The following is a 168,586-nucleotide window of genomic DNA, read 5'->3' as shown; positions in this document are numbered from 1 at the left end:
GGACGCTCTTCTTTTTGATTGGGCTGTTTGATTTCGTAGGTGAGTTCGTAAGAACCGGTCTGCAGATGACGGGGAGCCACCCACAAGAGGGTCGGTTGCTTGAGCTCGGCCGCGTCAATGATGGGACGCCCGTCGACCTCACGGCCATTGAGCAGCAGCTTGACGGAATCTCCGACAGCCTTGCTGGCCCAGACGGGGATGACGACCAGCAGGCCGAGGTCGGGAAAAGTGAACACCGCCGCCCGGTTGATTCCCCACTGGCCGGAAGGCAGGAGGCGCCCGAGCACTATCGGGTCCAGCAGTGAATGGGGGGCAGAGATTTTCATCTTGGGCTGAACGAGCATGGTCGGAACTCCAAGCGAACTGTCGGGAGACAAAGGGCGTGGAGTTATTCAGCGCTGAAGATGACGGCTCTGGCTACTGTCAGAAATTACAGGTAGGGAGGTATTTGCGATGAACGGTCGTGAGCCCTGGCCACTGGCTCGCCGCCTATCAATGTGGGAGCGGGCTTGCTCGCGAACAGGCCGGCACATTCAACATCACAGGTGACTGAACCGGCGCTTTCGCGAGCAAGCCCGCTCCCACAGGGGGTGGGTGTTTCAGATGAAGACAATTTCGTAGGGCAGGCGCATCCGTTCCAGGATCACCGGCGGCAGCATCGGCGCGATGCCGATCGCCGGTTCGCCCTTGAGCTGGCTGGCATAGGCGTGGGTGGCGTGGCTTTTGCGCGCCACGGTCCAGGTGTCGAGGCGCAGTTTGCGTGCACGATCCCAAGGGATCAGGCTCTGCTCGCGCTCCGGCCAGTGCCAGGCCCAGACTGCCACGTCGTGATAGGTGGCTCCGGCTTGGGCTGCCGCGTTGGCACTGGCACGTCCGACCGCTTCGTGGTCGTCGTTGCCGTCGTTGCGCCAGGTGCTGAACACCACGTCGCCGGGGCGCAGATAACGTGAGATGAAACTGCTGATTTCCGTCTCGCGCTCGAGCAGCGCGTTGTCGGTGAACCCGCCGCGCACCCATTTCAGACTGTGCATCGGCAGGCCGAGCCGACGCAGGGCTTCGACGCTCTCTTGCGGACGGAACACGCTCAGGCGTTTTTCCGACCACTGTCGCGAGCCGGGATGGCTGGCGCTGCCATCAGTGATCGACAGCAGTTGCAGCGGATGACCGAGGCTGGAGAGCAATTGCAGGAGCCCGCCACAGGTCACCACTTCATCACCCGGATGCGGGGCGACGACGACGGCGCGAGCACCGGGGGGAACGAGGCTATGGGTGTTGATGACGGGAATGTTGTCCAGCTGCGGGGAACTGTTCCAGATCTGTACCGGCGGCGGGTTTTCGTTGAGGAATAACGGTTTCATGGGTGCTACGTCCTTGTCGAGTCAGGCCCTCAATCGAATCTGCACCGTAGAAAGGCAGGTGCGTTCGACCCGTGAAGGCGAATGGATTGCTGTGCGACGCTCCGAACCCTGGATTGCCGCGCAGCAGAGTATTGCTCATGAAAACCGGTTCGTCGCGTCACAGATCAATCTGATCCGCTTTTTTTATGTCTAACTGTACCAATTTTCGCAGGTAGTCCCCGAATCCGCCCCGGGCACGGCTGTCCAGACGGGCGCTGGTATGCACTTGCGGGCGATGGCTCCAGGCGATGTCGGCACCGAGCAATTCCAGTTGCCGCACCAGTTGCACGTCCTCATCACAGGTCAAGGGGGCGAACCCCCCGGCCCAACGATAAGCATCGGCACTGACCCCAAGATTGGCGCCGTGGATATGGCGATGCCCGTCCCGCGCCTGATAGTGGCTGTGATAGCGGATTTGCGCGCTTTCGTCGAATGTCGGATCCCAATGTTCGACGGTCACCGTGCCGCACACCGCATCCGCACCCAGCCCCAACTGTGCCACCAGCCAGTCCTCGGCCACACGGCTGTCGGCGTCGGTGCAGGAGATCCAGCGCGCGCCACGCTCCAGCAACACCTGCGCGCCGGCGGCACGGGCCTGGCCGACGTTGCGGGCGTCGATGTGCAGGCTCAGTACCGGAAATCCGCTGACGATCTGCGCCGAGCGATCGGTGCAGCTGTCTAGCACCACCAGCACTTCGACCGGCTCGCCGGCCAGCAGCCCGTGTTTACTGGCGCGCACGGCGGCCGCCAGGCACTGCTCCAGCAGGTCTTGCTCGTTGTGCGCGGGAATCAGAATGCCGATCATCGCAGGCCCTCCAGTGCGGCCACCGAGCGCGGCTCACGGCTCCAGACTTCAAGAATGAAGTCGGCTTCCTGATGCAGCGCCAGACGCGGTAGCGGTAATTGCTCGTGAATCAGGTCATGTACCTGCCGCGCGTTGAGCGGGCAGCCATCGATGGGCGGGCGCCAGTGGCAGGCCAGCAACTGGCCGTCAGCCGTCAGGGATTCACTGATGCGGCGGATCACTTCTGTCAGATCCTGGGCATCGAGGTAGTAGCCGATTTCGCTAAATACAATCAGGTCGAATTTTTCCTCCGGCCAGTCGCCGGGCAGGCGACTTTGGCGCACCTCGGCATGGTCAAACAGGCTCAATCGGGTACGCGCCAGATTCACCGCGGCACTGGCGGTGTCGCAACACAGCAAGCGGTCGCAGCGCTCGGCGAGTTCCGCACTGAGTTCGCCATTGGCGCAACCGGGTTCGAAGATCGCCCGATAATGCGCGCGGGGCAGGGCGGCGAGGGTGATCGCGCGTTTGCGCTGTTCATACCAGCGCTCGCGAAACGCCCATGGATCATCGTTAGCGCTGAACAATCCGTCGAAGTAGCGATCATCGACACTCATAGGAACACCACTTCGAACGGTTGCAGCAGACGATCCAGCACGTACGGCGCCAATACCGGTTGCAGCCCGGCTTGCGGGTCGCCTTCCAGTTGGCTGGCGAACGCATGCACCGCGTGGCGTTTGCGCGCCACTTGCTCGGCGGACAACAGAATCTTTCGTGCGCGCTGCCACGGCACCGAAGCGTCTTCGGGTGAGGCCCAGTGCCAGGTCCATACCGGCAATTCGTGGCAGGTGGCGCCAACCCGGCGTGCAGCTTCGATACTGGCGCGGCCGGCGGCTTCGTGATCGCAGTGGCCGTCCTCGCACCAGGTGCTGAACACCACGTCGCCCGGGCGCAGGTGGCGTTCGATGAACGCGACCAGCGACGGCTCATCTGCGGCGACCTGGCTATCGCTGAAACCGCCGCGCAGCCATTTCATCCGGTGCAATGGCACGCCGAGGCGGCGCAGGGCTTCAGCCGATTCCTGCGGCCGCACCACGCTCAGGCGTTCGACTGGCCAGCGCTCGGAACCGGGATGACTGGCGCTGCCATCGGTGACCGAAATCAGTTGCAACTGACGCCCGGCGGCGGCCAGCAACTGCAACATTCCGCCGCAGCCGAGCACTTCGTCGTCCGGGTGCGGGGCGACGATCACCGCCCGCGCGCCCGGTGGCACCAGACTGAGGACATCGACGCTGTCCAGCGCCGCCAGGTGCCGGGAATGTTGCCATTGCAGCAACGAAGTCCCTTGGTGGCCGATGATCGGATCGGGCTTATTAGCGGCGTTCATAGCGTCCAGGCCTCCTCGGGGTGTTCAGCCAGCGTTTGGCCAAGGGCCGCCAGATCACGCTCGGCATGACTCTGGCGCAGGAACACCGGCAGATCGGCGCTCAACCGGGCGAAGTGCCGATCCTTGCAGAACGGAGCGGCACCCAGCGCCCGACCGGTCTCGCGCATCACTTGCTCAGCCGATTGCTCGACCACGGCGCGGGCACGTCGGGCTAACAGTTCGGCATTGGCTTCGGGATGCGTATCGATGTGCAACGCACTGAAACGCAGCACATTGGCGGCTGCGTACAGCGCCGCATCGACCGTGCCGAGGTGGGCGAGGGCGTGCGGCTCCTGACGTTGCGCGCAGTGTTTACGCAGCGCCTCGGCGATTTCCCTTGCCGCGCCGTACCAGCACGCGGCAATGCCGATCCCGCCTTGCCAGAAACCCGGACGATTCAGGTAGTCGCCGGGTTCGCCGATGGCCTGGGCTTCAGCGCCGTCGAACAACACTTCGACGCTGCCGGTGGCGCCCATGCCGACCGCTTGCCAGCCCTGATCGGTGATGGTCACGCCCGGTTGATCAAGCGCCACTGCGACCAGTTGCTGACGGTCTTCGGCGTCCCACGCGGTGAGCAGCGCATGGCTGAGCACCGCCGCCCCGGAACACCAGGCCTTGCGCCCGTCGAGGCGCACCATGTGCCCGGCCGGTCGCACCTGCACCCGAGCCTGCGGTGGTTCAGCCGCCCACATGCCCCAAGTGCTGCCCGGTGTAGGCGAACCACCGAGCTGTTCGATGATCGCCAATGCGTCGGTGTGGCCTTCGTAGAGTTTGCACAAGCCCAGATCATGCCCGCCGACTTCCGCCAGACGTTGAAAGCGCTCCAGCGTGCAGCCGCTGCCCGGTAACGGCAACTGATCCAGACCGGCCTCGACCAGCGCCCGCAGGCAATGGCCGAGTGCGGCGGTGTCGTGATAGTCCGGCGGGCGGCGCGCCAGATAACTGTGCAGGTCCATATCAGTCTTCTTCTTCGCGTTGCAGTTCGAATAGCAGCAACGAACGCCCGGTGACCGAATACTCATGGCCGAACTCGAAGCGTTCCTGACCGCGAATCGACGGCTGATTGGTATCTATCATGCAGGTCCAGAAACTGCCTTCCGGCACCTCCGGCAGGCTGAAGTTGACGATGTCGTGATGGGCGTTGACCACCAGCAGCAACGTCGCATCGGCACCTTTGCGGCGGATCCCGGTTTCCTGCGCGCGACCGTCGAGCAGCATGCCCAGGCAACGGTTGTGCGCGTCATGCCAGTGCTCGGTGGTCATCTCGGTGCCGTCCGGCGCCAGCCAGGTGACGTCCTTGACGCCGATGTCCTCGTTGTACTCGCCGACCAAGAAGCGCCCGCGACGCAGGATCGGATAAGCCATACGCAACTTGATCAGGCGTTTGACGAATTTGAGCAGCGCCTTGCCGTCCTCGCTCAGGTCCCAGTTGACCCAGCCAATCTCGCTGTCCTGACAATAGGCGTTGTTGTTGCCGTCCTGGGTGCGGGCGAATTCGTCGCCGGCAACGATCATCGGCGTGCCCTGCGACAGCAGCAGCGTGGCGAAGAAGTTGCGCATCTGCCGGTGGCGCAGCGCATTGATCTCCGGATCATCGGTCGGGCCTTCGACGCCGTGGTTCCACGACAGGTTGTTGTTGCTGCCGTCCTGGTTGTTCTCGTCGTTGGCTTCGTTGTGCTTGTCGTTGTACGACACCAGATCGTTGAGGGTGAAACCGTCGTGGGCGGTGATGAAGTTCACCGACGAGTACGGCCGCCGTCCACGCTGATTGAACATCTCGCCGGACGCGGTCATGCGGCTGGCGAAGTCGGCAACCTGGCCGTCGTCGCCTTTCCAGAACGCGCGCACGGTGTCGCGGAATTTGTCGTTCCACTCGACCCAGCCCGGCGGGAAATTGCCGACCTGATAGCCACCGGGGCCACAGTCCCAAGGCTCGGCGATCATTTTCACCTGACGCAGCACCGGGTCCTGACGGCAGGCGACGAGGAAGCTGTGACGCTCGTCGAAACCGTCGTGATAGCGCCCGAGAATGGTCGCCAGATCGAAGCGGAAACCGTCGACGTGCATCTCGCTGGCCCAGTAGCGCAGCGAGTCGGTGACCATCTGCAGCACGCACGGGTGACTGAGGTCGAGGGTGTTGCCGGTGCCGGAATCGTTGATGTAGTAGCGCTTGTCGTCTGGCATCAGGCGGTAGTAGGAGGCGTTATCGATGCCGCGCATCGACAGGGTCGGGCCTTGTTCGTTGCCCTCGGCGGTGTGGTTGTAGACCACGTCGAGGATCACTTCCAGATTGGCCTCGTGCAGGTGCGCGACCATCTCCTTGAACTCGGCGATCTTGCCGCTGGCCAAGTAACGCGGATCCGGGGCGAAGAAGGCGATGCTGTTGTAGCCCCAGTAGTTGGTCATGCCCTTGTGCAGCAAATGCTGGTCGTTGACGAAGGCATGGATCGGCAGCAATTCCACACTCGACACGCCGAGTTTGCGGATGTGTTCGAGCACGTCGTCGACCATCAACCCGGCAAAGGTACCGCGCACGTTCTCCGGCACCGAAGGGTGACGCATGCTGATGCCGCGTACGTGGGTTTCATAAATGATGGTTTTGTCCCACGGCACGCTGACCCGATGGTCGTTGCCCCAGGTGTGCGCCGGGTCGATGACCTTGCACTTGGGCACAAACGGCGCGCTGTCGCGTTCATCGAAACTGAGGTCGGCGTCGGGGTGGCCGATGGTGTAGCCGAACAGCGCCTCGGACCATTTCAACTCGCCGACCAGTTGTTTGGCGTACGGGTCGATCAACAGTTTGTTGTGGTTGAAGCGATGGCCGTTCGCCGGGTCATACGGGCCATACACGCGGTAGCCGTAGATCAGCCCGGGATGGGCATCGGGCAGATAGCCGTGGTAGATCTCGTCGGTGTATTCCGGCAGTTCGATGCGCTCGAGTTCGACTTCGCCGGCATCGTCGAAGATGCACAGCTCAACCTTTGTGGCATTGGCGGAAAACAGTGCAAAGTTAACCCCCAGACCATCCCAGGTCGCACCGAGCGGGAAGGGCAGGCCTTCACGGATTCTCGAAGGTTCAGCGTGCGCTGCGGGCTCGGCATTCTTTGGACGGGTCATGATTGCTCCTGCAAAACGGGTTGGTTCGAATAATCAACGGTGGGAAAAGAATCTGTGGTGAGGGGATTTATCCCCGATGGGTCGCGCAGCGGCCCTGCGACTGCTTCGCAGCCGATCGGGGATAAATCCCCTCACCACAGACATCTCTCCCTGACAGGGGTTATTGGGTTTTTTAAGGACGAATTGTCCCTGTGTGGCGAGCGAACCCGCCACACGGTCATTCAGTTCAATAATCCAGGTGTGTCAGTTGGCCGGGGGCTTGCGTGGGGCGCGCGGCTTTTTCTCGGCGGCTTTTTCGCCCGGTGGAATCACTTTGGCGGCGCTGGAAGGCTTGGCTTTGGCGTCGGCAGGCGCCTTAGGCTTGGCCGCCGGGGTCTTGCTTTCGCTGGCTTTGCCGGTCGCAGTCTTGCCGGCGGTTTTACTGCCCGCAGCCTTTGGCGACTTCTTCGGCGCGAGGGCCTCGGCTTCGGCCAGTTTGCGCGCCATTTCCCAATGACGCGCTTCATGACCTTCAGGTTTGCCCTCCGATTCCCAGATCTGATAGGCAAACTCGCGGATGCGTTTATCGTCGGTACTCATCGCAATGCTCCTGAACTGAACTCGTCGTTACGTAAAGAGTTGGATAAACAGATTGACCGGGAAATCCCCCAGCGCGGCGCTGACGTTCAGCTCCCTGTTTTTTGTGACTGCGCTGCTGTGAAAAAGTCCCTTCAGGTTTGTGTCAGAGGCGGCGAACGGTAAAACCACCCGTGTATCGCCCCAGCGCAGCGCATCCACCTGTGGCACGGCACTGTTTTCCAGCAACGTCGCGCAGCGGATCGGCACGATCACGATGGCGTAGCGGCCCTCGTGCTCACGGGCGAATGCGAGCACGTTGTGCGCCTGCTCGCCCAGCACCTCCAAGGCCTGATACGTGCCCCGGCGAAACAGCTCGGTGTGTTCGGCGCGCAGGTTCAACACCTCGGCGATCAACGCTTGCTTGATGCGCCCGTCACGCCAGTTCGCCAGCAGCTCCGGGAGCGGCGCGTGTCCGTCCAGAGCTTGCGCGCGCGCGGCGTAATCCACCGGCCGGCGGTTGTCCGGATCGACCAGGCTAAAGTCCCAGAACTCGTTGCCTTGATACAGATCCGGTACCCCCGGCACGGTCATGCGCAGCAAGGTTTGCGCCAGACTGTTGAGGGAGCCGGCCGCCGCGATGCTGTTGACGGTCTTGCTCAGCGCGGCGCGCAGCAGCTCGCCCTCGTCACCGGTGAGCAGGCGCTGGGTAAACGTCTGTGCAGCGTTTTCGTAGGTTTCATTCGGCGCGCTCCAGCTGCTTTGCAGCTTGGCTTCGCGCAGGGCTTTCTGTTGCCACTGCCAGATGCGCTCGGCGTAGTTGCTGAAACCCGCCTGATCGTCATCACGCAATTGCAGCGGCCAACTGCCGAGCAACGCCTGATACAGGATCAGCTCATCGCCGGACGACGGCACTTGATCATCGTCGCGCAGCGGCCGGGCGAGGGCGCGCCACAACTCGACCTGTTCGGCATACCAGTGGCTGCGTTCGCTGAGCACCGCCAGTCGTGCACGGGTGTCTTCGCCACGTTTGTGGTCGTGGGTCGCAGTCGCCAGCAAATTGTCGGGAAACGCATCCAGGCGTTGCTGATTGACCGCATGGAAGTCGCTGACCGGTGCGCTGAACTGCTCGGTGTTGTAGCCGACGTCGTTGCGCGACAGCAGCACCGCCGAGCGATACAACGCGGTGTCTTCCACGGCTTTGGCCGCTGCCGGCGACGTCAGTTGCTGGAAGCGTACGCAAGCGTGCTTGAGGATCTTGCGCGAGCGCCCGCGCGGCTTTTGCCGCCAGGGCGTGCCACCGAGCCAGGCCGCCACACAGTCAAGCACCGGCCAGTCGCCTTCGCCCAGCGTCTGCCGCGCGCCGTCCATGGCCTGCTCGAAGAACTGTTCATCCTGCGCCGCGCGACCCAGCGCATTGATGTAAGTGCGATACACCGGGAAATGCACGATCAGCGCCTGCAACACCCGGCGAATTGCGCCGAGAGTCAGGTCGCGGGTCATCAGGTCATCCCGGGCCACTTGCAGCAGCGCCTGGGCGACGCTTTCAAAATCGCTGGCCAGCGAGCCGTTGAGGATCTGTTGCCTCGCCAGTTGCGCTTCTTCAATGAACGCCGCCGGACGCTCGGTGCGCCGCTGCCAGAGGTCGCCGAGTACATGTTCGCCATCGGGGTCGTGTTGCAGCAACGACAGCTGATTCATGAACTCGTAACCGGTGCTGCCATCCACCGCCCAATCGGTGCGCAGGGTTTCGCCGGCACCGAGAATCTTCTCGACGTAGATCGGCAAGTGCCGATCCGGCGCAAGCAAGTCGAGGCGCCGCCGCAGCTTGCGGCAATAGCCACGGGGGTCGGCGAGACCATCGATATGGTCGATGCGCAAACCGTCGACCAGGCCTTCGGCGATCAACTGAAAGATCTTGCCGTGAGTCGCTTCGAAAACGGCGGGGCGTTCGACGCGCAGGCCCCCGAGCTCGTTGATGTCGAAAAAGCGCCGCCAGTTGATGTCGTCCGCAGCGGTACGCCAACTGGCCAGACGGTAGCTCTGGCGTTCGAGCAATTGATGCAGCTTGTCGAAGCCTTCTGCAGTCGTGGAGTCGTAATGCGCGAGACTTTCCTCGATCACGGCGAGAATCTGCGGATCGCTTGCCATTTCTTTCAGTTCAGCTTTGAGCGGCATCGCCAGCGCATGTGCGTCGGTCTGATAGCTCAGGGCGCTGAAACGATCGGCCAGGGATTTCAGCGCTTCGACCGGTTTAAGCAACTCGCCGTAGTCATTCGGGCAGATCGGAAAGTGATGCTCGTAATGCTCGACGTGGAAGCGACCTTGCTGCGCATCGAAATGCAGTTTCAGCGTGCCTTCCTGCAGCGCGACACCGTAGTCGCTGCCGAGAAACGGCAACAGCAACTGGCCTTCCATCAACGGGTCCGGTGAGTGCCACTGGATGTCGAAGAACTCGCCGTACGGACTCAGGCGGCCCCATTCCAGCAGATCGAGCCACCACGGGTTGTCACCGCCACCGACGGCCATGTGGTTGGAGACGATGTCGAGGATCAGGCCCATGCCGTGTTCGCGCAGGGTGCTGACCAGACGACGCAGCGCCGGTTCGCCGCCGAGTTCCGGATTGACCTGGGTCGGGTCGACCACGTCGTAGCCGTGCATCGAGCCGGCGCGGGCCGCGAGCAGCGGTGAGGCATAAATGTGGCTGATGCCGAGGCGGGCAAAGTACGGCACCAGCGGCACCGCCTGTTCCAGAGTGAAACCCTTGTGAAATTGCAGGCGCAGGGTGGCGCGCAGGGGTTGGATGAGGGTCTGGTTCATTGGTCACGCTCGGCAGCTTGCAGGCGGGCACAGGCCAGCAGTTCCAGACGGCGCGCGGCATCGGCGCCATCAAGCAAGGCTTCGCTGTTGCCGGGCAGGCGTCGCGACCAGTTCGGGTGGCTGTCGATGGTGCCCGGCAGGTTGGCCTGCTCGTCGATGCCCAGCGCATCTTCCAGCGGCAGCAACACCAGCGGTGCGCGGGTATGACCGAGGAAACGCACGCTGGCATCGACCACTTGATCGGCTTCGTGGGATTCTTCGCGGAAGTTTTGCGGGTCTTGGCTCAAGGCCCCGCGCAGGCCTTCGCGCTCGCGCTGGCGATGGCGACGCCATTCGATTTCACCGTTGGGGTCGACAAATTCCAGACGCGCGTTCCAGTCGATATCGCGACCATGCCACCAACCGTTGAGCGTCGGCAGATCGTGGGTGCTGGTGGTCGCCAGCGCGTTGTCCGGCCAGTCGAGGATCGGTTTGAAATACGTGTTGTCCTGTTCGAACAGCAGCACGCGCATGCCGAGGATCGCCCGCGCACTCAGTTTTTCGCGCAGACCGTCGGGCACGGTGCCGAGGTCTTCGCCGAGGACGATCGCCTGATGCCGATGGGACTCAAGGGTCAGCAGGCGCAGCAGATCGTCAAACGGGTAATACAGATAAGCGCCATCGGCCGGGGCCGCGCCGTTGGGGATCACCCACAGGCGTTGCAGGCCCATGACATGGTCGATGCGCAGCCCGCCAGCGTGGGCGAAGTTGGCGCGCAGCATGTCGATGAACGCGCGAAAGCCGTTGCGTATCAGGCCTTCCGGGGAAAACGCGGAAATCCCCCAGCCCTGACCGGAGCGATTGAGAATGTCTGGCGGCGCACCCACGGTGAGCGAGGCGAGCAGTTCGTCCTGAAAGCTCCAGGCCTGGCTGCCGGCGCCGTCGGCACCGACCGCAAGGTCAGCGATCAGGCCGATGCCCATGCCGGCGCTGCGCGCAGCCGTTTGCGCGCGCTCCAGGCAGCGGTGGATCAACCACTGGCAAAAGGCGAAGTAACTGATGCGTTCGGCGTATTCCTCGGCAAAGGCTTCGAGGGCGGCGCCGCGCGGCTCATGCCAGTGTGCCGGCCATTCGCGCCAGTCGAGGCTTTCGCCACGGGCGGCGCGCATTTCCTGAATAGCTTCGAAGCGGCAGTGGTTTTCCAGGGCTTCGCCACCGGCATGGCGGAAACTGGCGAAGTCCGGATGCAACGGGTGCTCGCCCGCGACGAAACCATCGTACAAGGCTTGCAGCAATTTCTGTTTGGCGTCGGCGGCCGCGGGCCAGTCGATCAGCTTCAAGTCTTCCAGTTGCCGGAATTGCTCGGCCAGACCGCTGGCGTCGATCGCATCACGCAGGGCGCGTTCGCCAAGGATGGCGCCCGGTGCGGCATACAAGGCGTTGAGAAACAGGCGGCTGGACGGCGAGTAGGGGCTGTACCGTCCGGTGTCGGCGCTGAACATCGCATGCAACGGACTGATTGCCAGCGCATCGGCGCCACGCTCGCCAGCCACCCGCACCAGTTCTTCCAGCGCCTGAGTGTCACCAAAACCGCCATCGCCGGGGCGGCGCAGACTATACAGTTGCGCGCTTAATCCCCAGACGCGAGGGATCGGGTTGTCTACCGCATCGCCGACGCTGAAGCAGCGCTCGGGGGCCACGGCCAGGGTGAAATATTGGTCGGCGATGTGCACCTGCTGATAACCGACCGTGATCAAACCGGGCAGTTTCGCTTCGGCGTCGAGTTTGAGGTTAAGCCGTGAGCCGTCTTCCAGGTGGATTTCGCAAGGCGTTTCAGGCTCGAAATAGCGGGCCAGATCAACGCTGACCCCGACATCTGCGGTCAACAGCGGCGGCAGGTGGCGATCCTGTTGCACCTGTTGCAGTTGCAGCAGGCTGGCGTCGATTTCCTGCGCGGTATTGGCCGGATGACCCAGGCCGGTGAGGACATTGCGCAGCACCGCCGGGGCGACTTTCTGCGGGCGGCCGTTGGCGTCGATCCAGTCGACGGCGAGGCCGGCGCGGCTTGCGAGTATTTCCAGTTGCGCATCGCTCATAGGCGCTCTCCATCCAGAGGTTGCAAGGGGGTTGCGGCCGTGAGGCTGACAAGCGCGCAATACGCGGGCAGTACGCCCGGTTCCGACAGGGCAACGGCGGGCGGCTGTTGAAACAGCCACACGGCGTCGGTCTGTGCAGGGTTGACCACTGGCGTATCGCTGAGGTTCAGGTCAATTCGTAGCTCACTGCCATCGCCCAACCGCCAGCGTGCACTGACCGCACCGAAGCCGAGCATGTGCGCCCCGAGCGCCTGGGTGCCGGACAGATTGGGAATGATGTAGCGGTGGCGCAATTGCAGCAGTTGCCGGTACAGCGCGAGGGTTTCCTGCTGTTTTGCGCTGCCGTTGCCGACCAGGCGAGGCTGCGAGGCGTGGAAGGTCTGCTCGGCATTCGGATCGGGAATTTTTTCGCGTTTGTGCGGATCGGCGAAGGCGCTGAACCCGGCGAATTCGTTGCGCCGACCTTCGCGCACCAGATCCGCCAGTTCACCGTGGTGGCTGGTGAAGAACAGGAACGGTTGCTCGGCCGCGTACTCATCGCCCATGAACATCAGCGGAATCATCGGTGACAGCAGCAACAGCACGGTGGCGGCCTGCACCGCGCGTGGATCGGCCAGGTGATGCAGACGTTCGCCGAAAGCCCGGTTGCCGATCTGGTCGTGGTTCTGCAGGAACAGGATGAAAGCGGTGGAGGGCAGGTGTTCGCTCGGCTCGCCGCGCGGTTCGCCGTGGCGGGTGATGTGGCCCTGAAACACGAAGCCCTGGCTTAGGCAGCGCACCAGTTGCTCAGTGGGTTGCAGCGCATAGTCAGCGTAATAGGCATCGGTTTCGCCGGTCAGCAGCACGTGCAGGGCGTTGTGGCCGTCGTCGTTCCACTGCGCGTCGTAATCCTCTTCGAGCAGGCTCGACTGGTTGAGCTCGTTTTCCACGGTCAGCCAGACGTGGCGGCTTGGATCGATCTGCTGATGAATACGCTGCGCCAGTTCGGGCAGGAAATCCGGGCTTTCGATGGCGTGCACCGCGTCCAGACGCAGCCCGTCGAAGCGGTATTCGAGCACCCACATCAGCGCGTTTTCAATGAAAAAGTCCCGCACTTCACGGCGGCGGAAGTCAATCGCCGCGCCCCAGGGCGTGTGCTTGTCTTCGCGAAAGAAGCCTTTGGCGTAGCGCCCAAGGTAATTGCCGTCGGGGCCGAAGTGGTTGTAGACCACGTCGAGAATCACCGCCAGACCATGGCCGTGGGCGCTGTCGATCAGGTGTTTGAGTTGTTCCGGGGTGCCATAGGAGGCTTGCGGTGCGAATGGCAGCACGCCGTCGTAGCCCCAGTTGCGTGTGCCGGGAAACTGCGCCAAAGGCATCAGTTCGATGGCGGTAATGCCCAGCTCGACCAAGCGCGCCAGATGCTGCTCCACTTCGGCAAAGCCGCCGAGCGCGCCGACGTGCAGCTCGTAGATAACCGCTTCGCTCCACGGCCGGCCGTGCCAGGTGGTGTGGCGCCAGTCATAGGCCAGCGGATCGACCACCACACTGTGGCGGTCAAGGTCGCCGTCCTGGGCGCGGGAGGCCGGGTCGGGCACCTCCAGTTCACCATCGATGTTGAAGCGGTAGCGGGTGCCCGCCGGGCACCGGGTCTTGATCACGAACCAGCCATCGGCCTGCGGTAACATCGGCAGGGACTGGCCGTTTTCAAGTTCGACACTGACGTAAAACGCATCCGGTGCCCACAGCGCAAACTGAGTGTGTTCGGCGTCCTGCATGATCGCGCCGTGGGGCCAGTTTTCTTGGGTCCGTAACGGCATGGTGAAAAGCTCCCTGAGTTATTTGTGGCCGGCTTTACCCAGCGCCTTGGCGACCAGTTGTTCGTAGAGTTCGGCGTAGGGTTCGACCGCTTTGCACCAGTTGAACGGCGCGGCCATCGCTCTGCAGCGCATGGCGTTGAGCAGGTCGGGGAAGGCGAATACCTTGAACGCGCGGCTCAGCGCTTCGCGGTAGCTCTCGACAGTGGACTCGTCGAAGAGGAAACCGGTGACACCGTTTTCGATGGTGTCGGCCAGGCCGCCGGTATTGCGCGCCACGGGCAAAGAGCCGAAGCGCTGGGCGTACATCTGGCTCAGGCCGCAAGGTTCATAACGCGACGGCATCAGCAGGAAATCGCTGCCGGCGAACATGCGCCGGGCGTCGGTTTCATTGAAGCCGATGCGTACGCCGATCTGCCCGGGGAAGCGCAGCGCCAGTTCACGCATGGCCTGTTCTTCTTCCGGCTCGCCACGGCCGATGATTGCGATCTGGCCGCCGTTCTGCACGATGTATTCGGAGACGGCTTCAGTCAGGTCCAGACCTTTCTGATAAACCAGACGCGAGACCACGGCGAACAGCGGGCCGCTGGAATCGTTCAAGCCAAACAGTTCACGCACATGGGCGGCGTTGATCGCTTTGCCTTCCCAGTCGCCGATGGCGAACGGCGCGAACAGGTGCGGATCAGTGGCCGCGTCCCAGCTCTCGTCGATGCCGTTGGGGATGCCGCTGAGCAAGCCTTGCTGGGTCTTGGCGGCGAGAAAACCGTCGAGACCGCAGCCGAAATCCGGGGTGGTGATTTCCTGCGCGTAGGTGGCGCTGACGGTGGTGATGTGGCTCGAATAGGCCATGCCGGCCTTGAGGAACGACATCTTGCCGTAGAACTCCATGCCTTCCTGTTGCAGGGCGTGGGTCGGAATACCCAGCTCCGGGCACGAGCCGAGACTGGTCACGCCTTGATAGGCGAGGTTGTGAATGGTGAACAGAGTGGGCGTGCGCTGCCCGCGCCAGTGCATATAGGCAGGGGCCAGGCCAGCGGGCCAGTCATGGGCGTGCACCAGATCCGGGCACCAGTGAATTTGTGCGAGGTTGGCGGCGATGTCGGCAGCGGCCAGGCCCAGGCGGGCGAAACGAATATGGTTGTCCGGCCAGTCGCGGCCGTTGTTGGCACCGTACGGCGAGCCTTCACGCTCATACAACTCGGGGCAGATCAGCACGTAGATCACCAGCCCGTCCGGCATGTCCATACGCCCGATCTTGCACGGAGGCAATGCGGCATGCCCGCCGAGCTCACCGATGATGTGGATCGGGTTCTCGCTGTGCATCACCTGCGGGTAACCGGGGATCAACACGCGCACATCGTGCAGGTGCGCCATGGCGCGGGGCAGGGCGGCGGAGACGTCCCCCAGACCACCGGTCTTCACCAGATCGGCGATTTCCGAGGTCACGAACAACACTTTCTTCTTGTTGGGATTCTGGCTGGCGACCGGCGTCAGCGTTTTGGTGCCCGGGACGTTGATCGACCGGCTGCCGGGAAGACTCACCGTGCTCGATTCACCAACCGCCTGCTGAGCACGCTCTCCCTGAATATCCAATGCCGCACTGATCATATGAATCTCCCGTGTCGTTGATCTGATTCTTGTATCGAACAAGCTATGGCCAAATCCTGTGGCCGGGCGCAAACGCGCCACGCATCGGTGAGCAAACGCTACCCAACACGTGCAAGCAGAATGGGTGAAGGGGCCGTTGCAAGGATTGCACCAGTCGCGTTGACCCTGCCTTTCAGATGACCCGCCGCCATCTGCAAAAGTTTCGACAATTTTTCGGGTTTGTGACTGGCCGGTTTTAATCCGCGAAAGTCAGTCTAGGCCAGATCCTAGAGCGGGCGAGAGCAAACGGATAAATTGTTCGACAATCGGTTGGCAGGCAGCGAAATCCGTGGTGTTCAAGCAGGAACGCACCGACGAAGGGCAGGTTTTTTTGAGGGAGAGGGCTAAAACGGTGACTGAGCGGTCACGATTTTGTGCTAGCGGAAAGGCAGGGCGCACTGTTGTGGTGCGGGCAGTTTGTTGATGTGTTGTCTATTAAGGCCCCTTCGCGAGCAAGCCCGCTCCCACAGTTGATTTGTGTACGACACTTTTCCAATGTGGGAGCGGGCTTGCTCGCGAAGGCGTCAGTCAATTCACCGCAGTCGAAAAGTTGCGATCAATTCAACAGGCGCAGCGGGCTCCCGTCGGCCCACCCCTGAATATCCTCGATCATCTGCGCAAAGAACTGCGCATAGTTCTGCCGGCTGACATACCCCACATGTGGCGTGGCCAGCACGTTGTCCAAGGTGCGAAACGGGTGCAGTTCAGGCAGCGGCTCCTGATCGAATACATCCAGCGCCGCGCCGGCGATCTTCTGTTTCTGCAACGCCTTGATCAGCGCCGCTTCATCGACGATCGGCCCACGGGCGGTGTTGACCAGCAGCGCGGTGGGTTTCATCCAGTCCAGCGCCTGTGCGTCGACCAGCCCGCGGCTGCGCTCGCTGAGTACCAGATGCACCGAGAGCACGTCGGCCTGTTCGAACAATTCCTGCTTGCTGACGTAGGTCACGCCGGCCTGCTGTGCGCGTTCGGCGGTGAGGTTTTCGCTCCAGGCAATCACGCGCATGCCGAACACCTGGCCGAATTGCGCGACCTTCTGGCCGATGCTGCCCAGACCGAGGATGCCCAACGTCTTGCCGTGCAGGTCACCGCCCAGCCCTTGCTGCCAGCCACCGGCGCGCAGGGAATTGGCTTCGTTCAGCAGATTGCGCGTGGCCGCCATGATCAAGGCCCAGGTCAGTTCCGGCGCCGCGTGTTTGTAGCTGTCGGTGCCGCAGACCTTGATCCCGAGGCCGGCGGCCGCCTGCATGTCCAGCGCCGCGTTGCGCATGCCACCGGTGACCAGCAGCTTGAGATTGGGCAGGCGCTGCAGCAGGTCCTGATCGAAACGCGTGCGCTCGCGCATCACGCAGATCACCTGGTACTGGCCCAGACGTGCGGCCATTGTGGCGTTGTCCGCCGGGTAGTCATGCACAAACGTCACTTCGCCGATGCTGTCGAGCACCGACCAGTCAACCACGTCCCGCGCCACGTCCTGCCAGTCATCGATCACTGCAATCTGCACCGCCATCAGCCTTACCTCATCAACGAACGGGATTGGTGTTGTTCAGCCAGCCGAGCAAGGCCTGGTGAAACTTCGCCGGTTCTTCCATCTGCGGCGCGTGGCCGAGGCCGGGGAATTCCACCAGTGTCGATTGTGGAATCAGCTTGGCGACCTGCTTGCCGAGCACCTCATAGTGGCCGATTTTCGCCTTGACCTCGGGGGACGCGAGGTCCTTGCCGATGGCCGTGGTGTCGGACGTGCCGATCAACAGCAGGGTCGGCATCTTCAGGTCCTTGAACTCGTAGTACACCGGTTGGGTGAAGATCATGTCGTAGATCAGCGCCGAGTTCCACGCCACCTGGGTTTTGCCCGGGCCATTGCTCAGGCCGGCGAGCATGTCGACCCAGCGGTCGAATTCGGGTTTCCAGCGGCCGTCATAATAGGTGTTGCGCTCGTAGTCGCGAATGCCTTGGGCGGTGACTTTGAGTTCGCGCTGATACCACTGATCAACGGTGCGATACGGCACGCCGAGGGCTTTCCAGTCTTCCAGGCCGATCGGATTGACCAGCGCCAGTTGTTCGACCTGATCCGGGAACAGCAGCGCGAAGCGAGTGGCGAGCATGCCGCCGGTGGAATGGCCGAGCAGGGTGGCTTTCTGAATGCCGAGGGCCTTGAGCAGCTGTTGGGTGTTGGTCGCCAGTTGCTGGAAGCTGTACTGGTAGTGATCGGGTTTGCTGGAGGTGCAGAAGCCGATCTGATCAGGCGCGACGACCCGATAACCGGCCTCGCTCAAGGCCTTGATCGAACTGTCCCAGGTGGCGGCGCAAAAATTCTTGCCGTGCATCAGCACCACGGTGCGCCCGTTGGCCTTGCCGTGGGCGGCGACGTCCATGTAACCCATTTGCAGGGATTTACCCTGGGACTGAAAGGCAAAGTGTTTGAGCGTGTAGGGGTATTGGAAACCTTGCAGCTCCGGGCCATAGGTCTGGCCATCGGCGGGTGCAGTTTCAGTGGGCGCTGCAGCGTGGGCAAACAGCGGCAGCGCAGCGCTGAGGAACAGGCCGGGCAGCCAGCGGGATAGCGTGACGGACATAAGGGCAAACTCCATGGAAATCGGCCGATGCTGGAACGCCCGGATTAGGGCGACGTTAACCACAGGCAACGCCATGGCCGGAATGTTCAACCGAGCCAGCCCAGGGTCAGCATCGCCACCACGGCGTAACGCGCCGCTTTGGCCAGCGTGACGATCAGCAGAAAGCGCCCGAGCGGCTCGCGCATGACGCCGGCGATCAGGGTCAGTGGATCGCCGATCACCGGCAGCCAACTCAGTAGCAGCGACCAGTGACCATAGCGCTCGTAGTGTTTGCGCGCAGTGGCCATGTGGTTCGGGCTGACGGGAAACCAGCGTCGATCCTGAAAGTGTTCGAGGCCGCGCCCCAGCCACCAGTTGACCAGCGAACCGAGGACATTGCCCAGCGTCGCCACGCCCTGCAGGCCCCAGAGCCAGTAACGGTCGCTGGCGATCAGCCCGACCAGCAGCGCTTCGGATTGCAGCGGCAACAGCGTCGCAGCGCCGAACGCGGCGGCGAACAGCCCGACGTAACCGGCAGCCATCAGTGGGCCGTGTAGTCTGCCACCACCACATCTGTGCCGTCCTTTTTCAGGCCGATCACTTGATAGGCATCGCTCATGCCGTCCATTTCCATGCCCGGTGACCCCATGGGCATGCCCGGCGCGGCGATACCCAGCAGATCGTCACGCTTGCTCAGGGCCAGCACTTGTTCCGCCGGCACGTGGCCTTCAACGAACTTGCCGTTGATCAGCGCGGTATGGCACGAGCCCAGGCGGGGTGGCACGCCGTGTTGCTGCTTGAAGCTGCTCATGTCGCGTTCGACATGGTCTTCGACTTTGAAGCCGTTGGCTTCGAGGTGGCTGATCCATTTCTTGCAGCAGCCGCAATTGGCGTCGCGGTGCACTTCGATCGGGATCAGCTCGGCGGCCTGGGCCAGGGAGGACAGGAGCAGGGCGCTGAGGGCGGCCAGTCGCAGGGAGGTTCGCATGGTGGGCTCTCGACAAGGATGACGGTCAAAAAGGAAAGTATTTTGACCGGATTATCCTGCCGGGCATCAACGGAGTGTTTCAAGTTGATACAAGGCAGGCTGGCAGGATGATCATGGATCAAGCCTGACAGCCTGCTGAGCGGGAGATTACAAATCTGTCAGGCTCAACGAACCTTGAACCGCCCCATGATCGCGCTCACCCGGTTGTTGGCTTCCAGCAACTGGCGGGTGTTGAGTTCGCTGGCCTGGCCGCTGTGCACCAGTTCTTCGACCATGTGCCGGATCTGCACCATGCTGCGGTTGATCTCTTCGGTGACCGCACTCTGCTGTTCGGCAGCGGTAGCGATCTGCGTGCTGAGGCTGTTGATGTGGCTGACCGAGCCGGCCATTTCATCCAGACCGGAGTTGACCCGCGCCGTGGCGTCAGCGGCGGACTGGCAGCTGGCCTGAGTGTTTTCCATGGCGCTGACCGAGGAACTCACGCCTTGGGTCAGGCGGGTCAACATCTCGTTGATTTCCGAGGTGCTGGCCTGGGTGCGAGCGGCGAGGGCGCGGACTTCATCGGCAACCACGGCAAAGCCGCGACCCTGTTCACCGGCCCGGGCGGCTTCGATGGCGGCGTTGAGGGCCAGCAGGTTGGTCTGCCCGGCGATTGCGCCGATCACCCCGAGAATCTCGGTGATGCGCTGCGCGTCCTGCTGCATGCTCTCGACTTTCTGGGTGGCGCTGGCCACTTCGTCGATCAAGGCCACCACGCTGTTGGTCGCTTCACCGACCACCACCCGTGAGCGATCGGCGTTTTCGTTGGCGCGCTGGGTGAACGCAGCGGTTTCAGCGGCATTCTGTGCGACGCTTTCGGCCGTCGAGCTCATTTCGGTGATGGCGGTAACGGTCTGATCGGTTTCCGAAGCGTGGCGCAGCAGAATCTGGCTGGTGTTGGCCGACGTACGCTGCAGGTCGTCCAGGCTCGAAGCCATGGCGCCGGTGGCCTGGGTGACTTCACCGATCATGTTCTGCAGGTAGGCAATAAAGGTGTTGACCGAGTGGCCGATGGCGCCCAGTTCGTCTTCGGCACGGATGGTGATGCGCCGGGTCAGGTCGGCATCGCCGCTGGACAGCAAGTCGATGTTGGCTTTCAGCGCTTTCATCCGCGACACCAGTTGGCGGATCGCATACACCTGCAACAACACCAGCAGAATCACCAGCGGAATCTGCAACAGGCTCAGGCTGCTGAGCACGTCGTCACGCTGGGCGGTGAGCATTTTCGTTGGCAGGGCGGTGGCGAGGAACCACGGCGTGCCTTCGATCGGGCGCATGAAGAAGGTGCTGGCTTCGCCGTTGTTGTCGAACTCGACGCGTTGCGCCTGATCGCGGTTCTGCAGGCCAGCCTTGACCTGACTGGCGAAGGTCGAGCCGGCTGCGAGTTCGCTGATGTTCTTCAGCACGATCGGGCCGCTGATGCGCGAGCTGTTGCTGATGATCTTGCCGTCGGCCTCGACGATCAGCATTTCGGCGTTGAGGTCTTTTTCCTTGCGCGCCACCAGATCGTTGAAGAAGCCCAGCGTCACGTCGATGGTCGACACGCCCCACGCTGCACCGTTTTTCTGGATCGCCATGGCGCAGTTGGTGCGCGGCTCGGCACTCGCGTCATCTTTATAGGCAGCGGCCCAGGCGCACTGGCCGCGCGGAGTCTGCATGCCGCCCTTGTACCAGCTCTGGTCGTAGTAGTTGGGCGCCGCGTCGCTGTTCCAGAAGGTATTCACCGCCAGTTTGCCCGAGGCATCGCGGTGCCAGAACGTGCTGAACTTGTTGCGCCCGGCCTCACGCTGACCCGGCAGTGGCCAGATCCCGCCACCGAAGACTTTCAGCTCGCCGTATTGATCCACCAGGCCCGGCAACACTGTGTCGATGGCCGCGCTGTCGAGCAGGGGAATGGTCTGGGTGATGCTGCGCTGCTGCGCCTGGACTTTGTTCAGTTCGCCCTGAATCTGTTCGGCGACTTCGGCAATCCGGTTGAGCACCACCTGTTCTTCGGTATGCCGCAGCTTGGGCGCGACCAATTGGCTGATACCGACCACGGTCAGCACCGACAGCAGCAGGATGAACAGAACCAGAAATAACGTGTAGCGAGCCTGAATGGTGCGGAATGCGGGCATGGATACCGGTCCTTGAGCTGCGATTCTTATTGTGGGGTCGAGGGAAAAACGGCGGGGTCACACCAGCGTATCGTCGGCGAACGGGGAAGCTTTAAGTACTTTGGTGCAAGAAAGTGTCGGGCTGACGGAAGGGGCGTGTCGACTCCGATACAAATGGATCGACCCTCTTGTCAGCCAGCGCAAAAAAAAGCTTCGCGAGCAATCGTCAAACTGCCATGAAACCGCGGCACCGTGAGCTTCTGGCAATTTGTATCGAGAATGTACAAAAATTGTAAGCGGCTGCACTAAAAGGGTTGGTGCCACCAGTTCGCCGGTAGATACTTCCCGGCATTCAAGTAGTCCAGCAAGGACATTTCATGGTTATTTCACAGGGAGTCTTCTCATGACGATCGGCATTGTCGGCGGCTGGGAGAGCAAGGCAGGGGTGCTGGTTCGCAATACAGGCGCGAAGAAGGAGGTCAAGCAAAGCCTCAAGGTGCAGCAGATGCTCGCCAAGGTCGGCACCAATCCGACCGCGCTGAACACTGCCGAAATGGACAAGCAGGGCCTGCGCAAAAATATCAAGGGGTTCGATCCGGCGAATGTCTCGGTCAAGCAACTGAGCAATCTGAGTGTTTTCCTGCGTGAGCGCGGGCTGATTTCCGACATCACCTCCTTTACATTGCTCAATGCCGGCGACAAGTTCGACCGTTTCGGCGTGACCAAAGACCCTGATGCAAAATTCAATGCGCTGGAGTATTTCGCCACCCAGCTCGACGCCATTCAGAACAATGGCCTCAATGGCAATGCCTACGGCAAGAACCTGATCCCTGAATACAAAAAGGCGATCTATGTGCTGCAGAACCTGAAAACCTACGGTGAAGGCAACGCGGCGAAACCGGTGGATCAAGGCGTCAAGTCCAAGGCCTGAGCCGGTCACCCACGGCCCACCCATTGATTGGGTGGGCCGTTTTCGTTTTTAGTCCTGATACCTTTCGCCGGCCTGCTGCGCCTGATCCTGCAGGTGCTGCATGTGTGGACAGTGCAGGCTCAGCGTGGAGGCCTGGTAGCCACGATGAAACAGTGCCAGCCAGCCGTCGCTGTGGTCATCGGGGACAATCCCGGTGAAAGCGAAACCAGCATCGGCCAGTTTGCGCAGCGCGCTGGAAAACCCTTGGGCGAGTCTGAGTCTGATCGAAATCAGCCAGTGCGCCGGCAGTTGTCCCAATTGCTCGAGCAGGTTGTCATCGAGGGCCTTGAGCAGCAGGTCGTAGCGCCCGGATACGTGATCGAAGCGGATCTTCGGGCCTTTCCATGGCACGGTATGGTCGGTGGTACCAAACACCGCCTCCAGACGCGACATCAGCTCGCGGCAATCCTGCGGCCAGGCGAGTGCCGGCAGCGGGCGCCGATAACCGTCGATGCTGCAGTGACCCACAACAATCGTCTCCCGCCCTGTTCCACCGAACGGCGAAGGCGCGTAATCGGGCAACAGACCACAGCTGTGAAACCCCAGGCCGGCGGCCATGCGCTGCGTATACGGGTGGTGCGTGACCTGCTTGATCGTCACGCCTCGGCAATCCAGCGCCTGGGCATGAATCAGCAGCTGCTGGCCCAACTGGGTGGCGATGTTTTGCCCGCGAGTGTCCGGGTGCACCACGGTCAGTGCCAGCTCCGCCAGTGCGCTTCGGCCAGATTGACGAAACAACGTGGCGTGCCCGCAGATATGCTCGTTGACCACCGCTACCAGCGAGTGCCAGCGACCGTCACTGTGGTTCTGGCTGATCATCCAGGGCAGATACACGTGGGGTTGAGGATAATGAACGCCGTAGATTTCTTCGAACAGGCGGCTGACTGCCGGCGCATCGGCGACGCGATAGCGGCGGATGATTGTCGTGTCCATCACGCTTGCCCCTGTTGCGGATGGTCATAAACCCGTCGATCCACGACCCGCTGATGTTTGCCGGAGCGTGGATGACAGGTCAGTTCATCGTTCGCACAGGCGATCACGTTCAGCTCCAGCAATTGATCGGACTGCAGCTTCTCGATCAGCGGGTATTGGTCGATCAGCGCACGGTGCAGGGTTGAGCTTGCCTGGCTGATGTCAGCCGTTCGCGTGCAGGGTACCCACTTGAGGCTCAGCAGATCTTTGCTTGCTCGCTGTTCGATGAGCAGTTGCCAGTCATCGCTGGCGGCGATCTTGCGCACCAGCTCGCCGATGTCACCGGTATCCAGACTCAACACGCTCACCCGCACGCGCTGGCTGTTCATGCTGCGGCCCATCAGGGCGAACTTGCGCATCGGCGTCTCTGCCGGTTCACGCCAGCAGGCGAGGTCGCCGACCGGATAGCGGATCACCGGCATCAGGCGCCGGGTGAGATTGGTCAGGACCAGCCTGCCGTTACGGTTGCACTCTTCGATGACGTCACCACTCACCTCGTCGATGATCTCCAGCACGCTATGCCGCTCCAGCATCCGGTGTTCGCCCAGGCTGCAATCGCGAGCGCTGACGCCGATCAGTCCGGCATCGACGCTGGCGTAGCCGATAGAGGCGATGCGTGCGTTCGGGAACACTCGCTGGAGCGTTTGCAGCTGGGCGGCGAACAGGCTTTCGCCGCCGTAGAGCAGGGTTTCGACGCCCTCCAGGATCCGTGACTGGCGTTCCAGCCAGGCGGCGAATTTGAGCATTTGCGCCGGCAGACCGGCCAACACATTGATCCGGTACGCAACGATCGACTCGGCCAGTACGGCGCTGTCGACGGCCCCGGTGAAGGGAAATTCGCTGACGGGAGTCTGGACATGGGCCAGCGCGTCGTGAAGAAAAATGAAGCTGGCATACAGGTCGCCGACGAAGAACAGATTGGCGACCCGGTCGCCGGGGTTCAGTTGCGCCGTGAGGTGGCTGCCGAAATCGCGCACCAGGATTTGCCATTCTGCGCGGGTGAACAGCGAGAGTTTTCCTGAGCCGGTGGTGCCCCCGGTCTTGAAGACCATCGCGTCTTCCAGCGGGCCTGACAACACTGGCCATTGGTGCGGATGCTGACTGTCACGCCAGTATTGTTCAGGGTCGATCAGGGGCAGTTCGGTCAAGGCGCTGATGGGGGCCGCGACATCTCTGAAGTGTTCGCGGCAATAGGCCGAATGTTGGCGGGTAAAACCGAGCAAGTTGTTCAATTCAATGAGCGTGTTCATGATTTCTTCTTGTATGAAGTGGCGATGGGCCGCGTGCAGGTTTCTGCTGTCAGCGGCGCGTATCAATCAGTAGGGGCGTCTTGCCGCTGTGCCGGTTTCGGGCGAACTGCTCGACGGCACATTGCTCGACGTCCAGCGTGAGCAAACCGGTCTGCACCAGCGTGATCAGCGTCGAATAATTCTGCAGTCGGCGGTGGGCCTCGGCCGGCTCCAGAGGGCAGTGCAGGCGCATGCGTTCCAGGCCGTCAGGGCCGTGATCGAGGGTCAGTTGAAACGGCATCTGAAGGTGCTGCTCCAGAATCGCCAGCGAAATGAAATCGGTGCCGATACGCAGCAGGTTGCCGTGGCGTTGCAACAGTTCGAAGCGCGGCGAAGTCAGACCGCAGGCACACAGGCCGGGTAACCAGCGTCCGCTGTCGCCAATGTCATAGCGCTGCACGGACTGACCCTGACGCTCGCGGGAGGTCACCAGCAGACGACCGGATTCGCCGTCACCGACCGGCACGTCATGCTCGAAATCGACAATTTCCAGGTGCTGGATGCCGCTCATCAGATGGAAAACGCCATCTGCCGTGGCCCGGCAGGCATGCCCCAGGGGGCCGGCATCGACGCTGCCGTAAATCGCCGAGCGGATCAGGCTGACGCCGCAACTTTGCAAGAGCTCGCGGGTTTGCTCACTCAGGTGTTCGCCACCGAGAAAGACCTTGGCGACGCCACCGTAGCGCCGGAGTATTTGTTGTTCGTTGATAAACAACCGGTGCAGGGTGCCGGGCATGCCGATCAGCACGGTGATCCGTTGAGCCTCGATCATCTGCGCGATCTCACGGTAATCGTCGTCCGCAGGGGCGCCCATCGGCCAGTGTCGGGCCTGCAGTTGTTCCAGCACTTTGGCAAAACTGGAGAAGCCGCCGTACAGTCCGCCGCTGAAAAACAGGTTCATGACCCTGTCCTGGGCCGGGTCCAGACCGGCCGCCAGCAAACCATCGGCGGCCGCCTGCATCTGGCGCTGGAAGTCGTGGTAACTGAAGCCGGAAAGCACAGGTGCGCCACTGCTGCCGCCGGAGCGAAAGAACAGCTGCGCCGCTGAGTCCGGCGGCTGGCCGACGAATTGTCCTTTGTCCATGATCGCCAGACCGGTCAGTAGTGGTGGGGCAGGCAGCTGATCAAGCGTGGAGTGGCCGGTCAGCGAGTTCGCCGGCAGACTGACCGATACGCGTCGACTCAGGCGCTGCAGCGCATAAACACCGTCGTGGGGTTCGCCGTCGTAGCCATCGTGAATAGTCTCGATCGGGGTAATGCGCGTCACACCGGCGGCAATCAGCGTTTGTGACAGTTCGGCGATCTGCGCCTCGGGACACAGCAAGGCGCAGCTCTGCAGCACGTTGCGCCAGGGCAGCAATGTAGCGCTGAGCCGCTCGCGGGGCAGGGGTTTGAGCAACAGGCTGCGAAACAGCGCAGAAGGTTCGAGCTGGCGATCATGACTCCAGATCACCCGCCAGCCCGGCGCACTCCAGACCCGGCCGGTCTGCCCGGCAAAACTCTGGGCCAGCCGGGCCATCGCCGTGCAGGTGGTGATTTGTGAAGCCTCTTCAAGCGTCGGCGCAAGGGCCGGCCATTGTCCGGCACGGCGTTCGAATGCGGCGGCCAGTTGCTCCCCGATAGCGTTCAGTACGCGCGCGTCGTCGCTGTCCACCAACAACCATTGCGGGCTGGAGCAGGCTTGCTGATCGAGGCGGCAGACTTCATCGACAATCGCATCGAGGACGGCGAGCGATGCGGCGTCCGGGGTCAGGTAGGCGAAGCTGATGCGGTGCCCCCAGTCGATCCAGCGACAGCCTGGCGGGATCTGCTGGCGGATGGCTTGCAGCGCGGTTTCGCCACCCCACGCCGCGACACCGTTGGCGTGCCTGCACAACTGGCCGATTTGTTCGGTGCGGGTCGGCAGCACCGCCACGTAACCATTGAGTTGTCCGCTTGTATCACATGCAACCAACGCCTGAAGCAGGCGCGCGGTGAAGCCAGCGTCACTGCTGCTGGGACGCAGCCAGTTGACGTTGCCGCTCAGCAGACTCTCGATCACCGCACAGAACGCCAGCAGCGGCGCATTAGCCGGAGTGATATGCACCACCAGGCCCAGCGGACTCCAGCGCTCGAAGCGTGACTGTCGATAGTCGATACGGCGCAGCGATTCCGGGCGCAAGCCCAGTTCACGATCCAGCTTGGCTTGCAGGGCGGCAGGCTGGCAGAAATCGATCAGTGCCTCGCGCTGACCGGGAGCCAGTGGCAGTTCCGTTTCTTCTTGTTGCAGACGTTCGGCGAAGGCCTTGACAGTGGCGAGCAGCGTGCTGGTTTGCAATGGAAGCTGCAGCCTTCGTGGCAACTCCAGCTGAAGTTGGTGCAAGGCGCTGTCGAGGCTGCACTCGGTGTGCAACTGACCGTTGATCAGGTACATATCAGTGCCTCCCCAGCAGTTCGGACGCGGCCATGGCACAGCTCCTCGCGGCCGTGGTGCCGGCGCGGCCGTGCAACTGGAACCAGTCGCTGGCCAGACCGCAGGCACAACGGGTGCCCGGATGCAGCGTGGCCAGATCGCTCATGACCACGGCATGGGCCGGGCTTGAGGAAATGTAGGGCGAGACCAGATTCAGCAGGCCGCGCTGGCCATAGGGCAAGACCGAAAAATCCACCGGACAGCGTATGTACACTTTCGCGTAGACCGGTACATGAAAGTGATGGTGGGCGCATTCGACGTAAGGCACCGCGTGTTCGACGGCGCCGTAACCGTCGCGACAGTCTTGGGTAGCGATGCCCAGTTGTTGCTGGATCCGTGCATACAAGGCTTGTCTGGGGACTTCTTCGGCGGCGCGGGTTTTCCAGCCGCCGCCGAAAAATGCCAGCGATCCAGCTGGCAGTTGCAGGCCCGCCACGCCGGTGGCGCGCATGCGTTGCAGGGTTTCCCAGAGAAAGGCGGGAAAGCCGAAGATGCGCACCGGCAGACCTTCTTCGGCAAAGGCCTGCAAGGCGCTGATCACGCCGAACAGATCAAACTGGTGGCCGTTACCATTGCGACGCAGGGCGTAAACCACCCGATTGGCGGGAGCAAAACCGCACAGGAATTGATCGGTGAAGGATGTGCCCAAGGTGTTTTTCTGCTCCGGCTCATAGCCGAGCAACAGGTAGTTGCACGGGGCATGCGGGGCAATCCAGCCATATTGGGCGAAAATCCGTTCGACCATGTACTGCGCGGCGCCGAGGCTGCGCGCGTCGTAGCGCATGCGGCTCTTCTGCCCGCTGGTGCCGGAGGAAGTCAGTTCCAGGGCGTCTTCGCCCGTCGGACTGAGCAGCATCTGTTGCTTGAAGAAACTGGCGAAAATCGGTGGCAATTGCGACCAGTCGTCGAGCTCGTCCAGGTCATCGACAGCGATTGCATGGGCGTTCAACCAGTGGCCATAACCGGGCGTATGACGAGCGTGAAACCGGGTGATTTCGCTCATGGCCAGATTGAACAGCCCTTTGGGGACGGCCTCCTGGCAATAGGGCTGCGGCAATGCGCAAAGCGCATCGCTGTGGGGGAACAGAGTCATCGAATATCCTTATTGATGTGTGGTGGGCGCGGCGGGTGCCGCAGAAGGCGGTAGAGCAGGGGCAGGCACAGCAGGCCGCCGAGGCCGGCGAGCAGGGAAAAGGATTGCAGGTTCGAGCCACCGCCGATGATGGCGATGAGCGAGCCGCCGCTGCCCATCACGGCAATCGACAGCATGCCGATCATGGCCGAGACCAGCCCCTTGCCCGCATCGCTGGAGAACAGCGCGAGGCGGTACAGCGCGGCGTTGCTCATACCAAGCCCCAGTGCATACACGGCCAGTGCGCAAACGGCCAATGGCAGCGCAGCCGAACTCAGGGCAGCAGCGATCAGCCCCAGCAGTCCGAGGCAAAACGGCCACAGGGCCAGACCGATCACCTGGGCGAGCGTGTGCCCGACGAGCAATCGATCCAGTAGTAAATTACCGAGGATCACCGCCGCAAACACCGGGATTTGCCACAGGCCATATTCCAGCGCAGACAGCTCAAGGCGTTGCATGAGCAGCACCGGCGCCAGTCCGATCCAGGCAATCAGCGGCAGGCTCATCAGGCCCAGTGTCAGACTGGCGCCGATGAATCGTCGGTTGCGCAGCAGCGCGAGGTAACCCAGGCCGATCTGCCTGAGCGAAAACGCCGCGGGAGCCTGTCGCTGGCCGTCACGGCGCACGACGCCGATCGTTTCCGGCATCCAGGCAAACAGACCGAGCCAGACAACCACACTCGTTGCCGCCAGCCCCAGAAACACCTGTCGCCAGCTCAGCCATTCCAGCAGCAGGCTGCCGAGCAAGGGGCCGAGCAGCGGCGACAGCAGCGCCACGTTGCCCAGTAATGCCATGAGGCGCACGGCATCGGCCTCGCAGAACACTTCCTGCAGGGTCGGGTAGCTGACGGCGACCACAAAGCCCAGGCCCATGCCCTGGATCAGGCGCAACGCATTAAAGGCTTCAATGCGCTGCGTTATGACTGCGGCGCTGCACGCCAGGCCGAACAGCGCACAACCGAGCAACAGCAAGCGACGCCGGCCGTAACGGTCGGAAAGGGGGCCGATCAGCCATTGCAGGCAAACGCCGCCAATCAGATACAGGTTGAAGGCGTTGGCTACATGCCGGGTATCGGCGTTGAACTCGCCGGTCACCGTCAACATGGCCGGCATGATCATGTCGCTGGCCATATAGGTGAGCAGTTCAAAAGCGGTAATGGCCAGGCAGAATCCGATAATCTGCACGGGCGCCATTACGATCAAGGTTCTCTGCATAAACATCCCTGTTTCAGTAAGCGAGAAAAGTTCGCAGAGACTAGAGGCAGAGTTGTCGCGGCAGCCAATCCTTTGCTGCGACATGAAATTTCAAATACTTACAGCGTATTTACTGACCCCCGCAGGCTGATCGAAAAGGCATTTGCGAGGCACTGGCGCGCCAACAAAAATGCCCGCTGGCGGGCGGGCATGGTTGGCATTGAAAAGGCTGGTGAGGTATCCCGACCGGTATTTCAGGCGCACCGGCGGGCGAACGATCCTGTTCTATCGATGGTAATAACCGGGGCCTTCCTGATAACGATGGTGGCCATCATGCCAACCGCCGTGGGGGAAAATGATGCAGCCGCTCAAGGTCAGTACGGCAAGGAGTGGAATCAGCCAGGTGATTCGACGGAACATTTCAAAGGTCCTCATGGTTACGCCGGCATGAAGCCAAAACTCTTCATCGGCTGTAACATGAGACCGCGTTCGGCCGGGCCCATCCCCGCAACACGGTATGTGCATGGCATGCAACCGGATACAAACCGGATACATTTGAAAGTTTCAGGAACCCGCAATGACCCAGAAGCAACGTTTGAAATACTCGATCCTGATCGCCCTGTCGGTGCTGGCGATCATGCTCGGCCTGTCCTGGCTGCAAAATGCCGGGATGATCAGTCAGAAGATGTTCCAGTACATCGCCATGGGTGTGGCGGTGGTCGTGGTGGTGATCAACGGGGTGATGCGCCGCAAGGTCAAGCCCTGACGGCGATCGCGGGACGCTTCAATCGTGATTGAGCACGGCAGCAGCCTGTGGATGCAGGCTGTAACTCTTGTCCGGGTTGAAAGTGACCACCCCTTCGGCGCATAGACGCTTCAACACTTCGCGCACGCTGAGAAAGGACAACGGAATATCCAGGTCCAGCAGTTGACTGTGCACGCCGCGCACGCCCAGGCGTCGATCGCTTTGTGCGGCGACCAGCAGGGCGTCGATGACTTTCAGACGAATCAGACTGGTGCGCAGGCCGAAGCTTTTCAGCAACAGACGAATACGCTCATTGCCCTGACGCTCGGGGCTGGGGGCGAAGCTGCTCGCGCGGGAACTCATGGAAGCTCCTTGTGACGCCTGGCTACCGTCCATTGGTAGTTGCGAGTTGTACATGGGGTTACTCCTTTTCAGAGCCCGATCAGGAAACGTTTTGACTGCTCTCAGTAAACAAGACGTTTCAGCACGACAAATCATGAAAGGAAATATGTAGAAATTTTGTCGGTTATTCGTTGTTTTCCCGTAATCAGTGAATTTCACCTTCCTCAATCGGGCTAAATTTTTTTTCTCGCATTCGTTTCCTGAACAGCCGTCTTGCGCCCAGGCGCATGAATCAATTTCAGAGTGGATCCGGCGCAAGCGCCGATCCTTGTCTTGTCGTTCAGGAGCGAGTGTGATTATTTCCCGACAGTTAACCGGACTGGCCCTCGCCGGTGCGTTTCTCGGACTCAGTCTGTCCGCCCATGCGTTCAGTCCCGCTGCACAAGCCAGTGCCGATATCCGCCGCACCTCCTTTGGTGTGCCGCACATCCGCGCGGAAAATGAACGCGGACTGGGTTTCGGCATTGGTTACGCCTACGCGCAGGACAACCTGTGCCTGCTGGCCAACGAGATCGTCACGGTCAATGGCCAGCGCTCGCGTTATTTCGGGCCGGAGCAGTTCACCGTCGAACAACGCGAGAATCGCGTCAGCGACCTGTTCTTCACCTGGCTCAACACTCCCGCAGCGGTGAAAGCCTTCTGGGACGCGCAACCGGCGCAGGTGCACGACCTGGTGGAAGGTTATGCCGCGGGCTATAACCGTTATCTCGCCGAACGCCGACAGCAGGGTCTGCCGCAACAGTGCCAGGGTGAGTGGGTGCGTGATATCAGCGCCGAAGATCTGGTCAAACTCACTCGGCGCCTGTTGGTCGAGGGCGGTGTCGGGCAGTTCGCCGAAGCCCTGGCTGGCGCGACGCCGCCGCAGGCCACGGCGCAGCTCGGCAGCGATGCCCGGGCCTATCAGTTGGCGGACGCACGTCTGCAGCGCTTCGCTCTGGATCGCGGCAGCAATGCCGTGGCGGTCGGCAGCGAACGTTCGTTCAACGGACGCGGCATGCTGCTGGCCAACCCGCATTTTCCATGGGTTGGCGGCATGCGCTTTTACCAGATGCACCTGACCATTCCGGGCAAACTCGACGTCATGGGCGCAGCCTTGCCGGGGTTGCCGATGATCAACATCGGTTTCAATCAGCATCTGGCCTGGACCCACACGGTGGATTCATCCAAACATTTCACCCTGTATCGTCTGCAACTCGACCCGAAAGACCCGACCCGCTACCTGCTCGACGGCAAGTCGCTGCCGTTGAACAAGCAGACGGTCACTGTGCAGGTCAAACAGGCGGACGGTCAGGTGGTGCCGGTCTCGCGCGATGTCTACAGCTCGCAGTTCGGCCCGATCGTGCAATGGCCGGGCAAACTCGACTGGGATCATCAGTACGCCTACAGCCTGCGCGACGCCAACCTCGACAATGATCGCGTGCTGACGCAGTGGTACGCGATGAACCAGGCGTCGAGCCTCAAGGCTCTGCAGGATTCGGTGCACAAGCTTCAGGGCATCCCCTGGGTCAACACCCTGGCCGTGGATGATAAGGGGCAGACGCTGTACATGAACCTGTCGGTGGTGCCGAACGTCAGCGCCGACAAACTGGCCAAGTGCAGCGACCCGCGCATCGGCTTGCAGATGATCGTGCTCGACGGTTCCAACAGCGCTTGCGCCTGGGATATCGATCCGCAAGCTGCGCAGAAGGGTATCTATGCCGCCAGCCAGCTGCCGCAACTGTTGCGCAAGGACTTCGTCCAGCATTCCAACGATTCCGCGTGGCTGGCGAACCCGGCACAACCGCTGACCGGGTTCTCGCCGCTGATCAGTCAGGACGGCCAGCCGCTTGGCCTGCGATCACGATTTGCGCTGGAGCGTCTGAGTGCTCTGGGCAAAAAAGGGCCGCTGGCGGTGAAGGATCTGCAACAGATGGTGATGGACGACAACGTCTATCTGGCGACTCAGGTGCTGCCCGATCTGCTGAAGTTCTGCGCTGCGGATCTGGGTGCGGACGCGGCCGCGTTGAAGCCGGTTTGCGCCAGTCTCAAGGGTTGGGATGGCCGGGCGAATCTGGATTCGGGCATTGGTCTGGTGCATTTCCAGAACATCATGCAGGCGCTGCAAGCGTCGCCGGATGTCTGGCGTGTGCCGTTCGATCCAAAAGACCCGCAACACACGCCACGCGGGTTGGCGATCGAGCAACCGGCCGTGAGCAAGGCACTGCGTGAAGCGCTGCTGGCGTCGGCTGCCACTGCGCAGAAAATGGGTCTCAAGCCTGAAACCCGCTGGGGCGATATTCAGGTGGCGAGCAGCGGCGCTCAACAAACCGCAATTCACGGCGGGCCGGGAACGCTGGGGATCTACAACGCGATCCAGAGCGTGCCGCGTGAAGACGGCAAACTCGAAGTGGTCAGCGGCACCAGCTACCTGCAAGTGGTGACCTTCGACGACAAAGGCCCGCACGCTCAAGGGCTGCTGGCGTTCTCGCTGTCGAGTGACCCGGAGTCGAAATACTCTCGCGATCAGACCGAGGTATTTTCGAAAAAGCAGTGGAGTGTGTTGCCGTTCACTGAGCAGCAGATCGCTGCCGATCCGCAGTATCAGGTGCAGACGGTTCGCGAGGTGACGGACAAGACTGCCGGAGTAGCTGCGCAGTAAGGTGTCCTGAACGAAAAAGCCGCTGCTCCTTGACGGGAACAGCGGCTTTTTTGTTGCCCTGAGTTAACCGTGGCAGGTGGTGCCCGGTTTCAGGTTTTTGGTGGCTGCCGCGGCATCGAGTTGATCACCGGATCACCCTCGGTATTGCGCGTCAGGTAGACCGGCAGCACCTTGGGCAGGGTGTTGGCGAGGCCGCCGAGCTCTTTGATGTTGTAGACACCGCCGACACGGATTGCGCCGGTACTGGCGTCGGCCAGTTTCAGCGGTTTGCTCAGGTAGCGATTGATCAGCGGCAAGGCTTCGTTGAGTGCCAGGTTGTCGAGCACCAGCTTGCCACTGCGCCAGGCGAGGGCGTTATCGTTGGCGTAGGTCTGGCTGATCTGTGGCGTGTAGTCGCCATGCCGGTACTGCGCCTGCATGGCCGGCCCCAGGCGCAGACCGTCGCCGGGCAGGGCGGCGTTGCTGGTTACCAGCACCGAGCCTTCGATCAGGTTGACCCGCACCTGATCTTCGTAGAGCCAGACATTGAAGCGGGTACCGGTCACGCGGATCTTGCCTTCGCCGGCCCTGACCACGAACGGGTGGGAGAGGTCATGGCTGACTTCGAAAAACGCTTCACCCTTTTTCAGGGTGACCCGCCGCTCGTCCTTGTAATTGCTGAAGGTCAACTCAGTATTGAGGTTGAGCTCGACCTGACTGCCATCCCTCAAGGTGACCTGACGGACATTGTCGGTGGCTGCGAAATGCTGATAGCTGTTGGGCAACCAGCCCAGATTCCAGCCACCGTACGCCGCCAGTGGCAAGGCCAGGGCGCAGACGCTCGCGGCAATTGCGTAGCGCCGCCAGGCGGGCAGCGGTTTATTCAGCGGCACACTCGGCGGCGTCTGCGGACGTGGCAGATGTTCGGCAACGTCCCAGATCTCCAGCATCGCTTCGTATTCGAATGCATGCAGCGGATGCGCATCGCGCCATTGCTCGAAAGCCAGACGCTCCTCGGCGGAGCAGTCTACGGCGTGCAGACGCATGCACCAGTGCGCGGCGGCATCGGTGATCGCATCGTATTCGGCTTCCGAGAGGGATTCTTGGGTCATTGACTCGTCCTGATTTGCTGCATTCTAACCTTGCGAGCCGGGTGCCGAGAACATCCGTCATGGCAATTGCCCATCAAAGTGGAACTTATTTTTCCGGCAGACGCCCAAAAACAGGACATCAGAGGAACATCATCCACAAATGGAGTGAAAAAATGATCAAAAAAACCTTAGCCGCTGCAATCGCCACCGCCGCTTTGTTCAGCGCCGGTGCCGCCATGGCTGATCGTCCCGGTGCGGGCTGGGTCACCATTGAAAAGGCTATCGAGATCGTGAAAACCAAGGCCGGTTACGTCGAAGTCTATGAAATCGAGGCCGACAATGACGGCTACTGGAAAGGCGAGGGGCGCAAGGCCGACGGTTCGGTATATGAGTTCCGCATCGATGGCGCCTCGGGCAATGTATTGCGTGACCAGAAAGACTGAGTTCACCCAGCGATACACCATGCGCAGGCCAACCGCCTGCGCATTTTTTTTACCTCAGTTGAGCCCTCCGTGAGGTTGGGTTACCGGATCCAGCTGGCGGCCCATTTCGCAAATCAGGAAGGCGATCGAATCGGCATTGCGCAATATCGTGTCGATGCGTGGATGCGGGTTGGTCGGGCTGAGAAACGCCGTTCGCGCGTCCTCGAGATTCCTCGTCCCCGTGGTCTTGAGAACTTCCCTGCGCACATGTTCCATGCCCTCAAACTCGTCGATATCGAGCCACTCCTGAAGGTTGTCGCTCCAGCGCGAAAACAGCTCTTCACGGCGCGTGGACAGTGACAGTGCTTCGCGCTGAAATCGTGTCTGTACCTGTTTGCGGGCAGCTCCGTAACCGGTCACCGTAGCAATCAAGTTGGCAAACGGGCGCCGCGCTTCCAGGGAGGCAATGTCGACGGTCTTGCTGAACTGATGGGAAAACTCGTGGATCAGCGTCGCTGCCCGTGCATGCCCGTCAACGTTGAACGGTTCGGTCAGGCCTGTGTTGTACCAATCCAGCCCTTGATTGAAGAACTTTTCGGTGAAATGGACTTTCTTGAGTAAATCGCCACCCAGTACAAAGGCTATTACACCCGAGCTGCTGTGTCTGTTCGAGCCGACCACAAAGCGACTGGTGTTCAACAGGTCTTCTGTTGGATCGACCAAGGCATCACAGATCGGCACGATGGCCTGCTTCAGCTTGTCGAGAATGTCGGCATCGATCCGTTGCACGTCAAAAAAAGACTTGAGAAAAGTATCGAGGCGGGTGCCCGGCACATAGTTTCTCAGTTGCGCAAGATTGTGCAGGCTGTTGAACGCGTAATGCCGGGCCAGATCAATTGCCTCGATCAACATGCGGGCTTTTTCCGGATGGCGGGCGCGGATTTCTTCCATGCCTTGCGCTTCGATATTCAGCATGTACCGCGCCTGGCGATGGGTGGCGTAATGGTTGAACATCGTCGACATGGCCTTGCCGAAATGCACGGTATGGCGATCCGGATCCAGCACCAGTTGCCGGGAAGCGGTGTGTTGCAACACCGCGCCTGGCTGCTCGGCGCCTTTGATCTGCCAGACGGCTCCCGGCCGCTCCACGGGATAGACTTTGCCGGCGATAGGGGCGTAAGTCGCTTTGGTTGTCAGATCCTGATACGTGCCCTCGGCAGCATCGTGAGTCAGATCCTTCAGGGCGATAGTCGGAGCTTCGAACGTCTGCAGCGAGGTGCGCAGCGGATCGGTCGGCTTTGTCTGCGCAAGGACGGGGGTGCTCAGCGTGGTTGGCTGCGGTGGTTGCGGCGCTGCCACGGTTTGAGATTCCAGACGTGACTCCAGCGCCAGTCGCCCGAGACTGATCATCTCCGCTGCGCCGGCGACAAAGGTTTCCAGCGCACGTTTCCAGTGGTGATCCTGCAACGCTTCGGCCGACCCCATGAAGTCCTTGTAGCTTTGCCAGAGAAACTGCACATAGGCGAGTTTACCCGGCAGCAGGCCCCGGATCTGCTGGATGCCGGAACTGAACAGGTGCTTCGCGGCGTCCCAATCCGCCTGCGCCGATGGCAGCGAATGGCTGCTCAGCAAGTGCGGCAACAAGGCCAGATTGTCGTCGAACAACTGCAGCAGCAAGTTGCCGTTGATCGGGGTGGTGGCCAGGGTCATCTCGCTCGTCTGGCCGCTGCTCGCCTTGAACAACGCGCTGAAGATCGAACGCTGACCTTCCGGCAAGCGGCGCAGCAGCAGGTCCTGCAGTGAGCCCGGCGTATTCAGCGCGGCGATCACTGCCGCCTCGTCCTCGAACTCACTGAATGCGTGTTCTCCATGGTAGGGCGCATAAAGCACCTGAGGGCCGGGTTTTTCCGCAGGGCCGATCAAGTACAGCCCCAGCGCCTTGATCGCGGATGCCTCGGCGGTCTTGATCAGCGCCAACGGCCGGACAATCGCATCGGCCCCTTGCACGGTCGCACGAGCGACGGCATCGGGCATGTCGAGCACCTGTGAAATCAAGTCGAAGGCTTTTGTCGACAAGCGTTGTTGCAGTTGTAACTGATGGGCATGTTGCAGCAGTTGCCAGGGTAGTTGCTGGATGAAACGCAGCTTGCGTTGTTCGGCGTCGACGTCATTCGCGGACAACACCGTGGTGATTTTATTGGCAAATGTTGTCGCAACGTTCAAGGACAACAGCAGGCTTCTGACCGCTTGCTGGTCGAGTCCCGTCGGCAGCGCCCGGTCGGTGCTCGAGCTGAGGGTGAATGCAGTGTCCTGGGCAATATGCGCATGGTTCAAGGCGAAATCGGTCAGGCTCATTGCAGACCCGATCAGGCTCAGCGCCGGGGTGACGGTGATCTGTTCGGGGTCGAGATCCTGCCTGTGCAAGCGGGTGCTCAGCAGCGTCTTTAGGGTCTGCCGGATGTAATCACGCAAGGTTGGCAGCGCGTGGAGATAATCCTCATCGTCGATGACGCTGTGACGCCACTGTTCCAGCAGTTCCAGGTGCAACTGCTGATCGTCAAGCCTGGCCATTCCCAGCCAGGCAGGCAGTGAATGCTGCTTGCCGAGTGCCTGCGCCAGAGCGGTGGCACGTTGCAGATTGGTCTCCACGACTTGCTCACTCAACGTTTTGAGAATCTGGGTTTCGCGCGGCTTTGGCCATTGGCGTCCCCGTACCTGTTCACAGCGCTGGAGAAAGTGTTCGATCGCTGATTCGGTGCGATCCTGCAGGACATTGCCGCTGATCAGCTGTAACCGTCCCAGCGTGTAGTGTTGATGGAACCTCTGGTGCAGGGGTGAAAGATTTTCCAGCAGCGCCAGGCGTTTTTGCGGATCCAGCAGCCGCTGACTCAAAACCTGTCTGGCGTGCTCGATCGAGCGGAAGACTTCCAGGCCCAGAGCCGGTGTCCACAAGATCGCGCGTCCGGAGTGCTGCGTATCGAGGCCACCGCGTTCCGTGAGCAGGACGCAGTTGGCCAGCGGCAGCACTTCGCTCTCACCGGCGACCTGTAACGTCAATGACCAGGCATCCGGCCGAATCCCGTTGAGTGCCTTGCGGCGGCTGCGATCAGGGTGATCCGGATTGAACACGGTGTCGACCAGGGTTTGCGCATGACGGCTTAGCGTTCCGTCCAGGACTCTCAACCGTGCTTCGCCATTGATGCCGACAGACAGGGCGTGCGCCAGCTTCGCTGCGATACCTTGCAGGTAGGTACGCTGCAGCGCTGTGACGGTCAACGGCTGGGCGGCGAAGTCTGCGGCGATGGTTGGCATGATGCTGGCGAACTTGCGCACTTCGGCTGCGGCGGTGTCCGCCAGCACTCTTGAAGGCAATGGGTTGCCGGTGAGCATCGGCCGGGTGCTCCAGCGCCCGCGAGCATCCAGGGTGACAAGGCGCTCGTGGAGCATCGAGCGGATGTCCAGGGCCTTATCGAACAGTGCGCGGATATCCACGACGCCGTCGCTGTGCCGGTACAACTGCAAGGCATAGTCGATGTTCTGTCGTTGCTTGGTGATGATCAATTCGAGCAGTACGCTGAACACGTCTCCGGCGATCGATTTGCCGGAAACCTGCGGCCGGTCGAAACCGAGGAAGCGCTGGCGCTCGTCGAGACTCAGCAGACCATAGAGTTCGTCTTCGTGCCCGGGGCTGGCGAACTTGCCGAGCAGCATGGATTTTAGATCTGCGTAGTCCTTGAGCACCTGCAAGCCGTGCGTCGGGGTATACAGGCAGCTTTCGGAATGGCCGATCATCAGCGCACCGGCCAGCTCCACGAAGTTTGCCTGGTGCTCCCATAAACGCACGGTTTCCACGGCCGCGCGAGGTGCCAGACTTTCACTGAAACCCAGCGACGTCAGCAGGCTGTCGAATTGGCGCTGATCGATGATGCCCGCCTCGCGTTTGAGCAAAAAGTCCGCCAGCGCCTGCTGCCGAATGATCTGCGCCAATACGTCGCGCCGCGAGGCCCCGTCAGCACTGGGCCCATTCCAGTAGCGCTCCATTTGCTGGTACAGCAACACCAGCAGTTTGCCTGATGCCGTGGTGACGGCTGTCTCCCAGTGTTGCTGATCACTGGCCTGGAACGTCCGGTCGGGGTGCGAAAACTCATGGGTCTGGCCAACCGGCCATCCGGTGTGGCGATAGTGCAACAGCAGCGCATCGCCAAGCGACAGCGCTTCAAGCCCATGCCGCGAAGCGAGGTCGGTCGATGCCGGGCCGGTGGCAGTCGTGGTCGCGTACAGGTTCACGCGCGTGCGTGTCTGGTCGACGTCGTGCATCGTCGGCGTCAGAAGTTCGTCGGTAATGGTCTGAAGCAGGCTGCCAAGTTCGGGCAGTTGCATCAATTCATCAAGCATCGCTTGCGTGTTGAGCTGCTGGCAATGCTCGATGACGGCGTGTTGATCTTCGAAGATATCGCCCTCGACAAGCTGGTAGGTCACGCTGATGCCGTGCTGTTCTGCCAGTCGTTTGCGTTGGGAAAGGGCGAGGAATGCCAGCAGCCGGTCATCCTCGCTGGCGCTGTTCAGACGCTGTTCCAGGTGCGCGGTCAGGGCGGTGAGGCTGGCATGTTTTTTCAGCCCGGCGAAAGGTGTGTACAACAGGATCCCGTGATCATCCGGGGTGGCACTGAGTATGAAACTGCCGGCCAGAGGCACCGCTGGCGCACCAGCGGTATTGAGCAGGATGCGCTGGGCAAGCATGGGCGGGGTCTGCTGACTGCGCAGTGCGTGGGTCGCCAGTTGCACGTGACTCAGCCATTGAAAGTCAGCAGTCGACAAGTGATGGAGATTGCCGAGTTCGCGCCACGATCCGGGGGAGTTGAGGATGGGCTGGAACAGCAGGGGAGGAATGGGAGCAGGCATCATCGGGTCTCGTTCAGGGCACCGTCCGGTGCACCGGTAAATTGAGACACGAGACTAAAGACCGGATCGATTACAGAGGTGGTACATAGTTACCGCACCAGCGGCAGCGCAATGTGCTAGCCGCGACAAGCCGGCACCACAACGGTTGACAGCACCCGTACCGGGCGTGGTTAATCGCTGGGCAAGCTGTTCGTACGCTGTTGTTCCCTCCAATAATTAGTCTGGAGCTTCAGATGTCTGCGCCACACGATTCCGTGTCTTCCCCCGTTGCGTCCACACTCTCGCTCGAAGCGCTGACGCAATTGCTTGAAAAGGTTTTCCTGCGCCACGGTACGTCGGCGTCCGTCGCCCGCACTCTGGCTGCCAACTGCGCCGGTGCCGAACGCGACGGTGCGCACAGTCATGGCGTGTTCCGTATCCCCGGATATGTTTCGACCCTCAATAGCGGTTGGGTCAATGGACAGGCTGTGCCGCAAGTCGAGGACGTAGCCTCGGGTTTCGTGCGAGTCGATGCCGGCAACGGTTTCGCCCAGCCGGCGCTGGCCGCTGCTCGTTCGTTGCTGGTGGAGAAGGCGCGCAATGCCGGGATCGCGGTGTTGGCGATTCGCAACTCGCATCACTTTGCGGCGCTGTGGCCGGACGTCGAGCCGTTTGCCGAAGAAGGGCTGGTGGCGCTCAGCGTGGTCAACAGCATGACCTGCGTGGTGCCGCATGGCGCCGATCGGCCGCTGTTCGGCACCAACCCGATCGCCTTTGCCGCGCCGCGGGCCGGTGGTGCGCCGATTGTCTTTGATCTGGCGACCAGCGCCATTGCTCACGGTGATGTGCAGATCGCGGCGCGCAAGGGTGAACGTCTGCCCGCCGGAATGGGCGTGGATGGTCTCGGTCAGGCGACGCAGGATCCGAAGGCCATTCTTGAGGGCGGCGCACTGTTGCCATTCGGCGGGCATAAAGGTTCGGCATTGTCGATGATGGTCGAGTTGCTGGCGGCGGCGTTGACGGGGGGCAATTTTTCCTTCGAGTTCGACTGGGCGAACCATCCCGGGGCCAAGACCCCGTGGACCGGGCAGTTGCTGATCGTCATCGACCCAAGCAAATCCGCCGGGCAAAGTTTTGCCGAGCGCAGCGAAGAACTGGTGCGGCAGATGCATGGGGTGGGGTTGAAGCGCTTGCCGGGTGATCGTCGGCATTTGCAGCGGGCCAGGTCGCTGGCCGAGGGGATTGTGCTGGAGGAGCAGACGCTGGCGCAGTTGCGCGAATTGGCCGGGGAATAATTGTCAGATAACCCATGTGGCGAGGGAGCAAGCTCCCTCGCCACAGGTTTTTTGTCAGACGTCGATCAACGACGACCGAGCAACAAGCCCACCACCAGACCGAAACCGGCGGAAATCGCCACGGTCTGCCATGGATGGCCGCCAATGTAGCTCTCGGTGGCCTCGACCGCCGGTTTGGTGCGCTCACGCACGCTCGAAACAGAATCCAGCGCCTGTTGCAGTTTCAGGGCGATTTGTCCGCGCAGGGTCTCGGCTTCTTCGCCCACCAGTGAGGCGCTGCTCTTGAGCAGTTTGTCGGACTCTTCGATCAAAGCCTGAAGTTCGCTGAATGCCTGATCCTTGATTTGGTCTTCGACGGCTTGCACGCGGGATTTGCGGGCCATTGGGTGACTCCTTGCAGATGGATGAACAGTGATCAATGGAGTGTGGCGCTGACTGAAAAGTTGCACTGATTTTAGGTGCGAAAGAAAAACCTGCGCGGGAGATTTCCGCTGAGCGTGTAAGATGTCGCCATTTTACGCAGCAGGTATTTCCCCATGAGTTTCAATCTGGCCGACAAATCCCTCGCCGAGCGCGCAGCGCTGGAAGACGAGAAATCCCGTCTGTTCGAACTCTGGCAGAACAATCTGGGCAAAGCCAAAGGCGAAGCCGCGCGGTTGTTCGGCGAACGCTCCAAGCGCAAGGGCAAATGGGCCGAGTGGGTGCGCGCCGAGCTGGATGGCATGTCCCCGCCGGAATTCGCCAACATGGTGCGCAGTGAGGTCAATCGACTGATGGCGGCCAACAAGTAACAGCGCCTCAGTCGGTGTTGAAACACCCGACAATCGCCTCACGCACCTTGATCACCACCGGATCGATCTGCGTGCTGGTGCGCCAGCCCAGTTCGATCGGGTAACGCGGCAGCGCCAGCGGGCAGGGCAGCAGTATCAGTCCGCTGAGCTCGGCAATGGCCCGGGCGGCATGGCGGGGGATGGTTGCCACCGCGCCGCTGCCCTTGAGCAGATGCGGCAGCGCGGCAAAGTGCGTGGTCGAGGCGCAGACCCGCCGGCTCAGACCCAGCGCCGCCAGGCCTTCATCGGTGATGCCGATAAAGCCGCCCGAGGACACCAGAATGTGCTCGCGGGCGACGAACTCCGGCAAATTGATGTTCTGCTGGCCGGGCGCCAGACTGCCCGGATCGACCAGACACGCATAATCCCCTTCACCCAGCACTTGACGACTGAGCAGACGCTCGGCGAACCCACCGGCGGTGATCGCCAGGTCGATGCTGCGCTCCATCAGGGCGCGGGCGACGATCTGGCTGTGGGTCTGGCGGAAGATCAGCCGCAGCTTGGGCGCGCTGCGAGCGATGGCTTCGATCAGGCGCCGGCCATAAGCGATTTCGAAATCATCCGACAGGCCCACGGTGACTGATCGGCCGTCATAGTGGTGGGCCGCCGGATCGACCATCGCCAGGCTCTGCCGACATTTGTTCAGCGCCTCGCTGACCACCGGTTTCAGTTGATTGGCCTTGAGTGTCGGCGCCAATCCGCGACCAGTGCGCACGAACAATTGATCGCCATATACCTCACGCAATCGACGCAATGCTGCGCTGACCGCCGATTGCGTCACGCCCAGACGCAGCGCCGCACGGCTGGCGCTGGACTCCTCATGCAAGGCTTCGAAGACTTTCAGCAGGTTGAGGTCGACGGTTGCGATATTCATTTGGTTCATATCATTCAGCAGTGAGTCGGTCTTTATTCATGATCCCGCGCCGCCGCAGAATCGGCAACACTTGAACCCGATGGAGTGAATGTAATGCCCAAATCAATCGTCGCCGCCCTGCAGATCGGCGCCTTGCCCGGTGGCAAGGGTGAAACCCTGGAACAGATCCTGAGCTGGGAAGACGCGATCAGCGAGTCCGGCGCGGCACTGGTGGTGATGCCTGAAGCGTTGCTCGGTGGCTATCCGAAAGGTGAGCTCTTCGGCACGCAGTTGGGCTATCGCTTGCCCGAGGGGCGTGAGGCCTACGCCCGCTACTTCGCCAACGCCATTGACGTGCCGGGGGCAGAAACCGAGGCACTGGCCGGTTTGTCGGCGCGCACCGGGGCCAATCTGGTGATCGGCGTGATCGAGCGTGCCGGCAGCACGTTGTATTGCACGGCGCTGTATTTCGATCCGCAGGCAGGGCTGGTGGCCAAGCATCGCAAACTGATGCCGACCGGCACCGAACGATTGATCTGGGGCAAGGGCGACGGCTCGACGCTGCCGGTGCTCGACACTCAGGTCGGTAAACTCGGCGCGGTGGTGTGCTGGGAAAACATGATGCCGCTGCTGCGCACGGCGATGTACGCCAAGGGCATTGAAGTCTGGTGCGCGCCGACCGTGGACGAGCGCGAGATGTGGCAGGTCAGCATGCGTCACATCGCCCACGAGGGCCGTTGCTTTGTGGTCAGCGCCTGTCAGGTGCAGGCTTCGCCGAACGAGCTGGGCGTGGAGATTGCCAACTGGCCGGCGGATCGGCCGCTGATTGCCGGCGGCAGTGTGATTGTCGGGCCGATGGGCGATGTGCTGGCCGGGCCGTTGCGCGGGGAGGCCGGGTTGCTGACGGCTGAGATCGATACTGATGAGCTGGTGCGGGCGCGGTACGACTATGACGTGGTTGGCCACTATGCGCGGCCGGATGTGTTTGAGCTGAGTGTCGATGAGCGGGCCAAACCCGGCGTGCGTTTCACCGTATAACTTCGGGACTGACACATACCCTGTGGGAGCGAGCTTGCTCGCGAAAGCGTCGGATCAGCCAACATCATCGTTGAATGTCACTCCGCTTTCGCGAGCAAGCCCGCTCCCACAGGGGAGAGTATGTGCAGTGGGTTACCACGTCGCAGCAGTGGCCTTCGGCAAACTCAGCTTGCCACTGTCGACAAATCGCATGGTGCCGAACACGCCGCCCGCGAGTTTGCCGCGCAGCACGTAGGGCAGGTTGTCGAGGGTTTGTGTCTGGCTCAAACCCAGAGTCTGGCGCAGTACCGAGAACGCGGAAACGCTGACCGGCACGCTGACCACGGTTTCCGAGAAGCGCGGGATCGAGCCGGTCTGATCACTGACGCCCGAGGCCAAGGGACGGCCATTGACCTCCAGATCCAGGGCAATGCCGTTGTAATCGATGGCCGTCTCATTGGGGTTCTGCACCCGCAGCTTGATCGCGAAGCGCACTTCCAGATCCTGGCTCGGCAACGGTTCGAGGCCGACCACGTTGATGTTCACCGGATCGCGGTTGGGAAACAGCGCGCAGGCGCTCAGGGACAACAGCAGCAGGGACAGGATGATGGCGTGGACGCGGCGCATAAACAGTCTCTCAACGAAAAAGGGCTGAACCGTTGCCGGCTCAGCCCTTTTTTCATGGCGCAGCGTCAGCGGTTCAACTGTGCGACCGCCGCTGCCGTTGCAGGTTCAGCTTTGGCCGGCAGATCGGGGTTTTCCATGACCTGCAGAATCGACGCTTCCGGATCGAAATCGTCTTCTTCCAGCTCAATGAATTCTTCCGGCAGGAAGATATTCAGCACGATAGCGCACAACGCACCGACGGTGATCGGCGATTCGAAGATGTTACGCAGCGCTTGCGGCAACTCGCGCAGCACTTCCGGCACGGCGGCGATGCCCAGGCCCATGCCCACTGAGATTGCCACGATCAGCATGTTGCGCCGATGCAGGCCGGCCTCGGCGAGGATCTTGATCCCGGCCACGGCCACGGTGCCGAACATCACCAGTTCAGCGCCGCCGAGCACCGGTTTGGGCATCAGTTGCAGCACCGCGCCGATCATCGGGAACAGCCCCAGCAGCACCAGCAGGCCGGCGATGAAGAACGCCACGTAGCGGCTGGCCACGCCGGTCAACTGGATCACGCCGTTGTTCTGCGCGAACGTGACCATCGGCATGCTGTTGAACACGGCCGCCATCGCCGAGTTGAGGCCATCGGCGAGCAGACCGGATTTGATTCGGCGGATGTACAGCGGCCCCTTGACCGGTTGCCGCGAGATCATCGAGTTGGCGGTCAGGTCACCGGCTGCTTCCAGCGGCGAAACCAGGAAGATCACCGCCACCGGCACGAACGCCACCCAGTCAAAGTTGAAGCCGTACTTGAACGGCACCGGCACGCTGACCAGCGGCACTTCGGGCATCGAGGCGAAGTCCACCGTGCCCATCAGCCAAGCGACCACGTAGCCGAGAGTCAGGCCGATGACGATCGCACCCAGGCGCAGAAACGGCACGTCGACGCGGTTCAGCACAACGATAGTGCCGATCACCAGCGCGGCCAGAAACACATGGCTGGCGGCGCCCAGATCGGGTGCGCCGAAGCCGCCGGCAATGTCGGTCATCGCCACTTTGATCAGCGACAGGCCCATCAAGGTGATGATGGTGCCGGTGACCACCGGGGTGATCAGCATCCGCAGTTTGCCGATGAACTGGCTCAGCACCACTTCGATGAACGCGGCGAAAAAGCACACGCCGAAAATCGTCGAGAGGATTTCATCGGTGCCGCCGCCCCGGGCCTTGACCATGAACCCGGCGCTGAGAATCACGCTGATAAAGGAAAAACTGGTGCCTTGCAGGCACAGCAGACCGGAACCGACCGGGCCGAAACGCTTGGCTTGAACGAACGTGCCGAGGCCCGAAACGAACAGCGCCATGCTGATCAGATATGGAATTTCACTTTGCAGGCCCAGGGCGCCGCCCATGATCAGGGTCGGGGTGATGATGCCGACGAAGCTCGCCAGCACGTGTTGCAGCGCGGCGAAGACGGTTGCAGTCAGGTGCGGACGGTCGTTGAGGCCGTAGATCAGATCGTTGTTGCGCGGGACTTTTTCAGAGGCGGTCATGGTGTTTTGCGCGCCGTAAGGCGGGGCCGGGTCAGAAAATGGAGGCGCAGGATGCCGGAAGAGGACGGCGAGGGCAACGAGCAAAAATTGCCTGAAAGGTCAAGAAATACGGGGTTTGAACTGGTTGCTGTTTCTGTGGTGAGGGGATTTATCCCCGATGGACTGCGTAGCAGGCCCAGCTCCTGAATACCAAAGAGCCGGGCCGCTCCGCGCCCATCGGGGATAAATCCCCTCGCTACAGGGTTATTTGCTTGCAGAAATTTTTCAGGTGAAGGCTGCGAGCAAATCCTCCTCAAACGCCTTCTGCGCATCCCCCGGCACCTGCGCGCGATGCCGGGCCAGATGAAACGCCACTTCGAAACTCAATTCCCCAGGCCGCAGCGCGCGCAGTAAGCCCTTGTCCTCCCAGACGCGCGCGTAGTGATCGGGGAGATAATCGACATGCTTGCCGGAAAGAATAAAGGCAAGGGTGCCCTCGACCTGTTCCGAACGCGCAGAAAAGCGCTTGTCCGGGAACGGCTCGCCACTGCGCATGAATCGATACGGATGATCCACCCGGTCGCAGGCCCGCAACGCCGCGTCATCCGGCGCATCGACGCTGAACAGCGGATGCCCCTGCGCGCAATACAAATGCTGGGTTTCCCGGAACAGCTCGCGGTAATCGAAAGCGCTCTGCACCTGGGAGAAATAACCAATGGCCAGGTCCAGCCGCTGTTGCAGCAGCAGGCGCTCCATCTCGCCGGGCATCGCGCTGATCAACTCGATACGCACCGACTCATCGCGCTCGCGAAAGCGCCGGATCGCATCTGCCACCCGCAGCAGCACCGACTGATCAACTGCCTCGGACAGGCCCAGCCGCACCTCACCGATCAGCCGTCCAGCGACGCCGTTGGACTGATGCCGGAAAGTCTCGATGGACTGGAACAGTGCACGAATCGCGATCAGCAGTTGCTCACCCTTGGGCGTGACGTTGAAACCGCCTTTGCCGCGGCTGCACAGGCGATAACCGAGGCGGGTCTCAAGTTTGGCCATTTGCTGACTGATGCTCGACTGGCTGAGGCCCAATTCACCTTGCGCCGCGCTGAAGCCGCCACATTCCACGACTCGCACAAACAGGCGCAGCAACTGCAAATCGATGTCGTGAAGCTGACCGAGCATTACATTACTCCGGGATAAAGTCAGGTTAACAAACTTGATATTTCTGCAATGTATCCGACGGCGCATCCTGCCACCACTTCCTCCGGTCAGGTGTTCGTCATGGCTCCCGTGTCCAAGCTGTGTTTTCCCGCGCTGTTGTTGTCCGTAGTCATCCAGGCACAGGCCGAGGACAAAACCCTCAATCTCTACAGCTGGGCCGATTACGTGCCGGCGCAGACGCTGCAGCGTTTCGAGCAGGAAACCGGTATTCATGTGCGCTACGACACCTTCGATACGTCCGAGGTGCTGGAAACCAAACTGCTGACCGGCGGCAGCGGTTATGACGTGGTGGTGCCGTCGTCCAGCGTACTGGCCCGTGGCTTGGCAGCAGGCGCGCTGAAGGAAATCCCGCATGAAGGCCTCAAGGGTTACGCCAATCTTGATCCCGATCTGCTGGAAAAACTCGCCGCCGTCGATCCCGACAATCGCTACGCCGTGCCTTATACCTGGGGCACACTCGGTTTGGGGCTGAACGTCGAGGCGGTGAAAAAACGCTTGCCGGACGTGCCGCTGAACAGCCTCGATCTGCTGTTCAAGCCCGAGTACGCCAGCAAGCTCAAGGACTGCGGGATTGCCGTGCTCGATTCGCCGCAGGAAGTTATTGGCTTGGCGCTGCATTACCTCGGCAAAGATCCCTACAGCACCGACAAGCATGATCTGGCCGCTGCCGAAGCCTTGTTGCAGAAACTCCAGCCGTCGGTGCTGTATGTCGCCACCGGCCGGCAGATCAACGATCTGGCCAATGGCAGTGTCTGTCTGGCGCTGACCTACAACGGCGACGTGAGCATGGCCGCCGATCAGGCGCACAAGGCCAACAAAGCCTACGAAGTCGCCTACCGGATTCCGCGCGAAGGCACGTTGATCTGGCAGGACAATCTGGCCATTCCCAAGGACGCGCCAAACCCGCAAGCGGCGCGGGCGTTCATCGAATTCATGCTGCGCCCCGAGTCGGTGGCCGAGCTGACCAATACGCTGTTTTTCGCCACCGCCAACCAGGCCGCGACGCCGCTGGTGGATGAGGCGGTGCGCAACGATCCGGACATCTATCCGCCCGCCGAAATGCGCGAACGCCTGTACGCCGACCGCAGCATGAGCCTCAAGGACATGCGTCAGCGCACGCGTCTGTGGACCACTTTCCGTAGCCATCAATAACAAAAGGAGCACACCGATGGACGTGCCGATGCTCAATGACCAAGCCATGACCCGCGACAGCCTGTACGGCACGAGTGCCGAAAGCACCTACGCCGGGATCACCAGTTTCATGCGTCGTCGCTACAGCCGTGATTTGCGCGGCGTCGACGTGGCGGTCAGCGGGGTTCCGTTCGACACCGCCACCAGCAACCGCCCGGGCGCACGCTTCGGCCCACGGGGGATTCGCGCCGCGTCCACCGGGATCGCCTGGGAACGGCACTGGCCGTGGGCGTTCGATCCGTTCGATCATCTGGCGGTGATCGACTACGGCGACTGCGATTTCGATTACGGCTCGCCGCACACCATTCCGGAAAGCATCGAGGCCCACGCCGAGCTCATTCTTGATGCCGGCAGCGCGATGCTGACGTTTGGCGGCGACCACTTCATCACTTATCCGTTGCTCAAGGCCCATGCGCGTAAACACGGCGCGCTGTCGCTGATCCACTTCGATGCGCACAGCGACACCTGGCCGGACGAGGGCAGCAAACGCGTCGATCACGGCACCATGTTCTGGCACGCGGCCAGGGAAGGGCTGGTAGATCCGGCGCGCTCGGTGCAGATCGGGTTGCGCACCACCAATGACGATCATCAGGGCTTTGCCGTGCTCGACGCCCGCCAGGTGCATCGGCGTGGCTGCGAGGCGATTGTCGAGGCGATTCGCGCGCGGGTCGGCGATCACCCGGTGTACCTGACGTTTGATATCGATTGCCTGGATCCGGCCTTTGCCCCGGGCACTGGCACTCCGGTGTGTGGCGGGCTGAGCACGTTGCAGGCGCTGGAAATCCTCGGTGGTTTGCGCGGGATCAATCTGGTGGGCATGGACGTGGTGGAAGTGGCGCCGGCCTATGACCATGCGGACGTGACGTCGCTGGCAGCGGCCACCTTGGCGATGGAAATGCTCTGCCTGTACGCCGCGCGACACAAAGTCGACCTTTAAAACACCGCAAAGCCATGTGGGAGTGGGCTTGCTCACGAAAGCGGTGTGTCATTCAACGATGATGTTGGCTGACTTGACGCCTTCGCGAGCAAGCCCGCTCCCACAGGAGGTTGTATTCCAGGCAGTTGTTGCACGCTGTTTTGAGGTCGCGAGATATACAGTCGATCTTTGCCCCCCACAAAGCCAATGTGGGAGTGGGCTTGCTCACGAAAGCGGTGTGTATTCAACGATGATGTTGGCTGCCCCGACACCTTCGCGAGCAAGCCCGCTCCCACAAAAGGGCACCTGTTTTTCAGGGACATCGTGGCATACTGCCGCGCATGACTTTCGACTCTCCTTTAAGCGCCTGGCAACACGCGATCGAGCACAAGGGTTTCATCCAGGATGAAGCCCAGGAGCATGCGGTCTGGGCCTTGCAAAAATGCCATGAAGCCTTGCACGCCGGTGCCCGTTCGGTAACCGGCGTGTACTTGTGGGGCCCGGTCGGGCGCGGCAAGACCTGGTTGATGGATCAGTTCTATCAGAGCCTGCGGATACCGGCCCGACGGCAGCACTTTCATCATTTCATGGGCTGGGTGCACCAGCGCTCGTTCCAGTTGACCGGGATCGCCGATCCGCTGCGGGCGCTGGCCAAGGAGCTTGCGGCGGAAGTACGGGTGCTGTGTTTCGATGAGTTGTTCGTCAATGACATCGGCGACGCGATCATCCTCGGTCGGCTGTTTCAGGTGATGTTCGACGAAGGCGTGGTGGTGGTCTGCACTTCCAACCTGCCGCCGGATGAGCTGTACGCCGACGGCTTCAATCGCGACCGGTTTGTCCCGGCGATTGCCGCGATCAAGGCGCACATGCAAGTGGTGGCGGTGAACGGCGCCGAGGATCATCGCTTGCACCCGGGTGCGGGTCTGCAGCGTTATTTTGTCGCGGCGCCGGGGCAGGGCAGTGCTCTGGAGCAGGTCTTCCAGTCACTCAACGCCGGGCAGCCCGCCAGCGCCGAGCCGGTGCCCGTCGGCCATCGTGTGCTGAACGTGGTGCAAGCCAGTGCGACGGTGCTCTGGTGCCGCTATGCCGATCTCTGCGAGCAACCATTTGCCGCGATGGATTTCATCGCACTGTGCGACAGCTATCGGTCTATTCTGTTGAGCGACGTGCCGAACCTCAGCGCGCAGAAACGCGAAGGGCGCATCGCTCGCGGCACCGAGGACGGCTCGGCGCAGGTGGTGGCCGGCGACCGTGAGTTGCCGCAACTGTCGGTGCACGACGATGGCGTGCGTCGCTTCATTGCCTTGGTCGACGAGTGTTACGACCGTAAAGTGCCGCTGTACATTGAGGCCCTGGTGCCGATGGACGCGCTGTACACCGAGGGTTATCTGGAGTTTCCGTTCCGGCGTACTCTCAGTCGTTTGCAAGAGATGCAGCTGCAGCGTTTTGCCGAATCCTGAGCGAAGAGGGCGCGAGTATGAGCCAACCGCTGTCGCATCATTTACTGACCATGGCCTACCAGAACGCGTGGGCCAATCATCGCCTGGGCAAAGCCTGGAATCAGCTCGACGCCACTGAGCTGGCGGCGCCGCGAACGAGCTTTTTTCCGAGCATTCGCCTCACCCTCAATCACATCCTGACGTGCGACTGGTTCTACGTCGATGCACTGGAACGCGAGTTGCGCGGTGACGAGCCGCATCCCGACTGCTATGTGTTTTTCAAACATGACGAACCGTTCAGCGAGGCCGCAGCGCTGCGTGAAGAGCAGGCGCACGTCGATCGTCGACTGATCGCTTATTGCGAACAACTGCGCGATGCCGATCTGGGGCGGATCGTCACCATCGCCCGGGAAACGCCGCAGCATGACAGTCGCTTGCGTATGCTGTCGCACCTGTTCGAGCACCAGATTCATCATCGTGGGCAGGTGCACGCGATGCTCAGCGCGACCACGGTGAAACCGCCGCAACTGGATGAGTTCTTCTGCGCCGGCGAGAGCGGGTTGCGTGCTCAGGATTTTGCCGAGTTGGGCTGGACGGAAGAGCTGATCTGGGGGCGCTGAATCCTGGAAATCGAAAGATCCGGTTGTGGCCCGCAACATCCTCGCGGTAAGGTCGAACAGCCTTTCAGGTGCGCACTTTGCACGCCGGGGCCATGATCGGGGATGGAAATGGATTCCGCAGAAATTCTTGTGCTGCAAGCCAGTTACACCAATCCACTGCACGCCGAAGCCATCGGCATCGTGCTCAATCATTACGCAGAAGATCCCATGGGCGGCGGCCATTCGCTTGACCTGGAACTGTTGCGTCGCGTGCCGGAAGAACTTGCGCGCAGGCCTCATGCGTTCAGTGTGCTGGCGTTCGTCGGTGGCGAGCCGGCAGGGCTGGTGAACTGCTTTGAAGGTTTCTCGACGTTTGCCTGCAAGCCGCTGGTCAATGTCCATGACGTGGCGGTCGTGAGCAAATTTCGCGGCCTCGGCTTGAGTCAGAAAATGCTGCGCAAGGTCGAGGAAATCTGCCGTCAGCGCGGCTGCTGCAAAATCACCCTGGAAGTGCTCGAAGGCAACGAGGTGGCACAGAACTCCTACCGCAAATTCGGCTTCGCCCCCGGCATGTTCGACCCGGAACATGGCCGTATGCTGTTCTGGATCAAGGATCTGCAGGCATAAAAAAAAGGCGCCCCGGACAGGGCGCCCAACTGTCGTCTCCGAGGCCAGAGCGGAGCCATCGGAGGTCCATCGGTTGCTCGGTGAATCAGTCGCGATAAGACTCGGTGACTTGCGCGGTCTGATCGTTCGGAACCTTCAGTTCCGCTGCTTTGCTATTGATCGGCTGTTCGCTTGGCGCGTGGTGGACCGGGAAGTTGTCGTAGTAATGCCGCATGCGTTCGGCGCCGCCCTCGGCGAAGGCGCTGGCGGAACCGAGGGCGAGAAGCCCGGCGAGAATGACGGTAGTGGTTTTCATGGTGCCTCCTACTGAAAAACGTCGGAGCCGTTCGTCCATGAAGCAGATCTCGGGGCACAGTGTCCCGGCGGGGAATTAACTCGGGGTTAACAGCGGTGGCGAGGGGATTTGGTGACGCATTGCGCGTCACCGAGAGAGTGGGGCCGCTTCGCGATCCATCGGGGTTGAATCCCCTCACCACAGGGGTTTTGTTTGCGTGGATTGGTCAGAGCTTCCAGTCCAGGCTCAAGGTCACCGTGCGCGGATCGCCCCAGTACACGCCGTTGTAGAAGCCGACGTTGTCGTAATACTTCTTGTCGAACAGGTTATCGACGTTCAGCGACGCCGACAGATGCCTGTCGAACTCATAGCGCGACATCAGCTTGACCACGGTGTAGGCCTCCTGGTTGATCCGCGCCGGTTCGGTGATGATCCGGCCGTTGGCGCCGCGCCCGACCGGGCGGTTAGCCGCGCCATAGACGTCGCTCTGCCAGTTCACCGCGCCACCCACGGTCAATGCGTGCCAGTTGCCCGGCAGGCGATAGGCCGTGGACAGCCGCAGCATGTTCAGTGGTTGAGCGGTGTTGCTGCGCTGTTTTTCGCCGTCGACGGAGTGGGTGTAGGTGTAGCCGGCGGTCATGTTCCAGCCGCTGAGAATTTCCCCGGACACTTCGGCCTCGAAGCCATTGACCTTGTTACCCTTGCCGCCGGACTTGAAAAACTCCTCGCCGCTCACCGGGTCCGGGGGTACCGAGTTGTCACGCTCGGCGACGTTGTCCTGTTTGCTCCAGAACACTGCCGTCGCCAGGTTCAGGCGTTCGTCGAGCAGGCTGCCTTTGAGCCCGACTTCGTAGTTGCTGCCGATCACCGGGTCGAGGTAATTGCGGTTGCTGTCGCGCTTACTCTGCGGTTTGAAAATGTCGGTGTAGCTGGCGTAAACCGTGTACTCCGGCGTCAGGTCGTAAAGCAGGCCGGCGTAGGGTGTCCAGATATCATTCTGGCGTTGATGGGTGGCATCGGTGCTGGTCAGTTTTTGCTGCGCATCATAGTAGTAATCGGTGCTGGATTCGTCCCAGCTGCCATAGCGGCTGCCGAGTACTGCATGCAGCTCATCAGTCAGGCTCAGACGTGTCGCGAGATAACCGGCTTTCTGCCGGGTGATGCCTCGCGCGCCCGGCAGGCTGGTGACAGTGTCGGCGAATTTGCCGATGTCACCCATGTATTTCCAGTCGCGGATCTTGCCGTAGTCGGCGGCTTGGGGACTGTTGAAGGCGTAGGGCGAAGTCGAGCGGTTTTCCGCCTCGCCGTAGCCGAACATCATCTCGTGTTCGCGGCCGAACAGCTGGTACGGCCCTGACAGGTTGAAGTCGTACACGCTCATTTTCTGCGTGCCGAGCATGTGCCCCATGTAGGCCGTCATGCCGCTGCGGTCGGCCTCGGGAAAACCGGAGCCGCCGTAATAGACCTTGCCGTCGGTATCACTTTCGCGGTGGGTGTAGGCAGCTTTCAACTTCCAGCCATCACCCAGTTGCTGGTCAAGGGTGACGAACGCGGTCTTGTCCTTCAGCGGCCAGGAACTCCAGGATGTCGCCATGTTGGTCGACCGGCCGAGGCCGGCCTTGCTGCCGTCGGCGTTCCAGTACGGCACGGTGCCCCAGGAGGTGCCCTGAACCTGCTTGTCCTGATAGTCGTAACCGACGGCAAGCACCGTGGAGTCGGTCAGATCAGCTTCGAGAATGCCGTAGCCGACCTCGCGCTGCAGCGCGTATTTGTCGCGGAACGACTGGCTGTCGCGATAGGCCAGCACCGTACGCCCGCGCAGCCGACCATCGAAGGCCAGCGGCCCGCCGACATCGACATAGCTGTAGTAGTTGTCGTAGCTGCCGCCACTGACTCCGGCCAGTGCCTGCCACTGGGCAGTCGGGCGCTTGCGCACCATGTTGATGGTGGCTGAAGGGTCACCCGCGCCGGTGGTCAGGCCGGTGGCGCCGCGTACCACTTCGATGCGGTCGTAGATGATGGTGTCCGAGTCTGACTTCATGCGCCCGAAGGTGTTGAGCATCCCGTCGATCTGGAAGTTGTTGATCGGGTAACCCCGCGCCGAATAGCTGACCCGATCCGAGTCGTTGTGTTGCACGACGATGCCGGTGGTCTGGCGCATGGCTTCGGACAAGGTACCGAGCTTGAAATCATCCATCTGCTGGCGCGTGACCACGGACACCGATTGCGGGGTTTCCTTGATCGACAGGTTCAGCCGCGTCGCGGTGCTCATCGCGCCAGTGGTGTAGGAATCAGTGTTTTCAGTGTTAACGCCGAGGCCTTCGGCGCTGACGCTGGTGGCGTCCAGTTCCAGCGCCTGGGCGGCGGATTGTGGCGCTGTTTCATGATCGGTTTCAGCCAGCAGATCGGGACTCAACGCCATGCTGAACAAGCCGACAGTCAGGGTCATGGAACGGGTAATGGGCGCGAACATCGCAGCCGACTCCTTGTCTTCGAGGGAAAAAATCCGTTGGTTCAAAGACGAGGTGCAGGCCGGCGATTTAGTAACAAACAAGAAATATTATTATTTGGAGATATTTCCCGACTTCGCCGAGACGGGCGAAAAGCTGCTCACGGCGCTTGCCCAATAGACGGCGGCGGGTATGCTGTTGGCCTGCCGAGGAGATAGCAATGGCCTACGATTTTGACCTTTATGTGATTGGTGCCGGTTCCGGCGGTGTACGTGCAGCGCGCTTCGCCGCCGGTTTCGGCGCGAAAGTGGCGGTGGCCGAGAGCCGTTACCTGGGCGGCACCTGCGTCAACGTCGGCTGCGTGCCGAAGAAACTGCTGGTGTACGGCGCGCATTTCGCCGAAGACTTCGAACAGTCGTCCGGTTTCGGCTGGAGCCTGGGCGAAGCGAATTTCGACTGGGCGACCCTGATCGCCAACAAGGACCGCGAGATCAATCGCCTCAACGGCATTTATCGCAACCTGCTGGTCAACAGCGGCGTGACCCTGCACGAAGCCCACGCGAAGATCGTCGGCCCGCACGAGGTCGAGGTCAACGGTGAGCGCTTCACCGCGAAAAACATTCTGATTGCCACGGGTGGCTGGCCGCAGATTCCGGAAATCCCGGGGCACGAACACGCGATCAGTTCCAATCAGGCGTTTTTCCTCAAAGAGCTGCCGAAGCGGGTACTGGTGGTCGGTGGTGGTTACATCGCGGTCGAGTTCGCCGGGATTTTCCACGGTCTGGGCGCGAACACTACGCTGCTGTATCGCGGTGATCTGTTCCTGCGTGGTTTCGATGGCTCGGTGCGCAGGCATCTGCAGGAAGAGCTGACCAAACGCGGCATGGATCTGCAATTCAACGCCGACATCGCGCGCATCGACAAACAGCCTGACGGCAGCCTGAAAGCGACCCTCAAGGATGGCCGCGTGCTCGAAGCCGATTGCGTGTTCTACGCCACGGGCCGGCGTCCGATGCTGGACAACCTTGGGCTGGAAAACACCGATGTGCAGCTCACCGACAAAGGTTTCATCAAGGTTGACGAGCAATACCAGACCAGCGAGCCGTCGATTCTGGCGCTGGGTGATGTGATCGGTCGGGTGCAACTGACGCCAGTGGCACTGGCCGAAGGCATGGCGGTGGCGCGGCGCTTGTTCAAGCCTGAGCAATACCGTCCCGTGGATTACAAGATGATCCCGACCGCCGTGTTCAGTCTGCCGAACATCGGCACTGTCGGCCTGACCGAAGAAGAGGCGCGGGAAGCGGGGCATGAAGTGGTGATTTACGAGAGCCGCTTCCGCCCGATGAAGCTGACGCTGACCGAGTGTCAGGAGAAAACCCTGATGAAACTGGTGGTCGACGGCAAGACCGACAAGGTGCTCGGTTGCCACATGGTCGGCCCGGACGCGGGGGAGATCGTCCAAGGCTTGGCGATCGCGCTGAAGGCTGGCGCGACCAAGCGTGACTTCGACGACACGATCGGGGTGCACCCGACGGCCGCCGAAGAGTTCGTCACCATGCGTACGCCGGTCGGCGCTTAAGCGTCCTTCGCTTTGGCTGTGTCTGGCGCTGCCGCAACGGTAGCCGCCAGACGCAGGCTGTCTTCGAGGCTGGCCTGAGTTTTGGTCAGTTCCTTTTCCAGTGACTGATTGAGCTGCCGCTGTTCGTCGGCATCCTGTTTCAGCGTCTGACTTTCCAGCAGGGCCACGCGCAGGCGTTCCTGGAGGAGGGTGCGTTCGTTGTCGACGCGAGTGGCTTGCTCCAGCAACTGATCCTGACGCTGGTTGCTGTGCTTGAGCTGATCCTGCATCAGGCTCAGTTCGCGCTGGGTGCCACGGTTTTCCGTGAGCAGGCGTTCGTTATCGCGATGCAACTGAGTGATCTCGTCCTGACGCACCAGTGCACTTTGTTGCGCCTGGCGCAATTCCATCTGCAACTGCTGCAGCTGTCCTTCGTGACGGGCCTGCTCCTGCTCGCGCTGCTCTTTAGTGGCGTTGCGGTAATGCTCGAGAGCATCGCGGGCGTGCAGGTGTTTCTCTTCCAGCGAGCGGATCTGCTCGTCCTTGTCCTGCAGGCGCAATTCGAAATCAGCCAGCGCCTGATTGAGTCCGGCGTTGCGGGTTTGCTCGGTCTGCAGCATCGAGCGGGTTTCTTTTAGCGCTTCGGATTCCTTGGCCAGCGCCGCGCCTTGAATGTCGTGCTGTTGTTCCAGTTGCTCAAGTGCCTGGCGCACCTGCTTGAGTTCCGCTTCCAGGGTTTCGCGCTGCTCTTCGAACTGCTCGCGCGCTAGTTCGATCGGCTCTTGCGCCTGTTCTTTCAGGCGCTGGGCGAGACGCGAGACCAGTGCGGTCAGTTCGTCATTGATCGGTTCCGCGGACGCTTCGACCGGTTGGCTGCCGTCATCCAGCTCTTTCAGATAGCGATGGATCGTGGTTTTCGAACCGGTGTTGCCCAGTTCGATGCGTACTGCATCGATGCTGGGGTGTTCGCCTCGGGCCAGAATCGCTGAGCGCGCGATCTGCACCACTGCTTTGTTAACGCCACCACGGGCCATTTTAACTCCTACCATTACGTACTGTGGTACATGCCACCAAAGTACGCAGTGTACCACGCTGAAAATAAAGTTAAATGCTTGATTAATCACAGGCGGGATATACTGGTATTACCCAATGTCAGACCCCTGAATCGGTTTTTTCATCCAGCAATCAGTACGCCTGCGAGAACACTGCCCATGAGCGAGATCGATCGCTATCTGCAAGCCGCCACCCGTGACAACACCCGCCGCAGCTATCGTTCTGCGATCGAGCATTTCGAAGTGAAATGGGGCGGCTTCCTGCCGGCAACCGCCGACAGCGTGGCGCGGTATCTGGTCGAGCATGCCGGCGTGCTGTCGATCAACACGCTGAAACTGCGGCTGTCAGCGCTGGCGCAGTGGCATAACAGTCAGGGCTTTGCCGATCCGACCAAGGCGCCGGTGGTGCGCAAAGTGTTCAAAGGCATTCGCGCACTGCATCCGACGCAGGAAAAACAGGCCGAACCGTTGCAATTGCACGATCTGCAGCAAGTGGTCGACTGGCTGGAGCAGGAAGCCAGTAGCGCCAGGCAGAATCAGGATCGTCCGCAGTTGCTCAAGGCCTATCGCGATCGGGCGCTGATTCTGCTGGGCTTCTGGCGGGGCTTCCGCAGTGACGAGTTGTGCCGTCTGCAGATCGAGCACGTGCAGGCGCACGCCGGCAGCGGCATCACCCTCTACCTGCCGCGCAGCAAGGGCGACCGCGACAACCTCGGGCAGACGTATCAGGCGCCGGCGCTGCTCAAGCTGTGCCCGGTGCAGGCTTATATCGACTGGATCACCGAGGCAGCGCTGGTACGCGGCCCGGTGTTTCGCGGCGTTGACCGCTGGGGCCATCTGAGCGAGGAGGGCTTGCACGCCAACAGCATCATTCCGCTGTTGCGTCAGGCGCTCGAGCGCGCCGGCATCCCGGCCGAGCGCTACACCAGCCATTCCCTGCGCCGCGGCTTTGCCACGTGGGCGCATCAAAGCGGCTGGGATCTGAAATCGCTGATGAGTTACGTCGGCTGGAAGGATATGAAGTCAGCCATGCGCTATGTTGAAGCCAGCCCCTTTCACGGGATGGCCCGGATTACGGATAAACCGGCTTCGTCGTAGATATGGTTTTCTTCTATTAATACAGTCTGCTAATAGCGAAAACAAATCAGCAGCATCAGGTTTGCCAATGAGCCATCCGTCGAGTGAGTGGGTAGGATTCACCCATCGAATTCACAACCCTGACGGAGAGTCATCAATGCCTATCATCAACAGCCAAGTAAAACCGTTCAAAGCTACCGCATTCAAAAACGGCGACTTCGTACAAGTGTCGGACGCTGACCTGAAAGGCAAATGGTCCGTAGTGTTCTTCTACCCAGCCGACTTCACCTTCGTGTGCCCAACCGAGCTGGAAGACCTGGCCGACAACTACGCTGCGTTCCAGAAACTGGGCGTGGAAATCTACAGCGTTTCGACCGACACCCACTTTGCTCACGCTGCCTGGCACAACACCTCGCCAGCCATCGGCAAAATCGAATACACCATGATCGGCGACCCGACCCACGTCATCTCCCGCAACTTCGACGTGCTGATCGAAGAAGCTGGCCTGGCTGACCGTGGCACCTTCGTGATCAACCCTGAAGGCCAGATCAAAATCGTTGAACTGAACGATGGCGGCGTTGGCCGTGACGCTTCCGAGCTGCTGCGCAAGATCAAGGCTGCTCAGTACGTTGCTGCTCACCCAGGCGAAGTTTGCCCGGCCAAGTGGAAAGAAGGCGAGGCCACTCTGGCTCCGTCCCTGGACCTGGTCGGCAAGATCTAAGTCTGTGACGCACGCAACACAGGGCGGGACTCCGCACCTACTTCAGTAAGCTGCACCGCCCATTGAAAAAGCCCGGGCGAGATTCGCTCGGGCTTTTTTTCGCCTCGAATAAAGACACAGGAGATCGCCCGTATGTTGGACGCCAATCTTAAAGCCCAGTTGAAATCGTACCTGGAACGGGTTACCCAGCCGATCGAGATCGTTGCTTCCCTCGACGACGGTGCGAAATCCCGGGAAATGCTTGACCTGCTGAAAGACGTTGCCAGTCTTTCGAGCCAGATTACCCTGATCGACAGCGGCACCGATGCCCGCAAGCCGTCGTTCTCGATCAACCGTCCGGGTGCCGACATCAGCCTGCGTTTTGCCGGCATCCCGATGGGCCATGAATTCACATCGCTGGTGCTGGCCCTGTTGCAAGTCGGCGGCCACCCATCGAAAGCCAGTGCCGAAGTGATCGAACAGATCCGCTCGCTCAAAGGTGAGTTCAGTTTCGAAACCTACTTCTCGCTGTCGTGCCAGAACTGCCCGGACGTGGTCCAGGCGTTGAACCTGATGGCCGTGCTGAACCCGAACATCCGTCACGTCGCCATCGACGGCGCGTTGTTCCAGGACGAAGTTAACGATCGCAAGATCATGGCCGTGCCGAGCATCTACCTCAACGGTGAAAACTTCGGCCAGGGCCGTATGGGCCTGGAAGAAATCCTCGCCAAACTCGATACCGGCGCCATCGAGCGTCAGGCCGAGAAAATCAGCGCCAAACAAGCCTTTGATGTGCTCGTAGTTGGCGGTGGCCCGGCCGGTGCGTCGGCCGCTATCTATGCCGCCCGTAAAGGTATCCGCACCGGTGTTGCGGCTGAGCGCTTCGGCGGTCAGGTGCTCGACACCATGGCCATCGAGAACTTCATTTCCGTGCAGGAAACCGAAGGCCCGAAACTGGCGACGGCGCTGGAAGAACACGTCAAGCAGTACGACGTCGATATCATGAACCTGCAGCGCGCCGACAAGCTGATTCCCGGCAAGAATGGCGAGTTGCACGAAGTCCATTTCGCCAGCGGTGCGACCCTGAAAGCCAAGAGCGTGATCCTGGCGACCGGTGCGCGCTGGCGTGAAATGAACGTGCCGGGCGAGCAGGAATACCGTAACAAGGGCGTGGCGTACTGCCCGCACTGCGACGGCCCGCTGTTCAAAGGCAAGCGCGTGGCGGTGATCGGCGGCGGTAACTCCGGCGTTGAAGCGGCCATCGACCTGGCCGGTATCGTTGCCCACGTGACACTGCTGGAGTTCGACGTGCAACTGCGTGCCGACGCGGTACTGCAACGCAAACTGCACAGCCTGCCAAACGTCACCGTGATCACCAGTGCGCAAACCACTGAAGTCACCGGTAATGGCGAGAAGGTCAACGGCCTGCGTTACAAGGATCGCAATACTGACGAACTGCGCAGCGTCGAGCTGGAAGGGATTTTCGTACAGATCGGTCTGCTGCCGAACACCGACTGGCTCAAAGGCACCATCGAGCTGTCGCCGCGTGGTGAAATCATCGTCGACAACCGTGGCGAGACGTCGATCCCGGGGATCTTCGCGGCCGGCGACGTGACCACTGTGCCGTACAAGCAGATCGTGATTGCGGTGGGCGAGGGTGCCAAGGCTTCCCTCAGCGCGTTCGATCACTTGATCCGTACTTCGGCGCCGGCGTAAAACGGCAGTCGCTGAAACGAAAAAACCCATGAGCGATCATGGGTTTTTTTATGCCTGACACAATCCAATTGTAGGAGTGAGCCTGCTCGCGATGGCGGCTGCACATTCAAAACATCATGGCCTGACACACCGCTATCGCGAGCAGGCTCACTCCTACAGGAGAAATTTGCAGTCAGTTACAGCGGTGCAGGCTGGATGATTTCAACCCAGTAGCCATCCGGGTCCTTGATGAACGCCAGGCTTTTCATACGGCCATCGGTCAGGCGCTTCTGGAAATCACAGCCCAGCTCTTCAAAACGTGCGCACGCTGCAACGATGTCCGGCACCGAGATGCAGATATGGCCGAAACCGCGTGGGTCGGTGTTGCCATTGTGATAGGCAAAGTCGGCGTCGTTTTCGGTGCCGTGGTTGTGGGTCAGTTCCAGAATGCCGGGGATCGACTTCATCCATTCGGTGCGGGCGGCGGCGTCGGCCGGGATCTGCGCCTTGTCGACCAGCGCGAGGAAGTACAGGCTGAATTCGGCTTCCGGGAAATCACGCTTTTCAACCAGCGAGAAGCCCAGTATGCGGGTGTAGAAATCCAGCGACTTGGTGATGTCCTTTACACGCAGCATGGTGTGGTTGAAGACGAAGTTGCGGGTTGCGCTGTCTGGAGTGGCGGTGACGCCAGGGAAAGTGTTCAGTTCGTGCAGGCTCATAGGCCCTCCGTAACAATGGGGCGAGTGAATGGGCGCAATGATACGCATGCGGGGCGGCATCGCCAAACCGAATGCGCGGCTTGCTCTGTGGGCGGCCGGGCCTCAGACTTTGCTGCTCAATCTGCGAGTGCCTCTGGTAATGATCCGACCGTTCAAAGCGCTGTTCGTTTGCCTTTTCTCATCGCTGCTTGCCGTTCCGGCGCTGGCGGATCAGCCCAGTATCACCTGGCCTGCAGGCTGGGAAGTAGAGGCGCTGCCTGATCAAGCCCCTCAGGTTTCGCGCCAGCGCGCGGTGAAAAACGATGCTGACGGCAATCAGGTGATGGTGATGGAGTTGACCATGAGCCAGGTTGAGGCAGGCCATCAGGTCAATGTGCAGGGTGTCCTGCTGGAAATGCGCAAATCTATTCAGAAAGACTTCTTCCAGGGTGGCTATCAAAGCGTTTGCAACAAGATACATCCGGCAAAACTCGCCGCTCTGGATGCACTGGAGACCACCTGCACGATCACCGAAAACGGCCGTCATGTGTTGTCGCAAACATTGGTTGCTGCGGTCGCGACGGATAAGGCTTATGTACTTTCTTACGCGGGTCAGGCTGAGGTTTATAAGGCGAGCGCCGAGGAAATAGTCGCAGTGAGAAACAGCTTGAAACTTTAAGCGTCTGTTTGCACCGCTACGGGTTTAGATACCCGAAGGAATTAAGCACAAAGTTTAGCGGTCGTTGCGGTTGCAACATCCCGGCGCAAAATGTTTAGCCTCACGGCTTGTGGGTGTTAAAGCAGATTGATAACTAGCGTGGCGGAAATCGTTGCTTTTGTTAGATATTGTCGAAAAAAAGCCCTGCATAGAGCAGGGCTTGTTTGTTGACGCAAGATTAACCGCGCAACCAGGAATCGACGGTGGCAGCACCGTACTGTTCTTTCCAGGCTTTCAGGCCGCGGTGATTGCCGCCCTTGGTTTCGATCAGTTCACCGGTGTGCGGGTTCTGATAGACCTTGACCACGCGAGCGCGGCGGGTTTTCGGTGCGGCAGACACTTGCAGGCCGGACTTGGACGGGTTCGGATCGAGGATGGCGATGATGTCTTTCAGGCCTTTGCCGTAGGTTTTCATCAGCCCCTGGAGCTTTTCTTCGAATTCGATTTCTTTCTTGAGCCCGGCATCGTTCTTCAGCGATTCCAACTGCTTGAGCTGTTCCTGAAGGGCCTTTTCAGCTGCACGAAATTCAGCGAGTCTGGACAATATCTTTACTCCAATAGTGTGTTTGGCTGATACCAACCGCAAACAAAGCTATAAGCCAAGAGCCTTGAAGCGACTCGGTGATAATGGCTCACCTGCCAATCTTGCACAGGCTGAAAAAATTGTAGTAGTTAATGCGCCAAGAGTAAATCCTGATCTTGTCGTCATGTAACAACAGTGGTGTTTTGTATCAATTTGGTGCGCCCGGTCGCAGCGCCGGGCTTAATTTATTTTTAGTTAATGGTGACTTAATGCATCGATGAAGTCGGCGCCAGGCATGGGTTTTCCGAACAGATAGCCCTGCAGGAAGTTGACGTGGTGTGCGGTCAGATAGTCAGCCTGAGCCTGAGTTTCTACACCTTCGGCAACAATACCCAAATCGAGCTTGGCCGACAGTTCGATAATCGTGTCCAGAATATGCCGCGACAGCGCATCAATGCCGATCATCGCGACGAAACTCTGGTCGATCTTGAGAAAATCGACATTGAATGTTCGCAGGTAGCCCAGACTTGAATGGCCGGTACCGAAATCGTCGATGGCGATCATCACCCCCAGCGCGTGCAACTGCTCGAACAATAGGTGCGTGACATCGGTTGGCTCAATCAGCTCGCGCTCGGTCAGCTCCAGCACCAGGTTGATACTGCCGGGGGCAAAAGCAGCGAGAAACCCGCGACAGTCTTCGACCAGTTGCAGATCCTGGCAATGGCTGGCGGTGATGTTGATGCCGATGTGGAACGGTTTGTCGAACTCCGCCGACAACGGGCCGAGCAGGGCGGCTGTCTGCTGCATCAGCGAACGAGTCATGGGCACGATCAGGCCTGAATGTTCGGCAAACGGAATGAACAGATCCGGACGCACCAGACCCTCCTTGGGGTGATTCCAGCGCATCAGCACTTCAGCGCCGGACCACTTCCGGCTGTCGCCATGCACCACCGGCTGGAAGTAGGGAATGAATTCGCCAGCCTCCAGCGCGCGCAGCATCTCATGGCTGGGCGAAGTGGCGCGCCGTTGCAGGACGTGGGCGATAGCGCCCGCGATCACCCCGAAAAATATCAGCAGACTGAACAGCGGCGGGTATTCGCCGGCCATGTAGCGCCACGTTTGCCCCTGCGGAAAGCCTGCACTGACACTGAAGGCATAGCGCGAAGACGCGAGCATACTCTGCGCCACCGGTAACGGCGGCAGGGCGCCTTGATGCACCTTGCCATCGACGGACAGCCAGTTATCGCCGACCTGCAACAACAGCAGCGTCTGCCGGCCGATCAGGCGCAGGATGTTGCTCAGGTGATAACCATCGAGGGTGGTCAGCGCGCCACCGCGACCTTCGCTGAGGCGATACACCAACAGCGCGGTGTTGGGCGTGACGGGGTTGCCATTCATCAACCACAGTTTGCCCTGCGTATAGTCGCCCGGATTCACGGCCTCCTTGAACTCCCCGAACAGCGAGCTGCAATAGAGGTTGTTGTCCCACACCAGATTGGTCGAGCGTACAAAAGGTCGACGGGTCACCTGCTCACGCAAGGCCAGTTTGACGCTGTCGCAGGGCTGGCCGGCCAGGGGCAGGAGTTCGCTGGCGGCCTGGGCGGTGTTGTCGAGCATCAGTTCAAACTGGCGCAACGCCTCCTCGGCGGTATTTTGCGTGCTCTGTTGCAAGGTGCGTTCGGCTTGCAGATACAGAATCCCGCCGCCCAGCAGGACGGGCAAAACACCACAAAGCAGGCTCACAAAAATGCGTACGCTGCGTTTGCGGCGGGGTCTGACGGTCAAGGGCATTGGCGCATCCTGTCGCGATGGGGTGGAACTCTCGAATGCAGGCCTGGCAACGGCGCATCGGTGAAAAACAGCGAAGTCAGAAGGGATGATAGATGGCCGTTGGCGCTTGTGCCGCTCACGGCTGGTTGATCTGCGTGGCGAGTTTGATAAATGCCCGCGTGGCGGGCGAAGCCTGACGCTGATCGAGGACTGCGAGGCCGATCAGGCGTTGTACCGCCGGCAACAGCGGTTTCTTCAGGTAACGGGGCGCTGGATCGTCCGGCAATGAGCCCTCGGCGACAACGGTGATGGCATCGCCCCGGCTGACGACGTCCAGCGTACTGAGCAATTGCGAGCAACGATAGCGAATGTTCGGTTGCAGGCGCGCAGCAGTGAACAGACGTGAAACCAGTTCCGATGACCCGGCCTCGGTCAGCACAAAGGGGGCGGCACTCAAATCCTGGAGGCTCAGCGCCGCACGTGCGGCCAATGGATGATCGAGCGGGAGCAGGGCAACCATCTGGTCTTCGACCAGAGCAAAAGTATCGAAGCGCTCCTCGGGCAGCACCACAAAACCGACGTCGATTCGCCGCTCCTCCAGCCACTGCAGCACCTGCCGGTCCGGTCCCTCATCAATGTGTACTTCAATGCCCGGATGCACTTCGCGATAGCGCTGCAGAATCTTCGGCAGCAACTTGATCGATGACGTCGGGCCGAATGAGCCAATACGCAACGTGCCGGTTTTCATGCCCCGCGCATCGGCCGCTTCCTGGCGCAGGGTGTTGGCCAGACCGAGCATGGCCCGTGCGCGCTGCAGCAGTTGCTCGCCGATATCGGTGAGCTCCACCTGCGACTGGTGCCGCCGCAACAACTCCACGCCCAACTCCTGTTCCAGCGATTTCATCGCGTGGGATATCGCCGACTGCGAAATGCCCAGACGATGGGCGGCGAGGGTAAATCCGCGCAGTTCGGCGACCAGCGAGAAGATCTCCAGTTGCGTGAGGGTCATGAGTTTTTACTCATTTTACGATGAGAGGTCATGAGGGGAATGATACGCCATCCTTCAACTTCTTTCGTTTGGAACATCATGCGCAACCTTGAGCAAACCCACCTAACGGCCTCCGACCGGCCGGTTTACCTGACGCTGGCAGCGGTAACCATGATTTGGGGCGGGACCTTTGTCGCAGGGCGTTTTCTGACGGGCAGCCTCAGCCCGTTGTTCGCCGCCAGCCTGCGCTTCCTGCTCGCCAGCGTGGCGTTGCTCGGGTTTCTGTGGATAGCGCGTATCCCGTTGGCGCGACCGACACCCGGGCAATGGCTGCAACTGACGTTGCTCGGGTTCTTCGGCATTTTCTTCTACAACCTGTGCTTCTTTTATGGTCTGCGGTACATCAACGCTTCACGGGCTTCGTTGATTGTCGCGTTGAACCCGGCGGTGATCGGTCTGGCCTCGTGGTTGTTGTTCAAAGAGCGCCTGGGTCGGGCGAAAGTCGCCGGTATCGCGATCTGCATCACGGGCGCCGGCCTGGTGATTGTCAGCCGTGACCCGCGACTATTTGCCGTGACACCCGATGCGTGGATCGGTGATCTGTTGATTTTTGGCTGCGTGTTGAGCTGGGGTGTTTACTCGCTGTTTTCCCGGGGGTTGAACCAATCCATCGGCCCGCTGCAGACCGTGACCTTTTCCGTGTTGATCGGCAGCGGGATGCTGTGGGCGCTGGCAATGTTGCGTGGCGAGGTCAGCGGAGCAGCCTTGATCAACCTCGGCACAGCACAATGGCTGAGCCTGATTTACCTCGGCGTGTTCGGCTCGGCGCTGGCTTACATCGGCTACTACGATGGCATCCGCAAAATCGGCGCGACCCGATCCGGCGTGTTCATTGCCCTGAATCCGCTGACCGCGGTGGTGCTCGGCGCGCTGCTGCTCGGCGAGCAACTGACGTTGAGCATGTGCCTGGGCGGCGGGTTGGTGCTGGTCGGGATTTACCTGTGCAACAAACCCCTTGCACCGATGCGAAAAAGGCGGATTTTATAGAGAGGGCAGACAACCCTATTTACGCTGTGTAGAATCCGGTTACGCATACAATAATAAACGTCTTCTGGCAGCAGAAGCCTCGCCCGCAAGAGCCTTGGGTCGACAATGAAGATATTCGGGTTTCAACTGATCTACGGTGACTTCCTCGCCCGCAGTGTGCGAGGCATCTCCTGCGCACCTCCCGCCGGTCTCAGCATTACTGACAAATAACTCTGGTTAATTGATAAGAATGATGAGGCGTCACCATGGCAGATTTATACGAAAACCCAATGGGCCTGATGGGCTTTGAGTTCATCGAGTTCGCATCGCCGACTCCTGGCACCCTGGAGCCGATCTTCGAGATCATGGGCTTCACCAAAGTCGCGACCCACCGCTCCAAGAACGTGCACCTGTACCGTCAGGGCGCGATCAACCTGATCCTTAACAACGAACCGCACAGTGTGGCCTCGTACTTCGCGGCCGAGCATGGCCCGTCGGTGTGCGGCATGGCGTTCCGCGTCAAGGATTCGCAGAAAGCCTACAACCGCGCGCTGGAACTCGGCGCCCAGCCGATCCACATCGAAACCGGTCCGATGGAGCTGAACCTGCCAGCGATAAAGGGCATCGGCGGCGCGCCGCTGTACCTGATCGACCGTTTTGGTGAAGGCAGTTCGATCTATGACATCGACTTCGTGTTCATCGAGGGCGTTGATCGCAACCCGGTCGGTGCCGGTCTGAAGATCATCGACCACCTGACCCACAACGTGTACCGCGGCCGCATGGCCTACTGGGCCAACTTCTACGAGAAGCTGTTCAACTTCCGCGAGATCCGCTATTTCGACATCAAGGGCGAATACACCGGCCTGACCTCGAAAGCGATGACCGCACCGGACGGCATGATCCGCATCCCGCTGAACGAAGAGTCGTCCAAGGGCGCCGGGCAGATCGAAGAGTTCCTGATGCAGTTCAATGGCGAGGGCATTCAGCACGTGGCGTTCCTCACCGACGACCTGATCAAGACCTGGGATCAGTTGAAGAAGATCGGCATGCGCTTCATGACCGCGCCGCCGGACACCTACTACGAAATGCTCGAAGGCCGCCTGCCGAACCACGGCGAGCCGGTTGACCAGCTGCAATCGCGCGGCATCCTGCTCGACGGCTCGTCGAACCCGGACGACAAGCGCCTGCTGCTGCAGATCTTCTCGGAAACCCTGATGGGCCCGGTGTTCTTCGAATTCATCCAGCGTAAGGGCGATGATGGTTTCGGCGAGGGCAACTTCAAGGCCCTGTTCGAATCGATCGAGCGTGATCAGGTGCGTCGTGGTGTGCTCGCAACCGAGTAATCCTCCACCAGAATGAAAAAATCCCGGCTTGCAGTCATGCACAGCCGGGATTTTTTTTGCATCAGCAAAACTGTGGGAGCGGGCTTGCTCGCGAATTCGGTCTTTCGTTCAAGGTCTTTGTTGACTGAACTGACGCTTTCGCGAGCAAGCCCCCTCCCACGGTAGTTTTGTGTTGCTTTTAAGACCTGCGTTGTCGCATCAGGTGTTTGAAGCCTTCGAAGATCAGCACCACAACGGCGAGCCAGATCGGAATGTAGGTCAGCCACTCGCCGGCCTTGATGCTTTCACCGAGCAACAGCGCCACGCCGAGCAGCAACACCGGCTCGACGTAACTGAGCAAACCAAACAGGCTGAACGGCAGCAAGCGGCTGGCAATGATGTACACCACCAGCGCCGAAGCACTGATCAGACCGAGCAGCGGAATCAGCCAGAGCAAGCCCGGATACTGATCGAACACGGCGAAACCTTGCTCACCACCGCGCACGAACCAGTACGCCACCGGCAGCATCAAGGTCATGTCGACCCACAGACCGCCCAGGTTGTCGGTCTTCAGGCGTTTGCGCAGGACGAAATACAGCGGGTAACCGACCACGACCACCAGGGTCGCCCAGGAAAATCCGCCGACCCGATACAGCTCGTTCGCCACGCCGAGAACGGCAAAGAACACCGCGATTTTCTGCAGGTACGACAGGCTGTCGCCGTACACAATGCGCCCGGTCAGTACCATCGCCAGCGGCAACAGGAAATAACCCAGCGACACATCGAGGCTGTAGCCGTTGAGCGGCGCCCACATGAACAGCCACAACTGCACGCCGAGCAAACCCGACGAAACAATCAGACCGCCAATCAGCTTTGGATAGCCCGCCACCTTGCGCAGCAACTCCAGCACCCGCCGCCATTCACCCGACACCAGCATGAACACGGTCATGCACGGCACGGTGAGCAGCATCCGCCAGCCAAAGATTTCCACGCCGCTCAACGGAGTGAGCAGCGAGGTGTAGTAGTACATGACGGCAAACAGCACTGAGGCTGAAACCGATAGAGCGATACCTTTAGACAAACTGTCCTCGCGGATGGGTGATCAAACAGGGCGCGCAGGATACGTGGTTTTTGTGCTGAATATTGGCCGAGTGATCAATATTTCTCACATCCTGAAGATAAGCACAAAACCTGTGGGAGCGAGCCTGCTCGCGAAAGCGGTGTGCCAGACAACGCAGATGTTGAATGTGCCGGCCTCTTCGCGAGCAGGCTCGCTCCCACAATGGATTTGTGTTGCCCTCGTAATCTGCTGACGCCGCTGATGCCCGGCTTGTGAGGCTTTCAGGCCTGACGCGGTTTACGGCCTGACACAAAATGGCTCACATCGTTAAACCCCGGCGTCGAAGCATGCCCCGGCGTCACCAGCGAGTCGATAAACGCTTCATCCTCCGCCGTGATCTGCACCGCCTGCGCCTTGGTGTAAGCATCCCACTGCTGTTCGGTGCGCGGCCCGACAATCGCCGAGGTCACCGCGCTGTTGTTCAGCACCCAGGCAATCGCGAATTCGACAATCCCGACGCCACGGCCCTGGGTGTACTGCTGAATCTGCTGGGCGATGCGCAGCGATTCCACGCGCCATTCGGTTTCCAGAATGCGTTTGTCCTGACGCCCGGCGCGGCTGTTGGCGTCCGGGGTTACGTCGGGTGCGTATTTGCCGCTGAGCACGCCACGGGCTAGCGGGCTGTAAGGCACCACGCCGAGGCCATAGGTTTGCGCGGCGCTGATCTGCTCGGTCTCGGCCTGACGGTTGACGATGTTGTACAGCGGCTGACTGATCACCGGGCGGTCGATACCGAGTTTGTCAGCGATGCGAATCACCTCGGCGATGCGCCAGCCGCGATAGTTCGACAGGCCCCAGTAACGGATCTTGCCCTGGCGAATCAGGTCGCCAATTGCCGATACGCTGACTTCCAGCGGCGTGTTGTGGTCTTCGCGGTGCAGGTAATAGATGTCGAGATAGTCGGTGCCAAGACGGGTCAGGCTGGCCTCCAGACCATTGAAGATGTGCTTGCGGCTCAAGCCGCTGCGGTTCGGCACGCCGTCCGCCGGGCCGAAACCGACCTTGGTTGCCAACACCCATTCGTGCCGATGGCGGGCAATCGCCTCGCCGACGATTTCTTCCGAGCGGCCGTTGGTATAGACGTCGGCAGTGTCGATGAAATTGATGCCCTGATCCCAGGCCTTGTCGATGATGCGCAGCGAGTCCTCGGCGCTGGTTTGCTCGCCAAACATCATCGTGCCGAGGGTGAGGGTGGACACCTGCAACCCCGAGTGCCCCAGTGTGCGATAGCTCATGCCGAAATCCTTTTATCGGGTGGGAAAACTCCAATCAAATACCAGAAGCATCCGACGGGGCAAAGTGAATTATCGACTGAGCGCTGCGCAACGCGTCTGCAAAAACGCCTGCAACACCCGAACGCGCTCGGACACTTGCACCCGATGCGGGCACAGCAGATTGAACGGCACGCTCTCGCCATGCCAGTCATCGAACAGCGTCAGCAGGCGTCCGCCGCGCACATCCTCGGCGACGTCCAGCCAGGCTTTGTAGGCAATGCCATGCCCGGCCAGGGCCCAGCGCCGCGCGACTTCGCCGTCATCGCTGAAGTAATCGCCGTGTACTTCAACCTCCAGCGTTTCGTCCTCGCGACTGAAGCGCCAGGTGTTGTAGGGCCGACCATTGCGCAGGTAGAGCAGGGCGCTGTGTTCGCACAGTTCGCCGGGATGTTGCGGTGTGCCATGGCGGGCGAGATAGTCCGGGCTGGCGCAGGCAACACGGCGATGCGCCGGCAGAATCGGTATCGCCACCAATGTCGAATCGCTGGGCACGCCAAAGCGCAGTGCGACGTCCACGGTTTCGCGGAACAGATCGGCGTGCCGATCGTTGAGCAGCAATTGCAGTTGAATATTCGGGTGTTCACGTTTGAAGTCGTCCAGCCACGGCAACAACACGTTGCGTCCGAAGTCCGAGGGCGCCGCCAGTTGCAGCACACCGCTGAGGCCTTCGCCGTGTTGCTTCAGTGCCTGCTCACCTTCGGCCAGGGCGGACAGGGCAATGCGTACGCTGTCGAGATAACGCCGACCTTCTTCGGTCAGGCGCATGCTGCGGGTAGAGCGCGCGAGCAGGCGGATGCCGAGGCGGGTTTCCAGACGCTTCAGCGCGATGCTTGCGGCGGCCGGCGTCAGTTCCAGCGCGCGGGCAGCGGCGGAGATGCTGCCGGAGTCGGCCACGCGTACGAAGATCTCCAGATCGAGAATCGAGCTCATTGGTAAAAATCCTTTAAAGATCTGTGCGTTTTTGCGGGATTTTTCCGTGATTGGCAAGTCGGGGCGTTGTAATCATTAAGCAAAAAAGATCGCAGCCTGCGGCAGCTCCTACAGGGAAACGCGTATTTCCATGCAGGAGCTGCCGCAGGCTGCGATCTTTTGATCTGGAAGCGTGATTACGCGCGCAGCGTCCGCGTCATGCGCAATGCCAGCAAGCTGCCGCCGACAATCACACCCGCCAGCAAATACAACGCCGCATCGGTCGAACCGGTGCTGTCCTTGACCCAACCCACCAGGTACGGGCTGAGGAAACCGGCCATTTGCCCCATCGAGTTGATCAACGCCAGACCACCGGCCGCGGCGCCCGCGCTCAACAGGGCAGTCGGCACTGGCCAGAACATCGGCAGACCGGTCAGCGCGCCCATGGTCGCAATGGTCAGGCCGAGGATGGCGATGGCCGGGTTGGCGGCGAAGTTCACCGCGATCAGCAGACCGAGCGCGCCCATCAGCATCGGTACGACCAAGTGCCAGCGACGCTCTTTGCGCAAGTCCGCCGAACGCCCGACCAGCAGCATGAACACCGCCGCCAGCAGATAGGGGATTGCACTCAGCCAGCCGATCACCAGGTTGTCGCTGAAGCCAAGGTTCTTGATGATCGACGGCAGCCAGAAGTTGATCGCGTACACGCCGCTCTGGATGCAAAAGTAGATCAGGCCGAAGGCCCAGATCGCTGGGTTCTTGAACACCGCGAGCAGCGAGTCCGAGGTGGTTTTCGGTTTGTTCGCCAGGTCTTCGGCCTGATCCGCCTCAAGCACCGCGCGCTCGTGCGGGCTCAGCCACTTGGCATTGGCGAAGCTGTCGCTGAGCAGGAAATAGGCGAGGGCGCCGAGGATTACGGTCGGGATGCCTTGCAGCAGGAACATCCACTGCCAGCCGGCCAGTCCGCCTTGCCCGGCGGCGAAGTGATTGAGGATCCAGCCGGAGAACGGGCTGCCCAGCAGGCCCGAGACCGGAATTGCCGACATGAACAGCGCCATGATCCGTCCACGGCGGAACGTCGGGAACCACTGCGAGAGGTACAGCACCACACCCGGGAAGAACCCCGCTTCGGCCGCACCGGTGAACAGGCGCAGGGTGTAGAACTGGGTCGGGGTGGTGACGAACAACAGACAGGTCGACAGCGTGCCCCAGGTGATCATCATCAGCGCGATCCAGCGTCGCGGGCCGAATCGGGTCAGCGCCAGATTGCTCGGCACGCCGCACAGCACGTAGCCGATGAAGAAGATCCCGGCACCGAGGCCGTATACGGTTTCACTGAACTTCAATGCGTCGAGCATCTGCAGTTTGGCGAAGCCAACGTTGACCCGGTCGAGGTAGTTGAACAGGTAGCAGATGAAGATGAAGGGGATCAAACGCAGGGTGATGCGTTTGTAGACGGCGTTTTTACCGTCGTCGATGGTCTGGGTAGCTGCGGCGCTCTGCGACATAGCGGCTCTCTCTTTATTATGATTTTTTGCGATGCACAGGTTAACGTTGATCGCCCCGAGAGTCTCGGCCACCTGTGGCCGGATTGTCTTTGTGCCTGAGCACAGGGTTTGCCGCCAGACCCTGTGCGGGTGAACAACCGTCCGCCGCCGCTGCTTAAGGATTTTGCCGATCATGTTCGAACTCGATCACGACCTCGCTCAGGATATCGTCGACCGGGCCATGGCCATTTTGCCCTACAACGTCAACGTCATGGACAGCCAGGGGCTGATCCTCGGCAGTGGCGAGCCGGAGCGCATCAACACCCGTCACGAAGGTGCGCAACTGGTGCTGGCCAACGGGCGGGTGGTAGAGATCGATGCACAAACCGCCGTGCACTTGAAGGGTGTGCAGCCGGGGATCAACCTGCCGCTGATGCTCGATCAACGCCTGATCGGCGTGCTCGGTATTACCGGCGAACCGGAGCAACTGCGCACCTACGCCGAACTGGTGCGCATGACCGCCGAAATGCTCGTCGGCCAGCGCAACCAGCAGGCCGAGCAGCAATGGCGGCGCCAGCGTTGCGATGACCTGTTGGCGTTGCTGTTGAGCGAAGCCGGCGACTCGCCGCGGCTGGTCGATGAGGCGCAGCAACTGGGGCTCAAGCCGCAGTTGACCCGGGTGCCGTATCTGTTCGAACTGGGTCTGGAGCATGGGCCGGGGCAGACCGTCGAGGCGCTGAGCGCGTGGTTGACCTCGCGCTATCCGGACAGCTGGTGCGTCAGTTCGGCCAAGTCGTCGCTGCTGTGGTGCCGACCCGCAAGTCAAACGGTTGAGCATGATCGCCTGCTGGAAAAGCTCGATGGCCTCGGCTGGAACATTCTGCGCATCGCCGTCGGTGGTCAGGCGGATGGGCTGGCCGGCTTGCGCCGCTGTTATCGGCGGGTTGGCGATCTGCTCGCCTATGGCCGGGATGTGCTGCCGAATTCGCGCTTGCTGACGCTCAATCGCTATCGCCTGCCGGTGATGCTCTGGCGCCATCGCAACGATGATGCGCTGGATGAATTGCTCAAACCGTTGCGCAAGGTCATCGCCAAGGACGGCAACGGCCAGTTGCTCGCAACCCTGCGCAGCTGGTGTGAACACGACGGGCAGAGTCAGGCCTGCGCCGATGCGCTGGGCATTCACCGCAACAGCCTGCGTTACCGGATGGAGCGGATTGCCGAGTTGAGCGGGGTTGATCCGCTGAAACTCGACGGGATGCTGGCGTTGTACCTCGGGGTGCAGTTGCTTCCTCAGACTGAGCCGGACTGATCGGGTGTTTTCACCGACACCTTCCATACAAGGTCTTTGTAGAAATGAACAATAAACGCCCACCGCGCTTGTGCAGCGGACCGGCGTCAATGCGCAGGCCGACTGGCAGCATGAGGTGCATTGGAACTGGAGAATTCGCATGAAGATCGTCATCGCCCCCGATTCGTTCAAGGACAGCCTGAGTGCCCAAGGCGTTGCCGAAGCCATTGCGCTGGGGCTGGCGCAAGTCTGGCCGCAAGCAACACTGGTCAAATGCCCGATGGCCGACGGCGGCGAGGGCACGGTGGAATCGATTCTTGCCGCTTGCGAGGGCGAACTGCGCCGCACCCGAGTACGCGGGCCGCTGGGTGCGCCGGTCGACGCCGCGTGGGGCTGGTTGCCACACAATCACGCCGCGATCATCGAAATGGCCGAGGCCAGTGGTTTGCAATTGGTGCCTACGGGGCAGCGCGATGCCTGCATCACCAGCACTTTCGGCACCGGCGAACTGATTCGCGCCGCGCTGGATGCCGGCGCGCAACGGGTGATTCTGGCGATTGGCGGCAGCGCCACCAACGACGGCGGCGCCGGCGCGATGCAGGCGCTTGGGGTGAAATTGCTCGATGCGCAGGGTCAGCCATTGGTGCCGGGCGGCTTGGCACTGGCGCAACTGGCGCGACTGGACTTGAGCGAGCTCGATCCGCGTCTGGCCCAAGTGCGCTTCGACATCGCCGCCGACGTCAACAATCCGCTGTGCGGCCCGCACGGTGCCTCGGCGATTTTCGGCCCGCAAAAGGGCGCGTCACCGGCGCAGGTTCAGCAACTGGATCAGGCACTGGGACACTTCGCCGAACTCTGCGCGCAGGCGTTGGGCAAGGACGTTCGCGATGAACCGGGCAGTGGTGCGGCGGGGGGATTGGGTTTTGCGGCCAAGGCGTTTCTCGGCGCGCAATTTCAGGCCGGCGTGGAGGTGGTCGCCGAGTTGGTGGGCCTGGCTGAAGCGGTCAACGGCGCCGACCTGGTGATCACTGGCGAAGGGCGCTTCGACGCGCAGACCTTGCGCGGCAAGACGCCGTTCGGCGTGGCGCGAATTGCCAAGCAGCACGGCGTGCCGGTGATCGTCATCGCCGGCACCTTGGGTGAGGGTTATCAGGAACTCTACGAGCACGGCATCGACGCCGCATTCGCCGTCACCAGCGGCCCGATGAACCTGGAGCAGGCCTGTGCCGAAGCTCCACGCTTGTTGCGCGAACGGGCGACGGACATCGCCCGCGTCTGGCAGATGGCCAAACTCAATAACTGACTGCGTGAAGATGTTGTGGCGAGGGGATTCATCCCCGATGGGTTGCTAAGCAGCCCCCCGCGTTTTTCGCAAAAAACCAGTTTTGAGATTTTGCGACTGCTGCGCAGCCGATCGGGGATAAATCCCCTCGCCACAGAGGGTTGGTGTCAGGGTGTTTCAGTGGTGAAACACCTTGAAAAATATTTTCGCTTTACACCAAATCTTCCTAAAGCGCCGCCGATACAGAGATCAGGCACACACAGATTCCCTCGAACAGTGACGCCTGACTGGTCCCGCCCCCAAGGGCCAGTGATGACGGCACGGACGCTCGCAGCTACCTCTATCCGAGAGTCCAATCATGTCCTTGCGTAACCTGAATATCGCACCCCGCGCCTTCCTCGGTTTTGCCTTTATCGCCTTGTTGGTGATTGTCCTTGGCGTGTTCGCCGTCAACCGCATGTCGACCATCCGCCAGGCTTCCATCGACATGGATACCAACCAACTGCCCAGCGTCACTTACCTTGGCGTGGTGACGGAAAACGTTCTGCGCCTGCGGATTCTGTCGTTCCGGATTCTGGTCAACCGTGACCCGGCAGGTCTGCAAGAGGCGCAAACACGCATCGGCGTGCTGGTGGACAAGGTGCGCAGTGCTCAGGCCAGCTACTCCGCGTTGCCGGCAGAGAGCGAAGAGCGTGCGTTGTATCAGACGTTCGCGACCACGCTCGACAACTACCTGCAAGCGCAAAACCAGATGATGGAGCTGTCGCGTCAGGACAAGGTCGACGAGATGCGCACCTTGATCAACACGCGAATCAAGGACGGCACCGACCAGATGGGCGAGCAACTCAACAAGCTGATCGCGATCAACGCGGCGGGTGCGAAAGTCGCCTCCACCCAGGCCGGTGAGCATTACGACAGCGCCATTACCGGCATCATCGTTGTTGCCGTGGTCGCCGCGCTCGCCACGGTACTGCTGGCCCTGTTGCTGACCCGCAGCATCGTCACCCCATTGAACCGTGCGGTACAGGCTGCGCAAACCATCGCCGGCGGCAACTTGACCCAGTCCATCGAAGTCGATGGCAAGGACGAAGCCACCCAACTGCTGCAAGCCCTGTCCACGATGCAGATCAACCTGCGCAAAACCATCGAACAGATCGCCGGTTCCGCGACTCAGTTGGGCGCGGCTGCCGAAGAGCTGAGCGCGGTCACCGAAGAGGCTTCCCGTGGCCTGCAACAGCAGAACAACGAGATCGAACAAGCCGCCACCGCCGTCAACGAAATGACCGCCGCTGTGGAAGAAGTCGCACGTAACGCGGTCTCGACCTCCGAAGCCTCGAACCAGTCGACCCAGGCCGCCCGCGAAGGTCGCGATCAAGTGGTGAAAACCGTCGACGCGATCCAGACCATGACCCATGACGTGCAGAGCACCGCGCAAATGATCGAAGGCCTCGCCGCGCAGGGTCGCGACATCGGCAAGGTGCTGGATGTGATCCGCGCCATCGCCGAACAGACCAACCTGCTGGCCCTCAACGCGGCGATCGAAGCAGCGCGTGCCGGTGAGGCCGGACGCGGTTTTGCGGTGGTAGCGGACGAAGTACGCGCCTTGGCCCATCGCACTGCGCAATCGACTCAGGAAATCGAAAAAATGGTCGCTGGCATCCAGAACGGTACCGGCGAAGCGGTGTCGTCGATGCAGCAAAGCAACCAGCGCACCCAGACCACTCTGGAAATGGCCCGCGCTGCGGGTGTGGCGCTGGAGCAAATCACCCAGTCGATCCACCAGATCAACGAGCGCAACCTGGTGATCGCCAGCGCCTCGGAAGAACAGGCGCAGGTCTCCCGTGAAGTTGATCGCAACCTGGTCAACATCCGTGATCTGGCCACGCAGTCCGCCGCCGGCGCGAATCAAACCAGCGCCGCGACCCATGAACTGTCGCGTCTGGCGGTGGATTTGAATGCGATGGTGGCGCGCTTTGTGATTTGAGAAATACGCAGTTGCCTGAAGTGGGCCGAACCAGATGAGTGTTCGGCCCACCTCGAAGAGTCAGCGCTTCAAGACAGGTCCACGTTGACTTGCTTAAACGAAGATAGTTGCCCAAGGTTTCCTGCACGATCGCGCAGCCTGTAAAACGCGAACATGGTGCCGGAGCCTATCCCACGGATAGTCGCGCCACTCAGTTTGATAACGGTAGATGAAGTTGCGTCACGCACCGTTTCAATGATGACCGGCTTCGACGCAAGTGAGCCAAAGTGAAATTCGATACTGTCGCAGGCTAGCTGCTGCATATAGATGCCAATGGTTACCAGAACTTCATCATTGTGGGTGGCGAGATACTGCTGTGTGATCCCCTCACTGTCGATTTCTGGTGGAAATTGCGGAGGCTCTCCCGGATTGCCGAAGTTGGGAGCCGTTAGATCAACCGTAATCGGCGTGCTCCTTGCCGGCGCTGTATTCCCGCCAATATTGACGATATATGAAACCTCGTGCTCGCCTTCCTGTGCCAGGCAGGTCTCAGGGATATGGGCCGCAAATGGGAAAAGCGCCGGGTCGATGGGTGTCGTAAAAGGATAGTCCGCCACCGGTTTCTCATTTAACAACAGCGTCAACAGTACTTGCACTGGCACTGGTTCAGGAGGTGAACACTGCCAGTCTGGAATCAACACCTTTAGTGGCGATACCAATGCACTCAATGGCAACAGGTTAACCTGACTGCCAGGGAAATTGGGCAGCGCATCGGGGATTTCCGGTGCGTCCAATAAGAGGATTTTTTCATTCAGATTCGTCATCGTTTCAACGCTCCGTCGTTTCGATTAGAGGGGGCCGCAGTTGTTTCCTCATGTTGATTAAGCGAGCGTTTGTGAAGTGGGTCTACTGTCAACTCTGACAGGTAGTCAGTCGACCGCTAATCGACCACAGTACGAAGTTCTTCTTTAAATTCATCCAAAGGACAAAGCGGCTGGCGCGGTTTGTGATTTGACCTAGGGTGAAGGCTGGAAACCGCGCAATCAGGAGACGTGCATGCGCTATTCAGCCTTGACCCAACGCATCGCCGGGGAGGGAGCCGCAGCCTGGCAGATTCATGACCGAGCGCTGGAGCTGCGCGCCGAGGGTGTCGATATCTTGCTGCTGAGCGTGGGGGATCCGGATTTCGATACGCCGCTGCCGATCATTCATGGGGCGATCGACAGTCTGCTGGCCGGCGATACGCATTATTCCGAGGTGCGTGGCCGTTTGGCGCTGCGCAAGCTGATCGCCGCTCGCCACCAGCGGCGCAGCGGTCAGGTGGTGGATGCCGAGCACGTGATCGTGCTGCCCGGCGCGCAATGCGCGGTGTATTCGGTGGCCCAATGTCTGTTGGATCCGGGTGACGAAGTGATCGTCGCCGAGCCGATGTACGTGACCTATGAGGGTGTGTTCGGCGCGTGCGGCGCGACAGTGGTGCCGGTGCCGGTCAGGCCGGAGAATGGCTTTCGCGTTGACCCCGCCGATGTCGCTGCGCGGATCACGCCGAAGACCCGCGCGATGTTGCTCAACAGTCCGAATAATCCTTCCGGCGCGAGCCTGTCGCTGCTGATCTGGCAAGAGTTGGCGGCGCTGTGCGTGCGCCACGATTTGTGGCTGATCAGTGATGAGGTCTACAGCGATCTGCTCTACGAGGGCGAACACATCAGCCCGGCGAGCCTCCCGGGCATGGCCGAACGCACGGCAACCATCAACAGCCTGTCGAAATCCCATGCCATGACCGGTTGGCGCATTGGCTGGTCGATCGGGCCGAAGGTGCTGGCCGAGCATCTGGTGAACCTGTCGTTGAGCATGCTTTTCGGCCTGCCGGATTTTGTGCAGAAAGCAGCGGAGGTCGCGTTGGCAAGCGATCTGCCGGAGGTGACGCAGATGCGCGAGGAATATCGGTTGCGCCGCGATCTGGTGTGCGAGCGCTTGCGTGGTTGCCCGGGGTTGCAACCGATTCGCCCGGATGGCGGGATGTTCGTGATGGTCGATGTGCGCCAGACCGGGTTTGGCGCGCAGGCGTTTGCCGAGCGATTGCTGGAAGGTTATGGGGTCTCTGTGCTGGCTGGCGAAGCGTTCGGGCCGAGTGCGGCGGGGCATATTCGTATCGGGCTGGTGCTGGATCGGGTGCAGCTGGCGGATGCCTGTGCGCGGATTGCGTTGTGTGCGGTGCAGCTGTTGCAGGCGCGTAGTGCCTGACAGTGTTGTGTTGCCTGAACTGGCCTCTTCGCGAGCAAGCCCGCTCCCACAGTGGATGGGTGTGTACATAATGTTATCTGTACACACCGAACCCTGTGGGAGCGGGCTTGCTCGCGAATGCAATCTGCCATTCAGCGCATTTTTCAGCCCTGCCAAGCCACCGGATTCACCAGATTCGCCGGCTTCTCCCCAGCCAAAGCCGCCAGCAGATTGTCCACCGCACACCTGGCCATCGCCTCCCGCGTCTCATGCGTCGCCGAACCCATGTGCGGAGTTGCCACCACATTATTCAGCTGCAACAACGGCGAATCATGATTCAGCGGTTCACGCTCGAACACATCCAGCCCCGCTGCGCGAATCCGCTGATGGCGCAACGCGTCGATCAGCGCCGCTTCATCCACCACTTTGCCGCGCGAGATATTGATGAAGATGCTCTCGGGGCGCATCAGCGCAAACTGCTCGGCGCCGATCAGGCCTTCGGTTTGCGCAGTCAGCGGCAGGGTCAGGCAGATGAAATCGGCCTCTTGCAGCAGCGCTTCCAGGCTGCGGTACTGCGCCGCAAAACGTTCCTCAACCGCCGGTTTGCGCGACTGGCTGTGATAAAGCACCGGCATGCCAAAACCGAAATGCCCGCGCTGCGCGAGCGCTTCGCCGATGCGGCCCATGCCGATGATGCCCAGGGTCTTGCCGTGTACATCGGAGCCGAAATGCGCCGGGCCGATGTTGCGATGCCACTGGCCGCTGCGCACCATGTTCGCCAGTTCCACTACGCGCCGGGCCGTGGCGAGGATCAACGCGAAACCGGTGTCGGCGGTGGTTTCGGTGAGCACGTCCGGGGTGTTACTAAGGAGGATCTTGCGCCGGGTCAGGTAGTCGATGTCGTAGTTGTCGACACCCACTGAGACACTGGCGATGGCCTCAAGCTGCGGCGCCAGATCGAGCAGCGCGGCGTCGAGTTTCAGGCTGGCGCCGAGCAAGCCATGGGCGCCGGGCAGGGCGTCACGCAGCTTCATCAGGCCGTCGGCGTCGAGGCTTTCGATCAACGTCACTTCACACTGTTGCTGCAGACGCGTCATCAGCGCTGGCGACAGTTTCTTGTACAGCACGACATGTTTTTTCATGAGCAAAAATCTCTTCAGGAATGCGCCGGCACGGGACGCGTGATTACGGCTTTGGCCACGACGCGATCACTGGCGCCAGGCTTGAGAAAAATCGTCAGCACCACCGACAGCAGCAACGCGCCGCTCATCAGCAAGTACGAAGCACCGGGCGAACCGGTGGAGCTGTTCAGATAGCCGACCAGATACGAGCCGCCGAACGAGCCCAGCGCGCCCATGCTGTTGATCAGCGCCATCGCGCCGCCGGCAACGTTGGCCGGAAGGATCTCCGGAACGATGGCGAAGAACGGCCCGTAAGGCGCGTACATGCAGGCGCCGGCGATCACCAGCAGCGTGTACGACCACCAGAAATGTTCCGCGCCCAGGGCGTAGGAGCCGTAGAACGCAATGGAGGCGATCAGCAGTGGCGGCCAGACGAAGCGTTTGCGCTTCTGCAGTTTGTCCGAGCCCCACGACACCGCGAGCATGCCGATCACCGCCGCCAGATACGGCAGCGCCGACAGCCAGCCGGCCTCGATCATGTCCATTTGTGCGCCGGCCTTGAGGATCGACGGCAACCACAGCACAAAGCCGTAGACGCCGATGCTCCAGCAGAAAAACTGCAGCGCCAGAATGATCACCTTCGGCGAGCGGAACGCTTCGGCGTAGTTCTTCACCGCTTTGATCCCGACCTGTTCGGCGGCGAGAGCGCTTTCCAGGTCGTGCTTTTCCTGTTCGCTCAGCCACTTGGCCTGAGCAGGACGATCATCGGCCAGCTTCCACCAGATAAACGCCCAGATCACCGCCGGCAAACCTTCGATGATGAACATCCAGCGCCAGCTGAAGTGCTGCACCAGATAGCCCGAAACCACCGACATCCACAGCATCGTTACCGGGTTGCCGAGGATCAGAAAGGTGTTGGCCCGCGAGCGTTCGGCACGGGTGAACCAGTGGCACAGGTAGACCAGCATCGCCGGCATCACCGCGGCTTCGACCACGCCGAGCATGAAGCGGATCACGATCAGCCAGTAGGCGTTGGACACGACGCCGGTCAGGGTGGCGAGGCCGCCCCAGAAAATCAGGCTGAAGAAGATCAGCTTTTTCACGCTGTGCTTCTGCGCGTAGATCGCACCCGGCACCTGGAAGAAAAAGTAGCCGAGGAAGAACAGCGCACCGAGCAATGAAGACAGGCCCGGGGTGATCATCAGGTCGGCAGCCATGCCGGAGGCGGCGGCAAAGCCGTAGTTGGCGCGGTCGAGATACGCCAGGCTGTAGGTGATGAACACGATCGGCATGATGTACCACCAGCGGCGGGCGGCGAGGGTTGCGGTTTTCATGGTGTTGCTCCTGAGCTTGTTGTTTTTGTCGCAGCAGGTTCAATGAATCGGTTGTCTGAGCGGGCCTCATCGCGAGCAGGCTCACTCCTACAAGGGTTATGTGTTTGCCGCTGCAGCTGTGACTGGCGGAGATCCAATGTAGGAGTGAGCCTGCTCGCGATCAGCGGCCTCGAATTCAGCGATAAGCTCGGATCGGGTCGGCAAACCCTCCATATCCCCGCGACTCTGCACCGCCCGACTGCCAATCCAGTTCGCGCGTTGCACCGCCTCGGCAAAACTCTGATGCTCCAGCAGGGCACTGATCATGCCGACCGCAAAGCCATCACCCGCACCCACGGTGTCGACCACGTTGGCCACCGGCACCCCGGCGACAAAACCCTGATCCAGATGCGTGCGGTAATAGGCACCTTGCGGCCCAAGCTTGATCGCCACGGCTTCGGCGCCCTGATCGAGATAAAACGCTGCGATGTCCGCCGGGTCTTCGAAGCCGGTCAGCAAGCGACCTTCGCTCAAGCCCGGCAAGACCCAATGGGCGAGGGCGGCGAGGCGGTTGATCTCGCGGATCATCTCTTGCTCGGTGGCCCACAGGCTCGGGCGCAGATTGGGGTCGAACGACACGCTGCGCCCGGCATGGCGCATGCGCGTCATCAGCTCGAACGACATTTCCCGGGCGCTCGCTGACAGCGCCGGTGGAATCCCGGTGGCGTGCAGGTGGCGAGCGCTTAGCAGGCTGTCAGTGATCGACGGCGATGACAGATGACTGGCCGCCGAGCCACGGCGGAAATACTCGACCTGCGGGTCGCTGCCGTCGTCGTTACGCGACTTGAACTGGAAACCGGTCGGGTGCTGGTGATCGACCGCGACATGGCTGCAATCCAGACCTTCCTTGATCAAGGTCTCGACTACAAAACGTCCGAGGGAATCGGCGCCGACCCGGCTCAGCCACGCCACATTGAAGCCCAGCCGCGACAGACCGATCGCCACATTGCTGTCGGCGCCGGCAATGCGTTTGTGAAAATGCTCGACTGCAGCCAGATCACCGGTCTGCTCGGCGACCAGCATTGCCATTGTTTCGCCGAACGACAGAATATCGATGTCAGACATGGGCAGGCTCCAGGCGCGATTGACCAAGGCGGGCGAGGGCGGCGACGTGTTCCGTGGTCAACGCCACCAGATCATCGCCCTGCAACGGGTATTCGGCGGCACGCATAACGCCTTGGGCCATGTGCCGCAGCAGTTGTTCCCACAAATGCAGGTCGCTGACGGCGGGCGGCACCGCCACCAATTTGCCGTCGGCGCGGCGGGCCACGGCTTTGCAGTGCACGTAGCCGACGTGGCGTCCGAGCAGGCGTGCGGCGTTGGCGGCGGACTGGTCTTGCCACTGCCAGTTGCCGATATCGAAGGTCATCTTGATCGGCAAATCATGCTGCTCCACCGCCGCGAAAAAACGCTGGAACGGCTCGATGCGGCCGCCCTGCAAGGTCTGGTCGTTTTCCACCAGCAACTGCACCGGGCTGTTGCCCAGCAGTTGTTTCAGCACTTGCAGATCACAGTTGTCGGTGAAGTAACCGAGCGAGACTTTCAGCCATTTCGAGCCGAATGCCTCTGCGTGTTGCAGGGCGTTGATCAGCTCGGGATTGGGCCGCGCCTGACCGGCGAGCCACAGTTCGCTCGGCGACGAATAGATGCTTTGCAGTCCCTGCGCCCGAGTGGCGGCTCGCAGTTGCTCGGGCACTTCGCGAGTCAGCAACTCTTCGCGCCACTCGATGCGATCAGCGCCAGCGGCGGCCAGCACATCGATGAAGAAGTCCTGCCCGCGTTGGCGCACAAGCTCGGCGCCGTAGCTGGACAGGCTGATGGAAACGGCAGGTTTATTCATTGTTATCTACCTCTGAAACCGGTTTCATTTTTGTTCAAAAAAATATTAGATGGTTCTTTGATGGTCTTTTGGGCTTCGTCGCTGGCAAGCCAGCTCCCACAATGTTCTGGGGTATTGGATGGATTGCATTAACACCACAAAACCCTGTGGGAGCTGGCTTGCCAGCGAAGGCGTCCGCTCAAACACCACCAGTTCCCCGGGTAGAACCGCGCTCAACCAGCACCGGCGCAAAATCCACTCTGCGCGCTACCTCGACATCCCCCCGCAAACGCTTCAACAAACACTCAAACGCCCGCGCGCCAATCTCGGCTGTGGGCTGGGCGAGGGCGGTAATTCCGCTGCCGACCAACGGGTACCAATCCAGATCATCCAGGGCAATCAGCCCGACATCCTCGAACAATTGGCAACCGATTTCGCGCAAGGCCAGGGTACAGGCCAGCGCTGCCACGCCATTGGCGCAGAACAGTGCTTTCGGCCCGGTCGCCGGTGTGTCCAAAAAGATTTGAAGATGGGTGGCGAGTGCGTCGCCGGTTTCCAGCACCGCCCCGGTCAACCCGGAGCGCTGGGCGATCTGCGTCTGAAAACTGCTGACCCGCTCGATCCGCGAACTGGTGCCGTCATAAGGTTCAGTCACCAGCAACACATCGCGATAGCCGCGCTGTTCCAGGTGCTTCAGCGCCATCTCAACAGCTTGCGGATTGTTCAGCCCGACCATGTCGCTGTCGAGGCCATCGACCTTGCGGTCCACCAGCACCAAGGGCATTTCCCGGTGCAACTCGTGGAGTTCGTCACGGTGATGGCCAAGGGTGTTCACGATCAGTCCCTCGATGTTGTACGAGCGCAACAGCGCCAGATGCTGGCGCTCCTGCTCGTCGTCGCGGTCGGTGTTGCACACCACCAGGCTGTAGCCGTGCGCACGGCAGGCGGTTTCCACCCCGTGCATCACGGCAATCGAATAAGGGTTGCGGATATCGGCCACCAGCATGCCGATCAGGCGCGTGCGCCCGCGTTTCAGACCACGGGCCATCTGATTCGGGCGATAACCCAGCTCACTGATCGCCTGCTCGATACGCAAGGCGATGGCATCGGAGAGCAGGGCGCGGTCGTCGCCGATGAAGCGCGAGACGCTGGCCTTGGATACGCCGGCGCGTTCGGCAACATCAAACATGGTCACGCGGCTGCGCTGGGCGGCGGAGAAGTCGTTCACGGTCTGAAACCTATTATTGGATTTATTCGTTTCATGCGCCTCGATGGCGCTGAAACCGGTTTCAGGAAACACCAGAAGCTGACACTCCGTCAAGTGAATGCGCGTGGTACTTCAACTTGGCGCCGACGGGCGGTGCTCAGCGTTATTGAAGTATCTGCGCAATGCTCAGCCAAACAGGCCGGCAGCAATATTGATCGAAAAGCCCAGAATCGCGGTGTTGAACACAAAACCGATCAATGATTGCGCCAGGACGATCTTGCGAATATCGCGGGTAGCCACGCCGACATCGGCAGTCTGCACTGCCACGCCGATGGTGAAGGAGAAATACAGGAAGTCCCAATAATTGGGCGTGGTCAGACCTTCAGCGAAACGCAGGGCCGGTTCCTTGCCGTCCCAGGTGTAAAACAGGCGCGCGTAGTGCACACAGAAGATCACCCCGATCACCAGCCACGAACCTACCACGGTGACGGCGGTGAACGCGTAATGCAGAAGTTTGTGATGGGTATCCAGATCCTTGGTGCCGGCCAGTTCCAGGGTGATGGCGGCCAGGCTTGCCAATGCTGCGATACACACCACGAACAGCACCAGTCCGGCATTCTCGTCTTCGACGACGGCGATGCGTTTGACGTCCGGTGCCTTGGCTCGGGTGGCGAGCCAGAACATCAGGATCAGGTAAGTCCAGACGCCGGCGTTCCAGCCGATGAGGATTTTGCTGACGACGGAGTCGGCAGGGACCAGCAGGCCGGTGGCAAGGCCGACCAAAGCGGCGGCGGACAGGCGAGGGTGGGTGCGGGCGAGAAAGCGCATGGGGACTCGATGGGCCAGGATGTTTTTACACCTTAGCCCAGCGACGTCTCGGATGACCACTGACTTGACTGTTCGAATGACCTTGTGGGAGCGGGCTTGCTCGCGAAAGCGGTGTGTCAGCTACATGAATGCTGACTGACACGACGCCTTCGCGAGCAAGCCCGCTCCCACAGGGTTCAGTGGTGTTTGGTAAAGCGTTGTACGAGCTTCATGACCACCACGAAGAACAACGGCACGAAGATCACGGCCAATGTCGCCGTAATCATCCCGCCGATAACCCCGGTGCCGATGGCCTGCTGGCTCGCCGAGCTGGCGCCAGTGGCGATGGCCAACGGCACCACGCCGAGGATGAACGCCAGCGAAGTCATGACGATCGGCCGCAGACGCAGGCGCGCGGCTTGCAACGTCGCGTCGATCAGGTCGTGACCTTCGTCGTACAGGCTCTTGGCGAATTCGATGATCAGGATCGCGTTCTTCGCCGACAGACCAATGATGGTAATCAGCCCGACTTTGAAGAACACATCGTTGGGCATGCCGCGCAAGGTCACCGCCAGTACTGCGCCGAGCACACCCAGCGGCACCACCAGCAGCACCGAGGTCGGAATCGACCAGCTCTCGTAAAGCGCCGCCAGGCACAGGAACACGATCAGCAACGACAGACCGAGCAGGATCGGCGCCTGACTGCCGGACAAACGTTCCTGTAACGACAGCCCGGTCCATTCCTGACCCAGACCTCTCGGCCCCTGAGCGACCAAGCGTTCAATCTCCGCCATCGCTTCACCGGTACTGTGCCTCGGCGACGGTTCGCCGGAAATCGCAATCGCCGGATAACCGTTATAACGGGTCAGTTGCGCCGGGCCTTGGGTCCACTTGGCCTGGACGAACGCCGACAGCGGCACCATGTGCCCGGCGTTGTTGCGCACGTGCATTTTCAGCAGATCATCAACCTGACTGCGCTGATCGCCTTCGGCCTGGACCACCACCCGCTGCATGCGTCCCTGATTGGGGAAATCATTGATGTAGGAGGAACCCACGGCGGTGGACAACACGCTGCCGATGTCGGCGAACGACACGCCCAGCGCATTGGCCTGCTTGCGGTCTACCTCCAGTTGCACCTGCGGCGCTTCGGCCAGCGCGCTTTCGCGCACGTTCATCAGCACGGGGCTTTTTTCTGCGGCGGCGAGCAGTTCAGTGCGCGCCTGCATCAATGTCGCATGACCGAGACCGCCGCGATCCTGCAGACGGAATTCGAAGCCGCTCGACGTGCCGAGGCCGTCAACCGGCGGCGGCAACACAGCGAACGCGATGGCATCCTTGATCTGGCTCAGGGCGATATTGGCGCGATCGGCAATCGACGTAGCCGAATCGTCGCTGCCGCGCTCCGACCAGTCCTTGAGGGTGGTAAACGCCAGCGCCGCATTCTGCCCGCTGCCGGAGAAGCTGAAGCCGAGTATCACTGTGCTGTCGCCAACCCCCGGTTCACTGGCGTTGTGCGCTTCGATCTGCTCGACCACCTGCACCGTACGGTTTTTGCTCGCACCCGGCGGCAACTGAATGTCGGTGATGGTGTAACCCTGATCCTCAACCGGCAGGAACGAGGAGGGCAGGCGCGCAAAGCACAGGCCCATGCCGATCAGCAGCACGCCGTAGATCAGCAGATAACGCCCGCTGCGCTTCAGCGCGTAACCGACCCAGCCTTGATAACGATCGGTCAGTTGCTCGAAGCGGCGGTTGAACCAGCCGAAGAATCCGCTTTTCTCGTGGTGCTCGCCCTTGGCGATCGGCTTGAGCAGCGTGGCGCACAGTGCAGGCGTCAGAGTCAGGGCCAGGAACGCCGAGAACAGGATCGAGGTCGCCATCGACAGCGAGAACTGTCGGTAAATCACGCCCACCGAACCCTGCATGAATGCCATCGGGATGAATACCGCCACCAGCACCAGAGTAATACCGATGATCGCCCCGGTGATCTGTTTCATGGCCTTGCGCGTCGCTTCTTTCGGCGACAGGCCTTCAGTGGCCATGATGCGCTCGACGTTCTCCACCACGACGATGGCGTCGTCCACCAGAATGCCGATCGCCAGCACCATGCCGAACATGGTCAGCACGTTGATCGAGAAACCCAGCGCGAGCATGGTGGCGAAGGTGCCCATCAGGGCCACCGGCACCACCAGCGTCGGGATCAGCGTGTATCGGATGTTTTGCAGGAACAGGAACATCACCGCAAACACCAGCAGCATCGCCTCGCCCAAGGTGTAAACCACTTTGGTGATCGAGACTTTGACGAACGGCGAGGTGTCGTACGGAATCTTGTATTCGACGCCCGCCGGGAAGTAGCGCGACAGCTCGTCCATTTTCGCCCGGATCAAGGTGGCGGTCGCCAAGGCATTGGCCCCCGGCGCCAACTGCACGCCGACGGCGGTGGACGGCTTGCCGTTCAGGCGCGTGCCGAACTGGTATTCCTGACTGCCGACTTCGACCCGTGCCACATCGCCGATGCGCACGGTGGAGCCGTCGGCATTGGCCTTGAGCACGATGTCGGCGAACTCTTCCGGCGTCGACAACTGCCCCTTGACCAGAATGGTCGCGGTGATTTCCTGCGAGGATGGGTTGGGCAAGTCGCCAATACTGCCCGCCGACACCTGGGCGTTTTGCGCGACGATGGCGGCGTTGACGTCAGCCGGGGTCAGGTTGAAACCGATCAGCTTCTGTGGGTCGATCCAGATCCGCATTGCGCGTTCGGCGCCATACAGCTGCGCCTTGCCGACGCCGTCGATGCGCTTGATTTCGTTCATCACGTTACGCGCCAGATAATCACTGAGCGCTACGTCATCAAGCTTGCCGTCGCTGGAGGTCAGGGTGATCAGCAACAGGAAGCCGGCAGAGACTTTCTCCACCTGCAGGCCTTGCTGATTGACTGCCTGCGGCAGGCGCGACTCGACCACTTTGAGGCGGTTCTGCACATCCACCTGAGCCAGTTCCGGGTTAGTGCCCGGCTGGAACGTCGCTTTGATCGTCGCGCTGCCGAGGCTGCTCTGCGATTCGAAGTACAGCAGGTGATCGGCGCCGTTGAGTTCTTCTTCGATCAGGCTGACCACACTTTCATCGACGGTCTGCGCCGAGGCGCCAGGGTACACCGCGTAGATTTCGATCTGTGGCGGCGCGACATCGGGGTACTGCGCCACCGGCAATTGCGGAATGGCCAGCGCACCGGCCAACAGGATGAACAGGGCGACAACCCAGGCGAACACCGGGCGATCGATAAAGAACTGCGGCATATGAAAGCGTCCTGCTTACTGACCAGAGGTCTGGGCAAGTGGAAGAGGGGTGTCGTCGATCTGCACTTTTTCGCCTGGACGGGCGTGTTGCAGGCCTTCGATGACAATGCGGTCGCCGGGCTTGAGGCCGCCGCTGACGATCCAACGGTCGTTCTGCACCGCGCCCAGTTGCACCGGCTGCTGGGCCACGCGCATCTGCTCGTCGACGGTCAGCACCTGGGCGATACCCGCGCTGTCACGCTGCACCGCACGTTGCGGCACGGTGATGCCGTTCTGTACGGTGGCTTGTTGCAGACGTACACGGATGAAGCTGCCCGGCAGCAGGTCGAGATCGGGATTGGGGAACTCGCTGCGCAGAATGATCTGGCCGGTGCCCGGATCGACGCTGATGTCGCTGAACAGCAATTTGCCCGGTAACGGGTAGAGGCTGCCGTCATCCTGAATCAGCGTGGCCTTGACCTGATCCTGACCGACTTCCTGCAACTGCCCGGAACGGAACGCGCGGCGCAGCTCATTGAGCTCACGGGTCGACTGGGTGAGGTCGGCGTAGATCGGGTTGAGCTGCTGGATCAGCGCCAGCGGCGTGGTTTCATTCTGCCCGACCAGTGCACCTTCAGTGACCAATGCACGGCCGACCCGCCCGGAAATCGGCGCGGTGACGGTGGCGTAGCCGAGGTTCAGCTTCGCCCGTTCTACCGCAGCTTTATTGGCTGCCACGTCGGCGGCGGTTTGCCGGGCATTGGCGCGGGCGTTGTCGTAATCCTGAGCGCTGATGGCCTTGTCATCGATCAACTGTGCGTAGCGTTGCTCCTGCAACCTGGCCTGGAAGGCATTGGCCTCGGCCTTGCGCAGCGCGGCTTCGGCGCTGTCCAGGTCAGCCTTGAACGGCGCCGGGTCGATGCGAAACAGCACGTCACCCTTTTTCACGTCGCTGCCTTCACGGAAGGTCCGTTGCAGCACCACGCCGGCCACCCGGGCGCGCACTTCGGCGATGCGTGGCGCGGCGATCCGCCCGCTCAGTTCGCTGCTGATCGACAGGGGGCGGGCCTCGATGGTCTCGATGCGCACGGTGGCTGGCGGCGCTTCTTCTTCGGCCTTCGAGGACGAATCACAGGCGCTCAGCAACAGCGCAGCGGCGATCAGGCCGAGCCCGGCCAGAAGATTTTTTGACATGTACCACCCCCAATATTGAAGCCCGCATCCTAAGGCCAGACGCCGAGGGTAGCGGTGAAGCTTTGTAGGCGCTGTGTGAAATTGTGTAAGGGTTTTACTCAGGGACGGGCGAGGGCGTATATCCTTTACGCCTTGAATTCTTTTGTGACGGTTGGACCGCTTTCGCGAGCAGGCTCGCTCCCACACAGGTTTTGTGATCGACGCAAAATCAAGATGGGAGCGAGCCTGCTCGCGAAGAGGGTCTGACATCCACCACAGCAATATCTGGAACACCCCCATGCCCAACATCCTCCTGGTCGAAGACGACACCGCCCTCGCCGAACTGATTTCCAGCTACCTGGAGCGCAACGGCTATTCCGTCAGCGTGATTGGCCGTGGTGATCACGTGCGCGAGCGGGCACGGATCAATCCGCCGGATCTGGTGATCCTCGATCTGATGCTTCCGGGCCTCGACGGCCTGCAGGTCTGCCGCTTGCTGCGGGCCGATTCGGCGACGCTGCCGATCCTGATGCTGACCGCCCGCGACGACAGTCACGATCAGGTGCTGGGCCTGGAAATGGGCGCCGACGATTACGTCACCAAACCCTGCGAGCCACGGGTTCTGCTGGCCCGGGTGCGGACTTTGCTGCGGCGCAGCAGCCTCGGTGAACCGATGACGGTCAATGATCGCATCGTCATGGGCAATCTGTGCATTGACCTGTCCGAGCGCACCGTGACCTGGCGCGAGCAACCGGTGGAACTGTCCAGCGGCGAGTACAATTTGCTGGTGGTGCTGGCTCGGCATGCCGGGGAAGTGCTGAGCCGCGATCAAATCCTGCAACGCCTGCGCGGCATCGAGTTCAACGGCACCGACCGTTCGGTAGACGTGGCGATTTCGAAGCTGCGGCGCAAGTTCGACGACCACGCCGGCGAGGCGCGCAAGATCAAGACGGTATGGGGCAAGGGCTACCTGTTCAGCCGCTCCGAGTGGGAATGCTGAGCTGATGTTCAGAATCCTGTTTCGCCTGTATCTGGTGACGATCGTCTCCTACAGCGCGGCGATCTATCTGGTGCCGGATCTGGTGATCATGGCGTTCCGCGAGCGCTTCATCACCTACAACCTCGACTACTCGCGCGGCTTGCAATCGCTGATCACCCGGCAGTTCCACGCGGTGCCGCAGGATCAGTGGCCGGCACTGGCGCAGTCGATGGACAAGGACTTCCAGCCGCTGCACATCGCTCTGGCGCGCATCGACGACGCCGGTTTCACCGCCCCCGAGCAAGTGCGCTTGCGCGCCGGGGAAAACGTGGTGCGTATCGGCGATTGGGGATGGCGCACCTTGGCGGTCACGCCGCTGAACGATGACGTCGCCGTGCAAATGGTGGTACCGCCGGATCCGCTGGACGTCAATCTGTTGTACTGGAGCATCAACGTGCTGATCGGTGCGAGCATGCTCGCCTGCCTGCTGCTGTGGATTCGCCCGCACTGGCGCGATCTGGAGCGCCTCAAGGGCGCCGCCGAACGCTTCGGCAAGGGCCACCTGAACGAGCGCACGCAGATCCCCGCCAGTTCCAACATCGGCAGCCTGGCCAACGTGTTCGACACCATGGCCGGCGACATCGAAAATCTGCTCAACCAGCAGCGCGACCTGCTGAATGCGGTGTCCCACGAATTGCGCACGCCGCTGACCCGTCTGGACTTCGGTCTGGCCCTGGCGCTGTCCGATGATTTGCCGGCGACCAGTCGCGAGCGCCTGCAAGGACTGGTCGCACACATTCGGGAACTGGATGAGCTGGTGCTGGAACTGCTGTCCTACAGCCGCCTGCAGAACCCGGCGCAGTTGCCGGAACAGGTCGAGGTTTCGCTGGATGAGTTCATCGACAGCATTCTGGGCAGTGTCGATGAAGAACTGGACTCGCCGGACATCGTCATCGATGTGCTGCTGCACGGTCAGCTCGAACGTTTCACGCTGGATCCGCGCCTGACCGCCCGAGCGATCCAGAACCTGCTGCGCAATGCCATGCGCTATTGCGAAAAACGCATTCAGATTGGCGTGCAGGTCAGCCCCGATGGTTGCGAGATCTGGGTCGACGACGATGGCATTGGCATCCCGGATGATGAGCGTGAACGGATTTTCGAACCGTTTTATCGACTTGATCGCAGTCGTGATCGGGCTACCGGCGGCTTTGGTCTGGGCCTGGCCATCAGCCGTCGGGCGCTGGAGGCGCAGGGCGGGACCTTGACGGTTGAAAGTTCGCCGCTGGGTGGGGCGCGGTTCAGGTTGTGGTTGCCTGACATGACTTGACCCGAAACCCGTGGGAGCGGGCTTGCTCGCGAAGGCGGAGTGTCAGTCGACATAAATTAATCTGACACACCGCTTTCGCGAGCAAGCCTGCTCCCACAGGGGTTTTGTGTTGGTCAGATCAGTTGGTTCGATTGAATCAAGCCAACCCCGGCCGTCTGCATCCGCTCCATCGCCGCTGCCAGTGACCCATCCCTGTCAATGGCACGACAGGCATCCAGCACCACGAACGCGTTGAACCCCGCCGCCCGTGCATCCAGCGCAGAAAACATCACGCAGAAATCCAGCGCCAGACCGACCATGTACACCGTGTCGATACCGCGCTCCTTCAGATAACCGGCCAGACCGGTGGTGGTGCGCCGGTCCGCTTCGAGAAACGCCGAATAGCTGTCGATGTCCGGATTACAGCCCTTGCGGATGATCAGTTGCGCTTGCGGCAGGTTCAGCTCGGGGTGAAACTCGGCGCCGGCAGTGCCTTGCACACAATGCTCTGGCCAGAGTACCTGCTCGCCGTAGGGCAACTGAATTACCTCGTAAGGCTGGTGTCCGGGGTGGCTTGAGGCAAAGGACGCGTGGCCGCTCGGGTGCCAGTCCTGGGCAATCACCACCTGTTTGAACAGGCCACCGAGGCGATTGATCAGCGGCACGATCTGATCGCCTTCGGGCACGGCCAACTGGCCGCCGGGGATGAAGTCGTTCTGCACGTCAATGACCAGCAGGGCGGTGCGGGGTGAAATCTGCATCGGGGCTTCCTCCTTGGATAATTACCCGCTCAGCATAGTGGAGCGGCACTCACGCGCCCAGCTTGTCGACCAGGTGTTTTGCCAGGTCTTCCAGCGCCGGCGCCGGGTTGTGGCCGATCAACATCCACGCATGCTCACCTTCGGTCCAGTACACCACGTTCATTTCGTGGCGCCGTTCGTGCGCCAAAGGCTGGCTGCCACTGTTGGAGCGAGTCACGCACAAGGCCAGCGGCCCGTGTTTCGCATCGAGATAGGTCAGTTGCGCAATCGGCACACCGTCGTACTCGAGCATTTGTGCACGTTTGAGTTCGGCGCCCGGTAACCTCACCAGTGCCGGCGACAGACTCAGCCCCAAGCGTGCATCTACCGCACGCAGTTGCGATCGCTGGCTGGCTTCGTCACTGGGCAGGTGATCGAGGGTTTGCGGTACATACAGTGCCATGTAGTCGCCCACCAGGGCGCGCCAGTTATGCGTTTGCTGCGTTTGCCAGGCGAGAAACAGGCGATCGGCCAACACGCCGCCCGCCAGCAGACTCGCGGCGGCCGTACCGATGAACCAGCGTCGGCTCAGGCCCGGCCGCTGGGGGGCGGGGATGGCATCGAGGCGCGCCTGCAAACGTTCCAGCGGTGCCTGTTGCGCCAGTTCGTCATAGGCTTCCTTGTACGGCAGGCTGCTGCGTTCGAACCATTGCACGCGCAGGCTGAGCAACGGGTCGTCGGCAATCGCGCTGTCGAGCTGGCTGCGATACGCGGGGTCCAGCTCGTCATCGAGGTAGGCCACCAGTTGTTCGTCGGAGGGCCTGTTCATGGGTGGTCACCTCCGGTGGTTTTCGGCACGGCTTGCAGGGGCGGATATTCAGCCAGTTTCAGTCGCGCGGTGGCCAGACGGCTCATCACCGTGCCGATCGGCACTTGCAGGATCTCGGCGACTTCGCGGTAGGACAGGCCTTCGACATAGGCCAGGTACACGGTTTCGCGTTGGGTCTCCGGCAACGCATCGACCCGGCGGATCACCTGCGCCGCCATCACATGAGTCTGCGCGGCGTATTCGCCATCGAAGGCCAGTTGCCCGTCGGCATCGACCTGACCGGCGCCCTGACGCACCCGGCGGGCGCGCACTTCGTTGAGCCAGATTGAATGCAGGATGCTCAGCAGCCAGCGATCCATGCGCGTGCCGGCCACATATTGGCCGACACGTTCCAGCGCCCGCACACACGTGGCCTGCACCAGATCCTCGGCCACGTGACGATTGCGCGACAGCAGCAGGCCGTAGCGCCACAGCCGCGCCAGATGCTGTCCGAGTTCCGCTCTGAATGCCTGATCGCTGACGATGATGGCGTTCCTTTATCTATGTCAGGTTTTCGATGAATCGTTGATGGCTTCAGCCAGGTCCTGGTATTCCTCGCAGGCGGTGCCGCAAATCGATTTGATCTGCTGCAATTGCTCCTGCGCCAGGTCGACGCGGCCTTTGATCACATAAGCTTCGCCGAGGTATTCACGCACTTGCGCGTACTGCGGATCGAGTTTCACCGATTGCAGGTAATAGCCGATGCCTTCATCGGTACGCCCCAGTTTTCGCGTGGCGTAACCGCGATAGTTGAGGGCTTTGGCGGTGTTCGGTTGTTGCAGGGTGTCGAGCAGGGCCAGGGCCTCTTCGTAGCGACCGTCCTTGGCCAATCGGTAGGCATAGTCGGTGCGATCGGCATCCCGTACGGCGCTGCTGGTCTGCAGCACACATTTCTGTGATTTGCTGTCCCAGACCTGGCCTTTGGGGCAGTTGGGCTTCTGCACGGGCGCGCTTTCATCACCGTTGGCAAACGCCATCGATGCGGACAACACGGTGACCAGCAGCAACGGGGCGGCGAACATAACGGAACGGATAGTCATGGGCAAGGCTCCACAGAGGGTTATGTTTCACTTTGAACACCACAGCCCGGCATTTTATTCATTGCTTTGTCAGGCTCTGTTCAAGGTACGCGCAAATCGCGGCGTTATGCTCGGCTACGCCTGCCGTCCATCCAGCGCTTTGCCATGCCCCGGCGCTGACACACGAGGAACTGCCATGAAAGATCAGGTCCATCACTCCGCTGCTGCCGGCTACAAGACTGCCGCTGACACCTACATCAAGGGCCGCCCGGACTACCCGCCGCAGGTCAGCCAGTGGCTGACCCAGACGTTGGGTCTGGACAGTCACAAGACCGTCATCGATCTGGGCGCCGGCACCGGCAAGTTCACCGGACGGCTGGCGGCCACCGACGCGCAGGTGATCGCCGTGGAACCGGTGGCGCAGATGCTGGAAAAACTTTCCGCTGCCTGGCCGCAGGTGTTGGCGGTGAGCGGTACCGCGACCGATCTGCCACTGCCTGACGCGTCGGTGGATGCAGTGGTCTGCGCGCAGGCGTTCCATTGGTTCGCCACCCCGGAAGCCCTGACGGAAATCGCCCGCGTGCTCAAGCCTGGCGGCAAGCTTGGCCTTATCTGGAACCTGCGCGATACACAGGTCAGCTGGGTGCCGAAACTCGACGCTATCGTGAATGCGCTGGAGGGGGACACGCCGCGTTACTACACCGGCCAATGGCGTCAGGCGTTTCCGCATCCGGCGTTCGGGCGGTTGCAGTTGCAGCAGTTTCATCACGGGCACACCGGCTCGCCCGAGGACGTGATCTTCAATCGGGTGCGCTCCACCAGTTTCATTGCGGCCTTGCCGCAGGCGCAGCGCGACAGGGTTGATGAGCAGATTCGCGCGTTGATTGCCTCGGAGCCGGCGTTGCGTGGGCGGCATGTGCTGACGGTGCCTTATGAGACGGCGGCTTATGTGGCGGTGAAGGGCGGTTAGATCGGCGGTGCAGCCCTTCGCGAGCAGGCTCGCTCCCACAAGGATCGGTGGTGAATGCAGAACTGCGTTCACCGAATATCAATGTGGGAGCGAGCCTGCTCGCGAAGAGGCCAGCCCTGACACTGCATCTCTCGAAGCAGTCCCGCATTTGGCCGAACCGCCATCGTGATGCCTTGGTATAGTTCGGGCCTCATTTTCAGCCCGGTAAAGGATCACTGCCATGACTCAATACACCGCCTTCAGCGTCGAACTGGCCGACAACATCGCGCATGTGCAGATCAATCGCCCGGAAAAGATCAACTCGATGAACGCCGCGTTCTGGAGCGAGATCGTCGAGATTTTCCAGTGGATCGATGACACCGATGAAGTGCGGGTGGTGGTGCTGAGCGGCAACGGCAAACACTTTTCCTCCGGCATCGACCTGATGATGCTCGCCGGCGTCGCCAATGAACTGGGCAAGGACGTCGGCCGTAACGCGCGCCTGCTGCGGCGCAAGATTCTCACCCTGCAAGCCTCGTTCAACGCCGTCGACAACTGCCGCAAACCGGTACTGGCGGCGATTCAAGGCTATTGCCTCGGCGGTGCGATCGACCTGATCGCCGCGTGCGACATGCGCTACGCCGCCGAAGACGCGCAGTTCTCGATCAAGGAAATAGACATCGGCATGGCTGCCGATGTTGGCACTTTGCAACGGTTGCCACGGATCATCGGGGACGGCATGCTGCGTGAACTGGCTTACACCGGGCGCACTTTCGGCGCAGATGAAGCGCGCAGCATCGGTCTGGTCAATCGTGTTTACGCTGACAAGGAGCTGCTGCTCGAAGGCGTGATGGACATTGCTCGCGAGATCGCCAGCAAATCGCCAATCGCGGTCACCGGCACCAAGGAAATGATCAGCTACATGCGCGACCATCGCATCGACGACGGCCTCGAATACGTTGCCACCTGGAACGCCGCCATGTTGCAATCCACCGACTTGCGCGTGGCCATGGCCGCCCATATGAGTAAACAGAAACCCGAATTTCTGGATTGAGAAACCATGACAGCTCGCTGGACCACTGCAGTACTGGACACCGATCAACCCGGCGGCTGGGCCGTGGCGCGCAGCCCCGAAGGCTTTCTGTTCGATGACAACGGCGCGCTGTTCCCGCGGGAATGGCTCAAGCGTCAGGAGTTGTCGATTCTCACCGAACACGGCATCGGCCATCTCGATGGCGAGCCGGTGTATCTGCTGGAATTGCACAGCTCCAGCGACGTGCCGGGCTGCAACTGGAAAGGCCTGCGGGCGTTCATGCTCGAAGGCGATCACACCGTCTATAAGGTGCTGGGCTATGCCGCGCAGATCGGCACCTGGGCGCGTGAACATCGCTTCTGCGGCAACTGTGGGCAGGCGATGACGCAGGTGCCGCGCGAGCGAGCGATGTATTGCCAGCCGTGCGACCTGCGCAGTTATCCGCGAATTTCGCCGAGCATGATCGTGCTGATCACCCGCGGAGACGAGATTTTGTTGGCACGCTCACCGCGTTTCGTCACCGGGGTCTACAGCACGCTGGCCGGGTTCGCCGAGCCGGGCGAGTCGGCGGAGGATTGCCTGATTCGCGAAGTACGCGAGGAAGTCAGCATCGAAGTGAAGAACATCCAGTACATGGGCAGCCAGTGCTGGCCGTTCCCGCATTCGATGATGCTCGGCTTCCATGCCGAATACGCCGGGGGCGAGATCGTCTGCCAGGAAGACGAGATCGAAGACGCCCAATGGTTCAACGTGCACGATCTGCCGCCGTTGCCGGCGTCAAAATCGATTGCCCGTTATCTGATCGACGTCTACGTGGCCCGCCGCTTAGGCCACGCTGAACCAGTGTTGCCAGGCTAGGCGCACGGTCAAACCCAATACCACGGTGATGAACACCGGACGAATGAACTTGGCGCCGCCGCTGATCGCGGTGCGCGCCCCGAAGAACGCGCCGACCATCACCGACAGGCCCATGCTCAGGCCGATGATCCAGTCCACTTGCCCGGAAAACACGAACACCGACAGCGCCGCGATGTTGCTGACGAAGTTCATGCTGCGCGCCACACCGCTGGCCTTGACCAGGTCGATCGGGTAGAGCAGCAGGCTGCTGACCGTCCAGAACGCACCCGTGCCAGGGCCGGCCACGCCGTCGTAGAAACCGAGACTGAAGCCTTGGGTCGATTGCCATTTCTTCTTGATCGGCGCGTCGCTGTCCAGCGGCGCTTTTGGCGTGCCGCCGAACAACAGATACAGGCCACAGGCGAAGACGATCACCGGCAGCATCTTGTTCAGCCATTCCGCCGGCAGGTAGTGCGCGACGATGGCACCGGTGAGCGCGCCGACCAGGGTGCCGACGATCGCGTGCATCCACTGCCGGGGGTGGAACAGTTTGCGTCGGTAGAAGGTGAAACTGGCGGTGGCCGAGCCGAACGTCGAACTGAGTTTGTTGGTGCCCAGCACCAGATGCGGTGGCAGGCCGGCAGTGAGCAGCGCCGGGGTGGTCAACAGACCGCCGCCGCCAGCAATGGCGTCGATGAAACCGGCAATGAAAGCGACAAGGGCCAGAACGGCCAGGGTGGTGAGGTCAACGCTGAGTTCGAAAGGCATGGAATCGGCTTATTCGGCAGGGCGCAGATTTGGCTGCGGGGAGGGCGGTCATGTTACCTGTATCCAACTGTTGCGGCGACCCGTCTGACGCCTTCGCGAGCAGGCTCGCTCCCACATTTTGAAACGCATTCCACCCTGTGGGAGCGAGCCTGCTCGCGAAGACATTCTTCATGCCGCCACCAATCCAACTGTTGCCCACACAACAACCCGGCAACAAATCTCCCTTCCACAAAACATCAACTCCACCCCGAAACCCAACAAAACCAGGCATTCCTAGCCTGGCACGCTTGCTGCTCTGTCCCATTGACCTTCCCAATGTCCCGAGGACACGCCAATGAGCAAGCAAGCCGTGAAATTCGCCTACTGGGTGCCGAACGTCAGTGGTGGCCTGGTGGTCAGCAAGATCGAGCAGCGCACCGACTGGGGCATCGACTACAACCGCAAACTCGCGCAACTCGCCGAAGCGGCCGGGTTCGAGTACGCCCTGACGCAGATCCGCTTTACCGCCGGTTACGGTGCCGAGTTCCAGCATGAGTCGGTGGCGTTCAGTCATGCGCTGCTGGCGGCTACCACCAGGCTCAAAGTCATCGCGGCGATTCTGCCGGGGCCATGGCAACCGGCGCTGGCAGCCAAGCAACTGGCGACCATCGATCAACTCACCAACGGCCGGATCGCGGTGAACATCGTCAGCGGCTGGTTCAAGGGCGAATTCCAGGCCATCGGCGAGCATTGGCTGGAGCACGACGAGCGCTACCGGCGCTCCGAAGAATTCATCCGCTCGCTGCGCGGGATCTGGAGTCAGGACAACTTCAGCTTTCGCGGCGACTTCTACCGCTTCGACAATTACACCCTCAAACCGAAACCGCTGGGCCGCCCGGAAATTTTCCAGGGCGGCAGTTCCCGCGCGGCACGAGACATGGCCGCGCGAGTCTCGGACTGGTATTTCACCAACGGCAACAGCGTCGAGGGGATCAAGGCGCAGGTCGATGACATCCGGGCCAAAGCGGCAGCCAACAATCATTCGGTGAAGATCGGCGTCAACGCCTTCGTGATTGCTCGCGACACTGAAGAAGAGGCGCGTGCTGTACTGGCGCAGATCATCGATCAGGCTGACCCGGAAGCGGTGAACGCCTTTGGTGACGCAGCGAAGCAAGCGGGCAGGACGTCGCCGGAAGGTGAGGGCAACTGGGCGAAATCGACGTTCGAGGATCTGGTGCAGTACAACGATGGCTTCAAGACCAACCTGATCGGTACGCCACAGCAGATTGCCGAGCGGATTGTGGCGCTGAAAACGGTGGGGGTGGATCTGGTGTTGGCGGGGTTTCTGCACTTTCAGGAGGAGGTGGAGTATTTCGGCAAGCGTGTGTTGCCGTTGGTGCGGGAACTGGAGGCTGAAAGGACTGCCGCAGTAGCCTGAACACCAACAAATCTCCTGTAGGAGTGAGCCTGCTCGCGATTGCGTATGAACATTCAATATTCAGGTTGACTGACACACCGCTATCGCGAGCAGGCTCACTCCTACAATTGGAACTATGTGAACTTAGAGGCCCAGGTCAGAAAGCCCCGGATGATCATCCGGACGCCGACCCAGCGGCCAATGGAACTTGCGCTCGCTTTCCTTGATCGGCATGTCGTTGATGCAGGCATAGCGCTGGAACATCAGGCCGTGCTCATCGAACTCCCAGTTTTCATTGCCGTAGGAACGAAACCAGTTGCCCGAATCGTCGCGCCATTCATAGGCGTAGCGCACGGCAATCCGCGTGTCAGAGTAGGCCCAGAGTTCCTTGATCAGGCGGTAGTCGAGTTCCTTGGCCCATTTACGGGTCAGGAAGGCCTTGGCTTCTTCGCGGTTGTTGGCGAACTCGGCGCGGTTGCGCCATTTTGTGTCGAGGGTGTAGGCCAGCGAAACCTTCTCGGGATCGCGAGAGTTCCAGCCATCTTCGGCCAGACGTACTTTTTCGATAGCCGATTCACGGTTGAACGGCGGTAAAGGCGGACGCACTTGGGCAGCAGTCGACATTTTCAGTCTCCCGATCTAATTAACGATTAAACAACGGTTGAGGCTTATTTAAGGCGTTACAGGTCCAATAACTTACGCGCCATGCATTGCGCATTATCAGCGGCACTGTGATCACCCATCACAAGCGCTACGGTAATGGCGCCGTCAATCAGGATCAGCAATTGTCTGGCCAGACGTTGCGGATCTTCGACGCCATGTTCGGTACACAGCTCGCACAGGTAGTCGAGCAGCTTCTGTTTGTGTTCTTTGGCGACCTGGCGCACCGGGTCTTCGGGATCACCGGTCTCGCCACTGGTATTGATGAAGGCACAGCCGCGGAAGCCTTCCGAGGCGAACCAGCCCTTGAGTACGGTAAACAGGTTGAGCAGGCGGTCGGCCGGGGTTTCGGCCTGATCGACAGCACTTCTGTACCAATGCATCCAGCGCACGTCGCGGCGTTGCAGGGCGGCTACGGTCAGCTCCTCCTTGTTGGCGAAGTAGCGGTAGATGCTTTTTCTGGAGACGCCGGCGGTTTTCACCAGAAGATCCATGCCGGTGGCCGCGATGCCACTTTTGTAGATCAACTTTTCGGTGACATCCAGAATGATGTCGCGGGTCGAGGTGTCAGTGATTTCGTTCATGTGGCGAACAGTAGAACGATCGTTCTCCTTGGTCAAGCAGTTATTTTTGTGTCTGCGATACCGCTTTCGCGAGCAAGCCCGCTCCCACATTTGAAATGCGATCCACTGTGGGAGCGAGCCTGCGCGCGAAGGGGGCATTACAGACAGTAACAAGACCCGAACCGGTTGATGGTGTAAGCTCTCGGGTTCTTCGGATTCGACCATTGCGAGCCCTATGCCGTTGCTTTTCAAACGCTCTTTGCTGCCCAAACTGCGCAGCTTTCCGCTGACTGCCGAGGCCGTGACCATTCTGTCCGGCGCCGCCGAGTTCCGTCGTTGCCTGCTGGAGAAAATCGCCGAGGCGACCCGGCGCATCTACATCGTTGCGCTGTATCTGCAGCACGACGAGGCCGGTCAGGAAATCCTCGATGCCTTGCACGCCGCCAAGCTCAAGCGCCCGGAGCTGGAGATCGTCGTGGTGGTTGACTGGCTGCGCGCCCAGCGCGGGTTGATCGGTGCCGGCAAACAGCCGGGCAACTCGGCGTGGTACCAGGAAATGACCCGCACCCATCAGAGCGAAGTGCCGGTCTACGGCGTGCCGGTGCAGACCCGCGAACTGTTCGGCGTCCTGCATCTGAAAGGCTTCGTGATCGACGATTGCGTGGTTTACAGCGGTGCGAGCCTGAACAACGTCTACCTGCACAAGTTCGACAAGTACCGTTTCGACCGCTACCACGTGCTGCACAGCCGCGAACTGGCGGATTCAATGCATCACCTGGTCAAGCACGGTCTGATCGAATCCAAGGCTGTGCATCGCCTCGACCTGCCGAACCTGCCGACTACCCGCAGCTTGCGCAACGACATCGGCGACCTGCGCAGCCGTCTCAAATATGCGGCGTACGACACCAGCGCCGGCAGCACCGCGCATACCGGCCTGTCGGTAAGTCCGCTGCTGGGCGTGGGCAAGAACAACCCGTTGAACCGGGTGATTGTCGAGCTGATCGCCAGTGCGCAACAGCAGCTGACCATCTGCACGCCGTACTTCAACCTGCCGCTGCCGATCATCCGCGAGGTCAACCGTGCGCTGGCCCGTGGGGTGAAGATCGACATCGTGGTCGGCGACAAGACGGCCAACGATTTCTACATTCCGCCGAGCGAGCCGTTCAAGGTGATTGCGGCGCTGCCGTATCTGTACGAAATCAGCCTGCGGCGTTTTGCCAAGCGGCATCAGCGCAACATCGACAGCGGCCAGTTGAACCTGCATCTGTGGCGTGACGGCGACAACAGCTATCACCTCAAGGGCATGTGGGTCGACCAGCGCTATACGCTGCTGACCGGCAACAACCTCAATCCACGGGCGTTCCGCCTCGACCTGGAAAACGCGCTGTTGATCGATGATCCGCAAGGCGAGTGGCTTGAGCCACGGGCGAAGGAGCAGCAAGAGATCTTCCGCAACACCACGCGGATTGCCAGCTTCCAGGACCTGGAAACCTTGCCGGAGTACCCGGCGGGGGTGGCGAAGTTTCTCAAGCGGGTGAGTCGGGTGCGGATCGAGCGGTTGCTCTACCGGATTTTGTAAACTTTCAGATTATTCGGTGCGGTTAAAACCGCTATCGCGAGCAGGCTCACTCCTACAGGGGAATGCATTCCAACTGTAGGAGTGAGCCTGCTCGCGATGGGGCACTTAAGGCCTCTACATCAATCAGTTCAGACCCAGCTTGCCACGCAATGTGGACAGATCTTCCGCCAAGGTATTGACCGGGCCAACCAGCGCCTTGCGATCGTTGTCCTTCACCTTGTCATAAGTCTCGAAACCACCGTCCTTGGTCTTGTACTTGGCAAGGATCTTGTCCACGGTGGCGAAGTTCTTGTCGACTTTGGCAACAAACGCCTTGTCCTGTTTTTCGATCTGCGGACGGAACAGGTCGACGATTTTCTTCGCGCCGTCGATGTTGCCCTGGAAGTCATACAGGTCGGTGTGGCTGTAACGGTCTTCTTCACCGGAGATCTTGGTCGCGGCAACCTCTTCCAGCAAAGCAGCAGCACCACCGACGACTTTCTCCGGCGGGAAGGTCAGGCCAGCGACGCGGGTTTGCAGGTCTTTCACATCGCTGTCGAGCTTGTCCGCCAGAGCGGTCAGGCCTTCAGTGGTTTTCTCCGAGAACAGCGAATATTCAATGCGGTGAAAACCGGTGAAGTCTTCAGCCTTCACGCCTTTTTCGTGGTCGTCGACGCGCGAGTCGATGGACGCATCAAGGTCACTGAACAGCTCGGCAATCGGCTCGATCGACTCGTAGTAGACGCGGGTCGGCGCGTAGAGCTTTTGCGCGGTGGCCAGGTCACCTTTCTTCACCGCATCGGTGAATTGTTTAGTGTGGCTGCCCAGTTCATCCAGTTGCTCGGTGACGTAGATCTTGTAGTCCGACACCGGGCCGACCAGATCCAGTGGCGCCGTCGCGGCGAACGCCGACAGCGGGGTGTTGAGCAAACCGAGGGTCAGCAGTAACGCGAGTGGCGACTTTTTCATGGAGCGGCTCCGATGGTTTTTATGGTTAGGCAGCTGTTTTGGGTTGGGTGGCGTTGAGCAGCGAGCGACCGATGAAATCCTTGTCGCCGGTGACACCCGGAAGGGTGAAGAAGTAACCGCCGCCGACCGGTTTGAGGTATTCCTCAAGCGGCTCGCCGTTGAGCCGGGTCTGCACGGTGATGAAGCCTTTTTCCAGATCGGCCTGGTAGCAAATGAACAGCAGGCCCATGTCGAGCTGGCCGTTCTTGTTCACGCCGTTGGAGTAGTTGAACGGCCGGCGCAGGATCAGATTGGCCTGGCTCGCGGCGGTGCGCGGGTTGGCCAGGCGAATGTGTGCGTCGAGCTTGGTCAGTTTGCCTTCCGGGTCTTTGCTGTAATCCGGGACTTCGGTTTCATGGTTGGCGCCCATCGGCGCACCCGTGGTCTTGACCCTGCCGATGATGCTTTCCTGTTCCTGCAACGGCGTACGATCCCAGCGCTCGACAAAATTGCGGATGATCCGCACCGCTTGATAGCTGCCGTGGGCCGCCCACGCCGGCTCATCGCTGCCCGGTTGCACCCAGACAATCTTGTCCATGGCCTTGGCATCGTTTGAATCGGGGTTGGCCGAGCCGTCGCGGAAACCGAGAAAGTTACGCGCCGATTGCGCCGGCACCCCCGGTTTCGCCGGAGCTTGCGGCGGCACGCTGCCTTCCTGCTTCCAGCGCACCAGCAGCAGGTCCGGCAGGTTCTTGACGATGTCGCGCAAGGCGTGAATGTTGGTGTCGGCGGTGTTCGAGCAGAATTGCAGGCTCAGATCGCCGTGGCAGCAATCGGCCTCCAGTGCATCGTTGGGGAAGCCGACCATGCGTTGCAGGCGCTTCGGTTTGGCGGCGGCCAGACCGAAGCGCTCGTCGAACAGCGATTCGCCTACCGAGACGGTGATGGTCAGGTTGTCCGGGGTCACCACCGGGCCGAGAATGCCGGAATCCGGCGGCGGCAGTTTCGGGTCGATCTGCGCCACCGGGCCGCCCTTCATCAGGAAGGCGATGCGCTCGTTGAGGGTACGGAACAGCCGCTCAAGGTCTTCGCGATTACTGGCCAGCACGTCAAACGACACGAACATGCCGGACGCCGGACGCGGGGTGACGATCCCGGTCTGGTGCACGCCATGGAAATTGTGGCGGTCTTCGGTCTTGTCGCTGCTCGGCGCTTCGGTGACTTGCGCCGGCGCTGCAGCCATGGCCGGGCAGCTCAGGGCCGAACCGGCCAGGGCGACGCCGGCGACACCCATGCCCATCAGCAGGCGGCGACGTTGCAGATCGAGGTTTTGCAATTCTTTCATCGGTATTCGTCTTCTGCTTACAGGCCGGAAAGGCCGAGGGCGGGATCGATGCCATCCAGAGCGTCAGCCAGGGCCTGAGCCTTGTCGGCGATCTGTTTGCGTTGTTCACCACTGACCGTGTCGTAAGTGGCGTAGCCGTCCTTGACCTTGAAGCTGTTCAGTACGCTGTCGAAATCACTCAGCGCCGCGTCGATTTTCGGCAGCAGATCCGGCGCCGATTTGGTCAGCATTGGCCGCAGCAGCTCGACCACTTTGTGCGCGGTTTCCAGGTTGCTGGCGAAGCCGTTGAGGTCGGCGTGGCTGTAGCGTTCCTCTTCACCGCTGGCGGCGCGCACGTCGGCCAGGGTGTTGAGGTTGCGCACCACGATGCTCACCAGTTGCTCCGGTGGCAGCGATTGGGCCAGCAGTTGCTGTTTTAGGGTGGTGACGTCGGCCAGCAGGCGCTCGGCGACCGGGTTCAAGCCGTCGAGGCTGCGTTGCTGGAACAGCGCATATTCGACGCGGTGGAAGCCGACGAAGGCCGGATCCTGCTCGCGTTTTTCGAAGTAATCGGCGCGGGCATTGATGCTGTTGTCCAGTTCGGCCAGACGTTGCGCGGCAGGCGCCAGACGCTGGTAAGCGGCACGCGCCGGCAGGTACAGCGCCTGTGCCTGGGCCAGATCGCCGCCGGCAATTGCCTGATTCAGCGCGGTCACGGCTTTGATCAGCGAGCTGCCTTGCGTCGCCAGATACACGCGGAACTCCGACAGCGGCCCGACGAAAGCGACCATCGACGGCTTGGCCTTGGCGGCAGCATCGGAAGCCGCTGTCGGCGTCACGCGCAGCACGCCGCGAGGGTTGCTCAGCAGACCGCAAGTGATCGCGTAGTCGCCGGGTTGCAGGTTGGCGTTGATCACCTGGCTCAGGCCTGGAGCGATGTTCTCGCGCTCTTCGATCACCAGCACGCCGTCGAGGATTTCCCATTCCACTGCGCGGTCGGAACGGTTGACGATGCGGAAACTGGCGCGGCCGGCGGGAACCGTCAGCTCGTTCGGATCGCAGCTGTGCGCGTTGATGTTGACCACCACTTCATCATGGTTGTGCTGACGCTTGGCCGCGGCCATTTTCGAGGCGTAGTAGAACAGGCCACCGGCGGCGATCATCACGACCACCGAACCGGCCACCGCCCAGCGCAAGGCGCGGGGAGGCGAGGCCTGAGGAGTATTAGGCTTTGACATGGAGGCCCTTATTGGCTGGAAACGGAAGACGATTTGCCGGCGGCGTCAGCGCTGGAGGCCGGCGCGGCGGGGTAGAAAAACATCACCAGCGCCAGCACCAGATAGATCAGGTACGCACCGAGAGTGCTGACGGTCGGCGCATCCTGATACCCGAACATGCCGGCCAGCACCGAACCCAGCGGGCCGTCCATCGGCAGCGTCGCGCTAAAGTCGAACAGCACGGTCTGCAGGTGATTCCACACGCCGGCTTCATGCAGCGCCTGCACCGAATTGGCGAGGATCCCGGCGGCGACCACCAGAATGAACAGCCCGGTCCACTTGAAGAACGCCGACAGGTTCAGGCGCATGCTGCCGCTGTAGATCAGGAAGCCGACAACAATCGCCAGCACCAGGCCGAGCAGGGCACCGATCGGCGCGCCCGGGCCTTCGCTCTGCTGGAACACGGCGAGCAGGAAGAACACGGTTTCCAGGCCTTCGCGAGCCACGGCGAAGAACACCATGGCGATCAGCGCGATCACCTGATGCTTTGACGAGGTCAGGGCGTGATCGAGCGAGGCTTGCAGCGAATGCTTGATCGAACGCGCGACCTTGCGCATCCAGAACACCATCGAACTGAGAATGCCCACCGCGACCAGACCGACAATGCCTTCGAACAACTCCTGCTGTTTCTGTGGGAATTCGGCGCTGACCAGTTCCAGGCCACCGCCGACCAGCAGCGCCAGAGCGGCGGCGAGAAACACGCCGATCCACACGGCCGGCATCCACTGGCCACGACCGGTCTGTTGGAGGTAGCTGGCGATGATGCCAACGATCAGCGCGGCTTCAATGCCTTCGCGCAACATGATCAGAAAGGGAACGAGCATTCGGTGTCCACTAAGTCATTCGAAGAAGTTACAAGTTGTAACATAATGACAACCATTCTCACATGACAATGATTGACATAAACCTGAACGCAAGCTGAACAACCTGTTTTTTGCCACGCACAAATCCCTGTGGGAGCGGGCTTGCTCGCGAAGGCGGCGCGTCAGTCGATAAGGATGTTGCTGACACATCGCCTTCGCGAGCAAGCCCGCTCCCACAGGGGATTCGTGCTGAATTCGCATCCTGCGTTAAGATGCCGGTCACTCGAAAACAACAAGGTATGCCTCGCTCCATGTCGGAAAAAGACACCATCGCCGTGCAACTGGTGCGTGAAGCGCTGCTGCAAAGTTGTGCCCCGGGCGTGGCCACGGATGAAGTCTTGAACAAGGTCGGGATTGCTCCGGCGCTGCTGCACAGCAAGCAAGGTCGGGTGCCTGCCTCGCAATACGCCAGACTCTGGCGCTTGCTGGCCCGGCGCGGCGATGACGAGTTCTTCGGCATGGATCCGCGTCGGCTAAAGTCCGGCAGCCTTGAGTTCCTTTGCCGCAGCGCCATGGCGCAACCGACGCTGGCCGCCGGCCTGGGCATGGGCCTGAATTTCCTCTCCTTGATGCTGGAAAAAATGCCCGCGCAATTGGCGCATCAGCAGAGCTTGGCGGAAATCGTCCTGCTCGAAGACGATCCCGAGCCGCGTCGGGCGTTTACCTATTTCACCTACTGGATGATCGTCCACGGCGTGGCCTGTTGGCTGGCGGGGCGGCGGATTCCGATTCTGGCGATCGAACTGCGCTGCGCCGAGCCGGATTTCTGCGACGACTACCGGGTGATGTTCTCGGAAAACCTGCGCTTCGAGCGTCCGCGCACGCGGATGATCTTTGCTGCTGACTGTCTCGACCTGCCGATCAAGCGTTCGGCCGAAGAACTGAAACGCTTTCTGGCCCATGCGCCGGCGAACATTCTCGTCAAGTACCGCGACCCGGAAAGCCTCGCCAGCCGGATCAAACAGGACCTGCGGCAGCTACCCGCCGAACAGTGGCCGGAGACCGAGGCGCTGGCGCAACAGCTGTGCATGTCCGCCTCGACCCTGCGCCGACGTTTGTCCGAGGAAGGGCAGACCTATCAGGGCCTCAAGGACAGCGTGCGCAAGGAACTGGCAATCAGCTGGCTGGCGGAGCCGTCGATCAGTTTCGTCGAAATCGCGACGCGGCTGGGGTTTGCCGATGCGAGCTCGTTCTACAAGGCGTTTCGCAAGTGGTCGGGGTCCAATCCTGGGCATTACCGCACGCTGATCCTTAACGAAGCGGTCTGATCCGGATTGTTTGTAGCCTGATCAGGCCTCTTCGGGAGCAAGCCCCCTCCCACATTTGAAATGCATTTTTCCTGGTATTTGCAGCCTGCCTGGATTGCTCAGGTGGCCATCATTTGAAATGCATTGTTCCTGTGATGTGCAGCCTGCCTGGCTTACCCAGGTGGCCTTCCATTTGAAATGCATTCCTTCTGTGATTGCAGCCTCCCTTGCTTTTGTGGCTGATCCCTCATTGTGAAATGCAATTCCCTGTGGGAGGGGGCTTGCTCCCGAAGGCGTCAGTCCAGCCTGTACATCTCTCGAACCTTGGCCAAACCAGTCAGCCACTTTGATGGCTTTGACCATTGCCGCTTCAGCGCCGCAGCGCGACTATCCCTGTGTTGTTTACGGTTCCCAGCCTAATAAAAACACCGAGGGATTCTGGCAATGCGCGATTACTTGTCTGCCACCGAACAGTTCAACTATCAGCACACCGTGGACGCTGCGCTCAGCGGCACGCTGGAGGCGCTCAACGCCTGCGTCGAATGTTGCGACCGCCACGCCTTGCCGGGGCGCATTGCGTTGTTCTGGGAGGGCCGCGACGGCGCGAGTGCCACGTACACCTTCAGCGAGCTGCAAGACCAAGCCGCGCGTTTCGCCAATTTCCTTCTCGAACAAGGCGTGCAGAAGGGCGACAAGGTCGCCGGCCTGCTGCCACGCAACATCGAATTGCTCATCACCGTGTTCGCCACCTGGCGCATCGGCGCGGTGTATCAGCCGCTGTTCACCGCGTTCGGCCCCAAAGCCATCGAGCATCGCCTGAACAGTTCCGGCGCCAAAGTGGTGGTCACCGACGCGGTCAACCGGCCGAAACTCGCTGAAGTCACGGATTGCCCGACCATCGTCACCGTCGGCGGCGCCAAGGGCCAGGGCATCGTGCGTGGCGATTTCAGTTTCTGGGCCGAGCTGGTCAACTATTCCAGCGTTTGCGAGCCGGTGCTGCTGAGCGGCGAAGACCCGTTCCTGCTGATGTTCACCTCGGGCACCACCGGTCCGTCGAAAGCACTGTCGGTGCCGCTCAAGGCCATCGTCGCGTTCCAGAGCTACACCCGCGACGCGGTGGATCTGCGTCCCGAAGATTCGTTCTGGAACGTCGCCGATCCGGGCTGGGCCTACGGCATCTATTTCGGCGTCACCGGCCCTATGTCGATGGGGCACCCGATCACCTTTTACGATGGCCCGTTCACCCTCGAAAGCACCTGCCGGGTGATCAACAAATACGCCATCACCAACCTCACCGGTTCGCCGACCGCGTACCGCTTGTTGATTGCCGGCGGCAACGAGTTTGCCAAGTCGATCAAGGGCAAGCTGCGCATCGTCAGCAGCGCTGGCGAGCCGCTCAACCCGGAAGTGATCCGCTGGTTTGCCGACAACCTCGGCGTAGTCATTCACGACCATTACGGCCAGACCGAACTGGGCATGGTCCTGTGCAACCACCACGGCCTGGAACACCCGATTCACCTCGGCGCCGCCGGTTTCGCCTCGCCGGGCCATCGCATCGTGGTGCTCGACGAGCAGTACAACGAACTCGGCGTCGGCCAGCCGGGCATCCTCGCCATCGACCGCACCCAGTCGCCGATGTGCTGGTTCGGCGGCTACGAGGGCGTGCCGACCAAAGCCTTCGTCGGCGATTACTACCTCAGCGGCGACACGGTGGAATGGAACCCGGACGGCAGCATCAGCTTCGTCGGCCGTAGTGATGACGTGATCACCACCTCTGGCTACCGCGTCGGCCCGTTCGACGTCGAGAGCGCGCTGATCGAGCACCCGGCGGTGGTCGAAGCCGCTGTGGTCGGCAAGCCGGATCCGGAGCGCACCGAACTGGTCAAGGCCTTCGTCGTGCTCAACCCGCAATACCGCGCCGAACCGGCGCTGGCCGAAGAGCTGCGGCAACACGTGCGCAAGCGTCTGGCCGCGCATTCGTACCCGCGTGAAATCGAATTTGTCAGCGAATTGCCGAAAACCCCAAGCGGCAAATTGCAGCGCTTTATCTTGCGCAACCAGGAAATCGCCAAGGCTCAAGAGGCCGCGGCGCACAACGTTTCAGCTTGAATCAGGAAGTCAGTCATGCAGATCGAGAACAAGGTTTTTATCGTCACCGGCGGCGCCTCCGGCCTGGGTGCGGCCAGCGCTGAATTGCTGATCAGTGCCGGCGCCAAAGTGATGCTGGTGGACATGAATGCCGAAGCGGTAGCCGCCCAGGCCCAGCGCCTCGGCGCGCACAGCGTGGTGGCCGACATCAGCAATGAAGTCGCCGCCGAAGCTGCGGTGCAGGCGACGCTCAAAGCCTTTGGCAGCCTCAACGGTCTGGTCAACTGCGCCGGCATCGTGCGGGGCGAGAAGATTCTCGGCAAGAACGGCCCGCATGCGCTGTCGAGTTTTGCCCAGGTGATCAACGTCAATCTGATCGGCAGCTTCAACATGTTGCGTCTGGCCGCGGCGGCCATCGCCGAGAGCGAAGCCAATGCCGATGGCGAGCGCGGGGTAATCATCAACACCGCTTCGGTCGCTGCGTTCGACGGCCAGATCGGCCAAGCCGCGTATTCCGCCTCAAAAGGCGCGATCGCCAGCCTGACCCTGCCGGCCGCCCGCGAACTGGCGCGTTTCGGCATCCGCGTGATGACCATCGCCCCGGGCATTTTCGAAACCCCGATGATGGCCGGCATGACCCCGGAAGTGCGCGAGTCGCTGGCCGCTGGCGTGCCGTTCCCGCCGCGTCTTGGCAAACCTGCCGAGTACGCCGCGCTGGTTCGGCATATCATCGAAAACAGCATGCTCAATGGTGAGGTGATCCGTCTCGACGGCGCCTTGCGCATGGCCGCCAAGTAAGGAAGATTTGTCATGACTATTGCCAACGATCCGATTGTTATTGTCAGTGCCGTCCGTACCCCGATGGGCGGTTTTCAGGGCGAACTGAAAAGCCTCACCGCGCCGCAACTCGGTGCTGCCGCGATCAAGGCAGCGGTTGAGCGCGCCGGGGTTGCCAGCGACGCGGTTGATGAAGTGTTGTTCGGTTGCGTATTGCCCGCCGGCCTCGGTCAGGCGCCGGCGCGGCAGGCAGCTTTGGGTGCCGGGCTGGATAAGTCGACGCGCTGCACCACCGTCAACAAAATGTGCGGCTCGGGCATGGAAACCACCATTCTCGCCCACGACATGTTGCTGGCCGGCAGCGCCGATGTGGTGATCGCCGGCGGTATGGAAAGCATGTCCAATTCGCCATACTTGCTCGACCGTGCTCGCGCCGGTTACCGCATGGGCCATGGCCGGGTGCTCGATTCGATGTTCCTCGACGGCCTCGAAGACGCCTACGACAAGGGCCGTCTGATGGGCACCTTCGCCGAAGACTGCGCCGAAACCAACGACTTCAGCCGCGAAGCCCAGGATGCGTTTGCCATCGCTTCGACCACTCGGGCCCAACAGGCGATCAAGGACGGCAGCTTCAAGGCCGAGATCGTGCCGCTGACCGTGACCGTCGGCAAAGAGCAGGTGCTGATCAGCAACGACGAGCAGCCGCCGAAAGCCAAACTGGACAAAGTCGCCTCGCTGAAACCGGCGTTCCGCGAAGGCGGCACGGTGACGGCGGCCAACTCCAGCTCGATCTCCGACGGCGCGGCGGCACTGGTGCTAATGCGCCAGTCGCAAGCGCAGAAACTCGGGCTTAAACCGCTGGCGGTGATTCATGGTCACGCGGCGTTTGCCGACACACCGGGCCTGTTCCCGGTGGCACCGATTGGCGCGATCAAGAAGCTGGTGAAGAAGACTGGTTGGGCGTTGAACGAGGTCGATCTGTTCGAAATCAACGAAGCGTTCGCCGTGGTGGCGATGGCGGCGATGACCCACCTGGAAATCCCCCACGACAAGCTCAACGTGCACGGCGGTGCCTGCGCGCTGGGCCATCCGATCGGTGCCTCGGGTGCGCGGATTCTGGTGACCTTGCTCTCAGCTCTGCGCCAGAAAAACCTGAAACGCGGGATCGCGGCGATCTGCATCGGCGGCGGTGAAGCCACGGCGATGGCCGTGGAATGCATTTATTGAAACAAACGCCAATCCGTGTGGGAGCGAGCCTGCTCGCGAAGGCGTCGTGTCAGTCAATGTTTGCTTAACTGACACACCGCTTTCGCGAGCAGGCTCGCTCCCACAGGGGTTCTGTGTGGTAACCCGGATTTAAGGATTCACCATGATTCCCAACGAAGACCAGACCCAGATCCGCGACATGGCCCGGCAGTTCGCCGAGGAGCGGCTGAAACCGTTCGCCGCCGAGTGGGATCGCGAGCATCGTTTCCCCAAGGAAGCCATCGGCGAAATGGCCGAACTGGGCTTCTTCGGCATGCTTGTGCCGGAGCAGTGGGGCGGCTGTGACACCGGCTACCTGGCGTACGCCATGGCCCTGGAAGAAATCGCCGCCGGCGACGGCGCCTGCTCGACCATCATGAGCGTGCACAACTCGGTGGGCTGCGTGCCGATCCTCAAGTTCGGCAACGACGACCAGCGCGAGCGCTTCCTCAAACCGCTGGCCAGCGGCGCCATGCTCGGCGCCTTCGCCTTGACCGAACCGCAGGCAGGTTCCGACGCCAGTAGCCTGAAAACCCGCGCGCGCCTCGAAGGCGATCACTACGTACTCAACGGCTGCAAACAGTTCATCACTTCCGGGCAGAACGCCGGGATCGTGATCGTGTTTGCGGTGACCGATCCGAGTGCCGGCAAACGCGGGATCACGGCGTTCATCGTGCCCACCGATTCGCCCGGCTACAAAGTCGCCCGGGTCGAAGACAAGCTCGGCCAGCACGCCTCCGACACCTGCCAGATTCTCTTCGAAGACGTCAAAGTGCCGGTCGCCAATCGCTTGGGTGAGGAGGGCGAAGGCTACAAGATCGCCCTGGCCAACCTTGAAGGCGGGCGGGTCGGTATCGCGTCGCAAGCGGTGGGCATGGCCCGCGCTGCGTTCGAAGCGGCCCGCGACTATGCACGTGAGCGCGACACTTTCGGCAAGCCGATCATCGAGCACCAGGCCGTGGCCTTCCGTCTCGCCGACATGGCCACGCAGATCGCCGTCGCCCGGCAAATGGTGCATTACGCCGCGGCCCTGCGCGATAGCGGTCAGCCGGCGCTGGTCGAGGCTTCGATGGCGAAACTGTTCGCCTCGGAAATGGCCGAGAAGGTTTGCTCAATGGCGTTGCAGACGCTGGGCGGTTACGGTTATCTCAACGACTTCCCGCTGGAACGCATCTACCGCGACGTGCGCGTCTGCCAGATCTACGAAGGCACCAGCGATATTCAGCGCATGGTTATTTCGCGCAATCTCTGACAAGGAATCTTGCCCATGACTTACGAAACGATTCTGCTGGAAAACCACGGCCGCGTCGGCCTGATCACTCTCAACCGGCCGCAGGCGCTGAATGCCCTGAACGCGCAACTGGTCAGCGAAGTGAACCATGCCCTCGATGGTCTGGAAGCGGATGCGAACATCGGTTGCATCGTCATCACCGGTTCGAAGAAAGCCTTCGCCGCCGGCGCCGACATCAAGGAAATGGCCGAACTGACCTACCCGCAGATCTACATGGATGATCTGTTCAGCGACAGCGACCGTGTGGCCAACCGCCGTAAGCCGATCATTGCTGCGGTCAACGGCTTTGCCCTCGGTGGCGGCTGCGAACTGGCGCTGATGTGCGACTTCATCCTGGCCGGTGACAACGCCAAATTCGGTCAGCCGGAAATCAACCTCGGCGTGCTCCCGGGCATGGGCGGCACCCAGCGCCTGACCCGCGCCGTGGGCAAAGCCAAGGCCATGGAAATGTGCCTCAGCGGGCGGATGATCGATGCGGTGGAAGCCGAACGCTGCGGCATCGTTGCGCGGATCGTGCCGAGTGATGAACTGCTCGACGAGGCGCTGAAAGTCGCCGCAGTGATCGCCAGCAAGTCGTTGCCGATTGCGATGATGATCAAGGAAAGCGTCAACCGCGCCTTTGAGGTCAACCTGACCGAAGGCGTGCGCTTCGAGCGCCGGGTGTTCCATGCGGCGTTTGCCACGCAGGATCAGAAGGAAGGCATGGCGGCGTTTGTGGCCAAGCGTGCGCCGGAATTTCAGGGCAAATAATGCGCTGAGCTGACTGACGCCTTCGCGAGCAAGCCCGCTCCCACACTGGATCTGCGTACGACGCAGATCCCATGTGGGAGCGGGCTTGCTCGCGAAGCTTTTGAGGCAACATCAAAAGATCGCAGCCTTCGGCAGCTCCTACACCGGTTTCCTGTAGGAGCTGCCGAAGGCTGCGATCTTTTGCTTTTACAGTTGGTAGTTCTTCAGCTCCCGCGCAATTACCATCCGCTGAATCTCGCTCGACCCCTCGTAGATCTGGGTAATCCGCGCATCGCGGTAGTACTTCTCGACCGGATAGTCTTCCAGATACCCATACCCGCCATGAATCTGAATCGCCGAAGAACAGACCTTTTCGGCCATTTCCGAGGCGAACAGTTTGGCCTGTGAGGCCTCCGACAGGCACGGTTTGCCCGCCGTGCGCAGGCGCGCCGCGTGCAGGATCATCAAGCGCGCCGCGTTGATTTGCATGTGCATGTCGGCCAGCAGGTTGGCGATGCTCTGGTGTTCGTTGATCGGCTTGCCGAACTGGATGCGATCGCGGGAATACACCAGCGCCGCCTCAAACGCGGCCCGGGCGATGCCCAAGGCTTGCGCAGCAATGCCGATGCGGCCGCCTTCGAGGTTGGACAGGGCAATCGCCAGACCCTTGCCGCGCTCGCCGAGCAGATTGGTCTCGGGAATGCTGCAGTTGTTCAGGGTCACCGCGCAGGTGTCGGAGGCACGGATGCCCATTTTGTGTTCGGTGCGATCGACGATGAAACCCGGGGTATCGGTCGGTACGAGGAACGCGGAAATGCCTTTCTTGCCCAGATCCGGATCGGTCACCGCAAACACGATCGCCAGTTTTGCCCGTTTGCCATTGCTGACGAATTGCTTGGCGCCGTTGATCACCCACTGGCCGTCGCGCAGTTCGGCGCGGGTGCGCAGGTTGTGCGCTTCGGAGCCGGCCTGCGGTTCAGTGAGGCAGAAGCAGCCAATCGTCTGGCCACTGGCGAGATCCGCCAGCCAGGTCTTTTTCTGTTCTTCGCTGCCGTAATTCAATACCGGCCCGCAGCCCACCGAGTTGTGGATGCTCATGAACGCGCCGGTCGCGCCATCGCCGGCAGAGATTTCTTCCACCGCCAGCGCATAGGCCACGTAATCGACGTAAGTACCGCCCCATTCCTCGGGCACCACCATGCCGAGCAAACCGAGTTCGCCCATCTTCGCCACCAGCGCGTCGTCGATCCAGCCGGCCTTTTCCCAGGCTTGCGCATGGGGCGCGATTTCACCACGGGCGAAGTCCCGGGCCATGTCGCGGATCATCACTTGCTCTTCAGTCAGTTCGAGATCGTGCATGGCTCAGCTCCCGCTCTCAGTAAAACCGTGGAAGAAACTCGCGACATGCCCGGCGTCCAGCGCAGCAAGGGTCGGCGGGTTCCAGCGTGGTGTCTTGTCTTTGTCGATCAGCAGGGCACGTACGCCCTCGATCAGGTCGCCGCGCTCGAACCACTGACGATCCAGATGCAGTTCGAGGGCGAAACACTGTTCCAGGCTCAACTGGCGACCGCGACGGAGCATCTCCAGGGTCACGGCCATCGCCAGTGGCGAGCGGGTCTGCAGCAGGTCAGCGGTGCTCGTCGCCCACTCGTGGCTGTCGGCGACGGTGACCGCACGCAGTTGCTCGACAATGCTCGGTACGTCCGGCAGGGCGAAGAAGTGGTCGATGGCCGGGCGCAGTTTCTCCAGCGGCGCATCGGCCAGGGTTTGCACGCCGTTTTTGGCGAGCAGGCCCTGCAGATCCTTGAGCGGCGTGTCGCGCCATTCCAGATGATCGAGTTGTTCGTCGAGGCTCGACAGTTTGCTGCTGTCGACAAACCAGTCCGCCAACCCGCAGTACAACGCATCGGCCGCGCGAATCTGCACGCCACTGACGCCCAGATAGATCCCCAGTTCACCGGGAATCCGCGAGAGGAAATAGCTGCCGCCGACATCGGGGAAATACCCGATCGCCACTTCCGGCATCGCCAGCCGGCTCTTTTCGGTGACCACCCGCAGATCCGCGCCTTGCACCAGGCCCATGCCGCCGCCGAGGACGAAACCGTCCATCAAGGCCAGCACCGGTTTGCGGTAATGATGTAGCGTCAGGTCGAGGGCGTATTCCTCGACGAAGAAATCTTCGTGCAGCGTGTCGCCGCTTTTGAAGCTGTCGTACAGCGAACGGATATCGCCACCGGCACAGAACGCCTTTTCACCGGCACCGCGCAGCACTACGGCGTGCACGCTGGCGTCAGTCGCCCAGGCATCGAGTTGCTGCTGCAACTGACGAACCATGTCGAGGGTGATGGCGTTGAGACCGGCGGGGCGGTTGAGGGTCAGGTGACCGATGTGATTGCGAACCTCGGCCAGCACTTCGTCTGGCGTGGCATCCATGGACGGCGTCCGCGGGGATGAAGCCTGAGCAGTCATCACTAACTCCCTGCTTTTATTGTCTTTATTCGAGAAGCTCGCGCGCGAGCGTTGACGGATCGTAACAGTGCAAATTTGCCGTGTACAACCGGGATATGTGCAGGGGGAGTTTGCGTTTTTGCAGCAGGTTGAGGATTGCCTTTGTGGCGAGGGAGCTTGCTCCCGCCGGGCTGCGAAGCGGCCCGACACGGCGGTTTTACGACTGCTGCGCAGCCGAGCGGGAGCAAGCTCCCTCGCCACAGAGATTCAGGTGCTTAACGGGAGAAAACTTCGCGGATGCTGCGGCGTTTGGCGTGCAGTTCGCTGGCGTGGATCAGTTGTTCGAGGTCTTCGGGAGTGACGTCGATGAACGCTTCCATGTCGGCCAGTGCCAGTTTCAAATCCTCAGCGGTAATGGCCTGGCTATCCACCGGCACCAGTGCCGGCGCTGGCTCGGCCGGGCGCTTGGGGTAGCGGATGCGCGTCAGGTTGTTGTAGGCCAGGGCGCTGAGCAGCATGCAGGCGGCGGCGAGCATCACCGGTTCCATGGCTTTCCAGTCCATGGCGATGGTGGCGGGATCGGCCAGCACCAAGGTCAGCGCCAGTGCGCCGGCCGGCGGATGCAGGCAACGCAGCCAACACATCAGGATCAGTGCCATGCCCGCCGCCAGGCAGGCGCTGCCGAGGGTTCGGCCGAGGACGTGGGCCACCAGCAGCGCGACCACGCTGGCGCACAGGTAGCCGCCGATGATCGACCAGGGTTGCGCGAGGGCGCCCGATGAGACGGCAAACAGCAACACCGCTGAAGCGCCCAACGGCCCGATCAGGTGATACGCGACCTCAATGCCGAACACCTGACTGCACGCCCAGACGCTGAACAAGGTGCCCAGCGCCATGCCGATGGCGGCGCGGCTCCATTCGGTGGGGCGGGTGTTGATGGCGGCGGGCAACCAGCGAGCGAGCATGTGAATCGGGTCCTTGCAGTAAATTCGGGGCAAAAAAAAGGACTTGTCCGTTTCGGAAAGTCCTCGAAGCGTTCCAACTATTGGGGGAGGAACGCGCACAGTGTGCCGTGCAAAGTCGATGCTGACAAATTCATATAAATGCTGCTTCAGTGCATTATTTTTGAATTGTCGCCACGCGGCGTCCACTGACAAAACACAGATACCCACCCAGCCCCGCCAGAGCGCTCAGGGCGTAGAACATGCTCGGCGCCGGCGTGTGCATCAGCAGGAACCCGCACATCACCGGACTCAGCGCACCGCCCAGTGCCGCGAGGTTCTGCGCGCCGTAGTAACTGCCGCGCAGCTCTTCGGGAGCGAGGGTGTCGACGAAGAGGAAATCCGCCGGGTAAATGATCATCTCGCCGAGGGTGAAGATGAACATCGCCACGCACCAGCCGACCAGACTGTCGGCCATGCTGAAACCGATCAGGCCAACGATGAACAACGCGGTGCCGCCGGCAATCCAGAACCGCAGGTGCTCACGCTTGAGAAAGCGCCCGATCTGGTATTGCAGCAGGATCACCGTGATCGCGTTGCAGGCGAGCAGGGCGGCCATGGTGTCGAGGGTCTGCTCTTGCGTGTGGGTCACCAGCAGATACTGCGACAGGTACAGGGTGAAGCGCCCGTGAACCAGGGTGCTGAGCAGGCAGCCGAGGGTGAACAGGATCATCGTGCGGTCGTTTTTCAGGATGATCAGGGTGTTCAGGAAACTCTGTGGGGGGCTGGCCTGCGACTCCGGACTGGCCTCACGGGACACGCCCAGCAGCAGAAAAACGCTGCCAGCGGCAATCAGCCCCGCGACGATAAATGGCGCTGAAGGCTGAACCCCGGCAATCACCACGCCGATCATCGGGCCGACGGCGTAGCCGATATTCGTCAGCGTGTAGTTCAGCGAAAACGCCTTGACCCGCTGGCCGACCGGCAGGTTTTCACTGAGCATCGCTTTGGAACAGATCAGGAACAGCGCCGACGCCGTTTCACTGATGATCAGCACCAGTGTGACCAGGTACAGATTCTGCGCGAAGGTCAGCAACATCAGGCCGACACCGCTGGAGAGCATGGTAAGGATCAACAGTTGACGCTTGTCGAGGCGATCAATGATGTAGCCGCCGTACAGCGACAACAGCGTGGCACTGAACACCGCGATGCCCAACAGCAGGCCGACGTCCTGCGGGTTGAGACCCAGTTTGTTGCTGAGGAACAGGGTCAGCAGCGGACTGATCAGGGCACGGCTGATGACGATGCTCAGCGAAGTGATCATCAGTCGGCGGATCAGGCGGGAGTAGGTGGCCACGGCAGTGCAAATGTCCTTATTTTCATGATGAGAAACCGTGTGGGAGCGAGCCTGCTCGCGAATACCGAGTGTCAGGCACCAACGCAGTTGACTGACCGGACGCTATCGCGAGCAGGCTCGCTCCTACAAGGGATTTGTCCTGTCAGGGCAATTTCAGGTGCATGGCGCAGCGTCGCTCGGCGGCAAAGCCATGCTCGATTTCTTTCTGCAGAGCATCGAGCAAATGCGCTGCGTGCTCACCGGGTGCGACTTCCACAAACCCCATCCGCTGATAAAACGGCGCATTCCACGGCAGGTCGCGAAACGTGGTCAGGGTCACCGCGCGCAATTGCTCATGGCGGGCATGTTCGATCGCAGTCAACACCAGTCGACGACCCACGCCTTGCCCCTGAAACGCCAGGCTGACGGACAGTTCTTCAATGTGCAGTTGGTTGTCGAAATCCAGCGCGCGAATAAACCCTGCCAGTTGCGCCGAGGTGTTTTCGGCGACCCAGACGTAGGCATTGTCGATGGCTTGGCGGTGTTGCGCGGCGCTTGCCACGTCGGTGTCGGCAAGCCAGGCGAGGGTAGGATCTGTGCGAAACAGCTCGGCGGCCGAGCGTTCGATGGCGGGGAGGGCGGCGGCATCATTCTGCCGCGCCCGGCGTACAACAAAACTCATGGTAAACAGTCCCTGTAGAAGCTGCCGCAGGCTGCGATCTTTTTCCTGAAAGCACAAAAGATCGCAGCCTCAATCAGTTCCTACAAGGGCTTCAGATACAACAGCACGTAATCGTTCTTGTCGAAACGCCCGGTCAGCACCGGTTGCAGGCTGGCCAGCGAGGTGCCTTGCAGCGATTGCAGGTCCTTGCTGTCCATCATCAACCAGGCCGGGGCTTTGAGGGCTTCGAGTTGCTGCACCGTTTCGGTGAACTGCGGTTGCAGATCCTGCTCGACGTTGACCATGAACTTGATCGCCTTGGCGTCTTTGCCCATGCCGTGCAGCACCAGCGGGGCCGGGTTCTGCTGCACCTGCGCGAAGGCAGCACGACTGAACGCCTGCGTGTCGTACAGACGTCGCTCCACCGGTTCGAACACCGCGGCATACACCGTCCACAAGGCTAACACCGAGCACAGCGCCAACACTTCGGCCCGCCAGCGCGGGATCATCAGACGCGACAACGCGAGTAATTGCAGAACGCCGAGCACGACCAGCACCAGGGTGATGCCGTCGAGCTGCTCGGGAAAACGGCGCTTGGCAACCAGCAGGGCCACCATCAACAGTCCCGGCGTCACCAGCCAGATACCTTGAATCACCCCACGCAATACGCGGAACACCCGACCGTGCAGCACCTGAAACGGGTACGCGGCGATGATCGCCGCCATCGGCAACATCGGCAGCAGGTAACGCGCCTTCTTCGCCTGTGGAATCGACAGGCCGACCATGACGATCAGCCCGGCGGCGGCGCAATATTGCACCAGACGCAAGGCCGGCCCGCGCTGATGCGGTTTGCTCAGCCAGGTCGCGGCCAACGCCAGGATCGCCAGCGGATACGCCAGTGCGTAATTGCCCATCGAGCTGGTGAAGTAATACAGCGAACCGCTGACGCCTTCGCTGCCGTCCATGCGCCCCATGAACTGCATGCGGATCACGTCCTGCAGGAAGGCTTCGCCACCGCTGAGTTTCGCCAGCCACAACAGCAGGCTGACACACGCTGCGAGTAACACAGAAGCGATCACGCCGAACACGAAGAGGCGTTTCCACTCACGGTTGAGCAGGTAGTAACTGCAGAGCATGCCGGTCGGTACCACCAGGCCGATAGGCCCGCGAATCCCGAAGCCCAGCAACAACAGGACAAAGATCAGCGGCCAGCGCCGGCGCGAGCCGAAGTGGTCGTGCGCATAGCCCAGATAAAACACCGACAGCGCCACGGCGGCGAGCATCAGGTCTTGCGACACCGCGCGCACTTCGGTGACGAAGGTGCTGGTGAGCATCAACAGCGCGATGCTGATCAGGGCCCAGCGCTGCGAATGCACCGCCAGCAAACGGTACATCAATGTCACGATCACGCCGCCGGCGATGGCGCTCGGCAGCCATGCCGTCAGGGTGTTGACCGCGCCAAAGGGCAACGACAACAACCAGATGAACAGCGTCGAGAGGGCTGAATAGTCGGCGTAAGGTTGACCGTAAGTGGTCGGGAATACCGTTGGCCCGTGTCGCAACATTTCCTGGGCAAACAGTACGAACCGTGAATCGAAGCCAATGGGCGCCTGTCCGTAAACCCCGGCGATGAACAGCAACAGTGCCAGCAGTCCTGCGATCAGGGACTGCCGGCGGATGACAGGCGACAACGTGATCAAGCGACGTCCGCTTTGTCAGACCATTGCTGCAGCGGCATCGGCAGTTTGCGCGAGTCGCCACGGCCGATCGGGAAGTACTTGAAGCCGTTGCGCGCCAGACGCTCGGCGTCGTACAGGTTGCGGCCGTCGAAGATCACCGGGGCTTTCAGGCGTTGCTCGATCAGGTCGAAATCCGGCGCCTTGAACTGCTGCCATTCGGTGCAGATGATCAGCGCATCGGAACCCGCCAGCACCGATTCCGGGGTGCCCATCAGCATCAGTTTTTCTTCGTTCGGGTACAGATGCTGGGTTTCCTGCATGGCTTCCGGGTCGAACGCGCGCACGCTGGCGCCGGCGGCGAACAGCGAATCGAGCAGCACGCGGCTCGGTGCGTCGCGCATGTCATCGGTGTTTGGTTTGAACGCCAGGCCCCACAGGGCGAAGGTCCTGCCGCGCAGGTCACCCTTGTAGAACGCGTTAATACGGTCGAACAGCTTGTGCTTCTGCCGCTCGTTGATCGCTTCGACCGCTTGCAGCAGGTCGCTGGAGCAATGCGCCTGTTCGGCACTGTGGATCAGCGCGCGCATGTCTTTCGGGAAGCACGAACCGCCATAACCGCAGCCCGGGTAGATGAAGTGGTAACCGATGCGCGTGTCGGCACCGATGCCCTGACGCACCGACTCGATGTCGGCGCCCAGGTGTTCGGCCAGTTCGGCAATCTGGTTGATGAAGCTGATCTTGGTCGCCAGCATGCAGTTGGCGGCGTATTTGGTCAGCTCGGCGCTGCGCAGGTCCATGAACATGATGCGGTCATGGTTGCGGTTGAACGGCGAGTACAGGTCGCGCATCACATCTTGCACTTCGTCACCTTCGCAGCCGATGACGATGCGGTCCGGACGACGGCAGTCGGCCACCGCCGAACCTTCCTTGAGGAATTCCGGGTTGGAGACGATATCGAACTGCAACTCACGACCGGCCTTGTCCAGCGCGGTTTGAATGTGCGCACGCAGGGTGTCGCCGGTGCCGACCGGTACGGTGGATTTTTCCACCAGGATCAGCGGCTGCTCACGGTGGCGCGCCACGGCGTCACCTACCGACAGCACGTATTTCAAGTCAGCCGAGCCGTCTTCGCTGGACGGTGTACCGACGGCGATGAACGCGACGCGACCGTGCTGTACGGCGAGTTTTTCATCGGAAGTGAAATGCAGGCGGCCGGAGTCCAGGCCTTCGCGCACCAAGCTCGACAGGCCCGGTTCGAAGATGCTGACGTGACCCTGGCGCAGCAGTTCGACTTTCTTCTGATCGATGTCCATGCACACGACGTCGTGACCGACTTCGGCCAACACGGCGGCCTGCACCAGGCCAACATAACCGCTACCAAATACTGTGATTTTCATGGAGCACTCCTGAATTCGGGCGCACGAGACGGACGAGTGTTAATAGTGATGACCCCGAGCATGACCAGTGCCACGCCCAGCGATTTAGTGAAACTGAACGATTCGTTGAACAGCGGCAGACTGGCCGCCAGCAGGTACACCAGCGCGTAGCTGATGCTCAATAGTGAATAAGCCCGGCCCAACGGCAGATCGCGCAATGCCGCGAGCCAGCAGAGCATCGACAGGGCGTAGGCGAAAATCGCCGCCACCACCACGGCCAGTGCCGACAGATCGACACTGCCGGCGCTCAGCGCCGTCAGCCATTGTTCCGGTTGCGGCAGGCGCGTCATGCTCCAGCGCATGCCCAGTTGCGCGCCACTGACCAGTCCGACGCTGGCCAGGGCAAAACCAATACCGCGTGCCTTGTTCATGACTGTTGCCCCAGTAAAACCACGCCGCCGATCACCAGCGCCACGCCCAGCCAATGCTGACGGTCGATGGGCTCGCGAAAAACGAAGCGGGCGATCAGGGTGATCAGCACGAAGTTGAGGCTGAGCATCGGGTAAGCGATGCCCACTTCAAGACGTTGCAACACCAGCAGCCACACCAGCAGCCCGCTGCCGAGAGCAAACAGCGCCAGCCACAACCATGGCGAACGCAGTTTGTCGGCCCAGGACGAATCAACGCCGCGCCAGCTCTCCACGGCGAATTTCTGCGCGACTTGCCCCAGGCACGTCAGCAGACACGCCGTCAGTAACAGCAACCAACTCATGACGGATCCTTGGGCAGCACCATGATCACCAGATTGCCCGACTCATAACGGGTACCGTCCTTGGGCAGCAGGTCCAGCTCTTCGAGCTCGTCCTGACCCTTGACGCGCATCAGCACGCCGACCGAGCCGCTGCGGCGAGCTTCACGTACCCATTGTTGAACGTTGTCCTTGGTGAGTCGGCGTTCAGCGCCTTCCGGGTAAGACAGACCGTATTTGAGTTCGCCGACCGTGTTGTACAGCGCGACCTCTGGTTGTTTCATGCGCCAGGCCAGCGCTGCCGCCGCACCCAGATCATTGCTCAGCAGATGCGTGGCGCCGGACAGTTCGGTGACATGGTGGCGGATGAACTGATCCGGGGTTTTGTTGGCCACCACCGACTTGGGCAACGCCGCCGGCAGGATTCCCGCCAGCAACAGACTGCCCAACGCCGGCGCCGCCCAGCACTGCAACGGCAGGAACGCTTGCGCCAGGTTGGCGATGATCCAGCCGATCAGGGCGATGAACACCAGCACCAGGCTGTGCAGTTCGTGGTCGTACACCGGTTTGTTCAGTTGCAGGTAAACCAGTGCGATCAGCGTGACCACACCCAGCATCAGGTTCAGCAGGCCGTTGATCCCCAGTGCCCGACCTTGTTCCAGACGCAGGCGATCAGCCAGCGCATTACCCAGCAGCAGTGCCAATGGCAACAGGCACGGCAGAATGTAGGTCGGCAGCTTGCCGTTGCTCAGGCTGAAAAAGCCCAGCGGCAACCACAGCCACAACAGCAGGAAGACCATGTTCGGCTGGGCCCGGGTTTGCCAGGCTTGCTTGAACGCGGTCGGCAACAGGCCAACCCACGGCAGACTGAATGCAACCAGCAGTGGCAGGTAGAACCACCACGGTGCATCGTGCTGCGCATCGTCACCGGCAAAGCGGCGGATGTGTTCGTGCCAGAAGAAGAACCGCCAGTAATCCGGTTCTTGTGCGTGCACCGCCAGCGCCCACGGCAAGCTGACGATGATCGCGATGGCGATCGCCACCGGACCGAACACCAGCAGTTCGCGCCAGCGTTTTTGCCAAAGCATCCACGGCAACGCGATCAGTACCGGCAGCAACCAGGCGAGAAAGCCCTTGGTCATGAAGCCCATGCCGCAGGCCAGCCCCAGCAGCGCCCAGGCGCCCAGACGGTGCCCGGTGCTTTTGCTGTCGAGCGCAAACCACAGCGCCACCAGGCTCAGGTTGACCCAGAAGGTGAATTGCGGATCGAGGTTGGCGTACCCGGCCTGACCGGCGACGACTGTAAAGCTCATGTAGAGCAGGGCGCAGACGAAGCTCTTGCGCGGATCGTTCCATAACCTGCGCGCGACCAGGTAGGCCAGCAGCACACTCAAAGCCGTGCTGAGGGCCGAGGCGAAGCGCACGCCGAACAGATTCTGTCCGAACAATTCCTGGCCGATGGCGATCATCCAGTAGCCGGCAATCGGTTTCTCGAAATACCGCAGCCCCATGAAATGCGGCGACACCCAATTGCCACTGAGCAGCATGTCCTGGCTGATCTGTGCGTAACGGGTTTCGTCGGGGATCCACAGGCCATGGGTGCTCAATGGCAACAGATAGGCCAGCAGACAGAGGCCGACCAACAGCGGCAGTGCCCAGCGTCTGGTCATGCGCCTTGCACTCCCAGCCAGCCTTCACGGCCTTCGAGCACACCGCGTTGCACGCGGCTCACGGGCAGGGTGTTGAAAAACTCGGGCAACAAGTCGCCCAAGGGTTTGAAGTCAATGTGGCGCTGGCGTGCATCGGCCAGCAATTGACGAAAGTCCTGAGCCATCAGAATCCCTTCTACTTCGGCATGAATGGTGTAGACGTTGAGTGCTTGCGACTGGAACCGGTCGAGGATGAAGGCGTTGAAGTCCTTCGCCGCCACGTGCGGGCCGACGACTTCGTCGAAGGTCGGCAGGTCCACCGGAATCTGCGGAGTGCCCAGCGAACCGTCCGCCAGCAGCGGACGGAACAGGCTCTGCCCGCGACAATCGCTGTTGTAGCGAAAGCCGAAGGCCTGTTTGGCCTCGATCACGCGCTCGTCCGCACGCCAACCGGCGGCGGCCGAACACTGGATCTTTTCTCCGAGGATGTCGCTCAACGTGTCGACGCCCTGACGAATCTGTTCGATCAGTTGGGCATCGCTCCAACGCCCGGCGTTGGCCTGCCAGCCATGGTGATCCCAGGCGTGCAGGCCGACTTCGTGACCGGCGTCCCGGGCCTGACGCATCAGGTGCCCGAGATCACGGCCAATCGGTTTGCCGGGCCAGGCAGTGCCGGCCAGCAAAATGTCCCAGCCGTAGAGGCCGGCAGCGTTGGAGCGCAGCATTTTCCAGAGGAACTGCGGGCGGATCAGGCGCCACAGATGCCGACCCATGTTGTCCGGGCCGACACTGAAGAAAAACGTTGCCTTGACCTGCGCCTCGTCGAGCATCTCCAGCAGCCGCGGCACACCTTCACGGGTGCCACGGTAGGTGTCGACATCGATACGAAGACCTGCCTGCATTACTTCTTGTCCGCGATTTCGAGCATGGCTTCACGCAGGAAGAAGTCCAGGGTGTTGCCGATGGTCTCGCGCATTTCCACGGTCGGCTCCCAGTTCAGCAGGCGCTTGGCATTGGCGATGCTTGGCTTGCGGTGTTCCACGTCCTGGTAACCGGCACCGTAGAACGCCTTGCTTTCCACGTCGCGGAAACCGGCGAACGGCGGGAAGTTGTGGCGCAGCGGGTGCGCTTCGAACTGACGCAGCAGCTCTTCGCCCAACTGACGGATGCTGGCTTCGTTGTCCGGGTTGCCGATGTTGATGATCTGGCCGTTGCAGACATCGTTGTCGTTGTCGATGATCCGCGCCAGGGCTTCAACGCCGTCAGCGATGTCAGTGAAGCAACGCTTCTGCTCGCCACCGTCGAACAGACGGATCGGCGTACCTTCCACCAGGTTGAGGATCAACTGGGTGATGGCGCGGGAGCTGCCGATACGCGCTGAATCCAGACGGTCCAGACGCGGGCCCATCCAGTTGAACGGACGGAACAGGGTGAAGTTCAGGCCCTTGGCGCCGTAAGCCCAGATCACGCGATCCAGCAGTTGCTTGGAGACCGAGTAGATCCAGCGCTGCTTGTTGATCGGACCGACGATCAGGTTCGAGCTGTCTTCGTCGAAGTTCTTGTCCTGGCACATGCCATAGACTTCCGAGGTCGACGGGAAGATCACGCGCTTGTTGTACTTGACGCAGTAGCGCACCAGTTTCAGGTTCTCTTCGAAGTCCAGTTCGAATACGCGCAGCGGATTGCGGGTGTATTCGATCGGCGTGGCGATGGCCACCAGCGGCAGGACCACGTCGCACTTCTTGATGTGGTACTCGATCCACTCGGAGTGAATGCTGATGTCGCCTTCGACGAAGTGGAAGTGCGGGTGGCTGCGCAGACGGTCAATGGCGTCGGAGCCGATGTCCAGACCGTAGACTTCGTAGCGGTCGTCACGCAGCAGGCGCTCGGACAGGTGGTTACCGATGAAGCCGTTGACACCGAGGATCAGCACACGAGTGCGACGTGGCGCACGACCGGATTCGGCGCCGCGCAGCAGCGAGCCATCGACCAGACCCAGTTCGTTGGCCAGTTGCGGGCCGCTGAGGTACAGGCCGTTGTCGTTGCGCTGACCGGCGTTGATCACCAGCGAGTCCTGACCGCAGGCAATGCGCAGCGGATCGACGCTGATCACGCGACCTGGCGCCTGGCCTTCGTTGCCCTTGACGACCTCGGCGCTCCAGACAATCAGTTTGTGCTCGCCCACGGCGCAGAACGCGCCCGGGTAAGGACGGGTGACGGCGCGCACCAGATTGAACAGTTCTTCAGCCGGTTTGGCCCAGACCAGTTTGCCGTCCGCCGGGGTGCGGCGACCGAACACGGTGGCTTTCGATTCGTCTTGCGGGGTTTCAGTGATCTGGCCTTGCAGCATGTTCGGCAGGGTGTCGCGCAGCAGGTCGCTGGCGGCAGTGCGCAGTTTGGCGTGCAGGGTCAGGCCGGTGTCGCTGCGGTCGATGGCAACGCGCTGCTGGGCAACGATGGCGCCAGCATCAGCGCGCTTGACCATACGGTGCAGGGTGACGCCGGTTTCGGTTTCGCCGTTGACCAGCACCCAGTTCGCCGGAGCGCGGCCGCGATAGCGTGGCAGCAACGAACCGTGCAGATTGAACGCGCCTTTTTTGGCCAGGGCCAGCAGCGGTTCGCTCAGCAGGTTGCGGTAGTAGAAGGAGAAGATGTACTCCGGGTCCAGCTTGGCGATGCGCTCGATCCACAGTGGGTGGTTGGCGTCTTCCGGCGCGTGGACCGGGATGCCTTTGTTGGCGCACAGCTGTGCAACCGAGGCATAGAACGCGTTTTCTTTCGGATCATCGGCGTGAGTGAACACTGCTGCAATGTCATAGCCGCTGTTGAGCAGGGCTTCAATGCCGGCGCAGCCAATATCGTGGTAAGCGAAGACAACAGTTTTTGCACTCATGAGAGAACCTGATCGGAAGTGGAAGAAGTAGCGGTAGAAGAAAGACCATCAACGGTGACGGCAGGGGCCGGATCGGCCGGCTGGCTGCGCAACACCTTTTCGATGAAGAAACGTGGACGGGCGCGCACATCGCTGTACATGCGGCCGAGGTATTCACCCAGCAGGCCCATGCCGATGAATTGGCCACCGGTGAACACGAACAGCACGGCGAACAGCACGAACATGCCGTCACCGGCCCAACCGGCACCGAAGGCCAGACGCAAGACAATCAACGCAATCGCGAACAGCACGCCCAAGCCGGCCATGGCGAAGCCGACGATGCTCAACAGACGCAGCGGGGTGGTGGTCATGCAGGTGACCAGATCGAACATCAGGTTGATCAGGCGCATCGGGCTGTATTTCGAGTCGCCGTGTTCACGCTCGGCGTGGGCCACGACGATTTCGGTGGTGTGACGGGCGAAGCTGTTGGCCAGGATCGGGATGAACGTGCTGCGTTCGCGGCAGGCGAGCATCGCGTCGATGATGGTGCGGCGGTAGGCGCGCAGCATGCAGCCGTAGTCGCTCATGGCGACGCCGGTGGAGCGCTGCACGGCGAGGTTGATCAGCTTCGACGGGTAGCGGCGCAGCGCCGAATCCTGACGATTGCCGCGCACGGTGCCGACCACGTCGTAACCTTTTTCGGCTTCGGCCACCAGTCGTGGGATTTCTTCCGGCGGGTTCTGCAGATCGGCGTCGAGGGTGATCACCACGTCGCCCTTGCACTGTTCGAAACCGGCCATGATCGCGGCGTGCTGACCATAGTTGCGGTTGAGGATGACCGCCACGAACGGGCTGTTTTCACGCCCGGCGGCTTCTTCGAGCATGTTCGCCGATTCGTCGCGGCTGCCGTCGTCGACCAGCACGATTTCAAAATCGTGGTGCAACTGGCGGCAGGCCACCTCGGTACGACGCAGCAGCTCGGGCAGGCTTTCCTGTTCGTTGTAGACCGGGATGACGATCGACACGCTACGGATTGGATAAGGTTTCACAGGCGTTTTTCCATGATGTGTGCGATGGCACCGACCACCCGGTCAAGGTCTTGACCGGTCATGTCGGGGAACAGCGGAATCGAGCACAGCCGCGCCGAGTTCCATTCGGTGTTGGGCAGGTACAGGTCGGGGTCACGCTGGCGATACCAGGTGTGCAGGTGGGTGGCGATGAAATGGATACCGGTGCCGATGCCCTGATCCTGCAACGCCTTCATGAAGGCTTCGCGATCCATGCCGCAACGCTCGCTGTCGATGCGCAGGATGAACAGGTGCCAGGCGTGTTGCTGGGCATAGGCGGGCAGGGCCAGCGGTTGCACCGGCAGGCCTTCGAATTTTTGCAGGTAGCTGGTGGCCAGTTCGGTGCGCCGGGCGTTGATTTCGTCCAGACGTTGCAACTGCACCAGGGCAATCGCGGCGTTGATGTCGGCCAGGTTGTACTTGAAGCCCGGTTCCATCACTTGCGCCTGCGGCTTGCGGCCACCGGTCAGACGGTCATAGGCGTCAACGCCCAGGCCGTGGAATTTGAGCATGCGCACGCGGCTGGCAAGGGCTTCGTCGTCGGTGACGAACATCGCGCCTTCGGCACAGGTCATGTTCTTGATCGCATGGAACGAGAAGATCGCCGTGCCTTGCGAACCGACGTGGCGCCCCTTGTAGCGGGTGCCGGCGGCGTGGGCGGCGTCTTCGATGACCGGGATGCCGTGCTTGTCGGCCAGGGCGTACAGCGGATCGAGATCGAATGCAGCGCCGGCATAGTGCACCGGAATGATTGCCTTGGTCCGCGGAGTGATGGCCGCTTCGATGCGCGCAGCGTCGGTCATCAGCGTGTCGCGGTCGACATCGACAAACACCGGTTTGGCGCCCAGCAGGGAGATCATGTTGGCGGTCGAAACCCAGGTCTGCGACGGGGTGATGACTTCGTCGCCCGGGCCGATGCCCAGGGCCAGCAGCGTGATGTGCATGCCGCCGGTGGCCGAAGACAAGGCCACCGCGTGCTTGCAACCCACGTACTGCGCAAACTGCTCTTCGAGTGCCTGGTTTTTCGGCCCCGTGGTGATCCAGCCCGAGCGCAACACCTGCTCGACAGCGGCAATTTCCTCATCGCCAATACTTGGGCGGGAGAAGGGGAGAAACGCCTGACTCATGGGCACCTCATTACAAAAAAAATAAAGGATGGATTCACGCGGTTATTGGATCCAGCCTCAGCGTAGACACAGAAAAGCGCTCCTGCATCAATAACTTGGCAAAAAAAGCATGACGTCGGGGATTGATTGACTTTTCACGATTTGCCCGGCAGGTTGGGGCATAGCCACTACCGAACCTATGGGAATTAAGGTTATGCCGGTTTTTGTGAAAGGAACATGAAAAACCGGTTGGCGAATCGTTTATCTGTCACTTATACAGCCGCTGTTCAGGCTTCTGCCGTCCATCGCAGTTTTTTGTCGGACAGTGCCGCTCAAGTACCTTCTTTACTTCAAGTACATTGCATTTGTTAGTTGTTGTAGTGCTGTACGTTTTTTACTCAAGGTTTAACGTTTGATTGATTTAGTTGCTGCAACCCCCGACGCTCCAAAAACCAACCCGATGAGCCTGTACCTCGCGCGTTTGGCGCCCTCCAGCCAACTGACCATGCGCTATGTGCTGCAAGATGCGGCCGATCGCCTGGGCTTTGAAGACATGAATGTCGAAGAGATTCCCTGGCATGCCTTGCAACCGGAAGATGTTGTAGCGCTGGTCGCTGCATTACGCGCAGACAACTACGCACCGAACACTTCTTCGTTGTATGTGAATGCGGTGCGCGGGGTGATGAATGAGGCCTGGCGCATGAGTCTGATCAGCCAGGAACATCTTTTGAAGATGCGCTCGGTCAAGGGCATCGCCGGCACGCGGCTGTCTCAGGGGCGCAATCTCAAGCGCACGCTGATTCACGAATTGATGGAAGTCTGCGCCGCCGACCCACGCCCGCAGGGCCTGCGTGATGCAGCAATCATCGCGCTGCTGTACGGCACCGGTATGCGCAAGTCGGAATCGGTGGATCTGGACCTGAATCAGGTCGACTTCAGCGAGCGCAGCCTGTGCGTCACCGCCAAGGGCAACAAGCAGTTGATCAAGTACGCGCCGGCATGGGCTTTCAGCAAGCTCGATGCATGGCTCGAACTGCGCCGCTCGCAGCTCAAGGAAGGCGAGAGCGACGATGCCTTCCTGTTCAACCGCATTCGCCGTGGCAGCCACATTACCCGCGAGCGCATCACCAAGCATGCGATCTACTACATCGCTCGCCAGCGCGGCACGCAGGTCGGGGTGAAGATCATGCCCCACGATTTCCGTCGCTCGTTCATCACTCGGGTGATCGAGGAGCACGACCTGTCGATCGCGCAGAAACTGGCGCATCACAGCAACATTCAGACTACCGCCAACTACGATGTGCGCGATGACAACGAGCGGCGGCGGGCGGTGGATCGCTTCGATCTCTGATCAGTTCAGGCCAAACACATGCGCCGCACCGAGTACCGACAGCTGCACCGCGCTGCCGGCGGGCGGCGCGTGCATGCCGGAGCTGCGCACCAGAATCGAACGGGCCGGATCCTGAGTCGCGGATGAGCTCAGTTCAACGGTCAGGGTACAGGTGTTGCCGGCAAAGTCACGGTCGGTGACCAGCGCATGGCAGCCTTGACTGTCAGATGCCCCTTCGGCGATCTGCAATTGCTCGGGGCGCAGCATGATCTGCGCGGCGCCGCTGAAGCCGTTGCTGTTCACCGCCACCGGACCCAGATCGCAATGCGCCCAACCCGCCTCGATTCGCGCGGGCAGGACCACCGCTTCGCCGAGAAAGTGCGCGGTCTGTTCATCCTGCGGATAGCGGTAGAGATCCATCGGATGCCCGGACTGCACCAGCCGGCCGCTGCGCATCACCGCCAATTGATCGGCAAACGACAACGCTTCACTCTGATCGTGGGTCACCAGAATGGTGGTGACGCCGGCGTCTTCGAGCAGGCGCGCGACCATTTTGCGCATGGCACTGCGCAAACCGGTGTCGAGGGCGGAGAACGGCTCGTCGAGCAGCATCAGCCGTGGCTGTTGTGCCAGAGCGCGGGCCAGCGAGACCCGCTGTTGCTGGCCACCGGACAATTCGTGGGGCCAACGGTTGGCCATGTTGGCGTCGAGGGCGACGCTGTCCATCAACTCAAGGATGCGCTGGGTGCGGGCCGCACCGGTCAGGGCCAGGCCGAAACCGATGTTCGCCGCCACCGTCATGTGCGGGAATAACGCGCCGTCCTGCGGGACGTAGCCGATCTGCCGTTGATAGGCCGGCACTGCGTGGCTGCGGTCGACCAGCGTCTGGCCGTTGAGCGTAATGCTGCCGCTGTCGGGAAACTCGAAGCCGGCGATCATCCGCAACAGCGTGGTCTTGCCGGAACCGGAGGGGCCGACGATCACCGTGCGGCTGCCGGTCGGCACGTTGAGGCTGACGTCGTCGAGCGCCTTCTGCGCGCCGAAGGTTTTACTGAGGTTGAGCAGTTCGAGAGCGTTCATCGGCCAGCGGTACGCCTGGATTGGTGATAGAGAATGGCCGTCAGCGGCAGTGAAAGCAGGATCATCAAGAACGCGTAGGGCGCGGCGGCGGCGTAATCGATTTCGCTGGTCATCGCCCAGAAACCGGTGGCGAGGGTGCGTGTGCCGTTGGGCGCGAGCAGCAGGGTTGCGGTCAGTTCATTGGTGATTGCCAGGAACACCAGTGCCGCACCTGCCGCCGCGCCGGGGGCCGCCAGGCGTACGGTGATCAGCCACAATGCGCGTATCGGCGAGCGGCCAAGGCTTTGCGCGATGTTTTCCAGCTCGACCGGGGCCTGTGCGAAACCGGCGCGCAGGCTGACCAGCGCCCGGGGCAGGAACATCAGCAGATAGGCCAAGAGCACCGTGATGGTGGTCTGGTAGATCGGCCGGGCGAAATGAATGGTCACGGTGACCAGCGCCAAAGCAACGACAATGCCGGGCAGTGAACTGGTGATGTAATTGCAGCCTTCCAGCAAGCGCTGCAGTTTGCCCGGCGAGCGGATCGACAGCCACGCGATGGGGATCGCCGCGACACTGGTCAGCAATGCGCCGGCCACTCCGTAAGACAAGGTTTGCAGCAGCGCCGGCAGCAACTCGTCACCTTGCCAGACCTGCACACCACCGGCCACCAGCCAGCGGCCCAGCGTGAGCAACGGCACACCGAGGGCCAGCAGGCAGGTCAGGGTTTGCAACAGTAACGCCAGAGTTGTCGCGCCACGCCCCAGTTGCACGCTGCGCTGGTCCCGGGCGCTGCCGGAACCGACTCGCGCATAGCGGGCGTTGCCACGGGCGGCAGATTCGGCGGTGAGCATCGCCAGACAGCACAGCGCCAGAACGCCAGCGAGCATGTTGGCCGCCGGGCCGTTAAACGTCGATTTGAACTGATCGAAGATCGCCGTGGTGAAGGTGTCGAAACGGATCATCGCGTACAAGCCGTACTCGGCCAGCAAATGCAGACCGACCAACAACGCGCCACCGCAGATTGCCAGGCGCAATTGCGGCAACACCACCCGAAAGAACACCGCCCACGGCTTGAGTCCCAAGGATTGCGCGACGTCTTCAATCGCCGGATCGAGACGGCGCAAGGTCGCGGCAATCGGCAAATACAGAAACGGGAAATAGGCGATCACCGACACCAGCACACCGGCCGGCAGACCGTGGATCGACGGAATCAGGCTGACCCACGCATAACTGTGGACGAACGCCGGCACGGCCAGCGGAGCCACCGCCAGCACTGACCACAGGCGTCGGCCGGGCAGGTTGCTGCGTTCGGTCAGCCAGGCCAGGGCGGTTCCGAGCAGGATGCACAGCGGCAGGGTGATCAGCACCAGCAGCACGGTGTTGATCAGCAATTCGCCGACCCGCGGGCGAAAGATCAGAGCTTCGATGGTCGCCCAGCCGGTGTACCACGCCACGCCGATGACGAACGCAATCGGCAGCAGGGACAACAACGACACCAGCACCGCCGAGCTCACCACCCACGAACTGCCACGCCCGGCCAGCGTGCGGGGCGGGTGAAGGAGGCTGGCGGCGGCCGTCGCAACGGCCGGTGCAGGCAAGGTTTCGGGCATCACTTAGAGCAATCCGGCCTGGGTCATCAGCTCGACGGCTTTTTTGCTGTCGAGGGTCGACGCATCGACTTTCGGCGCGTCGAGGGTTTTCAGCGGAGTCAGCTTCGGATTGGACGGCGCGTCTTTACCCACGGCGTATTCGAAGGAGGTGCCGGTTTCGAGCACTTCCTGACCTTCCTTGCTGGTGATGTATTTGACGAACTTCTGCGCTTCATCCTGATGCTTGCTGGAGGCCAGCACGCCAGCGCCGGAGGTGCTGACGAACGCACCCGGATCCTGATGTTTGAAGTAGTACAGCTTGATGTTTTTGCTGTTTTCGCCGGTCTTGGACTGATCAACGAAGCTGTAATAGTGATAGATCACGCCGCTGTCGATCTGTCCGGCGTTCACCGCTTTGAGCACCGCACTGTTGCCGCGATAGATCGTGGCGTTGGTCTTAATGCCCTTGAGCCATTCCAGCGTGGCAGCTTCGCCTTTCTGTTGCAGGACGGCGGCGACGATCGCCTGGAAGTCCGCGCCGGCCGGGGAGGCGGCCCAACGGCCTTTCCAGGCCGGGGTGGCGAGGTCGAGCAGGGATTTGGGCAAGTCCTTTTCAGTCAGTTTACTTGGGTTGTAGACGAACACGGTGGAACGGGCGGCGATACCGACCCAATTGCCGTGGGCCGGACGGTAGGCGGAATCGACTTGCTCAAGGGTAGCGGGCGCCAGAGGGGCGAACAGCTTGGCGTTGTCCACCAGCACCATCGCCGGGGAGTTCTCGGTGAGGAATACGTCTGCCGGCGAGGCGGCGCCTTCCTGCACGAGCTGGTTGCCCATCTCGGTGTCATCGCCGTTGCGAATGGTCACCGGAATGCCGGTTTCCTCGGTGAAGCCGGCCACCCAGGCCTTGGTCAGCGTTTCATGCTGCGCGTTGTAGACCACCAGACCCACCGAATCGGCGGCAAAAGCCTGCCCGGTGCCGAGCAACGCAGTGGCCAGCAATGCGCGTTTGAAGAAGGATGGAAAGCATGGATTCATTCGGGCAGCTCCTGTTTTCAGACGTTATGAGCAAACCCTCGCAGGAAACAATGCGAACGATTTGCAAGTGTCGAGTCGCGGCAATGTAGGGTGGCAAATGAGAAAAAAACGTCAAAGAAGCCGTTAATACTTGTCATTACCATTCAAATTTACCGCGACTCTCTCCTTTTGTCTTAGCGTCATTGCTCAGGAGTGGGGGATGTAAGCCACGCTCTGGTCTGCACGCCCGTGGAATACCTGTTCGCCACGGGTCGGGGTGGTGGTGATGACCTGATGATCAGCCTTCAGCGCATCGAGTGGCACGGCGTCACCGGAACGGTATTGCGCCACGAAGATCGTGCGTTGCGGATCCCAATGTTCGCCGCTGGTGCGTTGCAGCCAGGCGATCAGCGTCGCTGTGTCGCCATTGTGCGGGAAGTCCTCGATCGTTTCCGGCACGTAGTAGAACGGTGCACCACCGGTTTGCAGATACATCGGTACTTTGTTGTCGACCTCGATCATGACCATGCGCCATTGATTCAACGGTGCCTGCTGACTGGCCTGCTCGCGTACCTGCTCGCCGAAGCGGATGACACCGCCGCCGCTGTTGGTCCACGGGTAAAGCACACCCAGTACCGCAGCGAGCAACACAGTAGTGACAGCGAAGCCGATCTTCAGCCCACGGCCTTCGCTGTTGCGGGCGGCCATGCGCCGGGTGACCCACCAGGCACCCAGCAATTGCGCGAAGGGCACCAACGGCAGGACGTAATAACTGCGGCGACTGCCACTGGCGGTGAAGAACAGCATCAGCAGCGCGAGCCCTTGAATCAGCCAGCGGGTATCCGGTTCGATGTGCTTCCAGTTGCGCGCGGCCACCCACAAGGCGATCAACCAGCACGGTGCCCAGGGCAGGGTGTAAACCGGCAGGTAGATCAAGTAGGTGTAAATCGGCCCGAACTGATCGAACGGCTGGAAAAACCGCACGACGTTTTCACGCAGCACCAGGCCGAGGCCGCTTTGTTCGTAGTTGGGCGCACCGTAGAGGTGAGACAACAGGAACGGCGCCATGTAAAACGCCCCGGCGATCAATAGCGCGCCGAACAGTCGCAGGTTCAGATGACGTTTCCAGCGGTGTTCGCTGAGCAGGTGCGGCAGCAGCACCAGCCCCGGCAGGATGAAACCGATCAGGCCCTTGAACAGCGACGTCAGCGACAACAAACCGAAGAACACCACGTAACGCCAGAAGCGGGTGTCATCCGGGCCGCGCCAATACCACCAGACGGCCGCCAGCACGCCGCAGACGGTGAGAATGTCGGCGGTGGCGACTCGCGCCCAGAACACGAAATACAAGGTGGTCGCCAGCATCCAGCCGGCGATCAGCCCGGTGCCTTTGCGAAACAGTTGCTCGCCAAGCAGATACACCAGCCACACGCTGAACCACGCGGAAATCACCGAAGACAGACGCAACGACCAGTGCCCCAGTCCGCCGGTGAACCAGGAGGTCGCGGTGATCAGCCAGTACGACAGCAGCGGTTTGTCGTAATAAGGACTGCCTTTGAGATAGGGATCGAAATAGTCGCCGCTTTGCAGCATCTGCAAGGCGATGTTGGCCCAGCGGGTTTCCGGCCCCCACAGCTCGCGACTGCCCAGGCCGAGCAATAACAGCAGGGCAGTCGCCGTCAGCAGGAGCAGCAACGCGCCCCGGTCTTTTTTGTCTGCGGTCATGGTTTGCTCTGGGCAAAGATGAAGATTTCCAGGTTGCCGCGCCGGAAGTGCTGACCATCGATCGGCAACAGCTCCAGTTGCTGCTCGTCAGAGGTGCTGTTGACGCGCATTACCACGCCCACCGAGCCTTTCTTGCGCGCTGCGGTCATCCATTCGCCTACGCCGTCGAGGCTGACCTTGCGTGACGCCATGGCCGGGTCATCGAGGCCGTACTTGAGCTCGCCAACGGTGTTGAACAGGTCGACTTGCGGGCGGCGCAAACGCCATGACAATGCGGAAGCGGCTCCCAGGTCGTTACTCAGCAACGAGCTGGTTTCGCTCAGTTGCTGCTGATGTTCGGCAATGAACTGATCCGGCATCTTGCTGTTGACGATGGTCGCCGGCATCGCGGCCGGCAGCAATGCGACGAGCAGGCCGATGCCCAACGCCGGCATTGCCCACAGCGCCAGAGGGCGCAAGGCTTGCAGCGATCCGGCAATCAGCCAGCCAAGCAGCACGATATAGCCCAGCGACAGGCTGAACATTTCGGTGTGTTCGTAAATTTCACGGGTCGCTTGCAGATAGATCAGCGCGACCAGTGCGGCAACGGCCAGCATCACGTTGACCACACCGTTGATGCGCAAGACACGGCCGTTCTGGCGTTCGAGCCAGCCCATCAGCGTGTGGCCCATCAACAGGGCCAGAGGCAGCAGGCACGGCATGATGTAAGTCGGCAGTTTGCCGCTGCTCGCGCTGAAAAATGCCAGCGGCAGCAGGAACCACAAGGCGAGGAAGGCGATTTTCGGATCACGCTTTTCCCGCCAGGTACGCAGCAGTGTCGAAGGCAACAGCAGTGCCCACGGCAAGGTGGCCGCAAACAGCAGCGGCAGGTAGAACCACCATGGTCGTGCGTGCTGTGCGTCTTCACCGGCGGCGAAGCGGCGGATGTGTTCGTGCCAGAAGAAGAACCGCCAGAAATCCGGTTCACGGGCATGCACGGCCAGTGCCCATGGCACGCTGACCAGCGCGGCCACTGCAACGGCAACCAGCCCATAACGCACCAACTCACCGAAACGCCGTTGCCATATCATGTAGGGCATGGCGATCAGCACCGGCAGCATCAGGGCGAGGAAACCTTTGGTCATCAGGCCCATGCCGCAGGCAAATCCCAACAAAGCCCAGCCGCCCAGGCGCGCGCGCGGGGTGTTGCTGTCGATGGCAAACCAGATCGCCACCAGACTCAGGTTGACCCACAAGGTGAACTGCGGATCGAGGTTGGCATAGCCGGCTTGTCCTGCAATCAGGCCGAAGCTCATATAAAGGAGGGCGCACGCGGCGCTGATTCGCGGGTTGTTCCACAGGCGCCGGGCCAACAGGTAGGCCAGCCACACGCTAACCCCGGAGCTGAGTGCCGAGGCGATGCGCACGCCGAACAGGTTTTCACCGAAAATGGCTTGGCCGATGGCAATCATCCAGTAGCCGGCAATCGGTTTTTCAAAGTAGCGAATGCCCATGAAGTGCGGCGCCACCCAGTTGCCGCTCTGCAGCATTTCCTGACTGATCTGCCCGTAACGGGTTTCATCGGGAATCCACAGGCCGTGGGTCATCAGCGGCAGCAGATAAAACGCCACGAATGCCAGCACCAGCCCGGGGATCGCAAAGCGTTCGATCAGGGTGCGCTGGGGGAGGCGCGGCAAATTCAACGCCGCATGGTGCAGCGGTTTGTTCTCAGACGTCATGACTGGACCTTGGTGCAGTACAAAGTGTGCGTTTCAGTGGCGGCCTGGCGATTTCCGTAGCAGGCGCGGCACTGGGTTGAATGAATGCAGAGGCGAGCACGGCCGATGGGCGTGTCCTGCATTCAGAGAACGGGTCTGCTTCCAGCTTTAAGTTCTCCTTGAGAAGACAAGCTTTAAAATGAAATATTTCCAATTGCTGAAAGTAAAAAACATTTCTTATTACAAATTCATTGGCGCCAACACGCCGTGCCAGAGCATTGACTGAGTCATGGCCTTATTTAATTAAGTCTGATGATTACTTGTTCAATCGTTGCCAACCCTCGGGGTTCATGAGGCCAATGACTTCAAGTTTTCCTTGCGCATCTATCCGGGCCAAAACAGCGCTGCCATATTCGGCGGCGACCGCGCGCGGGTAACCGGTCTGCCGTTCGAAATCGGCAATGCAGCCGCTGTGGGTCACCAGGATCATGTTCTGCCCCGGCGTCTTGTGTGCCACCAACTCATCGCGCATCGTCGGGCCACAGGTTTCCAGCCATTCCGCCGCCACGGCATCGTGGCCGAGCATGTAATGCGCAGTCTGCAGGGTGCGCGTCAACGGGCTGCTGAACAACTGGGTTTTTTCCAGGCCCAGTTGCGTAAAGCCACGGCCTACCTGGGCTGCAGCAATGCTGCCAGCCTGGGTGATACCGTCTGCCGGCCCCAGACAGGGATTGGTCGAGCGGTCGCAACGTTCGGTATGTCGCACCAGTGCGACGACCTCACCGGCCTGCCAGGCCTTCACCCATTCCTGGGTAGCCGACGCACTCGCATAGCGCAGGTTGGCGGGCGAACGTTGCATCCAGACGAAGCCGCAAATCAGTGTAATCAACAGCAAACCGACAGCAATGATTGCCCAAGTGCGCGGACGAGACAGATCCCATCGCCTGGACGCTGATTGTACGTGTACTAATTCAACCACGACGTTGCCCCTTGTCATTCCCGAGTTCCACTCAGTACACGCACAGTGCAACGTAAGCTCCAGGAGGTTAGTTACTTTACGGTGGTCTACTTGAATGGCTGCTGAACACTACGTTCAGAGTCGTGGCGGAGCAGTGAAGAACATGTGAAAAATTTGCGAGGTCCGGCGTGTGTTAACTAAAACGGCTATTTGATAAACAAACTCAAATACCCGTTTTGTTTGTTTTAAACACTTAACAACAACGCCGGGCAAAGCGAAGCTGCGAATATTGGTCAACGTCGTCGCGCCGCCCCTTGCAGCCCTGACATCAGCAGTGGAGTCATTGAACCGGATGGACCTCAAGCAAAGCCTCGCCAATCGGATTGTGATTGTGTTCGCCCTGATGAGCGCGGTGGTGGCCGGTGTTTTCGCGATGGGCATTGTGGCCACGGTGCATGTCGTCGAGCACAAGTTGACCATGACCGCCCTCAGCGGTGGACTGCGCCGCTTGTTGGCGATGGACGACATCAATCAATGGCGCCACGAGCCGGAAAAGAGCGAACTGTTTTTTTTCGAGAACGGTCCAGGCCCAATGGCGCTGACGCCACAACTGGCAGCACTGCCCCAGGGGTTTCAGGAGATCACCTTCAACGGTGACGATTTCTACGCGATGGTCGAGGCGGTCGGTGGCCGCAAATATGTGCTGTTGCGCAATCAGGAAAGCTTCGAACAGCGTGAACACCTGCTGTTCGTGGTGGTGATAGTCGGGTTCATCCTCAGTGTCATGCTGGCGGTCGCGCTCGGCAGGTTGTTGGCGCGGCAGGTCATGGCGCCGGTGATTCGCCTGGCGGGGCAGGTGCGGCATCGTGATCAATTGATCGCGCTGGCGCCGGCCCTGCATCCGGATTACGCCGATGATGAAGTAGGGGAGTTGGCCCTGTCTTTTGACCAGACACTCGGCCGGTTACGCGAAACCCTGAATCGGGAAAAGCTCTTCACCAGCGACGTCAGCCACGAACTGCGCACACCGTTGATGATTCTGGCCAGCTCCTGCGAGCTGTTGCTGGCCAACCCTTCGCTGGATCCGCGTTCCACCCAGCAGGTCACACGCATTGCCCGGGCCAGCGCTGAAATGCGCCAACTGGTCGAAACCTTCTTGATGCTGGCGCGCAAGCCGGAAGAGCTTGGTACCGAATCGACCTGCACACTCAAATCGATCGCCGATGCCCAGGTGGAAATCTGGGGGCGACTGATTCGTGAAAAGGGTCTGGAATTCATCTACGAGCCGCAACTGGCGGGCACCACGCGTTATGACCTGACGTTCTTGCAGTCGGTCATGGGCAATCTGCTGCGCAATGCCTGGCACTACACCGATCAGGGCTTTGTAAGGTTGACCCTGCTCAAGGACAGCTTCGTGGTCGAGGACAGCGGCATCGGTATTCCGGAAGAGAAACGTCACGCGATGTTCCAGCCATTCGTGCGCGGTGACGAGCAGCGCGGTGAAGGCCTTGGGCTGGGATTGTCGCTGGTGCAGCGGATCTGCAGCCATCAGCGCTGGCAGGTTCAGTTGGTGACTCGCGAACCCAACGGCTGCCGTTTCACCGTCACGCTGTCGGCGGCTCAGGAGGCCGAAGGGCAGGCGCGAGAATTACCCGCCGCTTGATTGATCAATGCTGCCAGGCGTTTGACGTTGTTCTGTTGCGCGGCCACCAGGTCGTCGATGCTCGGGCCGGACGGAGTTTGCAAGGTTGAATGGCAGGTCAGCAGCGCATTGTCCGCCGCACCGCTGGGACGCAGGCGCCATTTGACGTCGATCAGTCCGTACTGGCCGGGGATCGAGTCGAAACGCTGCACATCGATGCGCACCGAGACGTTGCCGCGACTGCCGGTATTGCTCAGTTGATCGTTCAAGGCACTGCGCAGCTCATCCGCCAGACTCGCCCCCCACCACTGGGTTTCCAGAATCGCCAGGCCATTGTTGCCCTGACGGATGACGATTTGCGGACGGTCAACTTGCGGCGGCACGCTAATCCCCTCGATCGGAATCTGCGCGCCCGAGCGGGACGCCGGCAGTTGCACCGGGGTCAGGGTGTGAAAGTTGATCGGCTCGCTGCGGCAGGCGCCCAGCAGCATGAACGCAGCGAGCACGGTGATCTTCAGCGGTAAAGCCATGGGGGAGCTCCTGTGCTCAATTGCGCGGCGGTCCTTTCAGATCCAGCGGCGCCGCGTTGTCGGGACGACCGCGAATCAGCGATTCCGGATGGCGACCGAGATAATCCGACAGCTCACGCAGCGAACGCGACATGCGCCCGAGTTCGTCGAGGGTCTCGGTGAGTTTCTCGCGCTGTGGCGAATCTTCGGCCAGGGTCGAGCTGGCGGACTGCAAGGTCTTGCTGACGTCGGCCAGGGTGGTCTGCACGCTTGGCAGGGTTTTCGCATTGAACTGGGTCAGGCCTTTGCGCAGCTCGACGAGGTTGCTGTCGAGGTTGCCGGCAATCCGTTCGACCGGCAGTTTGTTGAGCTTGTCGACCACCGCTTCGAGTTTTTCCTGCAACTGTTCGAGGCTGCCGGGCACGGTTGGCAAGACCACCGGCCGAGCCGTCGCGTCGAACGCAACTTTCTCGGCTTTCGGGAAGAAGTCCAGCGCAATGTACAACTGCCCGGTCAGCAGGTTGCCGCTGCGGGCTTGGGCGCGCAGACCATTGTCGACGAAGGTGCCGAGCAAACGAATGCCGGCGGCTTCGTCGTCGGGGTCGTGCTTGAATTCGGTGAGCATTTTTTTGTAGGCCTGCCCCAGGCGCTGCGGATAAATGACGATGCCGACGTTAAGCGGGAAGCTGCGTTTCTTCGCGTCAAAGTCCAGATTGATGCCGACCACCCGGCCAATCTCCATGCCGAGAAATTCCACCGGCGCATCGACCTTGAGCCCGCGCAAGGACTGCTCGAAACGCAGCACCATGTATTGCGCTTTGCCATTGGGCGGGGCGAGGGCGGTCTGCTGATCGGCGAACAGTTCGAAGTCCTTGTCGTCGGCGGCGGCCACATCGTTGGGGCTGTAATCCGGCGCACGGAAGGCAATGCCGCCGACCAGCATGGTCGACAGCGATTCGGTCTTCACCGCAAAGCCGTTGGCGCCGACATTGATGTCGATGCCGCTGGCGTTCCAGAACCGGGTGTTTTCGGTGACGAACGCGTCGTTTGGCGAGTGAATGAACACTTCGATGTCCACGCCCTTGCCCTCGGGATTGAGGGTGTAGGTCACGACCTGGCCGACCGGAATCTTGCGGTAGTAAACCGGCGAACCGATGTCCAGCGAGCCCAGGTCCGGGGCGTGCAGCATGAAGCGCTTGCCCGGTTCGCCGTAGGTGATCGGCGGTGGATTCTCCAGGCCCTTGAAACGTTTGGCGCGGCTGTCGGCCTGACCGATATCGGCACCGATGTAGTCGCCGGAGAGCAGGGTGTCGATGCCCGAAACGCCACCGGCGCCGATGCGCGGGCGCACGACCCAGAATTGCGAGTCTTCGCGGGTAAAGGTTTCAGCCTGTTTGGACAGCTTGATGGTGGCGTCGACGCTTTTCTGATCGCCGCTCAACTCGACGTCAGTCACCTGACCGATCACCACATTGCGGTATTTGACTTCGGTCTTGTTGGCGGTCAGGCCGCTGCCGGTCTTGAAGTTGACGACGATGGTCGGGCCTTCCTGCATCAGGTTGTGCACCACCAGCGAAATACCGACCAGCACCGCGACGATCGGCACGATCCACACCAGTGAAATACTGAAACGACGCGTCTTAATCGGCGCTTGGCCCGGTGCTCGTGGCTCATCGGCGGCTGACGACTTCATCCATGTCCTCCTCGGTTTTGTGGATGCTGAGCGTCAGGAACGCAAAAGCACCTCATCAATATAGAAGTGCTTGGCGATAGAGCAAATAAGCGAGGAGATGGTTACGTGGTGGATGCCTCAGCCGAGGATTTCACGCAGGCGATACCAGAACATGCCCAGTGCCAGCAGCGGCGAACGCAAGGCCGGGCCGCCGGGGAAGGTCATGTGCGGCACGGTGCTGAACACGTCCATGCCCTGACTGTGGCCAGCGTGAATGGCCTCGCCCAGCAGCTTGGCGCACCAATGGGTGACGTTGAGGCCGTGACCGGAGTAACCCTGAGCGTAGAACACGTTCGGCTGCTGCTGGAGCCGGCCGACCTGCGGGAAGCGGTTGGCGGTGATGCCGATCTTGCCACCCCATTGATAGTCGATGCGCACGTCCGCCAGTTGCGGGAAGACCTTGAGCATCTTCGGGCGCATGTAGGCGGCGATGTCCGCCGGATCGCGCCCGGAATAATGACAGGCGCCGCCAAACAGCAGGCGTCGATCCGCTGAAAGCCGGTAGTAATCGAGGCCGACTTTCTGGTCGCACAACGCGAGGTTGTGCGGGATCAATTGCGCGGCACGCTCCTCGGACAGCGGCTCGGTGGCGATGATGTAACTGCCGGCCGGCAGTACTTTACCGCTGAGTTGCTGTTCGAGTTCCTCCAGATGCGCGTTGCAACCGAGCACCAGACTGCCGGCACGAACGCTGCCGGTGGCGCAGCGCACTTCAACGGTTTCGCCATGAATGATCTGCAGCACCGGGCTTTGCTCGAAGATCCGTACACCGAGGGACGCCGCCAGACGCGCTTCGCCTTGCACCAGATCAAGCGGGTGCAGATGGCCGGAGCCCATGTCGATCAGACCACCCGCGTAGATGTCGGCGTTGACCACTTGCTGACGGATCAGCTCCGGGCCGACCAGACGGGTTTCATGTCGATAGCCAAGTTCGTCGAGGCTGATCTGTTCGTCCTTGAACGCCGCGAACTGCGCCGGGGTGTTGGCCAGCTCGCAGAAGCCCCAACGCAGGTCGCACTCGATGGCGTTCTCGGTGATGCGCTGGCGCACCAGTTCCACCGAGTCGATCCCGGCGCGCTGCAAGTAACGCACGCCGTCATTGCCGACATAGCGGGCAAAGCCTTCGACCTCGTGACCGATGCCGCGAATCAACTGACCGCCGTTGCGCCCGCTGGCGCCCCAGCCAATGCGTCGGGCTTCAATCAACACCACCGACAGCCCGCGCTGCGCCAGTTCAATCGCGGTGTTGACCCCGGTGAAGCCGCCGCCGATCACGCAGACATCGGCGCTGAGGTCACCGTCGAGTGCCGGCCAGGGCGTACTGGCCCGGGCCGAAGCTGCGTAATAGGAGCGGGCGTGTTCTTTGCTGTACTGATTCATTTGTTCGACTTCACTTTGCTCCAGGACCGGGTCATCAGACGCATGATCGACTGGGGCGGGGTAGAGGAGATGTAGAGCTTGTCCAGCACTGCCTGGGACGGGTAGACCTCGGGATTGTTCACCAGCGCCTGATCCATGTACTGCTTGGCGGCCGGGTTCGGGTTGGCGTAACCGACCGAAGCGCTGACCTTGGCAATCACTTGCGGATCGAGCAGGTAATTGATGAAGGCGTGGGCTTCCTTGGTGTTGCTGGCGTCGGCCGGGATCGCCAGTAAATCGAACCACAGGTTGGCGCCTTCCTTCGGAATCGCGTAAGCGATATTCACCCCGTTCTTGGCTTCCTTGGCGCGGTTGGCCGCCTGGAACACGTCGCCGGAGTAACCGAAGGCTACGCAGATGTCGCCATTGGCCAGATCGGAAACGTATTTCGAGGAGTGGAAATAGGTGATGTACGGGCGAATGCTCAGCAGTTTCGCTTCGGCCTTTTTATAGTCTTCCGGGTTTTCGCTGCGTGGGTCCATGCCCATGTAGTTGAGGATCGCCGGGAACACTTCGTCCGCCGAGTCCATCATCGACACGCCGCACTGGGTGAGTTTCTTCAGGTTTTCCGGCTCGAACAGCACGGCCCAGGAGTCGATGTGATCGATGCCGAGCACAGCCTTGACCTTGTCGACGTTGTAGCCGATGCCGTTGGTGCCCCACAGGTAGGGGACCGAATGCTGGTTGCCCGGGTCGTTCTTTTCGAGTAGTTCAAGCAGCTTGGGATCGAGATTCTTCCAGTTTGGTAGCTGCTCGCGATCGAGTTTGAGGAACGCCCCGGCCTTCACCTGACGCGCGAGGAAGTGGTTGGAGGGCACCACCACGTCATAGCCGGTACGGCCGGCGAGCAGCTTGCCTTCCAGGGTTTCATTGGAGTCGAAAACGTCGTAGATCACCTTGATCCCGGTCTTGGCCTGGAAGTCGGCGAGGGTGGTTTCACCGATGTAGTCGGTCCAGTTGTAGACGCTGACCTGTGGCTCGGCAAGGGCTGCGGTGCTGCACAACAGCGCCAATGCGGCGGGAACCATGGATTTCAATAGACGCATATCGACACCTCTTCGAATTTTTTGGATTTTTCAGGTGGTTCGCTAATTCCTGTGGGAGGGGGCTTGCTCCCGAAGAGGCCGGCACATTCAACATTTTCTGTGACTGACAGACCGCTTTCGGGAGCAAGCCCCCTCCCACAAAAGCCCATCCCACAAAGGTGAAGGGGCTTTGTGGGATGGATCAGACGCTCAGCAGCAGAAACTCGCGCTCCCAGGAGCTGATCACGCGCTTGAAGTTTTCATGCTCGGCGCGTTTGACCGCGACGTAACCGCGCACGAACTTGTTGCCCAGGTAACGCGCAACGGTGTCGCACTCTTCCATTTGCGTCAGCGCGTCTTCGATGGTGATCGGCAGGCGCAGATTGCGGCGTTCGTAGGCGCGGCCTTCGACGGCGGCACTCGGTTCGATGCCTTCGACCATGCCGATGTAGCCACACAGCAGGCTCGCGGCGATCGCCAGATACGGATTGGCATCGGCGCCCGGCAGGCGGTTTTCCACGCGCATGGATTCCGGCCCGGAGGTCGGCACACGCAGGCCGACGGTGCGGTTTTCTTCGCCCCACTCGACGTTGACCGGTGCCGAAGTGTCCGGCAGGAAGCGGCGGAACGAGTTCACGTTCGGCGCGAACATCGGCAGGACTTTCGGGATGTACTTCTGCAGGCCGCCGATGTGATGGCGGAACAGCTCGCTCATTGTGCCGTCGGCATTGGCGAAGATCGGCTTGCCGGTGGCGATCTCCACGACGCTCTGGTGCAGGTGCATGGCGCTGCCGGGTTCGTCGCCAATCGGCTTGGCCATGAACGTGGCAGTGACGTTGTGCTTGAGCGCCGCTTCGCGCAGGGTGCGTTTGAACACGGTGATCTGGTCGGCCAGATCCAGTGCGTCGCCGTGCCGGAAGTTGATTTCCATCTGCGCCGGGCCGTCTTCATGGATCAGCGTGTCCAGGTCCAGACCTTGCAGCTCGCACCAGTCGTAGACGTCTTCGAACAGCGGATCGAATTCGTTGGCGGCATCGATCGAGAACGATTGCCGCCCGCTTTCAGCCCGGCCCGAACGGCCCAGCGGCGCCTTGAGTGGCAAGTCCGGGTCTTCGCAGCGCTGGGTCAGGTAGAACTCCATTTCCGGCGCCACGATCGGCTTCCAGCCCTTGTCGGTGTACAGCTGCAGGACTTTCTTCAGCACGTTGCGCGGCGACAGTTCGATCGGGTTGCCGAACTTGTCGAAGGTGTCGTGGATGACGATGGCGGTCGGCTCGATGGCCCACGGAATCACATACACGGCGTCGCTCACCGGTTTGCAGACCATGTCGATGTCGGCCGGGTCGAGCAGGTCGTAGTAGATGTCGTCGTCGACAAAATCCCCGGTTACCGTTTGCAGCAGCACACTTTCCGGCAGGCGCATGCCTCGCTCATGCAGGAACTTGTTGGTCGGTGCGATCTTGCCGCGGGCGATGCCGGTCAGGTCGCTGACCACACATTCAACTTCGGTAATCTTGTGATCTTTCAGCCACGTGAACAGCTGATCGAAAGGGGCATTCATAAAGACCTCGTTATTGGTTTTATAGACGCCGGGGAGGGCGGGTTTCATCTTCCGCCCCTTCCCCTGTGGCGCGTTGGCGACTATCTTGGGCGTGCCTTGCCGTTCCATCTATCCACTTTAAGCAGCACCAAAGCGCACCAAAAGAGTGCGCAAGGTCTCCCATGACAACGTGTAATCCGCTTCAGGTTCAGGCTTTCAATACCGCTGATGTCAGCGAACAGATCCGCGCCACGCCGGGTTGGGTCCAGCATTACCAGCAGATGTCTCCCGGACATTTCGCCGGGCAGATCCGCTATCTGGACCTGGAAGGTGTGCAGGTTTATGAAGAACAGATGAACACCCGCGTCGAGCAGACATTCAGCGCGCCATCGGGTGCCTTGGCCTTCTGTTTCGATCGCAGCGACAACGCGCTGTATCTGCTCAACGAAGACAGCCGCAACATCTGGATAACCCCGGAGAACTACCAGGAAATTGCCGTGGTGTTCGGCCCGGAATTCGTCCGTCAGCACGGTCTGGATGTGGCGAGACTCGAAGGATTGTTCATGGCGCCGCTTAACTGCGGGCAGAACGCCTTGTTCAGTCGCTGGTTAAGCTCAACTCTCACGAAGTTGTCGCAAGCTGTTGATCCGTTTGATAAAGACTCACTGACTCAGCAGTTACTCGAAGACTGCCTGTTCATCCTCGACAACGCACACACCCGTCTTGATCGCGGCGGATTACAGCGGCGTAGCGAAGAACGGATGATCATGAAGCGAGTAGGGGAGTGGGCGGCAGATTCGCCGGAAGACACCGTCAATCTGCTCGAACTGTCGAAGGTCGCAGGGGTGCCGTTGCGACAATTGCAGCAGGCATTCAAGGCCTATACCGGGATGACTCCGAGTCACTGGTTGCGCCTGCGCCGGCTGAACAGTGCACACCGCGAATTGCTCAAGCGCCGGCCCACGGAAACCACCGTGGCTGAGGTGGCGATGCGCTGGTCGTTCTGGCATCTGGGGCGGTTTTCCAGCAGTTATCGGGCGCTGTTCAAAGAGCTGCCGAGCGAGACGCTGAAACGCTAGAGATTGCCGTCACGGGCAAAAAGATCTTGTGTCCCAAGCGAAGTTAAATAGAATCAGTCTCATTTGAATCTAACTTCGCGCAGGGTCTCTTGAGATGATTGAAGCCGCCACGCCATCCGAGCAGAGCCTGCACGCGCTGTACCGCGATCACCGAGGCTGGCTGGAAACCTGGCTGCGTCGACGCATGGGCAACGCGTGGGATGCGGCTGATCTGAGCCAGGACACCTTCATGCGCGTGCTGTGCAGCGCGCAACCGATTGCCGACATGCGTGAGCCTCGTGCCTATCTGCTGACCGTGGGCAAGCGTCTACTGAGCAACTTCTACAGCCGCCGCAGTCTGGAAAAAGCCTACCTCGAAGCCCTCGCGCAACTGCCGGAGGAGTGCGTCCCATCGCCCGAGCAGCGTTGGCTGCTGCTGGAAACCCTGCAAGCGCTGGACGAATTGCTTGATGGTTTGCCGCGAGCAGTGAGTCGGGCGTTTTTATGGAGTCAGCTTGAAGGCCTCGGTTACCGCGAAATCGCCGAGCGCCTGCAAGTGTCCGAGCGCACCGTCAAACGTTACATGGCGCAGGCCTACGAGCATTGTCTGCTGGTGGAGCTTTGATGCGCGTAGCCCCCAGCGATGAAGGCCGCGAAGTCGCCCGCGCCGCCGCGCACTGGCTGGCGTTGATGGAGTCCGGCGAAGCGGGCGCTGACGATCATGCGCAATTGCAGGTCTGGCGCAACAGCGATAGCCGGCATGAACACGCGTGGCAGAAAATCCAGCGCTTGCGCGAACGGTTTTCCGCTCTGCCTTCTGCGCTGGCCATGGCTACGCTGGATCGTCCGGACGCAGCGCGTCGGGCCGTGCTGAAACGCGCGCTTGGTATCGCGGCACTGGTGCCGGCTGCCTGGTTGATCAGTCGGCAACTGCCGCTAGATGTCTGGCGCGCGGATTTGCAGACGGGCACCGGTGAACGCAAAAAATTGCCGCTCGCCGATGGCAGTTCGTTGCAGCTCAATACCGACAGTGCCGTCAATATGGATCTTGCTGCCGGTCAGCTCACGCTGGTGCGGGGAGAGATGGCCCTTGATGTACCAGGCAACTCAGCGCTGATCATCAATCTGCCGTACGGGCGAATCATCGTCAGTCACAGTGAGATTTGCGTGCGTCTCAATGAGCGTGACTGCAATGTGTCGGTGGTCAGTGGCTCGGTGCAGTTGCAACCGTCAAACGGGCCGGCGCTGATCCTCGATCAGGGCCAGCAGATCAGGCTGCAGGCGTCTGGCGCGGGTGCTGTCCGGGCGTTTGATGTCTCGATGCCGAGCTGGCGCGACGGTGTACTGATGGCGCAGAACCAGCCGCTGGGGGATTTTCTGCGCGAATTGAGCCGTTACCGCCCTGGCGTGCTGCGCTGGGATCCGGAGCTGGAGGCGCTGCGCATCACCGGCAGTTTTCGCCTGGATAACACCGATCAAGTGCTCTCGCTATTGGCGGCCAGCCTGCCGATCGACGTGCAGAAACGCACGCGCTTTTGGGTCTCTCTCGTTCCGCGAAAATTGTCCCAGTCCAAAAAAACAGTCTGAGACCTGTCCCTTTTTTTCGCCTCGCTGGTCATTCCAGGCAAGTGAACCAAATCGAGAGCTTTTTCCTATGCCTGCAGTATTTCCAGGTCGTTTGCGTCCGTTGTTGCAGTTGAGCCTTTTGTTGAGCCTGAGTGCCAGCCCCCTGTTGATCCCCAGCAGTTGGGCGGAAAGCGCCGACCGCCGCGCTTATCAGGTGCCTGCCGGCAGCCTGGGTGCGGCGCTGACCCGTTTTGCCGGACTGGCCGGGGTCAATCTGTCGGTAGATCCGGCCTTGGTCAGCGGGCGCAACAGCAATGGTTTGTCGGGTGAGTTTGGCGTGGAGGAGGGCTTTACCCGGTTGTTGCTGGGGTCCGGTCTACAGCTGCAACCGGCGGGCGACCGCGCTTACACAGTCATTCCTGCGCCGGACGGCGGCAGTCTGGAACTGGCACCTACTTCGATCCTTGGATCGACGGGTGGCACGGATACCGAGGTTTTTGCCGGTGGCCAGGTGGCGCGCCGTGGCTCGCAAGGGCTGCTGGGTTCCCGGGATTTCATGGAGACCCCGTTCAGCATGACCACCTACACCAGCGAAACGGTGAAAAACCAGCAGGCTCGCACTCTGGGCGATCTGATCGCCAGCGATCCCTCGGTGCGTGCGACCAACCCGGCAGGCGGCCGTTATGAGCAATTCACCATCCGCGGTTTCAGCCTGTTCAACAGTGATGTTTCCTACAACGGGCTCTACGGGGTTCTGCCCACTTACACGATTGACATGGAAATGGCCGAGCGCGTCGACATCCTCAAGGGCCCGAGCCAACTGATCAACGGGATTTCGCCGCGGGGCAGTGTAGGAGGGGGGATCAACGTGGTGCCCAAGCGCGCCGGCGATCAGCCGAATACATCGCTGACGGCCAGTTACGCCTCGAACAATCAGCTCGGCGGCGCCGTCGACATCGGCCGTCGCTTTGGTGAGGACAACCAGTTCGGCCTGCGTTTCAACGGCGTCAAACAATCGGGTGACACTGAATGGGATCACCAGAGCGTCGATCGCGACATGGCCGTGCTGGGCCTGGATTTTCGCGGTGAGCGCCTGCGGCTTTCCACCGATATCGGTCACACCGAGCGCGATACCGATGCACCGCAAGAACGTGTGCAGGTCGGTGCAAACGCGAAAGTTCCGGATGCTGATGATGTGCGCGACAACTACGCGCAACCCTGGAGCCAGGCGCGAACCAAAGATACGTTTGGCACGCTCAATGGCGAGTTCGACGTCAGCGATTCGGTCATGTTGTATGGCGGCGTCGGCGCCCGTAAAAGTAACCACGATTTCCTTCGGCATGCGGTGTCGGTGACCAACGACGCCGGCGATTTCAGCGTTCAACCGCGGGACTTCACCCGTGACGAAAATGTCCGGACTGCCACGGCGGGTGTGCGTAACTGGTTCCATACCGGTTCAGTCAGCCACGAGGTCAATCTGGCGGCCAGCTACTTCTACATGGATTTCGAAAATGGCGGCGCGCGGTATGCAGCAGGGCGCAGCAATCTGTATGACCCGGTGGAAACCGCAAAGCCGCGCACGCCAACACGCTACGACGCCAGGGTCTACACGGAAAACCGCTTCAGCGGCGTCGCACTGTCCGATACGCTGGGGTTCTTCGATGATCGCCTGTTGCTGACCCTTGGCGCTCGCTGGCAAAGGGTTCAAGTCGACGACTGGAGCGATGATGTGAAGGGTGACACAGCCTATGACGAAGAAAAACTCTCGCCATCCGGCGGCATTCTGTTCAAGGCGACGGACAAGCTCTCGCTCTACGCCAACTACATGGAAGGCCTCAGCCAAGGGAAAATTGCGCCATCGACGTCGATCAACGAGGATGAAATCTTCCCGCCTTTCATCAGCCGACAAGTCGAAGTCGGGGCCAAATATGACGCGGGTTCGTATGCGCTTACAGCGTCTGTGTTCCGGATCAAACAGCCTGCTTATGAAACCAACGCCTCGACACGAGTCTTCGGCCCGAACGGCAAACGACAGAACGATGGTGTGGAATTGAGTGTGTTCGGCGAGCCGTTCAAAGGGTTTCGATTGCTCGGCGGCGTGATGTACATCGACAGCGAACTGACCCAGACCACCAATGGAACCTTTGACGGTAACCGCGCGCCCGCGACACCCAAATACAACGTCAATCTCGGCGCAGAGTGGGATGTACCCAATATGCAGGGGCTGACGCTGACAGGCCGTGGAATCTATTCGAGTTCGCAGTATCTGGATCAGTCCAACCAGAAGGAAATCGACTCATGGGAGCGATTCGACGTGGGGACGCGTTACGCCTTTAAACTGGACGACAAGACCATCACCGTACGCGCCAATGTCGAAAACGTATTGGATAAACGCTACTGGAGTTCGGCAGGCGCATCAGATGACAGCGAACCCGGTTTGACGCTTTCGACGCCGAGGACTTATCTGCTATCAGCAACGGTGGATTTCTGATTTGCTTTGTTAAACAAGTGCGCGCTTAAAAGGAGGGTAAAATCTTCGAAATTCAGCGATCTTCTGTTAACTACACTAAATAGCCGTTTAGTAGAGCTATCGTAAAATACGCCGCCATCCACCGGAGCAGAGCATGTCTCAACGCACAGTAAACGCACAGGCCTTGATTCAGGCGCTAGATCTGCAATCTCACGTGGAAGGCGGTTACTTTCGCAGAACCTATCAGGCCGATCATAGAGAGATGCTCGATACCGTCGGTGGCCCACGGTACCTGATGACATCGATTTACTACCTGTTGACCGAGCAATCACCAGTGGGCCAGTTTCATTTCAATCATTCCGACATTGTGCATTTTTTCCATCTGGGCGATCCCATCGAGTACAGCATGATCCATGCTGACGGCTCGCTGGAAACGCTGGTAATGGGCAACGACATTCTGGCGGGACAGCATCTGCAAATGCACGTGCCTGGCGGAATCTGGAAAGCTTCGCGACTGCTCGAGGGAGAACATGGATTTGGCTTGATCAGCGAGGCCGTGTCGCCGGGATTTGATTTTGCGGATATGGAGATGGGTGATCGACGCAAACTGATTGCGCAATTTCCACAGCACCGGATGCTTATTGAAAAGCTGACGCGGGATGCTGATTGAAGGTCGCCAATTGCAGGCAAGGCTGAGGTTTTGAAAAGAGGACTCAGGGTAAAACTCTGGATTGAAATCTGGCGTGCAACCGGGCTAACCCTGAAACATCTTGTTACGTGTAATGTATATTATGTTAAACCAAGTATTACGCTACGCGCCTTCCTGCACCAACATCTGTCTCCACTCCAACATCACCCCAGCACCTGCTCCAATCGCGAAATCAGCGGAAACGGCCTCTTTAGCCTCTTAACCTATTGATTCAGAGTGATATTCGATCGTCACGACCCTGGCGGCTCATCACTTTTTTAACGATATCAGCGGACATCCTGGTCCTCGCTAAGTGTTATAACCTACTGATATTAATAACTTTTTACCCTGAGGGCTTCCGAGGACAGCTTCCCTGAGTTTTCGTAAATGAGCGGAATCATTCAACAATGTCTCTGGCGTTCCCGCTGGTTAAAACTCAGTGAAATCAGTGGCTAATGGGCTTTTTTAACGTATTGAGCGGACTTTCCCGGTGTTGCTTCCCTATGACGAAATGAGCGGAGATTCCCGGCACTGGTTCCGGCTAATGACTGGTTTCCTAGCGATGGCAAGCTGGTATCGAATCTCCTGGATGCCCCGCAGATCAACCGTTTGACCTCTCCGTAGTACAATGGAAAATGATGCAGTCAGCGATCGCGTCAGAATGGGCCTCACCTTGAAGCTACGTCGGAACGCGCCGAGATTTGCCTTAATCAGCGGACATTCCCGAGCAGGATTTTGAGCAAAGTGTCCTGCAGGCCAATAAAATCGGGAGCCTAGGCTTTTTGGCTTTATCAGCGGATTTCCCAGCGCCCCTTAGCGTTTAACGTAATTAGCGGACTTTCCCGGCCGATAATGGTGCCTTACGGCCGCGTGTGAAATGATGTTATTAAAAGCTTTATAAATCATAAGGTTGACGCAGTTTAACCATTTGAGCGGACATCCCCGGCGTGCCGTTTTGACAAAATGAGCGGACATTCCCTAGACCTCTGTTGGAACAAAGATGCCGTGCAGGCCACGGAATCCGTAGGTCTCCGCGGTTTTCACCAATTAACGGACGTTCCCGGCGCAGGGAGCTCCTAAGGCGATCGACCCAAGGACATGCGTAGCAATCGTTTCAAACGATCAACGTGCAAACACTCTCCGGCTACCAATATCTGCATAACGCAACGGTGCCTGGTTGACGGCTGGTGTTAGCAGTCGGCATTCCTCAGGTCGCTGATACGCGAGACGGCTCTGGTCTGCGTATTGAATTTTAAATACGCTCGTTAGGTTGAAGAGTTTCGTATTTAAAAAAGAGTTAAATATAAGAGGTATCAATATTAGGTTAATTAGCGCGTGGGTGATTAAGCGCGGGGTCGGTGGATGATCTGCGAGTCGGAGCGCATTTAAAAAGAAACGGAATTCAAAGATTCGCGCCCGCGAACTAAATCGTCAGGGCGTTGCCTGTCAAGCATTGCATCTCAAATAAGTTTGGATTGAGCGGTAGTTGCACAAGTGCAGAGCAGCGGCTACTATCCGGCAATGTCAATCCGTTATGCGAAAAAAATAGGTGGTAGTGGAATACATCTATCCAACTTCCGATTACTCCCATAACTGGAAGTTTCTTTTCAACGTTTAAAGTGCCCGGTGGTTCGAATGTTCAGCGCGCCCAAACCCATCTTTGAAACCTACGAGGCCTTTATTGATCAAGACTTCAGTTTCAGTGAACCTGTACTGAACTGCGTCAAAAACTTTTTAGATTCATTTCCCGAGGAACTGGAGGCCGGCCGTGGTTATATGGCGGTGCGCACCTTTCTGCGAGCTTTTTCCGACAATGCCCAAACCTTCAGTTCATACCGCACTCAAGCCGAGCGTTTATTGCTGTGGGCGCTACTGGTTAAGAAGAAGCCGCTGCACCTGTTAAAGCGACAGGATGCCCAGGACTACTTGGATTTTTGTCGTAATCCCTCTCAGGACTGGGTGGGCCCTGTGACGCGCAGTCGTTTCATTTCTAACGATGAGGCGCATGTTACCGAGGCGGATGCGCTGATTCCGAATCCAAAGTGGTTCCCGTTCAATTCAAAAACGACCAAAGCGGTAGGCAAGACTTCAGAGCCAAGCTCGACGAACTCGGTGTATTCGACCACCGAAAGCAGCCTCAAATTGGTGTTTACGGTGTGCAGTCGATTTTATGAATTTCTGATCGAGGATGGCGGCGCGCCCGCCAACCCATTCAGAATGCTGAAAAAATCGAACCGCTTTACCGACGACACATTCGACGTGGGCGCGGGACGGGCCTTGACGCCCCTGCAATGGGATTACGTCTTGGAAACCGCCGAAAAGCTGGCGGAGGATGATCCCGTTCGTTTTGAACGTACCCTCTTCATCCTGGCGACTCTTTTTGCGATGTACCTGCGTGTCTCTGATGTGGTGGGCCGGAAGAACTGGAAGCCCACAATGGGCGACTTCCGCCAAGACGCTGAGGGCTTTTGGTGGTACCACGCGGTGGGAAAAGGCAATAAAGCCGGCAAGATCGCAGTTCGCGACGAGTACATCGAAAGTTACCTCAAGCGCTACCGCAAATTTCTAGGGCTGAGTGATCTGCCTGAGCGCAATGAGTCCACGCCTTTAATCTCGACCCTCAGAGGTCGATCGGGGCTATCAGATCGACAGGTTCGCGCCCTCCTCCAAATCGTCTTCGACAAAGCGCTGGAAAGAATGCGCGGTGAGGGGCGTGAGAAACATGAAATGGACAGCCTGTTGGTGGCGTCTGCGCATTGGTTGCGCCATACCTCGGCGACGTTCGATGCGCCGCTGCGTGACGCCAAAGACCTCCAGATCGATCTACGGCACAGCAACCTCAGTACCACACAGGACACGTACTACCATTCTCACGACCAAGCACGCGGGTATTCAATCAAACGTATTGGTATGCGCGATCGCGGTTGAGCTCAGGCGACGTCTGGATGATATGGCGTCTACCAGATTAATGGACTCTCTCAACTTCGTCAGCGATGACAACTGCTTCGCTGTAATCAGGCTCGCCATCTCATGGATGGTGATTATGTATTAGATACGTTGCACCGATATGCAAAGATGGACGCTGACATTATTATGATTTGGACGCCTTAGAATTAAAATTGACTCATCACAGTGCTCAGATTAAATATCTCAGGGTCGCTCCAAGGTCTTCGTTGGTCGCTCATCACTGATCCCCAAACGATCTGCTGTCATTAGTTGTTCGCCTAGAGTGAATCCGCTCTTAAGTCCATTCTCATCTAAATTCAAGGTGTGATCAACAGGATGACCAGGCTATGCTCCGTGCTCCCGGGTCGAACGAAACATAAATGCAGCTATCTCAACCGCTGACATTTGACTACCTAAAAGCCAAAGCGATACCACTTGGTGGTCGGTATGCTCATCGGAGTCTCTTCTGCAGAGCCCGTTGCTAGTTCAACCACAACGGCCGGTGGCTCACCCAGCTCCGCTGCTGCACGAAGCGTGGCGATGAGCGTGCGGATGGCATCTTCTTTCTCAAATTGTTGGAGCTCCGAAACGAACTCGGCTTCCGCTGTGAAGATATCTTCGGCAGATGGGAGGCAAACCTGGGCTCGCTGTCGCACCAACGACGCACAGAGAGGCTCAAACGTGTCGTAGACAAGCGTCTGCTTCTCTTGGGACTTGTACATATCTCTAAGAAATGCGGGGTTTATTTTTGCGCACACACCCTCGCTGAATTTGATGATTTCCTCTTCCGTCAGCAAGAAGTCGATAGCCAAGGGTTCAAGAAGGTCGGGGAGCATATCGACCATTTCCTTGGCATCATCGACAACGAGGAAATCCATGAGCACCTTCGAGAGCGAACTCGCACCAATGCCGGCGCCGAGTCCGCCGAGTACACCGCCGACTGCTGCTCCGACAGCAGTACCTGGGCCAGGGAAAATCATCGTGCCGAGAGCGGCTCCTCCGGCCGCACCGCCGGCCGCACCCGCAATCCCGCCAGCTACGCCAGAAGCGTTGACCACCAGGTTTTTACTCACCTGCGCCCATGAGACATTTTTGGAGACGGCAGCTCGGTACACGTCAGGAGAGGTCATCACCAGAGTGACGATAGCCCCCGAGACGACGTTAGTCCGCAACGCTTTCGCCGCGTAATTGCGCGCTGCCATCTCCTTCATCACTTGGCCGTTCATGGCTGACGCATACCGGACGATGAATCGCTTGCCTATCTCTGTCTTGAAGGCCGCATCGATGGCATCTTTTGCGACTACCTTCCCTACTCCACCCACGAGTCTTGTCCGAAGTAGCTGTGCAGTGATTACGCCGGAGAGCATTGAGACACCACCGATCTTCAAGCCCACAACCAAGGACGATCTCAATGCTGCTTTGGTTTCCACACCTTGCGCCCTGAGCGTCACGAAAGTGATTGCAAAGGACAGGGAGAATGCAAATGTCGTCGAAACAGCGCGCGATTTGATGTCATAGACGATGCTGTCGATATTGCCGGCTTTGGCGATGTTCAGGGCCTGCCGATAGGTAATCGAACCTTCCTTAACCAATTCTTCCGCACGCCCGGGATCAGTTACACCAGGTACCTGACCTTCCTGAATGCGTTGGCGCATGACCTCCACGGCTTCTTTGTACTGGTCTTTGGGAACTTCGATTACTTGATCTGGATAGCGGTATTGCCCATTCTCGAAAGCAGCATCGATAGATGCTTTAGCGCTCTGATAGTACTTTGTCTGAATCTGAACGCCGTCAACGATGCGATCAGCCCCGTTCAGCTCCCGCGTCTTGCCCGTGAGTTCGACCTTCCGACCGTGCAGGAAATCGTTGAGGGCGTTGGCGTCTTCGGCCGCATAGCCGTGGCCGGTGTTTTTCGTACGATAGTGATTGATGTTGCTCTGTTCGATGCCTTCTGAAACAACCGGGGCCGTCAGGTTGTTCAAATCGATTTTCGCCCTCCGCTTCCTTGCCAGTTCGTCGATGGTGCTGGATTGATACTCATAAGTTGCCAGCTCGGACATTCCAATTTCCTAAGTCGAGACGGGATGGCCATTTGATACCATCAATCGAGTTCCGCAGGCAAATCAGTTAACCGCAGGGTCGATAGTAAAAGCTCGACGACGAACCCGAGGGACTGTCAGCCGTCCGTTTAAAGTCTTGTCTTCAACCCTTTGCAACGCACAGAAATCGGCCAGAAGTAGACATAGAGGTGATATTTCTTGGGGTAGCGTTGCGCTCTCATATCGGCCACTCGCAAAGTCAGTACCTCCTGCCGAAATCGGCATTGCTATCCTTCTCCGCCTTCTCTCTTCATTATTCGGTACTCAACATTACCGACACGGGAGCTTTTTCACCGAACAGCTTCTCTTGCCGCTTTTTCTGGACCTTGATTGCCCTATTGCTGATCTCCCGACTAATCGTTGGCATAAACGCCGTGAAGATGGCTGATGGTGTTCCCAGAGCTTTGGACCATATGTCAAAACGGCCATCGACGATCTTCATAAACAGAACGGACGCCCTCCAGAAATCCTTCTGCTGTTGGGCATTTATCATCTTCGTATACCAAGTCTTCGCCCAAACATTTCTTGCATACGAATCGCTCGCGGCTGCGTGAGCCGCACCAATGAAGCCTTTGGCGCCTTCGAAGCGGGACAGAACCGCCTCAGCGTGGACGCTATTGTCGCAAAATCCTGCAATCATGAGGGCAAGCGCTATCTCATACGGCCGGCCCGTAGCGAGAAGTTCATCAATGTATGTCTGTAGAATTGCTACTTTTCCGCAGAGATGAGCCGCGATGACCTCACGCGCGATATCGCTGTCGCTTTGCGGTGTTCGTAGACGCCTTATACAGATGTCCACCATCGCCGGGTTGGCAGTGTTGCTCCAGAGAATGATGGTCTCTATAGGGATTTTTGCCGCGCCGGTAACACGACGTATAGTTGGGTCCAATGCCAAAATGCGGGTAATGAATTCAGGTGCTAAAAGATTGCCCTTGGCGGCGAGCGCGATCGCCACCTGTAGCGCTACGTGGTGAAGATGACGTAGCTGTCGATCAGAAGCGACAACCAACATCTTGAGCCATCGCTGGTCGCGATCAGCATCCCGTCCGATGATCGATTTGATACCGTCGAACGTGAGATCGCAAAGTATTAAGTCTGCCTCTACAGCCGTGACCTCAGCGGCGAAACGCTCATAGGCGTCGGCCATGCGGCGTTGGCGTTCGTCAAATTGCTCTTCCGTTTCCGAAAGCCTATTCATTTGGGACGCGAAGTCGGTTTCCGACGGGGTCCGCTCCGTTAATGAAATCAGAGGAGGAGCAGGATCGGACGCTTTCGGCACCCCAGTCTCGATCTCCGGCAGTTCGACATCACCTTCATAGTCCAACGCCTTAACAAGAGCTGCTTCGACGCGTGTGGCGATGGCCTCATTCTGTTCGGCAGGTAACGTTTCGGCAGCGAACCCGTAGTGGGACAGATTCATTCGATCAAGCGCGGGTCCTGTCTCTATCAGGTCTGCTTGCAGCGCTTTCAATATCGCAGTGGACCCATGCCAGTCCTCAAAACTGCTATCACGTTTGTTCAGCTTTTCCGCACGCCATCCACTATCTATGACTTGCCGTAGTAATGAAATGTCGCCGCTCGATGCGGCGAGAGCAAGCGCTTCGTGCCGGACATTTTTGTGAGGAGATCGGATGAAGCCTTCGACAATAACGGCGGCGCGCGGTGTCAGCGGCGATTTAGAATAGTGGATTGTGGCAAGAACTGCTGTCTGCGCATGCTCGTTTCCACTCTGAAGAACACCCTCCAATACCTGTTCCACCTTTTCCGATTTAGTACTTCGCACGCATGGGAGCAGCTCCAGCAGGAAAGTATCGCCCTGCATTTTTGCGATCGCTTCGAACTGCTCGTCGGCGGTGAAATGCGGCAATGCGATGAACACGGAAAACTGTGCCGTAAGGAACTTATCCCGAGCGTCTTTACGCGAAGCGTTGCAAACTAGACCGCTTGAAAGGAAACGTTGGGCAAGATCTTTTGTGAGGGTCGCGCTATGCCGTATAAGGACTAATACCCCCTGGAGCCGCGCATGCCCACTGCGGCCGAGCACTTCGCTCGCGAGTGCCCGGTGAGCGTGTATCGCGTCATCAGGTACAAAGCGCGCGACACTGGCGCGCGCGCCGCGGAAGAAATGGTCCTCCTGGGCCATGCCCCGGCTCATGGCAATCTTTCCTGGGTCAATCTTTCGATAGTTTTGGGCAGTCGCGATAACGTTCTCTGGTTCAACGGTGCCGGGATTGCAGGGATCAACAGCGCAGTAATCTTCTTTAATGGACCAGCCTTCAAAGCGTTCTTGATCGCGTGTGAGCTCACTGCGAATGTGTGCCCCCTCTTTTGCGTCGCCGACATCCCCGGTACCGTACAGCATGCCAAGGCGCGTCCACATTCCCACGCTGGACGAGCGCTCCGCGGGCAGCGCTTCCAGTTCCTTCAGGATTGCTGATCGAGTCTCCTGCCAATCAGAGCGGTTGTAGTGTAGAACCTGCTCGAATTCTGCATAGGGCACCGAGGTTGATGAGTTGAGCGCGGCAGAAAACCGCCAACGGACAAGGTAAGTTGCGATTTTTTCTAACGGCATGCCAGCTAGAAGATAGAGAGCAAAGCGGCCTATGCCATCGAACTTAGGCTGCGTAGCGGCCAAGAGGTTCGTCGTAATGAAGGATCGTTCGGCCTCGGTGAGACCAGCCTCACGTTCTTGAATGCTGGCCAAGATCCTAGTGCGCTCTTCATCAACCTGGGAAACAGATTCACGCCCCAACGTCCAGCGCATCCCACGTTCTGGCGCGAGCGAGTAGAAGGACAGCCACCGCTTCGTCGATTCGAAAATTTGCTGCCAAACACCCGACTCGTTGCGTCGTTTGAGCAGTGCGTAAAGCAACCACTCTTTGCTGGCGATGTGCTCTTGAGACAGATATACATTTTCAGCGGCTTGCAGAAAGGCGAGCAGAGCCGATTTTGCTAGCACGGCGAAGGCGTCGGCCTGGCTGTTCGGAAGATTCTGCAGCGAGACGAATTTTTCGATCAGCGCGGAGCGTATCTCGGGGCTCGTTTCATCTTCAAGGCAAGCGATCTGCGTTGCGAGCAAGACAACCTTTGCCGTTTCATCAAGTGCGCTGATCGGTTCCAGTATTGTCGCAAGCTTTTCTCGCGGGTCACGGTCGTTGCGCAACTCGCGTTCGAGTTGGCCGACGAGGTAGAGCGCGAGTGCCAGATTTAGACCATCGAGTTTTATTTCATATTGTGAAGCACTTCCTTTCACTGAGGAGAAGAACCGGCTCGATGCAACAGCTTCGAGTTGGGCTTCTTGGACGGCATCGAACAGCCTAAGATCGTCAGTATCCTGCGCATTCGCTCGAGCCAATACCTTCGCCGCGAAAGCTTTCAAAAGGTCGGCGAATGCGGGCGCCGAAACTGTAGCCGCCCCGTGATGTTCCATCCTGCGCATATGCTCAAAGAGCAGCCGCCCGACGCTTAGTTCATCCAAAAGCTCGATGGCCTTGGCCTCTATCAGCTCGATCGCGATACCAAGAAGTCGGGGATTCCGAACGGATTCGAGAACCTCAATCCTGGTGCTGGAAAAGTCGATGCCGCGACTGCCCAATATCTGTTTCACGTCCTTGATGGACCACTCGGTGAGCGTGATTATCTTTACGCCACACGACAGCGTTTTTTTGAGATGCGCCCAGTGTTGAGTGCGGGTAGTGACCACCAAGCACCCGCCCAGCTCCTTCAAGCGTAGAGCGGCGCGATCGAGCCAGCGCCCCCAGTTCGACTTGAGCGGTTGGTTGAGCCCGTCCGCTATGAGGGTCACGCGGACGGAGCTTGCCGGGACGTTTGTGCTCCAGTATTTGAAACGGCGCTGCCAGCGCGCGATCAATTGCGGCGTAACATTTCCATCTGTCTGACGGATCAGTTTGCGGATTAGGAAGTCATCGAAGTTTTCTGCGTCATCTCTGGTCAAATCGTCGGCAGGACACAGGACGAGAAGTGATTTGGGATTGGACAAATTCCAGCTCTGGACAGCTAGCCAGGATTTGCCGACGCCCTCTTCGCCGACGATTGCGTATATTTCGCTCTCTGGAACTCCGGTGAATGCCCTTGTAAGAAGCGCTTGCTCGGGTCGGTCGAGCGCCAGGGGGGCGGACGGATCAAATGGAGAGAGGGGTTGGCCGAGCTCGGCGCGCGCCTGCACTTTGTTTGTGAACAACCGGCCCAGCCATTCTTGGTTGATCGTCTTAGCGTGATCCAACCCAACGTCTGTGGCGAGTGACTTTCTGAGTGCATTCACCCTCGAGGGATAATCCCCATGTTTTTCAAAGTAATCGATTGCGTTGATAGCGGATGTGATCAGACTCGCTCCAGGCCTGCCGGTGAGTCCCTGTTTGATAAACTCTTTTGATTTTGAACCTGCCACAACAGTGGCAATGAGAAGCGATCCTAGATCGTTATTTGACCAGTCCAATACTGCGATGCCGAAGCCGTTCTTGGCCGCAAATTTCCGCCCGTCTTCGACGGTTTGGGATGCAACCTCGCATGTTGCTCCGAGTATCCAGAGATCTACCAAACCGGCGTCGTCATTCGCAACGTCGAAAAGTTTTGTCGAAATATCATTCTTCGAGAGGCCTTCTTTGTAACGTTTGGCTTCGAAATACGTGGCGCCGCCATCAAATGCGGAATCGCCATCTCGTCCTCGTTGCGTACCTGACTTTGCGAGGCGGAAAGATTGTCCTGTGATCTCACCCAGGATGACTCCGAGTAACCCTTCAAATCCTTCTGGGCCTGAAGGGTCGAGGGCTAAAATGGCTTCCTTTAGAGCATTAGCGTGCATTTTGTCTGCTGTGTTCATACTGAAATGCCGCTTCCACAAGTGTTACAGCCAGTGGCAGTTAAGGGTTCCGTAGCGTTGTCAGGTGAACGCTTTGCATCGCCCCTTGAATAGGTTCGGAAGAATAAAGGTGTTGGCAGCAGAACGACAGCCTTCCCGCCCTGCCGCTCTAAAAGCAGCAAATGTCTTCCGCGTGATGACAGTAGCAGCATCCATTGCGCAGATTATCCAGAAGGTTCAGAAAACTGATTGATCCGTAAGCTAAGTTAAGATGTCACCGGTAGAGTTTGAAAAGCGCTACTCAGCGAGCTTGGAGAGTCTCTAGACAACCCGGGGCGATTTATCTCGCGGTGCGGTCTAATTCAGGCGTCAGAGATCAGGAGAGATTTAGTGACTCTTTCAACGTTGGAAAGCGAAATTCAAGCCTGCCGCAGATGTGCAAGAACTCTCTGCAAATTCGATGTTGAGCCGCGACCTATCTTTAGCGGTGGAGTTGGCTACCCCATCTTTTTGCTTGGCCAAGCCCCAGGCAAGACCGAGTACGAGAGACGGGCACCCTTTCAGGGGGATGCTGGCAAATCCATCAAAGCGCAGTTTGCGGCTTGCGGCCTTTTGAGCTTTGAACGCAGCGTCTATCAAACCTCCGTCACAAAGTGCTTTCCTGGTCGCCGCCCTAGAACATCAACAGACCGCATGCCGAGCGCGGTTGAAGTTAAAAATTGCCTGCCATTTCTGGAGCGCCAACTTGAACTTGTGAAGCCGAAACTGCTTGTCTGCCTCGGTGGCCTTTCATGGAAGGCGTTTCTATCAATACAGGAAGCCGCAGAACCTGGTTTCTGCTCGCGTGAAATCGGCATCTCCCGTCCGAGCGGTGTAAGAGTTCCGCACATGGTGGGACGCCGTTTCCAGTGGCATTCGACGCTTGTGTTACCCATGATTCATCCCGCAGGAAGTGCAAACGGAGCACGTTCGCAGTATCCAGATCACGATCGAGAGTCAAAGGCTCTCTTGGCTAGGTCGATCGCGGAATTGGGCCTGAGTGATCTTCACCCCTAATTAAAAGGACATGCCTCGGCAAGCTGGATCACGCCTTTCAATTGATAGCCCCGGCGATGTTGGAACTTCATCATCGGCGGGGCTGTGGGTGTTGGTGTGCGTGTGGGGTTCAATCCCATTGTCGTCATAAGTCTTGGGCTAGGCTGATGTGGTCCCTACTGAACTTGTCAATCACTCTCAAGAAGCTCATGCATGGAAGACATTCCAAACGCTTCAGCCACCACTGCTGATTCGTCGAAGGACACCATTACTCGGGAGTCTCTCTACGAACAGGCTTGGTCTACACCCATGACTAAAATAGCTGAGCGGTATGGCGTTTCCTCCAGTTACCTCGCACGCATTTTTACCAACCTTAATATACCCCGACCTCCGGTGGGATATTGGGCCCAAGTGGCTGCGGGGAAGCGTAAAACGCCGCCGGCCCTCCCTGATGCTCAACCAGGTGCGCTCGTTGCCTGGAGCAGGAATGGAGCGCCCGAGCAAATCTCCCGATCTATTCCAAAGGCCCCTGTAAAGAGCCGCGGTAAGCAGGCTGATCGTCTTGCACTACTTCCTTGTCGGCATCCGCTATTGATAGACATCGAGGAGCATTTTAAAAAAGCCCACGAAACAGATGAAGGCTACCTTCGTCCATCGAAACGCTCCATGGCGGACCTGATAGCAAGCCGCTCCGGAGTAAGCCATGCCGTCGACTTTACAAATCAGCTGTACTTGGCGCTGATGAAGAAGAGTCTCGCGGTCGCGCTATCTGATCCTACGACTCACATGGGACGGGAATCCGTGGACCATCGGGAGAAAGCATCAAATAGGTACGTCCACCCTGCCCTTTGGCAACCACAGCGCCCAACGGTGACTTATATCGGAACAGTTGTATTTGGTCTGTCCATCTATGAGATCAGCGAATACGTTCACGTGAAGCGGCCAGACAAGAAATACATCCGAATGACGTCGCTGCCCGTGAGTAAACGACGTTCCGATTTTCCAGATGGATGGATGATGAGCGCCGATATGCCAAGCGGCAGACTCTGCTTGCAGGTGTACTCCCCGTACTACGGTGTGGAGTGGGTTCAGCGCTGGATTGAAGACAAGCCTGGTAATTTGGTCGGCAAAATCCCGAGCATCATAAAGTCGCTGATCGCCGAGGCTCCGACGCTGGCTGCCAAGGTTGAGATCCAGCGAGTGCGGAACGAGCAGGAACGACAGCGGCACAAGTTAGAGATGGAAGAATGGAGGCGTAAGGAAGAGGAAAAGCGCCGGCTCAAGGCGATCCAGGATAGCCGCGATCGACTCGAATCTGTTATTGAGACGTGGGTGAAAGTGAACAGCATCCGGGCTTTTTTCGACGATATCGCCCAAAAAGCGGAGCTTCTCGAATCAGGAGAGCGGCAAGCTGTATTAGATCGCTTAGCCCAAGCGAAGGATCTGATCGGTGATTTCGACGCTCTCAAGCACTTTGAGGGTTGGGATCCACCGGGACTCTAGGCGTTTCCATCATTGGTTGGTACGTGAGAGTTTTGTGCCGTTCGCGCGTGAGAAATCTTCGAGATCCTTCCATGTTGATCGACTATTTTTCGACTCGAAATCTCTCATCACAAAGCACACCAGAGAAATCGGTTATACGCTCCACCTCCGAAGCCCCAGCGCCCCAGAATCACTTTGGTCTGGCCATTTGCAGATGGAGAAACCGGGGTATTGAGTCTAATTGCTACTTGCCCGCAATCTGTCCATACCATCTGGTTAGGATGCCATGCCTTTCACAAAGCGGTCTTGAAAGCGTCGATACCATACTTATCAAGGGCTGGAGCCGATGTATCACTGCCCGGCAAACCGCGGGAGTATTTCCCCGGAAAACCGGGCTGATTGCCCGCTCTTCGGGCAGCACGTGAGTTGTGGGACCGACCTCCAATCACGACGCGATGCGAATACCCGTCGCTCCATAGCGTTGCTTGAGATCTTGATCCACCTCTGCTACGAAGCGCTCGGGGCGCACGCCCAACAAAGTCGAAGTCAGCTGCTGCACGGCTTCAACATTCTTGGCTCTAAGCGCCTGAGTTTTGACCAGTTGCACCGTCAATACTAGGTTCGCTGGCTCCAAGAAATCGCAGATCAACTTTTGCTGAGCCCCGAACTCCCGCTCAATCACTGAAAGCGCACCAAGCTCGCGAATGATCGCCTCGGTTTCAAGCAGTTCAACCTTGGTTAGGCGCTTCTTGGTAGGAATTGCTTCGACTCGATGGAGAAAGGAATAAAGTTTTTCTTGGTAGCTTTGCGCATCCAAATCTAGCCAAAGTCCCAGGCCTTTAAGAAATCCACAAATGTGTGGATACCACCGGCGCTCAACGGCGTCCTTGCTTTTTGCTGTGTCGTCTTTCTTGGTGATCTGGTATTCCCACGTTATCTGGAGGGAGTTGCGACGCCAGCGCTCCACCAGAGTTTCAAAAACCGGCTCAGGAAAAGCTTCACGGATTCGGAATATTTGAGTCTCCAGGTGACGGAGTTGTTTCAGGGCGGTTTTGACACGTGTAATCAGTTCTGTTCGGTCCTTACGCCTTTCATTTATTTGGTGGGTGCGGATAGAAATACGCTCTGCGGAACCCAGCTCTAAAAGCGCTTTCCTGACCTGGTCGTCATCAAGACCTAGATGGTTGAAGGCGCAACAGTTGCCAATCAACACCCGTTGCCCGGTTATGCACTCCACCACAAATCCATGAGAGTGCTCTTGCCCGCAGCGGCTACCTTTTTTAAGAAACTGACATTGTGCTTCTGATTTGATCAAGTGATAGGAGCGTAAAGGACGGCTGTAGGTTTCTTTCGACAAAAGACAATCGAAATCAATAGCGAAAAGACTTTTGATTTCGTCGAGGTATCTGATTTCGTGAGTGGCTGTGATAGATGACGACATGGGCTACTCCACAATGCATGGGGCGAGGCTTGACCATCGAGGTATGATGTTATCGTCGCATCAGTGGTTATGCAACCAGCCTGTCTAAGCGTACAGTTAGTGTTTTACGGGGCTAGCTCCGAGGCTTCGGTCCCCAAAAGAGGGCTGCTCCAGATACGATTGTGCCTAGGCGGATCCGCCGAGCAGTGCCTTACGGTCAGCAGCGTTTTGCAGATGACAATCCTTACACACGGCTTGTAGTGTCGCGCTCTTAGAAGGAACTCGCCAGGCGCTGATGGCGTTCTTTGAAGGGTTTGTGGCGGCTGACGCCTACCACGAATTCCGCGATCTAGAGACCTACGTTGTCACCAGCGACGGTATACAGTTCAATCTATACATCGGTGCAGTGAAGTACGGCGGAAACCAATACCCACTCTTCTTCCTGCCTATCGAGGAACACCGGGGAGGAAAAAGGAGCGGGTTACAAGCTAAAGCTGCTCAACCAACTTTATACCAACCGCAAGGCGATCGACTTTGTTCTGCAGGAGCTAGCTGCTGGACTTGAGCGCGCGTGGGTTTCTCCGATCCCCGAACGAATCCATTACATCAAACCCGAGCAGTCCATATACGAAGAGGCACGCGTCCTGTTCCAGCGCGTAGCCAATGCTATGGACCTCGGCGGCAAGATCAGCCTCTCTTCCACTGATACCGACGCCTCGACAATTGCGGTCGGGCTGTCCAGTTCCTTTTCCCTCGCTGCGTATGAACGTTCTCCCGAATCCGATACTCCGTCTCGGCCAGCAAGCCCATAACTTCCGCAAACTGACTTCGAATCAGGCGGTGACCCAGATCGGGGCCTACGCCAAAGCAATGAAGGCAAATCAACCCCGGCTCGAAGAGGAGCGAAAAAATCGGTCGGAGAAACTAAAGGAACAGATCAAGCTGACTGTGGCGACATTAGGCGCCGTCGAAATGTCCAGCGTACAAGCAATGCTCAAAGACGAAACCGAACTCGCTGAGCTTGCCCCGTCAGTACTGGAAGTGTTGAAACGCGCCAGTGGAGCCAGTCTGATTTCAGAGCTCGAGAGCATCAGCGAGCACCTAACGGGGGTGGAACAGTATCTTCTTGAGGTCTTCTCGGAGGGAGACTTTAACCCACAAAGCCTTTGGAGTAGAACGCGAAGGGATGCATTACTGGCAGCCTTCACACAGGAACATTCTGACGCCCCATGAGATCTGTTCGAGTCGATGTCGCCCTCCCAACTGCGCACGCTTGGCGGACTTCTAGTCAACTATGGTCAACTGAAGATGCCTCTGTTCGGTTACCTGTTCCGTGGCGGACAGGTGCGCGAAGTTGAACGTCAGCTTAATGCCCTACCCATCAGCAGCCCCTTGCAGCTCAAGCAACGGCAGGCCGATGTTGTCCAACCTTGTAGAGGCGGCAAATAAGCTGCGATTAAAGCTTCAGAGCGAAGATCTAGAAGACGAATTCGAGGGTTGCTATCGGCTGCTTATCCGAGGAAAAACGCCAAAACTCAACGCAGGCAGTGCGGCAAAAGCCATGGCCATTCTGCGTCGTGTCGATACCAAAATCGTGGATGTACTGCTTGAGCAACCAAAGGATGATGCCCGTCTCTGGCCCCTGTCCGTT

The 168,586-nt window shown here is 60.2% G+C and carries 138 protein-coding genes and 1 pseudogene (1 of these 139 cut by a window edge); 49 read left to right on the top strand and 90 right to left on the bottom strand.

Going from position 1 to position 168,586, the window contains the following annotated elements:
- The 17 genes from H043_RS0111800 to H043_RS0111720 form a co-directional block, all read right to left on the bottom strand.
- A partial coding sequence (locus H043_RS0111800) for a hypothetical protein (RefSeq protein WP_027612048.1) occupies window positions 1-344 on the bottom strand: 344 nt, incomplete at its 3' end.
- A 255-nt stretch (window positions 345-599) separates the two neighbouring features.
- Window positions 600-1,358, bottom strand: coding sequence for a PIG-L deacetylase family protein (locus tag H043_RS0111795; RefSeq protein ID WP_027612047.1), 759 nt, complete (start codon window positions 1,356-1,358; stop codon window positions 600-602).
- 157 nt (window positions 1,359-1,515) lie between these two features.
- The gene (locus H043_RS0111790) at window positions 1,516-2,202 is read right to left on the bottom strand and encodes a glycosyltransferase family 2 protein (protein WP_027612046.1); all 687 of its coding nucleotides are present in this window, start codon (window positions 2,200-2,202) and stop codon (window positions 1,516-1,518) included.
- Entirely contained in the window at window positions 2,199-2,798 is a 600-nt protein-coding gene (locus H043_RS0111785; RefSeq protein WP_049827864.1) for an SAM-dependent methyltransferase, read from the bottom strand. The genes H043_RS0111790 and H043_RS0111785 overlap by 4 nt, the downstream gene beginning before the upstream one ends.
- Window positions 2,795-3,568, bottom strand: a complete 774-nt coding sequence (locus H043_RS0111780) for a PIG-L deacetylase family protein (RefSeq protein WP_027612045.1) — start codon at window positions 3,566-3,568, stop codon at window positions 2,795-2,797. Before H043_RS0111780 ends, H043_RS0111785 begins: the two co-directional genes overlap by 4 nt.
- Window positions 3,565-4,563: an acyl-CoA dehydrogenase family protein gene (locus H043_RS0111775; RefSeq protein ID WP_027612044.1), complete on the bottom strand. Its 999-nt coding sequence runs from the start codon at window positions 4,561-4,563 to the stop codon at window positions 3,565-3,567. Before H043_RS0111775 ends, H043_RS0111780 begins: the two co-directional genes overlap by 4 nt.
- A 1-nt stretch (window position 4,564) precedes the next feature.
- Window positions 4,565-6,724 (bottom strand): glycogen debranching protein GlgX, encoded by a 2,160-nt coding sequence (glgX, locus tag H043_RS0111770; RefSeq protein WP_027612043.1) that lies wholly within the window; start codon window positions 6,722-6,724, stop codon window positions 4,565-4,567.
- 243 nt (window positions 6,725-6,967) lie between these two features.
- Complete coding sequence (locus H043_RS0111765) at window positions 6,968-7,303, bottom strand: DUF2934 domain-containing protein (RefSeq protein ID WP_027612042.1); 336 nt, start codon at window positions 7,301-7,303, stop codon at window positions 6,968-6,970.
- A gap of 27 nt (window positions 7,304-7,330) precedes the next feature.
- Window positions 7,331-10,099, bottom strand: coding sequence for a malto-oligosyltrehalose synthase (locus H043_RS0111760; RefSeq protein ID WP_027612041.1), 2,769 nt, complete (start codon window positions 10,097-10,099; stop codon window positions 7,331-7,333).
- Window positions 10,096-12,174, bottom strand: a complete 2,079-nt coding sequence (malQ, locus tag H043_RS0111755; RefSeq protein ID WP_027612040.1) for a 4-alpha-glucanotransferase — start codon at window positions 12,172-12,174, stop codon at window positions 10,096-10,098. The genes H043_RS0111760 and malQ overlap by 4 nt, the downstream gene beginning before the upstream one ends.
- On the bottom strand, window positions 12,171-13,973 hold the full coding sequence (treZ, locus tag H043_RS0111750) for a malto-oligosyltrehalose trehalohydrolase (RefSeq protein WP_027612039.1): 1,803 nt from the start codon (window positions 13,971-13,973) through the stop codon (window positions 12,171-12,173). The genes malQ and treZ overlap by 4 nt, the downstream gene beginning before the upstream one ends.
- Window positions 13,974-13,991: 18 nt before the next feature.
- The gene (gene glgA / locus H043_RS0111745) at window positions 13,992-15,578 is read right to left on the bottom strand and encodes a glycogen synthase GlgA (RefSeq protein WP_027612038.1); all 1,587 of its coding nucleotides are present in this window, start codon (window positions 15,576-15,578) and stop codon (window positions 13,992-13,994) included.
- 595 nt (window positions 15,579-16,173) lie between these two features.
- On the bottom strand, window positions 16,174-17,127 hold the full coding sequence (locus H043_RS0111740) for a D-2-hydroxyacid dehydrogenase family protein (RefSeq protein ID WP_027612037.1): 954 nt from the start codon (window positions 17,125-17,127) through the stop codon (window positions 16,174-16,176).
- A 13-nt stretch (window positions 17,128-17,140) separates the two neighbouring features.
- Entirely contained in the window at window positions 17,141-18,193 is a 1,053-nt protein-coding gene (locus tag H043_RS0111735; RefSeq protein WP_027612036.1) for an alpha/beta fold hydrolase, read from the bottom strand.
- 86 nt (window positions 18,194-18,279) lie between these two features.
- Window positions 18,280-18,714, bottom strand: a complete 435-nt coding sequence (locus H043_RS0111730) for a YqaA family protein (protein WP_027612035.1) — start codon at window positions 18,712-18,714, stop codon at window positions 18,280-18,282.
- Window positions 18,714-19,160, bottom strand: coding sequence for a DUF411 domain-containing protein (locus H043_RS0111725; RefSeq protein WP_027612034.1), 447 nt, complete (start codon window positions 19,158-19,160; stop codon window positions 18,714-18,716). Before H043_RS0111725 ends, H043_RS0111730 begins: the two co-directional genes overlap by 1 nt.
- A 164-nt stretch (window positions 19,161-19,324) precedes the next feature.
- Window positions 19,325-21,316 (bottom strand): methyl-accepting chemotaxis protein, encoded by a 1,992-nt coding sequence (locus H043_RS0111720; RefSeq protein ID WP_027612033.1) that lies wholly within the window; start codon window positions 21,314-21,316, stop codon window positions 19,325-19,327.
- 382 nt (window positions 21,317-21,698) lie between these two features.
- On the opposite strand from H043_RS0111720, the gene H043_RS0111715 reads away from it, so the two are divergent.
- Window positions 21,699-22,226: a hypothetical protein gene (locus H043_RS0111715; protein WP_027612032.1), complete on the top strand. Its 528-nt coding sequence runs from the start codon at window positions 21,699-21,701 to the stop codon at window positions 22,224-22,226.
- 48 nt (window positions 22,227-22,274) lie between these two features.
- On the opposite strand, the gene H043_RS0111710 is transcribed toward H043_RS0111715, so the two are convergent.
- The 6 genes from H043_RS0111710 to H043_RS30680 form a co-directional block, all read right to left on the bottom strand.
- Window positions 22,275-23,198 carry a GNAT family N-acetyltransferase gene (locus H043_RS0111710; protein WP_027612031.1) on the bottom strand — a complete coding sequence of 308 codons (924 nt, stop codon included), beginning with the start codon at window positions 23,196-23,198 and terminating at the stop codon, window positions 22,275-22,277.
- Window positions 23,198-24,487: a phenylacetate--CoA ligase family protein gene (locus tag H043_RS0111705; RefSeq protein WP_027612030.1), complete on the bottom strand. Its 1,290-nt coding sequence runs from the start codon at window positions 24,485-24,487 to the stop codon at window positions 23,198-23,200. The genes H043_RS0111710 and H043_RS0111705 overlap by 1 nt, the downstream gene beginning before the upstream one ends.
- A gap of 49 nt (window positions 24,488-24,536) precedes the next feature.
- Entirely contained in the window at window positions 24,537-26,939 is a 2,403-nt protein-coding gene (locus tag H043_RS0111700) for an aldehyde dehydrogenase family protein (RefSeq protein ID WP_027612029.1), read from the bottom strand.
- A gap of 1 nt (window position 26,940) precedes the next feature.
- Window positions 26,941-28,071 carry an acyl-protein synthase gene (locus tag H043_RS0111695; RefSeq protein WP_027612028.1) on the bottom strand — a complete coding sequence of 377 codons (1,131 nt, stop codon included), beginning with the start codon at window positions 28,069-28,071 and terminating at the stop codon, window positions 26,941-26,943.
- On the bottom strand, window positions 28,068-29,324 hold the full coding sequence (locus H043_RS0111690; RefSeq protein ID WP_027612027.1) for an MdfA family multidrug efflux MFS transporter: 1,257 nt from the start codon (window positions 29,322-29,324) through the stop codon (window positions 28,068-28,070). Before H043_RS0111690 ends, H043_RS0111695 begins: the two co-directional genes overlap by 4 nt.
- A gap of 264 nt (window positions 29,325-29,588) precedes the next feature.
- Window positions 29,589-29,723: a hypothetical protein gene (locus tag H043_RS30680; RefSeq protein WP_256214187.1), complete on the bottom strand. Its 135-nt coding sequence runs from the start codon at window positions 29,721-29,723 to the stop codon at window positions 29,589-29,591.
- Between the two features lie 157 nt (window positions 29,724-29,880).
- Between H043_RS30680 and H043_RS0111685 the strand changes: the two genes are divergently transcribed.
- The gene (locus tag H043_RS0111685; protein ID WP_007961862.1) at window positions 29,881-30,069 is read left to right on the top strand and encodes a hypothetical protein; all 189 of its coding nucleotides are present in this window, start codon (window positions 29,881-29,883) and stop codon (window positions 30,067-30,069) included.
- Between the two features lie 18 nt (window positions 30,070-30,087).
- On the opposite strand, the gene H043_RS0111680 is transcribed toward H043_RS0111685, so the two are convergent.
- The gene (locus H043_RS0111680) at window positions 30,088-30,465 is read right to left on the bottom strand and encodes a fe2+ zn2+ uptake regulation protein (protein ID WP_027612026.1); all 378 of its coding nucleotides are present in this window, start codon (window positions 30,463-30,465) and stop codon (window positions 30,088-30,090) included.
- A 277-nt stretch (window positions 30,466-30,742) separates the two neighbouring features.
- On the opposite strand from H043_RS0111680, the gene H043_RS0111675 reads away from it, so the two are divergent.
- Window positions 30,743-33,088 carry an acylase gene (locus tag H043_RS0111675; RefSeq protein ID WP_027612025.1) on the top strand — a complete coding sequence of 782 codons (2,346 nt, stop codon included), beginning with the start codon at window positions 30,743-30,745 and terminating at the stop codon, window positions 33,086-33,088.
- Between the two features lie 89 nt (window positions 33,089-33,177).
- On the opposite strand, the gene H043_RS0111670 is transcribed toward H043_RS0111675, so the two are convergent.
- Window positions 33,178-34,179 (bottom strand): FecR family protein, encoded by a 1,002-nt coding sequence (locus H043_RS0111670; protein WP_027612024.1) that lies wholly within the window; start codon window positions 34,177-34,179, stop codon window positions 33,178-33,180.
- A 152-nt stretch (window positions 34,180-34,331) separates the two neighbouring features.
- Between H043_RS0111670 and H043_RS0111665 the strand changes: the two genes are divergently transcribed.
- A complete protein-coding gene (locus H043_RS0111665; protein WP_007961867.1) occupies window positions 34,332-34,601 on the top strand; it encodes a PepSY domain-containing protein in 270 nt (89 codons plus the stop codon).
- A gap of 54 nt (window positions 34,602-34,655) precedes the next feature.
- Here the strand turns inward: H043_RS0111665 and H043_RS0111660 are convergent, their stop codons facing one another.
- On the bottom strand, window positions 34,656-39,485 hold the full coding sequence (locus tag H043_RS0111660; RefSeq protein WP_081730223.1) for a DUF6543 domain-containing protein: 4,830 nt from the start codon (window positions 39,483-39,485) through the stop codon (window positions 34,656-34,658).
- Window positions 39,486-39,715: 230 nt separating this feature from the next.
- Here H043_RS0111660 and H043_RS0111655 point away from each other — a divergent pair, with 230 nt between their 5' ends.
- Window positions 39,716-40,756, top strand: a complete 1,041-nt coding sequence (locus H043_RS0111655) for an Ldh family oxidoreductase (RefSeq protein ID WP_027612022.1) — start codon at window positions 39,716-39,718, stop codon at window positions 40,754-40,756.
- Window positions 40,757-40,821: 65 nt separating this feature from the next.
- On the opposite strand, the gene H043_RS0111650 is transcribed toward H043_RS0111655, so the two are convergent.
- Window positions 40,822-41,139: a YqjD family protein gene (locus H043_RS0111650; protein WP_007961870.1), complete on the bottom strand. Its 318-nt coding sequence runs from the start codon at window positions 41,137-41,139 to the stop codon at window positions 40,822-40,824.
- 153 nt (window positions 41,140-41,292) lie between these two features.
- Between H043_RS0111650 and H043_RS0111645 the strand changes: the two genes are divergently transcribed.
- Window positions 41,293-41,547, top strand: a complete 255-nt coding sequence (locus H043_RS0111645; protein ID WP_003224595.1) for a hypothetical protein — start codon at window positions 41,293-41,295, stop codon at window positions 41,545-41,547.
- A gap of 7 nt (window positions 41,548-41,554) precedes the next feature.
- Here H043_RS0111645 and H043_RS0111640 read toward each other — a convergent pair whose 3' ends face one another.
- Window positions 41,555-42,469, bottom strand: coding sequence for a LysR family transcriptional regulator (locus tag H043_RS0111640; protein WP_027612021.1), 915 nt, complete (start codon window positions 42,467-42,469; stop codon window positions 41,555-41,557).
- Between the two features lie 84 nt (window positions 42,470-42,553).
- Here H043_RS0111640 and H043_RS0111635 point away from each other — a divergent pair, with 84 nt between their 5' ends.
- Window positions 42,554-43,477 carry a carbon-nitrogen hydrolase family protein gene (locus H043_RS0111635; protein WP_027612020.1) on the top strand — a complete coding sequence of 308 codons (924 nt, stop codon included), beginning with the start codon at window positions 42,554-42,556 and terminating at the stop codon, window positions 43,475-43,477.
- Window positions 43,478-43,609: 132 nt separating this feature from the next.
- On the opposite strand, the gene H043_RS0111630 is transcribed toward H043_RS0111635, so the two are convergent.
- The 3 genes from H043_RS0111630 to H043_RS0111620 all read right to left on the bottom strand — a co-directional run bounded on the left by H043_RS0111630 (window position 43,610) and on the right by H043_RS0111620 (window position 46,773).
- Window positions 43,610-44,083 carry an LEA type 2 family protein gene (locus H043_RS0111630; protein WP_027612019.1) on the bottom strand — a complete coding sequence of 158 codons (474 nt, stop codon included), beginning with the start codon at window positions 44,081-44,083 and terminating at the stop codon, window positions 43,610-43,612.
- Between the two features lie 65 nt (window positions 44,084-44,148).
- Window positions 44,149-45,615, bottom strand: coding sequence for a nucleobase:cation symporter-2 family protein (locus tag H043_RS0111625; protein ID WP_027612018.1), 1,467 nt, complete (start codon window positions 45,613-45,615; stop codon window positions 44,149-44,151).
- A 264-nt stretch (window positions 45,616-45,879) separates the two neighbouring features.
- Window positions 45,880-46,773 (bottom strand): LysR family transcriptional regulator, encoded by an 894-nt coding sequence (locus H043_RS0111620; RefSeq protein ID WP_027612017.1) that lies wholly within the window; start codon window positions 46,771-46,773, stop codon window positions 45,880-45,882.
- A 99-nt stretch (window positions 46,774-46,872) separates the two neighbouring features.
- Here H043_RS0111620 and H043_RS0111615 point away from each other — a divergent pair, with 99 nt between their 5' ends.
- From H043_RS0111615 to H043_RS0111595, 5 genes are all read left to right on the top strand, one after another.
- The gene (locus tag H043_RS0111615) at window positions 46,873-47,964 is read left to right on the top strand and encodes a polyamine ABC transporter substrate-binding protein (RefSeq protein ID WP_027612016.1); all 1,092 of its coding nucleotides are present in this window, start codon (window positions 46,873-46,875) and stop codon (window positions 47,962-47,964) included.
- A gap of 16 nt (window positions 47,965-47,980) precedes the next feature.
- Complete coding sequence (gene speB, locus H043_RS0111610) at window positions 47,981-48,940, top strand: agmatinase (RefSeq protein WP_027612015.1); 960 nt, start codon at window positions 47,981-47,983, stop codon at window positions 48,938-48,940.
- A 320-nt stretch (window positions 48,941-49,260) separates the two neighbouring features.
- Entirely contained in the window at window positions 49,261-50,379 is a 1,119-nt protein-coding gene (gene zapE, locus H043_RS0111605; RefSeq protein WP_027612014.1) for a cell division protein ZapE, read from the top strand.
- A gap of 17 nt (window positions 50,380-50,396) precedes the next feature.
- Window positions 50,397-50,978, top strand: coding sequence for a DinB family protein (locus H043_RS0111600; protein WP_027612013.1), 582 nt, complete (start codon window positions 50,397-50,399; stop codon window positions 50,976-50,978).
- A 108-nt stretch (window positions 50,979-51,086) separates the two neighbouring features.
- Complete coding sequence (locus H043_RS0111595; protein ID WP_027612012.1) at window positions 51,087-51,584, top strand: GNAT family N-acetyltransferase; 498 nt, start codon at window positions 51,087-51,089, stop codon at window positions 51,582-51,584.
- 85 nt (window positions 51,585-51,669) lie between these two features.
- Here the strand turns inward: H043_RS0111595 and H043_RS0111590 are convergent, their stop codons facing one another.
- A complete protein-coding gene (locus H043_RS0111590; RefSeq protein WP_027612011.1) occupies window positions 51,670-51,879 on the bottom strand; it encodes a hypothetical protein in 210 nt (69 codons plus the stop codon).
- 205 nt (window positions 51,880-52,084) lie between these two features.
- On the bottom strand, window positions 52,085-54,331 hold the full coding sequence (locus H043_RS0111585) for a TonB-dependent siderophore receptor (protein WP_027612010.1): 2,247 nt from the start codon (window positions 54,329-54,331) through the stop codon (window positions 52,085-52,087).
- On the opposite strand from H043_RS0111585, the gene H043_RS30265 reads away from it, so the two are divergent.
- Together H043_RS30265 and gorA are read left to right on the top strand one after the other, a co-directional pair.
- Complete coding sequence (locus H043_RS30265; protein ID WP_155953488.1) at window positions 54,318-54,488, top strand: hypothetical protein; 171 nt, start codon at window positions 54,318-54,320, stop codon at window positions 54,486-54,488. The two genes, H043_RS0111585 and H043_RS30265, sit on opposite strands and share 14 nt — an antisense overlap.
- 40 nt (window positions 54,489-54,528) lie before the next feature.
- A complete protein-coding gene (gorA, locus tag H043_RS0111575; protein ID WP_027612009.1) occupies window positions 54,529-55,887 on the top strand; it encodes a glutathione-disulfide reductase in 1,359 nt (452 codons plus the stop codon).
- On the opposite strand, the gene H043_RS0111570 is transcribed toward gorA, so the two are convergent.
- Window positions 55,884-56,900: a DNA-binding protein gene (locus H043_RS0111570; protein WP_027612008.1), complete on the bottom strand. Its 1,017-nt coding sequence runs from the start codon at window positions 56,898-56,900 to the stop codon at window positions 55,884-55,886. The two genes, gorA and H043_RS0111570, sit on opposite strands and share 4 nt — an antisense overlap.
- Window positions 56,901-57,077: 177 nt before the next feature.
- Here H043_RS0111570 and H043_RS0111565 point away from each other — a divergent pair, with 177 nt between their 5' ends.
- The 3 genes from H043_RS0111565 to ahpF all read left to right on the top strand — a co-directional run bounded on the left by H043_RS0111565 (window position 57,078) and on the right by ahpF (window position 60,411).
- On the top strand, window positions 57,078-58,016 hold the full coding sequence (locus tag H043_RS0111565) for a site-specific integrase (protein WP_027612007.1): 939 nt from the start codon (window positions 57,078-57,080) through the stop codon (window positions 58,014-58,016).
- A 136-nt stretch (window positions 58,017-58,152) separates the two neighbouring features.
- Window positions 58,153-58,716, top strand: a complete 564-nt coding sequence (gene ahpC, locus H043_RS0111560) for an alkyl hydroperoxide reductase subunit C (protein ID WP_003224621.1) — start codon at window positions 58,153-58,155, stop codon at window positions 58,714-58,716.
- Between the two features lie 132 nt (window positions 58,717-58,848).
- Window positions 58,849-60,411, top strand: coding sequence for an alkyl hydroperoxide reductase subunit F (gene ahpF, locus H043_RS0111555; protein ID WP_027612006.1), 1,563 nt, complete (start codon window positions 58,849-58,851; stop codon window positions 60,409-60,411).
- Window positions 60,412-60,587: 176 nt separating this feature from the next.
- On the opposite strand, the gene gloA is transcribed toward ahpF, so the two are convergent.
- Entirely contained in the window at window positions 60,588-61,109 is a 522-nt protein-coding gene (gene gloA, locus H043_RS0111550) for a lactoylglutathione lyase (RefSeq protein ID WP_027612005.1), read from the bottom strand.
- A gap of 139 nt (window positions 61,110-61,248) precedes the next feature.
- Between gloA and H043_RS0111545 the strand changes: the two genes are divergently transcribed.
- Window positions 61,249-61,767 (top strand): DUF4946 domain-containing protein, encoded by a 519-nt coding sequence (locus H043_RS0111545; protein ID WP_027612004.1) that lies wholly within the window; start codon window positions 61,249-61,251, stop codon window positions 61,765-61,767.
- Window positions 61,768-61,984: 217 nt separating this feature from the next.
- Here the strand turns inward: H043_RS0111545 and H043_RS0111540 are convergent, their stop codons facing one another.
- From H043_RS0111540 to H043_RS0111530, 3 genes are all read right to left on the bottom strand, one after another.
- Entirely contained in the window at window positions 61,985-62,350 is a 366-nt protein-coding gene (locus H043_RS0111540; RefSeq protein ID WP_003224630.1) for a histone-like nucleoid-structuring protein, MvaT/MvaU family, read from the bottom strand.
- A 234-nt stretch (window positions 62,351-62,584) separates the two neighbouring features.
- Window positions 62,585-64,120: an EAL domain-containing protein gene (locus tag H043_RS0111535; protein WP_027612003.1), complete on the bottom strand. Its 1,536-nt coding sequence runs from the start codon at window positions 64,118-64,120 to the stop codon at window positions 62,585-62,587.
- A gap of 115 nt (window positions 64,121-64,235) precedes the next feature.
- Window positions 64,236-65,108: a LysR family transcriptional regulator gene (locus H043_RS0111530; protein ID WP_027612002.1), complete on the bottom strand. Its 873-nt coding sequence runs from the start codon at window positions 65,106-65,108 to the stop codon at window positions 64,236-64,238.
- A 78-nt stretch (window positions 65,109-65,186) separates the two neighbouring features.
- Here H043_RS0111530 and H043_RS0111525 point away from each other — a divergent pair, with 78 nt between their 5' ends.
- Both H043_RS0111525 and hppD read left to right on the top strand, forming a co-directional pair.
- Window positions 65,187-66,134, top strand: coding sequence for a DMT family transporter (locus H043_RS0111525; protein ID WP_027612001.1), 948 nt, complete (start codon window positions 65,187-65,189; stop codon window positions 66,132-66,134).
- Window positions 66,135-66,379: 245 nt separating this feature from the next.
- Complete coding sequence (gene hppD / locus H043_RS0111520; RefSeq protein ID WP_027612000.1) at window positions 66,380-67,456, top strand: 4-hydroxyphenylpyruvate dioxygenase; 1,077 nt, start codon at window positions 66,380-66,382, stop codon at window positions 67,454-67,456.
- A gap of 178 nt (window positions 67,457-67,634) precedes the next feature.
- Here hppD and rarD read toward each other — a convergent pair whose 3' ends face one another.
- The 4 genes from rarD to H043_RS0111500 form a co-directional block, all read right to left on the bottom strand.
- Window positions 67,635-68,516: an EamA family transporter RarD gene (rarD, locus tag H043_RS0111515; RefSeq protein WP_027611999.1), complete on the bottom strand. Its 882-nt coding sequence runs from the start codon at window positions 68,514-68,516 to the stop codon at window positions 67,635-67,637.
- 260 nt (window positions 68,517-68,776) lie between these two features.
- A complete protein-coding gene (locus H043_RS0111510) occupies window positions 68,777-69,790 on the bottom strand; it encodes an aldo/keto reductase (protein ID WP_027611998.1) in 1,014 nt (337 codons plus the stop codon).
- 69 nt (window positions 69,791-69,859) lie between these two features.
- Window positions 69,860-70,759, bottom strand: a complete 900-nt coding sequence (locus H043_RS0111505) for a LysR family transcriptional regulator (RefSeq protein WP_027611997.1) — start codon at window positions 70,757-70,759, stop codon at window positions 69,860-69,862.
- Between the two features lie 176 nt (window positions 70,760-70,935).
- The gene (locus H043_RS0111500; protein WP_027611996.1) at window positions 70,936-72,246 is read right to left on the bottom strand and encodes an MFS transporter; all 1,311 of its coding nucleotides are present in this window, start codon (window positions 72,244-72,246) and stop codon (window positions 70,936-70,938) included.
- A 172-nt stretch (window positions 72,247-72,418) separates the two neighbouring features.
- On the opposite strand from H043_RS0111500, the gene H043_RS0111495 reads away from it, so the two are divergent.
- From H043_RS0111495 to H043_RS0111485, 3 genes are all read left to right on the top strand, one after another.
- Window positions 72,419-73,537, top strand: a complete 1,119-nt coding sequence (locus H043_RS0111495; protein WP_027611995.1) for a sugar diacid recognition domain-containing protein — start codon at window positions 72,419-72,421, stop codon at window positions 73,535-73,537.
- Window positions 73,538-73,676: 139 nt separating this feature from the next.
- The gene (locus H043_RS0111490; protein ID WP_027611994.1) at window positions 73,677-74,819 is read left to right on the top strand and encodes a glycerate kinase; all 1,143 of its coding nucleotides are present in this window, start codon (window positions 73,677-73,679) and stop codon (window positions 74,817-74,819) included.
- Between the two features lie 337 nt (window positions 74,820-75,156).
- On the top strand, window positions 75,157-76,782 hold the full coding sequence (locus tag H043_RS0111485) for a methyl-accepting chemotaxis protein (RefSeq protein ID WP_027611993.1): 1,626 nt from the start codon (window positions 75,157-75,159) through the stop codon (window positions 76,780-76,782).
- 68 nt (window positions 76,783-76,850) lie between these two features.
- On the opposite strand, the gene H043_RS0111480 is transcribed toward H043_RS0111485, so the two are convergent.
- On the bottom strand, window positions 76,851-77,585 hold the full coding sequence (locus H043_RS0111480) for a hypothetical protein (RefSeq protein ID WP_027611992.1): 735 nt from the start codon (window positions 77,583-77,585) through the stop codon (window positions 76,851-76,853).
- Window positions 77,586-77,817: 232 nt separating this feature from the next.
- On the opposite strand from H043_RS0111480, the gene H043_RS0111475 reads away from it, so the two are divergent.
- Complete coding sequence (locus H043_RS0111475) at window positions 77,818-79,005, top strand: pyridoxal phosphate-dependent aminotransferase (protein WP_027611991.1); 1,188 nt, start codon at window positions 77,818-77,820, stop codon at window positions 79,003-79,005.
- Window positions 79,006-79,148: 143 nt separating this feature from the next.
- On the opposite strand, the gene H043_RS0111470 is transcribed toward H043_RS0111475, so the two are convergent.
- The 8 genes from H043_RS0111470 to H043_RS0111435 all read right to left on the bottom strand — a co-directional run bounded on the left by H043_RS0111470 (window position 79,149) and on the right by H043_RS0111435 (window position 89,780).
- Window positions 79,149-80,126: a D-glycerate dehydrogenase gene (locus H043_RS0111470; protein ID WP_027611990.1), complete on the bottom strand. Its 978-nt coding sequence runs from the start codon at window positions 80,124-80,126 to the stop codon at window positions 79,149-79,151.
- Window positions 80,127-80,140: 14 nt separating this feature from the next.
- Window positions 80,141-81,439, bottom strand: a complete 1,299-nt coding sequence (locus tag H043_RS0111465; RefSeq protein WP_027611989.1) for an MFS transporter — start codon at window positions 81,437-81,439, stop codon at window positions 80,141-80,143.
- Between the two features lie 96 nt (window positions 81,440-81,535).
- On the bottom strand, window positions 81,536-82,543 hold the full coding sequence (locus H043_RS0111460) for a sugar kinase (protein ID WP_027611988.1): 1,008 nt from the start codon (window positions 82,541-82,543) through the stop codon (window positions 81,536-81,538).
- Window positions 82,536-83,318 carry a sugar phosphate isomerase/epimerase gene (locus H043_RS0111455; RefSeq protein WP_027611987.1) on the bottom strand — a complete coding sequence of 261 codons (783 nt, stop codon included), beginning with the start codon at window positions 83,316-83,318 and terminating at the stop codon, window positions 82,536-82,538. Before H043_RS0111455 ends, H043_RS0111460 begins: the two co-directional genes overlap by 8 nt.
- Window positions 83,319-83,496: 178 nt before the next feature.
- Window positions 83,497-84,525, bottom strand: a complete 1,029-nt coding sequence (locus tag H043_RS0111450; protein WP_027611986.1) for a LacI family DNA-binding transcriptional regulator — start codon at window positions 84,523-84,525, stop codon at window positions 83,497-83,499.
- Window positions 84,526-84,690: 165 nt separating this feature from the next.
- Window positions 84,691-85,332 carry a DUF1345 domain-containing protein gene (locus H043_RS0111445; protein ID WP_027611985.1) on the bottom strand — a complete coding sequence of 214 codons (642 nt, stop codon included), beginning with the start codon at window positions 85,330-85,332 and terminating at the stop codon, window positions 84,691-84,693.
- A 176-nt stretch (window positions 85,333-85,508) separates the two neighbouring features.
- A complete protein-coding gene (locus H043_RS0111440) occupies window positions 85,509-88,607 on the bottom strand; it encodes an efflux RND transporter permease subunit (protein WP_027611984.1) in 3,099 nt (1,032 codons plus the stop codon).
- 15 nt (window positions 88,608-88,622) lie between these two features.
- Window positions 88,623-89,780 carry an efflux RND transporter periplasmic adaptor subunit gene (locus H043_RS0111435; protein WP_027611983.1) on the bottom strand — a complete coding sequence of 386 codons (1,158 nt, stop codon included), beginning with the start codon at window positions 89,778-89,780 and terminating at the stop codon, window positions 88,623-88,625.
- Between the two features lie 277 nt (window positions 89,781-90,057).
- Here H043_RS0111435 and H043_RS0111430 point away from each other — a divergent pair, with 277 nt between their 5' ends.
- Window positions 90,058-90,759 (top strand): response regulator transcription factor, encoded by a 702-nt coding sequence (locus H043_RS0111430; RefSeq protein ID WP_003224662.1) that lies wholly within the window; start codon window positions 90,058-90,060, stop codon window positions 90,757-90,759.
- A 4-nt stretch (window positions 90,760-90,763) separates the two neighbouring features.
- Window positions 90,764-92,065 (top strand): ATP-binding protein, encoded by a 1,302-nt coding sequence (locus tag H043_RS0111425; protein ID WP_027611982.1) that lies wholly within the window; start codon window positions 90,764-90,766, stop codon window positions 92,063-92,065.
- A 113-nt stretch (window positions 92,066-92,178) separates the two neighbouring features.
- Here the strand turns inward: H043_RS0111425 and pncA are convergent, their stop codons facing one another.
- The 4 genes from pncA to H043_RS0111405 all read right to left on the bottom strand — a co-directional run bounded on the left by pncA (window position 92,179) and on the right by H043_RS0111405 (window position 94,692).
- On the bottom strand, window positions 92,179-92,805 hold the full coding sequence (gene pncA / locus H043_RS0111420; RefSeq protein WP_027611981.1) for a bifunctional nicotinamidase/pyrazinamidase: 627 nt from the start codon (window positions 92,803-92,805) through the stop codon (window positions 92,179-92,181).
- Window positions 92,806-92,854: 49 nt separating this feature from the next.
- Window positions 92,855-93,613 carry an anti-sigma factor gene (locus H043_RS0111415; protein ID WP_027611980.1) on the bottom strand — a complete coding sequence of 253 codons (759 nt, stop codon included), beginning with the start codon at window positions 93,611-93,613 and terminating at the stop codon, window positions 92,855-92,857.
- Window positions 93,610-94,068 (bottom strand): sigma-70 family RNA polymerase sigma factor, encoded by a 459-nt coding sequence (locus tag H043_RS0111410; protein WP_256214190.1) that lies wholly within the window; start codon window positions 94,066-94,068, stop codon window positions 93,610-93,612. The genes H043_RS0111415 and H043_RS0111410 overlap by 4 nt, the downstream gene beginning before the upstream one ends.
- 90 nt (window positions 94,069-94,158) lie before the next feature.
- The gene (locus H043_RS0111405; RefSeq protein WP_027611978.1) at window positions 94,159-94,692 is read right to left on the bottom strand and encodes a tetratricopeptide repeat protein; all 534 of its coding nucleotides are present in this window, start codon (window positions 94,690-94,692) and stop codon (window positions 94,159-94,161) included.
- 175 nt (window positions 94,693-94,867) lie between these two features.
- On the opposite strand from H043_RS0111405, the gene H043_RS0111400 reads away from it, so the two are divergent.
- The 3 genes from H043_RS0111400 to nudC all read left to right on the top strand — a co-directional run bounded on the left by H043_RS0111400 (window position 94,868) and on the right by nudC (window position 97,511).
- Complete coding sequence (locus tag H043_RS0111400) at window positions 94,868-95,641, top strand: class I SAM-dependent methyltransferase (protein WP_027611977.1); 774 nt, start codon at window positions 94,868-94,870, stop codon at window positions 95,639-95,641.
- 220 nt (window positions 95,642-95,861) lie between these two features.
- On the top strand, window positions 95,862-96,674 hold the full coding sequence (locus H043_RS0111395; RefSeq protein ID WP_027611976.1) for a crotonase/enoyl-CoA hydratase family protein: 813 nt from the start codon (window positions 95,862-95,864) through the stop codon (window positions 96,672-96,674).
- Between the two features lie 6 nt (window positions 96,675-96,680).
- Window positions 96,681-97,511: an NAD(+) diphosphatase gene (nudC, locus tag H043_RS0111390; protein ID WP_027611975.1), complete on the top strand. Its 831-nt coding sequence runs from the start codon at window positions 96,681-96,683 to the stop codon at window positions 97,509-97,511.
- Here the strand turns inward: nudC and H043_RS0111385 are convergent.
- A complete protein-coding gene (locus H043_RS0111385; RefSeq protein ID WP_027611974.1) occupies window positions 97,479-98,258 on the bottom strand; it encodes a TSUP family transporter in 780 nt (259 codons plus the stop codon). The genes nudC and H043_RS0111385 overlap by 33 nt on opposite strands.
- A 334-nt stretch (window positions 98,259-98,592) precedes the next feature.
- Between H043_RS0111385 and sfnG the strand changes: the two genes are divergently transcribed.
- Entirely contained in the window at window positions 98,593-99,675 is a 1,083-nt protein-coding gene (sfnG, locus tag H043_RS0111380; RefSeq protein ID WP_027611973.1) for a dimethylsulfone monooxygenase SfnG, read from the top strand.
- Window positions 99,676-99,798: 123 nt separating this feature from the next.
- On the opposite strand, the gene H043_RS0111375 is transcribed toward sfnG, so the two are convergent.
- Together H043_RS0111375 and H043_RS0111370 are read right to left on the bottom strand one after the other, a co-directional pair.
- Window positions 99,799-100,278 carry a nuclear transport factor 2 family protein gene (locus H043_RS0111375; RefSeq protein ID WP_007963424.1) on the bottom strand — a complete coding sequence of 160 codons (480 nt, stop codon included), beginning with the start codon at window positions 100,276-100,278 and terminating at the stop codon, window positions 99,799-99,801.
- Window positions 100,279-100,334: 56 nt separating this feature from the next.
- Window positions 100,335-100,898, bottom strand: coding sequence for a TetR/AcrR family transcriptional regulator (locus H043_RS0111370; protein ID WP_027611972.1), 564 nt, complete (start codon window positions 100,896-100,898; stop codon window positions 100,335-100,337).
- Window positions 100,899-101,112: 214 nt separating this feature from the next.
- Between H043_RS0111370 and pssA the strand changes: the two genes are divergently transcribed.
- Window positions 101,113-102,456, top strand: coding sequence for a CDP-diacylglycerol--serine O-phosphatidyltransferase (gene pssA, locus H043_RS0111365; protein ID WP_027611971.1), 1,344 nt, complete (start codon window positions 101,113-101,115; stop codon window positions 102,454-102,456).
- 123 nt (window positions 102,457-102,579) lie between these two features.
- Here pssA and efeO (H043_RS0111360) read toward each other — a convergent pair whose 3' ends face one another.
- From efeO (H043_RS0111360) to efeU, 4 genes are read right to left on the bottom strand one after another with little or no spacing between them, the layout of a single operon-like run.
- The gene (efeO, locus tag H043_RS0111360) at window positions 102,580-103,404 is read right to left on the bottom strand and encodes an iron uptake system protein EfeO (protein ID WP_027611970.1); all 825 of its coding nucleotides are present in this window, start codon (window positions 103,402-103,404) and stop codon (window positions 102,580-102,582) included.
- 25 nt (window positions 103,405-103,429) lie between these two features.
- A complete protein-coding gene (gene efeB, locus H043_RS0111355; protein WP_027611969.1) occupies window positions 103,430-104,728 on the bottom strand; it encodes an iron uptake transporter deferrochelatase/peroxidase subunit in 1,299 nt (432 codons plus the stop codon).
- Window positions 104,729-104,745: 17 nt separating this feature from the next.
- On the bottom strand, window positions 104,746-105,945 hold the full coding sequence (efeO, locus tag H043_RS0111350; RefSeq protein ID WP_027611968.1) for an iron uptake system protein EfeO: 1,200 nt from the start codon (window positions 105,943-105,945) through the stop codon (window positions 104,746-104,748).
- Window positions 105,946-105,953: 8 nt separating this feature from the next.
- The gene (gene efeU, locus H043_RS0111345; protein WP_027611967.1) at window positions 105,954-106,808 is read right to left on the bottom strand and encodes an iron uptake transporter permease EfeU; all 855 of its coding nucleotides are present in this window, start codon (window positions 106,806-106,808) and stop codon (window positions 105,954-105,956) included.
- Between the two features lie 290 nt (window positions 106,809-107,098).
- Between efeU and H043_RS0111340 the strand changes: the two genes are divergently transcribed.
- The 6 genes from H043_RS0111340 (at window position 107,099) to H043_RS0111315 (ending at window position 114,245) form a co-directional block, all read left to right on the top strand.
- Window positions 107,099-108,115, top strand: coding sequence for an AraC family transcriptional regulator (locus H043_RS0111340; RefSeq protein WP_027611966.1), 1,017 nt, complete (start codon window positions 107,099-107,101; stop codon window positions 108,113-108,115).
- A gap of 423 nt (window positions 108,116-108,538) precedes the next feature.
- The gene (locus H043_RS0111335; RefSeq protein ID WP_027611965.1) at window positions 108,539-110,203 is read left to right on the top strand and encodes an AMP-binding protein; all 1,665 of its coding nucleotides are present in this window, start codon (window positions 108,539-108,541) and stop codon (window positions 110,201-110,203) included.
- Window positions 110,204-110,218: 15 nt separating this feature from the next.
- Window positions 110,219-110,980 (top strand): SDR family NAD(P)-dependent oxidoreductase, encoded by a 762-nt coding sequence (locus H043_RS0111330; RefSeq protein ID WP_027611964.1) that lies wholly within the window; start codon window positions 110,219-110,221, stop codon window positions 110,978-110,980.
- Window positions 110,981-110,992: 12 nt separating this feature from the next.
- Window positions 110,993-112,186 carry an acetyl-CoA C-acyltransferase gene (locus tag H043_RS0111325; RefSeq protein ID WP_027611963.1) on the top strand — a complete coding sequence of 398 codons (1,194 nt, stop codon included), beginning with the start codon at window positions 110,993-110,995 and terminating at the stop codon, window positions 112,184-112,186.
- Window positions 112,187-112,328: 142 nt separating this feature from the next.
- Window positions 112,329-113,456, top strand: coding sequence for an acyl-CoA dehydrogenase (locus tag H043_RS0111320; RefSeq protein ID WP_027611962.1), 1,128 nt, complete (start codon window positions 112,329-112,331; stop codon window positions 113,454-113,456).
- Between the two features lie 15 nt (window positions 113,457-113,471).
- On the top strand, window positions 113,472-114,245 hold the full coding sequence (locus H043_RS0111315; protein ID WP_007968973.1) for an enoyl-CoA hydratase: 774 nt from the start codon (window positions 113,472-113,474) through the stop codon (window positions 114,243-114,245).
- Between the two features lie 186 nt (window positions 114,246-114,431).
- Here H043_RS0111315 and H043_RS0111310 read toward each other — a convergent pair whose 3' ends face one another.
- The 14 genes and pseudogenes from H043_RS0111310 to arnB all read right to left on the bottom strand — a co-directional run bounded on the left by H043_RS0111310 (window position 114,432) and on the right by arnB (window position 130,128).
- A complete protein-coding gene (locus tag H043_RS0111310; protein WP_027611961.1) occupies window positions 114,432-115,583 on the bottom strand; it encodes an acyl-CoA dehydrogenase family protein in 1,152 nt (383 codons plus the stop codon).
- Window positions 115,584-115,586: 3 nt separating this feature from the next.
- Entirely contained in the window at window positions 115,587-116,693 is a 1,107-nt protein-coding gene (locus H043_RS0111305; protein ID WP_027611960.1) for an enoyl-CoA hydratase/isomerase family protein, read from the bottom strand.
- Between the two features lie 254 nt (window positions 116,694-116,947).
- Window positions 116,948-117,637 carry an HPP family protein gene (locus H043_RS0111300; protein WP_027611959.1) on the bottom strand — a complete coding sequence of 230 codons (690 nt, stop codon included), beginning with the start codon at window positions 117,635-117,637 and terminating at the stop codon, window positions 116,948-116,950.
- A gap of 154 nt (window positions 117,638-117,791) precedes the next feature.
- Window positions 117,792-118,970 (bottom strand): MFS transporter, encoded by a 1,179-nt coding sequence (locus H043_RS0111295; RefSeq protein WP_027611958.1) that lies wholly within the window; start codon window positions 118,968-118,970, stop codon window positions 117,792-117,794.
- 142 nt (window positions 118,971-119,112) lie between these two features.
- Window positions 119,113-119,631, bottom strand: a complete 519-nt coding sequence (locus H043_RS0111290; RefSeq protein WP_027611957.1) for a GNAT family N-acetyltransferase — start codon at window positions 119,629-119,631, stop codon at window positions 119,113-119,115.
- An 80-nt stretch (window positions 119,632-119,711) separates the two neighbouring features.
- On the bottom strand, window positions 119,712-121,310 hold the full coding sequence (locus H043_RS0111285) for a glycosyltransferase family 39 protein (RefSeq protein WP_027611956.1): 1,599 nt from the start codon (window positions 121,308-121,310) through the stop codon (window positions 119,712-119,714).
- A gap of 15 nt (window positions 121,311-121,325) precedes the next feature.
- Window positions 121,326-122,686: pseudogene (locus tag H043_RS0111280) on the bottom strand (UDP-glucose/GDP-mannose dehydrogenase family protein).
- Window positions 122,683-123,096 (bottom strand): 4-amino-4-deoxy-L-arabinose-phosphoundecaprenol flippase subunit ArnF, encoded by a 414-nt coding sequence (gene arnF / locus H043_RS0111275; protein WP_027611954.1) that lies wholly within the window; start codon window positions 123,094-123,096, stop codon window positions 122,683-122,685. Before arnF ends, H043_RS0111280 begins: the two are co-directional and overlap by 4 nt.
- Window positions 123,093-123,437, bottom strand: coding sequence for a 4-amino-4-deoxy-L-arabinose-phosphoundecaprenol flippase subunit ArnE (arnE, locus tag H043_RS0111270; protein ID WP_027611953.1), 345 nt, complete (start codon window positions 123,435-123,437; stop codon window positions 123,093-123,095). Before arnE ends, arnF begins: the two co-directional genes overlap by 4 nt.
- Window positions 123,434-125,083: a lipid IV(A) 4-amino-4-deoxy-L-arabinosyltransferase gene (gene arnT, locus H043_RS0111265; protein WP_027611952.1), complete on the bottom strand. Its 1,650-nt coding sequence runs from the start codon at window positions 125,081-125,083 to the stop codon at window positions 123,434-123,436. Before arnT (H043_RS0111265) ends, arnE begins: the two co-directional genes overlap by 4 nt.
- Window positions 125,080-125,964 carry a 4-deoxy-4-formamido-L-arabinose-phosphoundecaprenol deformylase gene (arnD, locus tag H043_RS0111260; protein WP_027611951.1) on the bottom strand — a complete coding sequence of 295 codons (885 nt, stop codon included), beginning with the start codon at window positions 125,962-125,964 and terminating at the stop codon, window positions 125,080-125,082. Before arnD ends, arnT (H043_RS0111265) begins: the two co-directional genes overlap by 4 nt.
- Window positions 125,964-127,955 carry a bifunctional UDP-4-amino-4-deoxy-L-arabinose formyltransferase/UDP-glucuronic acid oxidase ArnA gene (arnA, locus tag H043_RS0111255; protein ID WP_027611950.1) on the bottom strand — a complete coding sequence of 664 codons (1,992 nt, stop codon included), beginning with the start codon at window positions 127,953-127,955 and terminating at the stop codon, window positions 125,964-125,966. Before arnA ends, arnD begins: the two co-directional genes overlap by 1 nt.
- Window positions 127,952-128,983, bottom strand: a complete 1,032-nt coding sequence (arnC, locus tag H043_RS0111250; protein ID WP_027611949.1) for an undecaprenyl-phosphate 4-deoxy-4-formamido-L-arabinose transferase — start codon at window positions 128,981-128,983, stop codon at window positions 127,952-127,954. Before arnC ends, arnA begins: the two co-directional genes overlap by 4 nt.
- A complete protein-coding gene (arnB, locus tag H043_RS0111245; RefSeq protein WP_027611948.1) occupies window positions 128,980-130,128 on the bottom strand; it encodes a UDP-4-amino-4-deoxy-L-arabinose aminotransferase in 1,149 nt (382 codons plus the stop codon). Before arnB ends, arnC begins: the two co-directional genes overlap by 4 nt.
- A 439-nt stretch (window positions 130,129-130,567) precedes the next feature.
- On the opposite strand from arnB, the gene xerC reads away from it, so the two are divergent.
- On the top strand, window positions 130,568-131,458 hold the full coding sequence (gene xerC, locus H043_RS0111240) for a tyrosine recombinase XerC (protein ID WP_027611947.1): 891 nt from the start codon (window positions 130,568-130,570) through the stop codon (window positions 131,456-131,458).
- Here xerC and H043_RS0111235 read toward each other — a convergent pair whose 3' ends face one another.
- The 6 genes from H043_RS0111235 to H043_RS0111205 form a co-directional block, all read right to left on the bottom strand.
- Entirely contained in the window at window positions 131,459-132,517 is a 1,059-nt protein-coding gene (locus H043_RS0111235; protein WP_027611946.1) for an ABC transporter ATP-binding protein, read from the bottom strand. It abuts the gene before it with no gap.
- A complete protein-coding gene (locus H043_RS0111230; protein ID WP_049827871.1) occupies window positions 132,514-134,109 on the bottom strand; it encodes an iron ABC transporter permease in 1,596 nt (531 codons plus the stop codon). The genes H043_RS0111235 and H043_RS0111230 overlap by 4 nt, the downstream gene beginning before the upstream one ends.
- 3 nt (window positions 134,110-134,112) lie before the next feature.
- On the bottom strand, window positions 134,113-135,126 hold the full coding sequence (locus H043_RS0111225; protein ID WP_027611944.1) for an iron ABC transporter substrate-binding protein: 1,014 nt from the start codon (window positions 135,124-135,126) through the stop codon (window positions 134,113-134,115).
- 186 nt (window positions 135,127-135,312) lie between these two features.
- Window positions 135,313-136,830 carry a glycosyltransferase family 39 protein gene (locus H043_RS0111220; protein WP_027611943.1) on the bottom strand — a complete coding sequence of 506 codons (1,518 nt, stop codon included), beginning with the start codon at window positions 136,828-136,830 and terminating at the stop codon, window positions 135,313-135,315.
- Entirely contained in the window at window positions 136,827-138,548 is a 1,722-nt protein-coding gene (arnT, locus tag H043_RS0111215; protein WP_027611942.1) for a lipid IV(A) 4-amino-4-deoxy-L-arabinosyltransferase, read from the bottom strand. The genes H043_RS0111220 and arnT (H043_RS0111215) overlap by 4 nt, the downstream gene beginning before the upstream one ends.
- A gap of 295 nt (window positions 138,549-138,843) precedes the next feature.
- Window positions 138,844-139,386: a histidine phosphatase family protein gene (locus H043_RS0111205; protein WP_256214184.1), complete on the bottom strand. Its 543-nt coding sequence runs from the start codon at window positions 139,384-139,386 to the stop codon at window positions 138,844-138,846.
- Between the two features lie 451 nt (window positions 139,387-139,837).
- Here H043_RS0111205 and H043_RS0111200 point away from each other — a divergent pair, with 451 nt between their 5' ends.
- On the top strand, window positions 139,838-141,148 hold the full coding sequence (locus H043_RS0111200) for a HAMP domain-containing sensor histidine kinase (RefSeq protein WP_027611940.1): 1,311 nt from the start codon (window positions 139,838-139,840) through the stop codon (window positions 141,146-141,148).
- Here H043_RS0111200 and H043_RS0111195 read toward each other — a convergent pair.
- From H043_RS0111195 to H043_RS0111175, 5 genes are all read right to left on the bottom strand, one after another.
- Window positions 141,106-141,657, bottom strand: coding sequence for a membrane integrity-associated transporter subunit PqiC (locus tag H043_RS0111195; RefSeq protein WP_027611939.1), 552 nt, complete (start codon window positions 141,655-141,657; stop codon window positions 141,106-141,108). The two genes, H043_RS0111200 and H043_RS0111195, sit on opposite strands and share 43 nt — an antisense overlap.
- Before the next feature lie 16 nt (window positions 141,658-141,673).
- Window positions 141,674-143,329, bottom strand: coding sequence for an intermembrane transport protein PqiB (locus H043_RS0111190; protein ID WP_027611938.1), 1,656 nt, complete (start codon window positions 143,327-143,329; stop codon window positions 141,674-141,676).
- Between the two features lie 117 nt (window positions 143,330-143,446).
- Window positions 143,447-144,748 (bottom strand): FAD-binding oxidoreductase, encoded by a 1,302-nt coding sequence (locus H043_RS0111185; RefSeq protein ID WP_027611937.1) that lies wholly within the window; start codon window positions 144,746-144,748, stop codon window positions 143,447-143,449.
- Complete coding sequence (locus H043_RS0111180; RefSeq protein ID WP_027611936.1) at window positions 144,745-145,833, bottom strand: polyamine ABC transporter substrate-binding protein; 1,089 nt, start codon at window positions 145,831-145,833, stop codon at window positions 144,745-144,747. The genes H043_RS0111185 and H043_RS0111180 overlap by 4 nt, the downstream gene beginning before the upstream one ends.
- A gap of 181 nt (window positions 145,834-146,014) precedes the next feature.
- Window positions 146,015-147,373 carry a glutamine synthetase family protein gene (locus H043_RS0111175; protein ID WP_027611935.1) on the bottom strand — a complete coding sequence of 453 codons (1,359 nt, stop codon included), beginning with the start codon at window positions 147,371-147,373 and terminating at the stop codon, window positions 146,015-146,017.
- A 161-nt stretch (window positions 147,374-147,534) separates the two neighbouring features.
- Here H043_RS0111175 and H043_RS0111170 point away from each other — a divergent pair, with 161 nt between their 5' ends.
- The 6 genes from H043_RS0111170 to H043_RS0111145 all read left to right on the top strand — a co-directional run bounded on the left by H043_RS0111170 (window position 147,535) and on the right by H043_RS0111145 (window position 156,062).
- A complete protein-coding gene (locus tag H043_RS0111170) occupies window positions 147,535-148,431 on the top strand; it encodes a helix-turn-helix domain-containing protein (protein WP_027611934.1) in 897 nt (298 codons plus the stop codon).
- Between the two features lie 94 nt (window positions 148,432-148,525).
- On the top strand, window positions 148,526-149,035 hold the full coding sequence (locus H043_RS0111165) for a sigma-70 family RNA polymerase sigma factor (RefSeq protein WP_027611933.1): 510 nt from the start codon (window positions 148,526-148,528) through the stop codon (window positions 149,033-149,035).
- Window positions 149,035-149,997: a FecR domain-containing protein gene (locus tag H043_RS0111160; RefSeq protein ID WP_027611932.1), complete on the top strand. Its 963-nt coding sequence runs from the start codon at window positions 149,035-149,037 to the stop codon at window positions 149,995-149,997. The genes H043_RS0111165 and H043_RS0111160 overlap by 1 nt, the downstream gene beginning before the upstream one ends.
- Before the next feature lie 67 nt (window positions 149,998-150,064).
- Window positions 150,065-152,467: a TonB-dependent receptor gene (locus tag H043_RS0111155; protein WP_027611931.1), complete on the top strand. Its 2,403-nt coding sequence runs from the start codon at window positions 150,065-150,067 to the stop codon at window positions 152,465-152,467.
- 133 nt (window positions 152,468-152,600) lie between these two features.
- A complete protein-coding gene (locus tag H043_RS0111150) occupies window positions 152,601-153,116 on the top strand; it encodes a cupin domain-containing protein (RefSeq protein ID WP_027611930.1) in 516 nt (171 codons plus the stop codon).
- Between the two features lie 1,653 nt (window positions 153,117-154,769).
- Window positions 154,770-156,062: an integrase gene (locus H043_RS0111145; protein WP_027611929.1), complete on the top strand. Its 1,293-nt coding sequence runs from the start codon at window positions 154,770-154,772 to the stop codon at window positions 156,060-156,062.
- 431 nt (window positions 156,063-156,493) lie between these two features.
- Here the strand turns inward: H043_RS0111145 and H043_RS29105 are convergent, their stop codons facing one another.
- Window positions 156,494-158,140: a hypothetical protein gene (locus H043_RS29105; protein WP_049827863.1), complete on the bottom strand. Its 1,647-nt coding sequence runs from the start codon at window positions 158,138-158,140 to the stop codon at window positions 156,494-156,496.
- Window positions 158,141-158,432: 292 nt separating this feature from the next.
- Entirely contained in the window at window positions 158,433-163,019 is a 4,587-nt protein-coding gene (locus H043_RS0111135) for a hypothetical protein (protein WP_027611928.1), read from the bottom strand.
- Window positions 163,020-163,388: 369 nt separating this feature from the next.
- Here H043_RS0111135 and H043_RS29740 point away from each other — a divergent pair, with 369 nt between their 5' ends.
- Entirely contained in the window at window positions 163,389-164,054 is a 666-nt protein-coding gene (locus H043_RS29740; protein WP_177325622.1) for a uracil-DNA glycosylase family protein, read from the top strand.
- A gap of 192 nt (window positions 164,055-164,246) precedes the next feature.
- A complete protein-coding gene (locus H043_RS0111130) occupies window positions 164,247-165,536 on the top strand; it encodes a hypothetical protein (protein ID WP_027611927.1) in 1,290 nt (429 codons plus the stop codon).
- Window positions 165,537-165,960: 424 nt separating this feature from the next.
- On the opposite strand, the gene H043_RS0111125 is transcribed toward H043_RS0111130, so the two are convergent.
- Complete coding sequence (locus tag H043_RS0111125; protein WP_027611926.1) at window positions 165,961-166,956, bottom strand: hypothetical protein; 996 nt, start codon at window positions 166,954-166,956, stop codon at window positions 165,961-165,963.
- Window positions 166,957-167,697: 741 nt separating this feature from the next.
- On the opposite strand from H043_RS0111125, the gene H043_RS0111115 reads away from it, so the two are divergent.
- Together H043_RS0111115 and H043_RS30255 are read left to right on the top strand one after the other, a co-directional pair.
- Window positions 167,698-168,168: a hypothetical protein gene (locus tag H043_RS0111115; protein WP_027611924.1), complete on the top strand. Its 471-nt coding sequence runs from the start codon at window positions 167,698-167,700 to the stop codon at window positions 168,166-168,168.
- Window positions 168,169-168,289: 121 nt separating this feature from the next.
- On the top strand, window positions 168,290-168,586 hold the 5' portion of the coding sequence (locus H043_RS30255; RefSeq protein WP_155953487.1) for a hypothetical protein. It continues 273 nt past the right edge of the window; 297 of the gene's 570 nt are visible here — the first part of the coding sequence; the start codon lies at window positions 168,290-168,292; its stop codon lies off the right edge, out of view.

Origin of the sequence: Pseudomonas sp. URIL14HWK12:I6, assembly GCF_000514195.1 — a bacterium.
GTDB classification, from domain to species: domain Bacteria; phylum Pseudomonadota; class Gammaproteobacteria; order Pseudomonadales; family Pseudomonadaceae; genus Aquipseudomonas; species Aquipseudomonas putida_A.
The sequence above is the reverse complement of the archived record's forward strand: the minus strand, read 5'-3'. Positions and strand labels throughout refer to the sequence as shown.

Bases quoted from the DNA above. Each gene is read 5' to 3' on its own strand.
- H043_RS0111500 (WP_027611996.1), bottom strand. From the start codon at position 72,246: ATGTCGCAGAGCGCCGCAGCTACCCAGACCATCGACGACGGTAAAAAC.
- H043_RS0111655 (WP_027612022.1), top strand. From the start codon at position 39,716: ATGTCTGCGCCACACGATTCCGTGTCTTCCCCCGTTGCGTCCACACTC.
- H043_RS0111225 (WP_027611944.1), bottom strand. From the start codon at position 135,126: ATGAATCCATGCTTTCCATCCTTCTTCAAACGCGCATTGCTGGCCACT.
- arnE (WP_027611953.1), bottom strand. From the start codon at position 123,437: ATGAGTTGGTTGCTGTTACTGACGGCGTGTCTGCTGACGTGCCTGGGG.
- H043_RS0111715 (WP_027612032.1), top strand. From the start codon at position 21,699: ATGACGATCGGCATTGTCGGCGGCTGGGAGAGCAAGGCAGGGGTGCTG.
- H043_RS0111145 (WP_027611929.1), top strand. From the start codon at position 154,770: ATGTTCAGCGCGCCCAAACCCATCTTTGAAACCTACGAGGCCTTTATT.
- H043_RS0111795 (WP_027612047.1), bottom strand. From the start codon at position 1,358: ATGAAACCGTTATTCCTCAACGAAAACCCGCCGCCGGTACAGATCTGG.
- efeO (WP_027611968.1), bottom strand. From the start codon at position 105,945: ATGTCAAAGCCTAATACTCCTCAGGCCTCGCCTCCCCGCGCCTTGCGC.
- H043_RS0111220 (WP_027611943.1), bottom strand. From the start codon at position 136,830: ATGACCGCAGACAAAAAAGACCGGGGCGCGTTGCTGCTCCTGCTGACG.
- H043_RS0111160 (WP_027611932.1), top strand. From the start codon at position 149,035: ATGCGCGTAGCCCCCAGCGATGAAGGCCGCGAAGTCGCCCGCGCCGCC.
- H043_RS0111340 (WP_027611966.1), top strand. From the start codon at position 107,099: ATGTCGGAAAAAGACACCATCGCCGTGCAACTGGTGCGTGAAGCGCTG.
- H043_RS0111150 (WP_027611930.1), top strand. From the start codon at position 152,601: ATGTCTCAACGCACAGTAAACGCACAGGCCTTGATTCAGGCGCTAGAT.
- H043_RS0111735 (WP_027612036.1), bottom strand. From the start codon at position 18,193: ATGTCCGTCACGCTATCCCGCTGGCTGCCCGGCCTGTTCCTCAGCGCT.
- H043_RS0111700 (WP_027612029.1), bottom strand. From the start codon at position 26,939: ATGTACCTGATCAACGGTCAGTTGCACACCGAGTGCAGCCTCGACAGC.
- malQ (WP_027612040.1), bottom strand. From the start codon at position 12,174: ATGAGCGATGCGCAACTGGAAATACTCGCAAGCCGCGCCGGCCTCGCC.
- H043_RS0111720 (WP_027612033.1), bottom strand. From the start codon at position 21,316: ATGCCCGCATTCCGCACCATTCAGGCTCGCTACACGTTATTTCTGGTT.
- xerC (WP_027611947.1), top strand. From the start codon at position 130,568: ATGAGCCTGTACCTCGCGCGTTTGGCGCCCTCCAGCCAACTGACCATG.
- H043_RS0111765 (WP_027612042.1), bottom strand. From the start codon at position 7,303: ATGAGTACCGACGATAAACGCATCCGCGAGTTTGCCTATCAGATCTGG.
- H043_RS0111190 (WP_027611938.1), bottom strand. From the start codon at position 143,329: ATGAAGTCGTCAGCCGCCGATGAGCCACGAGCACCGGGCCAAGCGCCG.
- H043_RS0111435 (WP_027611983.1), bottom strand. From the start codon at position 89,780: ATGTCAAAAAATCTTCTGGCCGGGCTCGGCCTGATCGCCGCTGCGCTG.
- H043_RS0111475 (WP_027611991.1), top strand. From the start codon at position 77,818: ATGCGCTATTCAGCCTTGACCCAACGCATCGCCGGGGAGGGAGCCGCA.
- H043_RS0111625 (WP_027612018.1), bottom strand. From the start codon at position 45,615: ATGACCGCCTCTGAAAAAGTCCCGCGCAACAACGATCTGATCTACGGC.
- H043_RS0111590 (WP_027612011.1), bottom strand. From the start codon at position 51,879: ATGAAAACCACTACCGTCATTCTCGCCGGGCTTCTCGCCCTCGGTTCC.
- H043_RS0111780 (WP_027612045.1), bottom strand. From the start codon at position 3,568: ATGAACGCCGCTAATAAGCCCGATCCGATCATCGGCCACCAAGGGACT.
- arnT (WP_027611952.1), bottom strand. From the start codon at position 125,083: ATGACCAGACGCTGGGCACTGCCGCTGTTGGTCGGCCTCTGTCTGCTG.
- H043_RS0111415 (WP_027611980.1), bottom strand. From the start codon at position 93,613: ATGAACAGGCCCTCCGACGAACAACTGGTGGCCTACCTCGATGACGAG.
- H043_RS0111705 (WP_027612030.1), bottom strand. From the start codon at position 24,487: ATGAACACGCTCATTGAATTGAACAACTTGCTCGGTTTTACCCGCCAA.
- H043_RS0111205 (WP_256214184.1), bottom strand. From the start codon at position 139,386: ATGCAACGTTCGCCCGCCAACCTGCGCTATGCGAGTGCGTCGGCTACC.
- pncA (WP_027611981.1), bottom strand. From the start codon at position 92,805: ATGCAGATTTCACCCCGCACCGCCCTGCTGGTCATTGACGTGCAGAAC.
- H043_RS0111695 (WP_027612028.1), bottom strand. From the start codon at position 28,071: ATGACTCTGTTCCCCCACAGCGATGCGCTTTGCGCATTGCCGCAGCCC.
- H043_RS0111725 (WP_027612034.1), bottom strand. From the start codon at position 19,160: ATGCGAACCTCCCTGCGACTGGCCGCCCTCAGCGCCCTGCTCCTGTCC.
- H043_RS0111370 (WP_027611972.1), bottom strand. From the start codon at position 100,898: ATGAACGAAATCACTGACACCTCGACCCGCGACATCATTCTGGATGTC.
- treZ (WP_027612039.1), bottom strand. From the start codon at position 13,973: ATGCCGTTACGGACCCAAGAAAACTGGCCCCACGGCGCGATCATGCAG.
- H043_RS0111495 (WP_027611995.1), top strand. From the start codon at position 72,419: ATGTTCGAACTCGATCACGACCTCGCTCAGGATATCGTCGACCGGGCC.
- H043_RS0111200 (WP_027611940.1), top strand. From the start codon at position 139,838: ATGGACCTCAAGCAAAGCCTCGCCAATCGGATTGTGATTGTGTTCGCC.
- H043_RS0111630 (WP_027612019.1), bottom strand. From the start codon at position 44,083: ATGCGCCGCGTCCACGCCATCATCCTGTCCCTGCTGCTGTTGTCCCTG.
- arnA (WP_027611950.1), bottom strand. From the start codon at position 127,955: ATGAGTGCAAAAACTGTTGTCTTCGCTTACCACGATATTGGCTGCGCC.
- H043_RS0111530 (WP_027612002.1), bottom strand. From the start codon at position 65,108: ATGACCCTCACGCAACTGGAGATCTTCTCGCTGGTCGCCGAACTGCGC.
- H043_RS0111430 (WP_003224662.1), top strand. From the start codon at position 90,058: ATGCCCAACATCCTCCTGGTCGAAGACGACACCGCCCTCGCCGAACTG.
- H043_RS29105 (WP_049827863.1), bottom strand. From the start codon at position 158,140: ATGTCCGAGCTGGCAACTTATGAGTATCAATCCAGCACCATCGACGAA.
- efeB (WP_027611969.1), bottom strand. From the start codon at position 104,728: ATGAAAGAATTGCAAAACCTCGATCTGCAACGTCGCCGCCTGCTGATG.
- efeO (WP_027611970.1), bottom strand. From the start codon at position 103,404: ATGAAAAAGTCGCCACTCGCGTTACTGCTGACCCTCGGTTTGCTCAAC.
- H043_RS0111405 (WP_027611978.1), bottom strand. From the start codon at position 94,692: ATGACTATCCGTTCCGTTATGTTCGCCGCCCCGTTGCTGCTGGTCACC.
- H043_RS0111335 (WP_027611965.1), top strand. From the start codon at position 108,539: ATGCGCGATTACTTGTCTGCCACCGAACAGTTCAACTATCAGCACACC.
- H043_RS0111425 (WP_027611982.1), top strand. From the start codon at position 90,764: ATGTTCAGAATCCTGTTTCGCCTGTATCTGGTGACGATCGTCTCCTAC.
- H043_RS0111400 (WP_027611977.1), top strand. From the start codon at position 94,868: ATGAAAGATCAGGTCCATCACTCCGCTGCTGCCGGCTACAAGACTGCC.
- H043_RS0111650 (WP_007961870.1), bottom strand. From the start codon at position 41,139: ATGGCCCGCAAATCCCGCGTGCAAGCCGTCGAAGACCAAATCAAGGAT.
- H043_RS0111775 (WP_027612044.1), bottom strand. From the start codon at position 4,563: ATGGACCTGCACAGTTATCTGGCGCGCCGCCCGCCGGACTATCACGAC.
- H043_RS0111525 (WP_027612001.1), top strand. From the start codon at position 65,187: ATGCGCAACCTTGAGCAAACCCACCTAACGGCCTCCGACCGGCCGGTT.
- H043_RS0111505 (WP_027611997.1), bottom strand. From the start codon at position 70,759: ATGAGCTCGATTCTCGATCTGGAGATCTTCGTACGCGTGGCCGACTCC.
- H043_RS0111570 (WP_027612008.1), bottom strand. From the start codon at position 56,900: ATGGCCCGTGGTGGCGTTAACAAAGCAGTGGTGCAGATCGCGCGCTCA.
- H043_RS0111680 (WP_027612026.1), bottom strand. From the start codon at position 30,465: ATGTACAACTCGCAACTACCAATGGACGGTAGCCAGGCGTCACAAGGA.
- H043_RS0111760 (WP_027612041.1), bottom strand. From the start codon at position 10,099: ATGAACCAGACCCTCATCCAACCCCTGCGCGCCACCCTGCGCCTGCAA.
- H043_RS0111535 (WP_027612003.1), bottom strand. From the start codon at position 64,120: ATGCCCTTGACCGTCAGACCCCGCCGCAAACGCAGCGTACGCATTTTT.
- gorA (WP_027612009.1), top strand. From the start codon at position 54,529: ATGGCCTACGATTTTGACCTTTATGTGATTGGTGCCGGTTCCGGCGGT.
- H043_RS0111300 (WP_027611959.1), bottom strand. From the start codon at position 117,637: ATGCTCGCTCGCTGGTTGCCCGCCGCCATCAACACCCGCCCCACCGAA.
- H043_RS0111185 (WP_027611937.1), bottom strand. From the start codon at position 144,748: ATGAATCAGTACAGCAAAGAACACGCCCGCTCCTATTACGCAGCTTCG.
- H043_RS0111175 (WP_027611935.1), bottom strand. From the start codon at position 147,373: ATGAATGCCCCTTTCGATCAGCTGTTCACGTGGCTGAAAGATCACAAG.
- H043_RS0111545 (WP_027612004.1), top strand. From the start codon at position 61,249: ATGATCCGACCGTTCAAAGCGCTGTTCGTTTGCCTTTTCTCATCGCTG.
- H043_RS0111375 (WP_007963424.1), bottom strand. From the start codon at position 100,278: ATGTCGACTGCTGCCCAAGTGCGTCCGCCTTTACCGCCGTTCAACCGT.
- H043_RS0111385 (WP_027611974.1), bottom strand. From the start codon at position 98,258: ATGCCTTTCGAACTCAGCGTTGACCTCACCACCCTGGCCGTTCTGGCC.
- H043_RS0111290 (WP_027611957.1), bottom strand. From the start codon at position 119,631: ATGAGTTTTGTTGTACGCCGGGCGCGGCAGAATGATGCCGCCGCCCTC.
- H043_RS0111665 (WP_007961867.1), top strand. From the start codon at position 34,332: ATGATCAAAAAAACCTTAGCCGCTGCAATCGCCACCGCCGCTTTGTTC.
- sfnG (WP_027611973.1), top strand. From the start codon at position 98,593: ATGAGCAAGCAAGCCGTGAAATTCGCCTACTGGGTGCCGAACGTCAGT.
- H043_RS0111235 (WP_027611946.1), bottom strand. From the start codon at position 132,517: ATGAACGCTCTCGAACTGCTCAACCTCAGTAAAACCTTCGGCGCGCAG.
- H043_RS0111615 (WP_027612016.1), top strand. From the start codon at position 46,873: ATGGCTCCCGTGTCCAAGCTGTGTTTTCCCGCGCTGTTGTTGTCCGTA.
- H043_RS0111325 (WP_027611963.1), top strand. From the start codon at position 110,993: ATGACTATTGCCAACGATCCGATTGTTATTGTCAGTGCCGTCCGTACC.
- H043_RS0111465 (WP_027611989.1), bottom strand. From the start codon at position 81,439: ATGAAAACCGCAACCCTCGCCGCCCGCCGCTGGTGGTACATCATGCCG.
- H043_RS0111740 (WP_027612037.1), bottom strand. From the start codon at position 17,127: ATGGCGGTGCAGATTGCAGTGATCGATGACTGGCAGGACGTGGCGCGG.
- H043_RS0111440 (WP_027611984.1), bottom strand. From the start codon at position 88,607: ATGCCGCAGTTCTTTATCGATCGCCCGGTGTTCGCCTGGGTTGTCGCC.
- gloA (WP_027612005.1), bottom strand. From the start codon at position 61,109: ATGAGCCTGCACGAACTGAACACTTTCCCTGGCGTCACCGCCACTCCA.
- H043_RS0111620 (WP_027612017.1), bottom strand. From the start codon at position 46,773: ATGCTCGGTCAGCTTCACGACATCGATTTGCAGTTGCTGCGCCTGTTT.
- efeU (WP_027611967.1), bottom strand. From the start codon at position 106,808: ATGCTCGTTCCCTTTCTGATCATGTTGCGCGAAGGCATTGAAGCCGCG.
- H043_RS0111510 (WP_027611998.1), bottom strand. From the start codon at position 69,790: ATGAGCTATCGCACACTGGGGCACTCGGGGTTGCAGGTGTCCACCCTC.
- H043_RS0111595 (WP_027612012.1), top strand. From the start codon at position 51,087: ATGGATTCCGCAGAAATTCTTGTGCTGCAAGCCAGTTACACCAATCCA.
- H043_RS0111315 (WP_007968973.1), top strand. From the start codon at position 113,472: ATGACTTACGAAACGATTCTGCTGGAAAACCACGGCCGCGTCGGCCTG.
- zapE (WP_027612014.1), top strand. From the start codon at position 49,261: ATGACTTTCGACTCTCCTTTAAGCGCCTGGCAACACGCGATCGAGCAC.
- H043_RS0111565 (WP_027612007.1), top strand. From the start codon at position 57,078: ATGAGCGAGATCGATCGCTATCTGCAAGCCGCCACCCGTGACAACACC.
- H043_RS0111645 (WP_003224595.1), top strand. From the start codon at position 41,293: ATGAGTTTCAATCTGGCCGACAAATCCCTCGCCGAGCGCGCAGCGCTG.
- H043_RS0111470 (WP_027611990.1), bottom strand. From the start codon at position 80,126: ATGAAAAAACATGTCGTGCTGTACAAGAAACTGTCGCCAGCGCTGATG.
- H043_RS30265 (WP_155953488.1), top strand. From the start codon at position 54,318: ATGGGCGCGAACATCGCAGCCGACTCCTTGTCTTCGAGGGAAAAAATC.
- H043_RS0111195 (WP_027611939.1), bottom strand. From the start codon at position 141,657: ATGGCTTTACCGCTGAAGATCACCGTGCTCGCTGCGTTCATGCTGCTG.
- H043_RS0111130 (WP_027611927.1), top strand. From the start codon at position 164,247: ATGGAAGACATTCCAAACGCTTCAGCCACCACTGCTGATTCGTCGAAG.
- nudC (WP_027611975.1), top strand. From the start codon at position 96,681: ATGACAGCTCGCTGGACCACTGCAGTACTGGACACCGATCAACCCGGC.
- H043_RS0111395 (WP_027611976.1), top strand. From the start codon at position 95,862: ATGACTCAATACACCGCCTTCAGCGTCGAACTGGCCGACAACATCGCG.
- ahpC (WP_003224621.1), top strand. From the start codon at position 58,153: ATGCCTATCATCAACAGCCAAGTAAAACCGTTCAAAGCTACCGCATTC.
- arnT (WP_027611942.1), bottom strand. From the start codon at position 138,548: ATGACGTCTGAGAACAAACCGCTGCACCATGCGGCGTTGAATTTGCCG.
- speB (WP_027612015.1), top strand. From the start codon at position 47,981: ATGGACGTGCCGATGCTCAATGACCAAGCCATGACCCGCGACAGCCTG.
- H043_RS0111670 (WP_027612024.1), bottom strand. From the start codon at position 34,179: ATGACCCAAGAATCCCTCTCGGAAGCCGAATACGATGCGATCACCGAT.
- glgX (WP_027612043.1), bottom strand. From the start codon at position 6,724: ATGACCCGTCCAAAGAATGCCGAGCCCGCAGCGCACGCTGAACCTTCG.
- H043_RS0111455 (WP_027611987.1), bottom strand. From the start codon at position 83,318: ATGAATAAACCTGCCGTTTCCATCAGCCTGTCCAGCTACGGCGCCGAG.
- ahpF (WP_027612006.1), top strand. From the start codon at position 58,849: ATGTTGGACGCCAATCTTAAAGCCCAGTTGAAATCGTACCTGGAACGG.
- H043_RS0111600 (WP_027612013.1), top strand. From the start codon at position 50,397: ATGAGCCAACCGCTGTCGCATCATTTACTGACCATGGCCTACCAGAAC.
- H043_RS0111785 (WP_049827864.1), bottom strand. From the start codon at position 2,798: ATGAGTGTCGATGATCGCTACTTCGACGGATTGTTCAGCGCTAACGAT.
- H043_RS0111710 (WP_027612031.1), bottom strand. From the start codon at position 23,198: ATGGACACGACAATCATCCGCCGCTATCGCGTCGCCGATGCGCCGGCA.
- H043_RS0111480 (WP_027611992.1), bottom strand. From the start codon at position 77,585: ATGACGAATCTGAATGAAAAAATCCTCTTATTGGACGCACCGGAAATC.
- arnF (WP_027611954.1), bottom strand. From the start codon at position 123,096: ATGAACAAGGCACGCGGTATTGGTTTTGCCCTGGCCAGCGTCGGACTG.
- H043_RS0111230 (WP_049827871.1), bottom strand. From the start codon at position 134,109: ATGCCCGAAACCTTGCCTGCACCGGCCGTTGCGACGGCCGCCGCCAGC.
- glgA (WP_027612038.1), bottom strand. From the start codon at position 15,578: ATGATCAGTGCGGCATTGGATATTCAGGGAGAGCGTGCTCAGCAGGCG.
- arnD (WP_027611951.1), bottom strand. From the start codon at position 125,964: ATGCAGGCAGGTCTTCGTATCGATGTCGACACCTACCGTGGCACCCGT.
- H043_RS0111685 (WP_007961862.1), top strand. From the start codon at position 29,881: ATGACCCAGAAGCAACGTTTGAAATACTCGATCCTGATCGCCCTGTCG.
- H043_RS0111445 (WP_027611985.1), bottom strand. From the start codon at position 85,332: ATGCGCTTTCTCGCCCGCACCCACCCTCGCCTGTCCGCCGCCGCTTTG.
- H043_RS0111165 (WP_027611933.1), top strand. From the start codon at position 148,526: ATGATTGAAGCCGCCACGCCATCCGAGCAGAGCCTGCACGCGCTGTAC.
- H043_RS0111730 (WP_027612035.1), bottom strand. From the start codon at position 18,714: ATGGCTGCCGGTTACGTCGGGCTGTTCGCCGCCGCGTTCGGCGCTGCG.
- H043_RS0111320 (WP_027611962.1), top strand. From the start codon at position 112,329: ATGATTCCCAACGAAGACCAGACCCAGATCCGCGACATGGCCCGGCAG.
- H043_RS0111115 (WP_027611924.1), top strand. From the start codon at position 167,698: ATGAACGTTCTCCCGAATCCGATACTCCGTCTCGGCCAGCAAGCCCAT.
- H043_RS0111305 (WP_027611960.1), bottom strand. From the start codon at position 116,693: ATGACTGCTCAGGCTTCATCCCCGCGGACGCCGTCCATGGATGCCACG.
- H043_RS0111635 (WP_027612020.1), top strand. From the start codon at position 42,554: ATGCCCAAATCAATCGTCGCCGCCCTGCAGATCGGCGCCTTGCCCGGT.
- arnB (WP_027611948.1), bottom strand. From the start codon at position 130,128: ATGAGTCAGGCGTTTCTCCCCTTCTCCCGCCCAAGTATTGGCGATGAG.
- H043_RS0111330 (WP_027611964.1), top strand. From the start codon at position 110,219: ATGCAGATCGAGAACAAGGTTTTTATCGTCACCGGCGGCGCCTCCGGC.
- H043_RS0111790 (WP_027612046.1), bottom strand. From the start codon at position 2,202: ATGATCGGCATTCTGATTCCCGCGCACAACGAGCAAGACCTGCTGGAG.
- H043_RS0111155 (WP_027611931.1), top strand. From the start codon at position 150,065: ATGCCTGCAGTATTTCCAGGTCGTTTGCGTCCGTTGTTGCAGTTGAGC.
- hppD (WP_027612000.1), top strand. From the start codon at position 66,380: ATGGCAGATTTATACGAAAACCCAATGGGCCTGATGGGCTTTGAGTTC.
- H043_RS0111585 (WP_027612010.1), bottom strand. From the start codon at position 54,331: ATGTTCGCGCCCATTACCCGTTCCATGACCCTGACTGTCGGCTTGTTC.
- H043_RS0111485 (WP_027611993.1), top strand. From the start codon at position 75,157: ATGTCCTTGCGTAACCTGAATATCGCACCCCGCGCCTTCCTCGGTTTT.
- H043_RS0111135 (WP_027611928.1), bottom strand. From the start codon at position 163,019: ATGAACACAGCAGACAAAATGCACGCTAATGCTCTAAAGGAAGCCATT.
- H043_RS0111460 (WP_027611988.1), bottom strand. From the start codon at position 82,543: ATGTCTGACATCGATATTCTGTCGTTCGGCGAAACAATGGCAATGCTG.
- pssA (WP_027611971.1), top strand. From the start codon at position 101,113: ATGCCGTTGCTTTTCAAACGCTCTTTGCTGCCCAAACTGCGCAGCTTT.
- H043_RS0111180 (WP_027611936.1), bottom strand. From the start codon at position 145,833: ATGCGTCTATTGAAATCCATGGTTCCCGCCGCATTGGCGCTGTTGTGC.
- H043_RS0111640 (WP_027612021.1), bottom strand. From the start codon at position 42,469: ATGAACCAAATGAATATCGCAACCGTCGACCTCAACCTGCTGAAAGTC.
- H043_RS0111125 (WP_027611926.1), bottom strand. From the start codon at position 166,956: ATGTCGTCATCTATCACAGCCACTCACGAAATCAGATACCTCGACGAA.
- H043_RS0111310 (WP_027611961.1), bottom strand. From the start codon at position 115,583: ATGCACGATCTCGAACTGACTGAAGAGCAAGTGATGATCCGCGACATG.
- H043_RS0111660 (WP_081730223.1), bottom strand. From the start codon at position 39,485: ATGATGCCTGCTCCCATTCCTCCCCTGCTGTTCCAGCCCATCCTCAAC.
- H043_RS0111690 (WP_027612027.1), bottom strand. From the start codon at position 29,324: ATGCAGAGAACCTTGATCGTAATGGCGCCCGTGCAGATTATCGGATTC.
- H043_RS0111490 (WP_027611994.1), top strand. From the start codon at position 73,677: ATGAAGATCGTCATCGCCCCCGATTCGTTCAAGGACAGCCTGAGTGCC.
- H043_RS30680 (WP_256214187.1), bottom strand. From the start codon at position 29,723: ATGTTCCGTCGAATCACCTGGCTGATTCCACTCCTTGCCGTACTGACC.
- H043_RS0111170 (WP_027611934.1), top strand. From the start codon at position 147,535: ATGACAACGTGTAATCCGCTTCAGGTTCAGGCTTTCAATACCGCTGAT.